This is a genomic window from Streptomyces sp. NPDC001709, assembly GCF_053596375.1.
The window spans coordinates 225,174-400,017 of the sequence record NZ_JBSFGB010000004.1 but is presented as its reverse complement, the minus strand read 5'-3'; the positions used below and the strand labels follow the sequence as shown (position 1 = coordinate 400,017).

The 174,844-nt window shown below is 70.7% G+C and carries 148 protein-coding genes, 3 tRNA genes, 1 rRNA gene, 1 other RNA gene and 1 pseudogene (1 of these 154 running past the window's edge); 84 read left to right on the top strand and 70 right to left on the bottom strand.

Going from position 1 to position 174,844, the window contains the following annotated elements; translation table 11 throughout:
- A 5S ribosomal RNA gene (gene rrf / locus ACWC0C_RS08965) occupies window positions 1-72 on the top strand; the annotation flags it as partial.
- 88 nt (window positions 73-160) lie between these two features.
- Here rrf and ACWC0C_RS08960 read toward each other — a convergent pair.
- The 5 genes from ACWC0C_RS08960 to ACWC0C_RS08940 are packed head-to-tail and all read right to left on the bottom strand — an operon-like array spanning window position 161 to window position 5,801.
- Window positions 161-1,471 (bottom strand): DUF58 domain-containing protein, encoded by a 1,311-nt coding sequence (locus ACWC0C_RS08960; RefSeq protein WP_450862707.1) that lies wholly within the window; start codon window positions 1,469-1,471, stop codon window positions 161-163.
- A complete protein-coding gene (locus tag ACWC0C_RS08955) occupies window positions 1,471-2,460 on the bottom strand; it encodes an AAA family ATPase (RefSeq protein ID WP_450862729.1) in 990 nt (329 codons plus the stop codon). Before ACWC0C_RS08955 ends, ACWC0C_RS08960 begins: the two co-directional genes overlap by 1 nt.
- The gene (locus tag ACWC0C_RS08950; protein WP_450862706.1) at window positions 2,460-3,653 is read right to left on the bottom strand and encodes a DUF4350 domain-containing protein; all 1,194 of its coding nucleotides are present in this window, start codon (window positions 3,651-3,653) and stop codon (window positions 2,460-2,462) included. The genes ACWC0C_RS08955 and ACWC0C_RS08950 overlap by 1 nt, the downstream gene beginning before the upstream one ends.
- Window positions 3,650-4,405: a DUF4129 domain-containing protein gene (locus tag ACWC0C_RS08945; protein WP_450862727.1), complete on the bottom strand. Its 756-nt coding sequence runs from the start codon at window positions 4,403-4,405 to the stop codon at window positions 3,650-3,652. The genes ACWC0C_RS08950 and ACWC0C_RS08945 overlap by 4 nt, the downstream gene beginning before the upstream one ends.
- A 28-nt stretch (window positions 4,406-4,433) precedes the next feature.
- Window positions 4,434-5,801, bottom strand: coding sequence for a glycerophosphoryl diester phosphodiesterase membrane domain-containing protein (locus ACWC0C_RS08940; protein ID WP_450862705.1), 1,368 nt, complete (start codon window positions 5,799-5,801; stop codon window positions 4,434-4,436).
- Window positions 5,802-5,941: 140 nt separating this feature from the next.
- Between ACWC0C_RS08940 and mtnA the strand changes: the two genes are divergently transcribed.
- From mtnA to ACWC0C_RS08905, 7 genes are all read left to right on the top strand, one after another.
- Window positions 5,942-7,084 carry an S-methyl-5-thioribose-1-phosphate isomerase gene (gene mtnA, locus ACWC0C_RS08935; protein ID WP_449199322.1) on the top strand — a complete coding sequence of 381 codons (1,143 nt, stop codon included), beginning with the start codon at window positions 5,942-5,944 and terminating at the stop codon, window positions 7,082-7,084.
- A gap of 4 nt (window positions 7,085-7,088) precedes the next feature.
- Complete coding sequence (gene mtrA, locus ACWC0C_RS08930) at window positions 7,089-7,778, top strand: two-component system response regulator MtrA (protein ID WP_191870552.1); 690 nt, start codon at window positions 7,089-7,091, stop codon at window positions 7,776-7,778.
- Between the two features lies 1 nt (window position 7,779).
- The gene (mtrB, locus tag ACWC0C_RS08925; RefSeq protein WP_450862703.1) at window positions 7,780-9,897 is read left to right on the top strand and encodes an MtrAB system histidine kinase MtrB; all 2,118 of its coding nucleotides are present in this window, start codon (window positions 7,780-7,782) and stop codon (window positions 9,895-9,897) included.
- On the top strand, window positions 9,887-11,722 hold the full coding sequence (locus ACWC0C_RS08920; protein ID WP_449199326.1) for an LpqB family beta-propeller domain-containing protein: 1,836 nt from the start codon (window positions 9,887-9,889) through the stop codon (window positions 11,720-11,722). The genes mtrB and ACWC0C_RS08920 overlap by 11 nt, the downstream gene beginning before the upstream one ends.
- Window positions 11,723-11,847: 125 nt before the next feature.
- Window positions 11,848-12,690 carry a ComF family protein gene (locus ACWC0C_RS08915; RefSeq protein WP_450862701.1) on the top strand — a complete coding sequence of 281 codons (843 nt, stop codon included), beginning with the start codon at window positions 11,848-11,850 and terminating at the stop codon, window positions 12,688-12,690.
- A 312-nt stretch (window positions 12,691-13,002) separates the two neighbouring features.
- Complete coding sequence (gene hpf / locus ACWC0C_RS08910; RefSeq protein ID WP_449199412.1) at window positions 13,003-13,695, top strand: ribosome hibernation-promoting factor, HPF/YfiA family; 693 nt, start codon at window positions 13,003-13,005, stop codon at window positions 13,693-13,695.
- A gap of 202 nt (window positions 13,696-13,897) precedes the next feature.
- Window positions 13,898-14,644, top strand: a complete 747-nt coding sequence (locus ACWC0C_RS08905; protein WP_449199328.1) for a response regulator — start codon at window positions 13,898-13,900, stop codon at window positions 14,642-14,644.
- Window positions 14,645-14,659: 15 nt separating this feature from the next.
- Here ACWC0C_RS08905 and ACWC0C_RS08900 read toward each other — a convergent pair whose 3' ends face one another.
- Together ACWC0C_RS08900 and ACWC0C_RS08895 are read right to left on the bottom strand one after the other, a co-directional pair.
- On the bottom strand, window positions 14,660-15,835 hold the full coding sequence (locus ACWC0C_RS08900; RefSeq protein ID WP_450862699.1) for a winged helix-turn-helix domain-containing protein: 1,176 nt from the start codon (window positions 15,833-15,835) through the stop codon (window positions 14,660-14,662).
- A gap of 64 nt (window positions 15,836-15,899) precedes the next feature.
- Window positions 15,900-16,469 (bottom strand): GNAT family N-acetyltransferase, encoded by a 570-nt coding sequence (locus ACWC0C_RS08895; RefSeq protein WP_450862698.1) that lies wholly within the window; start codon window positions 16,467-16,469, stop codon window positions 15,900-15,902.
- Window positions 16,470-16,721: 252 nt separating this feature from the next.
- On the opposite strand from ACWC0C_RS08895, the gene secA reads away from it, so the two are divergent.
- A complete protein-coding gene (secA, locus tag ACWC0C_RS08890; protein WP_449199331.1) occupies window positions 16,722-19,532 on the top strand; it encodes a preprotein translocase subunit SecA in 2,811 nt (936 codons plus the stop codon).
- Between the two features lie 84 nt (window positions 19,533-19,616).
- On the opposite strand, the gene ACWC0C_RS08885 is transcribed toward secA, so the two are convergent.
- On the bottom strand, window positions 19,617-20,159 hold the full coding sequence (locus ACWC0C_RS08885; protein WP_449199332.1) for an Rv3235 family protein: 543 nt from the start codon (window positions 20,157-20,159) through the stop codon (window positions 19,617-19,619).
- Window positions 20,160-20,490: 331 nt separating this feature from the next.
- On the opposite strand from ACWC0C_RS08885, the gene ACWC0C_RS08880 reads away from it, so the two are divergent.
- Both ACWC0C_RS08880 and ACWC0C_RS08875 read left to right on the top strand, forming a co-directional pair.
- The gene (locus ACWC0C_RS08880; protein WP_450862692.1) at window positions 20,491-21,003 is read left to right on the top strand and encodes a DUF6912 family protein; all 513 of its coding nucleotides are present in this window, start codon (window positions 20,491-20,493) and stop codon (window positions 21,001-21,003) included.
- A gap of 57 nt (window positions 21,004-21,060) precedes the next feature.
- Window positions 21,061-21,729 (top strand): HAD family hydrolase, encoded by a 669-nt coding sequence (locus tag ACWC0C_RS08875; protein ID WP_450862691.1) that lies wholly within the window; start codon window positions 21,061-21,063, stop codon window positions 21,727-21,729.
- Between the two features lie 156 nt (window positions 21,730-21,885).
- Here ACWC0C_RS08875 and ACWC0C_RS08870 read toward each other — a convergent pair whose 3' ends face one another.
- The gene (locus tag ACWC0C_RS08870; RefSeq protein WP_449199335.1) at window positions 21,886-22,452 is read right to left on the bottom strand and encodes a DJ-1/PfpI family protein; all 567 of its coding nucleotides are present in this window, start codon (window positions 22,450-22,452) and stop codon (window positions 21,886-21,888) included.
- Window positions 22,453-23,128: 676 nt separating this feature from the next.
- Between ACWC0C_RS08870 and ACWC0C_RS08865 the strand changes: the two genes are divergently transcribed.
- From ACWC0C_RS08865 to ACWC0C_RS08855, 3 genes are all read left to right on the top strand, one after another.
- Entirely contained in the window at window positions 23,129-28,066 is a 4,938-nt protein-coding gene (locus ACWC0C_RS08865) for an NAD-glutamate dehydrogenase (RefSeq protein ID WP_450862689.1), read from the top strand.
- A 137-nt stretch (window positions 28,067-28,203) separates the two neighbouring features.
- Entirely contained in the window at window positions 28,204-28,695 is a 492-nt protein-coding gene (locus ACWC0C_RS08860) for a GtrA family protein (protein WP_449199337.1), read from the top strand.
- Complete coding sequence (locus ACWC0C_RS08855) at window positions 28,676-30,187, top strand: hypothetical protein (RefSeq protein WP_450862687.1); 1,512 nt, start codon at window positions 28,676-28,678, stop codon at window positions 30,185-30,187. The genes ACWC0C_RS08860 and ACWC0C_RS08855 overlap by 20 nt, the downstream gene beginning before the upstream one ends.
- Before the next feature lie 183 nt (window positions 30,188-30,370).
- Here the strand turns inward: ACWC0C_RS08855 and ACWC0C_RS08850 are convergent, their stop codons facing one another.
- From ACWC0C_RS08850 to ACWC0C_RS08835, 4 genes are all read right to left on the bottom strand, one after another.
- Window positions 30,371-32,035 carry a glycosyltransferase family 2 protein gene (locus ACWC0C_RS08850; RefSeq protein WP_450862686.1) on the bottom strand — a complete coding sequence of 555 codons (1,665 nt, stop codon included), beginning with the start codon at window positions 32,033-32,035 and terminating at the stop codon, window positions 30,371-30,373.
- On the bottom strand, window positions 32,032-34,236 hold the full coding sequence (locus ACWC0C_RS08845) for a CDP-glycerol glycerophosphotransferase family protein (RefSeq protein ID WP_450862684.1): 2,205 nt from the start codon (window positions 34,234-34,236) through the stop codon (window positions 32,032-32,034). Before ACWC0C_RS08845 ends, ACWC0C_RS08850 begins: the two co-directional genes overlap by 4 nt.
- 152 nt (window positions 34,237-34,388) lie before the next feature.
- Window positions 34,389-35,228 (bottom strand): ABC transporter ATP-binding protein, encoded by an 840-nt coding sequence (locus tag ACWC0C_RS08840; RefSeq protein WP_449199413.1) that lies wholly within the window; start codon window positions 35,226-35,228, stop codon window positions 34,389-34,391.
- A gap of 28 nt (window positions 35,229-35,256) precedes the next feature.
- Entirely contained in the window at window positions 35,257-36,171 is a 915-nt protein-coding gene (locus tag ACWC0C_RS08835; protein WP_449199341.1) for an ABC transporter permease, read from the bottom strand.
- Between the two features lie 213 nt (window positions 36,172-36,384).
- Between ACWC0C_RS08835 and ACWC0C_RS08830 the strand changes: the two genes are divergently transcribed.
- Entirely contained in the window at window positions 36,385-37,011 is a 627-nt protein-coding gene (locus tag ACWC0C_RS08830) for a TetR/AcrR family transcriptional regulator (RefSeq protein WP_449199342.1), read from the top strand.
- Window positions 37,012-37,378: 367 nt separating this feature from the next.
- On the opposite strand, the gene galE is transcribed toward ACWC0C_RS08830, so the two are convergent.
- From galE to ACWC0C_RS08815, 3 genes are read right to left on the bottom strand one after another with little or no spacing between them, the layout of a single operon-like run.
- Window positions 37,379-38,359: a UDP-glucose 4-epimerase GalE gene (gene galE / locus ACWC0C_RS08825; RefSeq protein ID WP_450862682.1), complete on the bottom strand. Its 981-nt coding sequence runs from the start codon at window positions 38,357-38,359 to the stop codon at window positions 37,379-37,381.
- 60 nt (window positions 38,360-38,419) lie between these two features.
- Window positions 38,420-40,090, bottom strand: coding sequence for a glycosyltransferase family 2 protein (locus ACWC0C_RS08820; protein WP_450862725.1), 1,671 nt, complete (start codon window positions 40,088-40,090; stop codon window positions 38,420-38,422).
- A 44-nt stretch (window positions 40,091-40,134) separates the two neighbouring features.
- On the bottom strand, window positions 40,135-41,403 hold the full coding sequence (locus ACWC0C_RS08815) for a glycosyltransferase family 87 protein (RefSeq protein WP_450862680.1): 1,269 nt from the start codon (window positions 41,401-41,403) through the stop codon (window positions 40,135-40,137).
- 164 nt (window positions 41,404-41,567) lie between these two features.
- On the opposite strand from ACWC0C_RS08815, the gene ACWC0C_RS08810 reads away from it, so the two are divergent.
- Window positions 41,568-43,055, top strand: a complete 1,488-nt coding sequence (locus ACWC0C_RS08810) for a glycosyltransferase family 39 protein (protein ID WP_450862723.1) — start codon at window positions 41,568-41,570, stop codon at window positions 43,053-43,055.
- Here the strand turns inward: ACWC0C_RS08810 and ACWC0C_RS08805 are convergent.
- Window positions 43,003-43,488: a MarR family winged helix-turn-helix transcriptional regulator gene (locus ACWC0C_RS08805; RefSeq protein WP_450862678.1), complete on the bottom strand. Its 486-nt coding sequence runs from the start codon at window positions 43,486-43,488 to the stop codon at window positions 43,003-43,005. The genes ACWC0C_RS08810 and ACWC0C_RS08805 overlap by 53 nt on opposite strands.
- A 120-nt stretch (window positions 43,489-43,608) precedes the next feature.
- On the opposite strand from ACWC0C_RS08805, the gene ACWC0C_RS08800 reads away from it, so the two are divergent.
- On the top strand, window positions 43,609-44,022 hold the full coding sequence (locus ACWC0C_RS08800) for an organic hydroperoxide resistance protein (RefSeq protein ID WP_351025311.1): 414 nt from the start codon (window positions 43,609-43,611) through the stop codon (window positions 44,020-44,022).
- 64 nt (window positions 44,023-44,086) lie between these two features.
- Here the strand turns inward: ACWC0C_RS08800 and ACWC0C_RS08795 are convergent, their stop codons facing one another.
- From ACWC0C_RS08795 to ACWC0C_RS08765, 7 genes are all read right to left on the bottom strand, one after another.
- On the bottom strand, window positions 44,087-46,306 hold the full coding sequence (locus ACWC0C_RS08795; RefSeq protein WP_449199346.1) for a bifunctional glycosyltransferase/CDP-glycerol:glycerophosphate glycerophosphotransferase: 2,220 nt from the start codon (window positions 46,304-46,306) through the stop codon (window positions 44,087-44,089).
- A gap of 6 nt (window positions 46,307-46,312) precedes the next feature.
- Window positions 46,313-48,523, bottom strand: a complete 2,211-nt coding sequence (locus tag ACWC0C_RS08790) for a bifunctional glycosyltransferase/CDP-glycerol:glycerophosphate glycerophosphotransferase (protein ID WP_449199347.1) — start codon at window positions 48,521-48,523, stop codon at window positions 46,313-46,315.
- A 161-nt stretch (window positions 48,524-48,684) separates the two neighbouring features.
- Entirely contained in the window at window positions 48,685-50,910 is a 2,226-nt protein-coding gene (locus tag ACWC0C_RS08785; RefSeq protein ID WP_450862675.1) for a bifunctional glycosyltransferase/CDP-glycerol:glycerophosphate glycerophosphotransferase, read from the bottom strand.
- A 157-nt stretch (window positions 50,911-51,067) separates the two neighbouring features.
- Window positions 51,068-51,907, bottom strand: a complete 840-nt coding sequence (locus ACWC0C_RS08780) for a carbohydrate ABC transporter permease (RefSeq protein ID WP_450862673.1) — start codon at window positions 51,905-51,907, stop codon at window positions 51,068-51,070.
- Complete coding sequence (locus tag ACWC0C_RS08775) at window positions 51,904-53,247, bottom strand: carbohydrate ABC transporter permease (RefSeq protein WP_450862672.1); 1,344 nt, start codon at window positions 53,245-53,247, stop codon at window positions 51,904-51,906. Before ACWC0C_RS08775 ends, ACWC0C_RS08780 begins: the two co-directional genes overlap by 4 nt.
- Window positions 53,248-53,254: 7 nt before the next feature.
- Window positions 53,255-54,634, bottom strand: a complete 1,380-nt coding sequence (locus ACWC0C_RS08770) for an ABC transporter substrate-binding protein (RefSeq protein WP_449199351.1) — start codon at window positions 54,632-54,634, stop codon at window positions 53,255-53,257.
- Window positions 54,635-54,800: 166 nt separating this feature from the next.
- Window positions 54,801-58,313, bottom strand: a complete 3,513-nt coding sequence (locus ACWC0C_RS08765; RefSeq protein ID WP_450862670.1) for an FtsK/SpoIIIE domain-containing protein — start codon at window positions 58,311-58,313, stop codon at window positions 54,801-54,803.
- A 324-nt stretch (window positions 58,314-58,637) separates the two neighbouring features.
- Here ACWC0C_RS08765 and ACWC0C_RS08760 point away from each other — a divergent pair, with 324 nt between their 5' ends.
- The 4 genes from ACWC0C_RS08760 to ACWC0C_RS08745 all read left to right on the top strand — a co-directional run bounded on the left by ACWC0C_RS08760 (window position 58,638) and on the right by ACWC0C_RS08745 (window position 64,126).
- Entirely contained in the window at window positions 58,638-60,305 is a 1,668-nt protein-coding gene (locus ACWC0C_RS08760; RefSeq protein ID WP_450862668.1) for a serine/threonine-protein kinase, read from the top strand.
- Window positions 60,306-60,462: 157 nt separating this feature from the next.
- Window positions 60,463-61,689: a serine/threonine-protein kinase gene (locus ACWC0C_RS08755; protein ID WP_450862666.1), complete on the top strand. Its 1,227-nt coding sequence runs from the start codon at window positions 60,463-60,465 to the stop codon at window positions 61,687-61,689.
- A 90-nt stretch (window positions 61,690-61,779) separates the two neighbouring features.
- A complete protein-coding gene (prfB, locus tag ACWC0C_RS08750) occupies window positions 61,780-62,886 on the top strand; it encodes a peptide chain release factor 2 (RefSeq protein WP_449199355.1) in 1,107 nt (368 codons plus the stop codon).
- Between the two features lie 298 nt (window positions 62,887-63,184).
- A complete protein-coding gene (locus ACWC0C_RS08745; protein WP_450862731.1) occupies window positions 63,185-64,126 on the top strand; it encodes a hypothetical protein in 942 nt (313 codons plus the stop codon).
- 93 nt (window positions 64,127-64,219) lie between these two features.
- Here the strand turns inward: ACWC0C_RS08745 and ACWC0C_RS08740 are convergent, their stop codons facing one another.
- Window positions 64,220-64,411, bottom strand: a complete 192-nt coding sequence (locus tag ACWC0C_RS08740; RefSeq protein WP_449199357.1) for a hypothetical protein — start codon at window positions 64,409-64,411, stop codon at window positions 64,220-64,222.
- A gap of 237 nt (window positions 64,412-64,648) precedes the next feature.
- Between ACWC0C_RS08740 and ftsE the strand changes: the two genes are divergently transcribed.
- The 5 genes from ftsE (at window position 64,649) to ssrA (ending at window position 68,526) form a co-directional block, all read left to right on the top strand.
- On the top strand, window positions 64,649-65,338 hold the full coding sequence (gene ftsE / locus ACWC0C_RS08735; RefSeq protein ID WP_055707746.1) for a cell division ATP-binding protein FtsE: 690 nt from the start codon (window positions 64,649-64,651) through the stop codon (window positions 65,336-65,338).
- Window positions 65,339-65,371: 33 nt separating this feature from the next.
- Complete coding sequence (gene ftsX / locus ACWC0C_RS08730) at window positions 65,372-66,289, top strand: permease-like cell division protein FtsX (RefSeq protein WP_449199358.1); 918 nt, start codon at window positions 65,372-65,374, stop codon at window positions 66,287-66,289.
- 67 nt (window positions 66,290-66,356) lie between these two features.
- Complete coding sequence (locus ACWC0C_RS08725; RefSeq protein ID WP_450862664.1) at window positions 66,357-67,529, top strand: S41 family peptidase; 1,173 nt, start codon at window positions 66,357-66,359, stop codon at window positions 67,527-67,529.
- Between the two features lie 56 nt (window positions 67,530-67,585).
- Window positions 67,586-68,065, top strand: a complete 480-nt coding sequence (smpB, locus tag ACWC0C_RS08720) for an SsrA-binding protein SmpB (RefSeq protein WP_449199360.1) — start codon at window positions 67,586-67,588, stop codon at window positions 68,063-68,065.
- A 92-nt stretch (window positions 68,066-68,157) separates the two neighbouring features.
- Window positions 68,158-68,526, top strand: a transfer-messenger RNA (tmRNA) gene (ssrA, locus tag ACWC0C_RS08715).
- Between the two features lie 81 nt (window positions 68,527-68,607).
- Here ssrA and ACWC0C_RS08710 read toward each other — a convergent pair.
- Window positions 68,608-69,867 carry an MFS transporter gene (locus tag ACWC0C_RS08710; RefSeq protein WP_450862662.1) on the bottom strand — a complete coding sequence of 420 codons (1,260 nt, stop codon included), beginning with the start codon at window positions 69,865-69,867 and terminating at the stop codon, window positions 68,608-68,610.
- 96 nt (window positions 69,868-69,963) lie between these two features.
- Between ACWC0C_RS08710 and ACWC0C_RS08705 the strand changes: the two genes are divergently transcribed.
- The 5 genes from ACWC0C_RS08705 to ACWC0C_RS08685 all read left to right on the top strand — a co-directional run bounded on the left by ACWC0C_RS08705 (window position 69,964) and on the right by ACWC0C_RS08685 (window position 77,024).
- Window positions 69,964-70,935, top strand: coding sequence for a LysR family transcriptional regulator (locus ACWC0C_RS08705; RefSeq protein ID WP_450862660.1), 972 nt, complete (start codon window positions 69,964-69,966; stop codon window positions 70,933-70,935).
- Between the two features lie 235 nt (window positions 70,936-71,170).
- Window positions 71,171-72,010 (top strand): hypothetical protein, encoded by an 840-nt coding sequence (locus ACWC0C_RS08700; protein ID WP_450862659.1) that lies wholly within the window; start codon window positions 71,171-71,173, stop codon window positions 72,008-72,010.
- 25 nt (window positions 72,011-72,035) lie between these two features.
- Entirely contained in the window at window positions 72,036-74,216 is a 2,181-nt protein-coding gene (locus tag ACWC0C_RS08695; protein WP_450862657.1) for a bifunctional polysaccharide deacetylase/glycosyltransferase family 2 protein, read from the top strand.
- 180 nt (window positions 74,217-74,396) lie between these two features.
- On the top strand, window positions 74,397-75,767 hold the full coding sequence (locus ACWC0C_RS08690) for a nitrate/nitrite transporter (RefSeq protein WP_449199365.1): 1,371 nt from the start codon (window positions 74,397-74,399) through the stop codon (window positions 75,765-75,767).
- Between the two features lie 87 nt (window positions 75,768-75,854).
- Window positions 75,855-77,024, top strand: coding sequence for a uroporphyrinogen-III synthase (locus tag ACWC0C_RS08685; RefSeq protein ID WP_450862655.1), 1,170 nt, complete (start codon window positions 75,855-75,857; stop codon window positions 77,022-77,024).
- Window positions 77,025-77,040: 16 nt separating this feature from the next.
- On the opposite strand, the gene ACWC0C_RS08680 is transcribed toward ACWC0C_RS08685, so the two are convergent.
- Window positions 77,041-77,811 (bottom strand): DUF899 domain-containing protein, encoded by a 771-nt coding sequence (locus ACWC0C_RS08680; protein ID WP_450862653.1) that lies wholly within the window; start codon window positions 77,809-77,811, stop codon window positions 77,041-77,043.
- A 255-nt stretch (window positions 77,812-78,066) separates the two neighbouring features.
- Here ACWC0C_RS08680 and ACWC0C_RS08675 point away from each other — a divergent pair, with 255 nt between their 5' ends.
- From ACWC0C_RS08675 to ACWC0C_RS08650, 6 genes are all read left to right on the top strand, one after another.
- Window positions 78,067-78,663 (top strand): CGNR zinc finger domain-containing protein, encoded by a 597-nt coding sequence (locus ACWC0C_RS08675; RefSeq protein WP_450862651.1) that lies wholly within the window; start codon window positions 78,067-78,069, stop codon window positions 78,661-78,663.
- Between the two features lie 216 nt (window positions 78,664-78,879).
- Complete coding sequence (locus ACWC0C_RS08670; protein ID WP_079161481.1) at window positions 78,880-79,464, top strand: sigma-70 family RNA polymerase sigma factor; 585 nt, start codon at window positions 78,880-78,882, stop codon at window positions 79,462-79,464.
- A 50-nt stretch (window positions 79,465-79,514) separates the two neighbouring features.
- Window positions 79,515-80,294, top strand: a complete 780-nt coding sequence (locus tag ACWC0C_RS08665) for an anti-sigma factor family protein (protein WP_449199369.1) — start codon at window positions 79,515-79,517, stop codon at window positions 80,292-80,294.
- A 201-nt stretch (window positions 80,295-80,495) separates the two neighbouring features.
- Window positions 80,496-82,892, top strand: a complete 2,397-nt coding sequence (locus tag ACWC0C_RS08660; protein ID WP_450862648.1) for a HelD family protein — start codon at window positions 80,496-80,498, stop codon at window positions 82,890-82,892.
- Window positions 82,893-83,247: 355 nt separating this feature from the next.
- Window positions 83,248-84,663 carry a malic enzyme-like NAD(P)-binding protein gene (locus ACWC0C_RS08655; RefSeq protein WP_449199371.1) on the top strand — a complete coding sequence of 472 codons (1,416 nt, stop codon included), beginning with the start codon at window positions 83,248-83,250 and terminating at the stop codon, window positions 84,661-84,663.
- Between the two features lie 905 nt (window positions 84,664-85,568).
- On the top strand, window positions 85,569-85,850 hold the full coding sequence (locus tag ACWC0C_RS08650; protein ID WP_023550134.1) for an HU family DNA-binding protein: 282 nt from the start codon (window positions 85,569-85,571) through the stop codon (window positions 85,848-85,850).
- 116 nt (window positions 85,851-85,966) lie between these two features.
- Here ACWC0C_RS08650 and murA read toward each other — a convergent pair whose 3' ends face one another.
- Entirely contained in the window at window positions 85,967-87,307 is a 1,341-nt protein-coding gene (gene murA / locus ACWC0C_RS08645) for a UDP-N-acetylglucosamine 1-carboxyvinyltransferase (protein WP_449199372.1), read from the bottom strand.
- A gap of 281 nt (window positions 87,308-87,588) precedes the next feature.
- On the opposite strand from murA, the gene ACWC0C_RS08640 reads away from it, so the two are divergent.
- The 7 genes from ACWC0C_RS08640 (at window position 87,589) to ACWC0C_RS08610 (ending at window position 97,102) form a co-directional block, all read left to right on the top strand.
- Complete coding sequence (locus ACWC0C_RS08640) at window positions 87,589-88,161, top strand: YqgE/AlgH family protein (protein WP_449199373.1); 573 nt, start codon at window positions 87,589-87,591, stop codon at window positions 88,159-88,161.
- A gap of 29 nt (window positions 88,162-88,190) precedes the next feature.
- Window positions 88,191-88,469 carry a DUF3039 domain-containing protein gene (locus ACWC0C_RS08635; RefSeq protein ID WP_143638399.1) on the top strand — a complete coding sequence of 93 codons (279 nt, stop codon included), beginning with the start codon at window positions 88,191-88,193 and terminating at the stop codon, window positions 88,467-88,469.
- 172 nt (window positions 88,470-88,641) lie between these two features.
- Window positions 88,642-90,312, top strand: coding sequence for a beta-N-acetylhexosaminidase (locus ACWC0C_RS08630; RefSeq protein ID WP_450862645.1), 1,671 nt, complete (start codon window positions 88,642-88,644; stop codon window positions 90,310-90,312).
- Between the two features lie 277 nt (window positions 90,313-90,589).
- Complete coding sequence (locus tag ACWC0C_RS08625; RefSeq protein ID WP_449199375.1) at window positions 90,590-91,483, top strand: FAD binding domain-containing protein; 894 nt, start codon at window positions 90,590-90,592, stop codon at window positions 91,481-91,483.
- A complete protein-coding gene (locus ACWC0C_RS08620) occupies window positions 91,480-93,456 on the top strand; it encodes a 2Fe-2S iron-sulfur cluster-binding protein (protein ID WP_450862643.1) in 1,977 nt (658 codons plus the stop codon). Before ACWC0C_RS08625 ends, ACWC0C_RS08620 begins: the two co-directional genes overlap by 4 nt.
- Window positions 93,453-95,762 carry a xanthine dehydrogenase family protein molybdopterin-binding subunit gene (locus ACWC0C_RS08615; protein ID WP_450862641.1) on the top strand — a complete coding sequence of 770 codons (2,310 nt, stop codon included), beginning with the start codon at window positions 93,453-93,455 and terminating at the stop codon, window positions 95,760-95,762. The genes ACWC0C_RS08620 and ACWC0C_RS08615 overlap by 4 nt, the downstream gene beginning before the upstream one ends.
- Window positions 95,763-95,941: 179 nt before the next feature.
- The gene (locus ACWC0C_RS08610) at window positions 95,942-97,102 is read left to right on the top strand and encodes an SUKH-4 family immunity protein (protein WP_450862640.1); all 1,161 of its coding nucleotides are present in this window, start codon (window positions 95,942-95,944) and stop codon (window positions 97,100-97,102) included.
- 42 nt (window positions 97,103-97,144) lie between these two features.
- Here ACWC0C_RS08610 and ACWC0C_RS08605 read toward each other — a convergent pair.
- A tRNA-Cys gene (locus tag ACWC0C_RS08605) sits at window positions 97,145-97,216 on the bottom strand.
- Window positions 97,217-97,234: 18 nt separating this feature from the next.
- A tRNA-OTHER gene (locus ACWC0C_RS08600) sits at window positions 97,235-97,332 on the bottom strand.
- A gap of 197 nt (window positions 97,333-97,529) precedes the next feature.
- On the opposite strand from ACWC0C_RS08600, the gene ACWC0C_RS08595 reads away from it, so the two are divergent.
- From ACWC0C_RS08595 to dapE, 5 genes are all read left to right on the top strand, one after another.
- Entirely contained in the window at window positions 97,530-98,987 is a 1,458-nt protein-coding gene (locus tag ACWC0C_RS08595) for an MFS transporter (protein ID WP_450862639.1), read from the top strand.
- Between the two features lie 191 nt (window positions 98,988-99,178).
- Window positions 99,179-100,978: a DEAD/DEAH box helicase gene (locus tag ACWC0C_RS08590; RefSeq protein ID WP_450862638.1), complete on the top strand. Its 1,800-nt coding sequence runs from the start codon at window positions 99,179-99,181 to the stop codon at window positions 100,976-100,978.
- A 387-nt stretch (window positions 100,979-101,365) separates the two neighbouring features.
- Entirely contained in the window at window positions 101,366-102,007 is a 642-nt protein-coding gene (locus ACWC0C_RS08585) for an IclR family transcriptional regulator (RefSeq protein WP_449199381.1), read from the top strand.
- Window positions 102,008-102,148: 141 nt separating this feature from the next.
- Window positions 102,149-103,636: an amino acid permease gene (locus ACWC0C_RS08580; RefSeq protein ID WP_450862637.1), complete on the top strand. Its 1,488-nt coding sequence runs from the start codon at window positions 102,149-102,151 to the stop codon at window positions 103,634-103,636.
- Entirely contained in the window at window positions 103,633-104,694 is a 1,062-nt protein-coding gene (gene dapE / locus ACWC0C_RS08575; RefSeq protein WP_450862636.1) for a succinyl-diaminopimelate desuccinylase, read from the top strand. The genes ACWC0C_RS08580 and dapE overlap by 4 nt, the downstream gene beginning before the upstream one ends.
- Here dapE and ACWC0C_RS08570 read toward each other — a convergent pair.
- The gene (locus ACWC0C_RS08570) at window positions 104,675-106,276 is read right to left on the bottom strand and encodes a PucR family transcriptional regulator (protein WP_450862634.1); all 1,602 of its coding nucleotides are present in this window, start codon (window positions 106,274-106,276) and stop codon (window positions 104,675-104,677) included. The genes dapE and ACWC0C_RS08570 overlap by 20 nt on opposite strands.
- Window positions 106,277-106,329: 53 nt before the next feature.
- Between ACWC0C_RS08570 and ACWC0C_RS08565 the strand changes: the two genes are divergently transcribed.
- The 3 genes from ACWC0C_RS08565 to ACWC0C_RS08555 are packed head-to-tail and all read left to right on the top strand — an operon-like array spanning window position 106,330 to window position 109,009.
- Window positions 106,330-107,079 carry a chorismate synthase gene (locus ACWC0C_RS08565; protein WP_450862632.1) on the top strand — a complete coding sequence of 250 codons (750 nt, stop codon included), beginning with the start codon at window positions 106,330-106,332 and terminating at the stop codon, window positions 107,077-107,079.
- Window positions 107,076-108,185 (top strand): o-succinylbenzoate synthase, encoded by a 1,110-nt coding sequence (gene menC / locus ACWC0C_RS08560; protein WP_450862630.1) that lies wholly within the window; start codon window positions 107,076-107,078, stop codon window positions 108,183-108,185. The genes ACWC0C_RS08565 and menC overlap by 4 nt, the downstream gene beginning before the upstream one ends.
- Before the next feature lie 32 nt (window positions 108,186-108,217).
- Window positions 108,218-109,009 carry a S16 family serine protease gene (locus ACWC0C_RS08555; RefSeq protein WP_450862628.1) on the top strand — a complete coding sequence of 264 codons (792 nt, stop codon included), beginning with the start codon at window positions 108,218-108,220 and terminating at the stop codon, window positions 109,007-109,009.
- A gap of 189 nt (window positions 109,010-109,198) precedes the next feature.
- On the opposite strand, the pseudogene ACWC0C_RS08550 reads toward ACWC0C_RS08555, so the two are convergent.
- From ACWC0C_RS08550 to ACWC0C_RS08525, 6 genes and pseudogenes are all read right to left on the bottom strand, one after another.
- Window positions 109,199-109,681 (bottom strand): annotated as a pseudogene (locus ACWC0C_RS08550) (winged helix-turn-helix domain-containing protein).
- A 33-nt stretch (window positions 109,682-109,714) separates the two neighbouring features.
- On the bottom strand, window positions 109,715-110,671 hold the full coding sequence (locus ACWC0C_RS08545; RefSeq protein ID WP_450862626.1) for a glycine betaine ABC transporter substrate-binding protein: 957 nt from the start codon (window positions 110,669-110,671) through the stop codon (window positions 109,715-109,717).
- Window positions 110,668-111,525 (bottom strand): ABC transporter permease, encoded by an 858-nt coding sequence (locus ACWC0C_RS08540; RefSeq protein WP_450862624.1) that lies wholly within the window; start codon window positions 111,523-111,525, stop codon window positions 110,668-110,670. The genes ACWC0C_RS08545 and ACWC0C_RS08540 overlap by 4 nt, the downstream gene beginning before the upstream one ends.
- Window positions 111,522-112,781: a betaine/proline/choline family ABC transporter ATP-binding protein gene (locus ACWC0C_RS08535; RefSeq protein ID WP_450862622.1), complete on the bottom strand. Its 1,260-nt coding sequence runs from the start codon at window positions 112,779-112,781 to the stop codon at window positions 111,522-111,524. Before ACWC0C_RS08535 ends, ACWC0C_RS08540 begins: the two co-directional genes overlap by 4 nt.
- The gene (locus ACWC0C_RS08530; RefSeq protein ID WP_449199391.1) at window positions 112,774-113,421 is read right to left on the bottom strand and encodes an ABC transporter permease; all 648 of its coding nucleotides are present in this window, start codon (window positions 113,419-113,421) and stop codon (window positions 112,774-112,776) included. Before ACWC0C_RS08530 ends, ACWC0C_RS08535 begins: the two co-directional genes overlap by 8 nt.
- A gap of 24 nt (window positions 113,422-113,445) precedes the next feature.
- Window positions 113,446-113,925 (bottom strand): Lrp/AsnC family transcriptional regulator, encoded by a 480-nt coding sequence (locus ACWC0C_RS08525; RefSeq protein WP_449199416.1) that lies wholly within the window; start codon window positions 113,923-113,925, stop codon window positions 113,446-113,448.
- 122 nt (window positions 113,926-114,047) lie between these two features.
- On the opposite strand from ACWC0C_RS08525, the gene hppD reads away from it, so the two are divergent.
- Complete coding sequence (hppD, locus tag ACWC0C_RS08520) at window positions 114,048-115,193, top strand: 4-hydroxyphenylpyruvate dioxygenase (protein ID WP_449199392.1); 1,146 nt, start codon at window positions 114,048-114,050, stop codon at window positions 115,191-115,193.
- A 10-nt stretch (window positions 115,194-115,203) separates the two neighbouring features.
- Here hppD and ACWC0C_RS08515 read toward each other — a convergent pair whose 3' ends face one another.
- From ACWC0C_RS08515 to ACWC0C_RS08505, 3 genes are all read right to left on the bottom strand, one after another.
- Window positions 115,204-115,647, bottom strand: a complete 444-nt coding sequence (locus ACWC0C_RS08515; protein WP_450862620.1) for a DUF5956 family protein — start codon at window positions 115,645-115,647, stop codon at window positions 115,204-115,206.
- Window positions 115,648-115,660: 13 nt separating this feature from the next.
- A complete protein-coding gene (locus tag ACWC0C_RS08510; RefSeq protein WP_450862619.1) occupies window positions 115,661-116,410 on the bottom strand; it encodes a hypothetical protein in 750 nt (249 codons plus the stop codon).
- Between the two features lie 242 nt (window positions 116,411-116,652).
- The gene (locus ACWC0C_RS08505; RefSeq protein WP_450862618.1) at window positions 116,653-118,131 is read right to left on the bottom strand and encodes a tetratricopeptide repeat protein; all 1,479 of its coding nucleotides are present in this window, start codon (window positions 118,129-118,131) and stop codon (window positions 116,653-116,655) included.
- Window positions 118,132-118,223: 92 nt separating this feature from the next.
- On the opposite strand from ACWC0C_RS08505, the gene ACWC0C_RS08500 reads away from it, so the two are divergent.
- The gene (locus ACWC0C_RS08500) at window positions 118,224-119,639 is read left to right on the top strand and encodes an FAD-binding oxidoreductase (protein WP_450862616.1); all 1,416 of its coding nucleotides are present in this window, start codon (window positions 118,224-118,226) and stop codon (window positions 119,637-119,639) included.
- A gap of 17 nt (window positions 119,640-119,656) precedes the next feature.
- Here the strand turns inward: ACWC0C_RS08500 and ACWC0C_RS08495 are convergent, their stop codons facing one another.
- On the bottom strand, window positions 119,657-120,070 hold the full coding sequence (locus ACWC0C_RS08495) for an SsgA family sporulation/cell division regulator (protein ID WP_450862614.1): 414 nt from the start codon (window positions 120,068-120,070) through the stop codon (window positions 119,657-119,659).
- Between the two features lie 235 nt (window positions 120,071-120,305).
- On the opposite strand from ACWC0C_RS08495, the gene ACWC0C_RS08490 reads away from it, so the two are divergent.
- Window positions 120,306-121,892: an RDD family protein gene (locus tag ACWC0C_RS08490; RefSeq protein WP_450862612.1), complete on the top strand. Its 1,587-nt coding sequence runs from the start codon at window positions 120,306-120,308 to the stop codon at window positions 121,890-121,892.
- An 89-nt stretch (window positions 121,893-121,981) separates the two neighbouring features.
- On the top strand, window positions 121,982-122,596 hold the full coding sequence (locus tag ACWC0C_RS08485) for an RDD family protein (RefSeq protein WP_450862610.1): 615 nt from the start codon (window positions 121,982-121,984) through the stop codon (window positions 122,594-122,596).
- A 101-nt stretch (window positions 122,597-122,697) separates the two neighbouring features.
- On the opposite strand, the gene ACWC0C_RS08480 is transcribed toward ACWC0C_RS08485, so the two are convergent.
- Entirely contained in the window at window positions 122,698-122,943 is a 246-nt protein-coding gene (locus ACWC0C_RS08480; protein WP_449199400.1) for a hypothetical protein, read from the bottom strand.
- A 296-nt stretch (window positions 122,944-123,239) separates the two neighbouring features.
- Here ACWC0C_RS08480 and ACWC0C_RS08475 point away from each other — a divergent pair, with 296 nt between their 5' ends.
- Both ACWC0C_RS08475 and ACWC0C_RS08470 read left to right on the top strand, forming a co-directional pair.
- On the top strand, window positions 123,240-125,600 hold the full coding sequence (locus ACWC0C_RS08475; RefSeq protein WP_450862608.1) for an immune inhibitor A domain-containing protein: 2,361 nt from the start codon (window positions 123,240-123,242) through the stop codon (window positions 125,598-125,600).
- A 121-nt stretch (window positions 125,601-125,721) separates the two neighbouring features.
- Window positions 125,722-126,039 (top strand): hypothetical protein, encoded by a 318-nt coding sequence (locus tag ACWC0C_RS08470; RefSeq protein WP_031159498.1) that lies wholly within the window; start codon window positions 125,722-125,724, stop codon window positions 126,037-126,039.
- Here ACWC0C_RS08470 and ACWC0C_RS08465 read toward each other — a convergent pair.
- Both ACWC0C_RS08465 and ACWC0C_RS08460 read right to left on the bottom strand, forming a co-directional pair.
- On the bottom strand, window positions 126,036-126,632 hold the full coding sequence (locus ACWC0C_RS08465; protein WP_449199402.1) for an isochorismatase family protein: 597 nt from the start codon (window positions 126,630-126,632) through the stop codon (window positions 126,036-126,038). The two genes, ACWC0C_RS08470 and ACWC0C_RS08465, sit on opposite strands and share 4 nt — an antisense overlap.
- Window positions 126,633-126,754: 122 nt before the next feature.
- On the bottom strand, window positions 126,755-128,101 hold the full coding sequence (locus ACWC0C_RS08460) for a nicotinate phosphoribosyltransferase (RefSeq protein ID WP_449199403.1): 1,347 nt from the start codon (window positions 128,099-128,101) through the stop codon (window positions 126,755-126,757).
- 56 nt (window positions 128,102-128,157) lie between these two features.
- Between ACWC0C_RS08460 and clpS the strand changes: the two genes are divergently transcribed.
- The 9 genes from clpS to ACWC0C_RS08415 all read left to right on the top strand — a co-directional run bounded on the left by clpS (window position 128,158) and on the right by ACWC0C_RS08415 (window position 135,903).
- Window positions 128,158-128,475, top strand: a complete 318-nt coding sequence (gene clpS, locus ACWC0C_RS08455) for an ATP-dependent Clp protease adapter ClpS (protein ID WP_059249785.1) — start codon at window positions 128,158-128,160, stop codon at window positions 128,473-128,475.
- Between the two features lie 13 nt (window positions 128,476-128,488).
- Window positions 128,489-129,091, top strand: coding sequence for a DUF2017 domain-containing protein (locus ACWC0C_RS08450; RefSeq protein ID WP_449199404.1), 603 nt, complete (start codon window positions 128,489-128,491; stop codon window positions 129,089-129,091).
- 342 nt (window positions 129,092-129,433) lie between these two features.
- On the top strand, window positions 129,434-130,870 hold the full coding sequence (locus tag ACWC0C_RS08445) for an amino acid permease (protein WP_449199405.1): 1,437 nt from the start codon (window positions 129,434-129,436) through the stop codon (window positions 130,868-130,870).
- A 136-nt stretch (window positions 130,871-131,006) separates the two neighbouring features.
- Window positions 131,007-131,429: a Mov34/MPN/PAD-1 family protein gene (locus ACWC0C_RS08440; RefSeq protein WP_449199406.1), complete on the top strand. Its 423-nt coding sequence runs from the start codon at window positions 131,007-131,009 to the stop codon at window positions 131,427-131,429.
- Between the two features lie 80 nt (window positions 131,430-131,509).
- Window positions 131,510-131,605 (top strand): putative leader peptide, encoded by a 96-nt coding sequence (locus ACWC0C_RS08435; protein WP_023550193.1) that lies wholly within the window; start codon window positions 131,510-131,512, stop codon window positions 131,603-131,605.
- Between the two features lie 114 nt (window positions 131,606-131,719).
- Window positions 131,720-131,998: a MoaD/ThiS family protein gene (locus ACWC0C_RS08430; RefSeq protein ID WP_449199408.1), complete on the top strand. Its 279-nt coding sequence runs from the start codon at window positions 131,720-131,722 to the stop codon at window positions 131,996-131,998.
- A 17-nt stretch (window positions 131,999-132,015) separates the two neighbouring features.
- The gene (locus ACWC0C_RS08425) at window positions 132,016-132,966 is read left to right on the top strand and encodes a PLP-dependent cysteine synthase family protein (protein ID WP_449199409.1); all 951 of its coding nucleotides are present in this window, start codon (window positions 132,016-132,018) and stop codon (window positions 132,964-132,966) included.
- A gap of 287 nt (window positions 132,967-133,253) precedes the next feature.
- Window positions 133,254-135,320 (top strand): putative Ig domain-containing protein, encoded by a 2,067-nt coding sequence (locus ACWC0C_RS08420; RefSeq protein ID WP_450862603.1) that lies wholly within the window; start codon window positions 133,254-133,256, stop codon window positions 135,318-135,320.
- Between the two features lie 130 nt (window positions 135,321-135,450).
- On the top strand, window positions 135,451-135,903 hold the full coding sequence (locus ACWC0C_RS08415; protein WP_450862601.1) for a hypothetical protein: 453 nt from the start codon (window positions 135,451-135,453) through the stop codon (window positions 135,901-135,903).
- Here the strand turns inward: ACWC0C_RS08415 and ACWC0C_RS08410 are convergent, their stop codons facing one another.
- Window positions 135,904-136,362, bottom strand: coding sequence for a type II toxin-antitoxin system PemK/MazF family toxin (locus ACWC0C_RS08410; protein ID WP_449199845.1), 459 nt, complete (start codon window positions 136,360-136,362; stop codon window positions 135,904-135,906).
- A 230-nt stretch (window positions 136,363-136,592) separates the two neighbouring features.
- Here ACWC0C_RS08410 and ACWC0C_RS08405 point away from each other — a divergent pair, with 230 nt between their 5' ends.
- Window positions 136,593-137,345, top strand: a complete 753-nt coding sequence (locus tag ACWC0C_RS08405; protein WP_449199844.1) for an MBL fold metallo-hydrolase — start codon at window positions 136,593-136,595, stop codon at window positions 137,343-137,345.
- Window positions 137,346-137,420: 75 nt separating this feature from the next.
- On the opposite strand, the gene ACWC0C_RS08400 is transcribed toward ACWC0C_RS08405, so the two are convergent.
- The gene (locus ACWC0C_RS08400) at window positions 137,421-138,686 is read right to left on the bottom strand and encodes a PTS transporter subunit EIIC (protein ID WP_450862598.1); all 1,266 of its coding nucleotides are present in this window, start codon (window positions 138,684-138,686) and stop codon (window positions 137,421-137,423) included.
- A gap of 163 nt (window positions 138,687-138,849) precedes the next feature.
- Complete coding sequence (locus ACWC0C_RS08395) at window positions 138,850-140,136, bottom strand: PTS transporter subunit EIIC (protein ID WP_450862596.1); 1,287 nt, start codon at window positions 140,134-140,136, stop codon at window positions 138,850-138,852.
- 187 nt (window positions 140,137-140,323) lie between these two features.
- Between ACWC0C_RS08395 and ACWC0C_RS08390 the strand changes: the two genes are divergently transcribed.
- The 3 genes from ACWC0C_RS08390 to ACWC0C_RS08380 all read left to right on the top strand — a co-directional run bounded on the left by ACWC0C_RS08390 (window position 140,324) and on the right by ACWC0C_RS08380 (window position 141,909).
- Window positions 140,324-140,557 (top strand): glucose PTS transporter subunit EIIB, encoded by a 234-nt coding sequence (locus tag ACWC0C_RS08390; protein WP_069780600.1) that lies wholly within the window; start codon window positions 140,324-140,326, stop codon window positions 140,555-140,557.
- A gap of 79 nt (window positions 140,558-140,636) precedes the next feature.
- A complete protein-coding gene (gene rph / locus ACWC0C_RS08385; protein ID WP_449199841.1) occupies window positions 140,637-141,374 on the top strand; it encodes a ribonuclease PH in 738 nt (245 codons plus the stop codon).
- 139 nt (window positions 141,375-141,513) lie between these two features.
- The gene (locus tag ACWC0C_RS08380) at window positions 141,514-141,909 is read left to right on the top strand and encodes a hypothetical protein (protein WP_449199840.1); all 396 of its coding nucleotides are present in this window, start codon (window positions 141,514-141,516) and stop codon (window positions 141,907-141,909) included.
- Between the two features lie 4 nt (window positions 141,910-141,913).
- Here the strand turns inward: ACWC0C_RS08380 and ACWC0C_RS08375 are convergent, their stop codons facing one another.
- Genes ACWC0C_RS08375 through ACWC0C_RS08360 form a run of 4 tightly spaced genes read right to left on the bottom strand, consistent with a single transcriptional unit; the run spans window position 141,914 to window position 145,247 of the window.
- Window positions 141,914-142,651, bottom strand: coding sequence for a DUF1707 SHOCT-like domain-containing protein (locus ACWC0C_RS08375; RefSeq protein ID WP_450862594.1), 738 nt, complete (start codon window positions 142,649-142,651; stop codon window positions 141,914-141,916).
- A gap of 9 nt (window positions 142,652-142,660) precedes the next feature.
- Window positions 142,661-143,629, bottom strand: coding sequence for an ABC transporter ATP-binding protein (locus ACWC0C_RS08370; protein WP_449199838.1), 969 nt, complete (start codon window positions 143,627-143,629; stop codon window positions 142,661-142,663).
- 3 nt (window positions 143,630-143,632) lie between these two features.
- Window positions 143,633-144,409, bottom strand: a complete 777-nt coding sequence (locus ACWC0C_RS08365; protein ID WP_449199848.1) for an ABC transporter permease — start codon at window positions 144,407-144,409, stop codon at window positions 143,633-143,635.
- 37 nt (window positions 144,410-144,446) lie between these two features.
- Window positions 144,447-145,247, bottom strand: coding sequence for an ABC transporter permease (locus ACWC0C_RS08360; RefSeq protein ID WP_450862592.1), 801 nt, complete (start codon window positions 145,245-145,247; stop codon window positions 144,447-144,449).
- A 1,022-nt stretch (window positions 145,248-146,269) separates the two neighbouring features.
- Here ACWC0C_RS08360 and ACWC0C_RS08355 point away from each other — a divergent pair.
- Window positions 146,270-149,017, top strand: a complete 2,748-nt coding sequence (locus ACWC0C_RS08355; RefSeq protein WP_450862590.1) for a transglycosylase domain-containing protein — start codon at window positions 146,270-146,272, stop codon at window positions 149,015-149,017.
- 15 nt (window positions 149,018-149,032) lie between these two features.
- On the opposite strand, the gene ACWC0C_RS08350 is transcribed toward ACWC0C_RS08355, so the two are convergent.
- The 3 genes from ACWC0C_RS08350 to ACWC0C_RS08340 form a co-directional block, all read right to left on the bottom strand.
- On the bottom strand, window positions 149,033-149,353 hold the full coding sequence (locus tag ACWC0C_RS08350) for a DMT family transporter (protein WP_449199835.1): 321 nt from the start codon (window positions 149,351-149,353) through the stop codon (window positions 149,033-149,035).
- Window positions 149,354-149,563: 210 nt separating this feature from the next.
- Complete coding sequence (locus ACWC0C_RS08345; RefSeq protein WP_190013464.1) at window positions 149,564-149,923, bottom strand: GroES family chaperonin; 360 nt, start codon at window positions 149,921-149,923, stop codon at window positions 149,564-149,566.
- A gap of 43 nt (window positions 149,924-149,966) precedes the next feature.
- Window positions 149,967-150,296: a DUF3618 domain-containing protein gene (locus ACWC0C_RS08340; protein WP_449199834.1), complete on the bottom strand. Its 330-nt coding sequence runs from the start codon at window positions 150,294-150,296 to the stop codon at window positions 149,967-149,969.
- A 93-nt stretch (window positions 150,297-150,389) separates the two neighbouring features.
- On the opposite strand from ACWC0C_RS08340, the gene bcp reads away from it, so the two are divergent.
- Complete coding sequence (gene bcp / locus ACWC0C_RS08335; protein WP_449199833.1) at window positions 150,390-150,857, top strand: thioredoxin-dependent thiol peroxidase; 468 nt, start codon at window positions 150,390-150,392, stop codon at window positions 150,855-150,857.
- A 47-nt stretch (window positions 150,858-150,904) separates the two neighbouring features.
- Window positions 150,905-150,991, top strand: a tRNA-Leu gene (locus ACWC0C_RS08330).
- Window positions 150,992-150,995: 4 nt separating this feature from the next.
- On the opposite strand, the gene rdgB is transcribed toward ACWC0C_RS08330, so the two are convergent.
- Both rdgB and ACWC0C_RS08320 read right to left on the bottom strand, forming a co-directional pair.
- A complete protein-coding gene (gene rdgB, locus ACWC0C_RS08325; protein WP_450862587.1) occupies window positions 150,996-151,598 on the bottom strand; it encodes an RdgB/HAM1 family non-canonical purine NTP pyrophosphatase in 603 nt (200 codons plus the stop codon).
- 394 nt (window positions 151,599-151,992) lie between these two features.
- Window positions 151,993-153,327 (bottom strand): SGNH/GDSL hydrolase family protein, encoded by a 1,335-nt coding sequence (locus tag ACWC0C_RS08320; protein WP_450862585.1) that lies wholly within the window; start codon window positions 153,325-153,327, stop codon window positions 151,993-151,995.
- 223 nt (window positions 153,328-153,550) lie between these two features.
- On the opposite strand from ACWC0C_RS08320, the gene ACWC0C_RS08315 reads away from it, so the two are divergent.
- Window positions 153,551-154,867: a DUF445 domain-containing protein gene (locus ACWC0C_RS08315; RefSeq protein ID WP_450862583.1), complete on the top strand. Its 1,317-nt coding sequence runs from the start codon at window positions 153,551-153,553 to the stop codon at window positions 154,865-154,867.
- Between the two features lie 96 nt (window positions 154,868-154,963).
- Here ACWC0C_RS08315 and ACWC0C_RS08310 read toward each other — a convergent pair whose 3' ends face one another.
- Complete coding sequence (locus ACWC0C_RS08310; RefSeq protein ID WP_450862582.1) at window positions 154,964-155,407, bottom strand: hypothetical protein; 444 nt, start codon at window positions 155,405-155,407, stop codon at window positions 154,964-154,966.
- Between the two features lie 245 nt (window positions 155,408-155,652).
- On the opposite strand from ACWC0C_RS08310, the gene ACWC0C_RS08305 reads away from it, so the two are divergent.
- Window positions 155,653-156,603 (top strand): GlxA family transcriptional regulator, encoded by a 951-nt coding sequence (locus tag ACWC0C_RS08305; protein ID WP_450862580.1) that lies wholly within the window; start codon window positions 155,653-155,655, stop codon window positions 156,601-156,603.
- Window positions 156,604-156,679: 76 nt separating this feature from the next.
- Here ACWC0C_RS08305 and ACWC0C_RS08300 read toward each other — a convergent pair whose 3' ends face one another.
- The 7 genes from ACWC0C_RS08300 to ACWC0C_RS08270 form a co-directional block, all read right to left on the bottom strand.
- The gene (locus ACWC0C_RS08300) at window positions 156,680-156,982 is read right to left on the bottom strand and encodes a hypothetical protein (RefSeq protein ID WP_450862578.1); all 303 of its coding nucleotides are present in this window, start codon (window positions 156,980-156,982) and stop codon (window positions 156,680-156,682) included.
- A gap of 273 nt (window positions 156,983-157,255) precedes the next feature.
- Window positions 157,256-157,528 (bottom strand): hypothetical protein, encoded by a 273-nt coding sequence (locus tag ACWC0C_RS08295; RefSeq protein ID WP_449199826.1) that lies wholly within the window; start codon window positions 157,526-157,528, stop codon window positions 157,256-157,258.
- Window positions 157,529-158,133: 605 nt separating this feature from the next.
- Complete coding sequence (locus ACWC0C_RS08290; RefSeq protein ID WP_450862576.1) at window positions 158,134-158,607, bottom strand: hypothetical protein; 474 nt, start codon at window positions 158,605-158,607, stop codon at window positions 158,134-158,136.
- 77 nt (window positions 158,608-158,684) lie between these two features.
- Window positions 158,685-158,909, bottom strand: coding sequence for a DUF397 domain-containing protein (locus ACWC0C_RS08285; RefSeq protein WP_450862574.1), 225 nt, complete (start codon window positions 158,907-158,909; stop codon window positions 158,685-158,687).
- Between the two features lie 400 nt (window positions 158,910-159,309).
- Entirely contained in the window at window positions 159,310-160,140 is an 831-nt protein-coding gene (locus ACWC0C_RS08280) for a helix-turn-helix domain-containing protein (RefSeq protein WP_450862572.1), read from the bottom strand.
- Window positions 160,130-160,648, bottom strand: a complete 519-nt coding sequence (locus ACWC0C_RS08275; RefSeq protein ID WP_450862570.1) for a DUF6879 family protein — start codon at window positions 160,646-160,648, stop codon at window positions 160,130-160,132. The genes ACWC0C_RS08280 and ACWC0C_RS08275 overlap by 11 nt, the downstream gene beginning before the upstream one ends.
- Entirely contained in the window at window positions 160,632-160,838 is a 207-nt protein-coding gene (locus tag ACWC0C_RS08270; RefSeq protein WP_450862568.1) for a hypothetical protein, read from the bottom strand. The genes ACWC0C_RS08275 and ACWC0C_RS08270 overlap by 17 nt, the downstream gene beginning before the upstream one ends.
- A gap of 204 nt (window positions 160,839-161,042) precedes the next feature.
- Between ACWC0C_RS08270 and ACWC0C_RS08265 the strand changes: the two genes are divergently transcribed.
- A complete protein-coding gene (locus ACWC0C_RS08265) occupies window positions 161,043-161,705 on the top strand; it encodes an HAD family hydrolase (protein ID WP_450862566.1) in 663 nt (220 codons plus the stop codon).
- Window positions 161,706-161,719: 14 nt separating this feature from the next.
- Here ACWC0C_RS08265 and ACWC0C_RS08260 read toward each other — a convergent pair whose 3' ends face one another.
- Window positions 161,720-161,938 (bottom strand): DUF397 domain-containing protein, encoded by a 219-nt coding sequence (locus ACWC0C_RS08260; RefSeq protein ID WP_450862564.1) that lies wholly within the window; start codon window positions 161,936-161,938, stop codon window positions 161,720-161,722.
- Complete coding sequence (locus tag ACWC0C_RS08255; protein WP_450862562.1) at window positions 161,939-162,784, bottom strand: helix-turn-helix domain-containing protein; 846 nt, start codon at window positions 162,782-162,784, stop codon at window positions 161,939-161,941.
- 219 nt (window positions 162,785-163,003) lie between these two features.
- Between ACWC0C_RS08255 and ACWC0C_RS08250 the strand changes: the two genes are divergently transcribed.
- Window positions 163,004-163,636 carry an ATP-binding protein gene (locus tag ACWC0C_RS08250; protein WP_450862560.1) on the top strand — a complete coding sequence of 211 codons (633 nt, stop codon included), beginning with the start codon at window positions 163,004-163,006 and terminating at the stop codon, window positions 163,634-163,636.
- 27 nt (window positions 163,637-163,663) lie between these two features.
- On the opposite strand, the gene ACWC0C_RS08245 is transcribed toward ACWC0C_RS08250, so the two are convergent.
- Window positions 163,664-164,086, bottom strand: a complete 423-nt coding sequence (locus tag ACWC0C_RS08245) for a hypothetical protein (protein ID WP_450862558.1) — start codon at window positions 164,084-164,086, stop codon at window positions 163,664-163,666.
- 213 nt (window positions 164,087-164,299) lie between these two features.
- On the opposite strand from ACWC0C_RS08245, the gene ACWC0C_RS08240 reads away from it, so the two are divergent.
- From ACWC0C_RS08240 to ACWC0C_RS08220, 5 genes are all read left to right on the top strand, one after another.
- Window positions 164,300-164,542, top strand: coding sequence for a hypothetical protein (locus ACWC0C_RS08240; protein WP_450862557.1), 243 nt, complete (start codon window positions 164,300-164,302; stop codon window positions 164,540-164,542).
- Between the two features lie 445 nt (window positions 164,543-164,987).
- Window positions 164,988-165,686, top strand: coding sequence for a hypothetical protein (locus tag ACWC0C_RS08235; protein ID WP_450862555.1), 699 nt, complete (start codon window positions 164,988-164,990; stop codon window positions 165,684-165,686).
- 55 nt (window positions 165,687-165,741) lie between these two features.
- Window positions 165,742-167,175 (top strand): hypothetical protein, encoded by a 1,434-nt coding sequence (locus ACWC0C_RS08230; RefSeq protein ID WP_450862553.1) that lies wholly within the window; start codon window positions 165,742-165,744, stop codon window positions 167,173-167,175.
- Window positions 167,172-168,977, top strand: coding sequence for a DEAD/DEAH box helicase (locus ACWC0C_RS08225; RefSeq protein ID WP_450862551.1), 1,806 nt, complete (start codon window positions 167,172-167,174; stop codon window positions 168,975-168,977). The genes ACWC0C_RS08230 and ACWC0C_RS08225 overlap by 4 nt, the downstream gene beginning before the upstream one ends.
- A 299-nt stretch (window positions 168,978-169,276) precedes the next feature.
- Complete coding sequence (locus ACWC0C_RS08220) at window positions 169,277-170,629, top strand: DNA cytosine methyltransferase (RefSeq protein WP_450862549.1); 1,353 nt, start codon at window positions 169,277-169,279, stop codon at window positions 170,627-170,629.
- Here the strand turns inward: ACWC0C_RS08220 and ACWC0C_RS08215 are convergent.
- The 3 genes from ACWC0C_RS08215 to ACWC0C_RS08205 form a co-directional block, all read right to left on the bottom strand.
- Window positions 170,558-171,022 carry a very short patch repair endonuclease gene (locus tag ACWC0C_RS08215; RefSeq protein WP_450862548.1) on the bottom strand — a complete coding sequence of 155 codons (465 nt, stop codon included), beginning with the start codon at window positions 171,020-171,022 and terminating at the stop codon, window positions 170,558-170,560. The genes ACWC0C_RS08220 and ACWC0C_RS08215 overlap by 72 nt on opposite strands.
- A gap of 325 nt (window positions 171,023-171,347) precedes the next feature.
- Window positions 171,348-172,364, bottom strand: coding sequence for a hypothetical protein (locus ACWC0C_RS08210; protein ID WP_450862546.1), 1,017 nt, complete (start codon window positions 172,362-172,364; stop codon window positions 171,348-171,350).
- 86 nt (window positions 172,365-172,450) lie between these two features.
- Complete coding sequence (locus tag ACWC0C_RS08205) at window positions 172,451-173,926, bottom strand: glycoside hydrolase (protein WP_450862544.1); 1,476 nt, start codon at window positions 173,924-173,926, stop codon at window positions 172,451-172,453.
- 182 nt (window positions 173,927-174,108) lie between these two features.
- On the opposite strand from ACWC0C_RS08205, the gene ACWC0C_RS08200 reads away from it, so the two are divergent.
- Window positions 174,109-174,844, top strand: the 5' portion of a protein-coding gene (locus ACWC0C_RS08200; protein ID WP_450862542.1) for a class E sortase. Its footprint extends 71 nt past the window's final position; 736 of the gene's 807 nt are visible here — the first part of the coding sequence; it begins with the start codon at window positions 174,109-174,111; the stop codon falls past the right edge of the window.

Sequence of the window (174,844 nt, the reverse complement as noted above, 5' to 3'; positions counted from 1 at the left end):
CCGGAAGCTAAGCCTCACAGCGCCGATGGTACTGCAGGGGGGACCCTGTGGGAGAGTAGGACGCCGCCGAACAATTCTTGGGAAAGGCCCACGCCGCAGGCGTGGGCCTTTCTGCGTTTCCCCCCAAAAAATCCCCGGAGGGTGGCGGAGGCAGAGCTGATCAGAGCCTGCCCGCCGCCTTCAGAGCCAGATACGCATCCGCCAGTGCCGGCGCCAGATCCTCCGGCGTCGCATCCACGACCGTCACCCCATGACGACGGAGCTGCTCAGCGGTGCGCTGGCGCTCGCTCTGGGCCTGAGCCGCCGCCGCGGCCTCGTACACCGCCTCCGCGCTGCCTCGAGCCTCGGCCATCCGGGCGATGTGCGGATCCGCCACCGCGGCGACCAGAAGCGTGTGTCGTTGAGTGAGCTGCGGAAGCACGGGGAGGAGACCCTGCTCCACCGGGGCCGCGTCGAGCGTCGTGAGCAGCACGATCAGGGAGCGGCGCGGTGCCGTGCGCAGAGCCGCCGCGGTGAGCCCGCGGGCGTCGGTCTCGACGAGCTCCGGTTCCAGTGGTGCCATCGCGTTGACCAGGCCCGGCAGCACGTCTCCTGCGGAGCGGCCCTGGACCAGCGCGCGTACCCGGCGGTCGTATGCCAGGAGGGCCACGCGGTCGCCGGCTCGGGATGCCAGTGCCGCCAGGAGGAGTGCCGCATCCATGGCGGCGTCGAGGCGTGGTGCGTCGCCCACACGGCCGGCGGAGGTGCGGCCGGTGTCCAGGACGAGCAGGATGTGACGGTCGCGTTCGGGGCGCCAGGTGCGGACGGCGACGGCGGACTGGCGGGCGGTGGCCCGCCAGTCGATCGACCGGGTGTCGTCTCCGGGGACGTACTCGCGCAGGCTGTCGAACTCCGTTCCCTCGCCGCGTGTCAGCACGCTGGTGCGTCCGTCGAGTTCACGCAATCGGGCGAGTTTCGACGGGAGATGCTTTCGGCTGGTGAACGGGGGCAGGACTCGTACGGACCAGGGCAGCTTGTGGGCGCCTTGGCGGGAGAACAGGCCGAGGGGGCCGTAGGAGCGGATCGTCACGCGGTGGGCCTGGCTGTCGCCGCGGCGGGTGGGGCGCAGGCTCGTCGTCACGCGCCGGCGTTCGCCCGGTGGGACGGTCAGGCGGTGGCGGGAGGCCTCGATCTCGGTGCCGGGCTGCCAGCTGCTGGGCGGCCATGCGTCCCGTAGCTGTGCCCGCAGGGGGCGGCGAGAGGGGTTGGTGATGGTGAGCGTGACGTCGGCGGTCTCGCCGAGACGGGCGGAGGTGTCGCCGGAGCGGGACAGCACGAGCCGTCGTACGGGCGCGGCGAGCGCGTAGTCGCAGGCGCAGGCGAGGGCCAGGGGGCCGTTGACCGCGAGGATGCCCGTCCAGCCGGGTTCCAGGATGCCGACGGGGATCGAGCCGAGGGCCGCGAGGAGGGCGGCGCGTCCGGTGAGCGCCATCAGCGGGGGACCGGGACGTGGGTGAGGATGGCGTTGATGACGGAGTCTGCCGTCACGCCTTCCATCTCCGCTTCGGGGCGCAGCTGGACCCGGTGGCGCAGGGTGGGCAGTGCGAGGGCTTTGACGTCGTCGGGGATGACGTAGTCGCGGCCTGTGAGCCAGGCCCAGGCGCGCGAGGTGGCGAGGAGGGCGGTGGCACCGCGCGGGGAGACGCCGAGGGTGAGCGAGGGCGATTCGCGGGTGGCGCGGCAGATGTCCACGACGTAGGCGGTGATCTCGGGGGACACGGTCGTCTTGGCGACGGCGGTGCGGGCCGCTTCCAGGTCGGCGGGGCCGGCGACGGGGCGTACGCCGGCGCCGCGCAGGTCGCGCGGATTGAAGCCCGAGGCGTGGCGGGTCAGGACGTCGATCTCGTCCTGCCGGGAGGGCAGAGGGATCGTCAGTTTGAGGAGGAAACGGTCCAGTTGGGCTTCGGGGAGGGGGTAGGTGCCCTCGTACTCGACCGGGTTCTGCGTGGCGGCGACCAGGAACGGTTCGGGGAGCGGGCGCGGGGTGCCGTCGACCGTGACCTGGCGCTCCTCCATGGCTTCGAGGAGGGAGGACTGGGTCTTGGGCGGCGTGCGGTTGATTTCGTCCGCGAGCAGGAGGTTGGTGAAGACCGGGCCTTCCTGGAAGGAGAACTCGGCGGTGCGGGTGTCGTAGACGAGGGAGCCGGTGACGTCGCTCGGCATCAGGTCGGGGGTGAACTGGACGCGTTTGGTGTCGAGTTCGAGCGCGGATGCGAGGGTTCGGACGAGCAACGTTTTGGCGACTCCGGGGACTCCTTCAAGGAGAACGTGTCCGCGGCAGAGGAGGGCGACGACAAGGCCGGTCACGGCGGGGTCCTGGCCGACCACGGCTTTGGCGATCTCGGCGCGCAGGGCTTCCAGGGAGGCTCGGGCGGTGCCCGCGTCCCCGGTGGTCCCGGCGTTGTCAGTGGTCGGGTCCATCATGAACGGCGTACCTCTCTTTCGAGGGCGTCGAGTTGGTCGGTGAGTGCGATGAGGGCCGCGTCGTCGCCGGGCGGCCGCCCGAAGAGGAGGGTGTGAAGGGCCTGCTGGTCGCCCGTCAGGTGGTCGGACAGGGCGGGGAGCAGAGCCTCGGGCGAGTGCGCCTGGGTGACGGGGACTCCGACGAGGGGGGCGAGGCGGGTGCGGGTGGTGGAGCGAAGAGCGGAGGCCGCGCGGTCGCGGGCGTCGGCCTTGCGGTAAAGGCGGGCGCGGCCTTCGGCGGTTTCGGAGGCGCGGATCGCGACGGGGAGTCTTTCGGGCACGAGGGGGCCGAAGCGGCGTGCCCGCCAGAAGGCGGCGAGGGCTGCTGCGATGAAGAGCTGCAGGGTGCCCCAGAGCCAGCCCGAGGGGAGCAGGTCGAGGAAGTCCTTGCGGTCACCGGTGCCGGTGGCCGAGGCGTCGGACAGCGAGGGGAGGTACCAGACCAGATGGGGGCGGGAGCCGAGGAGTTGGAGGGCGAGCGAGGCGTTGCCCTGCTTGTCGAGGTGGTCGTTGAAGAGGATGTCGGGCGCGCCGAGCACGACGGTGTCACCGCCTCCGGATGCCTCGGGGATGCGCAGCAGGGTGGCGAGGCGTGCGCTGGGGTAGCAGGAGTCGGCGTTGAGGTGGGTCGTGGTGTAGCGGATGCCGCCGGTGTCGGCGCTGCCTGCCCGCCGGGCCTCGGGCAGAGCGCAGTCGGGGGCGAGTGTGCTGCCGGTGCTGGTGGCGGGGTCGGCGGTGACTCCGGGGGCGAGTTGCTCGACGGACGAGCTGCCGGCCGCGACGAGGATCGTGCGCCCGCCGGAGGCTGCTGTGGCCCTGCGCAGCTGGGCCTGTTGACTTCTCGTCAGCAGGTCGGGTACGGCGACCAGGAGGGTGGTGTCCGGTCCGGCCGCGGTGCGTGCCGCGCCGAGCGTGGTGACCACCCGCGTGGAGACTCCTCGGTCGGCGAGGAGTCGGGCGACGGCACGGCTGCCGTAGGGGTCGGTGGAGCGTGGGTCCAGTTCGCCGTGCCGGTCGGTGGAGCGTACGGCCGCCATGGCGACGGCCGCCGCGAGGATCAGTACGGCGGCGAGCGTGATGCCTCGTGCGCGGGTCCACACCTGGCGGACGGTGAGCGCGCTGGAGGTCGTCGGGGTGGCCTCGGCGGTCACTCGGCGGCCCCCTGGCGGGTGTTGTGGTCCGTGCTGGTGGTGCTGTGGGCGAGCGCGGGCCTGGTGCGCTCCAGGTCGCGGTCGAGTTCGGCGATGCGATGGTACGACTGGTCGGTCGCCCTGCGTCCGCCGTATGTCACGTCGTCGAACTCGTGTGCCGCGGCGCGTAGTCGGTCGGTGTGTGCGGGCAGGGTCCGGCCGGCCTCGGCGGCTGCTTCGTCGGCGGTGCGGCCCGGGCGGACGTCGAGCAGGGTTCGCTCCTCCAGGGAGCGGACGATGGCCCGCATGCGTTCCTGCAGGGCCTGGTTCCAGTGGCCCTGGGCCGCGTGTGCCTCGGCGGAGGCACGGTGTTCGGCGGCGCTGCGGGGGCGGTCGTCGAACAGGACGGCGGCGGAGGCGGGTTGCCGGCGAGGGGTGCCGAGGCGCCACCAGAGGGCGGCCAGGACGGCGACGACGAACAGGACCACGACGATCAGGCCGACCGTGCCGCCGGGCGTGGCCGACGCGGCCGAACCGAGCATCCGGTCCAGCCAGTCCCAGAACGCGTTCAGTGCGCGTTGGAACAGTCCGGGGTCGTGCTCGTGGTACATCCGCTTGGACAGCTCGCGGCGAGCTGCCTCCCGTGCGGGATCGCGCGGGATGGTCACGGGTGGTTCGTCACCCGAGCCGCCCGCCGCGCGGACGGCCGTGTCCGCGGCGCGCAGCAGGCCGCGTACGACCGTGCCGCCGGCGCCGGACGGGACCGCCGCCATGAGCACTCCCCCCGTGAGACTCACCGCATCAGCTCCCCGGGACGGGACCGGTGCCGCCGGCGGCCTGGACACCGGCGGCGCGGGCGAGTTCGAGGTCGAGGGCCTCGCGGCGGATGCGCTGGTCGATGTAGAGGAGCACGGCGACGCCCGCGCTGATCGGCAGGGTGAGCGTGGCGCCGATCAGGGCGCCGACCCCCTGGACGATCAGGGTGGCCCAGCTGATGTGTCCGCCGCTGGTCCCGAGCAGGTCGCCGGTGCTGTCGCCGCCCACAGCAGCCCCGATGAGGGTGAACGGGATGGTGATGACCGACGCGACGATGCCGGTGAGGAGCAGGGTGAGCAGCACGATGCCGAAGGTGCGCCACCAGGAGCCGCGGACGAGCTTGGCGGAGCGCTTCAGGGACTTCACGACGCCCTGCCGTTCCAGCATCAGGGCGGGAGCGGCCAGGTAGAAGCGGATCCCCAGCCATACGACGATGACGGCGGACGCGAGGATGCCCAGGGTGAGCAGGGCGGTTCCGCCGTTGCTGTTGCCGGCGAGCAGGAGGAGGAGGCCGGGCAGTGCGCCACCGATGACGACACCGGTGAAGATCAGGCCCAGCAGGATGAGCAGTCCGAAGAGCTTCGGGATCTGCGGCCGGGCTTCGCGCCAGGCCTCGCCGGCGCTGACCGGTCTGCCGAGGACGGCGCGGCTGGTGATGGTCGTGAGCAGGGCGGTCGCGATGATGACGGCGACCGAGCGGATCACCGCGATGAGCCCGGTGCCGATCATGGTCTCGCGCAGGGCCTGGAGCGCTTCGTGGGGGCTGGCGTTCGGGTCGTTGAGCGTCGTCCGGACGACGGTGTCGTTCAGGAGGAAGCCCTGCAGCAGGACCATGCTGGTGTTCAGCAGGAGAGCGACCGCCAGCGAGATGCCGAGGACCGTGCGCCAGTGGGTGCGCATGGTGGAGACGGCGCCGTCGAGGATCTCGCCGACTCCGAGCGGGCGCAGCGGGATGACACCGGGCTTGGCCGCGGGCGGAGGGCCGCCCCAGCCGCCGCCCCAGGCTCCATAGCCGCGGGGGGTGCCGTAACCGCCGTAGCCGCCGGGGGCGGGGCTGCCGGGAGGACCTCCGTAGCCGCTGGGGCCGTCGGTGGGTCGGCCGCCCCAGCCGGGGCCGGGCGGCGGGGGCGGCGGGGCCTGGTGGGGGCCGGGGGCACCGGTGGGCGCGGACCACTGGCCAGGGGGCGGCTGCTCTTTCGACCACTTGACGCCCGAGCCCTGCTGGTTCGCGTCCGGCTGGGGTGCGGTGGCGTCGGGGTGGTCGGCGGGCTCGGAGGGACTGGACGCGCCGGGTTCCCGCCCATCGTTCGACGGGGCGGATCCGGGCGAGGCCCAGCCCGGAGTGTCTGTCATCGAAGCTCCTTCTCGGTGCCCGTCCGCGGTCGCGGCGGCAGGTTGGCAGCCATCGTGCCATGGGGCAGTCATGTGGAGACCGGCCGCGGTGGGGGCTGGACGCCTTCAATTGTCCGCCGGATCCGGGGCAGACTGACCGCATGGCTGATCAGCAGGCGCGAACCGACGGGGACAAGCGGCCGACCGAGATACCTGCGATCCGATGGGAGGAACCACCCGAGGGCCCTGTGCTGGTGCTTCTCGATCAGACACGGCTGCCGGCCGAGGAGGTCGAGCTGGTGTGCACGGACGCACCGGCGCTGGTGGAGGCGATCCGTTCGCTGGCCGTGCGCGGGGCGCCGCTGCTCGGCATCGCGGGCGCGTACGGTGTCGCGCTCGCCGCCGCGCGCGGCTTCGACGTGGCCGAGGCGGCACGGGCGCTCGAGGGCGCCCGGCCCACCGCGGTGAACCTGTCCGTCGGCGTGCGCCGGGCGGAGGCCGCGCATCGGGCCGCGCTGGCGAAGACCGGCGATGCCACCGAGGCGGCTGCGGCGGCGCTGGCCGCGGCACAGCGGCTGCACCGGGAGGACGCCGAGGCCAGCGCTCGGATGGCGGCCCACGGTCTGGCGCTCCTGGACGAGTTGCTGCCCGGCGGCGGCCACCGGATCCTCACCCACTGCAACTCCGGTTCGCTGGTGTCCGGCGGTGAGGGCACGGCCTTCGCGGTGGCGCTCGCGGCGCATCGCGAGGGGCGGCTGCGACGGCTGTGGGTAGACGAAACGCGTCCCTTGCTGCAAGGTGCTCGCCTGACGGCGTACGAAGCGGCCCGCACCGGCATGGCGTACACCTTGCTCACCGACAACGCGGCGGGATCGCTGTTCTCGGCGGGTGAGGTGGACGCGGTGCTGATCGGGGCGGACCGGATCGCGGCCGACGGCTCGGTGGCGAACAAGGTGGGGAGCTATCCGCTCGCTGTGCTGGCGCGGTACCACCATGTGCCGTTCATCGTGGTGGCGCCGGTGACGACGGTCGACCCGGGCACCCCCGACGGGGCGTCCATCGAGGTCGAGCAGCGGCCCGGCTTCGAGGTGACCGAGGTCACAGCACCCCAGGTGCCGGTGACGGGAGCAGGAGGCGGGATTCCGGTGGCACCCCTGGGGACCCAGGCGTACAACCCGGCGTTCGACGTGACGCCGCCCGAGCTGGTGACGGCCATCGTCACCGAGGAGGGAGCCGTTTCACCCGTGACGGGCGAGGCTCTTGCGGAGCTGTGTGCCAGGTCACGCCAGGTAACGATTAGCTAATGGGATGATGTCGTTTATGAAGGGACGAGTCCTTGTCGTCGACGACGACACCGCACTGGCCGAGATGCTCGGCATCGTGCTGCGTGGTGAAGGTTTTGAGCCGTCTTTCGTAGCCGACGGCGACAAGGCGCTGGCCGCTTTCCGGGAGACCAAGCCCGATCTGGTGCTGCTCGACCTGATGCTGCCCGGACGGGACGGCATCGAGGTGTGCCGGCTGATCCGGGCGGAGTCCGGGGTGCCGATCGTGATGCTCACGGCGAAGAGCGACACCGTCGACGTGGTCGTGGGCCTGGAGTCGGGCGCCGATGACTACATCGTCAAGCCGTTCAAGCCGAAGGAGCTGGTCGCCCGGATCCGGGCGCGGCTGCGCAGGTCGGAGGAGCCGGCGCCGGAGCAGCTGACCATCGGTGACCTGGTCATCGACGTGGCCGGGCACTCGGTGAAGCGGGACGGGCAGTCGATCGCGCTGACCCCGCTGGAGTTCGACCTGCTGGTCGCGCTCGCCCGCAAGCCGTGGCAGGTGTTCACGCGCGAGGTGCTCCTCGAGCAGGTGTGGGGCTACCGACACGCCGCCGACACGCGGCTCGTCAACGTGCACGTCCAGCGGTTGCGCTCCAAGGTCGAGAAGGACCCGGAGCGGCCGGAGATCGTGGTGACCGTCCGTGGTGTCGGTTACAAGGCCGGGCCGAGCTGACATGTCCGGGGACAGTGCCGCTTCGGTTCCCGGTCGGTCCGGGGACCGTCCGGGGCGGCCTGTCGGCCGGACGCCGGGTGCGCGACTCAGGAGTCTCTTCGAGGGCGGGTTGCTCGAGGGCGGGGTTCACGGCAGCCCGGTCATCAGGCTGTTCCTGCGCTGGGTGCGCCGTCCGCTGCTGCCGGTGATGCGGCTGTGGCGGCGCAACATCCAGCTGCGGGTCGTCGCCACGACGCTGGTGATGTCCCTGGGTGTCGTCCTGCTGCTGGGCTTCGTCGTGATCGGACAGGTCCGCAACGGCCTGCTGGACGCGAAGGTGAAGGCCTCGCAGAGCCAGGCCACGGGCGGTTTCGCGGTGGCCAAGCAGAAGGCCGACGAGGCGGCCAGCGGTGCTGGTACCGGTGCGGCGGCTGCCGGGGCGAGCACCGCCGACGGCACGGCGACCGTGGACGGCCGGCAGTCGCAGAACGTCATCCAGTGGATGAGTGACCTCGTGGAGTCGCTGTCCAGCGGTGGCGCGGGCGCCTTCGACGTCGTCACGCTGCCCGTCGGTGACGACAGCGGCGGCGGTCGCAGCCCGCGCGGCTCGGGGAACGTGAACCCGACCTCCAGCGTGCCCGCCGACCTGCGCGAGCGGGTCAACAGCGGTATGACGGCCGCCCAGAGCTACACCCGGATCGTGTACTCCAACGGCAAGGAGTCGCAGCCGGCGCTGGTCATCGGCAAGCAGGTCAACGACCCCAACGGACGGCCGTACGAGCTGTACTACCTCTTCCCGCTCACGCAGGAGGAGAAGTCGCTGAGCCTGGTGAAGGGCACTCTCGCGACCGCGGGGCTGTTCGTCGTCGTCCTGCTCGGCGCCATCGCCTGGCTGGTGGTGCGCCAGGTCGTCACGCCGGTGCGGATGGCGGCTGGGATCGCGGAGCGGCTGTCCGCCGGGCGGCTGCAGGAGCGGATGAAGGTCACCGGCGAGGACGACATCGCGCGCCTGGGCGAGGCCTTCAACAAGATGGCGCAGAACCTCCAGGTGAAGATCCAGCAGCTGGAAGACCTGTCGCGGATGCAGCGCCGGTTCGTGTCGGACGTCTCGCATGAGCTGCGCACTCCGCTCACGACCGTCCGCATGGCCGCCGATGTCATCCATGAGGCGCGCGAGGACTTCGACCCGGTGACCGCACGGTCGGCCGAGCTGCTCGCCGACCAGCTGGACCGGTTCGAGTCGCTGCTCGCCGACCTGCTGGAGATCAGCCGCTTCGACGCCGGAGCCGCGGCGCTGGAGGCCGAGCCGATAGACCTCAGGGAGGTCGTCCGGCGCGTGGTCAGCGGCGCCGAGCCGCTCGCCGAGCGCAAGGGCACGCGCATACGCGTGCTCGGCGATCAGCAGCCCGTCGTCGCCGAGGCCGACGCCCGGCGCGTGGAGCGCGTGCTGCGCAACCTCGTCGTCAACGCCGTCGAGCACGGCGAGGGCAAGGACGTCGTCGTCAAGCTCGCCGCGGCGGGCGGCGCGGTCGCCGTAGCGGTGCGCGACTACGGCGTGGGGCTCAAGCCGGGCGAGGCGACACGCGTCTTCAGCCGCTTCTGGCGGGCGGACCCGGCACGCGCGCGTACCACCGGTGGTACGGGCCTCGGGCTGTCGATCGCCCTGGAGGACGCGCGGCTGCACGGCGGCTGGCTGCAGGCCTGGGGTGAGCCGGGGGGTGGCTCCCAGTTCCGGCTGACGCTGCCGAGGACCGCGGACGAGCCGCTGCGGGGTTCGCCGATACCGCTGGAGCCCAAGGACTCGCGCCGCAACCGCGGCCTCGACGAGGCCGGTCTGCCCGGCGGGGGCGAGGAGAAGCGGGCGACCGTTCCCCTCCAGCAGGGCGGCTCCCAGGCGCCCGCGCTGCCGCCGCGCGCCCCGATCGCGCCACGGCTGGCCGCCGTCGCACCCGCCGCCGACCCGGCCGCACTGCCCGGAAACGGCAACGGCGCGCGTGTGGTGCCCCGGCCCACCGGCGGCGCGCGGCGCGCGGACGACAGACCCACCACGGAACCGGCACCCGAGGCGGGCGCGGCCCGCCCGGAGACAGCCGAGGCGGAGGACTCGACCGAGCCAGGGGAGGCATTTCGTGGGCGCTGACCGCGAGGGGGGCGCCCGGCCTCTGCCGGGGCGCGCGGTGGCGTACGCCGCCTTGGGAGTCGTACTGCTGGCCGGGTGCGCCTCGATGCCCGACAGCGGGGATCTGCGGAACGTGGAGTCCACGCCCCGGCAGGACACCGGGGTCCGGGTGTTCGCCATGCCGCCGGCCGACGGCGCCGGTCCCGCCGAGATCATGCAGGGCTTCCTGGAGGCGCTGACCAGCGACGACCCGGCGTACGACACGGCCCGCAAGTATCTGACGTCCGACGCGGCGCGCGTGTGGCGGCCGGAGCGGTCGACCACGGTCCTCGCGAACGGGCCGAGCATCGAGCCCGACTGCCGGGCGGGCGGCGGCACGGAGCCGACCAGCAGTGTCACCTGTGTCCTGGCGGGCAACAGGGTCGCGACCGTGGACGCACAGCAGGCGTACGAGCCGGCCGACGGTTCCTACCGCAAGAAGGTGCACCTCACGCGGGACGCCAAGAACGGGCAGTGGCGCATCGACGCACTGCCCGACGGCGTCGTCATGGGCAAGTCGGACTTCCAGCGCAATTACACGTCCGTCGACAAGTACTACTTCGCCTCCGACACGACCGTCGGTCCCACGGCCGAGCCGGTGGCGGTCGCCGACCCGGTGTTCGTGCGCAGCAAGGTCGACCCCATGACGCAGATGGTCAGCTCGCTGCTGAACGGCCCCACCCGCTGGCTCCGTCCGGTCGTCAGGTCCAGTTTCCCGACCGGCACGGCCCTGCAGAAGGATGTGTCCGGGCTGGCACCGGACGACCAGAACAAGCTGACCGTGCCGCTGAACCTCCAGGTGTCCCAGGTCGCGGCGACCAAGTGCACCGAGATGGCGACACAGGTGCTGTTCACACTGCGGAACCTCGCGCCCACGCTGGAATCCGTCGAGCTGCAGGGCGTCGGCGGCCACCGGCTGTGCGATCTGAGTGAGGAGCGCGCCGAGTCCACCGCCTGGCGGGGGTCGGCCAAGAGCCCCGAGAACCTGTACTACCTCGACGGCAAGCACCGGCTGGTGCGGATACCGACGGGGAGCACGACCACCAGCGCCGTTCCGGTGCCCGGCCCGCTGGGCGAGGGCGGCAAGGCCCTTGACTCGGTGGCGGTGTCGCGGGACGAGCACAGCGGGGCCGCGGTCGGCGACCAGGGCAGGTCGTTGTACGTGACGTCGCTGGCGTCGGGCGGCTCGCTCGGCGGCGCACTGGTGACCAGCCAGGGCCCGACCTCGGACGACCGGCTGACGACGCCGAGCTGGGACGCCCGCGGCGACCTGTGGGTGGCCGACCGTGACCCGCACCGTCCGCGGCTGTACGTCCTGGAACAGGGCGCCGCCAAACCGGAGGAGGTCGCGGTCCCGGACCTGTCCGGCCGGATCAAGGACGCGCGGGTCGCCGCCGACGGAGTGCGGATCGCACTCGTCGTGGAGAAGGACGGCAAGCAGTCCCTGCTCATCGGCCGGATCCAGCGCGACGACGGTACCGGGCAGGGCGCGTCGGTGGTCCAACTGCGGTCCGCTGCACCGGACTTGGAGCAGGTCAGTGCCCTGTCGTGGGCCGGGGACAGCAGGCTGCTGGTCGTCGGCCGGGAGCAGGGCGGCGTGCTGCAGATGCGGTACGTCCAGGTCGACGGCTCCACGCTCGACGGTCCGGCGCCGGGTGCGCTCACCGGTGTGAAGTCGATCGCCGCGTCCGAGGACGAGCGGGTGCCGCTGGTGGCCTACTCGGAGGACGGGATCGTACGGCTGCCGTCCGGCGTGCAGTGGCAGAAGGTGGACAAGGACGGGACGGCACCGGTCTATCCGGGCTGAGCAGTGCCGCGCGTACGGCCGCGTCCCTCAGGTGGGTGAGGCGCGGTGCGTGCTGCTCCGGGTTGTCCACAGGGGGTTTTCCACAGGGGTGGCCGGGTGGCTCCGGTGTTGGCACAGTGGTGGACATGCGGGGGTGGTGGCGGGACCTCACCGACCTGGTGCTGCCGGCCGACTGCGCGGGCTGCGGGGCACCTCGTACGGTGCTCTGCGCGCGGTGCCGGGCCGCGCTGTGCGGACGCCCACCGCGGCGGGTGCGGCCGGTGCCGGAGCCGGCCGGGCTGCCGGTGGTGCATGCGGCGGCGCCGTACGCGGGCGAGGTGCGCTCGCTCCTGCTCGCGCACAAGGAGCGGGGCGCGCTGGCCCTCGCGGGAGCGCTGGGGACGGCCCTGGCGGCGGCCGTGCGGGCAGGGCTCGGCGCGGGCGGTACGGGGCCGCCCGTGCTGCTCGTCCCCGTGCCGTCCGCTCGTTGGGCCGTTCGGGCGCGTGGGCACGATCCGGTGCGGCGGATGGCGCTCGCGGCGGCCGGAGAGCTGCGGCGTGCCGGGAGGCCGGCCCGGGTGGCGGCCGTACTGCGCCAGCGGCGGCCGGTGGCGGACCAGGCCGGACTCGACGCGCGGCGGCGCCTCGCGAATCTCGCGGGCGCGCTGGAGGTGACGGCGGGCGGTGGCCGCCTGCTCGGCGCGGGACACGTCGTGCTCGTCGACGACCTGATCACGACGGGCGCCAGCCTGGCGGAGGCGGCTCGAGCCCTACGGGAGGTGGCAGAGGAGCGAACAGGAGTGAGAACAGTCGTGTACGGGGCCGTAACTCGGGAAGGAAGGGATGAACGACAGAGCGGAGCGCGGCGGGAGAGCGGGAAGTGGGTGCACGGTGCACCGGAAAAGGCGGTGGTGAACACCCTCGGGCATACGCTCCATGCGGCCGTGATCGCCGCTCCGCGGGATTCTTTTGAAATAAACAGGAACTGACCGCCAGCTTGCGTCGTTGCAGGTGACGAGAGGCGCAATTCACCTGAACGGAGGTACGCCGGAGTAGAGGGTGACGACATCCGTCCAGGCGAGATATGTTCGGTTGTGAGGAAAGGCGCAGGCCACACCTCGCATATCCGAATGCCGTGCCACGGGTTTTCGGCAATCACCCGTGCCGGTGGGGTGGAGGTCTCGCCCTCGGGGGAGGAGGAGGTGGAAGTCACCGAGTCCGAGGTCCGGTACTCGCCGGACCTGGTGCAAAAGGGAGATGCTCCGCCGATCGAGCGGAGCGATCCGGGAACGGAGTTCTGCGTGGACATCGTCGTCAAAGGCCGCAAGACCGAGGTGCCCGAGCGGTTCCGCAAGCACGTGGCCGAGAAGCTGAAGCTGGAGAAGATCCAGAAGCTCGATGGCAAGGTGATCAGCCTCGACGTCGAGGTGTCCAAGGAGCCCAACCCCCGACAGGCCGACCGCTCTGACCGAGTGGAGATCACCCTCCGCTCCCGCGGTCCGGTGATCCGGGCGGAAGCGGCGGCCAGCGACCCGTACGTGGCACTCGACCTGGCGGCGGAGAAGCTGGACGCCCGGCTGCGCAAGCAGCACGACAAGCGTTTCTCGCGCCGAGGCGCACGCCGGATCTCGGCGGCCGAGGTCGCCGACCACGTCCCGGGCGCGGCGACGCTGAACGGCAACGGTCTGCCCGTCCACGACGAAGAGACGGACGGAGTGCCGACGAAGAAGATCGGCTCGCTGGAGGTCAAGGGCGAAGGTCCCCTCGTCGTCCGAGAGAAGACCCACGTCGCCGCCCCCATGAGCCTCGACCAGGCCCTCTACGAGATGGAACTGGTCGGTCACGACTTCTACTTGTTCGTCGACGCAGAGACGAAGGAACCGAGCGTCGTCTACCGGCGGCACGCCTACGACTACGGCGTGATCCACCTCAGCACGGACCCGATGGTCGCTGAGGCGCAGCCCCCCGCGGCGGGTGGCACGCTCGGCGGCTGACCACCCGGCCCACGTCGATCCGGTGCCCCTGGAAGCGCGTGTGCGCCCCCAGGGGCACCGGTGTGCGACCACTTCACGCCCCGCACGTCACCCCGGTGTCGCCCGGGCATGAAATCATGGCCGGACCGGCCCAACCGGTGGGCCGCTGCCTTGGGTTGGCGATGGCACAGGACCACAGGCCACAGCCTCAGGGGGAGGAACGATGGCGGACACCTTCGGACCGATGCGGGACGAGGATGCCGACGACGGTGTCATCGGCACGGGCCCGGACAAGGGCTCCGTACGCGCGGAGCCGATCAGAGTCCTGGTCGTGGACGACCACGCCCTCTTCCGGCGCGGCCTGGAGATCGTGCTGAAGGCCGAGGAGGACATCCAGGTCGTCGGTGAGGCCGGTGACGGCGCCGAGGCCGTGGACAAGGCCGCCGACCTGCTGCCCGACATCGTGCTGATGGACGTCCGCATGCCCAAGCGCGGCGGGATCGAGGCCTGCACCTCCATCAAGGAGGTCGCCCCCAGCGCCAAGATCATCATGCTGACGATCAGCGACGAGGAGGCCGACCTCTACGACGCGATCAAGGCCGGCGCGACCGGATACCTCCTCAAGGAGATCTCCACGGACGAGGTGGCGACCGCCATTCGCGCGGTGGCCGACGGACAGTCGCAGATCAGCCCGTCGATGGCCTCCAAGCTGCTCACCGAGTTCAAGTCGATGATCCAGCGCACCGACGAGCGCCGGCTGGTGCCCGCGCCGCGGCTGACCGACCGGGAGCTGGAGGTCCTCAAGCTCGTCGCCACCGGGATGAACAACCGGGACATCGCCAAGGAGCTGTTCATCTCGGAGAACACCGTGAAGAACCACGTTCGCAACATCCTGGAGAAGCTCCAGCTGCACTCCAGGATGGAAGCCGTGGTCTACGCGATGCGGGAGAAGATCCTCGAGATCCGGTAGCGGAACCCGGCGGGGCTAGCCGAGGGCCCGGGCAACCTCCCTCGCCAGGGGCTCACGCAGGCCCGGCGCGTCCACCCGCTCCACCCGGACGCCCGTGCAGTTCACCCAGGTGGCCGCCTCGATCAGGGCCTGGGCGACCGCCGGCACCGCCTTCGGCCCGTCCAGGGTGACCTGCTTGGCCACCAGCGTGCGCCCCTCGCGCGCCGGGTCCACCCGCCCGACCAGCCGGCCGCCCGCGAGCACCGGCATCGCGAAATAGCCGTGGATCCGCTTCGGCTTGGGCACGTACGCCTCCAGGCGGTGGGTGAAGCCGAATATGCGCTCCGTGCGGGCCCGCTCCCAGATCAGCGAGTCGAACGGCGACAGCAGCGAGGTGCGGTGCCGGCCGCGCGGCGGCGTCGCCAGGGCCGCCGGGTCGGCCCAGGCCGGTCTGCCCCAGCCCTCGACCTCGACCGGCACCAGACCCGAGTCGGCGATGACCGCGTCGACCTGCTCGCCCTTGAGCCGGTGGTAGTCGGCGATGTCCGCGCGCGTGCCCACCCCGAGGGACTCGCCGGCCAGCCGCACCAGGCGGCGCAGGCACTCCGTGTCGTCCAGCTCGTCATGCAGCAGCGCGTCCGGGACGGCGCGCTCGGCCAGGTCGTACACCCGCTTCCAGCCGCGCCGCTCGACGCACACCACCTCGCCGTACATCAGTGCGCGCTCCACGGCGACCTTGGTGCCGGACCAGTCCCACCAGTCGCTCGTCTTCTTCGCGCCGCCCAGCTCCGTGGAGGTCAGTGGGCCCTCGGCCCGCAGCTGCTTGATGACCTGGTCGTAGACGCCGTCGGGCAGCTCGTGGTTCCAGTGCGGGCGGTTGCGGTACGCGCGGCGGCGGAAGGCGAAGTGCGGCCACTCCTCGACGGGGAGGATGCACGCCGCGTGCGACCAGTACTCGAAGGCATGGGTGTCCTTCCAGTAGGCGGCCTCGACCGTTGTGCGGCCGACCGCGCCGAGGCGGGCGTAGGGCACGAGCTCATGGGAGCGGGCGAGGACCGAGATCGTGTCGAGCTGGACCGCGCCGAGGTGACGCAGCACCCCGCGGACCCCGGCCCGCCGGTCGGGGGCGCCGAGGAAGCCCTGGGCCCGCAGGGCGATACGGCGGGCGTCGTCCGCGGTGAGAGTGGTGGTCGGGCGCGGCAGGGTCGTCATGCCCCCGGACGATAGAGGGTGCCACTGACAGTCCGCGGTGACCTGCGCAGATGCGCCCGGGCGGTCAGGAGCGGGCGGGCAGGTACGGCGCTGTGGAGGGCAGGCCGAGGTCCGAGGGGAGCAGGGAGCCGACCCAGCAGTCCCGGCGGACTCCCTTGTTGTTGATCGCGGAGCGCAGGGTGCCCTCCATGGTGAAACCCGCCCGTTCGGCCACCGCGCGGGAGGCGTGGTTGCCGACCTCGGCACGCCATTCGACCCGGTCGACACCGACCTGGGTGAAGATCCACCGGCAGGAGGTGAGCGTGGCCTCCGTGACGTAGCCGTGGCCGCGGCGCTCCTTGGCCGCCCAGAAGCCGACCTCCGCCACGCCGAGCGAGCGCATGGTGAGACCGAGCATGCCGGCGAGTTCCCCGCCGGTGAGGAACACACCGAAGGTGAACATCGAACCCTGCGCCCAGCCGTCGGGGACCAGCTCCTCGGTGAAGCCGCTCGCGTGCTCGGGTAGATACGGTGACGGCACCGTGGTCCAGCGCTGGATGTCGGGATCCTGCACGGCGTCGTACACCGCCTGGGTGTCGTGCGGGCCGACCGTGCGCAGGACCAGGCGGTCCGTGGTGAGTGTGACGGGTTCCATCGGCCGATTGTGCTCGGCGGCCCGCGTCGCTGCCATCGGTTTTCGCAGCGCGTGAGCACGCGATCACATTTCGCGCAATTCCTTGCCTGGATGCGGCACTATCCGTGTGACCCGTCCGTTGTCCTGGATGAAGCAGCCGTCGGGCTGCCAGGCCTCCCGGCCCAGCCGGGTCCTCGCATACGATGGCCGTTGCTCAGTACGTCAAATGGAAACCGACCGTCCCAGGCCCGACCGGCAAGGAGACAAACCCCCGTGTCCGTCCTCTCGAAGATCATGCGTGCAGGCGAAGGCAAGATCCTGCGCAAGCTGCACCGCATCGCGGACCAGGTCAACTCCATCGAAGAGGACTTCGTCGACCTCTCCGACGCCGAGCTGCGGGCCCTCACCGAGGAGTACAAGCAGCGGTACGCCGACGGTGAGAGCCTGGACGACCTGCTCCCCGAGGCGTTCGCCACCGTCCGTGAGGCCGCCAAACGCGTGCTCGGCCAGCGGCACTACGACGTGCAGCTGATGGGCGGCGCCGCCCTCCACCTCGGTTACGTCGCCGAAATGAAGACCGGCGAGGGCAAGACCCTCGTAGGCACCCTGCCCGCGTACCTGAACGCGCTGTCCGGCGACGGTGTCCACATCGTCACGGTCAACGACTACCTGGCCGAGCGCGACTCCGAGATGATGGGCCGCGTCCACAAGTTCCTGGGCCTGGACGTCGGCTGCATCCTCGCCAACATGACGCCGGCCCAGCGCCGCGAGCAGTACGCGTGCGACATCACCTACGGCACGAACAACGAGTTCGGCTTCGACTACCTGCGCGACAACATGGCGTGGTCGAAGGACGAGCTGGTGCAGCGCGGCCACAACTTCGCCATCGTCGACGAGGTCGACTCCATCCTGGTCGACGAGGCCCGTACGCCGCTGATCATCTCCGGCCCGGCCGACCAGGCCACCAAGTGGTACGGCGACTTCTCCAAGCTGGTCACGCGCCTGAAGAAGGGCGAGGCGGGCAACCCGCTCAAGGGCGTCGAGGAGACCGGCGACTACGACGTCGACGAGAAGAAGCGCACGGTCGCCATCCACGAGTCCGGTGTCTCCAAGGTCGAGGACTGGCTCGGCATCGACAACCTCTACGAGTCGGTGAACACCCCCCTCGTGGGCTACCTGAACAACGCCATCAAGGCCAAGGAGCTCTTCAAGAAGGACAAGGACTACGTCGTCATCGACGGCGAGGTCATGATCGTCGACGAGCACACCGGCCGTATCCTCGCCGGCCGCCGCTACAACGAGGGCATGCACCAGGCGATCGAGGCGAAGGAAGGGGTGGACATCAAGGACGAGAACCAGACGCTCGCCACGATCACCCTGCAGAACTTCTTCCGCCTCTACAGCAAGCTCTCCGGCATGACCGGTACGGCGATGACCGAGGCCGCCGAGTTCCACCAGATCTACAAGCTCGGCGTGGTCCCGATCCCGACCAACAAGCCGATGATCCGCAAGGACCAGTCGGACCTGATCTACCGCACCGAGGTGGCCAAGTTCGAGGCGGTCGTCGACGACATCGCCGAGAAGCACGAGAAGGGCCAGCCGATCCTCGTCGGCACGACGTCCGTCGAGAAGTCGGAGTACCTCTCGCAGCAGCTCAGCAAGCGCGGCATCCAGCACGAGGTGCTGAACGCCAAGCACCACGAGCGCGAGGCGTCGATCGTCGCGCAGGCCGGCCGCAAGGGCGCGGTCACGGTGGCCACCAACATGGCCGGTCGTGGTACGGACATCAAGCTCGGCGGCAACCCCGAGGACCTCGCGGAGGCGGAGCTGCGGCAGCGCGGCCTCGACCCCGAGGAGCACATCGAGGAGTGGGCGCACGCCCTGCCAGCCGCCCTGGAGAAGGCCGAGCAGGCCGTCAAGGCCGAGAAGGACGAGGTCGAGGAGCTCGGCGGCCTCTACGTCCTCGGCACCGAGCGGCACGAGTCGCGGCGCATCGACAACCAGCTGCGCGGTCGTTCCGGCCGTCAGGGCGACCCGGGCGAGTCCCGCTTCTACCTCTCCCTCGGCGACGACCTGATGCGCCTGTTCAAGGCCCAGATGGTCGAGCGTGTGATGTCCATGGCCAACGTGCCGGACGACGTGCCGATCGAGAACAAGATGGTCACGCGCGCGATCGCGTCCGCGCAGTCGCAGGTCGAGCAGCAGAACTTCGAGACCCGTAAGAACGTTCTGAAGTACGACGAGGTCCTCAACCGGCAGCGTGAGGTCATCTACGGCGAGCGTCGGCGCGTGCTGGAGGGCGAGGACCTGCATGAGCAGGTCCAGCACTTCATGGACGACACGATCGACGCGTACGTCGGTGCGGAGACCGCCGAGGGCTTCCCCGAGGACTGGGACCTGGACCGGCTGTGGGGCGCCTTCAAGCAGCTCTACCCGGTGAAGGTCACCATCGAGGAGCTGGAGGAGGCCGCCGGCGACCGTGCCGGTCTGACCGCCGAGTTCATCTCCGAGTCCATCAAGGAGGACATCCACGAGCAGTACGAGGCCCGGGAGGCCCAGCTCGGCTCCGAGATCATGCGTGAGCTGGAGCGCCGGGTCGTGCTGTCGGTCCTCGACCGCAAGTGGCGCGAGCACCTCTACGAGATGGACTACCTCCAGGAGGGCATCGGCCTGCGCGCGATGGCGCAGAAGGACCCGCTGGTCGAGTACCAGCGCGAGGGCTTCGACATGTTCACCGCGATGATGGACGGCATCAAGGAGGAGTCCGTCGGCTATCTGTTCAACCTGGAGGTCCAGGTCGAGCAGCAGGTCGAGGAGGTCCCGGTCGAGGCGGCGGAGCCGGTCGGCGAGGGTGTCCAGGAGACGGTTCCGGCGCAGGCCGGGGCGCGGCCGGAGATCCGGGCGAAGGGGCTGGATGTTCCGCAGCGGCGGGACCTGCACTTCTCGGCGCCGACCGTGGACGGTGAGGGCGGCATCGTGGAGCGCGACCTCGAGGACGACGAGCCGGTGCGGTCCGAGGCGGACGGGCTGACTCGGGCGGAGCGGCGGCGGCAGGCCAAGGGCGGGCGGCGGCGCAAGAAGTAGTAGCGCGAGTCGCCTGCGGCGCGTTGGCCGCTGAGAAGGGCCGGTTCCTCTTGGGAGCCGGCCCTTCTGCGTTGCCGGTTTCCGTCAGGGACGGGGGCCTGTTTCCACTGCCGTGCAGCGCCAGCGGAGGTCTTGGCCCAGTTCCAGGCGGAAGGCCAGGGCGCGGAGCTGGTTGCCGGCGGCGATGCGGGCGAAGACCTCCACGGCGCCCTCGGCGGGGACGTAGTAGCCGATGTCGTGGACGACGGGGCGGGTTCCGCGCGTGCGCAGGGGGCTGTGTTCGGCGAGGCGGGCCAGATCGTCGTAGGCACGGCCCGCGGTGTGCCGGAGCATCCAGTGGACGGGCCGCTGACCGCTCAGGACGGCCAGCAGGCGGTCGGCGAAGACGTCGGTGGGGCGTAGCGGCGGCTTGGTGGTCTGCGGCGCTGTGCGGGGCGTACTCGCCTTCTCGGGCGCCGCGGCCGGCGGCAGTTCACGCTTGCCCCTGATCGACGGGTTCCGGGGCGGGGCACCGCCCGGGCGGCGGGTGTCGTGGCGGGTCGGCGGGCGGTGGCGCGGGCGGGGCTGAGGGGTGCGGTCCAGCCCCTCGGGCGTCTTGGGCGCGGTGCGGCTCATGACCTTGTTCATGAAGTCCCCGTTCGGCGGGCCCGGTTGATACCGGGCGGTAACTCGCTGGTGGGGATCTTGTACGGGCGACGGGAGCGGAGCCGCAAGGGAGGCGGGGAGCGCTCCGGCGGCTCGGGAGAGTTCACCTATCCGAGGGATGGCCGGGCGGCTGAGGCCCGTGACCGGGGGCGTGGGCCGGGTGAATCCGTGGCGCGGGGTCGACGGCTCCCGGGGCGTGGGCACAGACCCGAAAGGGGACGCGCGCACGTATCCTAAAGGCTCTCCGGGAGGCGCGGCAGCCGCCCTTCCCGGGGGCCTCAGCGGAGCCTTTGAGCAGGAAAGAGCGGCCAGCATGCGCGTCTACGTCCCCCTGACCCTCCCCGGTCTCGCCGAGGCGCACAAGACGGGTGAGCTGGGGAGCGGCCCCTTCGCGGCGTACGCCGTCACGCCCGCGTTGCGCGAGTGGTACCTCTCCGAGGACATCGAGGAGCTGGAGTACGCGGCGCTCAGCCGGGCCGCGCTGGCCTCGCTGCGGCTGCTGGCGGCGGACCCGGGTGCGGTACGGCGCCGGGTCGTCGTCGCCGTGGACGTGGCCGACGGCGCCGCGAGCGTCGACCCCGACCGGGGGCTCGATCCGTCCGCCCTCGGCGAGGTGACCGTGACGGCGACCGTGCCGCTCGCCAAGGCGGCGGCGGTGCATGTCGACGCCGACGACGCGGAGCGGGACGTGGCCGCCGCGGCGGACGCGCTGGAGGCGGCCGACGGAGGGGACGACGACGCGCAGTTCGTCGTGGACGGCGCGGACGATCACGAGCTGCTGTGGTACGCCACGCAGGAGATCCCGAACCTGGTCGGGCTGGCCTGACCTGGCCGAACAGGCCTTCAGCCGTCGTTGTCAGTGGCGGCGGGTACGGTTTTCGGCATGGGGATGCACGACAGCGCGCACATTGTCTGGGACTGGAACGGGACGCTGTTCCACGACAATGACGCCATCATCGGGGCGACGAACGCGGCCTTCGCCGAGCTGGGGCTCGCGCCGATCACGCTGGAGCAGTACCGGTCGCTGTACTGCGTGCCGGTGCCGAAGTTCTACGAGCGGCTGATCGGCCGGCTTCCGACCGATGCCGAGTGGGAGCAGATGGACGGGGTCTTCCACCGGTACTACGCCGAGCACCGGGGGCGTTGCGGTCTGACCGAGGGGGTGACGGAGCTGCTCGCGGAGTGGCGGTCGGCGGGGCACAGCCAGTCGCTGCTCAGCATGTATATGCACGAGGAACTGGTGCCGCTCGTGCGGGGGTTCGGGATAGAGACGCACTTCCTGCGGGTCGACGGGCGTACGGGGCCGTCCGGGGGCAGCAAGGCCGAGCACATGGTGCGGCATCTGGAGGCGCTGAGCGGGGTTGTGGAACCTGCGCGGACCGTGGTGATCGGGGATGCGGCGGATGACGCGGTCGCGGCACGGGGGGTGGGGGCCCGGGCCGTGCTGTACACCGGCGGGTCGCACAGTCGGGCCAGCCTGGAGGAAGTGGGGGTGCCGGTGGTGGATACGTTGGCCGAGGCGGTGGAGGAAGCGCAGCGAATAGCGGCGTAGCCACGGGTTCCGGGGCTGGGGCGCCGGTGCTGGTGTAGGTGGCTGCGTGCGCCCCGAAGGGGCGCGGGGAACTGCGCGACCAGCCCCCACGCACCCGCGGTCAAAGACCAGCCCCCACGCACCCGCGGCCAAAAGTGCGGCCGCGCTGCACGCCCCTCAGCTCGCCGGTGCCGTCGCCCGCAGTACCTTCAGGAACTCGCGCATCCAGGCCGGGTGGTCCGGCCAGGCTCGGGAGGAGACGAGGGTGCCGTCGACCACGGCCTCGGTGTCCTGGAAGCCCGCTCCGGCCGCCTGCATGTCCGGCTCGAGCGCGGGGTACGCCGTGACCCGGCGGCCGCGCAGGCTGTCGATCGCCGCGGTGAGCAGTGGGCCGTGGCAGATCTGGGCGACCGGCTTGTCGGAGTCGAAGAACGCCTTGAGGATCTTGCGCAGCTCGGGGTCGTTGCGCAGGTACTCGGGGGCCCGGCCGCCGGGGATGACGAGGGCCACGTACTCGCCGGGGTCCACGTCGGCGAAGGCCAGGTCGGCGGGCCAGGTGTAGCCGGGCTTCTCGGTGTAGGTGTCGTAACCGGGTTCGAAGTCGTGGACCACGAACCGGAGGGTCTTGCGGGAGGGGGCGGCGATGTGGACCTCGTAGCCCTCCTCGCGCAGGCGCTGGTACGGGTAGAGGACTTCCAGGGACTCCGCCGCGTCGCCGGTGACGATGAGGATCTTCGCGGGCATGTCGGCTCCTCCGGGTACTCCGGTGCTCCTGCACTCCAGGGCGGGACGCACTGTCCCTGGGCAACGTGCCAACACCGGGCGTGCTTGCCAAGAGGGCCGTCGCGGTTCCGGCCCCCTCCAGGCGCCGGGCCGTCGGTCGCCGGACCTACCCGGTGGCGGCGTGCTGCCCTGCTCTCAGAGTGCGGTCGTGGCTCTCCCGGCGCGACCGGACGCCCTCGCCCCGAATACGTCACCACCCCCGCCCCCACCCCTGTGCAGAACGTCAAACTTCCCCCCTTGGTTTTGTACACATACGGCTCATGACGGGCCCCGGGTGAGGAGCGATAGCCTTGTGGCGTGATCAGCGCGATATCTCGCGGGGGCGATCCTGCCCCTGCCCTGCGCCCGGGTTGCACGGAACACCTCCGTGACCGGGCGGCGGTCGCTGGTCTTCGCGGGCGGGACGGGGCCGCAGGAGCCCCCGGGACGCCGAGGGCAACCCTGGACACGGCGGCGCAGAGAGCAGCGTCACACCCGACGAGCGCGTCGAGAATGGCCGAATTCCCCCCGCTCATCTCACCTCTCGGCATAGCGTCGATACGGACCGGACACCCCGGGCCGTGGCGTCGAGCCGGAGGGAAAGAGACCGTACTTCCTTCTACGTCACGCAACGGCGCGCGACAGGAGTCAGAGGACAATGCAGACCAAGCTGGACGAAGCCAAGGCCGAGCTGCTCGAGAGGGCTGCCCGGGTAGCTGAGAACAGCCCGGTCGGGGGGCACCTACCGACCGGGACCAAGGGCGAGGGCTCCCCGGACACCCCGGACAGCGAGTCCGTGCTCGCGTTCCTCCAGCGCTACTACCTGCACACCGCCCCGGAAGACCTCACCGACCGCGACCCGGTCGACATCTTCGGCGCCGCGGTCTCGCACTACCGCCTCGCCGAGAACCGCCCCCAGGGCACGGCGAACGTGCGGGTCCACACCCCGACCGTCGAGGAGAACGGGTGGACCTGCAGTCACTCGGTCGTGGAGGTCGTCACCGACGACATGCCCTTCCTCGTGGACTCGGTCACCAATGAGCTGACCCGGCGCGGGCGCGGCATCCACGTCGTCATCCACCCGCAGTTCGTGGTCCGCCGCGACCTCACCGGCAAGCTGATCGAGGTCCTGTCGACCCCGCTCGGCGGCGACCTGCCGCACGACGCGCACGTCGAGTCCTGGATCCACGTCGAGATCGACCGGGAGACCGACCGCGCGGACCTGAAGGAGATCACCGCCGACCTGCTGCGCGTGCTGTCCGACGTCCGCGAGGCCGTCGAGGACTGGGAGAAGATGCGGGACGCGGCGACCCGGATCGGCGCCGACCTGGAGAGCGAGCCCATTCCGGGCGATCTGCCCCGGCCCGAGGTCGAGGAGGCCCGCGAGCTGCTGCGCTGGCTGTCCGACGATCACTTCACCTTCCTCGGCTACCGCGAGTACCAGCTGCGCGACGACGACACGCTCGCCGCCGTGCCCGGCACCGGCCTCGGCATCCTGCGCGCCGACCCGCAGCACGCCGAGGACGACCAGCACCCGGTCAGCCCCTCCTTCGAGCGGCTGCCGGCCGACGCCCGCGCCAAGGCCCGCGAGCACAAGCTGCTCGTGCTGACCAAGGCCAACAGCCGGGCCACCGTGCACCGGCCGTCGTACCTGGACTACATCGGCGTCAAGAAGTTCGACGCGGACGGGAACGTCGTGGGGGAGCGGCGCTTCCTCGGGCTGTTCTCCTCCGCCGCCTACACCGAGTCCGTGCGCCGTGTCCCCGTCATCCGCCGCAAGGTCGACGAGGTGCTGCGCCGCGCCGGGTTCTCGCCCAACAGCCACGACGGCCGCGACCTGCTCCAGATCCTGGAGACCTACCCGCGCGACGAGCTGTTCCAGACGCCCGTCGCCGAACTGCAGTCCATCGCCACGAGCGTCCTCTACCTGCAGGAGCGGCGGCGGCTGCGGCTCTACCTGCGCCAGGACGAGTACGGCCGCTACTACTCGGCCCTCGTCTACCTCCCGCGTGACCGCTACACCACCGGTGTCCGGCTCAGGATCATCGACATCCTGAAGGAGGAGCTCGGCGGCATCAGCGTCGACTTCACCGCCTGGAACACCGAGTCGATCCTCTCCCGGCTGCACTTCGTCATCCGCGTCCCGCCGGGCACCGAGCTGCCGGAGCTGTCGGACGCCGACAAGGACCGCATCGAGGCCCGCCTGGTGGAGGCCGCCCGTTCCTGGGCCGACGCCTTCGCCGAGGCGCTGACCGCCGAGTGCGGCGAGGAGCGCGCGGCCGAGGTGCTGCGCCGCTACAACCACGCCTTCCCCGAGGGCTACAAGGCGGACCACACCGCGCGTGCCGCGGTCGCCGACCTGGTCCACCTCGAGCAGCTCAGCGAGGACAAGACCTTCAGCCTGAGCCTGTACGAGCCGGTGGGCGCCGGCCCGGAGGAGCGCCGCTTCAAGATCTACCAGAAGGGCGGCACGGTCTCCCTCTCGCACGTGCTGCCGGTGCTCAGCCGCCTCGGCGTCGAGGTCACCGACGAGCGGCCGTACGAGCTGCGCTGCGCGGACCGCACCACCGCCTGGATCTACGACTTCGGTCTGCGCATGCCGAAGGCGACGAGCGCCGGCGGGGATCTCGGTGACGACGCCCGCGAGCGTTTCCAGGAGGCCTTCGCCGCGACCTGGACCGGCAAGGCGGAGAACGACGGCTTCAACGCCCTGGTGCTGAGCGCCGGGCTGACCTGGCGGCAGGCGATGGTGCTGCGCGCCTACGCCAAGTACCTGCGGCAGGCCGGTTCGACCTTCTCGCAGGACTACATGGAGGACACCCTCCGCAACAACGTCCACACCACCCGGCTCCTCGTCTCGCTGTTCGAGGCGCGGATGTCGCCGGACCGGCAGAAGGCCGGTCTCGAGATCACGGACGCCCTGCTGGAGGAGCTGGACGCGGCCCTGGACCAGGTGGCGAGCCTGGACGAGGACCGGATCCTCCGATCCTTCCTCACCGTCATCAAGGCGACCCTGCGCACGAACTTCTTCCAGGAGGCGCTCGGCGGCGAGCCGCACGACTACGTCTCCATGAAGTTCGACCCGCAGGCCATCCCGGACCTGCCCGCGCCGCGCCCGGCGTACGAGATCTGGGTGTACTCGCCGCGCGTCGAGGGCGTGCACCTGCGCTTCGGCAAGGTCGCGCGCGGTGGTCTGCGCTGGTCGGACCGGCGTGAGGACTTCCGTACCGAGATCCTCGGCCTGGTCAAGGCGCAGATGGTGAAGAACACCGTCATCGTGCCGGTCGGCGCCAAGGGCGGCTTCGTCGCCAAGCAGCTGCCGGACCCGGGCCAGGACCGCGACGCGTGGCTGGCCGAGGGCATCGCCAGCTACAAGACGTTCATCTCGGCGCTGCTCGACATCACCGACAACATGGTCGCCGGCGAGGTCGTGCCCCCGCAGGACGTCGTCCGGCACGACGGCGACGACACCTACCTCGTCGTCGCGGCCGACAAGGGCACCGCGACCTTCTCGGACATCGCCAACGAGGTCGCGAACAAGTACAACTTCTGGCTCGGCGACGCCTTCGCCTCCGGTGGCAGCGCGGGCTACGACCACAAGGGCATGGGCATCACCGCGCGCGGCGCCTGGGAGTCCGTGAAGCGGCACTTCCGTGAGCTGGGCGTGGACACGCAGTCCGAGGACTTCACGGTCGTCGGCATCGGTGACATGTCCGGTGACGTGTTCGGCAACGGCATGCTGCTGTCCGAGCACATCCGCCTGGTCGCCGCCTTCGACCACCGGCACATCTTCATCGACCCGACCCCGGACGCGGCCACCTCGTACGCCGAGCGCCGCCGCCTGTTCGAGCTGCCCCGCTCCAGCTGGGCCGACTACGACACGGAGCTGCTGTCCGCGGGCGGCGGGATCTTCCCGCGCAGCGCCAAGTCGATCCCGGTCAACGCCCACATCCGCGAGGCCCTCGGCATCGAGGACAAGGTCACCAAGATGACCCCGGCCGACCTGATGAAGACGATCCTGCACGCGCCGGTCGACCTGCTGTGGAACGGCGGCATCGGCACGTACGTGAAGTCGTCGGCGGAGTCGAACGCCGACGTCGGCGACAAGGCCAACGACGCCATCCGTGTCGACGGCAAGGACCTGCGGGTCAAGGTCGTCGGCGAGGGCGGCAACCTGGGCCTGACCCAGCTCGGCCGGATCGAGTTCGCCCTGCACGGCGGCAAGATCAACACCGACGCGATCGACAACAGCGCCGGTGTGGACACCTCCGACCACGAGGTGAACATCAAGATCCTGCTGAACGGCCTGGTCGCGGACGGCGACATGACCGTCAAGCAGCGCAACAAGCTGCTCGCCGAGATGACCGACGAGGTCGGCGCGCTGGTGCTGCGCAACAACTACGCGCAGAACACCGCGCTCGCCAACGCCCTGTTCCAGGCGGGCGCCATGCTCCACGCCCAGCAGCGGTTCCTCCGCCACCTGGTGCGCGAGGGGCACCTGGACCGGGCGCTGGAGTTCCTGCCGGCCGACCGGCAGATCCGTGAGCGCCTCGCCCAGAGCCAGGGCCTGACCGGTCCGGAGACGGCCGTCGTGCTGGCGTACACCAAGATCACGGTCGCCGAGGAGCTGCTGGCGACCTCGCTGCCGGACGACCCGTACCTGCGCGGCCTGCTGCACGCGTACTTCCCGACGGCGCTGCGCGAGCGCTTCACCGAGGCGATCGACCACCACCCGCTGCGCCGCGAGATCACCACGACCGTGCTGGTCAACGACACGGTCAACACGGGCGGTACGACGTATCTGCACCGTATGCGCGAGGAGACCGGCGCCTCCCTGGAGGAGATCGTCCGGGCGCAGACCGCGGCCCGCGCGATCTTCAGCTCGGCGCCGGTGTGGGACGCGGTGGAGGCCCTGGACAACAGGGTCGACGCGGCCGTCCAGACCCGGATCCGGCTGCACTCGCGCCGGCTCGTCGAGCGCGGCACGCGCTGGCTGCTCAACAACCGGCCGCAGCCGCTGGAGCTCGCCGAGACGGTCGAGTTCTTCGCGGAGCGGGTCGAGCGGGTCTGGCAGGAGCTGCCGAAGCTGCTGCGTGGTGCGGACCTGGAGTGGTACCAGCACGTGTACGACGAGCTGTCCGCGGCCGGCGTGCCGGACGAACTCGCCACGCGCGTGGCCGGGTTCTCCTCCGCCTTCCCGACGCTCGACATCGTGTCGGTGGCCGACCGCATGGGCAAGGAGCCGCTCGACGTCGCCGAGATCTACTACGACCTCGCCGACCGGCTCAACATCACCCAGCTGATGGACCGCATCATCGAGCTGCCCCGCGCCGACCGCTGGCAGTCCATGGCCCGCGCCTCCATCCGTGAGGACCTGTACGCGGCGCACGCGGCGCTGACCGCGGACGTCCTCGCGGCCGGCAACGGCACCTCTACTCCCGAGCAGCGCTTCAAGGCCTGGGAGCAGAAGAACGCGCCCATCCTGAGCCGGGCGCGCACCACCCTGGAGGAGATCCGCGGTTCGGAGACGTTCGACCTCGCCAACCTCTCGGTGGCGATGCGCACGATGCGGACGCTGCTGCGCACGCACTCGTAGCGGTACGACGGTGAAGGCGCCCCGGGCCGATGGGGAATCGGCCCGGGGCGTTCCGTTTCTTGCCGACCCTTAGCTAAAAAAGATCACCGAATTTACTGTTTCCTGCTAATCGATGGGTGTCGGATAGGGTCGGCGCTGTGACTGTTCAACTCACCGAGACCCGCCCGGCACCAGCACCAGCATCAGCGCCCGCGCCGGCTCCGGCTCGGCGGCCCGTCACGCGGGTCGTGCTGGAGGTCGTGAAATTCGGGATCGTCGGCGGCAGCGGTGTCCTCGTCAATTTCCTGATCTTCAACCTGCTGCTGCGTGGCCTCGGTTGGCAGGCGATGACCTCGACCGTGCTGGCCAGCTGTATCGCGATGGCGACCAATTACCTGGGCTTCCGCTATTTCGCCTATCGCGACCGGGCCTCCCGCACCCGCGGCCAGATCATCCTGTTCTTCGTGTTCAGCGGCCTCGGTGTCCTGATGGAAATCGGCCTGTTCTGGGTCGGTTACCACGGTCTCGGCCTGCACAGTGTGCTGCAGTCCAATGCGGCGAAGGCACTGTCGATCGTGCTCGCCTCGGCGTTCCGTTTTCTCGTCTACCGCACATGGGTGTTCCAGCAGGATGCACACCGCACCGTCTGACACCGAACCGGTGAGCCGCACACAACCCCCGCAGGGCGCCCTCCGGGCCGGCCGGGCGCTGCCGCAGGCCGCCGCCGCGCTCGTCGTGGTCCTGCTCCTCCTGGTGATCGTCCGCCTGCCGTGGGCGGGCGACCTCGGCATGCACGCGGCCACGATCCAGCGCTTGAGCCACAACCTGCTCCACCCCGGCAATCCGCTGGTGGACGCGGACACGCCGAGCCCCTACTACTCGCCGTGGATGCTGGTGCTGGGCCTGGTCGCCAAGGTGACCGGGCTATCGGTGTTCGTGGTCCTGCGGATCGCCGCGTTCGTCGCGCTGACACTGCTGGTCACCGGTGTCCGGCGCTACGTCCGCACGCTCAGCGCCCACCGCGCGGCCCCCGCCCTGGCCCTGCTCAGCCTGGTTCTCCTCTGGGGCCCGCTGCTGTTCAACTGGTCCGGGTTCCTGGGCCTGAACTCCCTGGCGCTGACGGTGTCGTACCCCAGCGTCTTCGCGCTCGGGCTCACCTTCCACTTCTGGGCATGGCTCACGCGGGCGGTACGGACGGACACCGCGTGGGGAAGGTGGCTGTGGCTCGGCGTGCTCTGGGCCCTGATCCTTCTCTGCCACCAGTTCACGGGCGTGGTGGCCTCTCTGGGCGCGCTGGCGATGGTGATCGCGGCACGACCGGCGCGGGCCGTGGCGCTGCGGCTGGCCGCGGCGCTGGCCCTGGGCTTGCTGCTGCTCTGGCTCTGGCCGTACTACGACTTCTTCTCGCTCTTCTCCGCGGGCGCGGATCTGGAGGCCATCCACCGGCCGCTGTACGAGGACCTGGCCGCGCGGTTCGGCCTGGTGCTGCTCGGGGTGGCGGCGCTGGTGCTGCGCTGGCGGCGGGACCGCTGGGATCCGCTGGTGCTGTTCTTCCTGCTGGGCGTGCTGGTGTTCGCCGCGGGCGGGCTGAGCGGCCACTACTCCTGGGGCCGCGCCCTGCCCGCCGCGCTGATCCCGGCGCAGCTGGCCGCCGCGCTGGAGGTCGTCTCGGCCGGGCGGCGGGCGGTTCGGGCGGGGTGGGCGTGCGTGCTGGGCGCCGCGCTGGCTGTCGGGGCGTGGACGCAGGTCGGGACGCTCGGGTATGTGACGGGGAAGGGCGCGCTGCCCTCGGTCGTCGCGGCGAAGTACCGGACGCCGTGGGTGGGGTATCACTGGATCACGCCGTGGGTGAAGTACGGCGATGTGGTGATGGCCCGGACGTTTCCCGCGCGGCAGATTCCCGCGTATGGGGCGTACACCGTGGCGCCGGGGTATCCGGATGTGTTTCTTCCGGACGCGGGGCGCAGGGAGACGGCGGTCGAGCGGTACTTCGCTGCGGGGACGCCTGCGGGTGAGCGGGCCGGGATTCTGCGGGAGTACGACGTGCGGTGGGTCGTGGGACCGGGGAGCTTGGCTGGACCGGGGCTTCGGAAGGTGACGGTGGGCCCCGACGCACAGGTCCTGTACCGAGTACTCCCCTGAGCGGCCGGCGGCGGCGCCATGAAGCCGACGGCGCTGCCGCTCCCCAAGGGGTGCGGGGAACTGCGCGATCAGCCACTACGGGCCCGCAGTCGCCCCCGCGCCCTCGGTTCGACGGCGCTTCGGCCACTACGGACCCGTAGTCGTCCATGCGCCTTCAGTTCGACGGCGCTGCGAACCCGCCCGTTACCTCAGCACGCTGGACAGCAGCTTCGCCGCCTTGCGGACCCGGGGACGGGCCACCCTCTGTACGAGCGGGCGGATCACGCGGGCCGTGACCCCCACCGGGCGCCAGCGCAGCTGCAGGCGGCCGGGGTTGCGGCCCTCCGGTTCGATGGTGAGCTCGTGCGGGGTCGCGCCGGAGCGGTAGTCGATGCGGGCCGTGAGCGTGGGGAAGGACAGCGGGGCCAGCAGGACGCCGGAGTGGGACAGGCCCTGCTGCTGGAGGCGGATCAGGGGGTGGCGCAGGCCTGCGAAGCCCTGCAAGGGGAGCGGGGCCTCGGCCAGGTCCAGGTGGACCCTGCCTTCGAAGAGGCCGGGGCCGACCGGGTCCAGCCGGAAGGGCACCGTCATACGGCGGTTGCCGGGAGAGACGATCAGGCTGGCCCGCTGCGGCCCGACGGGGAGCCGCAGACCCGGGTCGTACGTGCGGATGGAGAGAGTCAGCGAGGCCCCCGCGCCGGGCGTCAGTTCCGTGATCTCGTGACGGAACTGCGCGCTCGGGAACGGGCGCGTGTCCAACTCCAGGTCGGACACGTCCAGTTCGCGGCGGGCGCGGTCCGTGGAAGGCACGCTGTCGCCCCAGTACGGCACGCCCGACGCGTCGGCCGTGATGTGCCGCGGTGCCACCCCCTGCCCGAGACCGCGGGCCGCGAGCCCGGCCTCCTCCAGCCGGCCTTCCCGCAGCAGCTCCAGGATCACGCGCTCGGGGCGGGGCAGGCGGGCGTATGCGCCGGGGGCCAGGGTGTCCAGGTAGGGGTTCATGATGTCCGCGAAGGCCTTCAGCCACTCCTCGTCCCGGTAGGGGAGGTCGCCCGCGTACATCCGGAAGTCGTGCTTGAGGAACTTGTAGTCCTTGTCCTCCCGCAGCCCCGCGTGCCCGCTCTCCACCAGGAAGTCGTCGATCAGGCGCTGGACGTGGACGCGGTCGCGGACGTTCGTGACCTTGTGCCGCTGGTTGGAGATGGAGGCCGAGGCCGCCGCCGCATACGGGTCGATGTACCAGATGTACACCGGGTCCGGAATGATCGTGAACGCCTTCGCCAGGCAGTACGCCTGCGCCGAGAACAGCTGGTCCTCGTAGTGGATGCCCTCCGGGAAGCGCAACTCGTGCCGGTCCAGGAAGGAGCGCGCGTACATCTTGCTCGTCGACAGGTGCTCGAAGAGCAGCCGCGGGTCGGCCTCGATGCCCTCCACCGTGCGGCGCTCGGCCACCAGGTGCGGCATCCACGTCGAGCGGCGGCCGTTGTCCACCCGCACCCGCCGTACCGCGCCCATGGTGAAGTCCACCTCGCGCTCGCGGTGCGCGGCCAGCAGCAACTCCACCGCCTGGGGCGGGAGTTCGTCGTCACTGTCGAGGAACATCAGATACGGCGCCCGGGCGATCTCGACGGCCCGGTTGCGCGGGGCGCTGCAGCCACCGCTGTTCTCCGGCAGGCGGAGGTAGCGGATGCGGTCGTCCTGCGCCTCCAGCCGGCGCGCCACCGTCGGCGTGTCGTCGGTGGAGTGGTCGTCGCTGATGATGATCTCGATGTTCGCGTGCGTCTGCGCGCGCAGCGAGGCGACCGCCCGCGGAAGGCGGGCGGCGTCGTTGTAGACGATGACCGTCACCGTCACGTCGGGGGTCGTCATGCCGAGGCCTCCTCGGGGGTCGGGGCGGGGGTGCGTTCCTCGAGCGGGATCACCGGTGGCAGTGCCGCCTCCGGCTCGCCCAGGAACACCCGTCGTACGACCCGTTCGGCGGCGCGTCCGTCGTCGTACTCGCAGAACCGGCGGCGGAAGGCGGCTCGCGCCTTCGCCGCGCTCTCGTCGCGCCAGGCGCCGGAGGCGAAGATCTCCGTCAGCTCCTCCTGGGTGCGGGCGACCTGGCCGGGGTGTTCGGTCATCAGGTCGAAGTAGACGCCACGGGTGGTGCGGTAGGTCTCCCAGTCGTCGGCGTAGACGACGATCGGGCGGTCGAGGTTGGCGTAGTCGAACATGATCGACGAGTAGTCCGTGACCAGCGCGTCGGCGGCCAGGCACAGCTCCTCGACGGGGTCGTAGGAGGAGACGTCGATGATCCGGCCGGAGCGGCGCAGGCCCGTCAGCGGGGAGGCGGCGCCGCCGTAGAAGTAGTGGGCGCGGACCAGCAGAACCGTGTTCTCGCCGAGCCGGTCGGCGAGTTCGGCGAGGTCAAGGCGCGGGGTGAAGCCGGCCTCGTAGTCGCGGTGGGTCGGGGCGTACAGGACGGCCGTCTTGCCCGGCGCGATGCCGAGGCGTTCGCGGGCGGCCCGTACGTCCGCGGCCGTGGCCGTGTAGAAGACGTCGTTGCGCGGATAGCCGTGGTCGAGGGAGGTGTAGCGGGCCGGGTAGGCGCGCTCCCACATGCGCGTCGAGTGGCTGTTGGCGCTGACGCTGTAGTCCCACTTGTCGATGCGGGCCAGCAGGGCGTTGAAGTCGAGGCCCTTGGCGGCGGCCGGGTGTTCCATCTGGTCCAGGCCCATCCGCTTGAGCGGGGTGCCGTGGTGGGTCTGGAGGTGGATCGCGTCGGGGCGCTTGACCACGGCGTTGGGGAAGTTGACGTTGTTCGTCAGGTACTTGGCGGTGGCCAGGGTCTCCCAGTAGCGGCGGGTGCCGGGCACGACGTGGTCGGTGCCGGGCGGCAGCAGGGCCGCGTTCTCCTTCGACACCGTCCACACCTGGTGGATGTGCGGGGCGAGTTCGGCGAGCTTGGCGGCGATCGCGGCCGGGTTGCAGGCCACCCCGCGGTCCCAGTAGGCGGCGAACACGGCCAGGTCGGGGTTGACCGGCCGGCTCAGGGCGCGCCGGTACTGCTGGTCGCGGAGCTTGGCGCCGACCTGGCGCTTACGGGTCCGTACGGCCTTCTTGGCGGCGCGGCGGGTGCGGTTGGCGGCCTGGAACGCGCGGTACTTGGTGTACGCGCCCTCCTCCAGCAGGGCGTGCCGTACGCCCTCCAGGCCCGCCGGGCGCTCGTGGTTCTCGGGGCGCCAGCGGACCGCGGCGAGGGAGGCGCGGCGGAAGAACTCGCGGGCCACCTCGTCGGGCAGGTTCTCCCTGGCGAAGGTGCGCACGAGGTCGCGCATCATCAGGTCGTACAGCACCGCGCGGGCGGCGCGGCGGTCCTTGGTGAACGCGAGCAGCGACTCGTAGCGCTCGATCAGCTCGAACCGGTCCTCGGGGGCGAGCGGCGGCAGGCTCTCGGGGCGCAGTTCGCGGTTCTCGTACGCCACCTGGTTCAGACAGGCGACCCGGCCGGCGTGCAGCAGGGCGGCCTGGGCGGCGCGTGGTTCGTCGTCGGTGGTGAGCCGCTCCTCGTGCGCCCGCCAGAAATCGGCGCGCAGGGCGCGGTTGCCGAGCAGCGGGGTGAGGCGCAGCAGGTCGGCGGACTCGTCCAGGGGCAGGCTCTCGCGGCCGACGGCGGCGAGCAGGCGGCCGTCGCGGGAGGGGGTGGCGGCGGTCTGCCAGGTGGTGGTGACGTGGTCGAGGAGGAGGACGTCCGTGGTCGCGTCCGTCGCGTCCAGTTCGGCGGTCCGCTCGGTGATCAGCCGGGGAGCACCGGCCGGCAGGCCGTCCTTGGCGTGGACGAAGTGCAGCCAGCGGCCGGTCGCGCGGGCGGCGCCGGCGGACCGGGCCGCCGCGTCACCAGTGCCCTCCGGCAGCGGTACGACCACCGTCTCGGGGGCGTGGCCCTCGGCGGCCTCCCGCGCCCAGTCACCGACCGCGGCGACGATCACCTCGGCGTCGGAGAGGGGGTGGGCCTCCAGAGAGTCCAGCAACTCTGTCAGATGCCCCTGTGCGTTCGGTCCGTAGACGATGACGCTGAGTTGGGGCATCGCAGTGGACTCCTTTGGTTTGTCGACTTGGGCGGCCACCCTTCATAACATACTGTCACTAAGCGGATGAAAGGGATAACCGCGCTTGGAGTAAGAGACGCCCAGGAAGGAAGAGGGAGTTCCGTGGCCTGAGGTTTCTCTTCCGGTAACTCTTACGCCGCCTTCTTACCGGTGGTCTTCTTGTCGCTCTTGTCGCCGGTGAAGGCCTCGTACTCCTTCATGACGTCCTCGGTCGGTCCGTCCATGCGCAGCTCGCCGCGCTCCAGCCACAGGGTCCGCTCGCAGGTGTCACGGATCGACTTGTTGTTGTGGCTGACCAGGAAGACCGTACCCGCCTGCTCGCGCAGCTCGCGGATCCGGTCCTCCGAGCGCATCTGGAACCTGCGGTCGCCGGTGGCCAACGCCTCGTCGATCAGCAGCACGTCGTGGTCCTTGGCGGCGGCGATGGAGAAGCGCAGCCGGGCGGCCATACCCGAGGAGTACGTGCGCATCGGCAGGGTGATGAAGTCGCCCTTCTCGTTGATCCCGGAGAAGTCGACGATGTCCTGGTAGCGCTCCCTGACCTGCTCGCGGGACATGCCCATGGCGAGCCCGCCGAGGTAGACGTTGCGTTCACCCGTGAGGTCGTTCATCAGGGCCGCGTTGACGCCGAGCAGTGAGGGCTGGCCGTTGGTGTAGATGTGGCCGTTCTCCACCGGGAGCAGCCCGGCGACGGCTTTCAGCAGCGTCGACTTGCCGGAGCCGTTGGTGCCGATGAGGCCGATCGCCTCGCCCTTGTAGGCGACGAACGACACGTTCTTCACCGCGTGCACCCGGCGCACGCCGGCCGCCTTCTCGGCCTGCTGGCGGCGCAGGATCCGGTTGAGGGCGGCGGTGGCGGAGCCGCGGCCGGCGCCGGTGCCGTTGACGCGGTAGACGATGTCGACGCCGTCGCAGACGACGGTGGGGATCTTCTCGCCGTTCTCGCGGGTCACGGGAGTCTCGGAGGTCACGGGCGTCTCCGGGGTGTCGGGGGTCTGCTCAGCCACGGCCGTACTTCTCCTCAGCCTTCCAGAAGTAGATGAACCCGCCGACGCCGGCGAGCAGGGCCCAGCCGGTGGCCGTCGCCCACACGTGCGGGGGCAGCTGCTTGGCGTGGAAGCTCTTGATCAGCGCGTAGCGCATGAGGTCGATGTAGATCGCGGCCGGGTTGTTCTCCAGCAGGACCATGACGATGTGCGGCAGGTGGTCCTTCTTGGTGAGCTTGCTGATGCTCCACATCACGCCCGAGACGTACATCCAGGTGCGCAGCACGAACGGCATCAGCTGGGCGATGTCGGGGGTCTTGGCGCCCATCCGCGCCATGATCATCGCCATGCCCGCGTTGAACAGGGACTGCAGGATCAGCGCGGGGATCACCAGCAGCCAGCCGGGGGTGATCGGCAGGCCGAAGGAGAGCAGGATGACGACCAGCGCGGCCATCGAGAACAGCAGCTGCTGGAGCTGCTGGATGCAGAAGGAGATCGGCAGGGCGGCGCGCGGGAAGTGCAGGGCGCGCACCAGGCCGAGGTTGCCGGAGATCGCCCGGGTGCCGACCTGGATCGAGCTCTGGGTGAACGTCCACACGAACACGCCGGTGACCAGGAACGGGACGTAGTCCGGGACGCCCTTCTTGGTGCCGAGCAGTACACCGAAGATGAAGTAGTAGACCGCCGCGTTCAGCAGCGGGGTCATGACCTGCCAGATCTGGCCGAGCTTCGCCTCGCTGTACTGAGCGGTGAGCTTGGCGGTGGCGAAGGCGGTGATGAAGTGGCGCCGTGCCCACAGCTGGCGGACGTACTGCGGCAGGGAGGGGCGGGCGCCGCTGACCGACAGACCATGCCGGGCGGCCAGCGCCGCGAGGTCGTCGTCGGCAGGGGCCTGGGTGGGGGGCGGTGTGTCGAGGACCTGGCTCACATCCGCTGCTTTCGCTCGGGGGAGGGGGTGGCGCGTCCGGCTCGGGGGTGCCGGGGGCGCGTCGAGGGCCCGCCGTCCGACGTGCGTTCGTTTCCTTACGCTTCTCTTCACGTTCTCTTACGTCGGAACGGGACCGTATCGTCGCAACGTGAGCGTAGAACCAATCGACGTCGGAACGCAACCGTTTCGTCGTAACGGCCTATGCTGTGCGTCATGACGACGAACGCCGACGAGCCCTCGACGCGTCCGCGCCGCCGGACCCCTGCCGGGGCCGCCGTACTGCGGGAGGATGTGACCGAAGCCATCCGGGCGGCGGTCTTCGAGGAACTCGCGGCCGTCGGGTACGCGCGCATGTCCATCGAGGGCATCGCGCGGCGGGCGGGCGTCGGCAAGACGGCGGTGTACCGGCGGTGGCGTTCGAAACTGCACCTGGTCCTGGACGTGGTGTCGGCGATGGCGGTGCTGGGCCTGCCGGTCCCGGACACGGGGTCCCTGGAGGGCGACCTCCGCCTCCTGTACGAGGTGACCTCCCGTGCCCTGCGCCACCCGGTGGCCTCGCAGATCATCCCCGACCTCCAGGCGGAGGCCGCCCGCAATCCCGACATCGCCGACGCCTTCCAGAAGGCCCTGCGGGACGGGCAGGAGGGCGTGGCCAGCAAGATCGTGGCTGCCGCGGAGGGGCGCGGGGAGGTGCGGGCGGGCCTGGACCCCGACCTCGCGCTCGACCTGATCTCCGGACCGCTGTACTGGCGCGCGGTCGTCATCCGCTCCCCAAAGCTGCCGAAGGGCTACCTGGACAACCTGGCCCGGGCTGCGGCGGGGGCGCTCAAGGCGTTGTGAGGGGGCGTGCGCCGGCGCCGGGCGGGGGTTGGTTTCGCTTGCCCGCGCCGGCGCTGCCGCTGGACGACGGGGCGTTGCGCTTGCCCATGCCGGCGGGGTGAGGGGTGCTGCCGCTGGGCGACGGGGTGTTGCGCTTGCCCGCGCTGGCGGGGTGCCGCTGCGCCCACCCGTGCCGCCCCAGCGGCACGACTGCCCGCAGCTACGGCGGCATGACGGGCGCCGCCCCAGCGGCACGACTGCCCGCAGCTACGGCGGCATGACGGGCGCCGCCCCAGCGGCACGACTGCCCGCAGTTGCGCGGATACGGCCGCCGCTCCAGCGGCACGACTGCCCGCAGATCACTTCCGGGCCGAGCCGCCGGCGCAGGCTACGCGCGGGCTGCCTCCGGGTGGTGGTGGGTCCAGCCCTCCCAGGCCGAGGCGATCATGTCCTGGACGTCGTACTTGGCCTGCCAGCCCAGTTCGGTGGCGATACGGGTGGCGGAGGCGACGACGCGTGCGGGGTCGCCGGGGCGGCGCGGGGTGACGGTCGGCGGGCGGTCGTAGCCGGTGACCGCGTTGATGCGGTCGATCATCTCGCGGACCGACACACCCTCACCGCGGCCGATGTTGAGGGTCAGATCGGTGCCGGGGGAGGACGCCAGCGCACGGGCGACGGTGACGTGGGCCTCGGCCAGGTCGACCACGTGGATGTAGTCGCGGACGCAGGTGCCGTCCGGCGTCGGGTAGTCGTCGCCGAAGATCCGCGGCGGCGCGCCCTCGGTGAGCTTCTCGAAGACCATGGGGATGAGATTGAAGACGCCGGTGTCGGCGAGTTCGGGGCCGGCCGCGCCCGCCACGTTGAAGTAGCGCAGGGATGCCGTGGACATGCCGGTCGCCTTGCCGGTCGCGCGCACCAGCCACTCGCCGGCCAGCTTCGTCTCGCCGTAGGGGGACAGCGGCAGGCAGGGGGTCTCCTCCGTGACCAGGTCGACGTCCGGCATGCCGTAGACCGCCGCCGAGGAGGAGAAGACGAAGGACGGGACCTCTGCCGCCGTCACCGCTTCCAGGAGGGTGCGCAGGCCCTCGACGTTCTCCCGGTAGTAGTGCAGCGGGAGCTCCACCGACTCGCCCACCTGCTTCTTCGCCGCCAGGTGCACGACCCCGCTGATCTCGTACTCGGCGAGCGTGCGGGCCACGAGCTCCGCGTCCAGGACGGAGCCCCGCACCAGGGGGACCTCCGCCGGCACGCGCTCGGCGACGCCCGTGGACAGGTCGTCGTAGACGACCGTGCGTTCGCCCGCCTCGGTCATCGCCCGTACGACGTGTGCCCCGATGTATCCGGCACCGCCGGTGATCAGCCAGGTCATTGCGGCCGTCTCCTCGTTCAATTGGCCCGTCGGAACGTTCTTCGTCACACCGCGGGCGTCTCAGTGAAGCAGGCGGCGCAGGCGGCGCAGGCGGCCGCCCGCCACCTGTACCAGCCCGCGCACGCCGGTTGCCACGCGTACGGCCAGTGCGCCGGAGTGCGTGGCGTACGGCTGCACCAGGAGCACACCGTGCCGGGCGCTCGGGACGACGCGTCGGCCCAGCCGGCCGGCGCCGGTCAGGGCATGCGCCGTGACGTCCCGCTGTGCGCCGTCCGTGAAGCGTACGGTCATCCGCAGGTCCCAGGTACCCGCGCCGAGCGCGCCCAAGTGGACGGGCAGCTCGGCCGACCAGCTGCCCGCGCCGGCTTCCGCATCGGTTTCCGCGCCGGAGGGCGAGAGCGGGACCGTCGTGCGCCCCCGTGTCCGCTCGTCGTCCCGGGACTGCCACTCCACGTCCACCTCGCGCGGACCCGCCTCGGCCACCCTGCCGTACAGCTCGTGCAGCCGCAGGCGCAGCAGCGAGGCACGCGCGCCCGGCCGCAGTTCCGCGTCCACCGTGAGCGGGAGGAGGGACGGCGGGCGGGTCAGGAGCGGTGCCAGGGTGACCTGGGGAAGGTCGGCGGACCAGACGGGGACGCCGTCGGGGGTGCGGGCGTAGGGCGGGAGCAGGCGGGCCGGGCGCGCGGCCAGCTCGCGCAGCCGGGGCAGATCACGGGGCTCGGGCGACTCCAGGACCACCCGTGCGAGCAGCCGGCCCGGGGCGCCCGGGTCCAGCTCCCAGTCGGCGGCGTCGTAGCGCGCGAGGTACTCCTGGGTGTGCGCCCACCACGCGCTCCGGTAGTGCGCGTCGCGCAACCCCAGCTCGCGCGTGTACATGCGCACCTCGTGGTCGAGGAACTTGGCCCGCGCCGCGCGCGCCAGCTCCTTCTGACCGGAGCCCAGCAGGATGTCGTACGCCAGCGCGCACGCCTCCACGCGCGCCTTCCAGTTGTCGATGTGCTCCCGGTCCAGCGAGAGCGACAGCTGCTCGGCGCTGCGGCGCACATGCCACACGTACACGCGGTCCGGTACGAGCGCCATGCGCGGGCCGGCGGCCAGCACGCGCGCGGTGAAGACGATGTCCTCGTAGAGGAAGCGGCCTTCGGGGAAGCGGATGCCGTGTGCGCGCAGGAAGTCGGTGCGGTACAGCTTGTTGACGCACAGCGTGTCGTGGACCAGGAGCGGGCGCTGCAAGGGGCGCGCGAGAACGGTGTGCGCCGTGTAGAGGGGCTCCTGCCAGGGCTGCTCGCGCCCCGAGGGCAGCTCCCGGCGCACACACAGCCCGCTCGCCACCTCGGCGCGCGCCCCCGTGGCCGCCGCCAGCAGCGCGTCCACCGCACCGGGCGGCAGCACGTCGTCGCTGTCCAGGAACATCACGTACGGTGTCGTCACCGCGTCGATACCGTCGTTGCGCGGGCTGCCGCAGCCGCCGCTGTTCACGCTCCGGCGCACCACGCGCAGCCGGGGCTCGTCCGCGGCCAGCCGGTCGAGCAGCTCGGCGCTGCCGTCGGTGGAGCAGTCGTCCACGGCGACGACTTCGGCCACCGCCGGCCCCTGGGCGAGGGCCGAGCGCACGGCATCGCCCACATGGGCGCTGTCGTTGTAGCCGATGACGACGACACCGACCCGCGCGGGGAGCGGCGGCTCGGCGGTGCCTGCTGGGTCGGGGGTGCCTGACGGGTCTGGTCGCATCGGGTCCACGGGCCGGGAGCGTAGAAAAATTCGGTAATAGGCTGTTAAGAGAGGCTTAGGGTTCGGTCCGGAAGACGTTCGGAATCGGGCCGGGGTTGCGTTGTTCGCATGCTCTTCACATCCGGTCGCGCCGACCGCCACAGCCGGACGAACGACAGCACGGCCGCCGATGCCAGGATCCCGTTGCGCACCAGCATCAGCAGACAGCCGGTCCAGGTGCCGTTGACCACCTCCTGGTAGTACATCGGGAAGACCACGGTGCTCACCGCGGCCGCCGCGAGGACCAGCGCCGCGACCGGCCGCTGGCCGGTGTGCCGCGAGGTCAGGCACACGGCGGCCAGTCCGACCAGCCAGATCATGTACTGCGGGCTGATCACCCGGCTGGTGACCGTGAACAGCAGCACCGCGCACAGCGCCGTGTCGAACGGCGTGGCCTCGCTCCAGCGCCGCGCCCGCACCCGCCACAGCACGAGCAGCGCGAAGGCGAGCGCCGTCAGGCCCAGCGAGGCGGTGGCGACGGCGTGCACATGGGGTCCGACCAGCTCGACGGCGCCGTACTGGTACGCCGCCCGGCCCGGCCAGCCTGCCTTGCGCGCCAGATTCAGGGCCGTACCGCCGAGCGACTCGATCTGCACGCCCCGCCCGCCCTGCTCCCGCAGGAAGGACAGCGGATGCTGGAACAGCACGGCGAGCACGGTGAGCGAGGCGACCCCGGTGGCCGCCGCCCATCCCCACGCCCCGCGCGTCGCCCGCCCCCGGGGCGTGCCCAGCAGCACCAGCGCCGGCCACACCTTCACCAGCGCGCCCAGCGCCCCGAACACCCCGCACGCGCGCGGGGAGCGCCCCAGCGCCAGCAGGCAGAGCACGGCCAGCGCGGTGACCGGGACGTCGTAGCGGGCGAGCGGGAGCTCCAGCAGCAGCGGCAGGCCGGCCGTCCACAGGGCCGCGCCGAGCAAGGAGCGCCCCGGCAGCGTGCCCGCGCGGGCCAGCGCCGCCGTGACCAGCGCGTCCATGGCCAGCGTGAGCAGCACGAACGCCTGAAAGTACGACAGCCACGGCAGCAGGCCCGGTGCCAGCAGCACCGCGCCCGCGCCCGGGGGGTACTGCCACAGCGAGTCGTGCGTCGGGAAGGAGCCGTGGGCGAGGACGCCGTACCAGTCGGAGTACAGGCGCCACACCTCACGGGCCACCGACCCCCCGCCCAGCACGGGGGCGCTGTCGTGGACGAGGAGCCACAGCATCAGGCCACGGGTGCCCAGCCAGAGGGCGGTGACGGCGAGGACCGGGCCGGAGTTGACACGGAGACGGTTCATCGCATGGGAGCCTAAGCGGCGCGGATGGCGTATCCATGGCGATACGCCGTCATGACAGGAAAAAGATTTGTTAATCGCAAAAAGGTCGGTTGGTGCTGAATGTCGGGCTTCCTGTGAAACCGCGGTCGCGTGCGACGGCCGCCGCGACAGTGCCCGCGCTGGTGATGCTGGCGGTCGGGCTCTGGGGGCTCGACCGGGGCGGGATGTGGCGCGACGAGGCCGTCAGCTTCCAGGTCGGGCGGCGTACGGTGCCGCAGATCTGGCTGCTGCTGCACGACGTGGACGCCGTGCACGGTCTGTATTACCTCCTCATGCACCCCGTTCTCGCCGTTCACCCCGGCGAGGTCGTGCTGCGGCTGCCGTCGGTGTGCGCGGCGGCGGTGACGGCCGCCCTGGTGGCGGCGCTCGGCACGCGGCTGGTCCGGCCGCGTGTGGGGCTGTGGGCGGGACTGCTGTACGCCGTCGCGCCGATGGCCGGGCACTATGCGCAGGAGGGCCGCTCCTACGCCTTGGTGGCCGCCGGGGCCACGGCCGCGACCTTGCTCTTCGTACGGGCCGTGGAGCGGGGTTCCTCTGGTTCCTGGGTGGCGTACGGCGCCGCCCTCGGGCTCAGCTGCTGGCTGCATGAGTTCGCGGTGCTGCTGGTGGGCGCCCACGCGGCGTCGCTGGCGCTGGCCCGGGCCGCGGCGCGGGTGTGGCGGGGATGGGGGTGTGCGGCGGGCGGGGTCGTGCTGTCGCTGCTGCCGATGGTGCTCGTGTCCCGGGGGCAGGCGGCACAGGTGGCGTGGCTGCGGAGCCCTTCGGGGGGTACGGCGGAAGAGTTACTGCGGGGGTTTCTGGGGCCTACGGACCTGATCTACGGGGTGTGTCTGTCGCTTGCCTTGGTCTCTTTGGTGGGACGTGTGGGGCGGGGGGACATCACCCTTTTGGGGGTGGCGTTGCCGTTGACCGTGGTGCCGCCGGGGGTGTTGATGCTGGCTTCTCAGGTGTCACCGCTGTATGTGGACCGGTATGTGCTGTACGCGTTGAGCGGGGCGCCGTTGCTGGTCGCTGCGGGGGCTGAGCGGGTGGCTGGGGTGGTGGGGCGGCTGTCCGCCGGTGGTCGGCCCAGGGGTCACCCCTTGTTGCGGTCCGCGTGTGTCGCCCTCGCCGGTGTTCTCGCCATCGGTCTCGCCTTCCTCCACCAGATCCCCGTTCTCCGTGCGGACCGCGACCCCGGTGCCCGGCCCGATGATCTCGCCGCCATTTCGCGCGTGGTCGCGCGGGAGGTGGCGCCCGGTGACCCGGTGGTGTTCCTGCCGGCGAACGCGCGGAACGTGGCCCTCGCCTATCCGGAGGCGTTCCGGGGAGCGCGGGACGTCGTGCTGGTGGAGGGGGGCGCCGAGTCGGGGACGCTGTACGGGCGCGAGGCCGGGGCGGGTGAGGTGCGGCGGCGGCTGGAGCGGCTGGAGCGGGTGTGGGTGGTGGCGGACCAGGACCTGCTCGCCGGGCGCTGGACCCCGCGCAACCCCGGTGAACAGGCCAAGCTCGCCGTGCTGCAGCGGGACTTCACCGTGCGGGAGGAGTTCCGGCGGGACGAGACGGTCGTACGGCTGTACGTCAGTCGGCCTCGTGCCCTGCGGTCAGGGCTGCCGCGTCCAGCGCGGTGGTGAGCCGGTCGAGGCGTTCGCGCAGCTCGGCGATCTCCGTCAGGTCGAAGCCGGTCGCCCCCATGATGCGGCGCGGCACCTCCAGGGCCCGCTCGCGCAGCGCCGTGCCCTCCTCGGTGAGCCGGACGTGCACCGAGCGCTCGTCCTCGGCGCTGCGCTCCCGGTGTACCAGGCCGGCCGCCTCCAACCGCTTGACCAGCGGGGACAGCGTGCCGGAGTCGAGCCGCAGATGCTCGCCGAGCTTCTTGACGGGCAGCTCGCCCTGTTCCCACAGCACCAGCATCACCAGGTACTGCGGGTAGGTGAGCCCGAGGTCCTTGAGGATCACGCGGTAGACGCCGTTGAAGGCGCGGGACGCGGCGTGCAGGGAGAAGCAGATCTGGCGGTCCAGGCGGAGCCAGTCGGCTTCGGGGGCGGGGGCGGGCGTGGCGGTCATGGGTCCAGAGTAGCTCCCGCGGGCCATTCAGTTGTGCACAACTGAATTGCGTGCTCTACTTGTACCCGCACCGGACACCGCATCGAGAAGATCGACGAGAGTCGAGAAGGACGGGTCACCATGGACGCGCTCTACACCGCAGTCGCCACCGCCACCCACGGCCGTGACGGTCGTGCCGTCTCCTCCGACGGCAAGATCGACCTGAAGCTGGCCCCGCCGGTCGAGCTGGGCGGCAACGGCGAGGGCACCAACCCCGAGCAGCTCTTCGCCGCCGGTTACGCCGCCTGCTTCGGCAGCGCCCTCGGCCTCGTCGGCCGGCAGGCGAAGGTGGACGTCAGCGACGCGGCGGTGACCGCCGAGGTCGGCATCGGCAAGCAGGGCGAGGGCTTCGGGCTGAAGGTGACGCTCCGCGTCGAGCTGCCCGACACCGTGGACCAGGAGACCGGCCGCAAGCTGGTCGAGACCGCCCACCAGGTCTGCCCTTACTCCAACGCCACCCGCGGCAACATCGACGTGGACCTCGTCATCGAGTGACCCAGGCAGGCGTCCCGAGGGTGCCGGTGCCGCTTCGGCACCGGCACCCTCGCGTTGTGGCGCCCTACGCCGAGGTCAGCACGTCATGTCCCGTGGCCTGGCCCGGCAGCCGGATCCGGGTGCCGGGCATCGCCTCACCCAGCAGCAAGGTCCGTACGACGCGCTCGGCGGCCCGGCCGTCGTCGAACTCGCAGTACCGGGTCCGGAAGTCCGCCCGCAGCCGGGCCGACTCCTCGTCCCGCCAGGATCCCGAGGCGAACAGCCAGGCCAGCTCCCGGTAGGAGTGCGAGACATGGCCGGGTGCCTCGGCGGTGATGTCGAGGTAGGCACCCCGGCTCGCCGTGTACGCGGGCCAGTCGTCGGCGTGCACCACGATCGGCCGGTCCAGGTTGGCGTAGTCGAACATCACGGCCGAGTAGTCGGTGACCAGCGCGTCCGCCGCGAGCAGGACGTCCTCCGCGCGCGGCTCGTCGGTCGCGTCGACCACGATTCCGCGCCGGGCCAGCTCCGCGAGGCCCATGCCGCGCGCGGGACCGTTCGCCAGCGACGGATGCAGCCGGACCACCAGGGTGTGCCCCTTGCCCAGATCGGCCGCGAACCGGGCGAGGTCGAAGCGGTCCACGTGCCCGGTGCGGCGGTAGTCCCGGCGGGTCGGCGCGTACAGCACGACCGTGTCCGTCTCCGGGATGCCGTACCGCTGCCGGAAACCGCTGCCGCCGCCGTTGACCGGCACGTCGTTGACCAGCACGTCGTTGCGTGGGCTGCCGGTGCGCAGCGAGGTGAAGTGGCAGGGGTAGGCCCGCTCCCAGACCAGCTCGGAGTGGCGGTTGGCGACCAGGCTGTAGTCCCAGCGGTCGGCGCGGCGCAGCATCTGCGGCACGTCGAAGCCGAGCCGGGCGCCCGGCTTGTCCAGCAGGTCGGCGCCCATGTACTTCAGCGGGGTGCCCTGGTGGGTGTGGATGTGCACGCTGCCGGGCCGCTTGGCCAGTGCGCCGGGCCAGTTGACGTCGTTCACGAAGAACTTCGCCCGCGCCGTGACCTCCAGATAGCGCCGGGAGCCCACGATCACGTGCTCGACATCGGGTGGCAGCTGTGCGGCGGTCTCCGTGTCGCGCACCACCCACACCCCGCGCAGCTGGGGCGCGATCTCCCGGGCCTTGGCATAGACGGCGGCGGGGTCGCCCAGCATGCCCCGGTGCGAGGACGCCGAGTAGACGACCAGGTGCGGGTCCAGCGGGCGGTGCGCGTGCAGGGACGCCCAGCCGGAGCGGGCCCGCGCGGCGGCCGCGCCACGGAGCAGCCCCGCCTGCTGAGCCGCCGCCTGCCTGGCCCGCGCCGCCTGCTGCCTGATCCGGTAGCCCGTCCAGGAGCCCTCCAGCAGAGCCACCTCGCCGTCGGCCGGGGCGCCCTCGGGCTGGTGATGGCGGAACATCCGCGTCGTACGCCGGAAGAACTCGGCCCTGTCGGCGGGCGGCAGCCGGTCCGGCTTGGCCAGGATGTCCAGGCAGTGCTCGCCCATCTTGCGGTGCAGATACGGCCGCCAGCGCGCGAGCTCCGGCCGCTGCTCGAGGAACGCGAAGACCCGCCCGTACTGGTCGTGGATGTCGAAGTGCTTGCGGCTGGTCGTGGACAGGATGTTGCCCTGCCTGCGCTGCCGGTAGTTCAGGCAGATCCGGTCCAGGGCGGCGATCCGCCGGGCGCTGAGCATGACCGGGAAGGTCCAGGGGGTGTCCTCGTAGTAGCCCGGCGGGAACTCGAAGCCCTGCGACTGGACGAAGCGACGCCGGTAGACCTTGTTCCACACCACCATCAGCAGGTCCAGGATCCGCGGGTAGGTGTCGGCGGTGAACGTGTCCGGGCCGGCCTCGGCGAGCACCTCGGCCAGGGCGTTGCGCCGGGTGCCGCCCCACCAATAGGTGCGGGCGTAGTCGAAGACCAGCACGTCCGGGTCATCGGCCTCGGCCAGCCGGTCGGCGATCGCCCGCAGCGCGCCCGGGGTGAGGGTGTCGTCGCTGTCCAGGAAGAACAGGTAGTCGCCGGTGGCGTGCGGCATCGCGGCGTTGCGGGCCCGGCCGAGGCCCACGTTCTCCGGCAGGTGCAGCACCTTCACCCGCGGATCGCGCCCGGCGTACTCGTCGAGGATGGCGCCGCAGCCGTCCGGGGAACGGTCGTCCACGGCGATCAGCTCGAAGTCGTTGAAGGACTGCAGCAGCACCGAGTCCAGGCACTCGCGCAGAAAGCCCTGCACCTTGAAACAGGGCACGATCAGACTGAAGCGGGGCACGGCGGGTCAGCTCCTCACGAGGGTCGCGGCGGCGGGGGCGGGGATGCGTTCCGCGAGCGGGATCACCGGCGGGACCGCCTGCGCCGGCTCGCCGAGCAGCACCCGCCGCACGACCCGCTCGGCGGCCCGCCCGTCGTCGAACTCGCAGAACCGCTCCCGGAACGCGGCCCTGAACGCCCTGGCCTCCGGACCCGCGTACGAGCCGTCGCGGAAGACGGCGGCCAGCTCCTCGGGGGTGCGGGCGACCAGCCCGGGCGGCTCGGTCATCAGGTCGAAGTAGACGCCCCGCGTCTCCCGGTAGACGTCCCAGTCGTCGGCGTACACGACGATCGGCCGGTCCAGGTTGGCGTAGTCGAACATGATCGACGAGTAGTCGGTGACCAGCGCGTCCGCGGCCAGGCACACGTCCTCCGAGGAGCGGTGCGCGGTGACATCGATGATCCGGTCGATCCGGCCGGAACCCTTCGCCGGGCCCCGGTCGTAGAAGTAGTGGGCGCGCAGGAGCACGACGATGTCCTCGCCGGCCGCCTCGCAGAACGCCTCCAGGTCCAGGCCGGGCTCGAAGCCGGTGTGGTGGTCGCGGTGGGTCGGCGCGTAGAGGACGGCCGTCTTGCCCTCCGGGACACCCAGCTGCCGCCGGATGCGGGCCACGTCCGCGGCGGTCGCCGTGTAGTAGACGTCGTTGCGCGGATAGCCGTACTCCAGGTGCTCGTAGGAGCCGGGGAAGGCGCGCTCCCACATCTGGGTCGAGTGGCGGTTGGCGGAGAGGTTGAAGTCCCAGCGGTCGACCCGGCCCAGCAGCCTGGTGTAGCTGCCCGACTGGGCGGCCACCACCGGGTACGTCGACTGGTCCACCCCCATCGTCTTCAGGGGGGTGCCGTGCTGGGTCTGCAGATGCACACTGCCGGGCCTCTTGACGACGCCCTCGGCGAAGTTGGCGTTGTTGATCAGATACGTGGCGCGGGCCAGCACCTCCCAGTAGCGGCGCGAGCCGATCACCGCGTAGTCCACGTCCTTCGGCATCGCGTGTTCCTGCCCGGCCTCCACCAGGAACACCGAGCGGATGTGCGGGGCGAGTTCGCGGGCCTTGGCATGGATCGCGGCCGGGTTGCAGGTGTAGCCGCGGCCCCAATAGGCGCAGTACACCGCCAGGTCGGGGTCGAGCGGGCGGTGCAGATCGCGGGCGTAGCGCAGCTTGGTGCGCACCATGTGCGGGCGCGGCAGGCCCTCGGTGGCCTTGGTGGTCACCTGGTTGGCGCCGCGCAGCGCGCGGAACGCGCTGTACGCGCCGTTGGCCAGCAGCCGGTGCTGCACGCCCAGGCTGCCGCCGGGCGCCCGGAAGCCGGCGGGCCGGTGGAGCCGGTAGAGCCGGGCCGCGCGACGGAAGAACTCCCGGCGCCCCGACGGCAGCCGCTCCGGCCGGGACGCCGTCTTGAGCACATACGTGAACAGCTGCTCGAACAGCGGCCGGAGCCGATCCGCGGGCAGCGCGCGCTCGGCGGCCCGGGTCAGCACCAGCTCCACCTGGTCGAGCAGGGCGTGCTGGTGCGGCCCCGGCAGATTGAGCCGGCTGCCCTGCCGGCGCAGCCGGTGCCGTACGACGACCCGGCGCAGCACCGCGATCCGCCCGGCGGCGAGCGTGGTCAGCCCGCCCCAGCCGAGGTCGGTGAAGTGGCTGTCGGGAAAGACCAGTTCGTGCTCGGTGAGGAAGGCGCGACGGTAGACCGCGCTCCACGCCGGGAGCTGGACGCCGGTCAGCTCCGGCAGGTCGGCGGGGGCGAAGGCGCCCTTCGGAGCCCTGACGAACAGCGGCGCGGCCGGATTGGTCGGCTCGCCCTCCCACCACGGGGCGCGCACGTGCTCGGCGTAGAGCACGTCCACGCCGCCGGTCTCGGTCAGCCGGGCGTCCAGCGCGGCCAGCGCTCCCGGAAGCAGCAGGTCGTCACCGTCGAGGAACAGCACATACGCACCGCTCGCCGCCCGCATCCCCGCGTTGCGCGCCCCGCTCAGACCGGCGGACGGCGGCGAGTCGACCGGGGCCACCCGGGAGTCCCGCGCCGCGTACGCGGCGGCCACCGCGGCGGCCAGGGAGTCGGGGCCGTCGCAGACCGGGATCAGCTGCAGATCGCCGAAGGACTGGCCGAGAACCGAGTCCAGCGCCTGGGACAGCCGGGCGGCGACCCCGTGGGACGGAACGATGATGCTGAAGCGGGGCATTCTGCTCTTTCTGTTGTCTTGCGGACGCGTGTCCTGCGGACGAGACCGACGAGACCTGCCCCGCGACCGGGCCGACCCACCGGACGCCAGGTGGACGGCCGGCTCGGGGTGGGCCGCGTCGAGCCGACGGGCACGGGAACTCCCGGACGGGTCAACGGTGTTCAGCGCCCCTCGGTGACGGGGAGGGAACCGGAAGGTTGCTCCACGGTGGCCTGCGGGGACCGCGCACAGGCCGACGGCACCGGCTCGCGTTTCTCCAGCGGCACCACCGGCGGCAGGCCCTGCTGGCCCCGCACCAGATGCCGTACGACCCGCTCGGCGGCGCGTCCGTCGTCGTACAGGCAGAACCGCTCCCGGAACGCCGCCCGCAGCTGGGTCGAGCGCGAACCGCGCCAGTGGCCGGTCGCGAAGATGTCGATCAGCTCGTCCTCGTCGCGCGCGACCGCGCCCGGCGGGAAGACACGCAGGTCGAAGTAGGTCCCACGGGATGCCTGGTACGCCGCCCAGTCGCCGGTGTGCACCACGATCGGCCGGTCCAGGTTGGCGTAGTCGAACATGATCGACGCGTAGTCGGTGAGGAGGGCGTCCGAGGCCAGGCACAGGGACTGCACACTCGGGTGATCGCGGACGTCGATGACCCGGGCACCCTCCGGGCGGTGCTCACCGGGGGTGCGGGCCAGGATCACGAAGCGCGGGCCGAGACGGCGCGCCATCCGCTCCAGGTCCAGCAGCGGGCGCTGGGTGCGCAGGTAGTCCCGGTGGGCCGGCGCGTACAGGATCGCGACCGCGTCCCCGGGGATGCCCAGCGACTCGCGCAGCCGGGCCACGTCCGCCGCGGTCGCCCGCTGGAAGACGTCGTTGCGCGGGGCGCCGCACTCCAGCGTGGTGTAGCCGCCCGGGAGGACCCGCTCCCAGATCAGGGTCGAGTGCCGGTTGCCGGACAGGACGAGGTCCCACTGGTCGACGGCCCGCAGCAGCCCGGCGAAGTCGGTGCCGCGGGCCGCCGCCGGGCGCTCCTGGAGGTCCAGGCCCATGTGCCCCAGCGGTGTGCCGTGCTGGGTCTGGACCAGGATCTGCCCGGGCCGCTTGCGCAGGCCCGGGTCCAGGACGTCGTCGGTGACCAGGTACTTGGCGCGGGCCAGCGCCGTCCAGTAGGCGACCGTGCCGGGCCGCAGCCGGCGCGGGCCGGGCGGGACCGGGTGCCGGTGCTCGGGGCGGGCGATCCACGCGGTGCGCACGTGCGGGGCGTGCGCGCGGAACGCCTCCTCCAGCGCGCCCGGGTCGCCGCCGTGGCCCTGGCCCGCACCGGAGGCGAACACCGCGCGGTCGGGGCGCACGGGCAGCCGCAACTGCACCCGGTAGTGCAGCCGCAGCACACCGGCGCGCAGGGCGCGGGCCAGCTTCACGGCCGCCTTCAGCATGCGCCGGCGCATGGCCGAGGCCAGCTGGAAGGCCCGGAACGTGCGGTGCAGGCCGAAGCGGACCAGGACGTTTCGCCGCCGCATCCGGGTGCCGGGGACGCGGTAGCGGCGGTAGTGGGCGCGGGCCAGGCGCAGGAACTCGCCGTGGCTGCCGCGCGGCAGCCGGCCCCGCCTGGTGAACACCGTCGCGTAGTGGTCGATCATGCGGCGGAACAACTCCGGCCGCCAGCGCTCCAGTTCGGGATGCTCCTCGACGTACGCGAACACCCGGTCGTACTGCTCGAACAGATCGAAGTGCCTGCGGCTGGTGGAGGAGAGGATGTTGCCCTGCCGGCGCTGCCGGTAGTGCACGCACACCCGGTCCAGGGTGGCGATCGACTCCGCCGTCATCAGTACCGGGAAGGTCCAGGGGGTGTCCTCGTAGTAGCCCGGCGGGAAGGCGAGGCCGCGCTCCTCGACGAACTCCCGCCGGCAGGCCTTGTTCCAGGCGACCATCAGCACCCTGAGCAGCCCCGGCCGGTCCTCCAGCCGGAACGCCGGGCCCTGCTCGGCCAGCTGGGCGGCGAGCTGGTTGCGCTCCGTCCGGCCGTCCCAGTAGGTGCGCGCGTAGTCGTACACCAGGACGTCCGGCTCGCCGGCCTCCTTGATCCGGTCGGCCATCGCCCTGAGCGCGTCCGGGGCGAGCGTGTCGTCGCTGTCCAGGAAGACCAGATAGTCGCCGCTCGCCGCGGCCATCCCCGCGTTCCGGGCCCGCCCGAGCCCCTGGTTCTCGGCCAGGTGCACGGGCCGCACGCGCGCGTCACGGGCCGCGTACTCGTCGATGATCTCCCCGCAGGCATCGGGAGAGCAGTCGTCCACGGCGATCAGTTCCAGATCGGGATACGACTGCGAGAGCACCGAGTCCAGGCACTCGGAGAGGTACGCCTGGACCTTGTACGCGGGGACAATGACACTGAACCTGGGCACGGGACATCCAAGGGTCGTCGGTCGGCGCGGGGTTTCTGACCGGGAACGGCCGATGGGGTGACTTGGTTACGGTCCCTACGGCATGTGGGGGACACCAGGTGAACGGGAAGGGGCGGGCCCCTGAAGACCCGCCCCTGAAAATGTGTCCCTTTTGTGACTACTTGACCGCGCCCGCCATCACCCCGGACACGAACTGCCGCTGGAACGCGAAGAACACGGCCAGCGGGATCACCATGGAGATGAACGCACCGGGAGCCAGCACGTCGATGTTGTTGCCGAACTGCCGCACCTGCGTCTGCAGCGCGACCGTGATCGGCTGGGTGCCCGACTTGGTGAACACCAGCGCGACCAGCATGTCGTTCCACACCCACAGGAACTGGAAGATGCCGAGGCTCGCGATCGCCGGCCCGCCGAGCGGTAGCACCACCCGTGCGAACAGCCGCAGTTCACCGGCGCCGTCGAGCCGGGCCGCCTCCAGCAGCTCGCGCGGGATCTCCGCGAAGAAGTTCCGCAGCAGGAACACCGCGAACGGCAGACCGAAGCCGGTGTGGAACAGGATCACCCCGAGGATCGTCCCGAACAGACCGATCCTGCCGAACAGTTCGGCGATCGGGATCAGCGCCACCTGCACGGGGACGACCAGCAGACCGACCACGCCGAGGAACCACCAGTCCCGGCCCGGGAACTCCATCCAGGCGAACGCGTAGCCCGCGAGCGATCCGACCGCGACGACCAGCACCGTCGCCGGGACCGTGATCAGCACGGTGTTCCACAGGGAGTGGGTGATGTCGCCGTTCTCCAGCAGGTTCCGGTAACTGGCGAAGGTGAGCTGGGACGGCTTGGCGAACACCTTCCACCAGCCGCTCGCGCTCATGTCCTGCGGGGAGCGCAGCGAGGAGATCAGCAGGCCGACCGTGGGCACCAGCCAGAACAGGCCCACGACGATCAGGAAGACGCGCAGCAGACCGCCGTTGATCTTCTCCAGCAGCCAGGTCATCGCCGCACCTCCCGCCTCAGCCGGCGAATGTTGAACAGCATCACGGGAATGACGAGCAACAGCAGCAGCACCGCGATCGCGCTCGCGACGCCCGGCTGGTTCTCCGCGAAGCCCTTGCGGTACAGCTCCAGGGCGAGCACGTCGGCGTCGTCCTGGGAGGAGCCGGGGGCGATGATGTAGACGAGGTCGAACACCTTCAGCACGTTGATCATCAGCGTGACGGTGACGACCGCGAGGACCGGTGCGAGCAGCGGCACGGTGACCTTGCGGAACACCTGCCACTCGGAGGCGCCGTCCACCCGCGCCGCCTCCAGCAGCTCCCGGGGCACGCCCGCGAGCCCGGCCGCGATCAGCACCATCGCGAAGCCCGCCCACATCCACACGTACGCCCCGATGACCGACGGGGTGACCAGCGCCGGGCCGAGCCACTCGACACCGTTGTACGGCTCCCTGAAGTTGCTCGCCGGAAGCCGCAGCCTGGCCCCGTCGGCGGAGGCGGGCAGCGTGAAGGTGCCGTCGCCGGCCGCCTTCGTGGAGGCGACCACCTTGCCGTCCTTCACCGCCTCGATCCGCATGCCGGCATAGCCCAGCTCGGACGGGTCGGGCTCGCCGAGCCGTCCGACACCCTGGCCGCGCGTGAAGTCCTGCCAGGTGGTGCCGGTGATCTTCCCCGGCTCCGGCCTGGCGGCCACGGCCTTCTTCGCGCCGTCGGGCATCTGGTCCGGGGCGACACCGACGAGGGGGAGGGTGACCGGCTGCCCCGCGTGGACGGTGGCCGACGTGATGAACCCGCCGTGGTCGGGTGTGAGCGGCGACTCGCGGCCCGGGTGGGCCTTCGGGAACGCCGACGACTGCGCGAAGGTGTCGTGGACGCCCACCCACACCGCGTTCGCGACCCCCTTGTGCGGATCCTGGTCGTACACCAGCCGGAAGATGATCCCGGCCGCCAGCATCGAGATCGCCATCGGCATGAAGACGACCAGCTTGAACGCCGTTCCCCAGCGCACCCGTTCGGTCAGCACCGCGAAGATCAGCCCGAGGGCGGTGGAGACCGTGGGCGCGAACACCACCCAGATGACGTTGTTCTTCAGGGCGGTGCGGATGCCGTCGTCCGTGAAGAGCGTCTTGTAGTTGTCGACGCCGGTGAAACCGTCGCCGGAGGAGTCGTAGAAGCTCCGGATCAGCGAGTACCCGATCGGGTAGACCACGAGCGCGCCGAGCAGCACCAGGGCGGGCAGCAGGAACAGCGCTGCCACGGTCTTCCGGGTGCCGGTCACGCTCCTGCGACTGCGGGGTGCGGCGGGACCCGGTGGGGCCCCGGCCGCCGCTGCCGACGTCATCGCCGGATCAGCTCCCGCTTCCGTACGCCGCCGCCGCGTCCTTCTCCAGCTTCGCCTGGGTTCCCGCCACGTCCGCCGGGTTCTTCAGGAAGTCCTGGAGATCCTTCCACTCGCCCTTGCCAGGGGTGCCGCCGAAGGCCTGCGGGGCCTGGTCGGACATGTCGAAGCGGAAGTCGTCGCCGGACGCGATCAGCGCCTTGGCGATCTTCTGCTGCACCGCGTTCGGGTACGACGAGACGGCCACGTTCTTGTTCGGCGAGAGGTAGCCGCCCAGCTCCGCCTGGATGGTCGCCGCGTCCGGGGAGGCCAGGAAGGTGACCAGGGCCTGCGCCGCCTTGGAGTCCTTCAGGATCACCGCCGCGTCGCCGCCGGAGACCACCGGCGCGGTGGAGCCGACGGCCGGGAACGGGAACACCTTCGCGTCCGTGCCCACCTTCGCCTTGGTCTCACCGATGTTGACCTGCACGAAGTCGCCCTCGTAGACCATCGCGGCCTTCGGCTGGTCGCCGCCGGTGAAGGTCTGGGTGACCGAGGCCGGGAACTCCGTCTGCAGCGCGCCGTCCTGACCGCCCGCGAGGTAGTCCTTCCTGCCCCAGATCTGGGCGAGCGTCGTCAGCGCCTGCTTGACCGAGGGATCCGTCCACTTGATCTTGTGCTGGGCGAGCTGGTCGTACTTCTCGGGCCCCGCCTGGGACAGATACACGTTCTCGAACCAGTCCGTCAGCGGCCAGCCGTCCGCGCCGGCCACCGAGAACGGCGTGACACCGGAGTCGTACACCGCCCGCGCGGTGGCCAGCAGGTCCTTCCAGGTCTTCGGCTCCTTGGCGTTCGCGTTCTCGAAGACCTTGGCGTTGTACCAGATCAGAGACTTGTTGGCGGCCTTGTAGTAGACGCCGTACTGCTTGCCGCCGACCTTGCCGATGTCCTGCCAGCCCTGCGAGTAGTTCTTCCGCAGCTCGTTCAGGGCCTCCGGCCCGAGCGGCTTGGCCCAGCCCCGCTGCACGGCCTGCTTGATCGCGCCGGGCTGCGGCAGCATGGCCACGTCCGGCGGCTGGCCGCCCGCGATCTTCGAGCCGAGGAAGTTGATGATCGGGTCCTGGGCGGGCACGAAGGTGACCTTCGCGCCGGTGCGCTTCTCGAACTCGGCCAGGACCTGCTTGAAGTTCTTCTGCTCCTGACCGGTCCAGACCGCGGCGATCTCCAGATGGGCGCCGTTCAGTTTCGGCAGGGTGACGGTGGAGGTCGTGGTTCCGCCGGTCTTCTCGCCGCTGCCCTTCTTGCCGCTGTCACCGCTGGAGCAGGCGGTGAGCGCGAGGGCTCCCGCGAGCAGTGCGGCGAGTGTGGTGACGGCCCTGCTTGTCCGGATGGTGCTGCTCATGATGCGCATCACTTCCCCGTTCGTCGTTCTCCGTTGAACGTCGTCGAGCGTCGTCGAGCGTGTCCCGTGCGCTCCGGTGTACGCCGGGCCGCTCGGGGCGGGCAAGAGCGCCTGCCCTGTCAAGCGGCGCATCGTGACCGGCTCGTGACCGGGAGTGTATGCGGGCCGATCCCGTTCAGAGGAGCGACGGCACCTCTGCCGCCGACACTTCTCTGGCCGCCCGCTCCACCGCGCTCGCGAGCAGCGCGAGGTCGGTGGGGCCGTTGCCCAGCTCCCGCACCGGCCGGCGGGCCGGCGGGTCGCCCATCCGCTGCCAGTCCAGCGGGACCACCGTGGGCCGCTGGGTCGCGGTACGCGGGATACGGCCCGTCACCCGGCCGCCCTGGAAGCCGACGACCCGCCCGTCCGCGTACGCCAGCATCCCGCGCCCCGGCGCCGGTTCGTCCGGCCCCTGCTGGGGAACGTCCAGCGCGACCCGCAGCCCCGCCCTCCGGGCCGGCTCGGTCTCCGCCGTACGACCGCCGGTCCCGGCCGCCGCCACCAGATGCACCCCGAGCCGCTCGCCGTCCCGGGCCACCGCCTCCAGCGCGCGCATCACCGACCCGGCGGCGGGCCGCCCCGGTGAGCCGAGCGGGGGCGAGACCAGCGCGTCCAGGTCGTCGACGACGACCACGAGCCGCGGCAACGGGGGCGCCGCCTCGGCCCGCTGCCGCGCCGCCGCCCCCGGCCGGAGCCGCAGGGTGCAGCTGGGCGGCGCCTCTATGTCCCCGGTCGCGGACGTCCGCTGCTGGACGATCCGGCCGGACACCTCACGCCCCGAGTGCCACTGCGCGAAGTCCGTACGGCCCAGCAGCTCCGCCCGCCGCTTCAGCTCGGCGGCCAGCGACTGGGCGAACTCCCGCATGCGCACGGGGTCGTTGGCGATCAGATGCGTGGTCACATGCGGTATGTCGGTGCACACCCGCAGTCCCTCACCGTGCGCGGAGCCGGCCCCGACCCCGTCCCGCCCGTCGATCAGCACCACGCCCAGCCGGTCGGGCCGCTCGGCGGCGGCCAGCGAGGCCACCACGGCGCGCAGCAACTCCGTACGACCGCTGCCGGCCGGCCCCTCGATCAGCAGATGCGGCCCGTCCGCCACCAGGTCGGCGGCGAGTGGCCCGCGCGGCCCGGCACCGAGCACCGCCCGCGCCCGCCCGCCCCGCGCCTGGGTGTCGTCGGCCGCGTCCGCCCAGCGCGCCATCAGCGACGCCGGGGTCGCCCGGGCCAGCCCCAGCTCGTCCAGCAGCCGGGCCGACTGCGGCAGCGGCGTGGCCACGCGCAGGTCACGCTCGCCGACCGGGCCGTCCAGGCGCAGCGGCGCCAGCGCCCGCGCGAACCGCTCCGCCCAGGCGGCGGAGACGGCGTCCACAGCGGCGAGCGTCCCCGTTCCGACCGGCCCGCTCGGCGCCACCCGCATCAGATGCAGCGCCGTTGCGACATCACCGCCGAGCAGCGCCACGGCACCGCAGTGCCGGAACGTCGGCGTCACCGCGCACGCGGCCTCGTACGTCAGCGCCACGGGGGAGGCGGGCGAGGCGGGCTCGGTCTCGGCGAGACAGATGACATGGATCCCGGCCCGCGGCCCCGCGACGGCCAGCCGCGCGACGGCCTCCCGCAGGGCGGCACCGCCGGGATCCCCGTCCACGACGACCACGGTGTAGGGCCCGGGGAACCCGCTGCCTCCGCCGACTTCGGGGTCTTCCTTGGCCCAGGAGGGGCGACGGGCGGGGGGTGTGCCTCCCCGGACGGGGTTGCCCGGAGTGGTTGAGGCGTGTGTCGGGGCACCGGAGCCGGGTGCGGGGCCGGGGTGGCCGGAAACGAGTCCCTGGGTCGGCGTGCCCGGGTCGGCGGAGGCGCCGCCCCCGCTCGTCGTCGGGCCCTGTACGGGGGTGCCCTGGGCGACGGCACCCGGGTGGAACGCGTGCGTGGCCGCGCCGGACGGCTCGCCGTGTGCGGGGGCGCCCGGCGCGGTGCCGGGCGTGGCGGTGCGGGGCGTCGCGGTGTGGGCGGGGTGGGCCGCGGCTCTGCCGGTCACCGCGTGGTCGTCCACCCGGCGCAGCAGTTCCTCCGCGCGGGCCGCCGCCTGTTCCCGGTCGTAGGCCAGCAGCAGCCGGCAGTCCTGGCCGTGGCCCGGCCGGACGTGCGGGAGCCAGCCGAGCCAGGACCACTCGGCCGTGCGCTCCTCCACGGGACGGGAGTGGTCGGCGCTGATCAGCACGATCTCCAGCAGGTCGGGGGAGTGCAGCGCGGCCAGCTGGGCCAGTACCGCGCGGGCCAGCCCGGACAAACGGGTGCGCGGACCTGCCAGGCCCAGCGCGCCGGCCTCGCGCAGGGCCGCCGTCACGGGCACCGCGGGCAGCAGCCCGGAGCCGTCCGGCGCGGTCCGGTCGGCCGTGCCGAGCCGCACGGTCAGTGCCTCCGCATGGCTGGGCCCGCGCTCCCACAGCCGGGGTCCGGGACCGAGCGCCGTCAGCAGCAGGGCGGCGGGATCCGGCCAGCTCTCGGGCTGCTGCGGCGCGATGACCGCCGGGCCGGCGTCCACGCGGGCGTCGGCGCCGTCGTACGCCTCGGGGCCGACGGGCTGCTCCGCACGCGCGCCGGCCAGCCGCCGCGCCCACGCACCGAGCCCACGCCGCCGAGCGCCCTCGGGTACGGCGGTGCCCCTGACGGGGGTGCCTTTACGGCCGTCGGCGGGCCCGTGTTCGGCCGCGCCGGTGTACGGATCCGCGGCCGTGGGGCTCGGTCCGCCGACACCGAAGCGCCCGCCGTGCGTGTCCCCGCCGCGGTTCTCGATCGCCGGCGCCCCGCCCTGCCCCGGCACCACGCTCGACTCGGCCCGCCGATGCTCCGGCCCTCTGCCCCCGGAGGCCCCCCACCCGGCAGAGCCATAACCATGGTGGGCGGGACCAACGGGCTCTCCGGCACGCCCCGCACCCGACGACGCCCCGGCGCTCCGCGAAGCAGACGCCCCCGCACCGGACGGCGCCCCCGGAACGACCCGGACGCACCCCTCCCCATCCGGCACCGTCCGGACCCGCCCCCCAGGCCCCCCGGCCGGAGCAACCCGAAGCGCCGACTCCCCGACCCGCAGCAAGCCCCCGGCGGGAAAGCGCACCGGCCGCTCCCCGACCCGCCCCCCGTCCAGCACCGTCCCGTTCGTGGAGCCGAGGTCGGCGACCGAGACGCGGCCGTCCGCGCCGACGGTGACCGCGCAGTGCAGCCGGGACACGTCGGGGTCGTCCAGCGGTACGTCCGCTTCGGCCGAGCGGCCCACGGTGATCCGGCCGCCGTGCAGCAGATGGACCCCGCCCGCGTCGGGGCCGGCGACGACATGGAGCTGGGTCGGCGCGTCGTCCAGCTCGGGATGCGGTTCTGCGGCCGCCGGGGTGCCCAGGGACAGCACGGCGCCGTCGACCAGCGGAGGCTCGCCGAGGGTGCGGCGGCGGGGGTCGAGCCGTTCGGTGCCGGCGTACAGCACCGGCGCGGCACCGGTGTCGCGGCCCTCCCCGGTGACCGCACCGGCCAGCGCGGACGCGACCGCGGCCAGGTCCGTGCCCGTGGGCGCCGTGACCAGCACGTCGCGGCTCGCGGCGCGGCCCCGCTGCGGGGACGGGCCCAGCGGGTCTACGACGGTCAGCCGGATCTGCATCCCCACCCCACACGAGCACGTCGGCCAGTACAGAAAGGCATCCTCGCACCTGCCACTGACAGCGAGCCCCGCACCCGGCATCAAGTGATCTTGATTGGTCGGCTCTGCCCCCAAAAGTGCCTGACCAGTGCCACACAAACGATCACTTGAGATCGGTCACGTACGGCCACCGGCAACCAGTGCACCGACCTGAGCGTCTTTCCGTCGAACACATCGAACATGCTCGGGAACGCTTACGTAGTGCCCTCGGGGGCGGCACTACAGTGGGTCGGAACACCGGAATGCAGGCAAGCAAGCATCAGCAAGCAGCAGGGAGCGCGTGACGTGCGGCCAGTCGGCAGCAAGTACCTGCTTGAGGAGCCGCTGGGACGCGGCGCCACAGGCACTGTCTGGCGTGCCCGCCAGCGCGAGACCGCGGGCGCCGAGGCGGCCGTACCCGGGCAGCCCGGCGAGACGGTCGCGATCAAGGTTCTCAAGGAGGAGCTGGCGAGCGATCCGGACATCGTGATGCGCTTCCTGCGCGAGCGCTCCGTCCTGCTCCGCCTCACCCACCCGAACGTCGTCCGGGTCCGCGACCTGGTCGTCGAGGGCGATCTGCTGGCGCTGGTCATGGACCTCGTCGACGGCCCCGATCTGCACCGCTACCTGCGCGAGAACGGCCCCCTGACCCCGGTCGCCGCCGCGCTGCTGACCGCGCAGATCGCCGACGCGCTCGCCGCGAGCCACGCCGACGGCGTCGTCCACCGTGACCTGAAGCCCGCCAACGTGCTGCTCCGGCAGGACGACGGCCAGATGCACCCGATGCTGACCGACTTCGGCATCGCCCGCCTCGCGGACTCCCCGGGCCTGACCCGCACCCAGGAGTTCGTCGGCACGCCCGCGTACGTGGCACCGGAGTCCGCCGAGGGCCGCCCGCAGACCTCCGCCGTGGACATCTACGGCGCCGGCATCCTGCTGTACGAGCTGGTCACCGGCCGCCCGCCGTTCGCCGGCAGCACCGCCCTGGAGGTGCTGCACCAGCACCTGAGCGCCGAGCCGCGCCGCCCCTCCACCGTTCCGGACCCGCTGTGGACGGTCATAGAGCGCTGCCTGCGCAAGAACCCCGACGACCGGCCGAGCGCCGAGAACCTGGCGCGCGGCCTCAGGGTCGTCGCCGAGGGCATCGGCGTGCACGCGAACGCCGCGCAGATCGCCGCCGCCGAGGGCGTGGGCGCGCTGCTCGCCCCCGACCCGGCCCCGACCGCCGTCCCGGGCGTGCCCGGCGCCGCCGACCCCACCCAGGTGCTGCCGAACACCGGCCCGCAGGGGGCGTACGACCCGAACGCCGCGACCAGCGTGCTGCCGCACACCGGTGGCCCCGTCGGCGCCGCCGACCCCACCGCCGTACTGCCGAACACGGGCGCCGCCGACCCGACGGCGGTGCTGCCCCACACCGGCCCGCAGGGGCAGCAGCCCGAGCAGCCGCACCCCTGGCAGACCCAGCTGCGCGCGGCCCGCGACCGCAACGAGCAGACGCAGGTCCAGCAGTTCCTGTCCCCGGAGGACGACCCGCTGCACCACCGGCCCCAGCGGCAGGTGGCCCGGCCCCAGCAGCAGCCGCGGCAGGCCCCGCAGGCCCGCCCCCAGCAGCCGCAGCCGCGGGGCCGGCAGCAGCAGGGGTACCAGCAGGGGTACGGCTACGCGCCGCAGCAGCAGCCCCAGCAGTACGCCCCGCCGCAGGCGCCGCAGCGGCCCACGCGCGAGCCCCGTGAGCCCCGCGCGCCGCGCCAGCGCAGCGCCAACCCGATGAAGATCCCGGGGCTCGGCTGCCTGAAGGGCTGTCTGTTCACGATCGTCATCCTGGTTGTGGCGAGCTGGCTGATCTATGAGCTGACCCCGCTGCACACCTGGGTCGGCCAGGGCCGGGGCTACTGGCACGAGGTGTCCCACTGGGCCGGCCGGGTGAGCAAGTGGGTCAAGGATCTCGGCGGCTCCTCCGGCAGCGGCAACTGAACGAGCGAACTCGCGGTAACCGACCGCGAGTTTGCGGATTTGTCGACATCTGGCGGGTGATTTCCGTCTCCGCGGTGAAGGTTGGCTCCTCGGACGCGTAGTTTTGACGACACCACGCGACACCACGCGTCTGCAACGCGCGTCTGTAGGAGCAGTCTTGGCACGGAAGATCGGCAGCCGGTACACCGCGAACCAGATCCTGGGGCGGGGCAGCGCCGGCACGGTGTGGCTGGGCGAGGGGCCGGAGGGCCCGGTCGCCGTCAAGCTGCTGCGCGAGGACCTCTCCTCCGACCAGGAGCTCGTCGGACGCTTCGTCCAGGAGCGCACCGCGCTGCTCGGCCTGGAACACCCGCACATCGTCACCGTGCGCGACCTGGTCGTCGACGGCAACGACCTGGCCCTGGTCATGGACCTCGTGCGCGGCACCGACCTGCGCACGCGCCTGGAGCGCGAGCGACGGCTCGCCCCCGAGGCGGCCGTGGCGATCGTCGCCGACATCGCCGACGCGCTGGCGGCGGCCCACGCGGCCGGGGTCGTCCACCGGGACGTCAAGCCCGAGAACGTCCTCCTCGACATGCAGGGCCCGCTCGGCCCCGGCGGAGCCCACCCCGCCCTCCTCACCGACTTCGGCGTCGCCAAGCTGATCGACTCGCCGAAGCGGACGCGGGCCACGAAGATCATCGGCACGCCGGACTATCTGGCCCCGGAGATCGTCGAGGGCCTGCCCCCGCGCGCGTCCGTCGACATCTACGCCCTGGCGACGGTCCTGTACGAGCTGCTGGCCGGGTTCACACCGTTCGGCGGCGGACATCCGGGGGCGGTACTGCGCCGCCACGTCACCGAGACCGTCGTACCGCTGCCCGGCATCCCGGAGGAGCTGTGGCAGCTGATCGTGCAGTGCCTGGCCAAGGCGCCCGCGTCCCGGCTGCGCGCCTCGGAGCTGGCGGCACGGCTGCGCGAGCAGCTGCCGACACTGGCCGGGATGCCGCCGCTGGACGTGGACGAGCCGGAGCTCTCCGAGGGCGAGGCGGAGGAGGAACCGGCGCCGGCCGCTCCGCAGGGTGAGCCGGTACGACGGCGGGGCGCGGTATCGCTGGTGCCGGGCGCCAAGCCGGACTCCAACCGGGACACGCACACCTCGATGCGGGTGCCGGGGCCGGACGAGCTGGCGGGAGGCGCCCACGGGACGGCTCGCGCCCCTCGGGCCACCGGTGCGCCGCGGCCGGGGTCGGCCCGGCATAAGGCCGCGGTGCGGAGGCGGAGGGTGACGCTGGGGGTGGCCGGGGTGGTGGTGGCGGCTGTGGTGGGCGTCGGTGCGTGGCTTGCTTCTTCGGGTGGGGATGACCGGCCGGCCCAGGACACCCACAGCACGTCGGCCCCCTGACCCCCCAGGGGCTCCGCCCCCTGGACCCGGCACTGAAGTGCCGGGCACTGTTCGGCCGAGGTCGCTTGCAACAGCCGTTACGCTGGAACCGTGGCAGTCGTCGATGTATCCGAAGAGCTGAAGTCCCTCTCCTCGACCATGGAGTCGATCGAGGCCGTCCTGGACCTCGACACGATGAGGGCAGACATCGCCGTGCTCGAGGAGCAGGCGGCCGCGCCGTCCCTCTGGGACAACCCGGACGAGGCGCAGAAGATCACCAGCAAGCTCTCCCACCTCCAGGCCGAGGTCAGGAAGGCGGAAGCGCTGCGCGGCCGGATCGACGATCTCGCCGTGCTGTTCGAGATGGCCGAGGAGGAGGACGATCCGGACACCCGCGCCGAGGCCGAGTCCGAGCTGGCCTCGGTGAGGAAGGCGCTGGACGAGATGGAGGTCCGTACCCTCCTGTCCGGCGAGTACGACTCCCGTGAGGCGCTGGTCAACATCCGCGCCGAGGCCGGTGGCGTCGACGCCGCCGACTTCGCCGAGAGGCTCCAGCGCATGTATCTGCGCTGGGCCGAGCAGCGCGGCTACAAGACCGAGCTGATCGAGACGTCGTACGCCGAAGAGGCCGGCATCAAGTCGACCACCTTCTCCGTCCAGGCGCCGTACGCCTACGGCACCCTCTCCGTCGAGCAGGGCACGCACCGCCTCGTGCGCATCTCGCCCTTCGACAACCAGGGCCGCCGCCAGACCTCCTTCGCGGGCGTGGAGGTGCTCCCCGTGGTCGAGCAGTCCGACCACGTGGAGATCGACGAGTCCGACCTGCGTATCGACGTCTACCGGTCCTCCGGCCCCGGCGGTCAGGGCGTCAACACCACCGACTCCGCGGTGCGCATCACGCACATCCCGACCGGCATCGTGGTCTCCTGCCAGAACGAGCGCTCCCAGATCCAGAACAAGGCCACGGCGATGAACGTCCTCCAGGCCAAGCTGCTGGAGCGCCGCCGGCAGGAGGAGCAGGCCAAGATGGACGCCCTCAAGGGCGACGGCGGCAACTCCTGGGGCAACCAGATGCGGTCGTACGTGCTGCACCCGTACCAGATGGTCAAGGACCTGAGGACGGAGTTCGAGGTCGGCAACCCCGAGGCCGTGTTCAACGGCGAGATCGACGGCTTCCTGGAGGCCGGGATTCGCTGGCGCAAGCAGCAGGAGAAGTAACTTTGTCGACATGACAACTGCCGCCCAGGAGGCGGCAGTTGTCGTTTGTCTGGGTTTTACATCACACTCACAGGCTTCAACTCACCGCAAAAACCCTCCGAAGGGACATTGCGCCCGCAACGGCCTTGACGTTGCTTTGAAAAATCGGAAGGGTGAAGTGCGGCATGCGTACTTCAGGGGCGCATGTGAACCGGGGGAATGAGTTGACGCGTCCTTCGTCACCGGCTGCCTCCCGTCGATCACGGCAACGCCCCACGCGCCGCCTCATTGACGAACAGCTACTGGGGGTAGCAACCACATGACGAAGAAGACGCGGATCCGGGTCGCGCGGATAGCCGCCGGCGCCGTGATCGCGGCCGGTGCGTCACTGACCGCAGCCGGCGCGGCCTCCGCCCTGGACCTCGACGTCCAGGCGGGCCCGATCAGCCTGGGCGCGCACACGAACGCCGCGGCCGACGACGGCGGCACCGACGGCGGCTGCCCGATCGCCGTCTGCACCACCAACGGTGGCACCACGGACGGTGGTACGACCGACGGCGGTACGACCGACGGTGGCACCACGGACGGTGGCACCACGGACGGTGGCACGACCGACGGTGGCACCACCACGGACGGTGGCGCGACGGACGGCGGTACGACCGACGGCGGCACGACCGATGGTGGCACCACCGACGGCGGAACCACCGTTGGCGGCACCGTCACCATCGGCGGCACGACGGACGGCGGCACCACCGATGGTGGCACCACCAACGGCGGCACCACGGACGGCGGCACCACCAACGGCGGCACCACCAACGGCGGCACCACGGACGGCGGCACCACCAACGGCGGTTCCACCACCGGTGGCACCACGGACGGTGGCTCCACCACCACGGGCGGTAGCACCAACGGCGGTTCCACCACGGGCGGCACCACCACGGGCGGCTCCACCACCGGTGGCGGAAGCAGCACCGGTGGTTCCGGCAGCACGGGTGGCAGCACCACCGGCGGCTCTGCCACGGGCGGCAACAACGACAAGCCCAACGGCGGCAACGGCCCCGCCACCCAGGACGAGGGCTCCTCGACGCTCACCGACACAGGCTCCGACAGCAAGGCCCAGGGCGGCGACAAGCAGCTCGCCGAGACCGGTGCCGGTCAGACCGCGTTCCTGCTCATCGGCGCCGCGACGATGATCGCCGGCGGCATCGGCTTCCGCGTTCTGCCGCGACTGGTCAACGGCCGGGGCGGCGCGGCCGCCTGAGCGTAGCCGTACGGTCACGCAGCGCGCCCACAGCGCAAACCGAAGGGCCCGGAGCTTGCCGCTCCGGGCCCCGAGGGGTTTCTGGGGCTTTTCTTACGCGGTCTGATGGGCGAGCAGCGCAACCGCGGCGATCAGCACCACCAGCAGCGCGACCAGCGCCATCGGGTTGACCCCGCCAAGGAAGCCCTCTTGCTGCAGTCGCTCGCGATTGGCGCGGCACACCGGGCACCGGCCCTCACTCACGGGCGCCGCGCAGTTCGCGCACACCAACCGGTCGTACGTCATGCGCTCGCCCTCCTCGCACCGGCCATCACTCGTACAACGCTCACGGGAACGGGAACGTTCCCCCTTCCACTGTGCCAGTTTCCCGCACGGCGTGCGCGGGGCCTTGGACAGCCAGCCGAGAACCGGTGCCGGTACAAAAACGTACAAGCCTTACCCAACCTCGTCCTGCGACTGCACTTGCACACCCGGTTCGCGTATGGTCACGCTCATCTACCCCCGGCGACCCGTGGTGCATCCGTGATCCGATTCGACAACGTCTCCAAGGTCTACCCCAAGCAGACCCGCCCCGCACTCAGGGATGTCTCCCTTGAAGTGGAAAAGGGCGAGTTCGTCTTCCTCGTGGGGTCCTCCGGCTCCGGAAAGTCCACCTTCCTGCGGCTCATCCTCCGCGAGGAGCGGTGCAGCCACGGACAGGTGCACGTGCTGGGCAAGGACCTCGCGCGCCTCTCCAACTGGAAGGTGCCGCAGATGCGCCGCCAGCTGGGGACGGTGTTCCAGGACTTCCGGCTCCTGCCGAACAAGACCGTCGCGGAGAACGTGGCCTTCGCCCAGGAGGTCATCGGCAAGTCCCGCGGCGAGATCCGCAAGTCCGTGCCGCAGGTGCTCGATCTCGTCGGGCTCGGCGGCAAGGAGGACCGGATGCCCGGTGAGCTCTCCGGTGGTGAGCAGCAACGCGTGGCCATCGCGCGGGCCTTCGTCAACCGGCCCAAGCTGCTCATCGCCGACGAGCCCACCGGCAACCTCGACCCGCAGACCTCCGTCGGCATCATGAAGCTGCTCGACCGCATCAACCGGACGGGCACCACCGTCATCATGGCGACGCACGATCAGAACATCGTGGACCAGATGCGCAAGCGCGTCATCGAGCTGGAGAAGGGCCGCCTCGTCCGCGACCAGGCCCGCGGCGTCTACGGCTACCAGCACTAAGCAAGTTCACGACGAAAGGCTCGACAAGTCGCCATGCGCGCCCAGTTCGTCCTGTCGGAGATCGGTGTCGGTCTCCGCCGCAATCTGACGATGACCTTCGCCGTCATCGTCTCCGTCGCCCTGTCCCTGGCACTCTTCGGCGGTTCGCTGCTGATGAGCGACCAGGTGTCCACCATGAAGGGCTACTGGTACGACAAGGTCAACGTCTCGATCTTCCTGTGCAACAAGCACGACGCCGACTCGGACGTCAACTGCGCCAAGGGCGCGGTCACCGAGGACCAGAAGAAGCAGATCCTCTCCGACCTGCACAACATGCCGATCGTGGAGAAGGTGGCGTACGAGTCGCAGGACGAGGCGTACAAGCACTACAAGGAGCAGTTCGGCAACTCCCCGCTGGCCAGCTCGCTCACGCCGGACCAGATGCAGGAGTCGTACCGGATCAAGCTCAAGGACCCGCAGAAGTACCAGGTGATCGCGTCGGCCTTCAACGGCCGTGCCGGTGTGCAGTCCGTGCAGGACCAGAAGGGCATCCTGGACAACCTCTTCCAGCTGCTGAACCTGATGAACCGGGGCGCGCTCGGCGTGATGGCGATGATGCTGATCGTCGCGCTGCTGCTGATCGTCAACACGGTGCGCGTCTCGGCGTTCAGCCGCCGGCGCGAGACCGGGATCATGCGCCTGGTCGGTGCCTCGGGCTTCTACATCCAGGCGCCGTTCATCGCCGAGGCCGCGGTCGCCGGGCTCATCGGCGGCGGGCTCGCCTGTGTCGCGCTGCTGGTCGGCCGGTACTTCACCATCGACCACGGCATGGACCTCTCCCACAAGCTCGCGCTCATCAACTTCGTGGGCTGGGACGCGGTGTTGACCAAGCTGCCGCTGATCCTCGCGACGAGTGTGCTGATGCCGTCGTTGGCGGCGTTCTTCGCGTTGCGCAAGTACCTGAAGGTGTGACGCATCCCAAGAGGGCCGTACGGACATCGGGCCGTACGGCCCTTCGCGTTGTCCTAGACTCACCGCCATGTCAGGCCGAGACCTGTTCTGTCCGCCCCGCCGCTTCCGCCGCGGGGCCGCCCTGACCTTGGTCTTCGCCGGCGTTCTGGTCACCGGCGCCGCAACCGGCTCCTTCCCGGAGACCGACCCCGCCCCGCGGAGGGCCGCGGCCCCCGGCCCGACGAGTACGGCCACCCCGCACGAGCAGGTCCAGAAGGCTGCCGCCGATGCGATGGCGGACGGCAAGTCCCCCATGGAGGCCGCCGAGCGGGCCGTCAGCCGCAGCGGGGACCGCTGGGGCGCCGTCTACTCCGAGGGCGAGTACCAGGAGTTCCAGGAGGCCCTCGACGGCCGGTACACCGGCGTCGGCCTGTGGGCGCGGCGCGAGCGGGACGGCCGGATCCAGGTGACCAAGGTGCAGCCCGGCTCGCCGGCGGCCGAGGCGGGGGTCCGCAAGGGCGACCGGCTGCGCAGCGTCGACGGCAGCAAGGTCGACGGGCGCCCGGTCACCGAGGTGGTCTCCTTACTGCGGGGTGACGCCGACGACGCGGCGGCCGGTACGACCGTCACCCTGGGCCTGCAGCGCGGCACGCGCGCGTGGACCGAGAAACTGCGCCGGGCGAACCTCTCCACCGACTCCGTGACCGTGCGCCGCCTGCCCGGCGGAGTCACCATCATCAAGATCGCCGCGTTCACCAAGGGCTCCGGCTACGCGGTACGCGCCGCGGTGCGGCAGGCCCCGGCCGACGGCGGGATCGTCCTCGACCTGCGCGGCAACTCCGGCGGGCTGGTCACCGAGGCGGTGGAGACCTCCTCCGCCTTCCTGGACGGCGGTCTGGTCGCCACCTACGACGTCGAGGGCGCCCAGCACTCCCTGCACGCCGCCCCCGGCGGGGACACCGCCCGGCCCCTGGTCACCCTGGTCGACGGCGGCACGATGAGCGCGGCCGAGATGCTCACCGGGGCACTGCAGGACCGGGGCCGCGCGGTGGTGATCGGCTCGCGCACCTTCGGCAAGGGCTCCATCCAGATGCCGACGACCCTCCCCGACGGCTCGGTCGCCGAGCTGACCGTCGGCCACTACCGCACCCCCTCGGGCCACGCCGTGGACGGCCGGGGCATCACCCCGGACCTGGACGCGGGGCCGGACGCCGTGACGCGCGCCGAGAAGGTCCTCACCGGTTTGGGCGACCCTTCGTAGTCACACGTAATCGGCTGTACTCACACCCCCTGTGTGGTGCGAAAATGGTCGGCACTATGGCTAAGGAAAAAGGGCGCAAGCTGATCGCGCAGAACAAGAAGGCGCGGCATGACTACCACATCCTCGACACCTACGAGGCCGGTCTGGTCCTCATGGGCACCGAGGTGAAGTCACTGCGCCAGGGGCGGGCGTCGCTGGTCGACGGCTTTGTGCAACTGGACGGTCACGAGGCGTGGCTGCACAACGTGCACGTCCCCGAGTACAGCCAGGGCACCTGGACGAACCACAGCGCCCGCCGCAAGCGCAAGCTGCTGCTGCACCGCGTGGAGATCGACAAGCTGGAGTCCAAGTCCCAGGAGACGGGGCACACGATCGTGCCCCTCGCCCTGTACTTCAAGGACGGCCGCGCCAAGATCGAGATCGCGCTGGCGAAGGGCAAGAAGGAGTACGACAAGCGCCAGACCCTGCGCGAGAAGCAGGACCGGCGCGAGGCGGACCGCGCGATGTCGGCGGTGCGGCGCAAGCAGCGGGGCTAGCGGGAATACGCTGGCACGGGCCTGCGTTGTTCCCGTACGATGGCAGCAGCACCGGACGCCAGCGCCCGGTGTGAACCTTGAGAAATCAACATGGGGATGATCGGTTTCGACAGCGGCTGTCGAAGCAGGGGAAGCGTGTCGAGGAAGCGGCCATGATCTCGTAAACCACAGGCCGAAAAAAATAATCGCCAACACCAAGCGCGATTCCTTCGCCCTCGCTGCCTAAGTAGCGACTTGCGAAGTGTCAGCCCGGGGCTGTTCCCGACCCGGATCCTGGCATCAGCTAGGGAACTAAACCTTGATCCCGGTCACGGGGTGAAGAGGGAAACCAAACAGTGACTGGGCCCGTCGGCGACTTGTTCGCGTGATCGCCGGGGCCGAGAAAAGCGAAGCGGACTGCACACGGAGAAGCCCTGATTCCGCACCGTTGGACGCGGGTTCGATTCCCGCCATCTCCACGACGCCCCTCCGGGGGTACCCCATGTGGGCAACGGCCCCGTCGCTTCTGGCGACGGGGCCGTTGCTTTTGGGGGCGGGGGCCGTCATTCGTCCGCGGGTGCGCTGTGGCTGGTCGCGCTGTTCCCCGCGCCCCTCAGGGGCGCTCGCAGTGGCACCCCGCCGGCGCGGGTGAGCGTGACCACCGCGAGGGCCAGGGTGGCGCCGGCCGCCGGTACGACGTACGCGGAGGTTGGCGACGAGTGCTCCACCGCCCAGCCCCCCACCGCCGAGCCGCACGCGATCCCCGTGAGCAGCCCCGTCACCACCAGGCTCATGCCCTCGTTGAGGCGGTCGGCCGGGGTGCGTCGCTGGACCAGCGTCATCGCCGTGACCATGGTCGGTGCCGTTGCCATGCCGGCCATCAGCAGCGCGCCCGCCAGCACCCACAGCGAACCGGTGAGCCCGGCGGCAGCCCACGGCAGGGTCATCAGTACGGCCATCCCCGCCAGGCAGTGGCCCAGCCGCAGCCCCGTCGGCTTCAGCGCGCCGTACAGCAGACCCGCCGCGCACGAGCCCGCCGCCTGGAGGGCGAGGACCACGCCGGCCGCCGCGCGGTGACCCTGCGCGTCGGCATAGGCGATCGTGACGACCTCCATCGAGCCGAACACCGCCCCGGTCGCGGTGAAGCAGGCCAGCAGCGACGGGATGCCCGGGCTGCGCAGCGGCGACCGCGCCCGCGAACGGGCCCGTGGCGGCGGCTCGGTGGCTCGCTGGGCGGTGAACAGCAGCATGCCGGTGAGCAGCAGGGCCGCCCCGGTGAGGGTGCCGGCCTCCGGGAAGAACGTACCGGTCAGAAAGGAGGCCAGCACCGGGCCGAGCATGAAGCACAGTTCGTCCGCGGCCTGCTCGAAGGAGTTCGCGGTGTGCAGTGCGCCGGGGTCGTCGCGCAGCAGATGGGCCCAGCGGGCGCGGGACAGACCGCCGATGTTCGGGGTGGCCGCGGTGCCGGCGTAGGCGGCGAACAGGGCCCAGTCCGGGGCGTCGTAGCGGACGCACAGCAGCAGCGCGAGGCTGCCGAGCACGGAGGCGAGCGTGGCCGGTACGGCGACCCGGGCCTGCCCGTGCCGGTCGACGAGCCGGGCGATCCAGGGCCCGGCCAGCGCGGTCGCCGCGAGACCGGTCGCGGTGACGGCCCCGGCGAGGGCGTACGAGCCCCGGGAGCCGGCGATCATCACGACCGCGCTCACACTGAACATGCCCATGGGCAGCCGGGCGAGAAGGTTGCCGGTGGTGAAGGCGCGGGCGCCGGGGAGTGCGAAGAGGCGGCGGTAGCCGCTGGTGGTCGTGGATATGACGGAGGGCATGGGTTCACCCTCGCCCCGAGTGGATCACCGGGTCCAACACCTTCCCCGCACCGATTGACGCACCCGTGTTGTAAGTCCTGCGGTAAGTTCCCCGCCATGCCCGCTCCCGCCCACCTCGACCCCCGCCTCCTGCGCGCCTTCGTCGCCGTCGCCGAGGAACTGCACTTCACCCGGGCCGCGGCCCGCCTGTACATCGCCCAGCAGGTGCTCAGCCGCGATGTACGGCGGCTGGAGCGGGAGTTGGGCGCCGAGCTGTTCGTGCGGACGACCCGGCAGGTGACGCTCACCGCGGACGGCCAACGGCTGCTGCCGCACGCCCGGCGGGTCCTCGCCGCCCAGGACGACCTGCTCGCCGCCTTCGCCTCCGGCCGGTCCCGCCCGCTGCTCGTGGACCTCAACTCACCCGGCCTCGGTACCGGCCGCCGCGTGCTGCACCGGGCCCGTGAACTCGCCCCGGACTGCGAGCTGATGGCCCGCTACGAGAGCGGCCTGACCGGAGCCGCCGCCGAACTGCTCGCCGGCCGGCTGGACGCCTCCTTCGGCCGTTTCGCCGGTCTGGACCCGGCGGTGCGGTCCGGGCTCGAGCGGCAGCCGGTGCGCTACGAGCCGATGGCCGTCGTCCTGCCGGAGGACCATCCGCTGGCCGCCCGCACGGAGGTGCCGGTGGCCGCGCTGGCCGGCGAGACCGTGTACGCCGGTGCCGGGAACCCGCGCACCCTGGAGTGGACCGACCTGGCGAGCCGGCTCTTCGAGGGGCACGGCATCCGGCTCGCCGCACCCCTGCCGCTGGCCGTCGGGGACGAGGAGTTCGAGCGGATCATGGCCAAGACCCGGCATCCGGTGCTGGCCGTGGTGGACTTCCCGGCCATGCCCCGCACGGTGCGCCGGCCCGTCGTCGACCCCGTCCCGTTGTCGCCGGTCTCCCTGGTGTGGCGCAAGGGGCTGGTCCATCCGGGACTGGACGCGCTGCGCCGCGCGGCGGCCGAACTCGCGGCAGCGGAGGGATGGCTGCTGCGGCCCGCCGGGGGATGGATTCCGGCCACTGATGAGGGCCTGATGAGAGGGTGACCTGCGGCCGGAAGTGATCCCTGACCATCACGGGTGCACGGCATGCGCTACATTCATGCGCCGAGCGCAGAGTGGTATCTGGGGGCGCTCGAACCAGGTGGGGGCGTGTTTCCGTCGACGGTGCTCGGGCAATCAGCGCACCCGGAACTGTCCCGTGGGGGGATGCACGCGCGTGAAAGAGTGGCCAGAAGACGCCCAACCGGAGGGTCCGAGAACCGCATCCGCGGAGGCGGACGTGACGGCGGCCCCGAGCGGGACCCCGGCCGATGGGGCCGCTGACGGCGGCACGCGGGCCGAGGACGCCGTAGACGACGCCATGGGCGCTCGGGACGCTGCGGAGAGCGCGGAAGGGGAAGACCCGGGGGCCGCCGCGGAGCCCTCGGCCCCCGACACCACCCACAGCCTCCCCGAGGTGACCGTCCAACTGCCTCCGGTCGAGGACAGCTCACCGGGGTCGGCCACCGAAGCCCCGAGCGCCGACGGCGAGGACGGCGATGGCGAGGGCGCCGACGGCGAGGGCGGCGAAGGGCCGTCAACGGCAGCCGTCTTCGTCGACGCGTCCGGCCGCCGCGGCCGTCGCTTCCGCCGCCTCGGCATCGCCGTCGCCGTCGCCTGCGCCGGCTACGCCGCCGTCATCGCCGCGACCCTGCTCTCCGGCAACTCCGCCGCCCCGTGGCTGCCGGTGCCCGGCCAGGACGACGACAAGCCGGTCGGCAAGACGCACACCTCGCCGCACCCCAGCGCCTCCCTTGCACCGGGCCTGTCCGGTCCCGGCGCGGCGAGCGGGACGGGCATCTCCTCGTCGGTGGGCGCCACCGCCGTACCCGGTGCCGGTTCCCCCAGCCCGACGCCCATGGGCACGGAAGCCGCCGTACCCACGGCAGGCACCGCCACGGCTTCCGCGGGGATCGGTCCCGGGGACTCCCCGTCCGCGTCGGCTCCGTCCACGGCCGCGTCCCCGATGCCGTCCGCCTCCGGCGGCGGTACCTCGCCCTCCGCCGCTCCGTCCCCGACGCGCGGCAAGCGCATACCCCCCGGACGGGCGAAGCACTCGTTCCCCCCGCTCCCGCTGTGACTCCGACCAGAGAAAACACCCTCTGATGGCTTCGCTCTTCCGTCGCCGTACCCCGCCACCGGTACGGCGCGCCCGACTGCCGCTGCGCTATCTGCTCCCCGTCCTGGTGCTGTGCGCGACCCTGGCGATGCTCATGCTGCGCGGCTACGTGCACAGCGAGATCCTCGCGGACCACCGCATCCGGCCCGAGGCCGCGCACGACAAGGTACCGCCGAAGGTCCTCGACGGCGGCCCGGTCATCGACACCCGGGACGGCGCCGTCACCAGCCTGCGGATCCCGGACCACCGGATCGTCCTCACCTTCGACGACGGCCCCGACCCGACCTGGACGCCGAAGGTCCTCGACGTCCTCAGGAAGCACCACGCGCACGCGGTCTTCTTCGTCACCGGCACGATGACCTCGCGCTATCCGGACCTCGTGCGGCGCATGGTGGCCGAGGGCCACGAGGTCGGCGTGCACACCTTCGACCACCCCGACCTCTCGTACCACTCCAGGCAGCGCATCGACTGGGAGCTGTCGCAGAGCCAGCTCGCGCTCGCCGGTGCGGCCGGCATCCGCAGCTCACTGTTCCGGCCGCCGTACTCCTCCTTCGCCGACGCCATGGACGACGCGTCCTGGCCGGTGACCGAGTACACCGGCAGCCGCGGCTATCTCACCGTCGTCGACGACATCGACAGCGAGGACTGGCGCAAGCCGGGCGTGGCCCGGATCATCCGCAACGCCACGCCCCACGGCGGCAAGGGCGCGGTCGTCCTCATGCACGACTCCGGCGGCGACCGCCACCAGACGGTCCAGGCGCTCGACCGGCTCCTTACCCGGCTCCAGCAGCGGGGCTACGCGTTCCAGACCGTCACCGAGGCACTGAAGGCGCCGAGCGCCGACACCCCGGTCACCGGCCTCGACCTGTGGAAGGGCAAGGTCTGGATCTTCCTGGTGGGGGCGGCGGACAGCGTCACCGGTGTCCTCGTCGCCGGTCTCGCGGTCATCGGCTTCCTCGTCCTCGCCCGTTTCGCCTTGATGCTGCTGCTGGCCGGCGTCCACGCGCGCCGCACCCGGCGCCCGGACTTCCGGTGGGGCCATGAGCCGGTCACCGCGCCCGTGTCGGTGCTGGTCCCGGCGTACAACGAGGCCAAGTGCATCGAGAACACGGTCCGTTCGCTGATGCGCAGCGAGCATCCGATCGAGGTGCTCGTCATCGACGACGGCTCCTCGGACGGCACGGCCGGGATCGTCGAGGCGCTGGGCCTGCCCGGCGTCCGCGTGATCCGGCAGGCCAACGCGGGCAAGCCGGCCGCGCTCAACCGCGGCATCGCCGAGGCCGCGCACGACCTGATCGTGATGATGGACGGCGACACGGTCTTCGAGCCGTCCACGGTCCGCGAACTGGTGCAGCCCTTCGCCGACCCGCGCGTCGGCGCCGTCGCCGGCAACGCCAAGGTCGGCAACAAGAACCGGCTCATCGGCGCCTGGCAGCACATCGAGTACGTGATGGGCTTCAACCTCGACCGCCGGATGTACGACATCCTGCGCTGCATGCCGACGATCCCGGGCGCGGTCGGCGCGTTCCGCCGCTCGGCGCTGCGACGGGTCGGCGGGATGAGCGACGACACGCTCGCCGAGGACACCGACATCACGATGGCGCTGCACCGCGACGGCTGGCGGGTCGTCTACGCCGAGCGCGCCCGCGCCTGGACCGAGGCGCCCGAGTCCGTCCAGCAGCTGTGGTCCCAGCGCTACCGCTGGTCGTACGGCACCATGCAGGCGATCTGGAAGCACCGCCGGGCCCTGTTCGAGCGGGGTCCCTCCGGCCGCTTCGGCCGGGTGGGCCTGCCGCTGGTCTCGCTGTTCATGGTGGTGGCCCCGCTGCTGGCGCCGCTGATCGACCTCTTCCTCGTCTACGGCCTGGTGTTCGGGCCGACCGGGAAGACGATCGTGGCCTGGTTCGCCGTCCTCGCCGTCCAGGCGGTCTGCGCGGCCTACGCCTTCGCCCTGGACCGCGAGCCGCTCACCCCGCTCCTCTCGCTGCCCTTGCAGCAGATGCTCTACCGCCAGCTGATGTACGTCGTGCTGCTCCAGTCCTGGATCACCGCGCTCACCGGCGGCCGGTTGCGCTGGCAGAAGCTGCGCCGCATGGGCGGCGTGGCCGCGCCTGAGGCCCCGTCGATCAAGCGCCGCCCCGTCCCGGATGGCACCCCGGCCGCCTGACTCCGCTCCAGGGGGCTCGGCGGGGAACCTCTCATCGCGCCTCCGGGCAGGGTGAGAGCAACGTTCCCTTCCGGTCACCCACAGCCACAGGGCCGGAAACGCGCCCTCCCTACCTTCGGGCTCAGTCGTCGATGGCAGGTCGATGGCCGACCGAGCAGCCGTAGACCCTGTGGAGGCGTGATGACAGCCCCAGCCCCAACCCGTCGCAGTGGCCGCTGGATCGAGCGCTGGGATCCGGAGGACGAGGGATTCTGGGCGGCGACCGGCCAGCGGATCGCCAACCGGAACCTCTGGTTCTCGGTCCTGTCCGAGCACATCGGTTTCTCGATCTGGACCCTGTGGTCCGTCCTCGTCCTCTTCATGGGCCCGCAGTACGGCCTCACCCCTGCCGACAAGTTCCTGCTGACCTCGATGGTCACCCTCGTCGGCGCCGTCGTCCGCGTTCCCTACACCTTCGCCGTGGCCGTCTTCGGCGGCCGCAACTGGACGATCATCTCGGCGAGCCTGCTGCTCATCCCGACGATCGCGGCCTTCGCGGTCATGGAACCGGGGACGTCCTTCACCACGTTTCTGTGGGTCGGTCTGCTGGCCGGTATCGGCGGCGGCAACTTCGCCTCCTCCATGACCAACATCAACGCCTTCTTCCCGCTCAAGAAGAAGGGCTGGGCGCTCGGACTGAACGCGGGCGGCGGCAACATCGGCGTGCCCGTCATCCAGCTCGTCGCCCTGGCGGTCATCGGCGCGAGCGGCGGTCCGCGCGTCCTGCTGGGCATCTACATCCCGCTGATCGTCGTGGCCGCGGTACTGGCCGCTGTCTTCATGGACAACCTGGCCACGGTGAAGAACGACACCGGCGCGGCCAAGGACGCCGCGAAGGACGCCCACACCTGGATCATGTCCTTCCTCTACGTCGGCACCTTCGGCTCCTTCATCGGCTACAGCTTCGCCTTCGGCCAGGTCCTGACGATCCAGTTCGGCCGCACCCCGCTCCAGGCGGCCTACCTCACCTTCATCGGCCCGCTGCTCGGCTCCCTGATCCGCCCCCTCGGCGGCCGGCTCGCCGACCGCTTCGGCGGCGCCCGCATCACCCTGTGGAACTACGTGGCCATGGCCGCCGCCACGGCCGTACTGATCGTCGCGAGCCGGCAGAAGTCGCTGCCGCTGTTCGTGTCCGTCTTCGTCGTCCTGTTCGTGCTCAGCGGCCTCGGCAACGGCTCGACGTACAAGATGATCCCGGGCATCTTCCAGACGAAGGCCCTGGCCAAGGGCCTGGAGGGGGAGGCGGCCCTGGCCTACGGCCGCCGTCTGTCCGGCGCGTCCATGGGCCTGATCGGCGCGGTCGGCGCGCTCGGCGGCGTCGGCATCAACCTCGCCTTCCGCCAGTCCTTCCTCTCCTACGGCTCCGGCACCGGCGCGTTCGTCGCCTTCCTCGCCTTCTACGGCGTGTGCTTCGCGGTGACGTGGGCCGTATACCTTCGCCGCACGGCGGCGCAGACTGTGACCGTGGCGTCGGCGGAGACAAAGCCGCAGCTCAGCTATGCCGAAGTCTGACGTAACACCGGCGCAATGAAGCCGAACCGAGCCTGTCACGCGCCGTTGACAGGCTCGATTCGCGCGCCGGTCAGCTAGGAGAAGCCCATGTACGACGAAGAGCAGCACCCAGGAGCTCCCGGAGCCCATGAGCACGGTCCGCTGGCCGGATTCACCGTGGGCATCACCGCCGCGCGCCGGGCCGACGAGCTGGGCGCCCTGCTCCAGCGGCGCGGATCCGTCGTCCTGCACGCACCCGCCCTGCGGATCGTGCCGCTCGCCGACGACGGCGAGCTCCTCGCCGCCACGAAGGGGATCATCGACCAGGTCCCGGACGTGGTCGTGGCCACGACGGCGATCGGCTTCCGGGGCTGGGTGGAGGCGGCCGAGGGCTGGGGCCTGGGCGATCCGCTGCTCGGGCGGCTGCGGGAGGTCGAACTGCTGGCCCGGGGCCCCAAGGTCAAGGGAGCGATCCGCGCGGCAGGCCTCACGGAGGAGTGGTCCCCGTCCTCGGAGTCCCTCGCCGAGGTCCTGGACCGCCTCCTGGAGGAGGGTGTGGACGGCCGCCGTATCGCCGTACAGCTGCACGGCGAGCCGCTCCCCGGCTTCGTCGAGGCCCTCCGCGAGGGCGGAGCGGAGGTGGTCCCGGTCCCGGTGTACCGCTGGATGCCGCCGGAGGACATCACCCCGCTGGACCGCCTCCTGGACGCGGCGATCTCCCGCTCCCTGGACGCGGTGACCTTCACCAGCGCCCCGGCGGCGGCCTCCCTGCTCTCCCGGGCGGAGGACCGGGGCCTGCTCCCCGACCTCCTCTCGGCCCTCGCCCACGACGTCGTCCCGGCCTGTGTGGGCCCGGTCACCGCGCTCCCCCTCCAGGCGCAGGGCGTGGACACGATCCAGCCGGAACGCTTCCGCCTGGGCCCCCTGGTCCAGCTCCTGTGCCAGGAACTCCCGGCGCGGGCACGCGCGTTGCCCATCGCCGGCCACCGGGTGGAGATCCGGGGCCACGCGGTCCTGGTCGACGGCGCCCTGAAACCGGTCCCCCCGGCGGGCATGTCCCTCCTGCGGGCCCTGTCCCGCCGTCCGGGCTGGGTGGTCCCGCGCGCAGACCTGCTGCGCGCACTGCCGGGCGCGGGCCGCGACGAGCATGCGGTGGAGACGGCGATGGCCCGCCTGCGTACGGCTCTGGGGGCGCCGAAGCTGATCCAGACGGTGGTCAAGCGCGGCTACCGGCTGGCCCTGGATCCGGCGACGGACGCGAAGTACGCCGACGCGTAGCCTTCCCCGGCCCCGCTCACCGGTCCTCGTACTCGTCGTGGCGGCGCCACCACCAGGAGTCGCCCTCGTTACGGCCGAGGGGGGCGCGGTCGAGCCACTGGTACATGCCCCACAGGGCGTCCAGGCCGCGCGCGTACGTCGAGTAGGTGTGGTAGACCGTGCCGTCCTGCAGGGTGAACGCGCTCATGCCGGGGCCTTCCCGGCGGTAGGTTTCCCAGTCCGTGCCGACGATGGACCGGGTGAAGGCGTCGCGGGAATCGCGCTCGTCGGCCGTGGCCGGCCGCATGTCCTCCTCGCCGAAGTTGTACGCGACGGCTCCCGCTTCCCACTCCTGCTTGGTGTGCGCGACCCCGAAGTCGAAGTTGAAGTCGCTGCCGTGGGACGACGCCCACGGGAAGGTCCACCCCATCCGCTCCCGGTATGCGTGGAGCTTGGCGAGCGGGGCCCGCGACACCGCCCAGAACATGACGTCGTGGTGGGCGAGATGGACCACGGAGCCGTTGTAGCCGTCGGCGATCGCCGAGCAGGACGGGCATCCGGCGGTGTAGTCGGGCCCGAACATGAAGTGGTAGACGAGCAGCTGCGAGCGTCCCCGGAACAGGTCGGCGAGCGACGCGGTTCCCTCGTCGGTCTCGAAGCGGTAGTCCTTGTCCACCCGGACCCAGGGCAGCTCCTGCCGTCGCCTGGCCAGCTCGTCGCCGCGTCGGGTCAGTTCCTTCTCCGCGTCGAGCAGCTCCAGCCGCGCGGCAAGCCACTCCTCACGCGTTCCCGTCCTGTGCGTCGTCATCGCCCGTCACCCTTTCTTGTCCCTTTTGGTGTCTCTTTTCTTCTTCCTCCTCTTATTCCTCGACCTCTTCTTATTTCCTGTCGTCACCCGCGCGCCCGCTCATCGAGGTGATCTTTCAGCGCGTCGAGCGGGCTGCCCCCGGCGCCGCGTGCTTGAACGCGGTACGAGGGGTTCCGGAGACGTGTGCGGGAAGGCACTGTGAAGAGGAGCGCCCCATGGTTCCCCCACGCTTCCTGCCTAGGCGGTGACAGGCACATGGCACTGGGTACGGCGACGACGTCCTCGTACGAGCTACGGTTCGATGCCGGACGGATCTGTCTGGATCTCCTCGCGACCAGCCACCCCGTGGAACGGCTGGACGGGGTGGGGACGTTGCGCGCCTGGATCGGGGGCGCCGGGCTCGTCCCGGCCGGTACGCCGCTGGGCCACGCCGACGACTCCTGGCTGGCCGGGTTCCGGGAACTGCGGGCGCACGTCGGGCAGTTGGTGCGGGCCCTGAACGCCGTGGACTCACCGTCGTACGACCGCTGCCTCGCCCGGGTCAACGAGGTCGCCCGCGCCGCGGTCCCGGCCCCGTGTGCCGTGCGCGGTGAAGACGGCTGCCTCATGAGGAGGTTGGCCGACCCGCCGAGCTGCGCGGGGCTGCTCGCGCTCGTCGCCCGGGACGCCGTGGAGCTGCTCACCGACCCCGTCGCGCGGGCGGCCGTGCGCGAGTGCGAGGGTGACAACTGCCCGATCGTGTACCTGGACACGTCCCGGGGGCGGCGCCGGCGCTGGTGTTCCAGTGAGGTCTGCGGGAATCGGGAGCGGGTGGCCCGGCACCGGCGTCGAGCCGCGCTCGCGCGGGCGTGATTTCCGTAACACCAGGTTTGGTTGCCGAGTTCACGATCACGGCGAGGCCTCCTCGGCGATGTGTCGGAAATGTAAAGATCATGCGGTGGGATTGTGCATCCATGTCCCGCTCGTCACGTCACCCCCGAGAAAACTGTCACCCCGTTTGAACAGCGTGCCGCTCCTTTCCGTACGGGTGGGCGAGCGACCGACTGGGGGAACCCCCGGACACCGGAGGTGGGCGTGCGCAAGGATGCGGCCGTGGCCAATGAACGTGGATCGAGGGCCCGACATCGCATGTCCTCACAGCCCTCGGAACCGGATGAGGAGCTGATGCGTGCGCTGTACCGCGAGCACGCCGGACCTCTGCTTGCGTATGTCCTCAGGCTGGTCGCCGGTGACCGGCAGCGCGCCGAGGACGTCGTACAGGAAACGCTCATCCGTGCCTGGAAGAACGCCGGTCAGCTCAATCGGGCGACCGGATCGGTACGCCCCTGGCTGGTGACGGTCGCGCGCCGCATCGTCATCGACAACCACCGCAGCCGGCAGGCCCGGCCGCAGGAGGTCGATCCGTCGCCGCTGGAGGTCATCCCCGCGGAGGACGAGATCGACAAGGCGCTGTGGCTGATGACGCTGTCGGACGCGCTCGACGACCTGACCCCGGCCCACCGGGAGGTGCTCGTCGAGACGTACTTCAAGGGGCGTACGGTCAATGAGGCGGCCGAGACGCTGGGTATACCCAGCGGCACGGTGCGCTCCCGGGTGTTCTACGCCCTGCGATCGATGAAGCTGGCACTGGAGGAGCGGGGGGTGACGGCGTGATGAGCAGTGGTTACGGGGGAATGCAGGGATTCGGTGCAGGTGGTCCGGGTATGTCTGGGCCTATGAGCCCCCAATCGGGATCTTCCGTGCCGAGCGAGCACGAGACCGTCGGCGCCTATGCCCTCGGGATTCTCGACGACGCCGAGGCAACCGCTTTCGAGGCGCATCTCGCCGGCTGCGAGTGGTGCGCCCAGCAGCTCGACGAGCTGGCCGGGATGGAGCCGATGCTGGCCGCGCTCGCGGACCTGCCGGGCTCCGGCAGTACCCCCGCGCTCGGCGACTCGCTGTCCGCCAAGCCCAGCCCACGGCTGGTGGAGAAGCTGGTCGACGAGGTCGCGGAGAAGCGCGCCCAGAAGCGCCGGCGCAGCTTCTACATGGTCGCGGCGGCGGCCGCGCTGATCATCGCGGGCCCCCTGGCGGCGGTGGCGGTGAACAGCGGCTCGGACGGCGGCGGACAGGTCACCGCGACCGCGGCGCAGACCACCTTCGACGCCATGCCCGACAAGAAGTCGGCCACGGACCCGTCGTCCCAGATCAGCGCCACCGTCGGCATGGCGGAGAAGGACTGGGGCACCCAGGCGGTCCTGGAGCTGAAGAACGCCAAGGGCCCGCTGAAGTGCTCGCTGGTACTCGTCGCGAAGAACGGGCAGCGTGTGACGATGTCCTCCTGGTCCGTGCCGGACTGGGGCTACGGCATCCCGAACGGCAAGACACCGGAGTCCAGGAAACCGCTCTACATCGGCGGCGCGGCGGCCTTCAAGCCCAACGAGATCGACCACTTCGAGGTCGTGACCTTCCAGGGCAAGAAGCTGGTGCAGGTGCAGGCGTAACGCCTGCGGCGGGCTTGGCCGGTCCCGGTTCGGGTGTGTCCTCGCGCGCTTGCCCGTGGGCCGGTCGTGGCTGGTCGCGCCCACGCGGCGGAGCCGCATGCCGACGCGGCCCCGCGCCCGTGGGGAACTGCCGTGCCGTAGCTTTCCTGGGTCCCCTTCGCGTACGGTTGACGGCTGCCCAGCACGTCAGAAGGGGGCCCGGTGGCCGCTCAGGTTCAGCAGTCCGCGGTCGGCTCGGTACACGACGCACACGATTCCGTTCGTGACCGAGAGATCAGCGTCGAACAGGAACACCTGGACCGGGTGTACCGGCGGCTCGAGGAGAAGATCCACGAGGCCGAGTTCCTGATGAACGACGCGGCCAAGCGCGGCCAGGTCGGCACCCCGGGCGCGCTGGCCGAGCGGGACGCGCAGGTCTTCCGGGCCGGCATCCACCTGAACCGGCTCAACAACGAGTTCGAGGACTTCCTCTTCGGGCGGATCGACCTGCTCCTCGGCAAGGACGGCAAGAAGGGGCCCGACGGGGCCTACACCGCCGTGGAGCCCGCCGAGGGCGCCGTGCGGGACGACAACACCGCCGACATCGCCGAGACCCTGCACATCGGGCGCATCGGCGTCCTCGACGAGGACTACGCCCCGCTGGTCATCGACTGGCGGGCGCCCGCCGCCGCGCCCTTCTACCGGGCCACTCCGGTGGATCCGGGACGGGTCGTACGGCGCCGGGTCATCCGGTCCAAGGGGCGCCGGGTCCTCGGCGTCGAGGACGACCTGATGCGCCCCGAGCTGACCGCCCGCCTCGACGGCCGTGAGCTGCCCGTCATCGGCGACGGCGCCCTGATGGCCGCCCTCGGCCAGGCCCGCAGCCACACCATGCGGGACATCGTCTCCTCCATCCAGGCGGAGCAGGACCTCGTCATCCGCGCACCCGCCGCCTCCATCACCTACGTGGAGGGCGGCCCGGGCACCGGCAAGACCGCCGTCGCACTGCACCGCGCCGCCTACCTGCTCTACCAGGACAGACGCAGATACGCGGGCGGCATCCTCATCGTCTCCCCGACCCCGCTCCTCGTCGCCTACACCGAGGGCGTGCTGCCCTCGCTCGGCGAGGAGGGCCAGGTCGCGATCCGCGCGATCGGCTCGCTCGCCGTGGACGCCGTCGGCGCCGAGGCCACGCTGTACGACTCCCCGTCCGTGGCCCGCGCCAAGGGCTCGTACCGGATGCTGAAGGTGCTGCGGAAGGCGGCCCGGGGCGCGCTGGAACTGGGGACCACCGCTGCGGCCGCGCAGCTCGCCCTGGACGACGAGGCCGAGCAGCAGGTCATGTCCGCGCCCCCCGCCCGTCTGCGCGTCGTCGCCTTCGGGCGCCGTCTCGAGCTGGAGGCGGCGGAGCTGGAACGTATCCGCCGCACCGCCCTAGGCGGCACCGCGCCGGTCAACCTGCTCCGCCCGCGCGCCCGCAAGCTGCTGCTGGACGCCCTGTGGGCCAAGTCGGGAGCGGCCACCCGGCACAACGACCCCGAGCTGGCCGCCGAGCTGCGCTCCTCCTTCGACGAGGACGTCACCGGCGAGGACGCCTTCATCGCCTTCCTCGACGCCTGGTGGCCCGAGCTGACCCCCAAGGCGGTGCTCGCCGCCATGGCCGACGAGAAGCGGCTGGGCCGCTGGGCCCGCCGGATCCTCAACCCCGGCGAGGTCCGCAGGGTGGCCCGCTCGCTCCAGCGCGACGGCCACTCCGTGCACGACATCGCCATGCTCGACGAACTCCAGGCGATCCTCGGCGCCCCGGCCCGCCCGAGGAAGCGGCGCGAGCTGGACCCGCTGGACCAGCTCACCGGCCTGGAGGAACTGATGCCGGTGCGCGAGGAGACCCAGTGGGAGCGGGCCGAGCGCCTCGCCCAGGAGCGCACCGAGTACGCGCACGTCATCGTGGACGAGGCCCAGGACCTCACGCCCATGCAGTGGCGCATGGTCGGCCGCCGCGGCCGGCACGCCACCTGGACGGTCGTCGGCGACCCGGCCCAGTCCTCCTGGTCCGACCCGGACGAGGCGGCCGAGGCCCGCGACGAGGCGCTCGGCACCCGGCCCCGGCGCCGCTTCCAGCTCACCGTGAACTACCGCAACCCGGCGGAGATCGCCGAGCTGGCCGCCAAGGTGCTCGCGCTCGCCATGCCCGGCTCCGAGGCGCCCAGGGCGGTGCGCTCCACCGGCGTCGAGCCGCGTTTTGTGACAACGAACATGGGACACAGCACGGTCGTACGGGAGTCGCTGGGGCGGACGGTGCGGGCCGAGGCCGAGCGGCTGCTGGAGCTGGTGGACGGCACGGTCGGCGTGGTCGTCGCCATGAACCGGCGCGAGGAGGCCCGGCGCTGGCTGACCGGGCTCGGCGACCGGGTGGTGGCGCTCGGCAGCCTGGAGGCCAAGGGGCTGGAGTACGACGCGACGGTCGTCGTGTCGCCCGCGGAGATCGCCGACGAGTCCCCGGCCGGCCTGCGCGTGCTGTACGTGGCGCTGACCCGGGCGACCCAGCAGCTGACGGTGGTGTCCGGCGAACGGGACGAGGCGGACCCGGCCGGGGTGCCGGACCTGCTGCGGGACTGAGATTCCTGTGAACCTCCCGTAGGGGAATGGCCGTACCGCATCGGTTTGTTAGCCTTGGTGTGGCACCGGCTCGATCCAAGCCCCCGGGCCCAACCTTCGTCCCTTAGAGGGACCACTTGCCGCGAGGCGAGCATGGCGGGTCGGTGTCATAACGTGTGAGAGGCCCACGTCACCATGTGACGTGGGCCTCTTTCTTTGCCTGATCGTTTCTCGTATGGTGGAAGTGGTTTTCCGAAATCATGCACCGCTCATGAACAAAACGTCCGCAATCCAGGTCGACTACCACGTACTCCGCGGTAGGTGCGACGATCGGACGGCACAACTCGCGACACGGTGAAAGCAGAGGAAGTCGGCCATGGCAACGGCGCCCAGCGTCTCCTACTCGATGACCATCCGGCTGGAGGTGCCCGCGAGCGGAACCGCCGTCTCGCAGCTCACCACCGCGGTGGAGTCCTCCGGAGGCTCGGTGACCGGCCTCGACGTCACCGCGTCCGGCCACGAGAAGCTCCGTATCGACGTCACCATCGCGGCCACCTCCACGGCCCACGCGGAGGAGATCGTCGAGAAGCTGCGCGGCATCGAGGGCGTCACCCTCGGCAAGGTCTCCGACCGTACGTTCCTGATGCACCTCGGCGGCAAGATCGAGATGCAGTCCAAGCACCCCATCCGCAACCGTGACGACCTGTCCATGGTCTACACGCCGGGTGTGGCCCGCGTCTGCATGGCGATCGCCGAGAACCCCGAGGACGCGCGGCGTCTGACGATCAAGCGGAACACGGTTGCGGTCGTAACGGACGGATCGGCCGTTCTCGGCCTCGGCAACATCGGCCCGATGGCCGCGATGCCGGTCATGGAGGGCAAGGCGGCGCTCTTCAAGCGCTTCGCCGACATCGACGCCTGGCCGATCTGCCTGGACACCCAGGACACCGACGCGATCGTGGAGATCGTCAAGGCGATCGCCCCCGGGTTCGCCGGCATCAACCTCGAGGACATCTCCGCCCCGCGCTGCTTCGAGATCGAGGCCCGCCTGCGTGAGGCCCTCGACATCCCCGTCTTCCACGACGACCAGCACGGCACCGCGATCGTCGTCCTCGCCGCCCTGACCAACGCCCTGCGCGTCGCGGGCAAGGCCATCGAGAACATCCGGGTCGTCATGTCCGGCGCCGGCGCGGCCGGTACGGCCATCCTCAAGCTGCTCATCGCGGCGGGCGTGAAGAACGCCGTCGTCGCCGACATCCACGGTGTCGTCCACGCCGGCCGCGAGGACCTGGTGGGCGCCCCTGTCGACTCGCCGCTGCGCTGGATCGCCGACAACACCAACCCCGAGGGCCTCACCGGCACGCTCAAGGAGGCCGTGCGCGGCGCCGACGTCTTCATCGGCGTCTCGGCCCCGAACGTGCTCGACGGCGACGACGTGGCCGCCATGGCCGACGGCGCCATCGTGTTCGCGCTCGCGAACCCCGACCCCGAGGTCGACCCGGCAATCGCCCGCCAGACGGCCGCCGTTGTGGCCACCGGCCGCTCCGACTTCCCGAACCAGATCAACAACGTGCTGGTCTTCCCGGGCGTCTTCCGCGGCCTGCTGGACGCCCAGTCCCGCACCGTCAACACCGAGATGATGCTCGCCGCCGCGAAGGCCCTCGCCGATGTGGTGACCGAGGACGAGCTGAACCCGAACTACATCATCCCCAGCGTCTTCAACGACAAGGTCGCGGGCGCCGTCGCCGGCGCGGTCCGCGAGGCAGCGAAGACGGCGGGCGCGACGGTCTAGGCCCCTTCCTCGGGCGGACTCGGACCGGATCCTGTCACGCCGGCGCCGGTGTGGGCGGAGCTGCGCCCGGCTGGGTGCCGCGGGGCCCGGCGGGAGTTGTCGGGTGCGGCCCGGGGTGGGGCCGTCGAGCCCGCCGGGAGCCGCTGAGCGCGGCTGGGCGCTGTGGAGTCCTGGTGGGAGTTGTCGGGCCTGGCTGGGATGGTGGTCGCCGAGTCCGTCGGAGCCGCTGGGCCTGGTCAGGGCGCCGCTGAGTCCGGCCGGGCGCTGTGGAGTCCTGGTGGGAGTTGTCGGGCCTGGCTGGGATGGTGGTCGCCGAGTCCGTCGGAGCCGCTGGGTCTGGTCAGGGCGCCGCTGAGTCCGACCGGGCGCTGTGGAGTCCTGATGGGCGCGGGCCCGGCTGGGACGGGAGTCGTCGAGCCCCTCGGGAGCCGCTGGGTCGCGTGGGTGCCGCTGGCCGGGCGGCTGCCGCTGGGCTTTGCCCGCAGTCGCTCAGCCCGGCCCCGAGTCGCTCAGCTCGGCTTGGCCGGTGTTTTCGAGGTCGGTCGGGAGGTACCCGCATCCGTGCTCGCGCCCGGTGGCTCGGTGAAGGGAAGGCGGCGGCCGGGCGTCGGGGCGGTGACGGTGTGCCGTACTGTGCAGGGCCTGTGAGGATCACCACGGTGGGCCCCGTACCGGCGCGTCGTGGAACCAGCTGATGCCGGGCGCGCTCTAGGGTGACGCCGAGCGGCGCTTTTCGTGTGACTCCCCAGGGTGTTCTCACGACTCCTACGGGTGCCGGATTGGCTTTACCGCCGCAGGTAGGGGCAGGATGCGTCCCTGGGCGCGAGCGCATCGGCATCGCAGTGCCTCGGGCGGATCCGCCGCGTGGCACACCCCAACGGCAAGAAAAACACGGGAGTAACAACATGAACCGCAGTGAGCTGGTGGCCGCGCTGGCCGACCGCGCCGAGGTGACCCGCAAGGACGCCGACGCCGTGCTGGCCGCGTTCGCCGAGACCGTCGGCGAGATCGTCGCCAAGGGCGACGAGAAGGTCACCATCCCCGGCTTCCTGACCTTCGAGCGCACCCACCGTGCCGCTCGCACCGCGCGCAACCCGCAGACCGGCGAGCCGATCAACATCCCCGCCGGATACAGCGTGAAGGTCACCGCGGGCAGCAAGCTGAAGGAAGCCGCCAAGGGCAAGTGACCTTGTCGTTCGTACGTCACGGGACGACGTACGGTGCGTTCTGACGCGCGATGACGTCAAAGGGGCGGCCCTCCTTCACCGGAGGGCCGCCCCTTCGTCGTACAGCGCGGAAACCGTCAGCCGAGCGCCTTGCCCGGCAGCTCCACCTTCGCGCCCAGCTCCACGAGCTTCTCCATGAAGTTCTCGTAGCCGCGGTTGATGAGGTCGATGCCGTGGACGCGGGACGTGCCCTCGGCGGCGAGGGCCGCGATGAGGTACGAGAAGCCGCCGCGCAGGTCGGGGATGACCAGCTCGCCGCCCTGGAGTTTGGTGGGGCCGGAGACGACCGCGGAGTGCAGGAAGTTGCGCTGGCCGAAGCGGCAGTCGGAGCCGCCCAGGCACTCGCGGTAGAGCTGGATGTGGGCGCCCATCTGGTTCAGGGCCGAGGTGAAGCCCAGACGGGACTCGTAGACCGTCTCGTGGATGATGGACAGCCCCGTGGCCTGGGTCAGCGCCACCACCAGCGGCTGCTGCCAGTCGGTCTGGAAACCGGGGTGTACGTCCGTCTCCAGCGCGATGGACTTCAACTGGCCGCCGGGGTGCCAGAAGCGGATGCCCTCGTCGTCGATCTCGAAGGCGCCGCCCACCTTCCGGTAGGTGTTCAGGAACGTCATCATCGAGCGCTGCTGGGCGCCGCGGACGTAGATGTTGCCGTTGGTCGCGAGCGCCGCGGAGGCCCAGGAGGCGGCCTCCAGGCGGTCCGGGAGGGCGCGGTGGGTGTAGCCGCCGAGCTTGTCCACACCGGTGATGCGGATCGTGCGGTCGGTGTCCATCGCGATGATCGCGCCCATCTTCTGCAGAACGCAGATGAGGTCCTCGATCTCGGGCTCGACGGCCGCGTTGGACAACTCCGTGACGCCCTCGGCGAGTACGGCCGTCAGCAGCACCTGCTCGGTCGCGCCGACGGACGGGTACGGCAGCCGGATCTTCGTACCGCGCAGCCGCTGCGGCGCCTCCAGGTACTGCCCGTCCGCGCGCTTCTCGATCGTCGCGCCGAACTGCCGCAGCACGTCGAAGTGGAAGTCGATGGGCCGGCCGCCGATGTCACAGCCGCCGAGACCGGGGATGAACGCGTGGCCGAGACGGTGCAGCAGCGGGCCGCAGAACAGGATCGGGATACGGCTGGAACCCGCGTGGGCATCGATGTCGGCGACGTTCGCGCTCTCCACGTGCGTCGGGTCCATCACCAGCTCGCCGGGCTCCTCGCCCGGACGGACCGTCACCCCGTGCAGCTGCAGCAGGCCGCGGACGACCCGCACGTCACGGATGTCGGGGACGTTGCGCAGTCGGCTCGGCGCGCTGCCCAGCAGGGCGGCGACCATGGCCTTCGGTACGAGGTTCTTCGCACCGCGGACACGGATCTCGCCCTCCAGCGGGGTTCCGCCGTGGACAAGCAGGACATCGTCGTTGACGGTCATGTATCTCGCGTTCCGATGAGTTGGGCAGGGGGTGGCTGCGCCCGATCACTGTGCGCAGGGGCCGGGGAGACAGCGTAATCGCCGATTACCCCCCGCCCGTAAGCCCAAGTACCGCCCAGCCACGTCATAGCTGTGTCACAACACGAACCGTGCGCTATCGGACACATGGGGTCACCGGCGCGGACGTGCGCCCGGGGCGCTTTCGTGCTCCCTGAGCTGCGTTCACTCCCCGACCTCGATTGGCTCCCCACCGGAGGGGAAGATGCGGGATCATGTCTGGCATGACCGAGGTGTCCTCGCTCACAGGGCGGCTGCTCGTGGCCACTCCCGCTCTGGCGGACCCGAACTTCGACCGCGCGGTTGTGCTCCTTCTCGACCACGACGAGGAGGGCTCCCTCGGTGTCGTCCTCAACCGCCCCACCCCGGTGGATGTGGGCGACATCCTGGAAGGCTGGGCCGACCTCGCGGGCGAGCCCGGTGTGGTCTTCCAGGGCGGGCCCGTCTCGCTGGACTCGGCGCTCGGCGTCGCGGTCATCCCGGGCGGTACGAACGGCGACCTCGCCCCGCTCGGCTGGCGCCGGGTGCACGGCGCGATCGGCCTGGTCGACCTGGAGGCCCCGCCGGAGCTGCTCGCCTCGGCCCTCGGGTCCCTGAGGATCTTCGCCGGATACGCCGGCTGGGGCCCCGGCCAGCTGGAGGACGAGCTGGTCGAGGGCGCCTGGTACGTGGTCGAGTCGGAGCCCGGGGACGTCTCCTCGCCGGCCCCGGAGAGACTCTGGCGCGAAGTCCTGCGCCGCCAGCGCAACGAGCTGGCGATGGTGGCCACGTATCCGGACGACCCGTCGCTCAACTGATACGTGTGCGCTTCAGTACCCTGGGGCTTATGAGCACTCTTGAGCCCGAGCGCGGGACTGGTACGGGGACCCTCGTAGAGCCGACGCCGCAGGTGTCCCACGGCGACGGTGACCACGAGCGCTTCGCCCACTACGTCCAGAAGGACAAGATCATGGCGAGCGCCCTCGACGGCACCCCCGTCGTGGCGCTGTGCGGCAAGGTGTGGGTGCCGGGCCGCGACCCGAAGAAGTACCCCGTGTGTCCCATGTGCAAGGAGATCTACGAATCCATGGGCAGCGGTGGCGACGACAAGGGCGGCGACAAGTAGGGGTCCGTCCGATGCCGTGAGGCCCCCGGTGCGTGTGCCGTGCGCGCGTGCCGGGGGTTTTTGTGTTCTCTGGTCATGAGTGGTCGAGACCTGTAGCCTCCCTCGCAGTTGTGCACAGTGGAACGGCCGTTGCACTCAGTGCAACGCGTGTGGCGGAGGTGCGACGGGCGGCATGAGCGACACACCCCTCTTCCCGGAACCCGATGTGGCGCTGATCCCCGCGCCGAGCCGCGTCTCGGCCTCGCTGCCCGGCGGCGGCACCGGATTCGTCATCGACGCGGACACCGAGATCGACGCCACCGAGGGCACCGAGCGGGTCGCACGCTGGCTGCGTACGACCGTCGGGGCGGCGACCGGGCTGCCGCTGGCCCCGCACCGCGACAGCGGCTTCCGTATCCTGCTGCGGATCACCCCCTCGCTCGCGGACACGCTCGGCGGGCCCGAGGCCTACCAGCTGTGCGCCGACGGGTATCTCATCTGCATCGACGGCGCGAGCGAGGCCGGCCTGTTCTGGGGCGCCCAGACCTTCCGTCAGCTGCTCGGCCCGGAGGCCTTCCGGCGCGCCCCGATCAGCGGCCGGACCGAGTGGGAGTTCCCGGCCGTGACCATCCGCGACGCCCCCCGTTTCCGCTGGCGCGGTCTTCTCCTCGACGTGGCCCGGCACTTCATGCCCAAGGAAGGCGTGCTGCGCTATCTCGACCTGATGGCCGCGCACAAACTCAACGTCTTCCACTTCCATCTGACCGACGACCAGGGCTGGCGGATCGAGATCAAGCGGTATCCGAAGCTGACCGAAACCGCCTCCTGGCGGGCACGGTCGAAATTCGGTCACCGGGCCTCCCCGCTGTGGGACGAGAAACCGCACGGGGGTTACTACACCCAGGACGACATCCGGGAGATCGTCGCCTACGCCGCCGAGCGGCATATCACCGTCGTCCCCGAAATCGACGTACCCGGCCATTCGCAGGCCGCCATCGCCGCGTACCCGGAACTCGGCAACACCGATGTCATCGACACCACCGCCCTGAACGTGTGGGACAACTGGGGGATCTCCGCCAACGTACTCGCCCCCACCGACACCACCCTGCGTTTCTACGAGGGGGTGTTCGAGGAAGTCCTGGAACTGTTCCCCTCGGAGTTCATCCATGTCGGCGGCGACGAATGCCGCAAGGAGCAGTGGACCGCGTCGGTGGCCGCGAAGACCCGGATCGCGGACCTCGGCCTCGCCGACGAGGACGAACTGCAGTCGTGGTTCATCGGCCACTTCGACGCCTGGCTCGCCGCGCGCGGGCGCCGGCTCATCGGCTGGGACGAGATCCTGGAGGGCGGGCTCGCCAAGGGGGCCGCGGTGTCGTCCTGGCGCGGTTACGGCGGCGGGATCGCGGCGGCGCGGGCCGGCCACGACGTGGTCATGTGCCCGGAGCAGTACGTGTATCTGGACCACCGTCAGGCCCCGGGCGAGGACGAGCCGGTGCCGATCGGATTCGTGCGCACCCTGGAGGACGTCTACCGGTTCGAGCCCGTTCCGGACGGCCTCACCGACGACGAGGCCCGGCATGTGCTGGGCACTCAGGCCAACGTCTGGACCGAGGTGATGGAGGACACCGCGCGCGTGGACTACCAGACCTTCCCCCGGCTCGCGGCCTTCGCCGAAGTGGCCTGGAGTCCGCTGCCCGCCCCCGCGGAACGGGACTTCGCCGGCTTCGAGCGCCGTATGGGCGTTCATTACGCGCGACTTGACGCCCTCGGCGTCGCCTATCGGCCACCCGGCGGACCCCGTCCGTGGCAGCGGCGCCCCGGTGTCCTCGGCCGCCCGATCGAGGGGTCGCCGCCGGACAAGTGACCGTCCCGTCCACGCGACCTTCCCGAACAAGTGCCGGAAAACCGCGCCAAGGGTCACCGAAGAGTGTCAATCGGTGTGCACCGGTGATGCCGTGCGAAAACGGACCATCTATGCGATGAGGTGGGCGAATGCCTCCCAGTCTCGCGTAATGCCTCCTAGCGGACCCCCGCGTTCGGCCCTTGCGAAGATGTGCCAGAGTTGCCACGTCCGCCCTGTGAGCACGTACCGTACGGCCACACAGGTGGGACCAGTGGGGCAGCGGGAAGGGGCAGCCGGTTTGACCACGCACGCACCGCAGGCGGCGCAGGCCGTCACGCTGCCCACGACGCTGGACGAGGCGGTGGCGGCCCTCGCCGCGATGCCCACCGCCGTGCCCGTCGCGGGCGGCACCGACCTCATGGCCGCCGTCAACTCCGGCCAGCTCAGGCCCGCCGCCCTGGTGGGCCTCGGGCGGATCAGCGAGATCCGTGGCTGGCAGTACCAGGACGGCCACGCACTGCTCGGCGCGGGCCTCACGCACGCGCGCATGGGCCGCCCCGACTTCGCGGCCCTGATCCCGGCGCTCGCCGCCGCCGCGCGCGCCGCGGGCCCGCCGCACATCCGCAACGCGGGCACCCTCGGCGGCAACATCGCCTCGGCATCGCCCACCGGGGACGCGCTGCCGGTGCTGGCCGCCCTGGAGGCGACGCTGATCATCGCGGGCCAGGGCGGAGCCCGCCGGGAGATCCCGGTGTCGCACCTGCTGGCCGGCATGGAGATGCTGCGCGGCGGCGAACTCATCGGCTACGTGCGCGTGCCGCTGCTGCACGCCCCGCAGGTCTTCCTGAAGGCGACCGGACGCACCGGGCCGGGCCGTGCGCTGGCCTCCGTGGCCCTCGTCCTCGACCCCGCCCGGCGCGGAGTGCGGTGCGCCGTGGGCGCCATAGCGCCGATGCCGCTCAGGCCCCTGGAGGCCGAGCAGTGGGTCGCCCAGCTGATCGACTGGGACAACGACCGCGCGCTCGTCCCGGAGGCCTTGAACGCCTTCGGCGAGTACGTCGCCGCGGCCTGCATCCCGGACCCGGCGCCGGAGCCCGACGGCTCGGTGCCCGCGCTTCCGCCCGCCGTACTGCACCTGCGGCGCACCGTCGCCGCACTGGCCCGACGAGCACTGGGGAGGGCGCTGTCGTGACCGACGACCAGCACGCAGAGGGCAGGCCCCGGAGCGGCGGACGCTGGGACCCGCTGCCCCAGGGCGACTACGACGACGGCGCCACCGCCTTCGTCAAGCTCCCCGAGGGCGGCATCGACGCCCTGCTGTCCGGCGACAGCCCGCTGGCCGCGCCGGGTCACGGGTATGTGCCGCCGCGGATAGCGGTCGACCCGGGCACCGGCGACCCCGCGGCGAACGGCACATGGGCCGCGCCCGCGGGCGGCCCCGAGTGGCCCGACCCGAACGCCACGCCGCAGGCGCCGCACGAGGGCGACCGGTTCACCTACAACCCCGCCGCGACCCAGCAGTGGACCTTCGAGGAGCCCACGGCCCCGGCCGCGCCCGGGCACGATGTCACCGGGCAGTGGTCCATCCCGGTCGCCGGCGGTGACCTTCCGGACGAATCGGGCGAGTTCACCACGTCCTCCCTGGTCGAGCAGTGGGGCGGCACCCCACCCGCCACCCTGCCCGGCGGCGCGCCCGCGCCCTGGGCGACGGACGGCGCGGGCAACGCCTGGGGCCAGAGCCCGGCCGACGCGGAATCCACGGCCGAGCCGGGCCACACCGGCACCCACCCGGCGGGCGGCAGGCCGGCACCGGACGCGTACGCGGGCGAGGAGCGGTACGGGCACGCCCCGGCGGGGTACGCGGAGCCGGGCCGCCCGGCCGCGGCCCACGCGGATCCGGTCCACGGCGCGGCGGGCCACGGGGACGCCGGGCACGCGGAGGCCGGCCACCGGGGTGAACCGGACGCACACGCCCTCGTCGACGGGGACGCCCCCGCGCAGCCCCCTGAGGGCCCCGCTGACGGCCCGGCGGGCCACGAAGGTCCCGCAAGCCGCGGCCGCGCCCCCCAGGCCGCCACAACGGCGGACACGGCCGACGCAGTGCCCCCCGCCGCCCCGGCAACCGCAGCGGCACACCCGGCCACACCGGCTGCAGCGGCCAAGGCGCACCCTGCCGAGGCGGGCGCACCCGAGCACGGGACCGACGCGGGCACCCCGCACGACACGCCGCACGACACGCCGGAGGAACCCGCCGGGGAAGCCGGCGAGGCACCCACCGGCGAAGCCGCCGACGCATCCGCCGGCAGCGCCCGCGAGCACCCCGAGCAACCCCCCGCGGACCCCGCGCCGGACACCGCCACGGCCCCCGCCCCCGCGCAGTCGGCCGAAGGCGCGCCCACCGAGGAACCCGCCGCACCCCTCCCGCCGCACGACGACCACCCCCTCGCCTCCTACGTCCTGCGCGTCAACGGCGTCGACCGGCCCGTCACCGACGCCTGGATCGGCGAGTCGCTGCTGTACGTCCTGCGCGAGCGGCTCGGCCTCGCGGGCGCCAAGGACGGCTGCTCGCAGGGCGAGTGCGGGGCCTGCAACGTCCAGGTCGACGGCCGTCTGGTGGCCTCCTGCCTGGTCCCGGCGGTCACCGCGGCCGGCAGCGAGGTCCGTACGGTCGAGGGCCTGGCCGCCGACGGCCGGCCCTCCGACGTGCAGCGCGCGCTCGCCCGGTGCGGTGCCGTGCAGTGCGGTTTCTGCGTGCCCGGCATGGCGATGACCGTGCACGACCTGCTGGAGGGCAACCCCGCCCCGACCGAACTGGAGACCCGGCAGGCGCTGTGCGGCAACCTGTGCCGCTGCTCCGGCTACCGGGGCGTCCTGGACGCCGTCAAGGAGGTCGTCGCCGAACGCGAGGCGTCGCACGCCGCCGACGCCGAGACGAACGCGGACGAGGCCCGTATTCCCCACCAGGCGGGCCCCGGCTCCGGCGGGGTCAACCCGTCGGCGTTCGAGGCGCCGGGCGCGTTCGCCACGCCGCGGGCCGCTCCCGTCGGCTACGGCGACACGCCGCCGTACGGCACGCCCGACCCGTACGGCACGCCGCCGCACGGCACACCGGGACCGCACGGCCCGCACGACCCGCACTACGGCCAGGACGGAGGCCAGGCGTGAGCAACGAAGCCGCCACGGCGACCACCGCCGCGGAACCCGCCCCCGAGACCGAGGCGTGGCCGCACGGCCTGGGCGCTTCCCTGCCGCACGCCGACGCCCGCGCCAAGACCGAGGGCACCTTCCCGTACGCGGCCGACCTGTGGGCCGAGGGCCTGCTCTGGGCGGCCGTACTGCGCTCCCCGCACGCGCATGCGCGCATCGTGTCCATCGACACCAGCCACGCGCGCGAGATGCCCGGCGTACGGGCCGTCATCACCCACGAGGACGTGCCCGGCACCCCGCGCCACGGCCGGGGCACGCCCGACCGGCCGGTGTTCGCCTCCGAGGCCGTACGGCATCACGGCGAGCCCATCGCCGCCGTCGCCGCCGACCATCCGGACACCGCGCGGATGGCCGCGGCGGCCGTCATCGTCGAGTACGAAGTACTCGACCCGGTCACCGACCCCGAGCAGGCCTTCGAGGCCGAGCCGCTGCACCCCGACGGCAACCTGATCCGGCACATCCCGCTGCGCCACGGCGACCCGGACGTGGTCGGCGAGGTCGTCGTCGAGGGCCTGTACCGCATAGGGCGCCAGGACCCGGCCCCGATCGGCGCCGAGGCCGGCCTCGCCGTGCCGCGCCCCGACGGCGGCGTGGAGCTGTACCTGGCCTCCACCGACCCGCACACCGACCGCAACAGCGCCGCGGCCTGCTACGGCCTGTCCCCGGATCGGGTGAAGATCGTCGTCACCGGGGTGCCGGGCGCCACCGCCGACCGCGAGGACCCGGGCTTCCAGCTCCCGCTCGGCCTGCTCGCCCTGAAGACCGGCTGCCCGGTGAAGCTCACCGCGACCCGCGAGGAGTCCTTCCTCGGCCACGCCCACCGTCATCCGACGCTGCTCAGGTACCGCCACCACGCGGACGCCGAGGGCAAGTTGGTGAAGGTGGAGGCGCAGATCCTGCTGGACGCGGGCGCGTACGCGGACACCTCCTCCGACGCCCTGGCCGCCGCCGTCTCCTTCGCGTGCGGCCCGTACGTCGTCCCGAACGCCTTCATCGAGGGCTGGGCCGTACGCACCAACAACCCGCCCTCCGGCCACGTCCGCGGCGAGGGCGCCATGCAGGTGTGCGCCGCCTACGAGGCGCAGATGGACAAGCTGGCGAAGAAACTGGGCCTGGACCCGGCCGAGGTGCGCCTGCGCAACGTCCTGGCGACCGGAGACGTCCTCCCGATCGGCCAGACGGTGACCTGCCCCGCCCCGGTGGCCGAACTCCTGCAGGCGGTACGGGACTTCCCGCTCCCGGCGCTGCCCAAGGACACGCCCGAGGAGGAGTGGCTGCTGCCCGGCGGCCCCGAGGGCGCGGGCGAACCGGGCGCGGTGCGCCGGGGCGTCGGCTACGGCCTGGGCATGGTGCACATGCTCGGCGCGGAGGGCGCCGACGAGGTGTCCACGGCGACGGTCAAGGTGCACGACGGGGTCGCGACCGTCCTCTGCGCGGCGGTGGAGACCGGCCAGGGCTTCACCACCCTCGCCCGCCAGATCGTCCAGGAGACCCTCGGCATCGAGGAAGTGCACGTGGCCCCGGTCGACACCGACCAGCCACCGGCCGGCGCGGGCTGCCGGGGCCGGCACACCTGGGTGTCGGGCGGCGCGGTGGAGCGCGCGGCGAAGATGGTCCGCACGCAACTGCTCCAGCCGCTGGCCCACAAGTTCGGCATGTCGACGGAGCTGCTGCAGATCACGGACGGCAAGATCACGTCGTACGACGGTGTGCTGTCGACCACCGTCACCGAGGCGATGGACGGCAAGGAGCTGTGGGCCACGGCACAGTGCCGACCGCATCCCACCGAGCCGCTGAACGCCTCCGGCCAGGGCGACGCGTTCGTGGGCCTGGCCTTCTGCGCGATCCGCGCGGTGGTGGACGTCGACATCGAGCTGGGCTCGGTCCGAGTGGTGGAACTCGCGGTCGCCCAGGACGTGGGACGGGTCCTCAACCCCACCCAGCTGGCCGCCCGGATCGAGGCCGGCGTGACCCAGGGCGTCGGCATCGCCCTCACCGAGAACCTGCGCACCCCGCGTGGCCTGATCCGCCACCCCGACCTGACCGGATACGCGCTCCCGACAGCCCTGGACGCGCCGGACATCCACATCGTCAAACTGGTCGAGGAACGGGACGTGATCGCCCCCTTCGGCGCCAAGTCCGTCAGCGCGGTCCCGGTCGTGACCGCACCGTCCGCGATCGCCTCCGCCGTCCGCGCGGCCACCGGCCGCCCGGTCAACCGTCTCCCGATCCGCCCGCAGGCGGCCGTGGTGACCAACCAGTGACCGTGGTGCGGGCGATTCTCGCGGACGCGCAACGGACCCGGGTCGTCTGACGTCCTTCCTGATGAGGGGCATTGTCAGTGGGGCGGCGTAGTGTGCTGAGCAGTGGGGGCACTCCCACTCACCGACTCGCGCACGGGCCGACTCACGTGTGCACCGACGGGGAAGATCGCGGGGGAGCGATGAGCACGACCGACGCCGGGGTTGCGGCGATCACGCTGACCGAGGCGGAGCTGGACCGCTACGTCACGCACGCGCCGACGCGCGGCCTGCTCAGCGGCACCGGACTGCCCACGGACACCGACCTGCTGACCTTCTCCCCGCTGCGCACACACGGCCTGCGCACGCTCGCCGACGCCGCGGACGGCCCGTTCCGCGTGGCGGACGAGCTGCGGGACCGGCTGGTGATAGGCGAACTCCTCAACCCGGCGGGCATGCGGCGCGAGTCCATCCTGCTCGACGGCGGCACCGGCGAGCTGACGACGGCCTACCTCTACGACCCCACCCACCCCCGCCCCTTCGCGCCGTCCCTGGACACGCTGCTGCGCTTCGCCGCGGTCACCGAGGAACTGGCGGGCCTGCGCGGCCGTTTCGCCTCGCTCGCCGGCCAGTACGGCCCCAACACGGTGGCCGAGGCGACCCGCCGGCTCCTCTCCCTCTTCGAGGAGGGCGCGGGCGGCCATATCCCGCCGTACTGGAAGGCGGCGGCCCTGATCCGCCCGCTCGCCCTGGTCGCGGGCCCCGGCACCGCCTCCGGCCTCACCCTGGACGTCCCCGCCCGCGTGCTGGACCAGGAGTTCGGACACCGCAGGGTGGCCCGCTTCGAAGAGGTCGACTTCCCGGCGACCCTCACCCACGAGCCGACCCGGCGCTTCCTGCGCGAGACCGGGCTGCCGGAGGAGGCGGTCCTCTTCCACGCCGACACGGACGTGCCGCTGCCGACGCTCCGGGAGTACTTCACCGACGAGTGCGCGGGCGACTACCCCCTGGACGAACTCCCGGCCCACGCCGACCACTTGATCCGCCTCGGCCATCTGATCGAGGACAACAGCCTGGTGCTCGACGGCAGAACGGGCGCGGTCCTGACCTTCAGCGAGCCGGACGCCGCGCTCCACCCCCTCAACACCGACGTCTCCACCCTCGCCTTCACGCTCTGGCTCCTGCACCACGAGCGCACCATCGACGAACACCTCGGCCACGAACTCACGACTCGCGCCTACGACCACCTGGCCGCGGCCATGCTCCACACCCTGACCACCCTCGACCCCACGGCCACCCTGCCGGACACGGCCTGGCACTACTGGACGGAACAGCTCAAGGACGAGACGGGCGGAGCCCTCTGAACACGAAGGGCGGCACCCCCGCGGGGGCACCGCCCTTCTCAGAGGCCGTGGCGGGATTCGAACCCACGTAACTCGCTTTGCAGGCGAGCCCCTGAACCACTCGGGCACACGGCCGTGTTGAGTTGTCGTCCTCGGCCGTGGCGGGATTCGAACCCACGTAACTCCCCGCGGGCGGAGCCCGCTGATGGATGCAGCGCAGGCGAGCCCCTCAACCACTCGGGCACACGGCCGTGTTCGTGGGAACGAAGTTACGGGCCGGGTGTGGAGCTGCTCAAGGGAACCGGCCGGGCTGCAACGGGACTGCCATACGGCGTTCATGAAAAGGGGATGTAAGGGGGACGTAAGGGGGGGCGTACGACCAAGGTCGCAGGGGCTGGTGGGACTCTGGACAGGGGTCAAACCAGGTCGTGGACCTTACGCTGACGGCATGACCGCCCTGGAGCCCCGTGACGCCGCCGTCGTGAACCCCGTCGAGCAGGGCGACGGCGTGCTGAGCCGGCCCTACCGGGCGCTCAGTGTCGGCATCGTCTCCGTCGTGCTGCTGATCGCCTTCGAGGCGACCGCCGTCGGGACCGCCATGCCGGTCGCGGCGCGGGAGCTGGACGGCGTGGCCCTGTACGCGTTCGCCTTCTCCGGGTACTTCACGACCAGTCTGTTCGGCATGGTGCTGGCCGGGCAGTGGTCCGACCGGCGCGGCCCCCTGGGGGCGCTGACCACCGGCATCGGTGCCTTCGCCGCGGGCCTCGTCGTCGCCGGGACCGCTCAGGTCATGTGGGTGTTCATCCTGGGGCGGGCGGTGCAGGGCTTCGGCGGCGGGCTGGTCATCGTCGCCCTGTACGTCGTCGTCAGCCGCGCCTACCCGGAGCGGCTGCGACCCGCGATCATGGCGGCCTTCGCCGCGGGATGGATCGTCCCCACCATCGTCGGCCCGCTCGCCTCCGGCGCCGTCACCGAACACCTCGGCTGGCGCTGGGTCTTCCTCGGCATCCCGGTCCTCGTCGTGTTCCCGCTCGCCCTCGCCCTGCCGCAGATACGGCGCAGGGCCTCCGGCCCGGTGGACGAGGAGGCCGGCGCCCACTCCTTCGACCGGCGGCGGATCCGCCTCGCCCTCGCCGTCTCCCTCGGCGCCGGCCTCCTCCAGTACGCCGCTCAGGACCTGCGCCCGCTCTCCCTGCTCCCGGGGCTGGCCGGCGCCGCCCTGCTGGTGCCCGCCGTCCTCGGTCTCCTCCCGCGCGGCACCTACCGGGCCGCCCGCGGACTGCCCTCCGTCGTGCTGCTGCGCGGGCTGTCCGCCGGCTGCTTCGTCGCCGCCGAGTCCTTCGTCCCGCTGATGCTGGTCACCCAGCGCGGCCTCACGCCGACGCTCGCCGGGTTCTCGCTGGCGGCGGGCGGCGGCTCCTGGGCGCTGGGCTCATGGGTGCAGTCCCGGCCGCGCGTGCAGCCGTACCGGGAGCGGCTGATGACCGTCGGGATGCTGCTGGTCGCTGGTGCGATCACCGCGGCGCCGAGTGTGCTGGTGCACTCCGTGCCTGTGTGGGCCCTCGCCGTCGCCTGGGGTTTCGGCTGCTTCGGCATGGGCCTGGTGATCTCCTCCACCAGCGTGCTCCTGCTCCAGCTGTCCGCCCCGGAGGAGGCCGGCGCCAACTCCGCCGCGCTCCAGATCTCCGACGCCCTCTCCAACGTGGTCCTGCTCGCCGCGACCGGCGCCGCCTTCGCGGCCCTGGGCGGGGGCAGCACGGCGGCCACCACGGCCATGGCCGCCGGCGGCAGCCATCCCGCCGCCTTCGCGGCCGTGTTTCTGCCGATGACGGGGGTGGCGCTGGTGGGGGCCTGGGTGACGAGGCGGCTGCGGGAGGGCGCGGCGGTACCGCGTGGTACCAGCTAGTACCTCTGCCCCGGCGCCATGGACGTCCCCAAGATCGCGGCCCAGCGCCGCGCTTCGCGCGCTGACTGTGACGTGGGTCCCACCCGCGGGCGACCCGGTCTCGTCCGGGCGTTGACGGGAGGGCGGCGCCGGTAGGGTGGCCCGGTTGTCATACGTAGCCGACCCCCCGAGCCCCACAAAAAACGGAGACCGTGACTACCACCGCCGCTACCTCCGCTCACTCCCACCACCTGTCGCCCGCCTTCCCGGGCCGCGCGCCCTGGGGTACCGCCAGCAAGCTGCGTGCCTGGCAGCAGGGGGCGATGGAGAAGTACGTCCAGGAGCAGCCGCGTGACTTCCTCGCGGTCGCCACGCCCGGCGCCGGCAAGACGACCTTCGCGCTGACGCTCGCCTCCTGGCTGCTGCACCACCACGTCGTACAGCAGGTGACCGTGGTCGCGCCGACCGAGCACCTGAAGAAGCAGTGGGCGGAGGCCGCGAGCCGGATCGGGATCAAGCTCGATCCCGAGTACAGCGCCGGCCCGCTCGGCAAGGACTACGACGGTGTCGCCGTCACCTACGCCGGTGTCGGCGTGCGCCCCATGCTGCACCGCAACCGCGTCGAGCAGCGCAAGACCCTGGTGATCCTGGATGAGATCCATCACGCCGGTGACTCCAAGTCCTGGGGCGAGGCCTGCCTGGAGGCGTTCGAGCCCGCCACGCGCCGCCTCGCGCTGACCGGTACGCCGTTCCGGTCCGACACCAACCCCATCCCCTTCGTGACGTACGAGGAGGACAACGCCGGCATCCGGCGGTCCGCCGCCGACTACACCTACGGGTACGGGTCCGCGCTCTCCGACGGCGTCGTCCGCCCGGTCATCTTCTTGAGCTACAGCGGCAACATGCGCTGGCGTACGAAGGCCGGGGACGAGGTCGCCGCCCGGCTCGGCGAGCCGATGACCAAGGACGCGGTCAGCCAGGCCTGGCGTACGGCGCTCGACCCGCGCGGCGACTGGATGCCCAGCGTGCTGCGCGCCGCCGACCAGCGGCTGACCGAGGTCCGCAAGGCCATCCCGGACGCCGGTGCCCTCGTCATCGCCTCCGACCAGGACTCCGCCCGCGCCTACGCCAAGCTCATCCGTGAGATCACGGGAAACAGGGTGACGCTCGTGCTGTCCGACGACGCCGGCGCCTCGAAGAAGATCGACGAGTTCAGCGACAGCACCGACCGGTGGATGGTCGCCGTGCGGATGGTGTCCGAGGGCGTCGACGTGCCGCGGCTGGCCGTGGGTGTCTACGCCACGACCATTTCGACTCCGCTGTTCTTCGCCCAGGCCGTCGGGCGTTTCGTACGGTCCCGGCGGCGCGGCGAGACCGCGTCCGTGTTCCTGCCGACCGTGCCCGACCTGCTGACCTTCGCCAACGAGATGGAGAAGGAGCGGGACCACGCCCTCGACAAGCCGAAGAAGGAGGGCGAGGAGGACCCGTACGCCGAATCCGAGAAGGAGATGGAGGAGGCGAACAAGCAGCAGGACGAGGACACCGGCGAGCAGGACATGCTGCCCTTCGAGGCGCTGGAGTCCGACGCCGTCTTCGACCGGGTCCTCTACGACGGCGCCGAGTTCGGCATGCAGGCGCACCCGGGGAGCGAGGAGGAGCAGGACTACCTCGGCATCCCCGGCCTCCTGGAACCCGAGCAGGTGCAGATGCTGCTGCAGAAGCGGCAGGCCCGGCAGATCGCGCACAGCCGGAAGAAGCCGGACAGCGAGGCCGACCTGCTGGAGCTGCCGGCCGAGCGGCGGCCGGTGGTCTCGCACAAGGAGATGATGGAGCTGCGCAAGCAGCTGAACACCATGGTCAGTGCGTACGTCCACCAGAGCGGGAAGCCGCACGGGGTGATCCACACCGAGCTGCGCCGGGTGTGCGGGGGGCCGCCGAGCGCGGAGGCCACGGCGGGGCAGCTGCGGCAGCGGATCGCCAAGGTGCAGGAGTGGGCCACGCGCATGCGGTGAGCTCCGCCGGTTCAGCGGTTTCTTTCCCACCCGCCCACCCGTCTCGGTTGGCTTCGAGGCTCATGTCACGGGGCTCCGCCCCGGACCCCGGGTGCGGTGTGCAAGATGCTGGGGGATGTGCGTATCCGGACGAATAGAGGCAGGCCGGAAGTAGCCTTGCCCGGATTCTGGACGGAGGCTTCCGCTCAGCGAACCTGCTTCGCTACTGTCCCGCTACGCACACGCCCCGTGGCAGCGCCGCCGCGGAGCGCAGCCGTGAAGCGACACGGCCCGGAGCCGCCGGGCCGTCCTGCCGATCGGCGGCCTCTGATGCGCGTCGCCGACGGGACTCGGTGACGCATCCGTCGCGCAGAGACCGTCGACCTCACCACCAAAGGAGTGGGCGTCGTGACCGCGGAGACCTCTCAGACGCTCGACCGGGGACTGCGTGTCCTCAAGCTGCTGGCCGACACCGACCACGGGCTGACCGTCACCGAGTTGTCCACGAAACTGGGCGTGAACCGTACCGTGGTGTACCGGTTGCTCGCCACACTTGAACAACACGCCCTCATACGGCGTGACTTGGGCGGGCGAGCCCGGGTCGGGCTCGGGGTCCTGCGGCTCGGCCGGCAGGTGCATCCGCTGGTGCGGGAGGCCGCGTTGCCCGCGTTGCGGTCGCTCGCGGAGGACATAGGGGCGACGGCGCACCTGACGCTGGTGGACGGGACGGAGGCGCTGGCCGTCGCCGTCGTCGAACCGACGTGGACCGACTATCACGTGGCGTACCGGGCCGGGTTCCGGCACCCGTTGGACCGGGGCGCCGCGGGCAAGGCGATCCTGGCGGCTCGGCAGTCGCCCTCCGTGGATCCCGGGTACACCCTCACGCACGGGGAGCTGGAGGCCGGGGCGAGCGGGGCCGCGGCGCCGTTGGTCGGGGTCACCGGGGTCGAGGGCAGCGTGGGTGTGGTGATGCTGGCGGACGCCGTGCCGGAGCGGGTGGGGCCGAGGGTGGTCGAGGCGGCCCGAGAGGTCGCCGAGGCCCTGCGCTGATCAGCTGACACAGTCGGCACCGCCCCCTTTGCACATCCGGCCAATCCTCGACCCGCACGTTTGGCCGATCCGCGCACCTGTCGCTCGTCCCCCCTCCGCATCATCAAGGGCCATACACCCCAAGGCGGAGGGAACAGCGCGGTGGACACAGTGGGCACCCGGCCGGAGGCCACAGCACAAGAAGCGAGCACACGTCGACTCACCCGGCGCCAGCCGGTGCAACGCCTCGTCGGCGAGGCCGCCGGCAGCCCGCTCAGGCGGACCATGGGCGTGGCCCAGCTGACGCTGCTCAGCGTGGGCGCCACCCTCGGTACCGGGATCTTCGTGGTGCTCGGGCAGGCCGTGCCGGAGGCCGGTCCGGCCGTCGTCGTCTCCTTCGTCCTCGCCGGTGTCACGGCCCTGTTCTCGGCGCTGTCGTACGCCGAACTGGCCGGCATGATCCCCGGCTCGGGATCCTCCTACAGCTACGCGTACGCCACCCTCGGCGAGCTGGTCGCCTGGGTGTGCGGCTGGTGTCTGATCCTGGAGTACGGGGTGTCGGTCGCCGCCGTCGCCGTGGGGTGGGGGCAGTACGTCAACGAACTCCTCCGGCTCACCTTCGGGGTGACCCTCCCCGACTCGCTCAGCGCGCCGCCCGGTGCCGGCGGCACCCTGAACATCCCGGCCGCGCTCATCGTCGTACTCGCCATGGTCGTCCTGCTGCGCGGGGCCAAGGAGAGCGCCGTCGCCAACACCATCATGGTCGCCGTCAAGATCGCCGCCCTCGTGCTGTTCTGCGCGGTCGCCTTCACCGCCTTCCGCGCCGGGAACTTCCACCCCCTCTTCCCGCTCGGCGCCGCCGGCATGAGCGCCGGAGCGGCCTCCCTCTTCTTCTCCTACATCGGGTTCGACGCCGCGTCGACAGCGGGTGAAGAGGCCCGGAATCCGCAGCGGGACCTGCCGCGCGCCATCATCCTGTCCCTCGTCCTGGTCACCGCCCTGTACGTGCTCGTGGCGGTCGCCGCGCTCGGCGCCATGCCGTGGAAGCAGTTCGCGGGGACCGAGGCCACGCTCAGCGAGGTGCTCGTACGGTCCGTCGGGGGCGGGAACCTCTGGCCGATCCTGCTGTCCGTCGGCGCCGTCGTCGCCACCACCAGTGTGGTGCTCACCGTGCAGTACGGGCAGATCCGCATCCTGTTCGCCATGGCCCGGGACGGGCTCGTGCCGCCCCTGTTCGCCAAGGTGCATCCCCGGACCGGTGTGCCCCGCGCCAACACCGTGATCGTGTCCGGCTTCATCGCCGTCCTCGCCGCCCTGGTCCCGCTCGGCAGCCTCGCCGACGCCACCAGCATCGGCACCCTGTTCGCGTTCATGCTGGTCAACCTGGCCGTCATCCTGCTGCGCCGGCGCAGCCCCGGCATCCCGCGCTCCTTCCGGGTGCCGTTCTCGCCCGTCACGCCCCTGCTCGGCGTCGCCTTCTGCCTCTACATGCTGGGCAGCCTGGGCGCCGACACCTGGATCGCCTTCGGGGCCTGGATGGCCGCCGGGCTCGTCATCTACGGCCTCTACGGCATCCGGCACTCCAAGCTCGACCAGCCCCAGCAGCAGGACCTCGAGCTCGACCAGCCCCAGCAGCAGGACCCCGCATGACCGTCCCCGTCCTCGACCTCTCCGCCGACGTCGTCACCCTCACCCGAGCCCTCGTCGACCTGCCCTCCGAGAGCGGGCGGGAGGGCGTCATCGCGGACGCCGTCGAGTCCGCCCTGCGCGCCCTTCCGCACCTCACCGTCGACCGGGTCGGCAACTCCGTCGTCGCCCGCACGCAGCTCGGCCGGTCCGAACGTGCCCTGGTCGCCGGGCACCTGGACACCGTTCCGGCCGCCGGGAACCTGCCCTCCCGGCTCGCCGACGGCCGCGTGCACGGGCTCGGTGCCTGTGACATGAAGGGCGGGGTCGCCGTCGCCCTGCGGCTCGCCGCGACCGTGCCGGCGCCCGGCCGCGATCTCACCTACGTCTTCTACGAGTGCGAGGAGGTGGAAGGGGACCGCAACGGGCTCGCCCGGATCGCTGCCGAACGGCCCGAGCTGCTCGCCGACGCCGGGCTGGCCGTCCTCATGGAGCCCTCCGACGCGGGTGTGGAGGCCGGCTGCCAGGGCATCCTGACCGCCGACATCGTGGTCAAGGGCGCCCGCGCCCACACCGCCCGCGCCTGGCAGGGCGTCAACGCCGCCCACAAGGCCGGCCGGGTCCTGCGGCGGCTCGACGAGCACCGGCCCGAGCGGGTCGTGGTCGACGGCCTCGAGTACCGGGAGGGGCTCAGTGCCGTCGCCGTACGGGCCGGGGTCGCCGGGAACGTCGTACCCGACGAGTGTGTCGTCACCGTCAACTGCCGCTTCGCGCCCAGCCGTTCGCCCGAGGACGCGGAGGCGTACGTGCGCTCGCTCTTCCCGGAGTACGAGCTGCACGTGAGGGAGGTCGTCGCGGGGGCCCTGCCGCACCTCGACCGGGTCGGCGGGCTCGTCGCCGCACTCGGTGCCGAGCCCCGGCCCAAGCTCGGCTGGACCGATGTCGCCCGGTTCACCGCGCTGGGAGTGCCCGCGCTCAACTACGGCCCCGGGGACCCGTCCCTCGCCCACACGGCGGGGGAGTACGTCCCCGTGGCGCACCTGGAGCGGTGTGAGGCCAGGCTCAGGGAGTGGCTGAGCTGAGGCCCGCCAGGGTCCGCAACTGCAGCCACAGCACCAGCCGTTCGTCGGGGTCGTCCAGGTCGACCCCGGCGTGCTGCTGGAGCTGTCTGAGGCGGTAGCGGCAGGTGTTGGGGTGTACGGCGAGGAGTTTCGCCGCGCCCGCCATGTCGCAGCCCGCGTCCAGCCAGCAGACCAGCGTGCGGGCGTACTCCGTGCCGTGTTCCGCGTCGTAGGCCAGCACCCGCCGCCACGCGCCCGCGCTCAGCTCCCGCCGTTCGCCCATCACTTCGGTCAGCCGCAGCAGGGTGACGCGCGCCCGCACCTCGTCCACCGCGGCCACCGGCAGCTGCGCGTCCAGCACCCGCAGCACCAGGTCCGCGTCCGCCCGCGAGTCCGCGAGCCCCGCCGCGTCCGGCACGACCTCGCCGAGCGCCGCCCGCACCGGCACCCGCAGCGCCTGTCCGGCCCGCGCCACGATGTCCTCGGTGAGCCGCTTGTGTCGCCGGCCGGAGCCGGGCAGCACCGCGTACACCACCCCGCCCACCAGCACACCCGCGTGCCGCCCGTAACGCGCCTCGCACTGCAGTCGTACGACGTCCAGCAGGCGCAGCGCGGTGCGCTCGGCGTCCGGGACGCTCGCCGCGGAGTCCAGCACGAAGGCCGCCACCCGGGCGGGCCCCGCAACTCCCAGCCGTTCGGCGGCCGTTGCCGGATCCGCGGCCGTGCCGTCCAGCAGGCGGCGCAGCAGCTCGCTGCCCCGGTGCCGGGCCAGCTCCCGCGCCGCGCGCGCCCGCAGCAGGAGCAGGGCGGCCGTGGAGGCGCCCTGGGCGAGGGTGTCCTTGGCGTCCGGGGCGAGCGCGCCGCCGTCGATCACCCACACCGAGCCGAGCGTCTCCCCGCCGGCCCGCACCGGCATCGCGAGACGGGGCAGGTCCCCCTCGGCCAGCGCGGGCAGCCTGAGCGGGCGGTCGGCGGCGAACAGCCGGCGGTACTGCTCGGTGTTCTCCGTGCTGGCCGGCACCTGCCGGCCGAGGATGCCCTGCCGGCGGTCCTCGTCCACCGGCTGACCGGGGACGGTGGAGTAGGCGAGGATCCGCTGCCGGGGGTCCTCGATGGCGGTGGCCCCGCCGGTCGCCGTAGCGATCGCGTCGGCCAGCGCGAACAGGTCGCCGAGCCCGTTGCCGGAGGCCGCGGCGGTGGGCTGGGCGGCGATGGCCGAGGCCAGCAGCAGGTGCACATGGTGCCAGGCGGCGTCCTCGGCGACCGAGAGGAGTGCCACGCCGTGCGCCTCCGCCTCCGCTACCGGGCCGTCCGCGCCGCGCACCACCACCCCGGTCAGCCCGGCCCGCGCCGCCGCCCGCAGCAGCGGACCGCACTCGGCCGCCGGCACGCCGACCGCCAGCAGCAGCGCGCCGGGCAGCCGGGGGAGCGGGATGTGGCCGTCGTGGAGCACCGCCTCGGTGACCGGTACGGCCTGACCGGCGGGGGCCGTGTGCAGGCGCAGGGCCGGGCCGCCGACGACGTCGAGGAGGTCGCCGAGGGTGCAGACGTCCATGAGGGTCCCCAGCAGGCTGTTGGCGGATGGTGAAACGAACGTACGCATGCCTTGGCCGCTCGCACAACACAGGCGGACCCGGCTCCTTCGAGACTCGTGCCATGACAGCAGGAGTCACCATCCGTACCGTCCACGACGTCGCCGGGCTCGCGGCCGTGGCCGACTATTTCAGCGACGTCTGGCAGACGCCCCGCACCGCGCCGCCCTACCCGGCCGAGGTCCTGCACAGCCTGGTGCACGCCGGCGGCGCGGTGCACGCCGCCCACGACGGGCCGCGGCTCGCCGGGGCGTCCGTCGCCGTCCTCGGCCCCGAGCGCAGCACGTACTCGCTGGTGGCCGCCGCCGACCGGGGCCTCGGGCACGCCGTGAAGCTGGCCCAGCGCGACTGGGCCGTCGGCCTGGGCGCCCGCACCATGCGCTGGACCTTCGACCCGCTGGTCGGCCGCAACGCCCGCTTCAACCTGGTCAAGCTGGGCGCCGCCGGCACGGAGTACCTGGTCGACTTCTACGGCCCGATGACCGACGGCGTGAACGACGGCGACGAGAGCGACCGGCTGACGGTGACGTGGCAGCTGACCGCGCCGGCACAGCCGTACGACATCGAACCCCGCGGACCGGTCATCGCCACCGCCCCCGACGGCGACCCCCTCCTGCGGCGCGACGACCGGCACATCTGGTGCCGGGTGCCCGAGGACATCGTGAAGCTGCGCGCCGCCGACCCGGCGCTGGCGCTGCGCTGGCGGCACGCGGTGCGCGACGTCTTCCTCCGGGCCTTCGCGGAGGGGTTTCGGGCCACCGGGATGTCCCGCGACGGCTGGTACACCCTCACCCGGACGGAGGCGGGCGCATGAAGCTCGAACGCGTCGAGATCGTGCACGTGGCGATCCCGCTGGTCACCCCCTTCCGTACGTCCTTCGGGACGATGACGACGAAGGACACCTTCCTCCTGCACGTCGTCACGGACGCGGCCGAGGGCTGGTCGGAGTTCGCCGCCGACCCCGAGCCGCTGTACTGCTCGGAGTTCGTCGCCGGCGCCGAGATCGTGCTGCGCGACTTCCTGCTGCCCCGTCTGGCCGCCGTACCGCACCTGACCACGGCCGCGCTGGCCCCCGCGCTGGCGAAGATCAAGGGGCACGAGCTGGCGAAGGCGGCCCTGGAGACGGCGGTCCTGGACGCCGAGCTGCGGTCGTACGGCATGCCGCTCGCGACCTATCTCGGCGCGGTTCGGGACCGGGTGCCCGCCGGGGTGTCGGTCGGCATCAAGAACTCGGTGGCCGAGCTGCTGGACGACGTCGAGCGCTATCTCGCCGAGGGGTACGTCCGCATCAAGCTGAAGATCGAGCCCGGCTGGGACGTGGAGCCGGTACGGGCGGTCCGCGAGCGCTTCGGCGCGGCGCTCCCCCTCCAGGTCGACGCCAACACCGCCTACACCCTCGCGGACGCCGAGCACCTGCGAGGCCTCGACGACTTCGGGCTGCTGCTGATCGAGGAGCCACTGGCGGAGAACAACCTGCACGCCCATGCCCAGCTGCAGAGACGCCTGCGCACCCCCGTCTGCCTGGACGAGTCCCTGCACCATGCCTCCGACACCGCCGCCGCGATCGCGATGGACGCCTGCCGGGTGGTGAACGTCAAGCCCGCCCGCGTCGGCGGCTACCTGGAGGCCCGCCGCGTCCACGACGTGGCCCACGCGCACGGGGTCCCGGTGTGGTGCGGCGGCATGCTGGAGACGGGCATCGGCCGCGCCCCCAACCTCGCCCTGGCCGCCCTCCCCGGCTTCACCCTCCCCGGGGACACCTCCGCCTCCTCCCGCTACTTCGCCGAGGACATCACCGAGCCGTTCGTCCTGGTGGACGGCCACCTCCCGGTCCCGGTCACCCCCGGAATCGGCGTGGAGCCGCTGCCGGAGGCCCTGCGCCGGTTCACTCGGGGGCGGCGGGACCTGTACGCGGCATAAGGCACAGGTCGTGGTCACGTTAGATTGATCCCGTGCTCTCACGTCTCACGCGTCCCCAGGCCGTAGCCGTCTGCGCTCTTCCCGTCGTGGCCCTGCTGGCCACGGCGGTGTTCGCGCCGCTGCCGTTCTCGGTGGCCGAGCCCGGGATGACGGCGAACGTGCTGGGGTCGAACAAGGGCACCGAGGTGATCACCGTCTCCGGTGCGCCGGTCCGCAAGACCAGTGGGCAGTTGCGGATGGTCACGATCGTGGCGACCGGTCCGGACACCCGGGTGACCCTCGGTGACGTGGTCGGCAACTGGTTCCGCACCGACCGGGCCGTCATGCCCCGTGACGCGGTCTACCCGAGCGGTAACACCGTCAAGGAGATCCAGGAGCACAACGAGGCCCAGATGCGGCAGTCCCAGGACGCGGCGACCCAGGCGGCGCTGAAGTACCTGGGGCTGAGCGCCGGCAAGGTCAAGGTCACGCTGAAGCTCGCCGACGTGGGCGGGCCGAGCGCGGGTCTGCTGTTCACGCTGGGGATCATCGACAAGCTGCACGGCGACGGCAGCGGCGGCGACCTCACGGGCGGCCGCACCATCGCCGGCACGGGCACGATCGACGCCTCCGGCACGGTCGGCGCGGTCGGCGGGGTGGCCCTGAAGATGCAGGCCGCCCGGCGGGACGGGGCGAAGGTCTTCCTGGTGCCGAAGGCCGAGTGCGCGGATGCCGCGCCGGAACTGCCGGAGGGGCTGCGACTGGTACCGGTCACCACGCTGAAGGGCGCGGTGGACTCCCTGGTGGCCCTGGAGAAGGGCAAGGGTTCCGTGCCGAGCTGTTAGGCCGGCGCCGGCTCGGCCTGGGGGCGGAGGCCAGGCGCAGGCCGACCTCCACGAGGGTCCAGCCGAGGCGGGTGCGCAGTTCGGCGGAGGGCCTCACCCGGGCGGCGAGGCGGTACTGCTCGGCCTGGGCGCGCAGGTCGGCGGCGTGCAGGTGGGCGAGCTGGGACTGGGTGTGCATGGCGCTGCCTCTCAGTCGGTCCTGGTCGGAAACAGGTGGGTGTGGATGCGCACCATCTCCGCCTCCGGGGTGTCCTTGCCGGGGGCCATGGTCCGGAACTCGTCGACAAGGGCGTGCATCCTGCCGACCAGGTCCCGGGCCAGCTCTGGCGTCAGCCGAAGCGTCATGTCGCTCATGTCGGTGGAGCGGGCCCAGGCGTGTGACCACTCGTTCCGGGTGGCCAGCCAGGTCGACAGCTCGCGTGTGGGTGTTCGCGACCTCGTGCAGGAACGTGTCCATCGCGCCACGCACCTCCGGGTCGGCGTCCCGGAACTCGTCGCTGTCGAAGACCATTGGGCGGCGAGCCGGCGCAGGTGGTAACTGGTCGCTCCGCTGGACTCGCCCGGTTTCGCGGCCAGTTGGGAGGCGGCGGCTGGTCCGCCGTGCCGCAGCGCGTTCAGCAGCTCCATCCGCAGCGGGTGCGCCAAGACTTCTTTGCAACGCTCTCTTTGCATCAACTTCTTTGCACGCCCGCCGCCTTGGCCTCCCTACTTCACGAACCCCTCCGCCTTCATCCAGTCCAGCGCCACCTGATGCGGATCCTGCCCGTCCACGTCCACCCTGCCGTTCAGGGTCTGCGCCACGGAGTTGTCCAGCTTCTTCGTGACGGGCTCGATGACGCCCGCGATGGCCGGCCACTTCTTCAGGACCTGGGTGTTGATCACCGGCGCCGCGTTGTAATCGGGGAAGAACTTCCTGTCGTCCGCCATCACCACCAGGTTCATCGACTTGATGCGCCCGTCGGTGGTGAACACCTCCCCGTAGGTGCACTTCCCCTTGGCGACCTGCGTGTAGATGATCCCGGTGTCCATCTGTGTGACGTTCCGCGCCGGCACGCTCATCCCGTACGCCTTCTCCAGGCCGGGCAGTCCGTCGGCCCGGTTGGCGAACTCGCTCTCCACGCACAGGGTGACGGCACCGGAGTCCTTCCTGGCCAGCGCGGCGACCTCCGAGAGCGTCCGGGTGCCGTACTTCTCGAAGCCGGCCTGGTTCATGGCGAGGGCGTAGGTGTTGTTCAGCTGCGCGGGCGGCAGCCAGGTCAGCCCGTTCCTCGCGTCGGCGTCCCGTACCGCCTCCCACTGCCGCCGCGGATCCGGGATCGGCTTGCCGTTGCCCAGGTAGGTGATCCAGCCGGTGCCCGTGTACTCGAACTGCGCGTCCGCGTCCCCCTTCTTCACCGCCTCCCGCGACCCGATGGACCCCTGGATGCCCGTGCGGTCCAGCACGTCCGCGCCCGCCGCCTGGAAGGCGATCCCCATGATCGCGCCGAGGATCAGCTGCTCGGTGAACTCCTTGGAGGTGACGGTGAGATGAGCCCCCTTGAGCGGCTCGCCCCGGCCGATCGTGCCGGGCCCCACGTTGTCGACCATGGGGGAGCCGCTGGTCAGGCCGCAGGCAGAGGCCATCAGCAGTCCCGCCGCCGTCAGGCACGCCCCGCGTCTCATGTGCCCACCTCCAGGCCGCGCGGGCGCATCAGCACCTCCGCCAGTGAGGCCAGCCAGTCCACCAGCAGGGCGAGCGCCACGGTGAGGACCGAGCCCAGGACCAGCACCGGCATGCGCTGGGTGGTGATGCCGGTGGTGATCAGCACGCCCAGGCCGCCGCCTCCGCCGAAGGTGGCCAGGGCCGCCGTACCGACGTTCAGGACGAGGGCCGTTCTGACGCCCGCGAGGATCAGCGGGACCGCGAGGGGGAGTTCGACCTTGGTGAGCACGCCGAGCGGGGACATGCCGATGCCGCGGGCCGCCTCCAGCAGGGTCGGGTCGTTGGCCCGGAGGCCGGCGATGGTGTTGGAGAGGACCGGCAGGATCGCGTAGGCGATGATGCCGATCAGGGCGGCCTTCGTACCCGTGCCGAGCCAGATGACCAGCAGGGCCAGCAGGCCGATCGCGGGAGTCGCCTGGCCCATGTTGGCGAAGGCCATCGCCACCGGGGTGGCCCTGCGGAAGGCCCGCCGGGTGAGCACGACGCCCAGCGGGATCGCGATGATCAGCACGAAGAAGGTGGAGATCACCGTCAGCTTCACGTGCTGCCACAGCGCCTTGGAGACCTGGCCGCCCGACAGCGCGTTCTGCGAGATCGTGTCCAGGTGGGCCTGCCGGAACCACAGCCAGGTCGCCAGCAGTACGGCCACCAGGAAGGCGGGCAGGACCGTCAGCCGCTGCCAGGACAGGCGCCGCGCGGGCGGGCGCCGGGCCGGCGGCGGGGCCTCCTGCTCCGCCTCGCCCTCGTCGCGGAAGGCGAGCCCCCTGACCTCGTGCTCGCCGTCGGGGCGCGGCGCCTGCGGGGCGGTGCTCACGCCTTCTTCACCCCTCCCGGCCCCTCCTGCTCCAGATGGGTCTGCTGGGCGCGCGCCTCCTCCAGTTCGTGCTGGGCCTCCATCGCCTCGAGGCGGTCGGCCTCCAGCAGTTCGTGCACGGAGTTCATCAGGGTCTCCATGTCGACCACGCCGATGTACTCACCGCGCCGCCCGGTCACCGCGACCCGGCCCGCGTTGTCCGTCAGTACGGCCTCCAGCGCGTCCCGGAGGGTCGCGTCCCGGGTCACCGTGTCGTGCACCAGCGTGCCCGCGCGGGCCAGTGAGCCCCGGGCCCGCATCAGGTCGCCGCGCCGCAGCCACTTGTAGGGGCGTCGGCGCCTGTCCAGGAGCAGGATCTCGTTGGTGCCGCTGGTGCGCAGATGACCGAAGATCTGCTGGAGCGGGGTGTCCACGGTCACCGTCGGGTACTCCCGCATCTCCACGTCCCGCACCCGGGTCAGGTTCAGCCGCTTCAGGGCCGCGCCCGCGCCGACGAAACCGGACACGAAGTCGTCGGCCGGGTTGGTGAGGATCGCCTCCGGGGTGTCGAACTGGGCGATGTGCGAGCGTTCGCGCAGTACGGCGATCCGGTCGCCCAGTTTGATCGCCTCGTCGAAGTCGTGGGTGACGAACACGATCGTCTTGTGCAGCTCGTGCTGGAGCCTGATCAGCTCGTCCTGGAGGTGATCGCGGGTGATCGGGTCGACCGCGCCGAAGGGCTCGTCCATCAGCAGCACCGGCGGGTCGGCGGCCAGGGCGCGGGCCACGCCGACGCGTTGCTGCTGGCCGCCGGAGAGCTGGCGCGGATAGCGGCCGTGGAACTCGCCTGGGTCGAGCCCGACCAGGTCGAGCAGCTCCTCGACCCGGTCCCGGATCCGCTTCTTCGGCCAGCCGATCATCTTCGGCACCAGGGCGATGTTCTGGGCGACGGTCATGTGCGGGAAGAGACCGGCCGACTGGATGGCGTAGCCGACCTTGCGGCGCAGCTTCACCGGGTCGATGTCGGTGACGTCCTCGCCGTTGATCCGGATGCGTCCGCCGGTCGGCTCGATCAGGCGGTTGATCATCTTGAGCGTCGTGGACTTCCCGCAGCCGGACGGGCCGACGAAGACGACCGTCTCGCCCGCCTTGATCTCCATGCTCACGTTGTCCACGGCCGGCTGCTGGCTGCCCGGATACCGCTTGGTCAGGTTCTCCAGCTCGATGGCGGCGCCATGGCTCTGTTCGGCGGACGTCCCGGAGGTCGTCTCAGACACGGATCCCCCTCGGAATGGTCAGCCGGCCGATCAGGACGTACACGGCGTCGAAGAGGAGGGCGAGGATGATGATCCCGAGCGTGCCCGCGAGCACCTGGTTCAGCGCGTTCCTGCTGCCCAGGGAGGCCAGCCCGCGGAAGATCTCGTTGCCGAGGCCCGGGCCGGAGGCGTAGGCGGCGATGGCGGCGATGCCCATCAGCATCTGCGTGGAGACCCGGATGCCGGTCAGGATCGGCGGCCAGGCCAGCGGCAGCTCCACCCGCACCAGCCGCATCGGACGGGACATGCCGATGCCCCGGGCCGCGTCCACCAGCGTCGGGTCCACCCCGCGCAGGCCCACGATCGCGTTCCGCACGATCGGCAGCAGCCCGTACAGCGTCAGCGAGATCACGGTGGGCGGCACGCCCAGGCCGACGACGGGGATGAGCAGACCGATCATGGCGAGGGAGGGGATGGTGAGGATGGTGGAGGTGGCGGTGGTGGCGAGGTTGCCGGCCCAGTCGGTGCCGTAGGTGACGACCCCGATCAGCACCCCGATGACGGTGGCCAGGACCATGCACTGGAAGACCGCGCTGGCGTGCTGGAAGGCGTCCGTGAGCAGCTGCTGGTGGCGGTTGCCGAGGTACTCCCAGAAGTCCATCCGCGCTCACCGCCCCGGATCGGCCTACGTGCCTTTCGCGTCCTGGGCGGCCTGTTCCACCAGGGGGATGATCCGCAGCGGAACGGGGTTCTCCATGACGATCGTCGTGGAGGCCCGGACGATGCCATCAAAACCGACGACCCGGTCGATCACCCGCTGGAGATCGGCGTTCGAGCGGGCCACCAGACGGCACAGCATGTCCCCGCTGCCGGTGGTGGTCAGCAGTTCCAGCACCTCCGGCACGGTCGCCAAGTGCGCCCGGACATCGGCCCCTTGGCCCTGCCGGATCTGCAGCGTCGCGAAGGCCGTCACCGGATATCCGAGGGCCGCCGGATCCACCTGCGGCCCGAATCCGCGGATGACTCCATTCGACTGAAGCCGGTCCAGACGCGCCTGCACCGTGCCCCGGGCGACCCCCAGCCGCCGGGACATCTCCAGCACGCCGATGCGCGGCTCCCGGGCGAGGAGCACGATGATTCGCCCGTCCAGATGATCGATCGCCACGGCACCCCCAAGGGTGGTCATCCTGCACAGAAAGACCGCCGACACGGTCGTATCACTAAGCAGATTGCCCAGTGAATACGGAAACTATTGCGCACCTTGCAGAGCGGGGCCACCCTTCCGCTATGACGCAGACCACACACCACACTCCCGACACCGCCCGGCAGGCCGACCCCTTCCCGGTCAAGGGAATGGACGCGGTCGTCTTCGCCGTGGGCAACGCCAAGCAGGCGGCGCACTACTACTCCACCGCCTTCGGCATGAAGCTGGTCGCCTACTCCGGACCGGAGAACGGCAGCCGCGAGACCGCCAGTTACGTGCTCGAGAACGGCTCCGCCCGATTCGTGTTCACCTCGGTGATCAAGCCGAGCAGCGCCTGGGGCACGTTCCTCGCGCAGCATGTGGCCGAGCACGGCGACGGCGTCATCGACCTGGCCATCGAGGTCCCGGACGCCCGCGCCGCGCACGCCTACGCCGTCGAGCACGGCGCCCGCTCGGTCGCCGAGCCGTACGAGGTGAAGGACGAGTACGGCACCGTCGTCCTCGCCGCGATCGCCACCTACGGCGAGACCCGCCACACCCTGGTCGACCGCTCCGGCTACGACGGCCCCTACCTGCCCGGTTTCGTCGCCGCCAAGCCGATGGTGGAACCGCCCGCCCAGCGCACCTTCCAGGCCATCGACCACTGCGTCGGCAACGTCGAGCTCGGCAAGATGGACGAGTGGGTGGCCTTCTACAACAAGGTCATGGGCTTCACGAACATGAAGGAGTTTGTGGGCGACGACATCGCCACCGAGTACAGCGCGCTGATGTCGAAGGTCGTCGCGGACGGCACCCTGAAGGTGAAGTTCCCGATCAACGAGCCCGCGATCGCCAAGAAGAAGTCCCAGATCGACGAGTACCTGGAGTTCTACGGCGGCGCGGGCGTCCAGCACATCGCGCTGAACACCAACGACATCGTGCAGACGGTCCGCACCATGCGCGCCGCCGGTGTCGAGTTCCTCAACACGCCCGACTCCTACTACGACACCCTCGGCGAGTGGGTCGGCGACACCCGCGTGCCGATCGAGACCCTGCGCGAGCTGAGGATCCTCGCCGACCGTGACGAGGACGGCTATCTGCTGCAGATCTTCACCAAGCCGGTCCAGGACCGTCCGACGGTCTTCTTCGAGATCATCGAGCGGCACGGCTCGATGGGCTTCGGCAAGGGCAACTTCAAGGCCCTGTTCGAGGCGATCGAGCGGGAGCAGGCCAAGCGGGGCAACCTGTAGGCACGGCTTCCTAGGCGTAGAAGAGCGAGACGGCCTGAGCGATCGCGCCGGCCGTCTCGCTCGGCCGGGGAGCGGCACCGGGCAGCCCCCTCTCATGCCGGTCGATCACCTCCCAGAGACCGGAGAGGGTACGGCCCGGCGGGATCTCGACGTACCAGGTGAAGCCGCGCGGCCGCGGCGGGATTCCGGCGTCCGACAGATAGGAGTTGGCCTCCTCCTCGACGATCACCTGGTCGGCCGCGGTGCGTTCGGGATCCGGATCACCGTGGACGCGCACGGCGTGGCCGGGCCCGGCGTACCAGCACACGGCCATGTGCCACCCGGAGTCCCCCATACGCGCATAGACCCGCCCCTCTTGGGTGATCTCGACGGGGACGGCCCGCTCGCGCGGCGACGACGGCCGCGCGAGCGGGAAGTCCGACCAGGTGTGGGACGGCCGGTGCACCGCTGTCACTTCTTCGTGCTCCTCACTCCGACGGGAAGTAGCACGGGTCCGAGCCGTAGCAGTTGAAGTACGGCGTCTCGAAGAGCCTGCCGGAGAGCGGCGCGTACCCGGTGGGCACCCATGAGGCGTCCAGCGCATGGTAGTACTCGTTGGAGTTGTCCAGCCGGTCCCCGTAGCGCTGTCCGCCGTCCCAGCGGGCCATCGGGCCGTTGAGGTAGGCGCCCCCCATGGTGTCGGTGCCGCAGGGGTTGTCCGGCCAGAACGAGATCTCCTCGTAGCACTGGGTGGTGACGGTCGGGAAGTACAGCGGCGGGCCCTCGTCGAGGATGAGGGTCGTGGTCAGGCGGGGCTGGCGGCCGTTGAGGTTGTTGCGCAGGATCGCGTCGTAGGAACCGACGGTCTGGTCCCCGTAGCCGTACCAGATGTTCGCCTTGGTCTCACGGATGTAGTCGCTGATCAGCCGGGTGCACAGCCCGGTCGGCTCGCACCAGGAGTCCTCATCGTCATCGGTCGCGGCCTTCGCCGTGACGGCCGGCTTCGCGGCGGACTTGTCGAGCTGTTCCGCCTTGCCGTTCGCCAGCAGGGTCGAGCCCATACAGGCCCAGGAGGCCAGGTCGCGCTGCTGGGCGGTGGTGACGCACTTCTTCGTCGGCCCGGCGGGCACGTCGGCGGTCAAGTCATGTTGCTTGCCGTTACCGGCACCGGACGCCGTACCCACGCTCAGCAGGACGGCGGCCAGAGCGGCGACGGTGGCCGTGATGAGTCTGCGCATGTTCCCCTCCGATTCGCTCAAAGGGGATGCTAGGGAGGATCAACTCGCGGCCGACAGAAGGCTTTTCGGTGCCTTCGCCCGCTTTCCGGAAGCGGGTCAACCGGTTGTGCCGGAGAGGTGCCGGGACACGCCCGGGACCGCTGGTGAGCAAGGGAGACCCACCCGAGCCCGGTCACACAAGGGGCAAACGGCGCACGACATCGGCACGCGACACCCACGGAGCCGACCAGGACCGACCACAGTCACACGCCGGATCGGGCGGAACCGTGGCCGAAAGGAGGTGCGTCGGCTTCCGGTTCGCCCAGTTCCGACAGCGCCGTCAGCGCCACCGGAACTCGTAGCGGGGAGAAGTACGGGTTGATCTGCAGTGCTTCCCGAAGGTGCCGGCGGGCCGGGGCCCGTAGGTCCAGGGCTTGCTCGATCAGGCCGCGGTGGAAGACGTAGAGCGCGCTGCGGAGGCCGGATTCGGAGGTGTCCGTGGCGGTCGTGGCGTAGGTCAGTGCCTCCTCGTCGGCGTCCGCGCGGTGCAGTGCCCAGCCGAGTGCGTCGGCCACCTCGGTCCCCGGCTGGCGCTGCCATTCCGCCCGTAGCCGCCGTACCGCTTCCCGCGGGTCGCCGTGGTCGGCCTCGAACCGGCCCATCAGCAGGTCCTCGTCGACCCCGGCCGCCAGCTGTCGCAGTACCAGCGCTTTCATCTGTCCGTACCGGGCCCGGGCCTGCGTGGTCAGGCCGTGCGCCTCGTACAGCTCGCCCAGTTCATAGGCGTCCTGCGGGCTCGGGTGCCGGCTGAGCGCCGACCGGTACGCGGCGTACGCCTCGGTCGTGCCGCCCTGCGCGGCCAGCACCCGGCCCCGCCCGGCCTGTGCCGCCCGCTGGTCGGGGTCGAGTCGTAGGGCCGCGTCGAAGTGCCGCAGCGCGTCCGGGAGGTCCCCGCGCCCCCAGGCCAGCTGCCCGACCCCGGTCAGATAGGCGGCCTGCTCGCCCGGGGTGCCGGCGGCGGCCGCCGCGTCGGTCAGCTGGGCCACCGCGTCCTCGCGCCAGCCCCGGTCCCGGTACACCGCCGAGGCCCGCGCCATCACCGCGGGCCGTGCCGCCGCGCCGGGGCGCAGCCGGAGCAGCTTGTCCAGGGAGGCGCGGGCCGCCTTGTAGTCGCCGAGCCCGGTGTAGGCGTCGATCAGCGGCGGATACGCCGTCCACCGCTGCGGCGCCGCCTTCAGCGCCTGTTCGCCGTACCATTTCGCCGCCGGAAAGTCCCGGCGGGCCAGCGCCAGCGCCGCCATCCCGTCCAGCGCCTCGGTGTTCTTCGCCGCCTGCACCTTCAGGGACGTCTGCAGCGCCGCTTCGGCCCGTGGATAGTCCGCCGCGTCGGCCGTCCCGTTCCCCCGCTCCACATACGCGTTCCCCAGCACGGCCCACGCCCGGGCGTCCCGGGGCTGTGCCCGTACCCGCCGCTCCTGCTGCCCGATGAGCGCCGCCAGCTGGGGCAGCGCGGCCGGCACCCCCGAGGTCACCGCCGGCGCCTGCGCCCGCGCCCGCGGACCTGCGGCGGGCGGCCGGACCGGATCGTGCGGCCGTTGCCCGGGCAGCAGCCACACCGCGCCCGCCGCGACACCCCCCGCCAGCGCGAGCACCAGCACCCGGCGCAGCCACCGCCGCTTGCGGTGCGGCGTCGACGGCCCGGCCGGCAGGGACGTACCCGGCACGCACACTCGGTTGCCCATGGCGCTCACTGTGCGCCAATAAGACGAGCTGATCCGGGCGGCCCAAGGACGGCACGGATGGGGTTCACACCGATGGCCGCGAGTGTCAGGCTGTGATCATGAGCCGTATCGAAGCGCCCCGCTCCGAAGACGCCGTGGCAACGACCAACCTCACCGACCGGCTCCTGGCCGGCCTGCCCGCCGAGGCCGTCCTGACCGACCCCGACGTCACCGCGTCCTACGCCAACGACATGGCGAGCTTCTGCCCGGCCGGCACCCCCGCCGTCGTCGTGCTCCCGCGCACCGTCGAACAGGTCCAGCACGTCATGCGCGTCGCCACCGAACTGCGCGTGCCCGTCGTCCCGCAGGGCGCCCGCAGCGGCCTGTCCGGCGGCGCCAACGCCACCGACGGCTGCATCGTGCTGTCCCTCACCAAGATGGACCGCATCCTGGAGATCAGCCCCGTCGACCGGATCGCCGTGGTCGAACCGGGCGTGATCAACGCGGCCCTCTCCCACGCGGTCGAGGAACACGGCCTGTACTACCCGCCGGACCCCTCCAGCTGGGAGATGTGCACCATCGGCGGCAACATCGGCACGGGGTCCGGCGGCCTGTGCTGCGTCAAGTACGGCGTGACCGCCGAGTACGTCCTCGGCCTGGACGTCGTCCTCGCCGACGGCCGCCTGATGTCCACCGGCCGCCGCACGGCCAAGGGCGTCGCCGGGTACGACCTCACCCGCCTCTTCGTCGGCTCCGAGGGCTCGCTCGGCATCGTCGTGCGCGCCGTCCTCGCGCTCAGGCCCAAGCCGCCGCAGCAGCTGGTCCTCGCCGCCGAGTTCCCGTCCGCCGCGGCCGCCTGCGACGCCGTCTGCCGGATCATGGAGGGCGGTCACGTCCCCTCCCTCCTCGAACTGATGGACCGTACGACCGTCAAGGCGGTCAACGACCTCGCCCACATGGGCCTCCCCGAGACCACCGAGGCGCTGCTGCTGGCCGCCTTCGACACCCCGGACCCGGCCGCCGATCTCGCCGCCGTCGGCGCCCTGTGCGAGGCCGCCGGTGCCACCGAGACCGTCCCGGCCGAGGACGCGGCCGAGTCCGAGATGCTGCTGAAGGCCCGGCGGCTCTCGCTGACCGCGCTGGAGGCGGTCAAGGGCACGACGATGATCGACGACGTGTGCGTGCCCCGCTCGAAGCTCGGCGCGATGCTGGAGGGCGTCGAGCGGATCGCCGAGAAGTACCGGCTGACCATCGGTGTCTGCGCGCACGCCGGCGACGGCAACACGCACCCCACCGTCTGCTTCGACGCCGAGGACGGCGAGGAGTCCCGGCGGGCCCGCGAGTCCTTCGACGAGATCATGGCCCTCGGCCTGGAACTCGGCGGCACCATCACCGGCGAACACGGCGTCGGCGTACTGAAGAAGGAGTGGCTGGCCCGGGAGATCGGCCCGGTCGGGGTCGAGATGCAGCGTGCCGTGAAGCACGCCTTCGACCCGCTGGGCATCCTCAACCCGGGCAAGGTCCTCTGAGCCGTCGCTGCGGCCGGTCACCGGGCGAGCAGCTGGTCGAGCGCGTCGTCGATGCCCAGCCGCCCGCCCTCGCTCCCCGGGGGAACGGCCCGCAGCGTCCGCTCCAGCCAGGCCGACACCTGCGGGATGGGCGCCTCCAGCAGCGCGTCCCCGTCCGGCGAGCTGAGCGCCATCAGTACGACCCTGCGCCCGTCCACCTTCGTCGGCCACACCCGCACGTCCCCGTGCCCGCACGGCCGGAACACCCCCTCCACCAGCAGGTCGCGGGCGAACGTCCAGTCGACGGGGGAGTCGGAGTTGATGTGGAAGGTGATGTGGACGGCGTACGGATCGGCGGAGCGGTAGCTCAGCCGGGCCGGCACCGGGATGCCGCGCTCCGGCGACAGGATGAGTCTCATCTCCAGCTCCCGCTCCACCACGGTGTGATGCATGACGTTGCCTTTCTGTGTCGTCCGGGCCGCTCGGACCGGGCCCGCGCCAGGGGAGAGCGGGCAGGGGCTGGGCCATTACGCGGGTTCGGGGAAATTTTTTTCGCGGACCTGTGAGAGCCGGGTACGCAGTTGCCCGGAAAGGGGTGGGTCCTGCGGGACTGGCGCTGCGGGGTGCCCCGGTCTGATAGATGTGGAGGCCCCCATCCCACCCCCGAGCAGATACGGGACGACGGACATGAGCGCCCCAACCCCGGCCCCAGGTGACGACAGGCCCCGCGAGGGCTACTACCCGGACCCGTCCATCCCCGGATACGTCCGGTACTGGAACGGCGCCTCCTGGGTGCCCGGCACCAGCCGCCCGGCGCCGAAGGACGGCGAACCGCTCACCCCGCCGCCCGGCGTCCGCGCTGTGCCTGCGGCGGTCGAGGAGACGGGCCCGCACTTCTTCGACGAGGAGCCGGAGACACCCTCCGGGCAGGACGGCTCCGGCGCCTGGCCAGCCGGCGGCCAGACCGGTGGCCGGTCGGGGTCCGGCGGCCCGGGCGCAGGACACCCCGGGTCCGCGGGGCGGTTCGGCTCCGCCGGTGACGGCGACGGGCGTACCGCTCGGGGTGCCGATCCGCGGATCCCCGCGGAGGGCTCGGCCTCGATCCCGCCGGCGGAGGGCGGTGAACCGGACCCCGGCGGCACGTTCATCTTCCGCCGCCCGGTGCCGGGGCCCGCAGCGGTGCGGGACGACGGCACGATGACCTTCCGCCCGGTACCGGGCCAGGGCCGGCCGGGTGCACAGGCCTCCGGTCCGCAGGCTTCCGGCGCGGAAGCCGGGACGGGTTCCGGTTACGGCCCGCATGGCCCGGCACAGCGGCCGGGCTCGGGGGCGCCCGCCTCCGGCGCCCAGCCCGGCGAGGGCACCGGCTTCGGCGCACCGGGTTCGGGCCAGGGCCCCGGCGCGCCCGTGTCCGGTTCGGCAGGCGGACCCGGCGGCTTCGGGCCGCAGGGCCCCATCGGCGCACCCGCCCCGCGCTCCCCCGCATCCTCCTCGCCCCCGCCCTCGCCCGCCCCGGCCGCGGGCCCCGGCTTCGGGGCCGGCAAGGCCGCCGCCGCACGTGCCGCCGCCGCGCAGGCACCGCAGGCCCAGGGCGCCCAGCCGGCCGTGGCACCCTCGGTGCCGGCGCAGGGCGGCGCCCCGGTCACCCCGGTGACCAGCGGGCCCGGCGGCGGTCAGGCGTCCTGGGCGCAGCAGGTGCACCAGCTGGCCGGTGGCGGTGACGAGCAGCCCGTGGCGCCGTGGAAGCCGCCGGTGGAGGACCCGTTCCAGGCGGCCGCGCGCCGCCAGGCCGCCGCCCGCCCCGCCGGGCTGGGCAAGCGGTTCGCCGCCCGGCTGATCGACACGCTGGTCATGGTCGCCGTGACGGCCGCCGCGGCCGTACCGCTCGGCACCGAGGCCGCCGACCACATCCAGCAGAAGATCGACGAGGCCAGGCTGTCCGGCCGCGAGGTCACCGTCTGGCTGCTCGACGGCACGACCGCCACCAGCCTCGGCATCGTGCTCGCCGTCCTGCTGCTCTTCGGCGTCGTGTACGAGGCGCTGCCGACCGCCAAGTGGGGCCGCACCCTCGGCAAGAAGCTGCTAGGTCTTCAGGTGCGGGACATCGAGGGGCACGAGCCCCCGGCCTTCGGCGCCGCGCTGCGCCGCTGGCTGGTCTACAGCGTGCCCGGGCTGCTCGGGATCGGGATCGTGGGCGTGCTGTGGTGCCTGTTCGACCGGCCCTGGCACCAGTGCTGGCACGACAAGGCGGCGCACACTTTCGTCGCGGGCTGAGCGCGGGGCAGGGCCGTCATCCGGACGGCCGTACTCCGTAAGGCCGTCCGCGGGATGCGGAGGCGGGGCCTTCGCGGTCCACTCGGGCCATGAGCAGCGAACCGCCCCCCGGCTCCGGAGAGCAGCCCCCCGAGGACGACCCGTTCAGGAAGCGGCCCCCGTCGGACCAGGGGGCGGGCTCGCCGTACGGCACCCCGTACGGCGGCGCCCAGCGGCCCCCGCCGCCCGGCGGCTACCCCGGTGACCCGCTGGCCGGTATGCCCCCGCTCGCCGACAGCGGCAGGCGGACGCTCGCGCGGATCGTCGACATGATCCTCGTCGGTATCGTCGTCTGGCTGCTCACCTGGGCGTTCGGCGTGCGGGGGTACCAGGTCGACGGCGATCACGTCGAGGTCGGCAAGTCCGTGGGACAGTCCTTCATCGCGGCCGTGCTCTACATCGCGTACGACACGTCCATGATGAGCAAGTACGGCCAGACCCTCGGCAAGAAGTGGCTGAGCATGCGGGTGGCGAACCTGGACAACGGGGCCACGCCCTCGGTGCGGACCAACCTGGTCCGCTCCCTGGTGCTGTGGGCGCCGTTCGCCTTCTGCTGTGCCTTCGTCTGGACGGCGATCTGCGGCGGTTGGAGCTACTTCGACAAACCCTACAAACACGGCCTGCACGACAAAGCGGCCAAGACGGTGGTGGTCAGCACCGGTTGAGCGAAGTGTTATGGGTGCCCATACGAAGACCCGGTAGGGGGCCCATGCGAAAGCGGCGGGTCCGTGGGATCACGGGCCCGCCGCTTTCGTGTCGGCGCTGTTCACAAGGCCGTGGACACCGGCTGCTCCTGGGGTGCGGGCTCGGCGGACTCGGCCGCTGCCTCGGTCGCGGGGGCCTTCGGCAGCGGTACCGTCATCGCCACGAGCAGCCCGAGGGCGAGCGCGGACAGGGCGATGACGGTGATCCCGAGGCCCGAACTCGTCTGGGACAGCAGCAACATGGCGAGCGTCGAGAAGATCACGGTGCAGGAACCGTAAACGAGCTGTGCGGCAGTCGGACGAGGCATGGCAATCGTGTCCTCGGAAGTTCGGGGTATGGGCGGTGCCGTTCGACTCTCTTCGCGTGCATGCCCGAACGGGACGCCTGGTAAGCGTGACCTAACCCACGGTACCGGTGCACGGGGGGCGCACAGGAAGCACGGCATCCGCGCGGTATCCGTAAAGCGGACGTCAGTTTCGCATAGTGCACAGGAAGTGGCCGAGTCAAGGTCTGTCTTTTCTGATAAACCTCTAGTCAAATTACGTCACTTGAAACACGCGCACGACCATGCACACCCGCGTGCAGCGCTAGAGGGGAACTCAAGTGACCAGCAGATCCTGGACGTTCAGAGCGGCCGCGATCGGCGTGACGCTCGCGGCGGCCTCCGCCACGTTCGCCACCTTCGCCGTCGCGGAGGCCGCCACCCGGGCGGACCACTCCGCCGCCGCCAACCGGCACGACCCGGCGCCGGTGAAGCAGCAGGCGCACGACCTCGACGGCCCGCTGAGCAAGACCCAGGAGGCCCAGCGCCGGGAGGCGTTGAGCCAGCTCATATCGGGCAAGGCCAAGGCGCAGGAGCGGGACGGCTCCAAGGTGGTCCAGCTCAAGAGCCGCAAGGGCAAGGGCAAGTACGTCGAGCTGAGCCGCGAGAAGACCGACAAGATCTTCACGATCCTGGTGGAGTTCGGGGACAAGACCGACCCCAAGTACGGCGGCACCGCGGGCCCGCTGCACAACCAGATCGCCGCGCCGGACCGCAAGCAGGACAACTCCACGGCCTGGCAGAAGGACTACAACCAGAAGCACTACCAGGACCTCTACTTCGGCACCGGCAAGAAGACCGAGTCGCTGAAGAAGTACTACGAGAAGCAGTCCTCGGGCCGCTACTCGGTCGACGGCGAGGTCGCGGACTGGGTCAAGGTCCCCTACAACGAAGCCCGCTACGGCAACAACGCCTGCGGCCAGACCAACTGCCCGAGCGTGTGGAACGCCGTCAGCGACGGCGTGAACGCCTGGGTGGCCCAGCAGAAGGCGGCCGGCAGGACCGACGCCGACATCAAGAAGGACCTCGCCCAGTACGACCAGTGGGACCGCTACGACTACGACCACGACGGCAACTTCAACGAGCCCGACGGTTACATCGACCACTTCCAGATCGTGCACGCCGGTGAGGACGAGTCCGCCGGCGGCGGCGCGCAGGGCAAGGACGCGATCTGGGCCCACCGCTGGTACGCCTTCGGCACCGACTCGGGCAGCACCGGCCCCGCGAACAACAAGCTCGGCGGCGCGCAGATCGGCGACACCGGCATCTGGGTCGGCGACTACACCATGCAGCCGGAGAACGGCGGCCTCGGCGTCTTCGCCCACGAGTACGGCCACGACCTCGGCCTGCCGGACGAGTACGACACCGCCGGCGGCGACAACTCCACCGGTTTCTGGACCCTGATGTCCTCCGGCTCCTGGCTCGGCACCGGCAAGGAGTCCATCGGCAACCTGCCGGGCGACATGAACGCCTGGGACAAGCTGCAGCTCGGCTGGCTCAACTACGACACCGCCAAGGCCGGTACGCAGTCCACGCACAAGCTGGGTGTCGCCGAGTACAACACCTGGAACAAGCAGGCCCTCGTGGTCAACCTGCCGGACAAGGCCGTCACCACCACCATCACCCAGCCCGCCCAGGGGGCGACGCAGTGGTGGAGCGGCAGCGGCAACGACCTGAAGAACACGCTGACCCGGTCCGTGGACCTGACCGGCAAGTCCTCGGCGAAGCTGGACCTGGACGGCTGGTGGGCGACCGAGGACGGCTACGACTTCGTCTACACCGAGGTGTCGACCGACGGCGGCGCCAACTGGACGGCCCTGGACGGCACGGCGGACGGCCAGGCCATCCCGCATGACGCCAGCGGCAAGCCGGCGCTGACCGGCTTCTCGCAGACGCACAAGAAGCTGTCGTACTCGCTCGACGCCTACGCGGGCAAGAAGATCGACCTGCGCTTCCGCTACGCCACCGACAGCGGGGTCGCCGAGAACGGCTTCACGGCCGACGAGATCTCCGTGACCGCCGACGGCACGCCGCTCTTCTCGGACAACGCCGAGACGCAGGACGCCGGTTGGACCGCCACGGGCTTCTCCCGCATCGGCGCGTCCTTCACCAAGAACTACAAGCAGTACTACATCGCCGAGAACCGGCAGTACGTGTCGTACGACAAGACCCTGAAGACGGGCCCGTACAACTTCGGCTCGGCCAAGCAGCCCAGCTGGGTGGAGCACTACCCGTACCAGAACGGCCTGTTGATCTGGAAGTGGGACACCTCCCAGGCGGACAACAACACCAACAGCACCAACGGTCACCCGGGTACCGGTCTGATCCTGCCGATCGACTCGCACCCGACGGCGATGAAGTGGTCCGACGGCACGCTGATGCGCAACCGCATGCAGTCCTACGACTCCCCGTTCAGCCTCTACGGCACGGACGGCATCACGCTGCACAAGGCCGACGTCGCGACGGTGATCAAGGCGTCGAAGGGGGTGCCGGTCTTCAACGACCACACCAGCACCTACTACGACCCCTCGAACCCCACCGGGGGTGTGCAGGTCACTGACACCAACACCAAGATCGTGATCGTCAAGGAAGCCAAGAACGGCTCGACGATCTTGCTCAAGGTCGGTCCCGCGGTGAAGTAGTCCACGTTTTCGCAGGTCAGACGCGTATCGGCGGCAACCCCTTGGCGGGTCGCCGCCGATCGTGTTTAGGTGCGTCCTGTGGACCGCTTATTGACACCGACCGAAACGGGGATGTGACCGCATGGCCGCTGGAGGCTTTTGCAAGCTGCCGAACGGCACGGTCGTGGTGGCGCTGAACCTGCCCTACGGCTCCGCCGGGGTGCGGGTACTGGTGCACGCCCAGAATCGCGCCAGGGCCCTGACCAGGCTCCGCAACCTGGGGTTGCGCGCGATATACCTCCGGGGGAACGCAGCGCCTCCGACGCCGGACGAGATCACGGCCGTGCTGCACCATCCGGACGGCCTGATATGGCGCACGGCACCGGCCGACAACGGTGTCATCGTGAACGAACTGTGGCATCCGATCCGGGCGCTTCTGCGCAGGTCGGCGGTGGTTTAGGCGCCACCGAGCACGGGCTTCCCGGTCAGTTCCACACCGGCCTCCCGCAGCTCCTCCAGCGCCCGCGCGGTGGTCTCCTCGGCGACGCCCGCCGTCAGGTCCAGCAGGACCTGGGTGCGGAACCCCTCACGGGCGGCGTCCAGGGCCGTGGCGCGTACACAGTGGTCCGTGGCTATGCCGACCACGTCGACCTCGTCGATGTGGCGCGCGCGGAGCCAGTCGGCCAGGGGGACGCCGTTCTCGTCGGCGCCCTCGAAGCCGCTGTACGCCGCCGAGTACTCGCCCTTGGAGAAGACCGCGTCGACCGCGCCGGAGGCGACGGCCGGGGCGAAGTTCGGGTGGAAGCCGACGCCCTCCGTGCCCGCGACACAGTGCGCGGGCCAGGAGTGGACGAAGTCGGGGTTGTCGGCGAAGTGGCCGCCGGGCGCGAGGTGGTGGTCCCGGGTGGCCACCACATGGCGGTACCCGGTGCCCCCCGCCTGGCCGATCAGCTCCGTGATCGCGGCGGCCACGTCCGCACCCCCGGCCACCGCGAGGCTGCCCCCCTCGCAGAAGTCGTTCTGCACATCTACGACGATCAAGGCGCGGCGCATGGCGGGTGTCCTTCGGGTGAGGATTAAGTAACTGAGCCTAGAGACTTACGGCCCGGTGCGGGAGGGGGCGGTTCGCGGAGGGCGACGGAGGAAGGGCGGCGGAGGAGGGCGGCGGTCCCGCTCTAGCTACCCGAGCGCCCGTGGACGTACTCCGTCGGAATGACGGGTTCCCCTCGGGAGAGCTGGGTGGCGGAGAGCGGGAGGTTCCCGCGGGCGGCGATATGACGGTCCCGGGGCACGTCCAGCGGCTCGCGGGCGACCACGTCACCGCCCTTGATCAGTTCGATCAGCAGCTGCCGGTCGGCGAGGTCCGCCGGCACCGCGCCGGTACCCACGACCTCGGCCTCCGCCACCCCCTCCTCGTCCAGCCGGCGCGCCGCCCACTTGCGGCCCCCGATGGAGGTCTTGCCGCCGCTGGACTTCTTCGCGACCGGCACCAGCGGCGCCTTCGGGTCGCCGGACTCGGCGCGGGCGACCAGCTTGTAGACCATGGAGCAGGTCGGGTGCCCGGAGCCGGTCACCAGCTGGGTGCCGACGCCGTAGGCGTCCACGGGGGCGGCGGCGAGCGAGGCGATCGCGTACTCGTCGAGGTCGGACGTGACGACGATCTTGGTGTTCGTGGCGCCCAGCTCGTCCAGCTGCTGCCGCACCCGGTGCGCCACGAGCAGCAGGTCGCCGGAGTCGATGCGGACCGCGCCCAGCTCGGGTCCGGCCACCTGCACCGCCGTACGGACGGCCTCGGCGACGTCGTAGGTGTCCACGAGCAGGGTGGTGCCCCGGCCGAGGGTCTCGACCTGGGCTTGGAAGGCGTCCCGCTCGTGGTCGTGGAGCAGGGTGAAGGCGTGCGCGGAGGTGCCGACGGTCGGGATGCCGTAGCGGAAGCCGGCCGCCAGGTCGGAGGTGGTGGCGAAGCCGCCGACGTACGCCGCCCGGGCCGCGGCCACCGCCGCCAGCTCGTGGGTGCGGCGCGCGCCCATCTCGATCAGCGGGCGCTCCCCGGCGGCGGAGGCCATCCGGGAGGCGGCCGCGGCGATCGCGGAGTCGTGGTTGAGGATGGAGAGGATGACCGTCTCCAGCAGCACGCACTCGGCGAAGGTGCCCTCGACCCGCATGATCGGCGAGCCGGGGAAGTAGACCTCGCCCTCGGGGTAGCCCCAGACGTCCCCGCTGAAGCGGTAGTCGGCGAGCCACTTCAGGGTCTCCTCGTCGACGATCTTCCGCTCGCGCAGGAAGCCGAGGACGCCCGGGTCGAAGCGGAAGTTCTCCACCGCGTCCAGGACGCGGCCGGTGCCCGCCACCACGCCGTAGCGGCGCCCGTCCGGCAGCCGCCGGGTGAAGACCTCGAACACGCTCCGCCGTTCGGCCGTACCGGCCTTCAGCGCGGCCTGCAGCATCGTCAGCTCGTACTGGTCCGTGAAGAGCGCCGTCGAGGGAACATCCACCGGCAGCCCAAGGTCTGCTGTGTTCATGGCAGGGATCGTACTCCCTTTTCGTCGGTGTGACGATTTTGGTGGGCCGTGGCAGCATGGGCACTGTGACGTCACCCGCGCCCGTAGAGATCGAACGCACCGAGTCGGCGGAGGAGGTCTTCGCCGTACCCGAGCCCGACGTCCCCTGGGTCACGATCGTGCACAACGACCCGGTCAACCTCATGAGCTATGTGACGTACGTCTTCCAGACGTACTTCGGGTACTCCAAGGACAAGGCCACCAAGCTCATGCTCGACGTCCACCACAAGGGCCGGGCGGTCGTCTCCAGCGGGAGCCGCGAGGAGATGGAGCGCGACGTGCAGGCGATGCACGGCTACGGTCTGTGGGCCACCCTGCAGCAGGACCGGAAGTAGCGAACCCACATACATGCCCGGACAATTCGAACCGCTTTCCGGCGGCGGCGCGGCCGTCGCGCTCGACGACGTCGAGATCTCCATCATCCGGTCGCTGGCCGTCCAGCTCCTCGAGCTGATCGGTCCCGGCCCCGGCGCCGACAGCCCGAAGGACCCGCTCGCCGAGCTGTTCGCGGAGGGCCCGAGCGAGCCGCCCGCGGACCCGGTGCTCAGGAGGCTCTTCCCGGAGGCCTACAGCGACCCGGAGCAGGCCCCGGACTCGCCCGCCGACGCCGAGGAGCGGCGGGCCCACTCCGCCGAGTTCCGCCGCTACACCGAGAACGACCTCAGGGCCGGCAAGCGCGAGAACGCGCTCGCGGTGATCCGGGCCCTGGACGCGCTCACCCCGGACGAGGGCGGGGCGGTGCTGAAGCTGTCCCCGCAGGAGTCGAAGCAGTGGCTCGGCGCCCTCAACGACCTGCGGCTCGCGATCGGCATCCGGCTGGAGATCACCGACGAGGACGACACCGATCTGCTCTACCGGCTCCCGGACGAGGACCCGCGCAAGCCGATGGTGATGGCCTATCTGTGGCTCGGCGGGCTCCAGGAGACCCTTGTGTCGACCTTGATGATCTGATCTGTCCGGAATTCCTGTTCGCTCAGCGGACGCTCAAATCCGGATAACGATCGCGTTACCGTTGCGGCCTGGTTTGCCGTATTCAGGTGCCTCTTGTCCGCTTTTACCAGTGAGGTGCGCCACAACGCGCCCCTGTGATCAATATTGCGGCCGTGATAAATCTTCACGACCGCCCGGCCGACGCCACCCATGTCCGGCCGGGTGCGCCACCGAGCCGACGACCGTCGGCCAGGCAGGAGCGGACTCGGACAGGCCGCTCAGCTCCATCAATCCGGGGGGATCGAAACCCGATCCGAGGCCGACGACGGGCCGCGGATCGGCATGGAGAAAGGCGCACCACACATGACCTCATCGCAGGTCGACCAGCTTCGCGACGGCAGTGAGGCCGCGCGGGCCGCGGACAGCGAGGGCGGCGAGGGGTACCAGCGCGGGCTCGGGTCCCGGCAGATCCAGATGATCGCCATCGGCGGTGCCATCGGCACCGGCCTGTTCCTCGGCGCGGGCAAGGGCATCTCCAAGGCGGGCCCCAGCCTGATCCTGGCGTACGCCGTCGCGGGCCTCGTGATCTTCCTGATCATGCGGGCGCTCGGCGAGCTGCTGATGTACCGCCCGGTGTCGGGTTCGTTCTCGGAGTACGCCCGCGAGTTCATCGGCCCCTTCGCGGGCTTCGTGACCGGGTGGACGTACTGGCTGTTCTGGGTGGTCACCGGCATCACCGAGGTCACGGCCGCGGCCGCCTACATGACGTACTGGTTCGACATCCCGCAGTGGGTCTCGGCCCTGATCTTCACGATCGTGCTGTACGGCGCGAACCTGATCTCCGTGAAGCTCTTCGGTGAGCTGGAGTTCTGGTTCTCCATGGTCAAGGTCACCGCGATCATCGGCATGATCCTGATCTGCGCCGGCATCCTGACGGTCGGCTTCTCGGACGCCGGCAAGACCGCCTCGGTCAGCCACCTGTGGAGCGACGGCGGCTTCTTCCCGCACGGCGTCGGCAACACCCTGATGACCCTGCAGATGGTCATGTTCGCCTTCCTCGCCGTCGAGCTGGTCGGTGTCACCGCGGGCGAGTCCAAGGACCCCAAGAAGGTGCTGCCGAAGGCGATCAACACCGTGCCGTGGCGCATCGCCGTCTTCTACGTCGGCGCGCTGATCATGATCCTGTCGGTCGTGCCGTGGACCGAGTTCCACCCGGGTGTGAGCCCCTTCGTGGCCGCCTTCCAGAAGATGGGCCTGTCGGTCGGCGCCGGCATCGTGAACTTCGTCGTCCTGACGGCCGCGCTGTCCTCCTGCAACTCCGGCATGTACTCCACCGGCCGTATGCTGCGCGACCTGGCGCTCAACAGCCAGGGCCCGAAGGCCTTCACCAAGCTGACCCGCAGCGGCACCCCGCTCGTCGGCACCACGTTCTCCGCCGCGCTGATGCTCGTCGGCGTCTGGATCAACTACCAGTGGCCGGGCAAGGCGTTCGACTACGTGGTGTCCTTCGCGACCATCTCCGGCATGTGGGCCTGGATCGTCATCCTGGTCTGCCAGATCCGCTACCGGGCGAAGGCGAACCGCGGGCTGCTGCCGCAGAGCGAGTTCCGCGCGCCGGGAGCGCCGTACACGAGCGTCTTCGCACTGCTGTTCATCTTCATGGTGATCGTGCTCATGGGCATCGACAAGGACGCCCGGGTGTCGCTTTACTGTGCACCGCTGTGGGCCGCGATCCTCGGCGTCTCCTACTGGGTGCTCCGGCGCCGCAACCCGGAGGCCGCGGCCTTCCGCAAGCGCTGACCTTCCCCCAAGGGACGTCCAGCCGCACGGAGCTCTCGTGGCGCCCCGGTGCGGCTGCCGCTCAGGACGTCCGGCATATGGGCCGTTCCGTACCAACTATCGGTACGGAGCGGCCCGTCTGCTTATCCTGACGGACATGCTGACCATCACCCAGGCCCTCGTCGACCAGATCGTCGCCCACGCGCGCAAGGACCACCCCGACGAGGCGTGCGGCGTCGTGGCGGGCCCGGCGGGCTCGGACCGCCCCGAGCGCTTCGTCCCCATGCTGAACGCGGCCATGTCGCCGACCTTCTACGAGTTCGACTCCGGCGACCTGCTCAAGCTCTACCGCGAGCTGGACGACCGCGACGAGGACCCGGTGGTCATCTACCACTCCCACACCGCCACCGAGGCCTACCCCTCGCGCACCGACATCTCCTACGCCAACGAGCCCGGCGCGCACTACGTCCTCGTCTCCACCGCCGACACCGACGGCCTCGGCGACTTCCAGTTCCGCTCGTTCCGGATCGTGGAAGGCGAGGTCACGGAGGAGGAGGTCAGGATCGTGGAGGCGTACTGAATCTCGCGATTCGGCCAGAATTCATCCAGCATGCGAGATCACACTCGGGAACCCGGACCGGGAATCGATACGATGACCCCATGGTTCTGAACGACGTGAGCGAGAAGGCGCCGGGCATGCTGCTCGTGGCGCGGCTGCACGTCGACCTGTGCAGGCTGAACAGCGCCATCTGTTGACGTTCCCTGCCGCCGTACGGCCGTGGCCGCGGCGCTCCCCCAGTGCTGAACGCCTGGGGGGACCCCCAGCCGTGCGCCCACAGACCACACACCTTCCGACAGGAGCCCCCAACCATGGCCATCGAGGTCCGCATCCCGACCATCCTCCGCACCTACACCGACGGTGAGAAGGCGGTGGAGGGCAAGGGGAACACCCTCGCCGAGCTGTTCACCGACCTCGAGACCCGGCATGCGGGCATCCAGGCCCGCATCGTGGACGAGGGCAAGCTGCGCCGCTTCGTCAACGTGTACCTGAACGACGAGGACGTCCGCTTCATCGACGGCATCGACACCAAGCTGTCGGACGGCGACACCGTGACGATCCTGCCGGCCGTCGCCGGCGGCATGCGCTGATCGGCCGCTGAGCAGCGATGCGCTACGACTCCCCGCTGGCCGCGGTGGGCAACACCCCCCTGGTGCGCCTGCCGCGGCTGTCGCCGTCCGCCGACGTCCGCATCTGGGCCAAGCTGGAGGACCGCAACCCCACGGGTTCGGTCAAGGACCGCCCCGCGCTGCACATGATCGAGCAGGCGGAGAAGGACGGCCGGCTCACCCCGGGCTGCACGATCCTGGAGCCCACCTCCGGCAACACCGGCATCTCCCTCGCGATGGCCGCCAAGCTCAAGGGCTACCGCATGGTGTGCGTGATGCCGGAGAACACCTCGCAGGAGCGCCGGGACCTGCTGGGCATGTGGGGCGCCGAGATCATCTCCTCGCCGGCCGCGGGCGGCTCCAACACCGCCGTGCGCGTGGCCAAGGAGCTGGCCGCCGAGCACCCCGACTGGGTGATGCTCTACCAGTACGGCAACCCGGACAACGCGGGCGCCCACTACGCCACCACCGGCCCGGAGATCCTGGCGGACCTCCCCTCCATCACCCACTTCGTCGCCGGCCTCGGCACCACCGGCACCCTGATGGGTGTCGGCCGCTTCCTGCGCGAGCACCGGCCGGGCATCCAGATCGTCGCCGCCGAACCGCGCTACGACGACCTGGTGTACGGCCTCAGGAACCTCGACGAGGGCTTCGTGCCGGAGCTGTACGACGCCTCCGTGCTGACCACCCGCTTCTCGGTCGGCTCCGCCGACGCGGTCACCCGCACCCGTGAACTCCTGCAGCAGGAGGGCATCTTCGCGGGCGTCTCGACCGGCGCCGCCCTGCACGCGGCGATCGGCGTGGGCAGGAAGGCGGTCAAGGCGGGGGAGTCCGCCGACATCGTCTTCATCGTGGCCGACGGCGGCTGGAAGTACCTGTCCACCGGCGTCTACACGGCGGCCACCACCGAGGAGGCCATCGAGACGCTGCAGGGCCAGCTCTGGGCGTAGCACCGTTTTCGTAACACCGCATTAACGCGGATCAAGCGGTCACCAGCCCCCTCCTATGAGGGGGCTAAGCCATTCCTATGGCAAGGCAAAGAAATCCTTTCGGTACTGCCGGTGCTCCTGGGGCCAGAGCTACGTTCCTCCTCGCACCCTGGCATGTCACGCTCACCCAGCGTGTGTCAGGTGTCTGCGAGTGTCATGCTCATGACTGCGCGGTTCTGCCGCCGCTACGCGCGTCACGGGCCTGCCAATCCAGTGCGAAACCCCACGTCAACCGGAGGCAGTACCCCATGCGTGAGTCACGCCCGAGCCGGCGGAGACGCAGTCTGCGAAGACTCGTCGCCGTCGCCTTCCCCGCCCTCGCCCTCACCGTCGCCGGATTCACCGCGGCACCGACGGCCGGGGCGCAGACCACCAGCGCGCACCCCCACAGCTCCAAGGTCACGCAGAACACCAGGGCCCTGACGGACCCGAAGCGGCAGACCTTCCACGCCACGGGCAAGGCCGGCCAGAAGGTGCCGACACAGCACCTGTGCGCCAAGGCCGAGCCGGGCCACGCGTCCTGTTTCGCCCAGCGCCGCACGGACATCAAGCAGCGCCTCGCCTCGGCGCTCGCCGCGGCCGCGCCCTCGGGCCTCTCCCCGGCCAACCTGCACAGCGCCTACAACCTGCCCACCACGGGCGGTTCGGGCATGACGGTGGCCATCGTCGACGCCTACAACGACCCCAACGCCGAGTCGGACCTGGCCACCTACCGCTCGCAGTACGGCCTGTCCGCCTGCACCAAGGCCAACGGCTGCTTCAAGCAGGTCAGCCAGACCGGTTCCACCACCTCGCTGCCGACCAACGACACCGGCTGGGCCGGTGAAGAGATGCTCGACATCGACATGGTCAGCGCGGTCTGCCCGAACTGCAGCATCATCCTGGTCGAGGCCAACTCCGCGAACGACACCGACCTCGGCATCGCCGAGAACGAGGCCGTCTCGCTCGGCGCCAAGTTCATCTCCAACAGCTGGGGCGGCTCCGAGTCCTCCTCGCAGACCAGCGAGGACACCTCGTACTTCAAGCACCCGGGTGTCGCGATCACCGTCTCCTCGGGTGACTCCGCCTACGGCGCCGAGTACCCGGCGACCTCCCAGTACGTGACGGCCGTCGGCGGCACCGCGCTCACCCAGTCCTCCAACTCGCGGGGCTGGAGCGAGTCCGTCTGGTACACCAACTCCACCGAGGGCACCGGCTCCGGCTGCTCCGCCTACGACCCGAAGCCGAGCTGGCAGACCGACACCGGCTGCTCCAAGCGCATGGAGGCCGACGTCTCCGCGGTCGCCGACCCGGCCACCGGCGTGGCGGTCTACGACACCTTCGGCGGCTCCGGCTGGGGCGTCGTCGGCGGCACCAGCGCCTCCTCGCCGATCATCGCGAGCGTCTACGCCCTCGCGGGCACCCCGGGCGCGAGCGACTACCCGGCGAAGTACCCGTACTCCCACACGGGCAACCTGTACGACGTGACCAGCGGCCACAACGGCTCCTGCTCCACCTCGTACTTCTGCACCGCGGGCACCGGCTACGACGGCCCGACCGGCTGGGGCACCCCGAACGGCACGGCCGCCTTCACCTCCGGCTCCAGCACCGGCAACACGGTTTCCGTCACCAACCCCGGCAGCCAGTCGACCACGACCGGCGGTTCGGCCAGCCTGCAGATCAAGGCCACCGACAGCGCGGGCGCGGCCCTGACCTACAGTGCCTCCGGCCTGCCGACCGGGCTGTCCATCAACAGCTCCACCGGCCTGATCTCGGGTACGGCGTCCACCGCGGGCACCTACCAGGTCACGGTCACCGCGAAGGACTCCACCGGCGCCTCCGGCTCGACCTCCTTCACCTGGACCGTCGGCTCCTCCGGCGGCACCTGCTCCTCCTCCCAGCTGCTCGCCAACCCGGGCTTCGAGTCGGGCAACACCGGCTGGACCGGGTCCAGCGGCGTCATCACCAACGACACGGGTGAGGCGGCGCACGGCGGCTCGTACTACGCCTGGCTCGACGGCTACGGCTCCTCGCACACCGACACGCTGTCCCAGTCGGTGACGATCCCGGCCGGCTGCAAGGCCACGCTCACCTTCTACCTGCACATCGACACCGCCGAGACCGGCAGCACCGCCTACGACAAGCTGACGGTGACCGCCGGTTCGACGACCCTGGCGACGTACTCGAACGTCAACGCCGCCTCCGGGTACGCGCAGAAGACCTTCGACCTGTCCTCGCTGGCGGGCCAGACGGTCACCCTGAAGTTCAACGGCGTGGAGGACTCCTCGCTGCAGACCAGCTTCGTCGTGGACGACACCGCCCTGACGACCAGCTGATCCGCCTCCTGTGAGCATGCGATCCCGCACGCGGAATCCGTCCGCGTGCGGGATCCTTTTCGTGCGCCACTACGTCACATCTGCACCAGGCGGCCGACCCCGTGCGGCCACGGCAGAAAGGCGAACCCCCATGCGCCGTACGACAACCTCCCTCGCCCTCGTGGCGACAGCGCTGCTCCTCGCCGGATGCGGCTCCCAGGATGGCAAGGGCAGCGGAAACGCCGGCAAGGTGTCGCCGTCGGCCTCCGCACCGGCCAAGGGCGGCTGCGCCGCGCTGGTGCAGCTCAAGGCCGCCGACAGCGGACGCACGGTCTGCGTGGCCAAGGGCGGCGAGGTCCGCCTGACCCTGGACGGCACCAAGTCCCGCCCGTGGAAGCCGGTCATGGCCAGCGGCACCGCCCTGAAGGGCATCAACGCGGGCTTCGTCATCCTGCCGGGCCAGGCCACGGCGGCGTACCAGGCGGTGCACACCGGAACCGAGAAGCTGACGTCGTCCCGCCCGCTGTGCGCCCAGCCGACGGCACCGGGCCAGGTGTCCTGCAAGGGGATCCAGGAGTGGACGGTCACGGTGACCGTGAAGTAGTCACCCGGCGAGGTGCCGTACCTGATCCCACAGAACGGGGTCGACCACACCGACCCGTCGCCGGAAGTCGCCCACCGGCACCTCGCGCAGCTCGTCGGTCTCCAGGAAGCTCGGCCGCCCCCGGGCGTCGCCGACCGCGCCGGGCGGGAGCGGGATCACCCCGGCCCGCTCGTCGTGGTACTTGCTGGTGATCTTGGCGACCGTGGCCCGGTTCCCGCGCACCGCCAGCACCAGACAGGGCCGGTCCTTCGCGTCGGTGCGGTCCTCGTAGGGGACGTCCGCCCACCAGATGTCCCCGGGGACCGGCCGGGCGGCCCGCGCCGGGCGCGTTCCCGCGCGGCCGAGGGGCCTGAGGCGCCGCGCGGCGGGCCGGCGACCGCGCCCCCAGCCGTCGATGAGCGTGGCGACCAGCGCGAGCAGCACCACCGCCGCGAGTGCCAGCCACCAGGACGTGTCCATACGACGACGTTACCGGCGCGCGCCGAGGATTGCGCGCCCTTGGTGAATCCTTCTGCGCCCCCGGTCCAGCCGAACCGGTGACAGCACAGGTGAGTTCGCCCACAACGGCCCCTGGCGGAGGAGCGACCGGCCCTTTCGCGCCTTACGCTCGACGAACCGCACGACCCCCGTTCCCCTGCCCTTTTGATCTTTCCGTTTTGATCTTCACCGCCAACGGAGGTTTCTGCTTCATGAAGCTCACCGTCGTCGGCTGCTCGGGGTCGTTCCCCTCCGCGGAATCGGCCTGCTCGAGCTACCTCGTCGAGGCCGACGGCTTCCGGCTGCTCCTCGACATGGGCAACGGCGCCCTGGGCGAGCTGCAGCGCCACTGCGGTCTCTACGACCTCGACGCGATCTTCCTGAGCCATCTGCACGCCGATCACTGCATCGACATGCTCGCCTACTTCGTCGCGCGCTACTACCGCCACGACGGCGGCCGCTGCGACCCGCTCCCGGTCTACGGCCCCGAGGGCACCGAACACCGTCTGACCACGGCCTACGCCGACACCCCCTCCGCCTCGTCCATGAGCGAGGTCTTCGACTTCCACACCGTGAAGCCGTCCACCTTCGAGATCGGACCCTTCACGGTGCACACCGAGCGGGTCCGGCACCCCGTGGAGGCGTACGCCATCCGGGTCGAGCACGGCGGGCGGTCGCTGACGTACTCCGGCGACACGGGTGTCACCGAGGCGCTGGACGAGCTGGCCCGGGACACCGATCTGTTCCTGTGCGAGGCCGCGTTCACGCACGGCAAGGAGAGCATCCCCGACCTGCACCTCAACGGCCGCGAGGCGGGGGAGACGGCGGCCCGCGCGGGCGCCCGCCGGCTGGTCCTCACCCACATCCCGCCGTGGACCGACCCGCAGATCAACCTCCGCGACGCCCGCGGTGTGTTCGACGGCCCGGTGGAGCTCGCCGCTCCGCGGGTCACGTACGAGATCTAGCTTCCGCGCACGACGGCATGACAAAGGCCCCGGAACCTCTCGGTCCCGGGGCCTTCGACGTGTGCTGGGTCGGCTCTACTTCGCCTCGGCCTTCTGCAGTTCCGCGAGTTCCTCGTCGGTCTCGCGGCCCGGTGTGGGCAGGTTGAACCTGATGATCGCGAAGCGGAAGACGACGTAGTAGACGGCCGCGAAGCACAGGCCGATCAGGACCAGGCCCCAGGGGTTGCTCGCGATGCCCAGGTTCAGGAAGAAGTCCACCGCACCGGCCGAGAAGCCGAAGCCGTCCCGCATCCCGAGCGCCCAGGTCAGCGCCAGCGAGACACCGGTGAGCACCGCGTGGATGGCGTACAGCACCGGCGCGATGAACATGAAGGTGAACTCGATCGGCTCGGTGACGCCGGTGACGAAGGACGTCAGCGCCAGTGAGACCATCATGCCGCCGACGACCTTGCGGCGCTCGGGCCGGGCGCAGTGGACGATGGCCAGGCACGCGGCCGGCAGGGCGAACATCATGATCGGGAAGAAGCCGGTCATGAACTGGCCCGCGTGCGGGTCGCCGGCCAGGAAGCGCGCGATGTCACCGCTCTTGCCGTGGTACTCGCCCGCCTGGAACCACGGGAACGAGTTGAGCAGGTGGTGCATGCCGATCGGGATCAGCGCACGGTTGGCGACACCGAAGATGCCCGCGCCCACCGCGCCCGACTTGACCAGCCACTCGCCGAAGTTGTGCAGGCCCGTGCCGAGGACCGGCCAGATGTAGCCGAAGACGATGCCGATGACGAGGCCGGCGAAGGCCGACAGGATCGGGACGAGACGACGGCCGCCGAAGAAGCCCGCCCAGTCGGGCAGCTTGGTGCGGTAGAAGCGCTGGTACAGCAGAGCCACGACTATGCCCATCACCACACCGCCGAGGACCTTGGCGTCCACCGGGGCGTTCTGCATGACGATCTTGCCGTCGACGACCGTCGCCACCTTCGGCAGGTTCTTGTCGGTGAACGTGCCGAGGACGTTCTTGAAGACCAGGTAGCCGACGACGGCCGAGAGGGCCGTGGAGCCGTCCGACTTCTTCGCGAAGCCGATCGCGATGCCCACGGCGAACAGCAGCGCCATGTTGTCGAGGATCGCGTTGCCGCCCGCCGCCATGAAGGACGCGATCTTCGTCAGGAAGGTGGGGAAGGAGGGGCGGCCCAGCATGTCGGTGTTGCCGAGGCGCACCAGGAGCGCGGCGGCCGGCAGCACGGCCACCGGCAGCATCAGGCTGCGGCCGATGCGCTGCAGCACGGACATCACGCCGGAGCCCTTTTTCTTCTCGGCCGCGGGAGCGGCGGTCGCCGTGGTCACAAGTTCCTCCTGTGGGCATGCAGGGCGCCGCCTGTGGAACCATGGAAGGGGACGGCAGCGTCTCTGGTCTACACCACTCAGTGGTGTAGACCTGTTGTAGCACGATGAAGGCGGCATAAGGAACCCGCTGATCCGCTACGACCGCACTACGTGCCGTGAGCCCTCACGCCTTGGTGATGTCCTCGACCTCGTCCTCCGGCTCACGGCCCGGCGTCTTCAGGTCGAACCTGGTGATCGCGAACCGGAAGACCGCGTAATAGACCGCCGCGAAGCACAGCCCGATCGGGATGATCAGCCACGGTTTCGTCGCCAGGCGCCAGTTGATGACGTAGTCGATCAGGCCGGCCGAGAAGCTGAACCCGTCGTGCACCCCGAGCGCCCAGGTCACCGCCATCGACACACCGGTGAGCACCGCGTGGACGGCGTACAGCACCGGCGCGATGAACATGAACGAGTACTCGATCGGCTCGGTGATGCCCGTCACGAACGACGTCAGCGCCACCGACAGCATCAGGCCGCCGATCTCCTTGCGGCGGCCGGGCCTCGCGCAGTGCGTGATGGCCAGCGCGGCGGCCGGCAGGGCGAACATCATGATCGGGAAGAAGCCCGAGGTGAACTGGCCCGCGTGCGGGTCGCCCTGGAGGAACATGTTGATGTCGCCGTGCACCACCGTGCCGTCCGGCTTGGTGTAGCTGCCGAACTGGAACCAGATGGGCACGTTCAGGAACTGGTGCAGGCCGACGACGAGCAGCGCGCGGTTGGCGACGCCGTAGACGCCCGCTCCCCAGGAGCCGATGGACCGCAGCCAGTGGCTGAAACTCTCCAGGCCACTGCCGACCGGCGGCCAGATCCACAGGCACAGCGCCGCGAAGAGGATGGCGACGAACGCCATGATGATCGGCACCAGCCGGCGGCCGTTGAAGAAGCCGAGCCAGTCGACCAGCCTGGTGCGGTGGAAGCGGGCCCAGAAGAAGGCGGCCAGCAGACCCATCACGATGCCGCCGAACACGCCGGGGTTCTGGAAGGTGAAGGCCGTCACGGACCCGTCCCGGACCTGGCAGCCGATGCCCGGGATCGTCTTCGAGCCGACGGGGCAGTCCGGGAACTGGTGCAGCACGCCGTAGTAGACGAGAAAGCCCGCCACCGCCGCGAGTGCCGTTGAGCCGTCCGCCTTCTTCGCCATCCCGATCGCGACGCCCACGCAGAACAGCAGCGGGAGCCCGAGGGAGCCGTCGAGCAGGGCGCCGCCCGCGCCGAGCATCACCTTGGAGACGATGGTCCAGCCCAGGCCGTCCTTCCCTACCACGCCCGGCTGCCCCAGCCCGATCAGCAGGCCCGCCGCCGGCAGCACCGCGATCGGCAGCTGCAGGCTGCGGCCCATCTTCTGCATGCCCTGGAACAGCCGGTGGGGGCGGGCGCGCCCGGGAGTGACCGTGCTCTCGGCGCTCATGGATGTCCTCCCTGAACCGCTCGACCCGGACGCGGTTTGGCGACCGTACCGCCTGTGGTGTAGACCAGTTGGCGGACGGTTCCGCTGTCGTGATCGCCATCATTCGGCACGTACGGCATGACCGCTCGCGAAGATGGGCCAACTGTGGGTTACTGCGACAAAGCGGTTCGGATCAGGGAGAAGGAACATGGCCAGCAAGGCTGAGAAGATCGTCGCCGGCCTCGGCGGCATCGACAACATCGAGGAGATCGAGGGCTGCATCACCCGGCTGCGCACCGAGGTGTCCGACCCCTCCCTGGTCGACGAGACCGCCCTGAAGGCCGCCGGCGCCCACGGCGTCGTCAAGATGGGAACCGCCATCCAGGTCGTCATCGGCACCGACGCCGACCCGATCGCCGCGGAGATCGAAGACATGATGTGAACCGCACCGGTTCACCTGGAAAGGGGCTCTTCCCGACGCGGGAGGAGCCCCTTCCCGCTGTGCGACTAGGCTCTTCGCCATGTCTCGCATCGACGGCCGTACCCCCGAACAGCTCCGCCCGGTCACCATCGAACGCGGCTGGAGCAAGCACGCCGAGGGCTCCGTCCTCGTCTCCTTCGGCGACACCAAGGTTTTCTGCACCGCCTCCGTGACCGAGGGCGTCCCGCGCTGGCGCAAGGGCAGCGGCGAGGGCTGGGTCACCGCCGAGTACGCCATGCTGCCCCGCGCCACCAACACCCGCGGCGACCGCGAGTCCGTCAAGGGCAAGATCGGCGGCCGGACCCACGAGATCTCCCGGCTCATCGGCCGCTCGCTGCGCGCGGTCATCGACTACAAGGCGCTCGGCGAGAACACCATCGTCCTCGACTGCGACGTCCTCCAGGCCGACGGCGGCACGCGTACGGCCGCCATCACCGGTGCCTACGTGGCATTGGCCGACGCCGTCGCCTGGGCCCAGGGCAAGAAGCTGATCAAGGCCGGCCGGCAGCCGCTCACCGGCACCGTCTCCGCCGTCTCCGTCGGCATCGTCGGCGGAGTCCCCCTGCTCGACCTCTGCTACGAGGAGGACGTGCGCGCCGACACCGACATGAACGTCGTCTGCACCGGCGACGGCCGCTTCGTCGAGGTCCAGGGCACCGCCGAGGCCGAGCCCTTCGCCCGCGAGGAGCTCAACGCCCTGCTCGACCTCGCCGTCACCGGCTGCGCGGAACTCTCCGCCCACCAGCGCGCGGCCCTCGAGGCCACACTCGCGAAGTAACACGAAGTGAAGTAATCCGAAGTAAAGGGCGGATCAAAAGGACGGGCGCGCGTGGGCAACCCGCGCGCCCTTCTCGACGTCCTAGGGGTACGGGCCGCCCTACCCGTGGGCGGCCTTACCTCGGGAGGGGAACACCAGCATGGCCGTCAGCCGACGCCGTCTCACCGCCGTCGCCGCCGCCGTGGCGACCGCCGCGCTCACCGCCGGCCTCACCACCGGCTGCGACGCCGTGAACAAGGCCCTGGACTGCGTGCAGACCGCGGACTCCATAGCCGACAGCGTCACCGACCTCCAGCAGGCCGTGGAGAACGCCGCGAACGATCCCACCCAGGCGGACAACTCCCTGGACTCCATCGAGAAGAACCTGAAGAAGATCGGCGACAAGACCGACAACGCCGATGTCAACAAGGCGGTCGACGACTTGGACAAGGCCGTGGGGAACGTGCGTACGGCCATCAAGAACGGGGACAAGACCCCGGATGTCAGCCCGGTGACGGACGCGGCCGGCGAACTGACCAAGGTCTGCACCAAGTAAGGGCTCAGCGTCCCCGGTCCCGGCGCCGTTCCTCGCGTCGCTCGCGCAGCAGCTCGTGCCGGGACTCCCTGCGCTCCAGCCTCTCCTGCCGGCGCTGCTCCTTCAGGCGCTTCTGCTCGGCCCGCGTGACCTTGCGTTCCACGCCGACCCCGCCCCAGAAGGCGAGCCCGCCGATGACCACCCGCGGAGCGCCCGGCTCGGGCGGGCCGTCGTCCCTCGGGTGTTCGAAGCCGCCCATGATGCCGATGCCGCGGACGACGACCTCGACCCCGGGCGGCACGGTGACCTGGACGCCGCCCATGATCGCCACGCAGTTGATCTCGACCTCGTGGTCCGCGAAGTTGGCCTCGCGCAGGTCGATCTCGCCTCCGCCCATGAACGCGAAGCAGTTGAACCGCTTCGGCACCGTCCAGCGGCCCTTGCGCTCGAACCCCGACAGGATCGCGATCCCGCCCGTCGAGGACCCCTCACCACCGACGATCCGGGACGCCCAACTCCCGCTCCGCGCGGGTTCCTTGGTGAAGGAGACGGGGGCGGGCGGCGCGGCGGTGCCGGCCGTCGGCAGGTCCCGGGTGAGCGGCGCCAGCTCGGCGTACGTACGCGCCTTGTACGCCGCCTCCAGCCGCTCCTCGAACTCCTCCATGTCGAGCCGGCCCTCGGCGAGGGCGTCCCGCAGGACCTCGGCGACCCGTTCACGGTCGCTGTCGGACGCCCGGAGGTCCGGGACTGCGTCGTCGGTCATGACAGAAGCCTACGAGACCGCCTTCTCCGCGTACATCTTGGCGATGACGGCCTCGATGTCCGGCTCCCGCACCGACAGGTCCACCAGCGGATACCCGGCCGCGAGGTACGCGACGAGCGGCGCCGCCGACTGCCCGGCCGGGAACGCCAGCCACTGCCGCGGCCCCTCCACCCGCACCACCCGCGCCGAGGGCACCTCGACCGGCGGCAGCTCCCGTTCCAGGTCCACCACCAAAGTCCGCTCGCTCTCCCCGGCCTCGTGCAGCCCCGTGAGCGGACCGTCGTACATCAGCCTGCCGTGGTCGATCACCATCACCCGTGAGCACAACTGCTCGATGTCCTGGAGGTCATGGGTGGTCAGCAGCACCGTCGTGCCCCGCTCGGTGTTCAACTCCCGCAGGAAACCGCGGACCTTCGCCTTGGACACGACGTCCAGGCCGATCGTCGGCTCGTCCAGGTACAGCACCTCGGGGTCGTGCAGCAGGGCCGCCGCGATGTCGCCGCGCATGCGCTGCCCGAGCGAGAGCTGCCGCACCGGTACGTCCAACAGGGCGCCCAGCTCCAGGAGTTCGACCATCCGGTCCAGGTTCTCGCGGTAACGGGAGTCCGGGATCCGGTACATGCGGTGCGCGAGGCGGTAGGAGTCGATCAGCGGCAGGTCCCACCACAGGGTCGTACGCTGCCCGAACACCACCCCGATCCGGTGCGCGAGGCGCCGCCGTTCCCGCGACGGGTCGATGCCCGCCACCCGCAGCCGCCCGGCGCTCGGCGTCAGGATGCCCGTCAGCATCTTGATCGTGGTCGACTTCCCGGCGCCGTTCGGCCCGATGTAGCCGACCATCTCCCCGCGCGGCACGGTGAACGAGATCGAGTCCACCGCCCGCACCTCGCGCCGCTCCCGTTTCAGGAACCCGGCCCTCTTGCGCACCTCGAAGACCTTCTCGACGTTCTCCAGCGCGATGAAGTCGCCGTCCGTCATCTGTCAGCTCCCCGTGCTCCGGTACGAACGAAGTCCCGCCCGCCAGGCCAGCCCCGCGAGCGCACAGCACGCCACCGCCACCAGCGGCGGTGCGAACGCCGTCCACCGCGCCAGCCCCAGCGGATACGGCCGCCCCAGCACATAGGTCGCGGGCAGCCAGTTGACGAAGGCCAGCGGGAGCACGAACGTCACCCCGCGCACCAGCTCCTTCGCGAAGACCGTCGGCGGATACTGCAGCAGCGTGGTCCCGCCGTAGGTGAAGGCGTTCTGCACCTCCGAGGCGTCCTGGGCCAGGAACTGGAAGGCCGCCCCCGCCACGAACACCGCGCAGAAGATCCCGCAGCCGCTCACCACCATCACCGGCATCAGCAGCAGCTTCAGCGGCGTCCAGTCGATGTCCAGCCGGAGCACCGCCCAGCCCAGCACCAGCAGGCCCTGGGTCACCCGGCCCAGCCGCCTGAGCGCGAACTGGTCGGCCGCCACCTGGGCCAGCACCGGCGCCGGGCGCACCAGCAGCGTGTCCAGCGTGCCGTCGCGCACCCGCCGCCCCAGCCGCTCCATCGAGCCGATCACCAGATCCGCCAGCCCGAAGGCCGTACCGGACAGGCCGTAGAGAAAGGCCACCTCGGGCAGCGACCAGCCGCCGAGGGCGTCCACCCGGGAGAACATCAGCATGATCGCGACGAAGTCGAAGAAGGTCGCCGCGAAATTGCCGAACGTGGTCATCGCGAAGGAGGCGCGATAGGCCATCGTGGACCTGATCCACATCCCGGCGATCATCAGATAGGCCCGCACCCCCTCGCGGAGCCGGCCGGCCTCACCCACCCTGGACCACCACCCGCCGTGTCGCCGCCGACTGCACCAGCCGCCCGGCGCCCAGCAGCACCACCGCCCACGCCCCCTGGAACACATACGTGTCCAGCGGGTCCCCGTGCCCCAGCAGGATCTGGGCCGGCGCCTGGAGCAGCGAGGACCAGGGCAGGGCCCGTACGACCTCGCCGAGCGAGCCGGGGAAGACGTTCAGCGGCAGGAGCATGCCCGAGCAGAAGAAACCGGCGAGCCAGGACATCTGCGTCACACCCTGGCCGTCCAGCAGCCAGAACGCGCTGAGCGCCACCAGGTACCGGATCCCGAACCCCACGAGCATCGCCAGCAGCACGGCGACGAAGAAGGCGGCCCAGGTGCCCACGTCCGTCGGCAGGTACACCGGGAAGCACAGGGCACCGAAGAGGAAGAGGACGAGCCCGCGCCCCAGCAGCTGGAAGAAGGCCCGGCCCAGGTCCGTCGCCAGCCACCACAGCTGCAGGTCGGCGGGCCGGTACAGGTCGATCGCCACGTCCCCCGTACGGATGCGTTCCATCAGCTCGTTCTCGACGCCCCCGCCGCCGATCGCGAGCGTCGACAGCAACGCCTGCCCCAGCCACACGTAGGTCACGACCTGTGCCTGATCCCACCCGCCCAGGTGCGGCCGCTCGTCCCACAGCGCGCGGTAGGTGTAGACGAGGATCAAGCCGAAGGCCGTGTTCGTGAAGACCCCTGCCGCAGTGGCGGTCCGATACGTCGCGTACCGTCTGAATCCCCCCGCCGCGACGGCCACGTACAACCGTCCCGCGCCCACGCCAGTCCACCTCCTGGGACCGCTCGACACCGAAGCGCAGGAGCCTAGTCCCGGGTCCGGCTGCCGGCCACGCATTTTGTGCCCGAAGCGTGCCGGAATCCGGGAACGGAACGCCAGGTGCGAGAGTCTTCAAACTGGGGGCGCAGAAGCGTACGAGGCGTACGGGAACGTACGACGCGAAACAGGAGTCCGTGCACGACATGAGCGACGAGCCGCAGCCGCAGCAGCCGAACGAAGGCGTGCCGCCGAGAAAGCCGCTGCCGGCTGCAGGGCCCGGTGACCCCGGGGGCCGCGACGAAACGGCCCCCGCCACACCCAGGGCGACCGGCAAGCCGACACCGTCCGCAGAGACCGGGCCCGCCCGCGAGGGGGCCGGGCTCGGCCGAACGGGTGACCGTGGGGCGCCCCAGGACGGCTCGCCCCTGGACCGGACGGCCTCCGTGGCCCGGGCCCGCCAGGCGGCCCGAGGCGGCCGCCCGGACCAGCAGACGGCTGCACCGAGCGGCGACACGGCCTCCGGCGACACCGGGTCCTCCGGCGGCGGTCCGGCCCCCGCCGAGGCCCCGGACACCGGCCGCACGCCGACGACTCGCGGGGGCTCGGCTTCGGGCGGGCCTTCGGCGTCCGGGCGGGCGTCCGGTGAGGCTGCCGGTGGGGGCGCGGGGGCTCGCGGGGGTTCGGCTGTGGGTGGTTCCGCGGCCGGTACTGGCCCGGGTGCGGGTTCGGCGTCCGGTGGAGGCTCGGCGGCTGGTCGTGCGTCGGCTGCTCGTGGCGGTTCGGCAGGGGGCACGGGCCCGGGTGGGACCTCGGCGTCCGATGGAGGCTCGGCCGTGGGTGGTTCCGCGGCCGGTGCTGCCTCGGGTGCGGGTTCGGCGGGCGGTCGTGCGTCGGCGGCTCGCGGGGGCTCGGCTTCGGGCGGGGCTTCCGCGTCCGGGCGGGCCTCCGGTGAGGCTGCCGACAGGGGCTCGGCTTCGGGTGCCGGGGCCGCTTCCGGGCAGGCGCCGTCGGCCGAGAGTACGCAGGTGCTCCGGCGGGTCACGGCACCCCGATCCGCCCCGGACGAGCAGTCCCAGGGCGCCGGTGAGGCGCACGCGCCCGAGAGCACTCAGGTTCTCCGGCGGGTCAACGCCCCCCGCGCGGGCGAGCAGAGCGACGAGGCGAACGCCACCGGCACCGCACCCCGGGCCGCACGCCCGGGCGGCGGTGCGAACCGCGCTGCCCAGGCGGCCGGAGCGGTAGGCGCCGCGGGCGCCGCCGGCCAGGCATCCCAGGCGGGCACCGCAGCCGCGGCCGGCGCAGCCGGAGCGGCCACCCGCCGCCCCCGCACCACCGGGACCGACACCACCACCCCCGACCAGGACACCACCGCCCTCGCCGCCACCCCCGGCGACGGTCGGCCCGCCGGGGGCAATGGCAAGAAGCCCAAGCGCCCGAAGCGGACCGGTTGGCGGCGGATCATCCCCACCTGGCGCATGGTGCTCGGCACCTTCGTCATCGGTGTGCTGCTGCTCGTCGGGCTCTTCTTCCTCGGCTACTCCCTGGTCAAGATCCCGCCCGCCAACGCCCTGGCCACCAAGCAGGCCAACGTCTACCTCTACGCCGACGGCTCCCAGATCGCCCGCGACACACGCGACAGCCAGGTCAACCGCGAGAACGTCACCCTCGCCCGGGTCTCCAAGGACGCCCAGCACGCCGTACTGGCCGCCGAGGACCGCGACTTCTACTCCGAGTCGGCCATCGACCCCAAGGCGATGCTGCGCGCCGCCTGGAACACCGCGACCGGCAAGGGCAGGCAGTCCGGCTCGACGATCACCCAGCAGTACGTGAAGAACTACTACCTGGGCCAGGAGCAGACGCTCACCCGCAAGGCCAAGGAGTTCTTCATCTCGATCAAGCTGGACCGGAACAAGACCAAGGACGAGATCCTCGAGGGCTACCTCAACACCAGCTTCTTCGGCCGCAACGCCTACGGCATCCAGGCCGCCGCCCAGGCCTACTACGGCAAGGACGCCCAGGACCTCGACCCGGCCCGCGCCGCCTACCTCGCCGCGCTCGTCAACGCTCCCAGCGAGTACGACGTCGTCGCCCACCCGGAGAACAAGGGCGCGGCCGTCGCCCGCTGGAACTACGTCCTGGACGGCATGGTCAAGAAGGGCTGGCTCAGCGAGTCCAAGCGGGCCGGCATGAAGTTCCCGATGCCGAAGGAGCAGACGATCTCCAGCGGCATGTCCGGCCAGCGCGGCTACCTCGTCGACGCGGTCAAGCACTACCTGACCACGCACAACATCCTCACCGACGACCAGCTCGCGGCCGGCGGCTACCGCATCACCACCACCATCCAGAAGACCAAGCAGGACGCCTTCGTCAAGGCGGTGCACGACCAGCTGATCTCCAAGCTGGACAAGAAGAACAACAAGGTGGACAACTACGTCCGCGCCGGCGGCGCCTCCGTCGATCCGAAGACCGGCAAGGTCGTCGCCATGTACGGCGGCATCGACTACGTGAAGCAGTACACCAACGGCGCGACCCGCGGTGACTTCCAGGTCGGCTCGACGTTCAAGCCGTTCGTGTTCACCTCGGCGGTGGAGAACGGCTCGACCACCCAGGACGGCCGCACGATCACCCCGAACACCGTGTACGACGGCACCAACGAGCGTCCCGTGGAGGGCTGGAGCGGCGGCTCCTACGCCCCGCAGAACGAGGACCAGAAGTCGTACGGCCCGATCAACATCACCAAGGCCACCGACCTGTCCGTGAACGCCGTCTACGCGCAGATGGCCGTCGACGTCGGCCCGTCCAAGGTCAAGAAGACCGCGATCGACCTCGGCATCCCGTCCGGGACCCCGGACCTCCAGCCGTACCCGTCGATCGCCCTCGGCACCGCCACCGCCAGCGTGCTGGACATGGCGGAGGGCTACGCCACGCTTGCCAACCACGGACAGCACGGCACCTACACCCTGGTCGAGAAGGTCACCAAGGACGGCACCGAGGACGTGAAGCTGCCCGGCCAGCAGGTCAAGCAGGCCGTCAGCCGGGAGGCCGCCGACACCACCACATCGATCCTGCAGAGCGTGGTCGACAACGGCACCGCCACCGCCGCCCAGGGCGCGGACCGCCCGGCGGCCGGCAAGACCGGTACCGCCGAGAACGACACCGCCGCCTGGTTCGCGGGCTACACCCCCGACCTGGCCACGGTGGTCTCCGTGATGGGCCAGGACCCGGTCACGGCCAAGCACATGCCGCTGTACGGCGCCCTCGGCGAGCCCCGGATGAACGGTGGCGGCCCGCCGACCGAGATCTGGGCCCAGTACACGCGCAACGCGCTGAAGAACACGCCGTCCGCCGACTTCGACCTCCAGCTGGAGCAGGGCGCCGACGAGCCGCAGGCGCCGCCCAGCGCGACCGGCTCCGCCCCGCCGAGCACGACCGGTGGCCAGAACGGCGGTGCGACCGCCAGCCCGACCGGCGGCGGTGCGACCAACAGCCCGGCCGGCGGCACCACCGGCACCCCCACCACCGGCGGTCCGACGACCACCGGCGGCGGCACCGGTACCACCGGCGGCGGCACCACGACCAACGGCGGAGGCACCACCACCGGCGGCGACACGACGGGCGCCGGAGGCACGACCACCGGCGGCGACCCCACCGGCGGCGGCACGACCGGCACAGACACCACAGGGGGCGGTACGGCCGCCGGCGGCGGCACGGACGGCGGTGGTGGTACGACAGGCACGGCCGCCGGCGCCGGGGGCGGCGACCCCGGCGTCTGATGCCCCGGTGACGTCTCAGTGACCGCTGGTCGCCTTCAGCCCCACCACGGCGACCAGCAGCAGGCAGACGAAGAAGATCCGGGCGGCGGTGACCGGCTCACCCAGCACCACCATGCCGAGCACCGCCGCCCCGGCCGCCCCGATGCCCACCCACACGCCGTAGGCGGTACCGATGGGCAGGGACTTCGCGGCGTACGACAGCAGGACCATGCTGGCCACGATCCCGGCGCCGGTGAACAGGCTGGGCACGAGGCGGGTGAAGCCGTCGGTGTACTTCATTCCGATCGACCAGCCGACTTCCAGCAGACCGGCGACGATCAACAGAACCCAGGCCATGGCAGGCACCTCCGGAAGGAATCTCTGAACGGGGGTGCGTCGTCTTCGCCTGGGGGTCGGGGAGCCCGGTACGGCGCGTCTCGTCGGGCTGACGCCTTCGAACATAGCAAAAGGCGCACAAAAGGGGCCGGTGACGATGGTCACCGGCCCCTTTCGGCTGCCGAAAGACAACTGCCGACCTACAGCTGCCGGCCTACTACAGCTGCCGGCCTACAGGTACAGCCCCGTGGAGTCCTCCGACCCCTCGAAGCGGTCCGCGGCCACGGCGTGCAGATCCCGCTCGCGCATGAGCACGTACGCCACACCCCGCACCTCGACCTCGGCCCGGTCCTCCGGATCGAACAGGACCCGGTCACCCGGCTCCACGGTCCGCACGTTCTGCCCGACCGCGACGACCTCGGCCCAGGCCAGCCGCCGTCCGACCGCCGCCGTGGCGGGAATCAGAATGCCGCCCCCCGACCGCCGCTCGCCCTCGCCGGTCTCCTGCTTGACCAGAACACGGTCGTGCAGCATCCGGATGGGGAGCTTGTCGTGATGGGGGGTGCTGTGCTCGTTTCTCTTGGCGCTCACGCCTCGAACCTACCTGCCTTCTCCGCGCCCGTCCGCGCCCGGGTCAGCCCTTGCGCCGACGGCTGCCGACGGCGAGCAGCCCGACGACCCCGACGGCGAGCAGCGCGACCGGCACGACCCGCTTCACCCGCAGCCCGCCCTTCTCGTCCACGAACTGCGCCCGCACCTCACTGACCACCCGGTTGACCTGCACATATGCCCGGCCGACCGTGTGGTCGAGGTTGGCGACGACCTTGGCCTTGGCATCCCCGATGATCGTCTGCGGATGCACCCGCACCCCGATCTCGTCGAGCGTCTCGGCCAGCACTTCGCGGCGGCGCTTGATGTCCGCCTCGATCTGCGCCGGGGTTCTGGTGTCCGACGTGTCCGCCACCGTACGGCCTCCGAAGTCTCCTGATGCTGTTCCGGACAGTCTGTCAGCTCCCGGCCGCGCCGCACCGCAAGGCCCCCCGGTTACGCTGGCCCGATGAGCGAGCGACTCCAGCCGGGGGACGTGGCCCCCGCCTTCACCCTCCCGGATGCCGACGGCAACGAGGTGTCCCTTTCCTCCCACAAGGGCCGCAAGGTCATCGTCTACTTCTACCCGGCCGCCCTGACCCCCGGCTGCACCAAGCAGGCCTGCGACTTCACCGACAACCTGGACCTCCTGGCCGGCGCCGGCTACGACGTCATCGGCATCAGCCCCGACAGCCCGGAGAAGCTGGCCAGGTTCCGGGAGAAGGAGTCCCTGAAGGTCAGCCTCCTCGCCGACCCGGACAAGCGGGTCACCGAGGCCTACGGCGCCTATGGCGAGAAGAAGAACTACGGCAAGACGTACATGGGCGTCATCCGCTCCACGATCGTCGTCGACGAGCAGGGCAAGGTCGAACGGGCCCTGTACAACGTCCGCGCCACCGGCCACGTGGCAAAGATCATCAAGGATCTCGGTATCTGAATCCCGGGACCCGCTGCCCGGCCGCTAGCATGGCCGGGCAGCAGCACGCGGCCGTGGTGGAATTGGCAGTCACGCTGGGTTTAGGTCCCAGTGGGGTAACTCCCGTGAGGGTTCGAGTCCCTCCGGCCGCACCAGAGTTCAGCCGAGCAGCTCCCGTACGACCGGCACCAGTGCGCGGAACGCCTTCCCCCGGTGGCTGATCGCGTTCTTCTCCTCGGGGCTCAGCTCCGCGCACGTCCGCCGCTCGCCGTCCGGCTGGAGGATCGGGTCGTAGCCGAAGCCGCCCGTGCCCGCCGGGGCGTGCCGCAGGACGCCCCGTAGCCGTCCCTCGACGACCCGTTCCGTGCCGTCCGGCAACGCCAGGGCCGCCGCGCACGCGAAGTGCGCCCCGCGGTGTTCGTCGGCGATGTCGGAGAGCTGGGCCAGCAGCAGGTCCAGGTTGGCCTTGTCGTCGCCGTGCCGGCCGGCCCAGCGGGCGGAGAAGATGCCGGGGGCGCCGTTCAGGACGTCGACGCACAGGCCCGAATCGTCGGCGACCGCCGGGAGCCCGGTGGCCTGCGCGAGCGCGTGCGCCTTCAGCAGGGCGTTCTCGGCGAAGGTGACGCCGGTCTCCTTGACGTCCGGGACGTCGGGATAGGCGTCCGCGCCGACGAGTTCGTGGGCGAGGCCGGCGTCGGCCAGGATGGCCCTCAGCTCGGTGATCTTTCCGGCGTTGCGGGTGGCGAGGATCAAACGGGTCATGCCCGCCAGTATTCCTGGCCCACGGGAACAGGGTTCCCCCCGCCCCACACCCGAGATCGACAAGCGCGAACCCCCCGGCACCGGTGCCCCAGCGCGGCCCGCCTGCGCCGGTTTCCCGTCCCGGCGCCGAATCCCGAGCGCCCGGCTGACTCGGTCCCGAATCCTGCGCTCTCGGCCTCGAATTCCGCCCGCGTGAAGCCGCGGATCGGGGAGCGTGGACCGGCCATGTCCGACCGGACGGACCCGGTGGCCCGGCGTGGCCCGCCTGCGCCGGTTTCCCGGCCCGGCGGCGAATCTCGAGCGCCCGGCCCAACTGGTCCCGACTCCTGCGCGCCCGGCTGGCTCGGTCCCGGATCCTGCGCTCCCGTCCCCTAATTCCGCCCGCCCGACGCCGCTACAGCTCCGCCTGCCCCGCGCCCTTCAGTGCGCTCAGGTCGAACACCTCGGCCATCCTGCTGAAGCCCAGGTCGCTGGGGTGTAGATGGTCGCCGGAGTCGTAGTCGGGGCGCAGTCGGCGGGGGTCGTAGGGGTCGCGTAGCGCCTTGTCGAAGTCGACGACCGCGTCGTACACGCCGCCGGCCCGGATCTCCGCGTTGACCTGCAGGCGTACCGCCTCGCGGGCCGCCGTCCAGCCGCGGTGGCCCTCGTAGGGCATCAGCGTGGCGCCGACGACCTTCAGGCCGCGGGCGTGGGCCTGGCGGACGAGGGTGCGCAGGCCGGCGATGATGCGGTTCGGGTCGGCGAGCCCGGGGTTGCGCAGGATGTCGTTGACGCCGAGGTCGATGACGACGACCTTGACGCCCGGGTGGGAGAGCGCGTCGCGGCCGAAGCGGCCGAGGCCGCTCTGGTTCTCGGCGGGCCGGCCGAGCCCGTCGGCGAGGACCTGGTTGCCGCTGATGCCCTCGTTCACGACGCTGTAGCGCGGCACTTGACGCCCGCCCTCGATCGCGGTGCGCAGTCGGCCCGCGAGGACGTCCGGCCAGCGGTGGTTGGCGCCGACGGTGGACGTGACGCCGTCGGTGATGGAGTCGCCGAAGACGACGACGGTGCCGTCGGCCTCGTTGCTGAGGACGTCCAGGGACGTCACGTAGCGCCAGTACGGGGTCTGTTCCGTGTACGGGTCACCGGTCGCGTCCTCGGTGCGGTCGCCGGCGGCGACGTAGGAGATCTGCCGGGCGTGCGGGTGGTAGGTGACCGGACCGGACGGGGTGGGGGAGTAGGTGGTGACCAGGACGTCGCTGTCGTGCGGCACGGTGAGGCGTGCGGCGTCGCTGACGATCTGTTCGCCCGCGGGTATGACCACGCTGGTGGCGCCGTCGAAGGTGAGGCGGCGCATCGAGTCGGGGTCGGCCGCGGCGGTGCCGTCGCCCGAGGACAGCGCGATCGAGGCGTGGGTGATGGTCAGCGGGGCCTGGCCGTAGAGGTTGGACAGCGTGATCCGGGCGCTCGTGCCGCCCGTGTCGGCGTGCACGACATTGCGGACCGAGTGGCCCGCGAGACCCTGCGTCTCGGTGCCGGGCTCGCCGCCGACCGGGGCGGTGGACCAGGTGCCGACCCAGGTGCCGGTCGAGGCGGGGGCGACGGAGGAGCCGTGGTGCGGGCGGCCGTCGGCGAGGGCGCCGCGCGGGCTGCCGTCGTCGGCCGCCACGGTGAGGTAGATGGCGGCGGACACGGCCAGAACCAGTGCGACGAGCGCACTCAATACGGCATAACCACGACGTCTGGTCACGCTTGTGTTGTTCTCCTCGGGGATGGGAGCCCGAGGCTCCGATCTTGATGAGCCCATGATGCGTCATGGGCCGGGCCGAACTGTCAGGGCCCTGCCCAAAAACCCCCGAGCAGACAGACGCCGGGAACTCTTGTTCCGTTCCGGGAGTCGGTCAGGAAGGGACAATTGTGTGCGGGATCACCGAGCGGGGCACCGCACGGGTGGAGCTGAACGGGTGGAGCTGATGGGACCTACCGAGACCGGAACGGCGCCGGCGCGGGGTGTGTCGTACAAGACCATGACCGCCTTCACCCCGGCCGACGAGGAGCGCCGGCGCGGGGTGCGGCGCATGAAGCTCACGGCGACGAGCATGCTGCTGTTCGTGGCCCTGGTCTACGTCCTGGCCAAACTCGTCTCGCACGAGGGCGCGGGGGCCTGGGCAGGCTATGTCGCGGCGGCCGCCGAGGCCGGCATGGTGGGCGCGCTCGCCGACTGGTTCGCGGTCACCGCGCTCTTCCGGCACCCGCTCGGACTGCCCATCCCGCACACCGCGATCATCCCCACCAAGAAGGACCAGCTGGGCGTCTCGCTCGGTGAGTTCGTCGGTGAGAACTTCCTCTCCCAGGACGTCGTACGGCAGCGGCTGCGCGCGGTCGGCATCGGCAGCCGCCTCGGGGCCTGGCTGGCCGAGCCGGAGCACGCGGACCGGGTGACGGCGGAACTGGCCACCGCGCTGCGCGGCGCGCTGACCGTGCTGCGGGACACGGATGTGCAGGCGGTCGTGACGGAGGCGATCACCCGGCGGGCGAACACCCAGGAGATCGCCCCGGGCATCGGCAAGATGCTGGAGGGGATCGTCGCCGACGGAGGGCACCGGCGGGCGGTGGACCTGGTGGTGGCCCGCGCGCACGACTGGCTGGTGCTGCACCGGGACGATGTGATGGTCGCGGTGGAGGGCGGTGCGCCCGGCTGGACCCCGAGATTCGTGGACCGCAGGGTCGGCGAGCGGGTCTACAAGGAGCTGCTCCGCTTCTGCGCCGAGATGCGGGACATGCCCAGCCACCCGGCACGCGGCGCGCTGGACCGTTTCCTCACCGACTTCGCCTCCGATCTGCAGTCCGACACCGACACCCGGGCGCGGGTGGAGCGGCTCAAGGGCGAGGTGCTGGGCCGGGGAGAGGTGCAGGACCTGATCGCGTCCGCCTGGACGGCCGTACGGTCCATGATCGTGGCGGCGGCCGAGGACGAGCGGAGCCAGCTGCGGCTGCGGGTGCGGTCCGCGCTGCTGTCGCTGGGCCGGCGGATGGCGACCGAGCCGAGGGTGCAGGAGAAGGTCGACAGCTGGGTCGAGGGCGCGGCGGTGCACGTGGTGACGACGTACCGCAAGGAGATCACCTCGCTGATCACGGACACCGTGGCGGGCTGGGACGCCGAGCACACCACCCGGAAGATCGAGGCGCACATCGGCCGCGACCTGCAGTTCATCCGGATCAATGGCACGGTGGTGGGTTCACTGGCGGGACTGCTGATCTATACGGTGACGCGGACGCTCGGCGCCTGAGCGGTTCGGCAGGAGACCTGGTACCTCTCCAAGTGGCTTGGTGATCACGGTAGTCGGGCAGGCGGCGCGGGCGACGACGCCGCAAGGCCGGGGTGTTCAGGCCCCGGTCGTCGAGCCGGGACGCACGATCATCAGGACGGTCACGGTGGCCCACAGCAGGTTGAACATCCCCGTGAACATGGCGAGCCGCGCGGGATTCGTACCCCTGCCCTCCACCACCGCGCTCTGGGCGGGCAGCACCAGCACGGCGAGGACGACGGCGGCGAGGGCGGTCAGCCCGATCGACACGATCAGCCAGGCGCTGCCCAGCACGCCCATCTCGCTCGCGGTGGCGAACCCGAAGACCGGCACGACGACGCCGACGAGGGCGTAGACCCGGCAGATCCGGTGCAGCAGGCCCAGGGTCCCGGCGGCACCGGCGCCGTCGGGCGCGGCGAGGGCCCGGCGGGCGACGGGCGGGAACATGCTGGCGGCGACGGTCACGGGGCCCACGGCGACGATGGCGGCGAGGACGTGCACGGCGAGGAGGAACTTGGTCACGCGGTCACGGTAGGCGGCGGACGGATCTTGGAGGAGCGGCGGGAATGCCAGGCTTCAACGGATTCCCGCCAGGGGTGACGAGGCGCCTGTAGGGGGTTGGGGGGTAGGGGATCACGAATTCCCGCCGCAGTGATGAGAACGTCGGCCGTAACCCCGTCATAGGCCGCAATCCGTCATAGGAAGCAATCCGACATAGGCCGTAATCCATCGCAGGCCGTAATCCGTCGCAGGCCTAGGATTCCGCCATGCACACCGTGGCCGTACTGGCGCTGGACGGCGTCATCCCGTTCGACCTGTCCGCCCCCATCGACACCTTCGGCTGGGCGCGGCTGCCCGACGGCCGGGTGCCGTACCGGGTGCGGGTGTGCTCGGTGCGGGAGGAGGTGAGCGCGGGCGCCTTCACGGTGCGGGCGCCGTACGGCCTGGAGGCGCTGGCGGAGGCGGACACGATCATCCTGCCGGGCGTGGCGGAGCCACCGGAGGAGCTGCCGCCGGGCGTGGCCGAAGCCCTGTGCTCGGCGGCGTCGAACGGCACCCGCATCGCCTCGATCTGCGTGGGCGCGTTCCTCTTCGCGGCGACGGGCCTGCTGGACGGCCTGCGCGCGACGACCCACTGGTACGCGGCCGACCGGCTGCAGGAGCTGTATCCGAGGGTGACGGTCGACCCGAACGTCCTGTACGTGGACAACGGCCAGTTCCTGACCTCGGCGGGCGCGGCGGCGGCGCTCGACATGTGCCTGCACCTGATCCGCAAGGACTTCGGCTCGGCGGTCGCGGCGCACGCGGCCCGGATGTCGGTCATGCCGCTGGAACGGGAGGGCGGCCAGGCCCAGTTCATCGTCCACGACCTGCCCCCGGCGCCTTCGGGTGCCACCCTGGAGCCCCTGCTGCACTGGCTGGAAGACAACTGCGACCGCGATATGGCGGTGGACGAGATCGCGGCCCGGGCGGGCATGAGCACCCGCACCCTCAACCGCCGCTTCCGCGAACAGACCGGCACGACGCCGCTGCAGTGGCTGCACCGGGCACGGGTACGACGGGCCCAACACCTGCTGGAGACCACGGCGCACCCTGTGGAGCGCATCGCCGTACAGACGGGTTTCGGCTCGCCCACGGCCTTCCGGGAACGATTCCGGAGGGTGGTGGGGACGAGCCCGCAGGCGTACCGGAGGGCGTTCAGGGCGGGGGAGCGGTAGAGCGGTGCCGCAGTGGTCTGCGCAGGTGCTGCAGCGAGATCTGCCGGGTTGTCGTAGCGGGTCTGCGCGGGTCTGCTCAGGCCTTGCGGTCGGCGACGGCCCAGGAGGCGAGGGCGACGGCACCGGCGACACCGAGGACGGACGGCCAGGCGCCGACCTTCTTGGCGAGCGGGTGGGACCCGGCGAACGCGGCGACGTAGGCGGCGCTCAGCGCACCGGCGGCCTTCGCACCGGCCTGCTTGTGCCACTGCTGAGCGGCAGCGGCCCCGGCAACGGCCAGCACGACCCCGCCCAGCTGCCGCTTCTTGGTCCACCGGGCAACGCCGTACCCACCGACGAGCCCGCCGGCGGCTACGACCGCACTGGGAACCCTGGCCATGGGAGCCTCCTCTTTGCCTCTATCTCCGCTTTGCCTTGATCCGAGGCTAACGCGCAGGCGAGAAGGCGCTGAAACTGAGTCGATCATTGTCAAGTCTCGTAGGTTGCTGTGGTCGCGAGCGTGGCGACCTCGCGCGCATACGGGCTTTGTCGGGTATGCCGTACGCGAGCGAGGTCACCACTTGTCCCGTGCCGTCGGCGGGCAAGCCGGCCGGCCCACCGGTTGCCTGGCCGGCCGCCGCTTTCCGCCGTCAAGGGACAGCGAACCGCCCTATTACCAGGCGCTGTTGCTGCAGCCCATGGTCGAGCCGATGTGGGTGTCCTGAGCGCCGGGGTCGCCCTCGCCGTTGAGCGCGTTGCCCAACACGCCGTTGAGGATCCCGACCTCGCCGAGCACGTCGACGTTCAGGTCGTGTGACTTGCAGTTGGAGCTCTGTGCGACGTGGGCACCCCCGCCCTCGCCGCCGGCGTAGGCCGTTCCCGAAGTCAGTAGGCCGACGCTCCCGAGGGCCGCGACCAGGACGGCGGCCTTGTGAAGCTTGTGCATGTCATCTCCATGTGTGAGGTGAAAACGATCTGTGGCAGATCGACTTCTGACAGTGATGGAGATTATGTGCATATCCTCCAAAAATGGTGGAGACTCGCCGGTTTGATGACCTATTAGCACAATCCAGAAATAACTGCCTGTCGGCCGGTCGGCCCATGGACCGCCCCCACTCCCCACCCAAGACCAGCCGAGAGCAGCCCGCCCAGCCCGGGCGACGCCCCCCCACCCGGCCCGGACGCGACAAACCTGACGGCCTCTCACCATGGCCCCGCCCCCGCACCAATCCCCACCCGCAAGCCGCCGAACCGCCCCGGCGTGCATACGAGACGCAACCGCGCCCCCTCCACCAACGCCAAGAACCCAGCCGACCCCAGGGCCAACCCCGCCAAGCCGCCCCCTTTCCCCGGGCTGCCCGCTCGCTTCTACCCCGTGCTGGAGCGAGGCGTGTCAAGGGTGGCCCGCAGGGCCATCGGCGACAGCCGACGCGAGAGTGGAGCGCAGCGGAACGGGAGCGCCCTTGACCCGCCTCGCGGAAGCACGACACTGCCAAAGAAGCGGGCGGCCCCACGGCAACGCGTCACCAACGGCAAGCCCGGCACCGCTGGTCACACTGACCCAACGGGGCAGGACAGCTCAGGCTTAGACCGGTTCGGAGAACATGTAACCACCGCAAGTGACAAGTACGAGGGTCGCTCAAGGTAGAACCCGAGCGACACATCACTCCCCGAACTCAGCTTTTCAGCAATGGAGTTCACGAACGCCGCGAGAACGACGAAGTCACGCTCCCACTCGGAGGCAAAACGGGCCGCATGCTCGGCCACGCGCACCCCGATCCAGTCGGCGGCATCCTTCGCTTCGTCCCACGTGCCACGCACCAAGGAACACGGTTTGACGAGCCAGTACGCGATCTCCACCGGGGGAAGATCCACGGTCGGGAACTCCGCTGCGACCTCCCGATAGCGCTGAATCAGCTCCGGCTTGCTTCCGCCGGGCGGCGGGTCGGGATGCGGAGGCCGCCGAAGAGCCTCCTGGTCGAAACGCTCTTTCGCCCCGACCCATAGATAGCCGTGGTAGTGCACCAGTGGTCCCTACAGACGTGGAAGCCGAGAGGGACCGGTCCCGGTCCCAACACGGGAACCGGGACCGGCCAGGGGGATCAGACGGACAGCCCGAACCTCGCCGGATCGATGCCGGCCGCGTCCAGCTCCTCCGTGGTGAACCGCAGCGGCTCCACGTCCGGCCGCTTGCTGTCACCCAGGGCCCAGGCGTCGTCACCGATCCGGGCGAGAGTCACGCACCCCTCCGTACAGGGACCTCCGCACGCCTTCGTGAAGGAAGCCTCGCTGATGTCGAGCCCGTACAGCTTGTTTCCGTCCAGCATCACTGCACCTTCCTGCTCAGCTGATCGCGGCCATGACCGACCGCCGCCGCCCCCGGTGGGCGGAGTTCATGTGAGGAGGGGTAGACGCCTCAGCGCCTGGAGCCGTTACTGCGCCCGTCGCAGCGGCGGCACTGACACGGCGGCCACTCGGCGGTGATCAGCGGCGGCAGGCCGTCCGTTGCGAACACCGCACGTTCGGGCCCCCAGGTCTTCCCGGAGTCCTGCGAGACACGAATCGTCATGAGCGGGCTATCGGTAAATAGCGTGCTTTCCTTTCCCGGCAGTCCGTGTCCGTACCGCATGCCCGTATCCGTCATTGCCCCTCCCTGGTTTCATGACGCACACATGATCCATCGAGGGGAGCGCGAAGCCGAGCCATATTCCCGTTGTGTACTAAAGATCAACGGTAGAGGTTCGCCCATTCTTGAAGAAGGGTCAGAGCTGCGTCTCCGAACCGAGCCTTCTGCTCGTACTGCTCGAAAACTTCTAGATGTTCGGCAATGTCACGAGCGTCGCGGAAGACGGTACGCCCGGTGAACGTCTCGGCGGTGGCAAGCCTGTCGTCATAGACAGTGAAAGTGTTCATGGGGCCACGGCTTATGACCGTACCCAATGGTATGAGCCCAATCCGTATGTTGGGGAGATGGGACAGGGAAGCCAGGCGATCGATCTGCATGGTCATGGCGGGAGGTGGGACCACAGCCCAGCGCACAGCCTGCTCGGTGAGCAGGAAGGTGAAGCGCTTCTTGGCGTCGTACAGAACCGTCTGCCGTTCCAACTTCCGCGCCACCGTCTTCGAGACGTCTCCCGGGGAGTACTCAAGGCTGGCGCGAATGTATTCGGGGGTGGCCAACAACCCGGTAATCATCGCAGGCAGGAAATATCGAAGTTCCTTGGCTTCAGCTTCCAGGCCGGCCAACTCTGCCTGGCGCTTCTCCAGGCCACGCCGAAACGACGATCGGATGGGTTCCCACTCGGTGTTCGCCAGTCGCGCCAGCGACGTTATTTCGGCAACCAGTTGCTCGGGGGCTTCGACTGCCCGCAGGATGAACTCGACATCGACCAGACTCGGCGTAATCTCGGCAGTCTCGATCTTGCTGATCTTGGACTGCGACATATTGCAACGCACAGCGAGCCGGACTTGGGACAGTCCGGCTCGCTTCCGCAGCGTTCTCAGTGTCTCGGCCAGATCGGCTTTCGACTGTCCCAGCTGCTCAGGATCAAGCGTCAAGGCCCTTCACGTACTCCTCAAAGGGCACCGATTCCGCGAGGGCGATGCGCTGGTACTCCCGGTACGGCATCGGGTCGCCTTCGTGCACTTCCCGGTTGATCTGAGTGCCGTCCGGCTCGTAGTTCATGAGCACGATCCGAGAACGGTCGAACATCCAGAAGTCCTGGACGCCATCAAGGGGGTTGGGGCGGTCAGTTACGTCAAGGATGCGGATCGCCTCGCCGGCTTCGATGTTGTGGCGGTAGTGCTCGAACTCGAAGCGGAGGTAGTCCGAGAGGGGCTGAGCGACGATGTGAACTCGCCCGACACTGCGGCCGCTCGCCACGTATGCCTTGACTCGATCGAACCAAGGCTGTGTCGCCTCACGCGTCACCGGCTCCCCGGCCAGGAACCGGCGGACGGCCTCTTCCTCCTGCGGCACTCGGTAGACGGGCAGGGTTTCCAGACGCCAAGCCTCTTCTTGCATGGCATCGAACGTCCTTCGCCAGTCCTCACCAGCCAAGAGCACGGACAGCCTCCCTCAGGACCGCCTCCGGGATCTCCACGGGCGCCTCTCCCTCTGGCGCGTCGAAGGCATTCGACAGGCTCCCCTGAACCACGAACGACCCCGAGTCGGTTCGGTACACGTTGGGGCAGTCATCGCCCCCGCACTCCCCGTTCCCATTGCCGGTCAGCCGCGTCAGATCCGCACGTGCCATCGTGCCCCCTGTACGTCGGGCAGGGCCTGTCCCTGCCTCCGGGGATGACGCTAGGTCAGCTCAGAACAGGGAGTCCATGACGGCAGGGAAATATTCCCGTAGTGGGGTAGTTGATCTAGGGATCGGGCATGTCTCGGCTGCTGGTGTCTCCGTCGGCCACTGATGCACTGTCGACCGAGAAGACCTGCTTACTACGCTGCGCCCATGATTCGTGCTGTTGTGTTCGACGTCGGCGAGTGCCTCGTAGACGAAACCAGGGAGTACGGTGCCTGGGCCGACTGGCTCGGTGTGGCCCGCCACACCTTCCACGCCATGTTCGGAGCGGTCATCGCTCAGGGGCGTGACTACCGGGAGGTCTTCCAGGAGTTCTGCCCCGGCTTCGATCTGTACGAGGAACGAGAGAAGCGAGCCGCGTCCGGGCAGCCGGAGACGTTCGGGGAAGAGGACCTGTACGAAGACGTCCGGCCGGCGCTGACCAGACTGCGGTCAGATGGCATCTGGCTGGGCATCGCAGGGAACCAGACGATCCGGGCGGGCAAGATCCTCCGGGAACTATTCGCGGGCGACGTCGACTTGATCGGAACGTCGGACGACTGGGGCGCCAGCAAGCCAGATCCTGTCTTCTTCCACCGCGTCGCCGCGGTGGCCCCCTTCAGCAAGGACGAGATCCTCTACGTCGGCGACCGCATCGACAACGACATCCGGCCGGCCGCCGCCGCAGGCATGCACACCGCCTTGGTCCACCGAGGACCATGGGCCACGATCCAGTGGTACTCGGCGGAAGCCGAGAGGCTCCCGACCTTCAGGGTCGAGAGCCTCGGGGAACTGTCTGGACTGATCAAGACCTTCAACGACTCAACGGGCTGAAACTCGCCGTCAAGCTACGCCGAAGTTTTGTGAGATGAAGATCGAGCGCCCGCAACAAACCTCGTCCACGCAGACGATGAGACAGTGAGACGGAGGCTGCCAGGGCGTTTCGAGTCCCGTATGAGCACACTCCCCGGGACGAAGGCGGTCTCCACGCACTCGGTCGTGTTGCCTCCGCTGTACGACGACTTGAACCAGGCGAGGTCGGTATCGGGCTGATGTCCGGGGGTCACTTAAAGCTCCTTGCGGGCGCGGTGGATCAGACTGGAGGAGGTCTCCATGTCCAACGCTTGTGCGCGCAGGTACTCGAACGCAAGTCTGTATCGGTCCAGTTCCTCGTCCTTCTCCAGGAAGAGGGATCCCGCGTGGAAGTCGACGTAGACCACATCGAGGGTTGGCTCCCGGCCGGCGATCATGACGAAGCTGCCGAGTGCTGCGGCGTGAGCTCCCTTGGAGAAAGGCAACACTTGCAGTGTGATGTGGCGAGACTCGTTGGCCTCAAGTAGGCGTTCGAGTTGCCCTTTCATGATCTGCGGGGAGCCGACAACCCTCCGGATGACGGACTCATCCAGGATGGCCCACAGGCGAAGCGGCTTGGGACGCGAGAGGATCTCCTGCCGCTTCATGCGGATGTCGACGAGACGCTCGATCTCCCCGGCATCCAGGGGTACTTCGTTGGCCTTCTGCAGAGCGGTGCTGTAGTCGCGGGTCTGGAGCAGCCCCGGGACGTAGACGCAGGAGAAGTGGCTCTCCCCGATCGCTTCGTCCTCAAGGGTGAGCAGCAGGTTCATGCTCTCCGGGATCGAGTCGGCGAAGGTGCTCCACCAGCCCTGCTGCTTCGCATCTTTCGCGAGCCCGACAACAGCCCGGCGCTCGGCTTCGGTGGCGTCGTACTCCCGGCACAAGGCATCGACAACGATCCACTTGACCGGCCCTGCCTGGGTCTCATAACGGCTGACCGTCGCCTTCGATACGCCGACGAGCAGTCCAGCCTCCTCAAGCGTCAGCCCCTTCCGAGCGCGCAACTTACGCATCATCGCGCCCAGTTGGCGTCGGCGTGTGGTGGTCCGTTCGGACATGCGACTCCTTCGCCGTGAGTCGGGCGGCGGCCCGAGAAGACGCCATCAGGCTAGGTAGCTCAATGCGAGCTCACCATCAGCTTCACCCGATCGATTCTCGTGAGAAGTTACACAGGGAGACTTCTCGTATGCCATGCTCGACCTCGGATCGCTACGCAGTGCAGCCGTTTGGATGCGGTGGGCGCAGGCACGTGCGTGGCCTGGGAGTGAGGATTGGCCATGTCCGTCCCCGAAACGACCGATTGTCGACTCCGCTGCGTCCTGCCGTTCGAGGCCGCGCCTGGCGAGGTGACGCTGCTGCGGAGAGCTGCTGCGAGGCAACTCAGCAGGTGGGGTATGCCGGTCGCTGTCGACGAGGCTGAAGTCGTCATCACGGAGCTGGCGACAAACGTCGTCAAGCATGTGGGGGAGGGCACCTCGGCGACGCTGGTACTGGAGTGGAGGAGGGACCGGCTACGGCTGGAAGTGCACGACAGGAGCCCTGCCCTCCCGTCTCCCCGAGGGGCGGACTGCTATGAGGAGTGTGGTCGAGGCCTGCATCTCATTGCAGGCCTCGCCAGTGACTGGGGTGTAGTTCTCACCGCCGCCGGCAAGGCGGTTTGGTGCGAGGTGCCGCTCAGCTCGGGAACAGGCTGCCGCCGGATCGAGCGGGCCATCGAGGCGTTGGAGAGGTACCAGGGTGCCGGCAACGGTGCGGGTTGGCGCGGGCGGAGCCGGGACACCAACCTCGACAATTCCGCGGTCGAGCTGATCGCCGACCTGCTCCACTGGACCGCCGCACGCGGGCACGACCCGGACGACTTCCTCGACCGTGCCCAGATGCACTACGAGGCCGAAGCGGAAGTGGCCTGACTGGCAGGTGTGGTGTGCGCCGGCGCGTCAGCCAAGCGCAGCTCGCAGCATGGCGCCGGCGTCATCGGTGGCCCCTTTCTCGTGCAGTTCCAGCGCTACCGCCATGACGTCCCGATTCTCCTGATCCCGGCCGTAGGCGTGTATCAGGCCGTCGGCCAGCCGATCCTGCTCGCGATGCCGCAGTTCCACCATGACCAGCGCGGTCTCGGCCGGGGTCAGAATCTCTGTCGTGCTCTGCCGGAGCAGGGTGAACGCGAGGTCTTCCCGTCCGGAGCTGTCCAGTTCCTCAGCCTGTGCCACCAGCCGCCGTGCCGCCAACACCTCTTTTGTGCTCTGTTGCCGGTCCCTTGTCCGGCGGGGGACCGGCAACAGAGCCCCGGCAGCCTCTGCCGCCGGAGGTTCTCGCAGGCCGGCTTCAGCGGCCAGCTTCTCAGCCAGTTCAACCTTCATGTCCGCCACCATCGCCCGCAGCCCTGCTGCTTCCTCCCTAGCGGACCGCAACCGGGCGGCGGCCCGTTTGCGGTGCCGTCGGCGGACTTCCTGTTCCCGCTCGTGCGCTGCGCAGGCTGGGCATGGCGCGTTGAGCTGCTCAGTAAGCGAATCGATTCGTCTGCCCAGCTCCTGGCAGTACTCACAACCCGCCTGCTCCCCTAGGGAACGGGCATGAAGGACCAGCAGCTCTTCGCGGGTGATGCCGACAACCTGACCGCTGGCGGCGGCGTCAGTGCAAGCCTCCTTGTGCAGGTGCTCAACGAAATCCCGGCTTGGAATCCTGGGGCGGTTCAGGTACCGCGACAACATATCCGCGGTGCAGCCCAGCCGTTTCGCCGCTTCTGCCTGCGTAAGTGGCCTGTCTCCTGGTTTTCCCGGATCTTCCGTTCTCAGCAGACGGCACAACGCCCTTAGAGCCAAGGCTAGTTGCCGCTTCTGGGGAGGTACTTCGTCAGTGAACCCCTTCCCGGGGTCTAGCCAGCCACGCCTGGCCTGGCTGCCTCCGGCTGATGACATGCGATTCCCCTCCCCCTGGGCTGGTCGGCGGGATGCGGCCAGCCACCCAAGCCCTAGTTGTGACTGGGCAATTGTGCCCCCACGGTGGCGCTTCTACGCCTGCTTTCCTGCCCTTTCTCCGGCGGGCTGGACTTGCTCGCGGAGAGCAAGTCCAGCCCGCCGGAATTGCTTTACCCAGGCAAGCCGGAAAGGGCTGGACTTCCGCAGGTGTCGTGGTGTCAGCTGGATGAGCCGCTGAGGAGCGGGGGGACCGCGGAGCCTATGTGTCGTGCACTGTCAGTCGCAGCTGTCGCACGCTCCGAAATAAAGGGCCTGCTATTCGCAGGAGTTCAGGGAGGCGTTAGTGGAGGAAATCCCGTCCTATCAGGACAAGAAGTTCGGAAGCATGGTGCGGGCTGCGCTGTGGCTGGTCGCTGTCGTGGAAGAGGGGAACATCTTCACCAAGGCTCAGCTGCGCGACGCGTTCCCGGACGTCGCGCAGATCGACCGCAGGCTGCGGGACCTGCGCGACCACGGCTGGCGGATTGACACGAGCCGTGACGACCCCTCCCTGCTCCAGCAGGAACAGCGGTTCGTGACCAGGGGCGCCGATGTCTGGATCCCCGGCAAGTCCAAGGCGCCGAAGCACAAGGCGAGCCTGACCGCCGCGCAGCGCGCGAAGGTTCTCCAGGACGACAACCACCTGTGCCGGTCGTGTGGTGTCGGTGCCGGCGAGGCATACGAGGACAGCGGAATCGAGCTTTCCAAGCTCAACGTCTCCCGGCGTAAGGTGCTCCACTCTGACGGGACCGCTGACCACCAGCTCGTCACCGAGTGCAAGAGGTGCGGGACTGGGGGCGGGGCTGACCGCGAGGTTGACCTCGGGGCTTTGCTGGATCTTGTGGAGAACCTCTCGTCGGTGGAGCTGCGCCTCTTCGCGAAGTGGATCGAAGCCGACCAGCGCTCGTTCAGCCCGATCGAGAAGATCTGGGGCATCTACCGGACGCTGCCTCAGGAGTCGCGTGCCGCGGTGGCGCAGGCCATCGACGACATGGCCGACTGACCGATGACCGGCAACGGAAGCTGACAGGACCGGCGACAGAAGGGACGGGGAAGACATGATGCGGGAGTTCCCGCCGCCGCCGCGGGCGGAACAGTTCAGCGAGCTGATCAAGAAGAGGCTGGAGGAGGTGAGGGCCGCCGGAGGAACCCGGGAGACCGTTACGGTCGACTGGAACGGGCAGCAGATCCACGTCGATGTCATCGACCTCCCGTTGAACGACCTCTACCTCAACCCGGGTACGCACCGGATCCGCGCCCAGCGCACCCACAAGCCGGACCAGGACCGGAACCTGGACGAGGACCCCTTCGGGGAGGCTGGTCAGGAGTACTTGCGCAGCCTGCTTCAGGCCAAGCCCTCCGACCCGGAGCTGAGGGACCCGGACTTCGACAAGCTGAAGGAGGACCTGGAAAAGTTCGGCCAGAACGACCCCGGCTTGGTCACCCACCACGGCGTACTGGTGAACGGCAACACGCGCGCCGTCGCCCTGCGGGAGCTGCGCAAGCTGTCGATGAGGGTGGGCGTCCTGCCCGCGTCGTTCACGCAGGCCGACATCGACGCCGTCGAGCTGGCACTTCAGCTCCGCCAGGACCAGCGGCGCGACTACTCGTACATCAACCGGCTGATCGCCATGGAGGAGCAGGCGGCGCTGGGCCGGACGCCCGAGCAGATCGCCAAGGAGTTCCGGATCCGGACGGCGACGTACCACCAGGAGCGGTGGATCCTCAGCACGATCAAGGAGTTGAACGACCGCAGCGCGAGCGGCGGGGGCGTCGCGCTGAGGCTGGTTGACTGGGAAGGGGCGCAGGAGCGCCTGAAGGAACTCCAGCGTCTCTACACGAAGTTGGAGAACCTGGATCGGGACCAGGCCGAAATCATCAAGGAGCGGCGTCTGGCGGCGATCCTGCTGAACTTCTCGAAGACGGACGTGCGTCTCATCGACGAGACGTTCCTGAAGGAGGGGTATCTGGAGAAGGCTCTGCCGATGGAACTGGCGGACAGCGGGACGGCAGCTCAGCCGGAGTCGGTGTCCATCCCCGGGCTGGGCCTGGAGGTGCCGGCGGCCTCGTCGGCCGTGTCGGCGGCCCGTGCGCTGAACGACCGTATCCTCCGGGCGGCGGCCACCGTCCGTAATACGGCGGCGGGATTGCCCGACACTGAAAAGGCCTCGGCTCAGGCGCTCATCGACCAGGCCAGGGACGCCTTCGACCGGGCGATTGAGACCGCTGGCCGCGATGGCCGGCTCCGCAAGCGCAAGCAGCTCGCGCCGGCTCGGCTCGCGGATGCCTGCGCCAACATCGACCAGTGCGTCCTTGAGCTGGTCCAGGCCCGCACTTCGAACAGCCTGGACGAGGAGGCGTTCGACGAGGCTGTGCTCAAGCTCCGGGGAAGTCTGCGCAAGCTTGCCCAACAGGCCGGGCGCGGGTTCCCGAACCCCGGCGACGGTGTCTCCTGGCTCCTCGCCGCCGCAACCGCGGAGGGCACCCGGTGACGGAGGCCTCCCTGCATCTGGGGTTTGACGACTCGCGTACCCGAGTGGTCCTGCGGACCACTGACCAGTACCGGCAGGACCTCGTTGAGCTGGCTGCCCGGTTCCGCACCGGCGGCCAGCTTGGCTCGCTCTCCGCCTCAGTCGTGCTGGATGACCTCCTCGCGAACTTGGCTGTCCTCAGCAGCTGGCCGGACCCTGCGGGTGTCGTATGGGCCCCGGAACTTCTGGACCTCGTGTCCGGTGTGGTCAAGGACGCCAGGCTCGTCGAGGAGAGGCTGGCCGGCTCCGGCGCACCTCCGGAGGTCGCCGCTGGCGATGTGCTGGACATGCTCGGAGACACCTGGAAGGAAGACCTCAACACCTTCCAGCGCCGGGACGTCGCCAAACTGCTGTCGCTCGGCCATGGGGCGAACTTCAGTGTCCCGGGCGCTGGCAAGACCCGTGTTGCGCTCGCCGTGTACGCCGCGCAGCGGGCCCAGGGAGCTGCCAGCCGGCTGCTGGTGGTCTGCCCCAAGTCCGCCTACGAGTCCTGGCGTTACGAGACCGCCGTCTGCTTCACCTACCCGCTGCGTACCCACGTGCTGGACGGCTCCCTGGACGAGTGGGCCGAAGTCCTCATCGTCAACTACGAACGGCTGGACCGCTCGCTGCCCCTGCTCGCGAACTGGCTGAAGTCAGCCCCCTCGATGATCATCCTCGACGAGGCCCACCGAATGAAGCTCGGTGCCCGCGGCACCTACGGCGCTGCGTGCATGGCGTTGGGCCCGCTCGCGAAACGTCGGCTGATCCTCACCGGGACGCCGGCCCCGAACGGCTCCAAGGACCTGGAGAACCTCCTGGGCTTCGTCTGGCCGGGCCACGGTCAGCGGGCGGTTACCCGTGCGGTGGCCGGCGGGGACCTCGCCTACGCGAGCACCGTCCTGCGGCCGTTGTTCACCCGGACGACCAAGCAGGAACTCGGCCTGCCACCGATGACCCTGCGGATGCGCTACGTCGACATGCCGGATCTGCATGCCGAGATCTACAGCTCTCTCGTGGGTGGCATCACGAACGGCACCGCGCGCGACGACCTCAGCGCGCTCGGGAAGACGGCGCTGCGTCTGCTGATGGCGGCGACCAGCCCAGCGCTGCTGCTGGAGGGCGCTACCAAGTACGAGCCGCTGGCCTACCAGTTGCCTCCGCTGGAGATCCCGGCCGGCAGCTCGCTGTATTCGCTGATGCAGAACCTTCCGGACTACGAGCTGTCGCCGAAGTACAAAGAAGCGCTGGCGATCGTCGCCGAGAACGCTGCGCAGGGCCGCAAGACGCTGGTCTGGACGACCTTCGTGCGCAGCTTGACCACCTTGGCGCACATGCTGGAGAAGTACAGCCCGGCTGTGGTGTACGGCGGTACGCCTGATCGGGAGGAGCAGCTGCGCCGCTTCCGTGAGGACCCCGGTTGCATGGTGCTGATCTCCAACCCGGCGACCCTGGGTGAGGGCATCAGCCTGCATCACGTATGCCACGACGCCGTCTACGTGGACCGGGATTTCATGGCCGGCCGCTACCTCCAGAGCCTCGACCGAATCCACCGGCTGGGCCTTGCCCCCGATACGGAGACGAGGGTCACCGTGATCGCTGCGCGCGACACGATTGACGAAGTGGTCGAGATACGGCTGGACCAGAAGCTCGAATTCATGGGCAAAATCCTCGATGACCCGACAGTTCAGCAACTGGCGGATCTGGAGGAAGAGCCCTCCGTAGCGGCCGGGCTGGCGCCCGGCGACATCGAGGCGCTGCTGCGGCACATAGGAGGTGTGTAGCGCGGGTTGCCACCTCGGACAGCGCCGTGCTGATGGCCCATCGGCGCGGCGTTCGCCTGTGTGATGAACTCTTCGCGGCAGCTACTCAAGCAACGTGGGGCGCGAACCGCTCGCCGAGAAGCCTGGTGAGTGGGATCACAAGGAAGCGAAGTGTTTCTGTGACCTCAGCCCTGGCCCCGTCGATGGCCAGGACTGAGACAGTGGGAGACTCGTGGGTGTCGAGTGCTCAAGAGCCAGCACATGATCATGGCCTCTGGGACACTTGACATCAGTTTTGAGTCACTCCTGGAAGGAACGCTATGAGCGCCAGCGGTCGTGAGCGTCCGCAGTTCGACCGGCCACTGACCTCGGTTGAGATCTGTGCCGGTGCGGGCGGACAAGCCGTTGGGCTGCATAACGCGGGGTTCGACCACCTGGCTCTCGTGGAGTGGGATCCGCACGCAGTGGACACTTTGCGGGCGAACGTGGGCGGCTGGCCGGGGTGGAGCGAGGAACGTGCCGGGGACCTCAAGTCCATGGACGTGCGAGAATTCCTTAAGCCAGGAGGAATTGAAAACCCTGGCATTGAAAGAGAGAAGCTTCACTTGCTGGCAGGTGGAGTGCCGTGCCCCCCTTTCTCGTTGGCGGGTAAGCGGCTGGGGAAGGATGACGAGCGGGATCTCTTTCCGGATGCTCTGAGAATTATTGACGAGCTTATGCCGGAGGCGGTCATGATTGAGAACGTCCGGGGTATTCTGGAGCCGCCGGAGGTCTTCATTGACTACCGCAGAGATATCCTCGGCGAACTTCGGGACCTCGGTTATGCGGTTCCGGAAATCAAGAAGAGTTGGTCGGCCGAGAAGCAGGACCGCGTCATGCGGAAGGTCTGGCGCCGGATCGACGCAAGTAACTTCGGTGTTCCTCAGCTGCGCCCCCGGGCCATCTTGGTCGTTATTCGTCAAGATGTGCTGAACAAGTCCGATGTTGAATTTTTGTGGCCTTCCAAGATTAAGGGCAAGCAGGCGACGGTAGTCGACGAGCTTGCGGTCAGTATGGAAGCGCGCTGCCAAAAATATTGGACGAAAAACAAGTACGGAGAGCGGGCGAAGCCGGGCGAGCGTACCGGGAGGGACGTTTTCCAGGATTGGCTGGAGAAGGCTTCTGGGGCAGTTGCGCAGGGCAGGGGTATCGCTCCGACCCTGGTCGGCGGGTCGAAGAAGCACGGCGGTGCCGACCTCGGGCCGACCAGGGCTAAACGTGCATGGGAAGCCCTAGGTGTCGACGGCATGGGAATTGCCAACGATCCCGAGAAGTGTGACCCAGAGCGGGATCTTTTCCGCCCTGCTGGCCCCATGCTCACTGTGGAACAAGCCGCGATCATCCAGGGATTCCCGGCGGGCTGGAAATTCCAGGGGAGGAAGACCGCACAGTACCGGCAAGTAGGGAACGCCTTCCCGCCTCCTGTTGCTGAAGCAGTCGGGCGTGCCATCGCTGCGGTTCTACGGCCGGAATGTCGTGATGAGCTTCTTCGTGACTACGAGCCGGACACCGGCGACTCTGTTGTAGAACTGCCCCAGCAAGAACAGATGGCTTTGCCGGTGTCAGTCGGGGCGCGTGTTAATGCGACGTCGGCGGTTCACCGCCGTAGCGATCTTCTGCGCACAGGCGGCTGATGGTTCGTGCTCCCAAAAGCGGAGCACAAGCCACCCTGCTTGCTTGAGGCGTTGATCGGTGTCACGGTCTCGCTCCACGTTCCGGAGGACCTTTTTCGACCAATATCCGGAGTTGGTTTTCGGCGGGACGTAGTGCTCCGGGCAGCCGTGCCAGTAGCAGCCGTCGATGAATACAGCCACCTTCGCCGGACGGAAAACCATGTCTGCTGTCCGGCGAAGATCAGGCAAGGGTCGGGCAGCCACGCGATAGCGCAGGCCTTGCGCGTGAACAAGCCGCCGGATCAGCCATTCGGGCTTTGTGTCACGGCTTCGGATGGCTTGCATATTGCGGCGGCGTGCTGCGGACGAGGCCCAGGAACCCTCTGGCGCTTCCCACGCTGGAACTTCGGACACACCGCAGAGGGTAGCCGCACGGGAGGCTGACGGGCATGGCCCCCGGCGCTGCGGGGCCGCCCGCTTCTCGGCATTGTCGTGCTTCCGCAGGCCGCGTCAAGGGCGCTTCACTCCGCTGCGCTGCGTTCCGCGTCGGCCTACGCCGATGGCCCTGCGGGCCACCCCTGACCCGGCCCGCTCCAGCACGGGGAAGAAGCGAGCGAGCGGCCCGGAAGCGGGCGGACCAGGTGAGGTGGCCCCGGGTTGGCTGCGCAGTGGGGCGGGGCTGAGTGCGCGTACGCCGGGCGAGGGCGGCGGTCTGCGGTCTCGGGTTTGGCTGTGTGTGTCAGGCAGTCGTGCCGTGGCAGTCGCCGTAAATGCGCCCCACCCCACACCAACACTCCGCCCCCCGCTGCGGCGGCCAAGCCACCGCCCTCCCCCGCGCTGCCAGTGTCGTCGCGTACTGCGGGAGCAAGGTGGCGTCGGACGGTGACGAGCCCTCCGATGCCGCGAAGGCCTCGTACGAAGGGACCGTGCCCGTCACGATGCCCAGGTTGGCGGTGCCTGAAGAGGACAGCTCGCGCAGCGACGACTCTATGGTCGAGAGGTGGGTGTCGTGGGACGGGTACTCCGTGGCGAGGGTCGGGTAGGCCGAGAGGAGTTCCGTCAGCTCCGGCGCCGGCCAGTGGAGGATCGCTACCGGGAAGGGGCGGGAGAGGGCCTCTCGGTAGGCGCCCAGTTCGGCTCGTAGGCGGGAGATTTCCGCCGCCAGTTCTGCCGGGTTGTTCGAGCCCAGGGACCAGACGCGTTTCGGGTCGTGGAGTTCGTCCAGCGACACGGGGGACGTGTGGAGCGTGTCCGCCAGGGTGTCCCAGTCGTCGTGCGGCAGGCCCAGCATGCGGCGGACGCGGTGGCGGCCGTAGAGGAGGGGGTGGGTGGAGGGGGTGGGGTCCGTTCCCTCCGGCAGGAGCAGGCGCGCTCCCTCCGTGAAGGTTTCCGCCGCCGTCTCCAGTTCGTCGTGGGACTCCAGGGACTCGGCGATGATCACCCAGGGGGCCGGGTCGCGGGGGGCGGCCAGCCGGATGCCCTCGATGATCGCCCTTGCCTCCGCCTCGTGGCCGTACTCCCAGAGGTTCGAGGCCTTGAGGGCTCGTACGAGGGTGGGGTTGTCCAGGCCGTCCGAAGAAGACAGCAGGCGGTCGTAGAGGGTGGTGGCCGCGGGGCGGTCGCCGGAGAGTTCGAGGTGGGCTGCCGCCCGCAGAAGCAGGGCCTCGGCGTCCTCGGGGTACAGTCCGGCGGTCCGCTCCAGGCGTGCCGCTTCGGCGGTGTGGTCGACGTTCTCGGCAGGCGTGTCGGGGCGCATGGGGGACACCGTACTGCCGAGTGGCGGAGGAGCGGCGTAAGTACTGGTCAGGGTGCTGTCCAGCCCTCGTCTCCTCGATGCCCCGCCTACGCCGTCACCCCGTCCACCTGCAAGGTCTGGACCGACTTCGCCGCGAAGCGCGCCGACACCGACCTGCCCGACAGGTAGGTGTCCGAGTGCGCTGTGTAGAGGTCCGAGCCGCCCGTCGTCACCGTGTTCCAGCGGGGGACCAAGCCGCCTGTGCCGCCGGTCACCGCGGAGAAGCGGGAGAGGTCGAAGGTCAGGGTCTGGGGCGATGAGGAGGTGTTCGCCGCCACTATCACCAGGCGTTTTGCCTGCTTGTCCAGGGCCGCCGCCGCGTAGCTCACCCCCGTGTCCAGGATCGTCATCCCCGGGCGGATGTGGCGGGTGAATTGGGACAGTACGTAGTACTTCGTTTGTATTGCGCATGGTTGCAGGGTGGTCGCGTCGTACGCGATCGTCGCCCAGCCCGCGCTCGGGTCCATCACCTGCCAGTACACCCACGCCGTCGGGTGCAGCCAGCGGAAGTCGTAGAGGAGATTGCCGGCCAGGGTGAGGCCCGTGGCGTCGCTGTCTCCCGTTTCGGAGTTCCACAGGGCCTTGCCGGCCGTTGTCACCACGTCTGTGTAGAGGAGGTCGCGGCGGCCGCCGGAGCCCTGGTAGCCGTGGACGTTGACCCGGTCCACGTATCCCTTCGTCGTCGAGGAGAAGGAGCTCCAGGTGGTGCGGGCCAGGTCGTAGCTCGTTTCGTCCGATGCCGAGATCTTCACCGACGCCAGGCCTCGCTTGTTCAACTCGCCGCGCAGGTACGGCAGTACGGCCGACTGGACGGTCGCGTCGCTGTGGCAGCCCTCCTGGGTGCCCGTCGCCGTCCACCAGGAGGACGACGGCTCGTTGAAGGCCTCCACCGTGGTGAAGGTGACGCCCCAGTTCTGTTTCGCGTGCAGGGCCACCGCCGCCAGGTGGGAGGCGTGCTGGCGGTAGTTCCAGGACTGGAGGTTGTTGCCGCCGTCCGATGCGCCCGAGGGGTTGTGGTTGGAACACATCCACCACATGGGGGAGTTGGCGAAGAGTTCGCTGATCGCGCCTCGCCGGGTCGCCTTCTGCAGCATGGCGCGCTGAGTGGCGTCCGCCGTCCACTTCCAGGACGACGACGTGGGGTCCTCGTTCGTCCAGTCCTGCCAGTAGCCCTCGATCTGCTTGAAGGACGGGATGTCGGGGGAGGCGACCATCGACTCGCCGCCCACGCTGTTCCAGCTGCACGCGCCCAGGTTGTAGCGGGCGATGTTCAGGCCCAGGCCGGGGAGCGCCGTGCCGTTGTACGTCGTCGTCTTCGCGGTGAAGAAGATGTCCGCGAAGTCGTCGCGTGCGCCGAAGACGTTCGCCCACCAAGCCAGTGAGGTGCCCCAGCCCTCCCAAGTGCCGTAGGTGGAGGACGGGTTCACGGCTATCGTCGCGTCGGCCCTCGCCGTGCCGGTCGCCAGGGCGGTGCCCAGGAGGCCGCCGCCCGCCGCGGCCAAGAGTGTTCTGCGTCGGATCATGGGTGCTCCGCACCTCCATTGCTCTTCGTTGCGGCTTCGGCAGCAGGAAGCATCGGGGGTGGCGGGTGGGGTTGTCGAGGGTTCTGGCAGTACTTTCTAAAACCCGTTGAGGAAGGCCGGGCTATGGCCAGTTGTGCGCGCTGCGCCTACCCTGCGGGCGGCTCCCGTGGAGGTGGGTGCGGATGCTTGCGGCGTCAGGCGTGCGGGTGCGGGTGCGGGTCGTACGGCACAGTGATCGGCGCAGGCGTGCCCGGCGGCGGCGTGTGCTGTGGGGCGGGGGCGAGGTGCTCGTCACCGTCGGCGTGCTGCTCATGCTGCTGGTCGTGCACCAGCTGTGGTGGACCAACCGGGAGGCCCGGCGCGGGACCGAGCGCAAGGTGGAGGCGCTGGAGCGGGAGTGGGGTGCCGGTACGGACACCGGTCGCGCCCCCGCCTCGCCCACGGCCTCTTCGTCGCCCTCGGCCCCCGTAGCGGCGCCAGGGAGCACCGACTCCCGTGCGCCGCGGCGGTCGTACACCCCCGTCGTCCTGCCCCGCACCTCCCAGGCGTACGCCGTCCTCACCATCCCCAGACTGGGGCTGCGCGTTCCCGTCGCCGAGGGTGTGAGCAAGGCCGACGTCCTCAACAAGGGGTACGTCGGCCATTACCGGGGGACCGGGCAGCCGGGCCAGGCAGGCAACTTCGCGCTCGCCGGGCACCGGAACACACACGGCGAGCCCTTCCGGTACCTGCCCCGGCTGCGGCGCGGGGACGACATCGAGGTGGAGACGCGGACCGCGACGTACACGTACGACGTCGACCAGATCCTTCCGCAGACCTCGGCGACCGACTCGGGGGTCGTCCGGCCGATCCCGCGCTCCCTCGTCCGGCCCGCTTACGGGTACTCCGGGCCCGGTTACTACATCACCCTGACCACGT

What these genes read in the sequence shown, in the direction of transcription:
- ACWC0C_RS08630 (WP_450862645.1), top strand. Translation starts at nt 88,642, where the DNA reads ATGAGCGACACACCCCTCTTCCCGGAACCCGATGTGGCGCTGATCCCC.
- ACWC0C_RS08250 (WP_450862560.1), top strand. Translation starts at nt 163,004, where the DNA reads ATGTCCGTCCCCGAAACGACCGATTGTCGACTCCGCTGCGTCCTGCCG.
- ACWC0C_RS08770 (WP_449199351.1), bottom strand. Translation starts at nt 54,634, where the DNA reads ATGCGCATCATGAGCAGCACCATCCGGACAAGCAGGGCCGTCACCACA.
- ACWC0C_RS08690 (WP_449199365.1), top strand. Translation starts at nt 74,397, where the DNA reads ATGACAGCCCCAGCCCCAACCCGTCGCAGTGGCCGCTGGATCGAGCGC.
- ACWC0C_RS08695 (WP_450862657.1), top strand. Translation starts at nt 72,036, where the DNA reads ATGGCTTCGCTCTTCCGTCGCCGTACCCCGCCACCGGTACGGCGCGCC.
- ACWC0C_RS08610 (WP_450862640.1), top strand. Translation starts at nt 95,942, where the DNA reads ATGAGCACGACCGACGCCGGGGTTGCGGCGATCACGCTGACCGAGGCG.
- ACWC0C_RS08470 (WP_031159498.1), top strand. Translation starts at nt 125,722, where the DNA reads ATGGCCGCTGGAGGCTTTTGCAAGCTGCCGAACGGCACGGTCGTGGTG.
- ACWC0C_RS08465 (WP_449199402.1), bottom strand. Translation starts at nt 126,632, where the DNA reads ATGCGCCGCGCCTTGATCGTCGTAGATGTGCAGAACGACTTCTGCGAG.
- ACWC0C_RS08430 (WP_449199408.1), top strand. Translation starts at nt 131,720, where the DNA reads ATGGCCATCGAGGTCCGCATCCCGACCATCCTCCGCACCTACACCGAC.
- ACWC0C_RS08775 (WP_450862672.1), bottom strand. Translation starts at nt 53,247, where the DNA reads ATGACGTCGGCAGCGGCGGCCGGGGCCCCACCGGGTCCCGCCGCACCC.
- ACWC0C_RS08595 (WP_450862639.1), top strand. Translation starts at nt 97,530, where the DNA reads ATGACCGCCCTGGAGCCCCGTGACGCCGCCGTCGTGAACCCCGTCGAG.
- menC (WP_450862630.1), top strand. Translation starts at nt 107,076, where the DNA reads ATGAAGCTCGAACGCGTCGAGATCGTGCACGTGGCGATCCCGCTGGTC.
- ACWC0C_RS08380 (WP_449199840.1), top strand. Translation starts at nt 141,514, where the DNA reads ATGGCCGTCAGCCGACGCCGTCTCACCGCCGTCGCCGCCGCCGTGGCG.
- ACWC0C_RS08490 (WP_450862612.1), top strand. Translation starts at nt 120,306, where the DNA reads ATGAGCGCCCCAACCCCGGCCCCAGGTGACGACAGGCCCCGCGAGGGC.
- ACWC0C_RS08270 (WP_450862568.1), bottom strand. Translation starts at nt 160,838, where the DNA reads ATGGCACGTGCGGATCTGACGCGGCTGACCGGCAATGGGAACGGGGAG.
- ACWC0C_RS08375 (WP_450862594.1), bottom strand. Translation starts at nt 142,651, where the DNA reads ATGACCGACGACGCAGTCCCGGACCTCCGGGCGTCCGACAGCGACCGT.
- ACWC0C_RS08220 (WP_450862549.1), top strand. Translation starts at nt 169,277, where the DNA reads ATGAGCGCCAGCGGTCGTGAGCGTCCGCAGTTCGACCGGCCACTGACC.
- ACWC0C_RS08815 (WP_450862680.1), bottom strand. Translation starts at nt 41,403, where the DNA reads ATGAACCGTCTCCGTGTCAACTCCGGCCCGGTCCTCGCCGTCACCGCC.
- ACWC0C_RS08370 (WP_449199838.1), bottom strand. Translation starts at nt 143,629, where the DNA reads ATGACGGACGGCGACTTCATCGCGCTGGAGAACGTCGAGAAGGTCTTC.
- ACWC0C_RS08635 (WP_143638399.1), top strand. Translation starts at nt 88,191, where the DNA reads ATGAGCACTCTTGAGCCCGAGCGCGGGACTGGTACGGGGACCCTCGTA.
- ACWC0C_RS08230 (WP_450862553.1), top strand. Translation starts at nt 165,742, where the DNA reads ATGATGCGGGAGTTCCCGCCGCCGCCGCGGGCGGAACAGTTCAGCGAG.
- ACWC0C_RS08780 (WP_450862673.1), bottom strand. Translation starts at nt 51,907, where the DNA reads ATGACCTGGCTGCTGGAGAAGATCAACGGCGGTCTGCTGCGCGTCTTC.
- galE (WP_450862682.1), bottom strand. Translation starts at nt 38,359, where the DNA reads ATGACCTGGCTGATCACCGGCGGTGCCGGATACATCGGGGCACACGTC.
- ACWC0C_RS08875 (WP_450862691.1), top strand. Translation starts at nt 21,061, where the DNA reads ATGGGGATGCACGACAGCGCGCACATTGTCTGGGACTGGAACGGGACG.
- ftsX (WP_449199358.1), top strand. Translation starts at nt 65,372, where the DNA reads ATGCGCGCCCAGTTCGTCCTGTCGGAGATCGGTGTCGGTCTCCGCCGC.
- ACWC0C_RS08285 (WP_450862574.1), bottom strand. Translation starts at nt 158,909, where the DNA reads ATGCTGGACGGAAACAAGCTGTACGGGCTCGACATCAGCGAGGCTTCC.
- ACWC0C_RS08570 (WP_450862634.1), bottom strand. Translation starts at nt 106,276, where the DNA reads ATGCGTACGTTCGTTTCACCATCCGCCAACAGCCTGCTGGGGACCCTC.
- ACWC0C_RS08710 (WP_450862662.1), bottom strand. Translation starts at nt 69,867, where the DNA reads ATGCCCTCCGTCATATCCACGACCACCAGCGGCTACCGCCGCCTCTTC.
- ACWC0C_RS08530 (WP_449199391.1), bottom strand. Translation starts at nt 113,421, where the DNA reads ATGGACTTCTGGGAGTACCTCGGCAACCGCCACCAGCAGCTGCTCACG.
- ACWC0C_RS08350 (WP_449199835.1), bottom strand. Translation starts at nt 149,353, where the DNA reads ATGGCCTGGGTTCTGTTGATCGTCGCCGGTCTGCTGGAAGTCGGCTGG.
- ACWC0C_RS08425 (WP_449199409.1), top strand. Translation starts at nt 132,016, where the DNA reads ATGCGCTACGACTCCCCGCTGGCCGCGGTGGGCAACACCCCCCTGGTG.
- ACWC0C_RS08810 (WP_450862723.1), top strand. Translation starts at nt 41,568, where the DNA reads ATGCTGGCGGTCGGGCTCTGGGGGCTCGACCGGGGCGGGATGTGGCGC.
- ACWC0C_RS08545 (WP_450862626.1), bottom strand. Translation starts at nt 110,671, where the DNA reads ATGAGACGCGGGGCGTGCCTGACGGCGGCGGGACTGCTGATGGCCTCT.
- ACWC0C_RS08565 (WP_450862632.1), top strand. Translation starts at nt 106,330, where the DNA reads ATGACAGCAGGAGTCACCATCCGTACCGTCCACGACGTCGCCGGGCTC.
- ACWC0C_RS08675 (WP_450862651.1), top strand. Translation starts at nt 78,067, where the DNA reads ATGGCACTGGGTACGGCGACGACGTCCTCGTACGAGCTACGGTTCGAT.
- ACWC0C_RS08955 (WP_450862729.1), bottom strand. Translation starts at nt 2,460, where the DNA reads ATGGACCCGACCACTGACAACGCCGGGACCACCGGGGACGCGGGCACC.
- ACWC0C_RS08245 (WP_450862558.1), bottom strand. Translation starts at nt 164,086, where the DNA reads ATGAAGGTTGAACTGGCTGAGAAGCTGGCCGCTGAAGCCGGCCTGCGA.
- mtnA (WP_449199322.1), top strand. Translation starts at nt 5,942, where the DNA reads ATGGCTGATCAGCAGGCGCGAACCGACGGGGACAAGCGGCCGACCGAG.
- ACWC0C_RS08410 (WP_449199845.1), bottom strand. Translation starts at nt 136,362, where the DNA reads ATGGACACGTCCTGGTGGCTGGCACTCGCGGCGGTGGTGCTGCTCGCG.
- ACWC0C_RS08740 (WP_449199357.1), bottom strand. Translation starts at nt 64,411, where the DNA reads ATGACGTACGACCGGTTGGTGTGCGCGAACTGCGCGGCGCCCGTGAGT.
- ACWC0C_RS08495 (WP_450862614.1), bottom strand. Translation starts at nt 120,070, where the DNA reads ATGCATCACACCGTGGTGGAGCGGGAGCTGGAGATGAGACTCATCCTG.
- ACWC0C_RS08435 (WP_023550193.1), top strand. Translation starts at nt 131,510, where the DNA reads ATGGTTCTGAACGACGTGAGCGAGAAGGCGCCGGGCATGCTGCTCGTG.
- ACWC0C_RS08805 (WP_450862678.1), bottom strand. Translation starts at nt 43,488, where the DNA reads ATGACCGCCACGCCCGCCCCCGCCCCCGAAGCCGACTGGCTCCGCCTG.
- ACWC0C_RS08960 (WP_450862707.1), bottom strand. Translation starts at nt 1,471, where the DNA reads ATGGCGCTCACCGGACGCGCCGCCCTCCTCGCGGCCCTCGGCTCGATC.
- ACWC0C_RS08390 (WP_069780600.1), top strand. Translation starts at nt 140,324, where the DNA reads ATGGCCAGCAAGGCTGAGAAGATCGTCGCCGGCCTCGGCGGCATCGAC.
- ACWC0C_RS08445 (WP_449199405.1), top strand. Translation starts at nt 129,434, where the DNA reads ATGACCTCATCGCAGGTCGACCAGCTTCGCGACGGCAGTGAGGCCGCG.
- ACWC0C_RS08650 (WP_023550134.1), top strand. Translation starts at nt 85,569, where the DNA reads ATGAACCGCAGTGAGCTGGTGGCCGCGCTGGCCGACCGCGCCGAGGTG.
- dapE (WP_450862636.1), top strand. Translation starts at nt 103,633, where the DNA reads ATGACCGTCCCCGTCCTCGACCTCTCCGCCGACGTCGTCACCCTCACC.
- mtrA (WP_191870552.1), top strand. Translation starts at nt 7,089, where the DNA reads ATGATGTCGTTTATGAAGGGACGAGTCCTTGTCGTCGACGACGACACC.
- ACWC0C_RS08415 (WP_450862601.1), top strand. Translation starts at nt 135,451, where the DNA reads ATGCGCCGTACGACAACCTCCCTCGCCCTCGTGGCGACAGCGCTGCTC.
- rph (WP_449199841.1), top strand. Translation starts at nt 140,637, where the DNA reads ATGTCTCGCATCGACGGCCGTACCCCCGAACAGCTCCGCCCGGTCACC.
- ACWC0C_RS08680 (WP_450862653.1), bottom strand. Translation starts at nt 77,811, where the DNA reads ATGACGACGCACAGGACGGGAACGCGTGAGGAGTGGCTTGCCGCGCGG.
- ACWC0C_RS08915 (WP_450862701.1), top strand. Translation starts at nt 11,848, where the DNA reads ATGCGGGGGTGGTGGCGGGACCTCACCGACCTGGTGCTGCCGGCCGAC.
- ACWC0C_RS08855 (WP_450862687.1), top strand. Translation starts at nt 28,676, where the DNA reads ATGCACACCGCACCGTCTGACACCGAACCGGTGAGCCGCACACAACCC.
- ACWC0C_RS08510 (WP_450862619.1), bottom strand. Translation starts at nt 116,410, where the DNA reads ATGCGCAGACTCATCACGGCCACCGTCGCCGCTCTGGCCGCCGTCCTG.
- ACWC0C_RS08870 (WP_449199335.1), bottom strand. Translation starts at nt 22,452, where the DNA reads ATGCCCGCGAAGATCCTCATCGTCACCGGCGACGCGGCGGAGTCCCTG.
- ACWC0C_RS08265 (WP_450862566.1), top strand. Translation starts at nt 161,043, where the DNA reads ATGATTCGTGCTGTTGTGTTCGACGTCGGCGAGTGCCTCGTAGACGAA.
- ACWC0C_RS08460 (WP_449199403.1), bottom strand. Translation starts at nt 128,101, where the DNA reads ATGAACACAGCAGACCTTGGGCTGCCGGTGGATGTTCCCTCGACGGCG.
- ACWC0C_RS08845 (WP_450862684.1), bottom strand. Translation starts at nt 34,236, where the DNA reads ATGCCCCAACTCAGCGTCATCGTCTACGGACCGAACGCACAGGGGCAT.
- ACWC0C_RS08240 (WP_450862557.1), top strand. Translation starts at nt 164,300, where the DNA reads ATGAAGGACCAGCAGCTCTTCGCGGGTGATGCCGACAACCTGACCGCT.
- ACWC0C_RS08900 (WP_450862699.1), bottom strand. Translation starts at nt 15,835, where the DNA reads ATGACGACCCTGCCGCGCCCGACCACCACTCTCACCGCGGACGACGCC.
- rdgB (WP_450862587.1), bottom strand. Translation starts at nt 151,598, where the DNA reads ATGACCCGTTTGATCCTCGCCACCCGCAACGCCGGAAAGATCACCGAG.
- ACWC0C_RS08395 (WP_450862596.1), bottom strand. Translation starts at nt 140,136, where the DNA reads ATGAGCGCCGAGAGCACGGTCACTCCCGGGCGCGCCCGCCCCCACCGG.
- ACWC0C_RS08940 (WP_450862705.1), bottom strand. Translation starts at nt 5,801, where the DNA reads ATGACAGACACTCCGGGCTGGGCCTCGCCCGGATCCGCCCCGTCGAAC.
- ACWC0C_RS08945 (WP_450862727.1), bottom strand. Translation starts at nt 4,405, where the DNA reads ATGGCGGCGGTCCCGTCCGGCGCCGGCGGCACGGTCGTACGCGGCCTG.
- ACWC0C_RS08725 (WP_450862664.1), top strand. Translation starts at nt 66,357, where the DNA reads ATGTCAGGCCGAGACCTGTTCTGTCCGCCCCGCCGCTTCCGCCGCGGG.
- ACWC0C_RS08420 (WP_450862603.1), top strand. Translation starts at nt 133,254, where the DNA reads ATGCGTGAGTCACGCCCGAGCCGGCGGAGACGCAGTCTGCGAAGACTC.
- ACWC0C_RS08880 (WP_450862692.1), top strand. Translation starts at nt 20,491, where the DNA reads ATGCGCGTCTACGTCCCCCTGACCCTCCCCGGTCTCGCCGAGGCGCAC.
- hppD (WP_449199392.1), top strand. Translation starts at nt 114,048, where the DNA reads ATGACGCAGACCACACACCACACTCCCGACACCGCCCGGCAGGCCGAC.
- ACWC0C_RS08655 (WP_449199371.1), top strand. Translation starts at nt 83,248, where the DNA reads ATGGCAACGGCGCCCAGCGTCTCCTACTCGATGACCATCCGGCTGGAG.
- ACWC0C_RS08450 (WP_449199404.1), top strand. Translation starts at nt 128,489, where the DNA reads ATGCCCGGACAATTCGAACCGCTTTCCGGCGGCGGCGCGGCCGTCGCG.
- ACWC0C_RS08745 (WP_450862731.1), top strand. Translation starts at nt 63,185, where the DNA reads ATGACGAAGAAGACGCGGATCCGGGTCGCGCGGATAGCCGCCGGCGCC.
- mtrB (WP_450862703.1), top strand. Translation starts at nt 7,780, where the DNA reads ATGTCCGGGGACAGTGCCGCTTCGGTTCCCGGTCGGTCCGGGGACCGT.
- ACWC0C_RS08685 (WP_450862655.1), top strand. Translation starts at nt 75,855, where the DNA reads ATGTACGACGAAGAGCAGCACCCAGGAGCTCCCGGAGCCCATGAGCAC.
- ACWC0C_RS08865 (WP_450862689.1), top strand. Translation starts at nt 23,129, where the DNA reads ATGCAGACCAAGCTGGACGAAGCCAAGGCCGAGCTGCTCGAGAGGGCT.
- ACWC0C_RS08315 (WP_450862583.1), top strand. Translation starts at nt 153,551, where the DNA reads ATGGGACCTACCGAGACCGGAACGGCGCCGGCGCGGGGTGTGTCGTAC.
- ACWC0C_RS08485 (WP_450862610.1), top strand. Translation starts at nt 121,982, where the DNA reads ATGAGCAGCGAACCGCCCCCCGGCTCCGGAGAGCAGCCCCCCGAGGAC.
- ACWC0C_RS08850 (WP_450862686.1), bottom strand. Translation starts at nt 32,035, where the DNA reads ATGACGACCCCCGACGTGACGGTGACGGTCATCGTCTACAACGACGCC.
- ACWC0C_RS08765 (WP_450862670.1), bottom strand. Translation starts at nt 58,313, where the DNA reads ATGCAGATCCGGCTGACCGTCGTAGACCCGCTGGGCCCGTCCCCGCAG.
- clpS (WP_059249785.1), top strand. Translation starts at nt 128,158, where the DNA reads ATGGGCACTGTGACGTCACCCGCGCCCGTAGAGATCGAACGCACCGAG.
- ACWC0C_RS08405 (WP_449199844.1), top strand. Translation starts at nt 136,593, where the DNA reads ATGAAGCTCACCGTCGTCGGCTGCTCGGGGTCGTTCCCCTCCGCGGAA.
- ACWC0C_RS08820 (WP_450862725.1), bottom strand. Translation starts at nt 40,090, where the DNA reads ATGCGACCAGACCCGTCAGGCACCCCCGACCCAGCAGGCACCGCCGAG.
- ACWC0C_RS08885 (WP_449199332.1), bottom strand. Translation starts at nt 20,159, where the DNA reads ATGAACAAGGTCATGAGCCGCACCGCGCCCAAGACGCCCGAGGGGCTG.
- ACWC0C_RS08365 (WP_449199848.1), bottom strand. Translation starts at nt 144,409, where the DNA reads ATGATCGCCGGGATGTGGATCAGGTCCACGATGGCCTATCGCGCCTCC.
- ACWC0C_RS08665 (WP_449199369.1), top strand. Translation starts at nt 79,515, where the DNA reads ATGTCTGGGCCTATGAGCCCCCAATCGGGATCTTCCGTGCCGAGCGAG.
- ACWC0C_RS08640 (WP_449199373.1), top strand. Translation starts at nt 87,589, where the DNA reads ATGACCGAGGTGTCCTCGCTCACAGGGCGGCTGCTCGTGGCCACTCCC.
- smpB (WP_449199360.1), top strand. Translation starts at nt 67,586, where the DNA reads ATGGCTAAGGAAAAAGGGCGCAAGCTGATCGCGCAGAACAAGAAGGCG.
- ACWC0C_RS08505 (WP_450862618.1), bottom strand. Translation starts at nt 118,131, where the DNA reads ATGGGCAACCGAGTGTGCGTGCCGGGTACGTCCCTGCCGGCCGGGCCG.
- ACWC0C_RS08895 (WP_450862698.1), bottom strand. Translation starts at nt 16,469, where the DNA reads ATGGAACCCGTCACACTCACCACGGACCGCCTGGTCCTGCGCACGGTC.
- ACWC0C_RS08790 (WP_449199347.1), bottom strand. Translation starts at nt 48,523, where the DNA reads ATGCCCCGCTTCAGCATCATCGTTCCGTCCCACGGGGTCGCCGCCCGG.
- ACWC0C_RS08480 (WP_449199400.1), bottom strand. Translation starts at nt 122,943, where the DNA reads ATGCCTCGTCCGACTGCCGCACAGCTCGTTTACGGTTCCTGCACCGTG.
- ACWC0C_RS08295 (WP_449199826.1), bottom strand. Translation starts at nt 157,528, where the DNA reads ATGCACAAGCTTCACAAGGCCGCCGTCCTGGTCGCGGCCCTCGGGAGC.
- ACWC0C_RS08255 (WP_450862562.1), bottom strand. Translation starts at nt 162,784, where the DNA reads ATGTCCGAACGGACCACCACACGCCGACGCCAACTGGGCGCGATGATG.
- ACWC0C_RS08705 (WP_450862660.1), top strand. Translation starts at nt 69,964, where the DNA reads ATGCCCGCTCCCGCCCACCTCGACCCCCGCCTCCTGCGCGCCTTCGTC.
- ACWC0C_RS08205 (WP_450862544.1), bottom strand. Translation starts at nt 173,926, where the DNA reads ATGATCCGACGCAGAACACTCTTGGCCGCGGCGGGCGGCGGCCTCCTG.
- ACWC0C_RS08305 (WP_450862580.1), top strand. Translation starts at nt 155,653, where the DNA reads ATGCACACCGTGGCCGTACTGGCGCTGGACGGCGTCATCCCGTTCGAC.
- murA (WP_449199372.1), bottom strand. Translation starts at nt 87,307, where the DNA reads ATGACCGTCAACGACGATGTCCTGCTTGTCCACGGCGGAACCCCGCTG.
- ACWC0C_RS08830 (WP_449199342.1), top strand. Translation starts at nt 36,385, where the DNA reads ATGACGACGAACGCCGACGAGCCCTCGACGCGTCCGCGCCGCCGGACC.
- bcp (WP_449199833.1), top strand. Translation starts at nt 150,390, where the DNA reads ATGAGCGAGCGACTCCAGCCGGGGGACGTGGCCCCCGCCTTCACCCTC.
- ACWC0C_RS08440 (WP_449199406.1), top strand. Translation starts at nt 131,007, where the DNA reads ATGCTGACCATCACCCAGGCCCTCGTCGACCAGATCGTCGCCCACGCG.
- ACWC0C_RS08800 (WP_351025311.1), top strand. Translation starts at nt 43,609, where the DNA reads ATGGACGCGCTCTACACCGCAGTCGCCACCGCCACCCACGGCCGTGAC.
- ACWC0C_RS08300 (WP_450862578.1), bottom strand. Translation starts at nt 156,982, where the DNA reads ATGGCCAGGGTTCCCAGTGCGGTCGTAGCCGCCGGCGGGCTCGTCGGT.
- ACWC0C_RS08905 (WP_449199328.1), top strand. Translation starts at nt 13,898, where the DNA reads ATGGCGGACACCTTCGGACCGATGCGGGACGAGGATGCCGACGACGGT.
- ACWC0C_RS08210 (WP_450862546.1), bottom strand. Translation starts at nt 172,364, where the DNA reads ATGCGCCCCGACACGCCTGCCGAGAACGTCGACCACACCGCCGAAGCG.